Consider the following 175,205-nt stretch of genomic DNA (forward strand, 5'->3'; position numbering starts at 1 on the left):
TGGAGTCGGGCGGCTTTCTCGGGATCGGGGCGGACCGTGTGGCGTTTCCGCTGGAGCGGTTCTGGCTTCGGGGCGATCAGCTGTTCATCCGCGGAGTGACGGAGCAGGACATCGAGGCGATGGACGACTATCGCGATCAGCTCGACAGCTTCCAGCGTCTGCCGCGCAACCAGCAGGCCGAGCTGCGGGTCTGGGAGTAATCCCACACCTCGCCCCACACCAAAACAACGAGCCGGCGGAGAAATCCGCCGGCTCCAGCAGCCTCAGGGGATGGTACACGCAACGACGTGAGGTCGCGTCATCACAGATGAGGGCTGCACGCATCCGCCGGAACTGAAACGTCCTATTCGACTCCGCGAACGACTGATGATTCTTAGCCAGAGGAACATCACGCACCCGGAGTGAGGGATGAACGAAGGCGGCAAGTTCTGAGCCTACACTTGCAAAATTGTTGATGGGCTCATCCTCTGGCGTGCCGAAGCCATGACTTCACAGGAGCTATGTACTCGCTGTTTTGAGAGCATCCAGGATCGTTGACGCCACAGAAGGCCAAGGATGGGTGAGGTGATCGGCATGAGCTTTGAACGAACACCCGTTGAGCCGAAGCTACTCCTCGATGGGCGACCTCGGAACAGACTGCTCGCAGCGTTGCCACCCTCCGAGCTGGAATACATCCTCACGGAACTGGAACTCGCCGTCATTCCTCGCGGATCCATCCTGCAGGACTACTATAAGAAGCAGGATCACGTCTTCTTCATCGAGAGTGGCTTGGTCTCGCTGCAGGCCAAAACCAACAGCGACGATCCCGTCGAAGTCGGGGTTCTGGGCCGAATGGGCATGGTCGGGGCACCGGTCGTTCTCGGTACTCTTGATGCTCCCCTGCGTGCCGTCATGCTGATCCCGGGCGAAGCGCTCATGATCAGCGCCGCCAGCCTTCGAGCTGCCATGGCCCGCACGCCGGTACTGCACGATCTCCTCTTGGGCTATACCCAGGCGATCACCGTGCAGAATTCCCAACTCGTGCTGTGCAGTTCACGCCATGAGACGGAGCAGCGCCTTGCACGATGGCTCCTGCTGGCTCACGACTGGCTCAAGTGCGATCTCATTCCCGTAACGCACGAAACGCTCAGCAACAGCCTGACCGTCCGCAGGCCCAGCGTCACGGTCGCCATCAGCAATCTCAAGGAGGCCGGCGCCATTCACACCGACCGCGGGTGCATCACTATCGCGAGCCGGCCGAGGCTGGAGCGCCTCGCCTGCGGCTGTTATCGCGTGATCAGGTACGAGTATGCCCGCCTGCTCGAGAAGACCCTGATCGTCCCCGGTTGAAGACGAGGTCGCGGCTTGCCGAGCGAGCGCCGATATCGCGGATCTCGCCTCGATCCCCGCGATACCCGGACCCGGCCTACTCGGTCCCTGGACGGTTTTACACGTCAGCCGTTGAACGACGGCATCGCCTTGAGCTGCTCGGCCGACATCGGAAGGATGATCCGATCGGGATAGACGACCGGGCTGATCCGGTTGCTCATGCGGGTGTCGACTCCCGCCTCGGTGCTGGGAGCTAGGCCCCCGACAGTGCCGGTCGTTGCCGTGGTCCCCGGATCGATCCGGAAGGCATGGACCGGAACACGGACCTTGCGTTCACCGAAACCGAGAGTGCCGCCAACCTCGAGGACGAACTCGGACATTCGGCCGTCGGGCCCAAACAGCACGTCGGCAATCTCGCCGATCACCTGATCGTCCGCGCCATGGACCTCCCGTCCGACGAAATCCGAGGGGCGCAGGGTTCCCGGCGTATATGGCCCGAGATACCGCTCCAGCTCGAACGTCGCGCTGCCCGGAGGCACCGGAGCTCCTGCCGTGCCACCGGCCTGCGCATGGGCGGGGGCCGTCAATATGATCGAAACGCCTAGACTCACGAAGTGCAGAAATGTCCGCATGAATTCCTCCTTGAACGATCCCGCAGGTCGGCCGGGGATCGGGTTAATCGGGCAGGGGCTTTGCTAGAGCTGAGGTATGTTGACGATGTCGGAATCCACGAGTTCGCGGTATTCATGGTCCCTGACGTCCCAGTCCGGAACAGCCTCCAGCTCAGGCCCGGTCACATCCCGCACAACCAGACGGCCCTGTTGATAGAAGACCTGGTCCAGGCGGATAGGGACTTCCTTCTCGGCAACACCAAGGAATCCGCCCCTATCGAGAACGATGAAGCGGCGTCCGTCGGTGGACTTGAAGACGAGACGCTTCACTTCACCGAGCTTTTCTCCTCGTGCATTATAGACACCGCTTCCTTCGAGTTCTCCGGCCCGCATGGTTCGGAACGGAAGTGCGGCCGTGCTCGCCGGGTCCGACGTGCCCTGGTTCACCTGGGTCTGAGGAGAAACGCGCTGAGGCGTGGCATTCTGCGCCATGGCAGCAAGCGGTGCCGACAGAAGCAGGCCCAGCAGCACCTTACGGTGTATCTTTTGCATCGATCGAGATCCCTCGTGGAGCATCGAAGTGTTCAGCGAGCGTCATTCCCATGAACAACAGAGGGATACGAGCAGCGTTCCTCATGGGTGGTGGCCGTGCGGCAAATTCCGTACGGTGGCGGACAAAACAGAGGCTCCGCAAGCGGCCTGCCGGCTGGGCCGCGGCGCATCCCGAAGGCGAGGGGCGCCCGCTTCGCAGGGGCAGCGAAGGCTTCGCATCCCCTAAACCGCCTCACGCTCGACCTTGCCCTCCGCCTGCAGCCACAAAGTGACGACCCAGCACAGCAACGCCCAGGCAGCGCCGACGGCCCAGCCTGCCAATACATCGGTCGGCCAGTGAACGCCGAGATAGACCCGGCTGATGCCGACCAGGATCGTCAGGAGCACGGCAGATACAAGAATGTACGCCTTCGCGCGCTTGGGCGACTGGACCCGTGCAAGCAGCGCGCCCAAGGTCAGGTAGACCACGGCCGCCATCATGGAGTGACCGCTTGGGAAGCTGGCCGTGTAGACATAGGAACCGTGGGAGACAAGATCGGGCCTGGGGCGGTCGAAGCCCATCTTGATCAGGGTGCTCAGCAGGATTCCGCCAGCGACCGAAAGCAGAACTGCAAGAGCGGCACGCCATTTGTCGGTCAGGAAAAGGTAACCCACCGCGCCTACCGTGAGCAGCGTCAGGACGCCGACCCCGCCCAGCGCCGTGAAGTCGCGCATCATCTCCTCCAGCCAGGCAGGGCCTAGCGGCTCTGCCGGGTCGGCTTCACTGCGAAGGGCGAGAAGGAGCCTCCGGTCGATGGCGTGGGTGCTGCCCTCCACAACCTCGTCCGCCAGTTCGACGAAGGCCCAGATAGCGCCTGCCGCAGCGAGGCTCGCCAGCAGGATGGGCCACTCGGCCCGACCGATCTGCCGGGCAAGGGCTCCCATCCGGGATCCACCGGCCATGTCCATGGGCTGTTGTTGCAGGCGCGGCTTCAATTTCCATCCGTTCGGTTGTTCTGAGTGGCTTCGCCCAATCAACGCGCCGTGCCGAAAAGAGGTTGAACAGCATCGGCACCTCGATGGTCCACTACCGTACCAAAACTTTGCGGTGGAAGCACAGGCACTCGCGAGGAGGAGCAGGAACAATGCACCTCCGGACAAGTTGGCGACCGTTGTATCTCGATCAGCAGAGAGTGCCATGCGTCAGGGACGGGGCCGATTTGGGGAGGCGGGCAGGGCGATCCGCCAGAGCCGGGACAGCATTGCAGGCATCTGGGGGGAGCGCACTGGCTTCCATGGCGAGGACCAGTGGCCTGCCCGCGTCGACGAGGCTTTGATCGAGGAGCCCGAGCGCTGGGTTCAATCGGCCTGTGTCCTGTGCTCCAACGGCTGCGCTCTCGACATCGGCGTCAAGGACGGGCGCATCGTCGGGGTGCGCGGCCGCGAGGTCGATCGGGTCAATCGAGGACGACTCGGTCCCAAGGGCCTGCATGGCTGGCGCGCCAACAACAGCCCGGATCGTCTGACCCGACCCCTTATCCGCTCCGGCACGGGCTTTCGCGAGGCGAGCTGGGACGAGGCGATGGACCTCATCGTCTCCAGGTCGCAGGAGCTGATCCGCGACTATACGGGCTCCTCGATCGGCTTCTACACCACGGGTCAGCTGATGCTGGAGGAGTACTACACCCTCAGCGTCATCGGCAAAGCCGGCATCGGTACGCCGCATATGGACGGCAATACCCGCCTCTGCACTGCGACTGCCGCTGCGGCGCTGAAGGAAACCTTCGGTTCCGACGGGCAGCCCGGCAGCTACTCCGACATCGATACGACGGACTGCATCCTTCACGTCGGTCACAACATCGCCGAGACCGATACCGTTCTCTGGATGAAGGTGCTCGACCGCCGTCGCGAGCCGAACCCGCCCAAGCTCATCGCAATCGACACGCGCGAGACACCGACGGCCAAGGAAGCAGATATCCATCTCTCTCCGAAACCCGGCACGAACGTGCCTGTCCTCAACGGACTTCTGAACCTCATCATCGAGGGGGGCGGAGTGGATCGAGCCTTCGTCGAGGCGCACACGATCGGCTTCGACAAGTTGAAGGAGACCGTTTCCAAATACACGCCAGAACGCGTGGAGGAGCTCTCAGGCGTGCCCGCTGAGAGGCTTCGGGAGGCCGGGCGTATGCTCACGGAAGCCAAGAGCCTCGTATCCACCGTGCTCCAGGGCGTCTACCAGTCGATGCAGGCCACTGCGGCGGCCGTGCAGGTCAACAACATCAACCTGATCCGCGGCTTCATCGGAAAGCAGGGCTGTGGTCTGCTGCAGATGAATGGCCAACCGACCGCCCAGAATACCCGCGAATGCGGAGCCGACGGCGACCTGCCTGCTTTCCGCAACTGGGATAACCCGGAGCACATCAAGGAGCTGGCGGAGCTGTGGAACGTCGAGATGGACAAGATCCCGCATTGGGCTCCTCCGACCCATGCGCTCGAAATCTTCAACTATGCGGAGAAAGGCTCGATCCGCATGCTGTGGATCCAGGCCACCAATCCGGCGGTCTCGCTGCCTGACCTCGGTCGGGTACGCTCCATCCTGAAGAACCCGAACCTGTTCGTGGTGGTGCAGGACATGTTCCCGACAGAGACGACGGAACTGGCGGACGTGGTCCTGCCGGCTGCGGGCTGGGGCGAGAAGACCGGCACCTTCACCAATGTCGACCGCACGGTGCATATCACCCACAAGGCGGTCGAACCGCCGGGCGAGGCCAAGTCCGACCTGGATATCTTCCTGGATTATGCGCGCCGCATGGACTTCCGCGACAAGGATGGGCGGCCGCTGATCAAATGGCACGATCCGGAGAGCACGTTCGAGGCGTGGAAGGCCTGCACCCGGGGGCGGCCCTGCGACTACACGGGGCTGTCCTACGCCAAGCTCACGGGAGGCTCAGGAATTCCCTGGCCCTGCAACGAGCAGCAGCCGGAGGGCACCAAACGGCTCTACGAGGACCATCATTTCCCTACGGAGCCCGAGTATTGCGAAAGCTTCGGGCATGACCTCGTCACCGGCGGCGTGGTCACGCCGACCGAATACAAAGCCCTCAATCCGAGCGGAAAGGCTCTCCTGAAGGCAGCCGAGTACCACGCTCCCCACGAGGAGCCCGACGACGCATATCCGTTCTGGCTCTCGACAGGCCGGCTCGTCTACCATTTCCACACCCGCACGAAGACGGGACGCTCCGAGGAACTCCACAATGCCGCGCCCGATACCTTCATCGAGATGAACGTTGCGGACGTGCTCGGAAACGGCTTGAGGGAGGGCGATTGGGTCAGCGTGTCCTCCCGGCGGGGAAAGGTCGAGGCCCGTATCAGGATCGGCGACATCGAGCCGGGGAGAGTCTTCATTCCGTTCCACTACGGCTACTGGGACGACCCGGAGCGGATGCGCGCGGCGAACGAGCTGACCCTGTTCGAATGGGACGCTGTAAGCAAGCAGCCGCACTTCAAGTATGCGGCGGTATCCATCAGCAAAATCGACGAGCCGCAAACGGATCAGCCCGACAAGGCGCCTACCGTTGCGTCCGAGGTGGTCGACCGCCTCCAGCACATGGCGGATGCGGCCATGAAGGTGGTCAAGCCCGAGCACCGGCACGTCCGTGAGTATCTCGGCCTGCTGGAAGGCAGCGAGCGGGCGCTGGCAGACGCGCTGGAAAAGGTTGCCGAGACGCATGCGCGCGAGCCGGACATTCGGAACGAATGCCACCTTCTGGCGCACTGGTCCCGCAAGGAGCTCGACGAATTGCGTTCTCTCATCGAGCGCTACGGAGAGGAGAGGGTGGCCGAGACGGACCGCCTCGGAAATGCCCTGAAGCCGCAGCAGAAGGCGACCGGTTTCGGCCTGGTTCGCGACCTGCACGATTGCTGGCTTCTCGCCAACGAATCGCATGTATCGCTCGTCATCCTCGCCCAAGCCGCAAGCGGGCTGCGCGATGAGCAGATGAAGGGCCTCATCAAGCGGATCGATGAGCAGAACCACCGACAGCGCACCTGGTTGATGACGCGGATCAAGCGGGCTTCGCCTCAGGCTCTTACGGTTCCCTCGTAAGGATGAGAGCCCGTGAAGAGCATTCCCGAGTGGATTTGGGCGCCGCTGTCGGCGATGCTGCTGACAGCTGTCGTCGGCGCGACGGGATACTGGGCCGGCCTGCCGTGGCTGTTCCCGAGCCTTGGGCCGACCATTTTTCTGCAGGTGCATAAGCCGGGGCAGAGTTCCGCAAAGCTCTACAATGTCGTCGTAGGGCATGCGGCCGGCATCGTGGCCGCAATCACCGGCGTCCTCATCCTGGGGGCAGGGAGCGCTCCGCCCGTGTTGTCGTCGAACGAGCTGAGCTGGCCCCGGATCTGGGCGTCGGTGATCGCGATGGGGGCGACGCTCCTGATTCAGGTTCCGCTCAAAGCCTCCCATCCGCCTGCTGCTGCGACCGCGCTGCTGGTTTCGCTGGGCGGATTCTCCCTGGCGTGGCGCGACATGGGTGTGCTGACCGCCGGTATCCTGATTGTCGCCCTGCTTGGAGAGGGATTGCGGCGGTTGCGGACTGCCGGTGACTGAACCTCCCTGCCTTGGAAGTCCGCCCGAAGCGAGATCCGAGCACCGGTGAAGAGGCCCTGACTCGGCACGAGCCTCGGACGCGGTGAGGGGAGGCCCGGCTACGAGCTCTGCTCACAGCCAAGGTTGTCGTTCGAATTGCCGTGCCTTCGCGCGTCACCCCTCGTTATAGGGCCTTGGGACTATTGACGCTGCATGCTGGCGCGCCTACATCATACTCCAATATGGAGTATTCCGCTTTGGACACAAAAACCCTTTGCCTTGCCGTCCTGTCCATGGGGGACGCCTCCGGCTACGAGATCAGAAAGCGTGTCGAGGAGGTCTTCGCCCGCTTCATGGACGTCGCTCCGAGCGGGATCTACGCCGCTCTGAAGCTGCTCGATCAGGAGGGCCTCGTCTCGGCGACGGTCGTGCCGCAGGAAGGCAAGCCGAACAAGACCGTCTACACCTTGCTCGACAGAGGTCGCGAGGCTCTGGCTGCGTCGCTCCGGGCCTCGGAGGGACGGCACAGAATCCGCTCCGAGTTGGTGACGCTGCTGATGTTCGCCGATCTGCTTCCTCCTGAGAAGCTGCGAGACGTCCTCGCCAATCGGGTGGCGGAACTGGAGCAGATCAAGGCCGAGATGGAAGCATCCACCAACACCTGCCGCCCGGGGCACCGGTTCCTGGTTCGCATGGGGAGGGTCCTGGCCGAGGCGGAACTCTCATTCCTGCGCGAGAGCGTTCCGGAACTCTTGGCCGAGCTCGGCCGGAGCGAAAGCGACGTGGGTACATCCGCGGCCGGCGAACTCGTCGGACATGACCAGCACTAGGGGCATTACCTTGAAGAAAAACTTTGCTGTCGTGCTTACCGTGGCCGCCGTCGTTGCGGCGGGAGCCGGGGGGGCGCGCTACCTGAAGAACGATACGGCCCAGGCGGTGGCTCCGACTACGGCTCCCGGGCCCACGGTGGTCGAACTCGCAGCGAGCGAGATCTCCGAAGTGCGTAAGACGGACCTTCGGTTCAACGTCCCGCTCGCCGGTACCCTGCGCCCTGTGGATCAGACGACGCTCAAGTCGGAGGTTGCGGCGAAGGTGTCGGAGGTCCTGGTTCAGGAGGGCCAGCCTGTAAAGAAGGGTGACGTCCTCGTGCGTCTCGATACCGAGGATCTCGAAACCAGGCTGAACGAGCGCGTGGCCAACCTCGAATCCGCGAAGGCACAGCTTGTGCTGGCGGAGAAGAACCGCTCGATGAAGCTCAGCCTTCAGCAGAAAGGTTATGCGGCCCAGGCCTCCGTGAACGAGGTCGAGAGCTCGTACCGGGCTGCCCAGGCGAGCGTTCGCGCACAGCAGGCGCAGGTCGACCTCGCCCGGAAGGCGCTCGAGGAGGCCGTCGTAAAGGCTCCGATGGACGGGTTCGTGTCCGAGCGTGCCGTCAATCCGGGCGACAAGGTTCCCGTGGACGGCAAGCTGCTGACGCTGATCGACCTGGCGAAGCTCGAGATCGAGGCGCCGGTGCCGACGAACGAGATTGCACTCGTGGCGGTGGGACAGAAGGCGAGCTTCCGCGTGCCTGGCATCGAAGGTCGAGAGTTCTCCGGCCGAGTCGAACGGATCAATCCGACGACGAAAGCCGGCTCCCGCTCGATCCCGGTCTATATCCGGGTCGAAAACGGCGACCAGGTTCTGCGCGGCGGCATGTTCGCCTCGGGCGACATCGTTGTCCGGGAGGTAAAGGAGGTCGTCGCAGTCCCGCCGGAAGCGGTGCGCGGCGACGCCGACCGTAAATACGTGCTCAAGCTCGACGGCGGCAAGATCGCCCGGCAGTCGGTCGAGGTGTCGGAGGACGCCACGGCCACCCTGGTCGCCGTGAAGTCGGGCCTGTCGGAGGGCGACACTGTTGTGAGCGCCCCGTCCATCATTCTCGAACCGGGTACTCCGGTCCGCATCGGCGGAAAGTAAGATGTTTCTCACCCGTATCAGCATCAACAACCCGGTCTTCGCCACCATGATGATGGTGGCGATTCTCGTGGTCGGGCTGTTCTCCTATCAGCGTCTCGGCGTCGATCAGTTTCCCGACGTCGACATCCCCACGGTCGTCGTGACGGCCTCCTATCCGGGGGCCTCCCCGGAGGCGGTGGAGAGCGACGTCACCCGCAAGATCGAGGATGCCGTCAACACGATCAGCGGTCTCGACACGCTCACCTCGCGTTCCGTCGAGGGGCGCTCCATCGTGATTGCGCAGTTCACCCTCGACACGCCTGCGGCGACCGCCGTGCAGGACGTGCGCGAAAAAGTGGCCGGCATTCGCGGTCAGCTCCGCGATGAGGTGGACGACCCGACCGTCACCCGCTTCGACCCCGACAGCGCGCCGATCGTATCGGTGGCGGTGGAGTCGCCTTCGCGTTCGTTGCGCGAGCTGACGACGCTGGCCGACGAGGTCGTGCTCAAGCGGATTCAGACGGTGCGCGGCGTGGGCAGCGCCGCCATCGTCGGCGGCGTGAAGCGCCAGGTCGAGATCCGGCTCAAGCCGGACCGGATGCAGGCGCTCGCCATCGGCGTCGATCAGGTCGTGGCGACGATCCGCTCCGAAAACCAGGACCTGCCGGCGGGCAACGTCACCCGCGGGCGCGAGGACAAGGTCGTCCAGATCGAGGGAACCGTGAAGGAGCCGCGCGAGATCGGCAATTTCATCGTGGCCCAACGCGGAGGCTCTCCGGTCCGCCTGTCCGAGGTGGCCGACGTCATCGACGGCCAGGAGGAGAAGACAAGCCTCGCCCTCTACAACGGCAAGCCGGCTCTGGCGGTGGATGTGGTGAAGGTGCAGGGCGCCAACACGATCGAGGTCGCCGACGGCGTGTTCAAGGCGGTGAACGAGCTCAAGGCCTCCCTGCCGTCGGACGTCGAGCTGTCCATCGTGAAGGACACGTCCAAGGGTATCCGCAGCTCGGTCGCGAACGTGCGCAGCACGATGCTCGAGGGCGCAGCCCTGACTATCGCCATCGTGTTCCTGTTCCTGCACTCGTGGCGCTCGACCGTGATCACGGGGCTCACGCTGCCGATCTCGGTGATCGGCACGTTTGCGGCGCTCGCCTTCATGGGCTTTACCCTGAACACGATGACCCTGATGGCCCTTTCGCTTGCCATCGGCATTCTGATCGACGACGCCATCGTGGTGCGTGAGAACATCGCCCGCCACCTCGAAATGGGGGCAGGCCACTTCGAGGCCGCCCTCAAGGGTACCCAGGAGATCGGTCTGGCCGTGGTGGCGACCACGCTCGCCATCGTGGCCGTGTTCGCCCCCGTGGCCTTCATGGGCGGCATCATCGGCAAGTTCTTTTTTCAGTTCGGCATCACCGTCTCTGTGGCGGTGCTGATTTCGCTGTTCGTCTCGTTCACGCTCGATCCGATGCTCTCGAGCGTGTGGCACGACCCGTCCATCGGCCGGAAGCCCCGCGGCGTGTTCGGCTGGGTCGCGAGCCTGTCGGACAAGCTGACGGCGGGGATCCTGGCCATCTATCGGCCGCTGATGCGCTTCAGCCTGCGGCGCCGCTGGGTCGTGATGGTGGCCGCCCTAGGTATCTTCGTGGGCAGTTTCGCCCTCGTGCCCATGATCGGCGTTGAGTTCGTCCCGACGGCCGATATGGGCGAGATGACCGTGAAGGTGACCGCGCCGGTAGGCTCCTCCCTTGAATATACGGAGACGAAGGCCCGTCAGGCGGAGGCCGCCATCAAGGACTTCCCGGAGGTGGACTTCACCTACACGACGATCAACAGCGGTCAGGCGGCCGGCAAGAACGAGGCGAGCGTGGCGATCACGCTCAAACCCATCGAGGAGCGGACGCGCTCGGCAACGGAGCTGGTGGACCTGATGCGCGAGCGCCTCAAGGCGATTCCCGGTATCGATCTGGCCGTGAGCCTGCCGGGCGTCGGCGACGGTAAGCCGGTTCAGATCAGCGTCCAGGGACCGAACCTCGACGAACTGGCCCGGATCGCAAACGAGACGGCGGCCATCATGGCAAAGGTGCCGGGCGTGGTCGACATGGAGTCGAGCCTGAAGGCGGCCCGCCCCACGATCGCAGTCAGCCTTGATCGCGAGCTGGCGAGCGATCTCGGGGTGAGCCTGCAGCAGGTTTCCGACACGCTCAGGCCATTGCTGTCCGGCGAGGATGCAAGCAGCTTCCGCGCGCCGAACGGCGAGAACTACGATGTCAACGTGCGCCTGCCCGAGACGGGGCGCGAGTCCCGTGAGGACCTGTCGCGGCTCTATCTCGCCAGCAGGCTGTCGAACGAGGACGGCACGCCGCGCATGGTCGCGCTGCGGGAGGTGGCGAAGCTGGAGCCTGGCGTCGGCCCGTCCCAGATCAATCGGCGCGATCTCGCGCGGGAGGTGCAGATCACGGCCAATGTCAGCGGCAGGGCCGCGGGCGACGTCACGAGCGAGATCAAGGCCGCGCTCAAGGAGGTGAAGCTGCCGGCGGGCTATCAGTACGTGTCCGGCGGATCGGCGAAGAACATCGAGGAGACTTCCGGTTACGCGGGGTCGGCGCTGCTTCTGGCCGTGATCTTCATCTACATCATTCTGGCGTCGCAGTTCGGCAGCTTCCTGCAGCCGCTTGCCATCATGGCATCGCTTCCGCTGTCGCTGGTCGGCGTGTTCCTCGGTCTGCTGGCCTGGGGATCGACCCTCAACATGATGTCCGCGATCGGCTTCATCATGCTGATGGGCCTCGTGGTGAAGAACGCGATCCTGCTGGTGGACTTCGTCAACCAAGCCCGCAAGGGCGGCATGGAACGCTCAGCCGCAATCATGCAGGCTACCGAGGTGCGCCTGCGGCCCATCCTGATGACGACGCTCGCCATGATCTTCGGCATGCTGCCGATGGCCTTGGGGCTGGGCGAGGGCGGGGCGCAGCGCGCCGGCATGGCGCATGCCGTGATCGGAGGCCTGATCAGCTCGACGGTTCTCACGCTGGTGGTGGTGCCGGTGGTGCTCACCCTGCTCGAGGACATGGCATGCAAGCTCGGCTTCGGACGAAAATCTGATGTCGCGCCTGTCACGGAGGATGCCGGTCCGGCGCTGTTGGCGGCGGAGTAGCGGAGGCTGGCGCCGTCCGGAATCGACATGGAAAGGGTGCGCAAGAGCGCACCCTTTCGCCTTTAGAGGAATGCAACGCCGGGAAATCGAAAAGACGCTGCGAATCTCGTCAGACCTGTCGGGTCCCACGGTAACGGGCAAAGGTCCTTTGTCCTTCAGCCCCGAACAGAACAACGTCGTAGGTGTCGTTCTCGACGCCATCGACTTCCATTCCCGGTGATCCGACGGGCATGCCGGGAACCGCGAGACCCTTGGCATGAGGCTTCTCGGCAAGGAGGCGCTTGATCGCGTCCGCGGGAACATGCCCCTCGATGACGTAGCCGCCGACCTCGGCCGTATGGCAGGAGGCGAGAGATTGGGGCACGCCGAGGCGGACCTTGAGGCGGTTCACCTCGGGTGACTCGACCACCTCCACCGGGAAACCTGCGGCGCGGACGTGGTCGACCCAAGCGCCACAGCAGCCACAGTTGGGATCCTTGGTGACCACCAGCTTCGGCTGGGATTCTGTTGCCGCCGCGGCGACGGCGGACATGGCGATAGGGGTGGCGGCAAGGCCGACGAGAAGCGCTCGCCGGTTGATCGTCGGATTGCTTTTCATGATGTGAGCCTCACTGCTTGGCGTTCTCCTACGCCTTCATGATGTCCCGGGCGAGTTGGCGGATCTTCATGCCCTTGCCAATGGCCGCAGTAACCTTGGTTATATGCGGCCTGGTGAATGGCGATTGCACTGCACACGACATCGCGAACCATGTTGCTTGTATAGGCCATCGCCGTGTCGCAGTATCCCGGATCGTTGCATCGATTTCGAATTAGAGCCCATGAACTTGGGTTTTCAGGAGCCGCGACTCAATAGGGCTTCTTGTCCACCCGGGATTGGCAGCAGTCACGTGCTTCGCTCGCAGGATCGGACGATCTCGGTTCAGAGGCAGCCTGGAGGATCCCCCTGATGCCAGCGGTTGGAGTATCCGCATACATATCCTGGCCCCTTCGCATTTGCGGCCAAGCCTCGTCCGCATATTGGACACTATAGCGTTGGCTTTAATGTAATTATGCTCCAAAATCGGGAGGCGAGCCAATTCTGAACAGTTGTTCATTTGAACATGCCGAGTTCTCGCTTCTCCTCCGACCAGGTTTGCCCATCGATGGGGCTCAATAAGTCTTCATGCGAGGGTGGTCTCTTCATATCATTCCTGCGATCCTTCAGTATAAGGGAACATCATCCCTGAATTTGTCGTTGATCCCCCACTGATGCGGCTCCAGTACGCCGCTCATGTTTGGGAGGTTACATATGCGCATAGCATTTCTGACAACAGTCGCCGCTGCCGCTTTCTCACTGAGCCTTGCGGCCGTGGCTCAGACGAGCGGCGGTGCCTCGGGCGGTACTTCAGGCGGTGCATCGGGCGGTACGTCGGGCGGGACGACCGTTGCTCCCAGCACATCCGGCGGAGCTTCGGGTGGCGCTTCGGGCACGACGGGCGGCGGCACGGGTGGTGCGTCGGGAACCACCTCCGGCGGCGCTTCCGGCACCACGTCCGGCGGAACCTCTTCAGGCACATCGGGCGGCACGTCCGGCGGGGCCTCCGGAACGACCTCGGGCAGCGGCTCTGGCGGGGCGGCAAGCGGCACGTCGGGTGGAACCTCTGGCGGAGCCTCCGGCAGCACCTCCGGCACGGCGTCTGGAACCACGGGTGGTGGCAACACCAACGTCAACATCAACCTGTCGGGCGAGCAGCGCACCCGAGCCGTTGAGACGCTCCGCAGCGTGAATGTGAGGCCGGTGCAGCAGAACATCAGCATCTCGGTGGGGCAGACGGTCCCGACTACGGTAACCGAGCTGGTCGACTGCCCGACAACGCTCGAGAGCCTGATCACCGGCATCCGCGAGTGTAAGGTCGTGCTGGTCGGCGATAGGTACTACATCGTCGAGGGCAGCTCCCGCCGGGTCGTCACCGTGATCGAGCGGTAAACCTTCGGAAGAGACTGGTCCGCCTTGCGGACCTTCTTCACCCCGCGGTGCTCACGTGCCGCGGGGTTTCGCTGTCCCTGCGGGCTGAGAATGGCGCCGCTGATGAACCATCGCTTTCCGGCTGGGTTAGACAGCTAGGCCGCGCAGTCCGAGGAGACTGTCGGACCATCCAACTCTCAATGAGGAGGTGCATATGGCTGAGACATATCGAGGCGGCGCTTCGCGTCTGGGCTCCGGAACCGGAATGGGATCTCCAGCCTACGGGATGGACGATCAAAGAAGAGCGATCTCGCCGGATTACGATGAAGACCTGGAGGGTTACGACTACGACCAATGGGGTGATTACGACGAGCGCCAGAGGACCCGCACCGGCCTCGCCCTTGATGACGGTATCATCCTGCTCGGCATTCTTCTCGGGGGAACGGCAGGATACATGATCGCATCCTCAGTTCGCACGGATCAGGTCGGCAGCAAAGCCCGGAGACGGTTCGGGCGGTCGGGCGACAGCCAGTACTCGGGCCACCGGGACCAAAGGAGATCCTACGGTTCCGTCGAGCATGACGAAACGACGGATCTGATCGCGTCCAATAAGGTCGAAAGCACGGCGGTCTACAATCGCAGCGGCGAAAAGCTCGGTGAAGTGTACAACTTCATGGTCGGCAAGCGATCGGGCCAGGTTGCCTATGCCGTGATGAGCTTCGGCGGCTTCCTGGGGATCGGCCAGAAATATCATCCGCTTCCGTGGAACATGCTGACCTACGACACGAGCAAGAAGGGCTACGTGGTTGACGTCGACAAGGAGCAACTGATGGGAGCTCCGAGCTATGGAGCAGGCGAGGAGCCATTCTCTCAGCCGGATTACGGAAAGCACGTGCGGGACTATTGGGCCTCCCGCGGGTCACGATCGGCAGTGATCGGATAAATCATGCGATGAGGCCTGCCATTCCCGAGAGTGGCAGGGCTCACCGCTCTCTGCCCCACCTCAAGAGATGAAATCAACGGTCCGACAGCCGAACCTGCTCGTCGGCGTCGTGCCAGATGACGGTTTATGCCTTGGTGGAAGGCGAGGTGAATGTCATCGTGAAGATCTGTCCGGCGATCGCGCCGCCGAGTTCCGGCGTGACGTTCAGAGGTGTGCAGGCATCGAGAGATGCCAGGATCCGGCTCATGATGATCTTCCGCTCCTCCACGTCGCCGTTGAAGGTGGAGTAGGTGATGCGGGGCTTCCCGAGCACTTCGCCGTTACGCTTGAAGCTGAAGCGGATCGTGACCTGAAAATTCTGGGTATCCGGTGGTGGATTCCAGCAGGACCAGAGGGCCTCTCCCATTTCCCGGATGGTGTTGACCGGCGGCCCGACCGGGGCCTGCTGCGAGATGGCGGGTGTGATCCCCAAGACAGACAGTGCGAGACCGACAAGAAACCGTTTCATGATGCCCTCCGCGCGGGACCTTAGCAGCCGTCGGAAGCGAGTCCAGTGCGACCTTCGGGGCGCGCCGGCCTGTCCTGACCGCGGGCTGCCTTTTGCGGAGACTCCACGGATCGACCTCTAGAAAACGCCCGGTCTTCACTGCGGGTCTCGTGCAGGCGTATGTCTGAGAGGCGGATGGCTTCGTTGGCTGCCGCCAGTTCGACCCGCAGCCGCTCGATCTCGTCGGCAGCCTCGCCCAGCATCCGCGTCGCGTCGTCGTTCAGGCGGGTGAACCCGGTTGTCGACGGCAGGGCCATGTCCGCCGTGAATCGCAACCGTTCTACTATATCCTTGGTGTCGTTGCTCATGCCCTTTTAAATGGCACAGCTATGATGAAGGGAAAGTTTCTCAACTCGCCGACTGAAATAACACGTTATTGCGTAGCGCGTAAATTCATGTCGACGGCGAGCCGAGTGGCACCGACCCAGCATCAAGGCGCCTCGAAAGCGATGGCGAGGGCAGCAAGGGTCAGGAGCGCTGAAATAAGCCAGTGCCAGTGAAGGATCAGCAACCCGCCCTCCTTGCATTCGGGGTCACAAGGAGGAGGTTAGTCCATGCCGCGACAGGTGTGGTTGGACGATGGTCTTAGACCGTGGGCCTACCCGAAATGGGACAGGCTGCCGCGACCGGGCAGAGCGGCACTCGAGCCGTTCCGTAGATTTGTCTTGCATGTTCGAGCGCCGAACGGTTGTCTTGTCAAAGGCTTTGCATTACGGCACGAATTCACAAGAACTAAGATGATTTTCTCCAGGAGAACGAAGATGCGCCGCGCCGTCTCGACTGCAATTCTCGTGCTGGGACTCGCAGCACAGGCTCACGCGCAAACAGGACCTGCTCCCGCCGCTGACGCCGCGCCCGTATCCCGTGCGGAGATCCGCGAGTTGATCGAAGCCGCCCAGGCGACTGCCAAGGCCTCCCGCGAGAATGTCGACTATGCGCGCGTGATGCCGGATCTTCTTTACCAGATCCTGGCGAAGCTCGACAAAATCGAAGACAAGCTCGACAAGGTCGAGAATGCGGTGAAGGCCAATCAGCGCAAGCGCTGAGACGCAGAGCCGGACGTGCGACCCCACCGGGCCGCGCTAATCCACATAGCCGAAGGCGCCTTCCGAGGCGCCGCGCTTCCAATAGTTCAGCACGTACATCTGCTCGCGGTCGAGGCGATGCTGGGTGCGCATGTGGTTGCGGATCGAGCGCGCGACGGATCCTTCGGCGCCCGCCCATACGAAGACACGTGCGTCCGAGGGCCATGAGGCGGCTTTCACCGCATCCTGTAGGGCTGAGGTCGTGCCGGGATGGGCGCCGTTCGGGCAGAGCCATGTGACTTCCACACCTTCCGGGCGGGCAAGAGCCTGCATTTCCGTCTCGTCGGGGATTTCGATGAACACCTGGCCGCGCGCGGTTGGCGGCAGGTGCTCCATGATGAAGGCGAGGGCCGGCAGGGCGGTGTGGTCACCCGCGAACAGATACCAGTCGATATTCTGCGTGGTGGGACAGCCCGGCCCCCATATTCCCACGACATCGCCGGGTTGAGCACGGGCGGCCCATGCGGAGGCGACGCCGCGGTCCCCATGCATGACGAAATCCACATGCAGTTCCGCAGCCGCCTTGTCGAAGCGGCGTACGCTGTAGGTGCGCATCACGGGACGTCTTTCGATGGCCGGCCAGACGAGCCGTCCGTCGGACCCGATGGTCGGCCATTCCGGTTCGGCCAGATGCTTCGGCGGGATCAGGAGTTTGACATACGGGCCGAGCGCATTCGTCGGCACGTCAAAATCGGCGAGATCCTGTCCTCCGAGGACGATCCTGCGCATGCGGGGTGTCAGATCAATCGTCCGCACGACATGGAGTATGCAGAGTTGCAGCCTGGTCTCTTTCTGAGCGGGAGCCTTGGTTGCGTCCGACATGCGGGGATCCTTTCAGGATGGGGATTCAGCGCTCGCGCCGGGTGAGGTGCCAGATCAGGTAGGGAACGCCGATCAGGGCAGCCACGAGGCCCGCGGGAAGCTGGAACGGGAAGATGACCATGCGACCGAGCCAGTCGGCCGCCACCATGAGAACGGCGCCGAGAAGGGCGGCGCCGATCAATTGCTCGAATGCGCGCCGCATCCCGAGCACCCGCGCCAGATGGGGACCGACGAGGCCGGCGAAAGTGAGCGGGCCGACAACCAGCACGGAGGCCGCCGTCAACACGGATGCCAGCAACATCACGACAAGGCGTGCGGCACCGAGTTCGACGCCGAGCTCCCGCGACGCCTCGTCCCCGAGGGGCAGGATGTCGAGCCAGCGCGAGGTCAGAGGCGTCGCGAGGAGCAGCGGGACGGCGATCGCGAACGTCATCCAGGCCAGGGAGGCGTCGGCCCGGTAGGTCGAGCCAGCCATCCAGGCGAGAAGCTGGGAGGCTCGCGGATCACCGAGGGCGAGGAAGCTGACCATGATCGCATCGAGGAGCGCGCTCAAGGCGATGCCGGTCAGCAGGAGCTGATCCGGGGCAAAGCGGGCTCGCGTGCCACGCCACAGCAGGAGCGCCAGAACCGCGAAAGCGCCGGCGAGGCCGAGAGCCAATTGCAGTGCGCGCCCGGGAGCGGCGCTGATGACCATGCTCACCAGGATCCCAAGTGCCACCCCTGTGCCGATGCCGAGCACTTCCGGGCTCGCGATGGGATTGCGCGTCAGCCGCTGCAGCAGGACGCCTGCCATGCCAAGCATGGCTCCGGCGAGGAGTGCGACAGCGACACGGGGCACCCTCCAGGGGGCAAGGGTGGCAAACTCCTCCCCGAAGGCCAAAGACCAGCCGTCGGGAGTTCGGCCGAGGAAAACCGCCATGAGAACGGCGGCGATCAGGATTCCGCCGAAGGCCGAAAAGCCGAGAGGACGTTTTCCGATGCGTGACGTAGCATGAATGTCCGTGGCCCAGTCATTGCCCGCCGAGCGCAACTGCGGCAGCAGCCACAGGAGGAGGGGCGCGCCGAACAGGGCCGTTACGGCTCCCGTCGGGAGGAAATCGGCGAAATGATCGCCAGCGGCCTGAACGGCCTGATCGACGAGGACGAGGAGCCCGCCACCCAACAGAGGGGAGAGGATCAGACGGTCCTGGAGCTGACGGGCCCCCGAGAGGCGGACGATCTGCGGCGCGGCAAGCCCGATGAAGCCGATGACGCCGACAGCCGATGTGACGAAAGCGGTCAAAAGGACAGCGAGAAGGAGGGCACCTGCGCGCAGCGCCTGCAGGGAAACGCCGAGACTGCTGGCGCTCGCGTCGTCCAGAGCCATGACGGTCAAGGGGCGCACGAGCAGGGCCGCGACGATTCCCCCGATGAGGAGGCGCGGGAGGAGATAGGCAACGGCGGACCAGTCCTGCTGGGCGACCGAGCCCGCTCCCCAGATGAACAGCGAGGTGACGTATTCCTGGTTCAGGAGTTTCAAGGCAACGGAGAGAGCGCCGCAGAACAGGCCGACCACCAGTCCTGTCAGCACCAATGTGAGGGAGGAAAACCCTCTTTTCGAGGCGACGGCGAAGATCAGCGCCGTCACGGCCACGGCCCCGGCAATGGCCACGATCTCCCGGCTCGCACCCAGAAGCGCGGGAGCCCAGATGGCTGCCATCACAAGCGTGAGCTGGGCGCCCGCCTCGACGCCGAGGGTCGTCGGGGAGGCGAGGGGGTTGCGCAGAACATGCTGAAACAAGGCGCCTGCCAGCCCCAGACCTGCCCCGCAGAGAAACGCCGTCATCAGGCGCGGCAGGGCGCTGAAATGGAACAGGAGCTGGCGCACGTCGTCGGCCGAAGGCTGCAAGGCGGCCTGGAACCAGAGGGCAGGCGGCAGCTGGCGAGCGAGCTGCAGGGCGCTCAGCACGAGCGCGAGGCTCAGGATCGCACCTGCCAGTCCGACGGCGCCGCCTCTGGTCCGGCTAGCTTGCACGGGCAGGCTCATGGGCAAGGAGGTTCTCTGTCAGCAGGCGCGCAAAGCGTTCGGCGGCAACGACGTCGCCGAACGCCCAGGCGGTCGGCAGGGGCGTGACCCGTCCGGCCCGAACGAAGGGCAGGTTCTGCCACAGGCCCGGCCCCTCCCTGTTGACCGGAGCATCGGCAGGGATGGGTTCGATCGCGACGAGCTGCGCGTCCGGGTAGGCTGCCAGATCGGAGACGCCCACGAGGCTGAAGCCCCAATAATTCGTCGGGCGGTCCCAGGCGTTCGGCACGCCAATACGGTTCAGCACATTGCCGAAGAGACTATTGGCGCCATAGATCCGCACATGGCGTGCATCCATGAAACCGGCGAGGAGGAGCGGGCGCAAAGCACGGCCCACGAGCGCGCGCCGGGCGGCGTCGAAGGTGGCATCCGCTTCGGCCAGCACGGCCTCCGCCCGGCTCTCCACGCCGAGCTCCCGGGCGATGTCGCGCATGATCCGGCGAGACTGCTCCAACGGTTCTCCAGAGGCCGTATAGGTGGCATAGGAGCGCGTCGGCGCAATGCGCTCCAGAAGCGGGCGGACGCTTTCGCTGAAGGGTGTCGTGATAATCAGATCGGGCTCGAGCGCAGCGATCACTTCGAGGTTCGGCTCGGTGCGCAGGCCGATATCCTGGACTCCCGGAGGCACAGGAGGCTCGGCCGCCCATCGACGATAAAGATTGATCTCCGCAATGCCGACCGGTTCGATGCCGAGAGCAAGCACGGTCGAGGTCAGACCCCAATCGAGAACGGCGACGCGGCTCGGGCGCCCAGTGCTCCGTGCGCCGACGGGGAGAGCTTGCGAAAGCAGGAGGGCTGCGATCAGCTCGCGCCGGTTGAGGCTCCGAGTCATCGCGCGAATCCGATGGGCGCTTCGGTGACGGGATGGCGGATCACCTCCATGGGGATGCCGTAGACCATCTCTAAAACGTCGGAGTGCATGATGTCGCCGGGCGTTCCGCGCATGCGGATCGCGCCCTTTTGCAGGGCGATCAGCTCGTCGCAGAAGCGCGCCGCCATGTTGATGTCGTGCAGGACGGCGACAACGCCCAGATTCCGGCTGCGGCTCAGGCTCCGCAGAAGGCGCAGGACCTCCATCTGATGGGCGAGATCGAGGGCCGAGGTGGGCTCGTCGAGAAGAATGAAGCCGCTGTTCTGGGCCACCAGCATCGCGACCCAGGCGCGCTGGCGCTCGCCGCCCGACAGGGTGTCCACCAACCGGTCGGCGAAGGGCTCCACCTGGGCGAGGCTCATGGCCTCGGCCACGTGCCGGTGATCCTCGGGAGAGACGCGACCAAGAGGGCCATGCCACGGATAGCGCCCGAAACGCACCAGTTCTCGGACCGTCAGGCTCGTCGTGACGGGGGTATGCTGGGGAAGGTAGGCCACATGCCTCGCAAAGGCGCGGGCGCCGAAATCCTGGATCGGAGTTCCGGCGAAGCGGATCGCGCCGCCGCTCGGCGGCATCTGCCGGGCCAGCAGCTTGAGGAGAGTCGACTTGCCCGACCCGTTATGGCCGATGATCCCGTAGACGCGACCCCGCCCGAAAGCGAGCGAGGTCGGCTGAAGGAGCGCATGCCCCTCGATGGAGAGGTGAGCCCCCTCCATCTCGAGGACGGCGTCGGCCCCGCCGGAATGCCCGGCGAAGGTCTCGGCCGTTCTGCGCCGGAACGGGGCGTTCATCACCACTTGTAGCTCGCGCTCACGGTTGCCCTGCGGCGGTCGCCGTAGAAGCACGCGTTGGGCGAGGAGCAGGAGCCCACATAGACCTCGTCGAACAGGTTCGACACGTTCAAGGCAAAGCGCCAGTTGTCGCGCTCGTAATGAACGGCGGCATCGGCGACCGTGTAGCTCGGCACCTTCAGGGTGTTGGCCTCGTCCGCATAGGAACTGCCGACGAAGCGGACGCCCGCGCCTACGCCGAAGCCCTTGAGGGCTCCTTCCTGCACGGTGTAGTCGAGCCAGAGCGATCCGAAAGTCTCCGGCACGCCCGCCGGAACCCGGCCGATGCGGGACGGATCCAGGTCCTTCGTGGTCTCAAGGTCATAGATCGTGTAGGCGCCTACGAGGTTGAGCCCCTCTATCAGATTGGCATTGGCCTCGAACTCCACGCCCCGGGAGCGCACCTCTCCGGTCTGCACCTGATTGAGGACATTGGCCGGATCGGTCGTCAGCACGTTCTGGCGCGTCAGGTCGAACAGGGCTACGCCGATGAAGCTGCGGGATCCTACGGGCTGGTACTTGACGCCCACCTCGATCTGCTCGCCGGTCTCGGGCTCGAGGGGGCGCTGGGTGGCGCTGTTGGTGCCGATCAGCGGGTTGAAGGAGCGCGAATAGCTCGCATAGGGCGCAAGTCCGATATCGCTCGTGTAGACGAGGCCGACGCGTCCGCTGAACTTGCGGTCGTCGCCTTCCGTGCTGGCGGACGGGAACAGGTAATTGGTCGTGTCCGTGTTGACCCAGTCATGCCGCCCGCTCAGCACCAGGGTGAAGCGGTCGAACTTGATCTGGTCCTGCACATAGGCGCCGAGCTGGCTCTGAACGATGTTGTTGAGGGTATAGCGCGAGGTCGTCGGCAGGGTGGGCGTATAGATCGGATTGAGCAGGTCGAGGGGCGGGCCCATCTCGAAACCCTGCTCGTCGTCGATCCGGTAGCGCTTGTAGTCGAGCCCCATGAGAAGGGTGTGGCTCAGCGGGCCGGTGGCGAACTTCACCTCCGCATGGTTGTCGACCGTGAACAGGCCGACGCGGGGCTTGGTGACGAAGTTGCCGCGCGCCAGAAGCGCCTGGGTCGCCGTCGGCACGGCCGCGTAGCCGAGGCCGTAAAGGTTCGTGAAATCGATGCTGAGAGCGTTGTAGCGCAGGTTCTGGCGCACCGTCCAAGCGTCGTTGAAACGATGCTCGAACTGATAGCCGATCATCGCCTGCTCGCGCTCGAAGGAATCGAAGCCCGGATTGCTGGTGAACAACTGTGTCGGAATGCGTCCGAAGGGGGCCGGGACCACCGTTCCCTCATAGGGAAGGAAGTTCTGGCCGTTGGTTTTGTCCCGCTGGTAGGAGCCGAGGATCGTCAGGGTCGTGTCGGCGGAAGGCTTCCAGGTCAGGCTCGGCGCGATGAAGGCGCGGTCGTCCCTGGTGTAGTCCGTCTGGGTGTCGCCGATCTTGCCGAGCCCGGTGAGCCGGTAGAAGAACTGGCTGCCGTCACCGCCCATAGCGACCGGGCCGCTCAGGTCGAAGGCGCCGAAAACATTGCCGAACGAGTTGACGCCCACATCGACCCGGCGGAGCGGCTCGCTCGTGGGCATCTTGCTGATGGCGTTGATGAGGCCGCCCGGGTTCGTGCCGCCGTAGAGGACCGAGGAGGGGCCGCGCAGAACCTCGATGCGTTCGAGGCCGTAGGGTTCGAGTCTGAAGGTGGCGAAGGACGTCGAGAAGAGCTGCAGGCCGTTCAGGTAATAGCCTGTCGCCTGGGCCGTGAAGCCGCGGATGAGGAACCAGTCATTGCGGACGTCGCCGCCGAAGGTCTCCGAGCGGATGCCGGGCGAGTAGCGTGTCGCCTCCACCACCGACTGAGCCCCTTGCTCCTCGATCTGCTCGCGTCCGACCACCGAGACGGCCTGGGGCGTCTCGATGATGGGCGTATCCGTCTTGCTGCCGCTCGCGCTGCGGGTCGCCACATAACCCTGGACCGGGCCCGTTGCGGTCTCGCCGCGCTCAGTGACCGTCACCGTCTCGAGGGCGATCTCGCCGTTCGGCTGGGCGATTGCCGTCTGCGCCGCCGCATGGGTCACGGAGAGACCGAGACCTCCCAAAGCCGTCGTGGCGAGGAGGCCCCAGAGCCCAGCTTTGCGGCGTGAGAGCCGCTTGGTCGAATTCGGATACGCACTCATTGTCTGTCCTTCCGGACGCGGTTCAAGGCCGCGCCTGTGATGCCTCTTGTCGAATGATGGGGCCGGGGCCCTCTTGTTGCTCGATGGCTTGCCAAGCCTTCCGCGTGCGTGCCCGTTCTCCTCAGCGCAGGTCGAACCGCAGCGGCACGGCGAAGGTGAACTGCTGCTGGGGAAGGGCGTCCGGCGCCGGAGGCAGGGAGGTTCCGGGCGCTGTGGCGGCCAGTGCGGCCTGATCGAGAGCGGGATGTCCGGCGCTGCGCACGAGTGCGGCACCGACGATCCGACCATTGCGCAGCATGGTAAAACGGACGGTTGCGACACCCTCGATCCCCTGCGCTTTCGGGCCCTCCGGATAGCGCAGGCGCCTTCTCAGGGTGGAGCTTAGTTGCGCCGCATAGCGGTTGAGAACGTTCGGGTCGGCCGAGGCCGCTGCACCGCCCGTGTTCTCCCGTGACGAGGAGGCCTGCCCCTGGCGCGGGGTGGACGGAGTTGACCTCTGCTCGGCAACCGCCTTGCGCGGGGCAGGGCGCGGCTTCGGCTCCACCTTTTTCGGTGCCGGCGGCTTCTTGGGCTTCGGGGCGGGCTTCTGCTCCAGTGTCTTCGCCACGACCGTTTCATCGGGCGGAGGAAGGGCCGCGACGATCTCGGGTTCCGGAGCCGCTTCCGCCTCGACGGGCGCCGCATCCGCGGGCACGGTCTCGATGGGCTTCGCTTCTGCCACCTCTTCGGGCTGGACGGCCTCGTTCATTTCCATCGGGACGGCTTCGGAGGTCTCCTGCGGAAGAACCTCGGTCATCTCCTCCGGTGGAAGCGCCTCCTCCGGCGGCAGGGCTTCGGCCGTGACGGGCTCGGGAGGCTGAACCTCCGCCGCCTCGGCCAGAACATCGGCCGGGGCCGCCGCTTCCGCTGGCGCGAGGGCTTCGGCGGTTTCCATGGCGGGCGCCAGATCGATGGTGATTTCCTGCTCGCCGGGTGGAGCCTGAACGTCCCGGGACGGCCAGAGCGCGAGGGCTCCCAGCGCGCCGGCATGGAGAGAGAGCGCAACGAGGAAGGCTGCACCGAGGCGGCCTTGGTCCTTCGTCTCCCTGTCCTGAACCAATGTTTGCATTGTCTCGGGCTTTACTGCGCCGTCGGGCTCGGTGCCTGGGCGATCAGGGACACCTTGCTGAAGCCTGCCGCGCTGACCTGGCCCATGATCTCGATGACACGGCCGTAGGGCACACTCCGGTCTCCGCGCACCAGCACGATCTGGGCCGGGTCCTGAGCTGCAAGCTCCTTGAGGCGCGGCACGATCGTCTCGGGCAGGAGCGGCTCCTTGTCGAGGAAGGGCTGCCCGTTCTCGTCGATGCTGACGACGACCGGTTGCTTCGGCTGCGAGACCTTCGGTGCCGCCGTCTTCGGCAGCTGCACCGGTACGCCGACCGTCATGAGAGGCGCGGCGACCATGAAAATGATGAGAAGCACCAGCATCACGTCGACGAGCGGCGTGACGTTGATCTCGGAAAGAGGTGTAGCGCCGAACTCGTCGTCCGGCTCACCTGAGCGGAGCGGTCCCATGCCCATTATTCGGCGGCCTCTGCGCGGACATGGGGCTTGCGGTCACGGGCAAGACGGTCGCCCAGAGCCGTGATGCCCGCAGCGAACGATTGCTGCACGCGGCCGAGATCGGTGGTGAGCTTGTTGTAGGCAATCACCGCCGGGATGGCGGCCACGAGGCCGATGGCAGTCGCGAACAGGGCTTCGGCAATGCCGGGGGCCACGACGGACAGGCTCGTATCCTGACTCTTCGCAATTGCGGAGAATGAGTTCATGATTCCCCACACCGTGCCGAACAGGCCTATGAAGGGGGCTGCGGATCCTGTGGTGGCAAGAAAGGCGAGGCCCGGCTGGAGACGGCGCATATCCACGGCGAGCGCGGCCCGCATGGCGCGCTCGATCCGCTCCCGCCGCTCTGCCCGGGACTCGGACGCGTCCTGGTCGCGCCAAGCCTCGTGGCCGGCCGCCACGATGCGCCCGGCGGGGCCCGGGATCTGCGGATGGAGCCTCTCGCCGGAACGGGCGGCGGCCTCGAAGGCGCGAGCCTGGCGCCGCACCCTCACGAGACGCACGAGTTTGTCGATGATGATCGTCCAGCAGCCGAGCGACGCCAGGACGAGCAGGATCATGACCCCTTTGACGATGGGGTCGGCCTGAAGGAACAGGCCGAGGAAGGACAGATCATGCGGTGCGGTGGGGGCGATCTCGTTCATGTCTGCGGCCTCACTTTTCGAAGGGAACGTTGTCGACCTTGGAGGCGGTCTCGACGGCGGCGAGGCACTGCTCACGGTCGCTGGCCGCGCCCTCGCAGGCCATCACATCGTTGAGGAGGATGCGCCCGAAGCGCGAGCAGGGGAGGCCGGCGAAGTCGAACAGCTTGATGAGCGTCTTCTTCTCCGGAACGGGCCCGATCTCCACGGCCAGACGCTTGGCCGCCACGCCGTCCGTATCGAGCGCGAACAGATCGAGCTTGAGCGAGCGCCAGCCTGCTCCCTGACGGTTGTTGATCAGGAAATACGCCCGGCAGTTGTCGCCTGCATTCTCCAGCCGGTTCAGTTCGACCCGCAGAGGAGACGCTGGCGTCTTTTCCTGTGCCCAGGCGGTTCCACCGATGCCGAGCGATAGAGCCGCAAAGGCGGCGACGAGTTTGGTGCGACGGGTGAGAGCGGTCGTGCCGGAGGCTTGAGGGTTTGTTCCCATGAGAAGCGTCGTTTCACTCTTCTTGTGGTCGAGCGCGTCTACCGCGACGCGAGCATGCAGCCGCCCGCGCCCGGCGCCATCAGCGCTGGGTGTTGTCAGGATATTCAGATCAAGCAATCGAGCGGCGCTGAAACAGGTCCTGCGCCACGTCTCGAATATCTGAAAGAAGACATTCTGATCAAGGGCTTAGCGAAAAGTCAGAGCGGTTCTAAAAGAGGCCTTACAGCCTTGAGTTCGATAGGAATTTCGCCTCTTTAAAATGGCTGTAAGGTGTTTTTTGAAGGATTTCGGCGCTCGGGATCCGAGGAAATGCCGTGTCGCGGTCTGTCCTGTCGGTGGGCTTTGCCACCAAGGCGCGGCTGCCGGAGCCGCCATAGAAGAGGATAATTCACATTCCATGTCTTGGTGGAATATGCTTGGCCGTAAGGATGAAATATGCACCCGACGATAATGCCTATCGCACGGGTCGAAGGTCGTCTTAAACTCGACCAGACAGGCTCTCGAAAGCCGAAGAGGGAGGGAATAATGTTGCGAAGAACTTTTGTCGGGATCGTCAGTGCTGCGGCGCTCACGCTGGGCCTCGGTGGCGCGGTGTCGGCTCAGGAGACGATGAAAGTCGGTCTGATCCTGCCCATGACGGGACCGTTCGCATCGACCGGGCGCCAGATCGAGGCCGCTGCGAAGCTGTACATGCAGCAGAACGGCGACACGGTCGCGGGCAAGAAGATCCAGCTGATCGTGAAGGACGATACCGGCGTTGCCGACGTGACGAAGCGGCTTGCGCAGGAGCTGATCGTCAACGACAAGGTGGGCGTCATCGCTGGTTTCGGCCTCACGCCTCTTGCTCTGGCAACCGCGCCGCTCGCTACGCAGGCGAAGGTCCCGGCCGTCGTCATGGCGGCCGCGACGTCGACGATTACGGAGGCTTCACCCTTCATCGTGCGCACCAGCGGCACTCTCCCGCAGAATGCCATGCCCATGGCGGAGTGGGCCTCGCAGAACGGTATCAAGAAGGTCGTGACCCTCGTGTCCGATTACGGGCCGGGCATCGATGCCGAGAAGGCGTTTTCGGGCGCCTTCACCAAGGCGGGCGGTCAGGTGGAAAACCTGCGCGTTCCGCTGCAGAATCCAGATTTCTCGCCATTCCTCCAGAAGGTGGCCGATGCCAAGCCGGATGCGCTCTTCGTGTTCGTTCCCTCGGGTGTCGGGGCGCAGTTCATGAAGCAGTTCGTCGAGCGCGGGCTCGACAAGGGCGGCATCAAGCTGATCGCTACCGGCGACGTGACGGATGACGACATTCTGAACGGCATGGGCGACGTAGCGCTCGGCACGATCACTACGCACTACTATTCGGCCGCCCACGACAGCCCTGAGAACAAGGCGTTCGTCGATGCCTTCAAGAAGGCGAACAATGGCATGCGGCCGAACTTCATGGCCGTCGGCGGCTATGACGGTATGCACCTGATTTACGAGGGGCTGAAAAAGACGAACGGCGCCGGCGGTCAGGCTCTGGTCGATGCCATGAAGGGCATGAGCTGGACGAGCCCGCGCGGCCCGATCACGATCGACCCCCAGACCCGGGACATCATTCAGAATGTCTATGTCCGCAAAGTCGAGCGGGTGAACGGCGAGCTCTACAATGTGGAATTCGCGACGATCGAGGACGTCAAGGACCCGGTCAAGGCTGCCAAGTCGAACTGAGTTCACGCTGAAAGGAGGCGCCGTCCCCGTTGACGGCGCCTCTCACGTTTTTCGGAGTACGCGGTGCTGACCATTCTCTTCGACGGTGTCGCCTATGGCATGCTGCTGTTCGTGCTTGCCTGCGGCCTTGCCGTGACGCTCGGGTTGATGAACTTCGTCAATCTGGCGCATGGTGCCTTCGCCATGGCGGGCGGCTACATCACGGCCGTTCTGATGAACCGTTACGGCGTACCGTTCCTCTTGACGCTCCCCTTGGCCTTTATCGGGCCGGCGCTGCTCGGGCTCGTGCTCGAGAGGACCCTTTATGTGCAGCTCTATGCCCGCAGCCATCTCGACCAGGTTCTGTTCTCCATCGGCCTCGTCTTCATGGCGGTGGCGGCCATCGACTACACGATGGGCTCGCAGCAGCAGCTGATCCAGCTTCCCGGCTGGCTGCAGGGGCGGGTCGATGTGCTCGGGGTGCAGGTCGGGCTCTACCGCAGCTTCATCATCGGCGTTTGCGGCGTTTTGGTCATTGCCCTGCAGCTGATCCTGACGCGGACCCGGTTCGGAAGCAGGCTGCGCGCCGCCGTGGACGATCCCCGCGTCGCGCGCGGCCTCGGGATCAATGTCAGCGCCATTTTCGCCACGACCTTCGCAGTCGGGTCGGGTCTGGCCGGGCTCGGGGGCGCGCTCGGCGCGGAGATCCTCGGGCTCGACCCAACCTTTCCCCTCAAGTTCATGATCTACTTCCTGATCGTCGTCACCGTCGGCGGCACGACCAGCATCACCGGACCCTTCCTGGCCTCGCTGCTCCTCGGCATCGCGGATGTCGCCGGCAAGTACTATCTGCCCGATTTCGGAGCGTTCATCATCTACACTCTCATGATCGTCGTTCTCGTGCTCCGCCCGCAAGGGCTCTTCGCCCACGGACGATGATCATGCAGGACAAGCCTTTCATGTCATCGCTTACGACCGATGAGGTCGCCACGTCCCTGCGCAGGAAGGGGCGCTGGGGACTGGGCGAAGTCCTCTTCTGGCTCGCCGCCGCGGCGACGCTCTTCTTTCTTCCCGAGCGCCATCTCATTCTCAACGAAATCGCCATCATCGGCCTCTTCGCCGTCTCCCTCGATCTGATCCTGGGTTATGCCGGCATCGTTTCCCTGGGCCATGCCGCGTTCTTCGGGGTTGGCGCCTATGTGGCCGGCATCTTCGCGAAGGAAATGACCGGTGATCCACTGACCGGTCTCGCCGTGGCAGGCGTGGCCGCGGCTCTCCTCGGTTTCGCAACGAGCTTCCTCGTGCTGCGCGGCGCGGACCTGACGCGGCTCATGGTGACCCTCGGCGTGGCGCTCGTCGCGGGCGAGATTGCCAATCAGGCCTCCTGGCTGACGGGTGGCGCAGATGGTCTGCAGGGTATCATGATGGGGCCCCTGCTCGGGATGTTCGAATTCGACATCTTCGGCACGACGGCCTATGCCTACAGCCTTGTGGTTCTCTTCGTCCTGTTCGTCGTGGCCCGGCGCATCGTTCATTCGCCCTTCGGGCTGTCCCTCCGCTCCATCCGCGACAACTCTCTGCGGGCTCGCGCCGTCGGCATTCCCGTGAATCGGCGTCTTGTAGCCATCTACACGATCTCCGCAGCCTACGCGGGCATCGCCGGCGGGTTGCTGGCGCAGACCACGCAGTTCGTGTCGCTGGACGTCTTGGCCTTCCACCGTTCGGCCGATGTCCTCCTCGTCCTCGTCATCGGGGGCGTGGGCTATCTCTATGGCGGGCTGATCGGCGCGGTGATCTTCAAGGTCCTGCAGGACATCCTCTCCAGCATGACACCGCAGTACTGGCAGTTCTGGATCGGGCTCATTCTCGTCGTCCTGGTACTGGCCGGGCGCGAGCGGCTGACCGAGCGGGCGCGATTCCTCGCAGGACGCCTCTTCGGACGTTCGGCCGGAGCACCCCGGACAGCGCCTGCACGGGAGGGCCGGCCGTGACTCCTGCACTGGAAACCATCGGACTGCAGAAGCGGTTCGGCGGCCTTACTGCCACCGATAACGTCTCGTTCCGGCTGGAGAAGGGTGCTCGTCATGCCCTCATCGGGCCCAACGGGGCCGGCAAGACCACCTTCATCAACCTGCTCACGGGCGTGATCCCGCCGACGAGCGGACGTATTCTCCTGGAGGGCGCGGACATTACCAGGCTGTGCCCGGAGCTTCGCGTTCAGCGCGGGCTTGCCCGCACGTTCCAGATCAACCAGCTCTTTCCGGCCATGACCCCGCTGGAGACCCTGGGCCTGGCGGTTTCGGAGCGCAAAGGGAGCGGGCGCGACTGGTGGCGGGTGTTCGGGAGCGACCGCGAAATCGTGGACGAGGTCGTCGGGATCGCGCAGCGGTTCCGCCTTGCCGACGTGCTGGACGAGCGCACCTCCAACCTGCCTTATGGAAAGCAGCGGCTCCTTGAGATCGCGGTCGCCTTCGCCTGCGAGCCCCGGGTGCTGCTTCTCGACGAACCGGCCGCCGGCGTGCCGGAGGCGGAGCGTCATGAACTGCTCGCGACGGTGGCCGCTCTCCCGCGGGACGTTTCCGTGCTTCTCATCGAGCACGATATGGACCTCGTCTTCAGTTTCGCCGAGCGCATTTCGGTGCTGGTGAACGGCGGTCTCTTCACGGAAGGCACGGTCGACGAGATTGCCGCGGATCCGCGCGTCCGCGCCGTTTACCTCGGGGAGAGCGTCGATGAATGATCTCCTGTCCCTGCGGCGGGTCTCGGCCGGATACGGGGATGCCGTCGTCATTTCGAACATCGATGTGGGCCTGAGGCAGGGCGAATCCTTCGCCGTTCTCGGGCGCAACGGAACCGGCAAGACGACGCTGATCAACACCATCGTCGGGGTCACCCGCCAGAAGGGCGGCATGATCGTCCTCGACGGCAGGGACCTTACCGGAGCACGCCCGGAGACCCGCGCGAAGGCCGGGATCGGGTGGGTTCCCCAGGAGCGCAACATCTTCAAGTCGCTCACGGTCGAGGAGAACCTGACTGCGGTCGCCCGCCCGGGACCGTGGACCCTTGCCCGTGCCTACGAACTCTTTCCCCGATTGCGGGAGCGCCGCTCGAATCTCGGCAACCAGCTCTCTGGCGGAGAGCAGCAGATGCTGGCCGTTGCCCGCGCCCTCGTCCTCAATCCGAGAATCATGCTTCTCGACGAGCCGACGGAGGGATTGGCTCCCATCATCATCGAGGAATTGCTGGCGGCCCTGACCAAGGTCATTCGCGAGGAAGGCATGTCGGTCATCATTGTCGAGCAACACGCCCAGAAGATCCTCGGCATGACCGACAGGGCACTCATTCTCGACCGCGGCACGATCGTCCATTCAAGTTCCAGCAAGGCGCTCATGGAGGATCCCACTGCTCTCGAGCAGCATCTTGGCGTCACCGGCGGCAAGAAGAAGCGGCTCGGACACCCGCCACTCTAGTTCTGCACAACAACCCTGGGAGAGACAGTCTCATGCAAAGCAGCAAACCTCCGTTCCGCGCCGACATGGTCGGCAGCCTTCTTCGTACCCGGCCCTTGAAGGAGGCCCGGGACAAGCATCATCGCGGCGAGATCTCCGACGAAGCCCTGAAGGCGGTCGAGGATCAGGAAATCAAGAACCTGATCAAGCGTCAGGAAGAGATCGGCCTGCAGGCGGTGACCGACGGCGAATTCCGCCGCGCCTACTGGCATTTCGACTTCCTGGAGCACCTGGACGGCGTGACCTCGATCGAGGCCGATTCAGGCATGAACTTCAAGGGCGGCGTCGGCATCACCAAGGCTCTGCGCGTCACCGGCAAGGTGGGCTTTTCCGACCATCCGATGATCGACCATTTCCGTTTCGTGAAGGAAAACACGAGCCGCGTCGCCAAGATGACCATTCCAGGCCCGAGCATGCTCCACTACCGCGGCGGCCGGAAGATGATGAATATGGGCGTCTACCCGGATATGGACGACTTCTATGCGGATGTGGGCGCGGCCTACAACAAGGCGGTCCATGCCTTCTACGATGCAGGCTGCCGCTACCTGCAGCTCGACGACATCTCCTTCGCCTATCTCTGTGACCCCAACCAGCGCGAGATGCTGAGGGAGCGCGGGGACGATCCCGAGAAGCAGCCCGACATCTATGCCGGCATGGTGCGCGAGGCCCTGAAGGACAAGCCTTCGGACCTGGTCATCACGATGCATCTGTGTCGCGGCAACTTCCGCTCCACCTTCATCGCCTCGGGCGGCTACGAGCCCGTGGCGGAAACGCTCTTCAATGCCATGCCGGTGGACGGCTACTTCATGGAATGGGACACCGATCGGGCAGGGGGCTTCGAGCCGCTCCGGTTCCTGCCGAAGGGCAAGTCGGTGGTTCTCGGCCTCGTCACGTCGAAGACCGGCACTCTCGAGAGCAAGGATGACATCAAGCGCCGTATCGACGAGGCGACGAAGTACGTCGACCTCGACCAGCTCTGCCTCTCTCCGCAATGCGGCTTCGCCTCCACGGAGGAGGGCAATACCCTCGCCGAGGACGAGCAGTGGGCCAAACTCCGCATGATCGTCGAAATCGCCGAGGAGGTATGGGGCAAGGCGCCGTCAGCCACGCAGGTGCGGCAGGCTTCGTAACGATCCGCGAGAGGATCGCGCAATCCAGCGGGACTCGGGGACAAAGAGCCGAGCCCCGCTGAGGATGCCAGGATTGCTTGCTGCACCCGCATCCCTGCTGAGAGAGCCGCCTCGAAGGCCGCAGAACCTGGCTTTTCCGTCCTCAGACTGCCTGAGCCGGCGGGAAATGGGCGGGACGAACGCCCCGCTGCGACAATTCTGCGGCCTTTGGGTTTCTTTCGGGGATGGATACGGGTTACTTTGTTGTCTATTCAGTCGGCCACAGCCGTTCACGCTATCCAGAAGAAGCTTTGCGTACCACGATGACGTTTCCGATGCCGCCGAACGAGGTGGAGCGGCTGCAAGCTCTCCACCGCCTGAACATCCTCGACGGGAGGCTTCCGTCGGGGCTCGACCGGATCTGTTCGATCGCGCAATCCCTGTTTCATGTGCCCGTGGTCCTCATGGTGTTCCTCGACGAGGAGGTGGCCTGGATCAAGAGCGGGTCCAACTCGGAACTGTCGAAAGAGCCGCGGGCCCTGTCCTTCTGCAACCATACCGTGATGCACGACGAGGTGTTCGTGGTTCCCGACACGTTCGCGGACCGGCGTTTCGCGGAACATCCCTATGTCAAAGCCGATCCTCCGCTGCGCTTCTATGCGGGAGCCCCCTTCACGACGGAGCCGGGCTTGCGGATTGGCTCGATCTGTCTTGTCGATCACGTCCCGCGCGACTTCACGCCCCGGCAGATGAACCTCCTGAGCTCTCTGGCCCGTGTCGCGGTCGACGAGTTGTGGCTGCACCACCTGGAGCGGTCGGGCCTTGCGCCTGCGACCGAGGTGCTTCCCCTTGCCAGGAAGGTGTCGCTGGACTTCCAGCTGGAGCCGTCCATCACCAGCCGCCAGGTTCGCGCCGGGCGCGGCCTGCTCAATTGGTCGGTGCGGGAGCTGGCGGAGGCCGCCAAGGTGTCACCCATGACCGTGAAGCGCATCGAGGCGAGCAGCGATGTCCTTGTGGTCAGGGATGAGAGCGCCAAGGCGGTGCGCCGGGCGCTGGAAGAGGGCGGCGTCGAGTTCGTGTTTTCTCCCGATGCGGAGCCGGGGGTGAGGCCCCGCTGAAACGCTCCCCGGGCCTCCCGAATACCGTGCCTGGAACCGGCTCAAAGCCGGGCCGCCTGCAGGGCGTGGCTGGCGCGGGTATCGCGGTTGCGGGGACCAGGGCCGATGGGGCCGAAATCCCCTCGCAGCGCCTTCAGGGCATAACGCTCGGTGTCGATCTCGCGGGCGGTGCGGAAGCCGAGATTTCTGAGGATCGGCAGGGGCGGACACCAGCCTTGCACCGAATGCTGGAACAGGAAGATGGAAACAAGGGCTGGCAGGGCGAGCCAGCGCCGGTCCATCGTTGCGCCCAGGGCGACGCCGGCAAAGGCAACGGTCGCGGCATTGGCCTCCAGCATCCGCTCGATATCCCACTCCTCATCGAGCTCGCGGAGCCTGCGGTCGATCCGGTCGGGGTGCTCGGCGTGCCATCTCACACTTTCGGCGATCCGCGCCTCGATCCGGCGGTTGGCGTTCTGCCCCGTGCGGCCTGCGACCCGTTCGGCACTGCTTGCCACCATGACGCATCCTCCTCTGCTCCGTTAGAAACGGGGCCGTTCGGGTGCAGTTCCGCGGTGCGGCCTCGGCTGTCGGGTTTGGGTCAGGTGCTGCGACGCTCGATCAGAACGTGGCTCGTATCGATGACGCGCCGCGCGTCCTCGGCATGAGGCTCTTGGATGCGCGCGAGGATCAGGCGAGCGACTTCCTTTCCGATCAGATCTCCCGAGGGTCTGATCGTGGTGAGCGAGGGGACGCAGGAGGTGCTGAAATCCAGGTCGCCGAAGCCGATCAGGGCGACGCGCTCGGGAATCGCAATGCCCCGGCGCTGACATTCGAACAGAACGCCCAAGGCGATCAGGTCGTTGGAGCAGGCGATGCCGTCGAGATCCGGGGCCTGTTGAAGAGCCCGGTTGAGGAGAAGGGCGCCGGCCTCGACCGTGGCGGCGCCAGGGTGATTGATAATTTCGCAGATCGGGGCTCCCCCGCCCTTGCCGGCCTCCGCGAAGCCGCTGGCGCGTTGCGCCGCACGGCGATCCTCGTCCATCCGCGCTCCCAGGAAGACAAGGTTGCGGCGGCCTTTCGAGAGCAGATGCCCTGCCGCCGAGGCGCCGACCTGTGGATGGGAGAAGCCGACGGCCATGTCGATGGGCTCTCCTCCAATCTCCCACATCTCGACTACCGGCACACGGCTGGCTTTCAGCAGCTTGCGGGTTTCGGGGCTGTGATTGAGCCCCGTCAGCACGACGGCGGCCGGCGCCCAGGAGAGGGCGGTCCGGACCAAGGCCTCTTCCTGGCCTTCCCCGTATTCGCTGTGCCCGAGGAGAACCTGGAGTCCCTCGGCGGCGAGGGCGGATTGAAGCGTCGAGACCGTTTCTGCGAAGAAGGCGTTGCGGATCGAGGGCACGATGATGCTGACGACCCGGGAGGAGGCTGCGGCGAGCCCGCCGGCAACTAGATTGGGCACGTAGCCCAGCGTATCGATGGCCCGGGCAATGTCCTGTCCGGCTGCGGGGGACACCGCGTCGGGCTTGCGCAGATAGAGCGAGACCGTGGAGGGGGACACCTGGGCGAGCTTGGCGACGTCCATCATGGTGACGCGCTGCATCTTGCGCCGTTTCCGAGTCGCCCGGGTCTGGATCGTTCCGCCTCCTGAATCCACGAAAAGTCTCCCTAATTCGTAGCGCTCCGAAGGGAGAGCTTAATCCCTTTCCAGCGCGGATGACAAGAAAATCAACCATATAGAGGGGATATTCCTGCTCCGGACGCCTGTTGAGAGATATAGCCTCCGGTCTTGCGGCAATTTCATCGTAGCGCTATGATGAATGAAATCGGCCGTGCGGAAGCGGTCTTTTGCTGCTGCCGCGAAAGGTCCACGCGTCGAGCCGACGCGCCAGGAACAGGTGAGGAAGCATGTCGTCGGTCAGCTTTCGGAAGCTCGAGAAGAACTACGGTGCCCTCAAGATCGTGAAGGGCATCGATCTTGAGATCGCCGACAGGGAGTTCGTCGTCCTGGTCGGGCCCTCCGGCTGCGGCAAGTCCACCACCCTTCGCATGCTGGCCGGTCTGGAAAGCATCAGCGGCGGGGAAATCCGCATCGGCGACCGGGTGGTCAACAAGCTGCCCCCGCGCGAGCGCGACATCGCCATGGTGTTTCAGGACTACGCGCTCTACCCGCACAAGACCGTCTATGAGAACATGGCCTTCAGCCTGAAGGTTCGCGGGGTCCCTGCTTCCGAGATCAAGCCGCGTATCGCCCAGGCCGCGGAGATGCTCGGCATCGAGCAGCTTCTCGAGCGCAAGCCGAGCCAGCTCTCCGGCGGGCAGCGGCAGCGCGTCGCCATGGGCCGCGCCATCGTACGGCGTCCCCAGGTCTTCCTTTTCGACGAACCGCTCTCCAACCTGGACGCCAAGCTGCGTGGGCAGGTTCGCACCGAGATCAAAAGGCTGCATCAGGCCATCGGCACCACCATCATCTACGTGACCCACGACCAGGTCGAGGCGATGACGCTCGCCGACAGGATCGTGATCCTCAAGGGCGGCGAGATCGAGCAGGTCGGCACGCCGGACGAGGTCTACAACAATCCGGCCAGCGTTTTCGTCGGCGGCTTCATCGGGTCGCCCGCCATGAACTTCGCGAAGGGCACCATTCGCGGCGGGCAGATCGCCTTCGACGGGGGAGCCCAACTCCCGGTCACGGCGAACGCCGCCGGGAAGGCGACGGCGCTGGAAGGCCGCGACGTGGTGGTCGGCATCCGCCCGGAGCATTTCGTATCCTCTGCCGAGGGTCAGACCCTGGCAGGCCGCGTGCAGGTCGTCGAGCCGCTGGGCTCCGACACCCTCATCCATTTCGCCCTGGGGCAGGCCACGCTCACCGCGCGCGTTGCGCCGGAGATGCGGCCTCAGCCCGGCGAGACCCTGTCCATCGGTGTCGATCCGTCCCGGATCCATCTCTTCGATGCGGCAACGGAGCGGGCGCTGAGCTGATCGCTCTCTGACAACAAGGAAGATGCCGGCCAGGCACCGGCATCCGTCAACTTCAACGGAGGAAATGATGACCGTTACCAAGACCGTGACTTGGCTGCTCGCCGGCGCAGCCCTGACCCTGTCGGCGTCCGCCGCCATGGCCCAGCAGACGAACCTGCGGGTGTTCGTCTCCAGCCAGCACCGCCCGGACGTGTGGCGCAAGGCCTTCGACATGTACGAGGCACAGAACCCGAACGTGAAGGTCACCATCGAGACCGGTGGAAACACCTCCGAGGCGCAGGCCCAGTACCTCAACACCATCATGACGGCGAAGGATTCCTCGCTGGACGTGATGATCCTCGACGTGATCCGCCCGGCGCAGTACGCCGCCGCCGGCTGGACCGTGCCCTTCAACGAGGTGATCCAGGGCGACGCCCAAGCATATATGAAACGCTATCTGCCGGCCTATGCCGAGGCGAACACGGTCGACGGCAAGGTGGTGGCATTGCCCGCTTTCGCCGACGCCATGTTCCTCTATTACCGCAAGGATCTTCTGGAGAAGCACGGTATCCAGCCGCCGCAGACCTGGGAGGAGCTGACCGCCGCCTCCAAGAAGATCATGGAAGCCGAAAAGGACCCGAATCTTCAGGGCCTCTCCTTCCAGGGTAAGGCCATCGAGGGTGCGGTCTGCACCTTCCTCCTGCCTTACTGGAGCATGGGCAAGCAGCTCGTCTCCGACGGCAAGCTCTCCTTCGACAAGGATGCGGCCGTGAAGTCGCTCACCCTCTGGAAGGACTTCGTCGACCAGGGCGTCGCCAAGAAGAACATCGCCGAGGTCGCCACCGACGACACCCGCAAGGAATTCCAGGCTGGCAACGTGGTCTTCGCGGTCAACTGGTCCTATGCCTGGGGCCAGTTCCAGGGGCCTGAATCCGCCGTGAAGGACAAGGTCGGCGTCGTGAAGCTCCCGGCCGTCAAGGGCGGCGAGCCGGCCTCGTGCCTGGGCGGTTGGGAGTGGGGCGTCTCCGCCTACTCCACCAACAAGACCGAAGCGCAGAAATTCGTGCAGTACCTGTCGAGCCCCGAGACCTCGGAGTTCATGGCCGTCAACGCTGCGCTCCTCCCGGCCTTTCCTGAGAAGTACACCGATCCCGATGTGACCAAGGCCGTGCCGTGGTTCGCCGAGGCCAAGCCTGTCGTCGAGACGGCAAAGGCTCGCCCGGTGACGCCCCGGTATAACGAGGTCAGCGAGATCATCCGCACCACGGTGAATGCGGTGCTCGCCGGCACCACGACGCCGGAACAGGGTGCGACCCAGATGGAAAGCCGCCTGCGGCGCGTCCTGCGCTGAGCCGCTCCACCCCATGACCCGACGGACGCCTCAACCGGCGTCCGTCCCCAACGTTGCAACCGGGCAGGAACATGACGATGGCAACGGCCAGCGAAACAGGCATCATCACGGCGCATCGTGAAGGCGCCACGAAATGGTGGACGCGCTTCCTCGATCCGAGCGAGCGCACCCTTGCGGCTCTCCTGCTGGCTCCGACGGCGCTGCTGCTCTCGCTCATCATCGTCTATCCTGTCTGCCGCCTGGTCTGGACGAGCTTCCAGAATCTGTCGCTCACCTCCGGGCTCCCGGCGGAGTTCGCAGGGCTCGAGAATTACCGTCTGATGATCGACGATCCGGTGTTCTGGGAGACCACCTGGAACACGGTTCTCATCACGCTGATCACCGTTCCCGGCGCATTGCTGGTCGGCCTCGGGCTCGCCCTCATGGCCAACATGCCCTTCAGGCTGAAGTGGCCGGTTCGCCTGTCCCTTCTCATTCCCTGGGCGCTGCCGCTCTCCTTCGCCGGCCTGATCTTCGCCTGGTTCTTCCACTCCGAGTACGGGGTGGTGAACGACGTGCTCCGGCGAGTCGGCATCGAAGGCATCATCTGGTTCAATTCCGCCAATTGGGCCTTCGCGGCCATCTGTCTGACCATCATTTGGAAGACCTCGTCCTTCATGGCGCTGATCATCCTGGCCGGACTGCAGACCATTCCGCGCTCCCTCTACGAGGCTGCGGAGGTCGATGGGGCAGGGCGCTTCCGCCAGTTCTTCGAGATCACGCTGCCGCTCCTGAAGCCGGCCATCGTGGTGGCCCTGATCTTCCGTACGATCACGGCGCTCCAGACCTTCGATATTCCCTTCACCATGACCCGCGGCGGGCCCGGCACGTCCACGGCGACGCTGGCCATGTACATTCACCAGAACACCGTCGATTTCCTCGATCTGGGCTACGGCTCCGCGCTGGCGGTCGTGATGTTCCTGCTCTCCATGTGCGTGACCTTCGTCTATCTGCGCATGATCCGCGCCAAGGGGTGACAGCCATGAACGCCGAAGCACCTGCAACCCAGTCGCTCCTCTCCGGCAAGCCGCTGCGGCTTCTCATCGCGTTCATCCTCGTGATGAACGGCATGTTTCCGGCCCTGTGGATCCTCTTCACTTCGCTCAAGACCGAAGCGGAGCTGACGGTGAAGCCGATCACCTGGCTGCCTCATGCGCCGACGATCGCGAACTACCTGCGCGCCTTCACGGACCAGCCGCTGCTGCTCTTTCTGTTCAACAGCTTCATGGTGGCGATCCTTTCGACCGCACTGACCCTGTTCGTATCGGTTCTGGCGGCCTATGCCCTGGCGCGCCTGCAACTGCGGGCGCGGGATCTGATCCTGTCGGCGATCATCGCCGTCTCGACCTTCCCCTTGGTGACCCTGCTCGTGCCTCTGTTCGAGATCATGCGGGCGCTCGGCCTCCTCAATACCTGGGTGGCGCTGATCCTGCCCTACACGGTTCTGAGCCTGCCGGTCTGCACCCTGATCCTGGTTTCGTTCTTCGAGGGCATTCCGCGCGACCTCGAAAACTCCGCCATGATCGACGGCTGCACCCGCATCGGCGCTCTGTTCAAGGTCGTCGTGCCACTCTCGGCGCCGGGCGTGTTCACCGCGGGCATCCTGGCCTTCGTCAATGCCTGGGACGAGTTCCTGCTCGCTCTCTCATTCAATTCCAATCCCATGCTGCGCACCCTGCCGGTCGGCATCACGCTCTATCAGGGCGAGTTCGCCTTCCCCTGGCCGGTGATCTCGGCGGCGCTCGTCGTCGGCATCGTGCCGGTCGCGGTTCTGATCGTGATCTTCCAGGAGCGCGTCGTGTCGGGCCTGACCTCCGGCGGCATCAAAGGTTGAGGACTTTCCCATGACACGCCGACCCCTCGCAGACCTGCGGAGCCAGCGCTGGTTCGCCTCCGACGACATGCGCGGCTTCGCGCATCGCCAGCGCACACAGCAGATGGGCATGCGCCGCGAGGAATTCCTCGGAAAGCCCGTTGTCGCCATCCTCAATACCTGGAGCGACATGAGCCCGTGCCACTCGCACCTGCGCGACCGGGCCGAAGCCGTGAAGCGCGGCGTGTGGCAGGCCGGCGGTTACCCCGTTGAGCTGCCCGCCCTCTCCGTCGGCGAAGTGATGGTGAAGCCCACCACCATGCTCTACCGCAACTTCCTGGCCATGGAGGTGGAGGAACTGCTGCGCTCCCACCCGGTCGACGGGGCGGTGCTGCTCGGCGGCTGCGACAAGTCCACGCCCGGCCTGCTCATGGGCGCGATCAGCATGGATCTTCCGGTGATCTTCTGTCCGGCGGGTCCCATGTCGAACGGGCAGTGGCGCGGCGTGAAGACCGGGGCCGGAACCCATACGAAGAAATATTGGGACGAGCTGCGCGCCGGTAACATCACGCAGGACGATTGGGTCGACCTGGAAAGCCGCATGACCCGCTCCATCGGCACCTGCAACACCATGGGAACGGCCTCCACCATGACTTCCATCGTGGATGCCATGGGCCTGACGCTTCCGGGCGCTTCCTCGATCCCGGCCGCGGACAGCGGGCATACCCGCATGGCATCGTCCTGCGGCGAGCGGATCATGGAGATGATCTGGGAGGACCTGAAGCCCTCCCGCATCCTCGATGCACGCAGCTTCCGCAACGGACTCGTGGCCTACATGGCGCTCGGAGGCTCGACCAATGCCGCCGTTCACCTGATCGCCATGGCCCGCCGCGCCGGAGTGGAGCTGACCCTCGACGACATGTCCGACATGGCCGGCAAGGTGCCGGTCTGCGCCAATCTCTTCCCGTCGGGCGAGTACCTGATGGAGGATTTCTATTTCGCAGGCGGCCTGCTGGCGATGCTCAAGAAGCTCGAGGCCCATCTCGATCCGGAGGCAAAGACGGTCAACGGCCGGACCTTGGGCGAGAACATCGCCGATGCCGAGTGCTGGAACGACGACGTGATCCGCGGCCCCAACAACCCGGTGGTGCCGCTCTCGCAGGGCAAGACCCTGGCCGTGCTCCGGGGCAACCTCGCTCCCAACGGCGCGGTCATGAAGTCCTCGGCTGCCAACCCCAAATTCCTCAAGCATGTGGGCCCGGCCATCGTCTTCGACAGCCCGGCCGAGATGAACAAGGCCATCGACGATCCCGATCTCGACATCACCGAGGACAGCGTTATCGTCCTGCGCAATGCGGGCCCCGTGGGAGCGCCGGGGATGCCCGAATGGGGCAATCTGCCCATTCCGAAGAAGCTCCTGAAGCAGGGCGTGCGCGACATGGTCCGCATCTGCGACGGGCGCATGAGCGGCACCCATTACGGCACCTGCATTCTGCACGTGGCACCCGAAGCCGCCGTGGGAGGCCCCCTCGGTCTCCTCAAGACGGGCGACCTGATCGAGCTGGACGTGGCGGCCGGGCGGCTCGACATGCGCGTCGCTCCAGCCGAACTGGAGCGCCGCAAGGCCGAGTGGAAGCCGACCGCGCCGGTTTACGGGCGCTCCTTCGCCGCCCTCTACCAGCGCCATGTCTCGCAGGCCGACGAGGGCTGCGACTTCGATTTCCTGAGCGCGCCCGGCCCGGTGGCCGAGCCCGTGATCTTCTGAGGACGCCATGATCGACATCGAAAACCGCTTCAAGCGCTGGCTTCAGGGAGCGGGCCCGAAACCGCCGCTGGGAACCTGGCTGATGGCGGCGGCTCCCGCCACCGCCGAGGCCATGGGCTATACGGGCTTCGACTTCCTCGTGGTCGATATGGAGCACGTGCCGATCGAGGTGGCGGATCTGGCCCACATCCTGCGCGCCATCGGCTGCACGCCGGCCGAGGCGGTCGTCCGCATGGCCTGGAACGACCAGATCCTCATCAAGCGCGTTCTCGATGCAGGCGCCCAGACCATCATGGTGCCTTTCGTTCAGAACGCCGAGGAAGCCCGTCAGGCGGTCGCCTTCGCCAAATATCCGCCGCACGGCGTGCGCGGGGTCGCTGCGGTCCATCGCAGCTCCCGGTTCGGCCGCGCGTCCGACTATCTCAAGCGGGCGAACGACGAGGTGGCCGTGATCGTCCAGCTCGAGACGCCGGAGGCCATCGAGCGGCTGCCGGAGATTGCAGCCGTGCCGGGCGTCGACGCGCTCTTCGTCGGGCCGGGCGATCTCTCTGCGGCCATGGGCTATATCGGCAACATCACGCATCCCGAGGTTCAGGCTCTCATTGCGAAGGCCGCGAAGGATTCCCATGCCGCCGGAAAGCCCGTCGGCATCGTCGGTCCCAATCCCGAGATGGTGCGCCGCTTCATCGACTACGGCTACGATTTCGCCGCCATCGCCTCCGACATCGCCATGATGACCGGCCGCGCCACAGACTGGCTCGGCGCGCTTCGCGACCAGCCGGTGCAAGTGGCGCCCGCAGCTGCCGCCTATTGAGGTTCGCTCCATGAACGCGACCGTCGCGCTCGACGTTCGGGCGCAATTGGGTGAATGCCCGAAATGGTCCGATGAGGAGCAGGCCCTGTTCTTCGTCGACATCAAGGGCAAGGCGCTCCACCGCTACAAGCCTGGAACGGGCGAGCACGTCGCCATGACGATGCCCGAGGAAATCGGGTGCTACGGCTTCAGGAAAGACGGCGGCTTCGTTGCCGGGTTCCGGTCGGGCATCTGGCTCCTCGACCGCGAGGGCAAGCCGGAGAAGAAGCTCGCCGACAACCCGGAGGACCAGAACACCAGCCGGTTCAACGACGGCCGGGTGGACCCGGCGGGGCGCTTCCTGGCCGGAACCATCGACGAGCCGAAGGCCGGCGGAAAGGCCCATCTCTACCGCTACGACCGGCGCGGGCTCGTGCCGCTTGCCGGCGGCCTCCTGACCTCCAACGGCGTCGCGTTCTCCCCCGATGGGCGCACTCTCTACCATTCGGATACGCCGACCTTCACCGTCTGGCGCTATTCCTACGATCCTGCGACAGGCGAGGCCTCCGACCGGACATTGTTCGTGCGTCTGACGCCGACCGAGAGCGACCGCGGCCGTCCCGACGGTGCGGCGGTCGATGTGGAAGGCTGCTACTGGACCGCGCTCTTCGAAGGCGGGAGGGTGCAGCGCTATGCGCCGGACGGAAGCCTGATCGGGGAATATCCGGTGCCGGCCCGCTGCCCCACCATGGTCGCCTTCGGCGGTCCCGAGCGGAAGACCCTCTTCGTCACCTCGGCGCGGGACAGCCGCCCGGAGGATGAGCTGGCGACCTTCCCGCATTCGGGCAGCCTCTTTTCCATGCCGGTGGATGTGCCGGGCCTGCCGGAATATCGTTTCGACCCCGCCGTTTAGTTCCCGAGGCACCGATGCCGTTCGACTACCAGACTGTTCAGTATCGCTCGCTCGAAGACCGCTCCGTGGTGATTACCGGCGGCGCCTCCGGCATCGGCGAGGAGATGGTGAAAGCCTTCGTGGCTCAGAAGGCGCGGGTGTCCTTCATCGATATCGACAAGGAGCGGGGAGGGGCGCTTGCCGCCGCGACCGGCGCGACCTTTCATGCTTGTGACGTGACCGACATTCCGGCCCTGCGCAACGTGCTCGCCCGCATCGAAGGCGACACTGGCGGCATCCACGTTCTCGTCAACAATGCCGGCAAGGACGACCGCCACGACATGGCGGAGGTCGAGCCGGAGTACTGGCGCCGGGCGCTCTCCCTCAATCTCGACCACCAGTTCTTCGCCACGCAGGCCGTCTCCAAGGGCATGGCGAAGGCGGGGGGCGGCTCGGTCATCATGCTGGGTTCCATCTCCTGGATGCGCGGCCGCCCCGGCATGGTCGGCTACACCACCGCGAAGGCCGCCATCAACGGCATGACCAAGACACTTGCCCGGGAACTCGGCCCGTCGGGCATCCGCGTGAACTGCATCGTGCCCGGCGCCATTCTCACCGAGCGGCAGGAAAAGCTCTGGCTCACGCCGGAGCTCAACCAGCAATTCATCGATCTCCAGGCCTTGAAGTTCCGCCTCAACGCCAGCCACGTGGCGAAGCTCGCCCTCTTCGTGGCGTCGGACGAGAGCGCGGGCTGTACCGGGTCCAATTTCGTCGTCGATGCCGGCCTGACCCAGAACTGAGCCCTTCCATGCAGATCCAGACACAACCCAACGGCTTCGACCTCCTCCTCGACGGCAGGCTTATCCTGCGCCACCGGAGCGATGTTCCATGCCTTTTCGTCGGCCATGGCGAAGCGCGCATGGACATGTACCGGGGCAATTTCGACATCGAGGACTATGTCGTCGAGCGCACGCCTCTCGCTCACGCCGAGATCACCGGGACGGACGACGGCTGCGACATCGCCTTCGCGTCCGCGCCGGGGCAGCCTGTGCGGCTCACGCTGAGCATTTCGGGCGACGAGCGCAACGGCGTCGTCTTCTTCAATGCTCAGGATCTGTCGATCAACCGTGTCTGGCTGCGGGTTCAGGCCGAGGCGGATGAGCATGTCTGGGGCGGCGGCGAGCAGATGTCCTATTTCGACATGCGCGGTCGCCGCTTTCCTCTATGGACTTCCGAACCCGGCGTCGGGCGCGACAAGTCGACGGAGATCACCTTCAAGGCGGACGTGACGGGCAAGTCGGGCGGCGACTACTGGAATACCAATTACCCGCAGCCGACCTATGTCTCGTCCCGTCGCTATGCGCTCCATGTGGAGACGACCGCCTATTCCGCCTTCGACTTCCGTCGCGAAGGGTTCCACGAGATCGAGGTTTGGGCTGTGCCGGAGCGGATCGAGCTTGCGTCTCGACCGACCTTTCTCGCCCTGGTCGAGACGCTGTCCGAGCGCTTCGGCCGTCAGCCGCCTCTGCCCGAATGGGTCTATGGGGGCGCCATCATCGGCCTGAAGGACGGGGCGCGCTCCTACGAGCGGCTCGACGCCATCGTCGCGGCCGGAACGAAAGTGTCCGGCCTCTGGTGCGAGGACTGGGTGGGCCTGCGCAACACTTCCTTCGGCGCGCGCCTGTTCTGGGATTGGAAAGCGAACGAGGACCGCTATCCGGGCCTGCGCCAGCGCATCGCCGAGATGGCGGAGCGCGGTATCCGCTTCCTCGGCTATGTCAATCCGTACCTTGCCGTGGACGGATCGCTGTTTCCCGAGGCCGATGCGGCGGGCTATTTCGCGAAGGACGAGGCGGGCAAGACTGCCCTCGTGGACTTCGGCGAGTTCGATTGCGGCGTGGTGGACTTCACCAATCCCGACGCGGTGGAATGGTTCGCCGAACGGGTGATCGGGCAGAACATGCTCGATTTCGGCCTTTCGGGCTGGATGGCCGATTTCGGCGAGTACCTGCCCATCGACGTGCATCTCGCCAACGGCGTCGATGCGAAGCTCATGCACAATGCCTGGCCGACCCTCTGGGCCGAGGTGAATGCCCGGGCGGTGGAAAGCCGCGGCAAGACGGGCGAGATCCTGTTCTTCATGCGCGCGGGGTTCACGGGCGTGCAGAAATACTGTCCGCTGCTCTGGGCCGGGGACCAGTCGGTGGACTTCACCCGTCACGACGGTCTCGTGACGGTGATATCGGGCGCCCTCTCGTCGGGCCTCCTCGGCAACGCCTATCACCACTCGGACATCGGCGGCTATACGAGCCTGTTCGGCAATGTCCGCACTGCAGAACTCATCATCCGCTGGGCAGAGATGGGGGCCTTCACGCCGGTCATGCGGACCCACGAGGGCAATCGGCCGCGCGACAACCTGCAGATCGACCAGGACCCGGAGGTGCTCCGCCACTTCGCTCGGATGACGCAGGTCTATGTGCATCTCGTGCCGTACCTGAAGTCGCTCGTGGCGGAGGCCTCCGCGCGCGGGTTGCCGGTGCAGCGGCCGCTCTTCCTGCATTTCGAGGACGATGCCCGCGCCTACACGATCCAGGACGCCTATCTCTACGGGCCCGATCTGCTCGTGGCTCCCGTCTGGCAGGCGGGCAGGACCGAATGGACGACCTACCTTCCGAAGGGCGCGGATTGGGTCCATGTATGGTCCGGCCGAACCTTCGCGGGCGGCGAGGAAGTCACGGTGGCCGTGCCTTACGGTCAGCCGCCCGTATTCCATCGGGCGGGCTCCGCCTTCTCGGAGCTCTTCGCAGGCCTGAAGGATCTCTGAGGAATGTCAGCTGCGGAGCTGGTGGGCTTTCTTCTTCTCGCCGGGGCCGCAGCCTATGCGCAGACCCTGACCGGTTTCGCCTTCGGGCTGATCACCATGGGCGGGATCGCTCTGACCGGGCTGCTTCCGCTGACGGATGCGGCGGCGATCGTCAGCGTGCTCACCCTGGTCAACGCCACGCAGATGCTCCTCAAGGGCTGGCGCGATGTCGCCTGGCGCGAGTTCTGGCTCGTCATGGCGACGAGCGTGCCGTTTCTCTTCGCGGGCTATGCCCTGCTCGAGTGGCTCGCCGAGACCCGTACCGATCTCCTGCGCCTGATCCTTGGTCTCATCATCATCGTGTCCAGCCTCCAGCTCGCGCGAAAGCCCGAGCCTCTGGGCCGGCTGTCCGGCTCGGGCTCCTTCCTGTTCTTCGGCAGCATCGCCGGCCTGATGGGAGGGCTCTATTCCACCGCAGGGCCGCCGCTCGTCTATCACTTCTATCGTCAGCCGATGCCCCTCGTGCAGATCCGCGAGACCCTCGTCACGGTCTTCGCGCTCAATGCAGTGTTCCGTATCGGCCTCGTGGGTTTCACCGGCAACCTGCCGACCGGTTCGGCCTGGTTCGGGCTTCTCGCGGTTCCCATGGTCATGGGAGCGACCTATGCCGCACGCCGCTGGCCGCCGCCGCTCTCCCCCAAAACGACGCGCCGCATCGTCTTCGTCCTGCTGTTCCTCTCCGGAGCGTCTCTCGCGGCGCCGGCTCTGGTGCCGATATTCGGAAGCTCGGTCTAGGGGACAGCCCGAAGGGAGGCGATGTCCCCATCGGTCAGGCCGGCAGCCTTCGCTCTCGCATAGAGTTCGCGCGCCTTGGAAGGATCGCCCCTTATCCCGAGCACCCTCCAGCTTGCCAGCACCTGTGGATCGTAGGTCTGTGCCAAACGGTAGATGGCCCTCGCGCTGCCCTGAGCCGCCGCTTTCTCCAGCACGAGACGGGCGGCGCCGACATCCGCCTGTGCCAGAAGACGGTTGGCTCGCTCCAGAAGCGCGATTTCGTCCTTGCCCGGTGGAGCATGCGGCGCACCGGGAAACGTGGCAGCAGGCGGAGGAGGCGGTGGCGCCGTCATCCAATCGGGCGGCTGGCGCTGCCGCTGGATGGTCAGGCCCCGCCGCAGGGCCTCGGATTCGCGGATCAACGCCTCCGCATCGCTACGGCCCGAAGGTGCTTCCGAGCCTGTCACATGCGAGGGCGGTGGTGCATCGTCGGCGCGAGGCGAGCGGGCAGGTGGGTCAGGAGATGACGCTTCGCCGGAACCCGGAGGTCCATCGGGAAGGGCAGGAGCGGCGGAGGGCGGTTCGCCGAGGACGCTCCGTCCTCCCGGGAACCAAGCGGCGACCGCGACGGCGAGCAGGGCCGCGACGACGAGCTGCGCCGCCATGACGGTCCAGCCGAAGAGGCTCAGAGACGGAAGGTCGCTCCGCGACAACGGGGCTGCCGAGAGGCCGGAGAGCGGGCGTGGCTTGGCTTCGTCTTCCGGGGGCGGGATCCCGGCCTCTGCGGCCCTGCCCAGGATCGGATGTGGGGCTTCTGCAGGAATCTCCGCATCTTCTCCGGAAAGACCCAGGATCCGCTCCAGATCCGCCTCTCCGTCCGCATCTGTCGCAAACGCGATCCTCTCGCAGTCTGGATCGGGATTCCCCTGGATCATGGCCTCTACCGGGTCTGGAGTGTGGCCCTTGGCCAGGGCTCGGATCGCCTGAACCGCCTCGTCGAACTTGGCCTGCCGGGACAGGAGGTCACGGGAGGCGGGAACGATCCTGCCGGCTTCCTCCAGAGGGGATGCGCTCGGATGTACTGCTTTCCGGCCAGACGTGGAGCGTTGCGGCCGCAGGTCCGGTTTCCTCCGACCGTTCTTGCCGGCGTTCGCTCGCGTCTCTTGCTCTGCACGTCTTCTCATAGGCATATCGCTTTATGAGAGGGATTTCTCGGTCGCCCGTGCGTTCCGTCAGAACATACGGCCGGGAGCCGGCGTCCCACAATCGGCACCTAAGGGTGAGGCGGTCGCGACAGAGGCGGAATCGATCCCGTGCCTCCTGCGATAGGATGAGCCGTCAGCCTTCGGGAGTAGTGCGTCCCATAATCCCGAGGAACGCGTTGTGTTCCGGCGCCTGCCGCGGTCTTGCCAAGCTGTTCGCCGAGCCCGGCCAAGTTTTCGGCCCAGCTTGCTGCAGCTTCATCCAAGAAGATGATGCTGCAACAACCGTAAACCCTTTAGGCGGATGCGAATTGGCAACTGTTTCCCATGGTCGAGAACGAGGAAGGTCTTTGCTGCCGGCGGGATGTGCGGGATCCGATCGTGATTCTCCGACGCCCCCGGTCCGTTCCGATGGCAGATGCTTGCCGGAGCGGCCAGTCAAACGGGAGAGCGCACCATGGAAGAAGAAGACACTGAAGGCACCGCCAACACCGGCAGCAACAACACCTTTACCTTCGACTTCGATTTTGATCAGGACCTTGTCCAGGATCAGGACGCGGATGTCGACGTCGATACCGACCAAGTTGCCGATATCGATCAGGATAATGACCAGACGGCCGACTCCGATGCGGTCGCCGACAATGATGCCGATCTTGATGTCTTCACCGACAACGATGCCGACTCCGACGCGACCGCGGATTCCGACGGAGACGCCGTGAACGATATCGATAGCCCTGTCGACGGAAGCGACGGCACGGGCGGCGCCGGTGACGGCGGTGACGGCGGCGATGGCGATGGTGGCGACTCGACCGGCAGCGGCGGCGATGGCGGCAGCACGGACAACGACGGCGGAGCCGCTGGCGACGGCGGCGACGGCGGCGATACGTTCGGTGATGGTGGCGACGGCGTGGCTGGCGACGGCGTGGGCGGCAACGGTGGCGACGGCGGTGACGGCGGTGACGGCACCGGAGGCAATGGCACCGATGGCGGCGGCGGCGGCGACGGCGGAGCCGGCGGTACTGAAGGCAGCGGCGGCACGAGCGGCGCCGATGGGACGGATGGCACCGATGGCGGTGGCGGCACCGGTGGAACCGGAGGTACCGGCGGCACTGGCGGAGCCGGTGGATCAGGTGGCGCCGGTGGCGCTGGCGGCGCCGGCACCGGTGGTGCTGGTGGAGCCGGTGGCGCAGGCGGCGATGGCGTGGGCGGTGCCGGCACCGGTGGTGCAGGCGGCTCGGGTACGGGCGGTGCGGCCGGCAGCGGCGGCGCTGGCGGCTCGGCCGACGGTGACGCAGGTGCGGGCGGCTCCAGCGGCAATGGCGACGGCGGTGACGGCGGAGCCGGGGCCGGTGGCGATGGCGGCGCAGGCACGGGCGGCGATACCACCAGCACGGTGACGGCCGACGCATCCACCGACAACGATGCCGATGCGAATGCCGACGGCGATGCCGATGGCGATGCTTCGGGCGATGCCACTCAGGACGCGGATGCCCTGTCCTACGTCGATCAGGATACCGGCGACGTCGATGTCGCGCAGGACCAGGCGGTCGATGTGGACGTCGTCCAGGATCAGGACGCCGACCAGGCGATCACGATCGATTTCGACTTCGGCGACTTCGGCTGATCGATCTCCTGCCGAGGCCCGGCACCCGAAAGCGTGACCGGGCCTCATGGCCTACGCTGCCGCTCTCCTCAGGCAGCGTAGGCCGCTTTCGCGCCCTGCCGACGGGCGATGTTGTCTGCCGGCGCCCGTGAAGACCAATGGGAGACCTGCCGCCCATGGCCCTATCGTGGATGAGAACCCGTCCCCGGACCGAGATCGAGATTGCCTTCAGGCTCTGCCGCGCCTCACTCATCATGGTGTTCGCGCTGAGCTTCTTCCTCAATTTTCTGGCACTGACCGTTCCGCTCTATCTGCTTCAGGTCTACGACCACGTCCTGTCGAGCCACAGCATCGACACGCTCGTGATGCTGACCGGCATCGCCGTCGTCGCGCTCGCCGTGAGCGCCATCCTGGACGGCCTGCGCCGGGAGATGCTGTCGCGGATCGGAACCTGGCTCGACGACCGCATTCAGGCCTCGGTCCTGACGGCGGCGGTTCAGGCCGCGCTCCGGAGCGATCCGACGGCCGCCGCCCAGTCCTGGCGTGATCTGAACGGACTGCGCACCTTTTTCGCCGGCAATGCCTGCAGCGCGCTCTTCGATCTGCCCTGGACGCCGATCTTCGTCCTGGCGATGATCATCGTCCATCCGCTGCTCGGCATCCTCGGGCTTGTCGCATCGCTCATCCTGTTCGGCCTGGCGCTGCTCAACGAGACGCTGACGCGCCGGTCCGTCGCCCGTGCAAGCATGGCCTGGTCCAACAGCCAGCATCGCTTCGAGGCCCTCCTGCGCAATGTGGAGGCCATCAGCGCCATGGGCATGCTGCCCGGCGTGGCTCGCATCCTTCACGACGAGCAGGTCGAGGCGAAGCAGGCCCAGCTCTCGGCAGGTGCCCGCGGCGCGATCATTCAGTCCCTCGCGCGCTTCGTCCGCCTCTTCACCCAGGTCACGGTCATGGCCTTTGCCTCCTGGCTGGTCATTCGCCACGATATCAGCCCGGCGGCCATCTTCGTGAGCTCGATCCTTCTCGGCCGGTCCCTCGGCCCCGTGGAAGGCGCCATCGGGACGTGGAAGGCGGTCACGAGCGTTCGGCTGGGCTATGCCCGCCTGCAGAAGCTGATGGCCGCCGCTCCGCCCAAGGGGCCCGGCATGTGGCTGCCCCGGCCGAAAGGCGATCTCTCCATCGAGCAGTTGAGCTACACGCCGCCCGGCTCCGACACCTTGGCCCTCCGGCGTCTCAGCTTCAGTCTGAAATCGGGAGAGGTGCTCGGCGTCGTCGGCCCTTCAGGTGCCGGCAAGTCGACCCTCGGGCGGCTCATTGCCGGGGTCATCATTCCCACGGCAGGGCACGTGCGCCTCGACGGAGCGGACATGTCGATCTGGATGGCGTCGGGCGGCCACGGGCATTTCGGCTACCTGCCGCAGGACGTCGAGCTCTTCGGCGGTACCGTTCGCGAAAACATTTCCCGCCTGCAGGATGCTGCGTCGGAGGACGTGATCGCTGCGGCGACCCTGGTGGGACTGCACGAAACGATCATGCGCCTGCCGCACGGCTACGATACCGATATCGGGGAAGGAGGCGCACGCCTTTCGGGCGGGCAGCGCCAACGTCTCGGGCTGGCGCGGGCCTTCTTCGGCGAGCCCCGCCTCGTCGTGTTGGACGAACCGAACGCGAGCCTCGACCAGGACGGCGAGGATTCCCTCCGGCAGGCGATCCTTGAGATGCGCGACCGCGGCGTGACCGTGGTCGTCATCGCCCAGCGCCTCGGTATCCTCAGCATCTCGGACAAGGTTCTGATCCTCGAGAACGGCGCCCTGAATGCCTTCGGATCCCGCCGGGACGTGGCCGAGAAGATCAGGAGCGGGCGCACGGCCATCAAGGTCAAGGGGCCACAGGTCATCGACGAACGCCGGAAGCCGGTCCAGGATACCCGGCCCGCTCAGTCCTTGCCGGATGTGTCGAACGGGCCGATGCTGCTCGACGAGGCGAAGAGGGCCGTGTCATGAGGAGCGGGAAAAACACTCCTGTCCTGGACCTTGCCGCCGTCCTGCCGCCTCCTCCTCCGACGCCGTTTCAACGCATGGGCTTCCTGGCGGTCAGCGCCTTCGCGCTGATCGGCGTCTTCGTGATCGGGTTCGGTGTCTGGGCGACGCAGGCGCCCCTCGAGAGCGCCGCCATCGCGGGCGGCGCCATCGAAGCGGAATCGAGCCGCAAGACCATTCAGCATCTGGAGGGAGGGATCATCGGGCGGATTCTGGTGAAGGACGGGGACGAGGTGACCGCCGGCCAGCCGCTCATCCGCCTCGACGATACCAAGGCCCGTGCCACGCTCCAGGTTCTGCAGGGCCAGCTATGGGATGCGCAGGCCCGGGAGGCCCGCCTTCTGGCCGAGCGCGACGGACATCAGGCGCTTGAGTACCCCGAAGGGCTCGCGAGGGCCGCAGCCGACAACCCGGCCGTCACGGAGGTGCTGAGCGGCCAGCAGAAGATCTTCGAGACGAGACGCCGCCTTCAGGAATCGCGCATCGACGTCATCCGCCAGCGCAAGGGGCAGACCCTGCGGGAGATCGAAGGCCTCCGTTTCCAGGAAGGTGCCGCCACCAAGCGTGCCCGGATCATCAAGGAGGAGCTGGCTGCAATCGCACCCCTTGTGGCCAAGGGCCTGCAGACCCGTCCGCGACTGCTGCAACTCGAAAGGGAGCAGGCCGAAATCGATGGCCGGCGCGGCGACACGCTGGCGCAGATCTCCCGCGCCGAGCAGGCGGTCGGCGAGGCCGAGGCCCAGATCCTGAAGCTGCAAAGCGACTGGCATTCGGAAATCGCCCTGGCCCTGCGCGACACGCAGAGCCAGATCTTTCAACTCCTCGAGCGCATTCAGGCGGCGACCGACGTGCTGGCGAGGACGGAGGTCCGGGCGCCGGAGGCGGGTACGGTCACCAACCTGCGCATCCATACTCCGGGCGGCGTCATCGCCGCCGGCGAGCCTCTGATGGACCTCGTGCCCCAGCAGGACAGATTGATCGTTCAGGCACAGGTGAAGCCGGATGACATCGATCTCGTCCGGCCGGGTCTCACCGCGAGGGTCCGACTTCTCGCCTACAAGCAGCGGCGCGTTCCCCCGGTGGAGGGCGTCCTCACCTATGTCTCGGCAGACCGGCTCGTCGATAAGGAAACCGAACAGGTCTATTACACGGCACGCATTCAGCTCGACGAGGCGGCGCTGCACCAGTTGCCGGAAGTCGAGATCATGCCCGGCATGCCGGTCGAGGTTCTGATCAAGACCGGCGAGTTCACCGTTGCTCACTACATGCTGCGTCCGGTTCTGGACAGCTTCAACCGAGCCTTCCGCGAGAACTGAAGGGCCGGTTGGGAAAAGGAGAGGAGCTTTCGATCTGCGGTCTAGCGCCCGCTGGAATCCGGCGGGCGGTGCTGGGACAGGACGACCGCTTCGGTGCGGTTCGTGGCCCGGAGCTTTCTCATGATGTGCCGGATATGGACCTTCACGGTATTCTCCGAGAGGTTCAGGTGATGGGCGATCCACTTGTTGGACCGCCCCATCTGCAGGGCCGCCAATACATCGGTCTCCCGCGCCGTGAATGTCACCAAGAGACCGCCGTGCTCGTCCGGATCGTGGTGCTCGGTGCCCCCGTCTGCCGATAGACCGTGATCGGCAGCGTTGTGGGATGGATCGGATTCGCGGATGTGCGAAGGCATTTCCGTAACGCCATGATCGGAATCGCGCGAGCCCGCGTTCAGGCGTGCGCTGTCGATGACCGATTGAGGATAATAGGTGCCGCCGGCCAGAACCAGCTGCAGGGCGGCGACTGCGATCTTGAGGGATGCCGTAACAGGTATGACCCCTTGCGCCCCGGCAGCCATCGCGATGCCGACATGGGGAGCATCGTCGCAGGCCGTAATCACGACGATCGGCACCTTGGGAAAGTACCGGGCGATGGACCTGATGTCGTTCGCCAGTCCATCTCTGGGCAACGGATACGGCTTCGTCTTCAGCAGAATGAGCGCGACGCTTGTTCCGTTGGGGCGCGGGAGCTTGTCGATGGTCGGCGTTCCCAGGATGATCGCCTGAGGAAAGGCGCTCCTCATGGCTTCAGCGAGACAGTCCTGCGTCAACGTCTCCTCATCGATGAGGATGATGAGGTCCTTGCTGTTTTCATCCGGATGGGAATCTGAGGCTGAATGCGACATTGGCATGGCAATTCCCTGCTTTGCCTTGCTTGATCATGTCCGACGAGGACGCCCCGATTATTCAGGCGCAACGCTGACGCAGCAGGCACTGAACCGGACAAGAACTCCACCTCGCGGCTATCCCGGGAAGAACCGCGCAAGGATGACTACAAACCTAAGAGGCCGGATAGGACACCACAGATGGGATGATTCGGATATTACCCGTTTGAATTAAAAATATAGAAAGAATTAAGCCCTGCGAAACTGCCAAGTTTGTTTATATTCTTCTTTATATATGAAAGTATTCAGGATGAAAGCATGAATTGGGAATACGCATATTACGGTATGTTAGTCGGATCAGATTTCTACTGCGGTTGAACTGCGCGTCGAGTGTCGGATGCCGTGACGCCTGAGATTAAATCCTCCGGGTGGTGTCCGCTGCACGGGCTCCTCAAAATGATGTCTAGCGTCCGGCTAACCCTTTGCCATCATCAGCTGGGACACACCAGCGGGCCCGGCAGGGCCACGAGGAGGCTTCATGGCTCCGCTCGACAGAGGATTCCGGGATCTGCTGCCATTCCTTGAGGCCTATCCTGACGAGTTCGGATTGGTCGCTGAGGAGGAAGGGGAGCGTCCCGTTCAGAGTCCCGGTTTCGAGCCGCTTCCCGTTGCGGCCGAATCTCCTGCTCCGGAGGCCATGAAGCTTCCGGGGCTGGCGGTCCGCGATACAGGCGATGCGCCGCTGCCGAAGCAGGACCTGCCGGTGTCGAGCGGAGGCGCGCAGGCCGACCAGAACTCGGGAGCCGCGGATGGATCGGCCATCACGGCACCATCCCATGGGGGCGATCCTCAGGTCTTCGAGTCGACGGTCGCCAAGACATCGGTGTCGGGCGGGAGCGGCTCCGGCGGACGGGAGCAGGGGCAACAGAGCTCGGCCGCGGCGAGTGACGCCGGGGAGGATCGGACGTCCGTCGAGGGGGATCGGCCTTCCTCCGACGGGGATGGTCCAGCCGGCGAGGAAACCCTCGTTGATGAGCCTGTTGATGAGGTGGAGCCCGATGGCGCCCCGCCACAGGAGGTCCCGGCCGCCGAGCCGGGGCTTCCGGTCGAGGCGGAGGATGACGGCCATGATATTACCGTGACCCAGATCGCCGACGTCGATCAGGACGCCACCATTCTGGTCCAGGGCTATATCGGTCCGATCGTCGCCCGCTTCCATGTGGATCAGAGCATCACCATGGATCAGGATGCCGACGTCAGCATCGACATCGACGGCAACGGGCATTTCGCCATCTCCATCGACCAGCGGATGTTCATCAGCCAGCAGACTGAACTCGACCTCAACATCTATGACGATGACGGGGTGCTGTATGTGGACCTGTTCCTGCGCGACGTCATCGAGGTCGATCAGGATACGAACGTCGTCTTCAACTTCTACGACGGGTTCGGCGAAAACGATCTCCAGATCGTCCAGGATCTGGTCATGGATCAGGATGCCGACGTGGACATCGACATCGAGGATGACCTGGAGGAGCGGTACACGGTCAAGGTCGAGGCCGTCATCCAGCAGGAGGTCGATGCCGAGCAGGATGCCCGGTTGAACATCGAGGCTCTCGACGAGGGTTTCGAGGTGGACGTTCAGGCCGATCAGGTCGCCTCCATCGACCAGGAGACCCTCGTCAAGATCGACTTCGCCCTGGTCTGAGACGTAGATGCCGGCGACAACCGGAGAGAAAACATGCCGCGCTACTACATCCACCTCGCCCACGAAGGGCACATCGTCTGGGATTACAGCGGCATGGAGCTGCCCAGCCTCAAGGGCGCCCGCGGCATGGAGGCGGCGGCCGCCAAGGAACAGTGGAGCAATGCGCTCCGTTCGCTCGAGGGACGGCCCGAATCCACCGCCGTCATCACGGACGATGCCGGGCGGATTCTGTTCATGATCTCCGTGTGACCGCCGCCAACCCGAAGGGTGCGAGCGGCGGCCGGACGGCGTGCCTTCAGAACTTCCAGGTCAGGTCGCCCTTGACAGTCTGATCCTGCGTTCTCCCGGAGATCTGCCCGGAATAGCTCACGCCGAGGGTTGCGGCAGGGCCGACCGCGAGGTCGAGACCCGCCTCCACGACGAGAGCATCGCGCGCAACAGGCGCTCCGGTAACGCTGAAGGGGAATGCGCCGTCCTGAAAGGTCATCAGAGCCGCAGGCTCCACATCGCCGAAGGCATGGCGCCAGCCAAGGGTGCCCCGGACCGTGAGGGCCGTCGTTTCGCTCAGGGCGATCCGGTTCGCCACCCGGACGCCGAGAGTCGAGAAGGTCGTATTGGCGCTGCCGCCCCTTGCGTTCAGGGCCGCTGCCCCACCGGTTTCCGTGAGGCCGTCCGTGTGCAGGTTCACATGAGCCAGTGCGGCAAAGGGCTCGAGGGCGGCAGTGCCCAAGGCAAGGCCATATCCCACCTCGCCGAAGATCTGCGCGGTGCGCCCGTCCCGGTCGCTGACCAGGGTGTCGGAGAAGCCCGGGAAGACGACCTGCCGATTCACGCCGATGCTGTGCCAGCTCAGGGCCGAACCGAGGCGGACGCCGAGCGGTCCCCACTGCCCGCCGCCATAGGCCGCGACGTGGTAATTGTCGCTGGTGCCCGAGGAGACCGTCCGGTCCGTATCGAAGCTGGTCTGGCTGTACCCGCCCGCGATGCCGACGCGCCACCCGTCTCCCGCCAGCGAGTCCGCGCCGAGGAGGAAGCCTCCTGTCGAAGTGTCGATGCCTGCATGTGCCCTGTCCGTGTTCCTGCCCCAGGAGCCGAAACCCTGTCCCCACAGGCCGACGGTCGTTCCATGAGGCGTCTGAACGGTGCCGGGGGGAGCCGACAGGGAGGCAAGGGAGCCGTCGCCTGTGAAGGTCTGGCGCATGCGGTTCGTCGCCGCGTCACGCACATAGCGGCTGGTGTCGAGCAGAACGCCGCGTGCCGAGGCATGGATATCGCCTGCGAGGTTTCCGAAAGCACCGCGCGCGGACGTTTCATCCAGCTGCAGGATTGCGCCATAGACCTGATGGGTGGGCGCGAGAGCTTCCGCCGCCGCGCCCGCAGCCCTTTCATTGCCGGTGAGGCCGATATCGGCAAAGGCCAGACCATTGCGGGCGAGGTTCATGGTCACCGCGCGGGAGCCATAGGTCAGCGACGGGTCGAAGAATGCGAAGCTGTCCGTCACCCGGGCGAAGCGGCCCTCGACGGCACCTGCCGTTAGGATCTGCGCAGTCGTGTTCTGGTGCAGGGGATCGACGCGGCCACTGACGTGGAGGGTGCCGCCCAGCGTGGCAGTTTGCTCCACGGAAAGGCGACTGGAGTCGCCGTCGCGGACCCGGATGGCGAGAATGCCCATGTCGGTCTGCACATAACGACCCTGAACGGTCAGCACACCCGGAGCGGTCGCGGAGCCCGGGGCCACGACGCCGCCTTTGTTCGCCACGCCGAAGGGGGTGACGATCCGGCCGGTTCCGCTGAGGGTTCCGCCGGAGATATCGAGCAGGCCCGTCGAGAGAGTTCCGTCGACGGCGAGCCGCCCGTCGGAAAGCTCGGTGCCGAGGATCGCCGCGAGTTCACGCCCACGGGGCAGGGAAAGGGCCGATTGCTCGCCACCGATCCACAGGCTGTCGATGGTCGCGTTCATGTCGAGGGTCATCGTGCCGGGCTGCGTCAGCGCGACCTGATAGTAGCGCCCGATGGCGCCGGCCCCTCTGAAATGGCCGTCCCTGTTGTTCGGTACGGCGCCGGATCCCGTGGCCGTGTCACTCCAGGCGGACCGGTCGCTCCAGACATGATCGCCCGCCCGTGCCCGAACCTGGCGCAGGGCATTGTGCTGGTCGATCCAGCTCAGATAATCGGCGACGGAGGTCCAGCCCGTCACGCTGCCATAGCCGAATTGCGGCGCATCGTAGTTGACGACCCAGTCCGCGACGCCGATCTGGACCAGGCCCCCCTCCGTCACCACGAAGAGCGGGCCGCCGCTGTCGCCAGGAGCGGCGCCGGCTTGGAGATGCGGAAGCGGACCGACCGGATCGTCGGGATGGGCCGGATCCTCGAACTGGCCCATGATGTAGCGCTGCTTGTTGCCGGTCATCCCGGCCTCTTCTCCCGTCAGATAGCCTCCGAAGAGGGTCTCGCCGACCCGACGCTTGTCGTCGTAGGGGCCGGTATCCCGGTAGGGAGGGTTGGAGCCGGTGCCGGAGGCTCCGTAGCCCACCATTCGGATGACGGTGCCCACCGGGGGGAGGGGATCGCCTGCCTTGACCAGCTTCACCGGGGTCAGGTCGGTGACCGGAGCGGCGAGGGATATCAGGGCGATGTCGTTGTTGAGAGGCCCGTGGTTGTACTGCGCATGGGCCGCGACTCCGCTGATCAGCCTGTTGTTCGGGTTCGGCTGCGTCGCGATCGGGGAGAAGCTGATATAGGTATTGTCGTTGGAGATATAGAGCTGGCCCGGACCGTGCTCCACGCAATGGGCTGCCGTCAGGATCGTGCGGGCGTTGATGAGGCTGCCCGTGCAGTTTGCGCCGCCGCCGGTCACCAAGGCTGCGACGCTGCTGTAGACGTTATCCCGGTCGTAGTAGTTGCCGATGCCGCCGGCCTCGTTCGCCGCCTTGTCGTTGAGAACGACAGCCTGGGCCGGGGCGAGACTGGCGAGGACGAAGAGGAAGGGGATAAGGCTCGACCCCACCGGTCCGGCCAGGCACGTGGTCGCGCAAAGGCGATCGCCCAGGGTTGTCCTGTGCAAGGTCATCTCGTCTGCCCCCTCTATTTATATAGGTTGGGCTTCGTATAGAGCTTGAGCGCAGCTTTCGTCGAGGGGGATTTTCCGCGGACAGGGAGGGATTTCCGGCCGCTACCTTCCGTCAATTTGACTTCGCTGTGGGTTTGGAGGACATCAGCGCCCTTCAAGGGTGTTTCGCCTGTAGATTGCTCTCTTGATAAGGACATCTTCCGTCTCCGGAGCTTTTGATGGACGGTTTCGTCTCACAGCAGCGGTTGTCTTTGCGTCATTTGTCCGCTGCCCAGCTGACAAGCGTCGCCGAGCGGAGCCATGCCCGCCTCTGCTTCATCCTCGTGCTGCTCTCGCTGGCGTGCTTCCTGCCGGGTTTCGCCTCCCTCCAGCCCATGGACAGGGACGAGCCGCGATATGCCCAGGCCTCGAAGCAGATGCTCGAGACCGGGGACTTCGTGGATATCCGCTTTCAGGATGAGGCGCGTCACAAGAAGCCGGTCGGAATCTATTGGATGCAGAGTGCGGCCGTGGCCGCCGGGGAGGCGCTGGGAGTCCCCGAGGCGCGGACCACCATCGCCCTCTACCGGATTCCGTCCCTGCTGGGCGCCCTCGCCACCGTTCTGCTGACCTACTGGGCCTCCCTGGCCTTCCTCGGCCGACGCGGAGCCTTCCTGGCCGCCGGTCTCATGGCGACATCGGTGATCCTCATGGTGGAGGCGAGACTCGCCAAGACGGATGCGGCCCTCGCCGCTTGCGCCGTTGCGGCCATGGGCGGCTTGGCGCGGGCCTATCTCAGCCGGGGAGCCGGCGTCCTGCCGCGGCGGACCCTTCTCATCTTCTGGCTCGGCATCGCCGGCGGCATCCTCATCAAGGGGCCTCTCATCCTGATGTTCGTCGGCTTGACCGCCGCCGTGCTCGCCTATCGGGAGCGCTCGGCCCGCTGGCTGCTGACGCTCCGGCCCTGGCTCGGCGGATTGATCACACTTCTGATCGTGCTGCCCTGGTTCGTCGCCATCGCGATCAAGAGCGGCGGAGCCTTCTATTCGGCCTCTGTGGGCCACGACATGCTGGGCAAGGTCGGTACGGCGCAGACCTATCACTGGGCCCCTCCCGGCTTCTATCTGCTCTCCTTCTTCGCCACGTTCTGGCCGGGAGCCATCCTCGCGGCCATCGCGGTGCCCTTCGCCTGGATCCACCGGAAAGAGGAGCCGGTCGCGTTTGCCCTGGCCTGGATCGTCCCCGCTTGGCTCGTCTTCGAGATCGTGCCGACCAAGCTGCCGCACTACACGATGCCGCTCTTCCCGGCGGTCGCCATTGTGACGGTGATGGCCGTCTCCCGCCATTTCGTCGGTCCCCATCGGCCCGCGGCCAAGTTCGCGACGATCCTGATCCCGTTCATCCCGGTCGGCCTCACCATCGGCCTGTCGGCGGTCGCCTGGACCTTCGATGGCGCCTTACCTTATCGGGGTCTGCCGCTGATGGTCCTGTCGTCGCTGGCAGCGCTTTATGCCTGGCGGCTTTTCGTGAGGAACCGGGTCATCGGCTCCGTCTGGGCGAGCTTCGCTTCGGCCGTATTCCTTGCCATCGGCGTATTCGGGCTGACCCAGCTCGATCTGCGCTCCCTCAAGGCTTCGCCGCGGCTGGCGGAGGTGGCGCGCAACCTCGCCTGCGAGAATCCGCGCGTCGCGACCCTCGGCTACCGGGAGCCCAGTCTGGTCTTCCTGACGGGAGCGAACCTCGACATGCTCGAAACCGGGGCCCAGGCCTCGGCCTTCCTGCAGCAGGGCGGCTGCCGCCTCGTCTTCGTCGAGAGACGTTTCGAGGACGAGTTCCGGGCTGAAAATGCGCGCCTTGGTTTGAGGCCGTCGCTCTCGACGCGCGTCGCAGGGTTCAATATCAACAGCGGGCGCCGGCTCGACATCGGAGCCTACGCAACCGGCTTCTGAGGCTGGCGCACTGCTTGTAGAGGTGGCCTCGAGGCCATGAATTGATGACCCACACTCCCTCGGCACCGCGTATCAGCGTGGTCGTTCCGGTCAAGAATGAAGCCTTGAACATCCTTCCCCTGGTGGAGGAGATCGAGCAGGCCTGCGCGCCTCTGGGCTCCTTCGAGGTGATCTACGTCGACGACGGCTCGACCGATGCCACCGTCGAGCAGGTTCTCGGCGCCCGCGCGACCCGGCCTTGGCTGCGGCTGGTCCGGCACGAGGCGAGTTGCGGACAGAGCGCAGCCGTCCGGACGGGAGTCTATGCGGCCCATGCCCCGATCGTCGTGACCCTGGACGGGGACGGACAGAACGATCCCGCCTTCATCCCGAAGCTGGTGGCGGCCCTCGACGATCCCGCCACCGGCCTCGCTGCCGGTCAGCGGGTGGGGCGCAAGGACGGATCTTACAAGAAGTGGCAGTCGCGCATCGCGAACGGGGTGCGCGGCAGGATCCTGAAGGACGGGACCCGGGATACCGGCTGCGGCCTGAAGGCCTTCCGGCGTGACGTCTATCTGCGGCTGCCTTACTTCGATGCCCTGCACCGCTTCATGCCCGCGCTGATCAAGCGCGATGGCTACGGCATCGCCCATGTGGACGTGGTGGACCGGCCGCGCCATGCGGGGCAATCGAATTACGGGCTCTTCGACCGCCTCTGGGTCGGAATTCTCGACTTGGCAGGCGTCTGGTGGCTGATCCGCCGCCGTCGCCGCGTGCCGGTCGCTCAGGAGATCAACTGATGCTGATGCGGTTGTCGCACGACCTCGGCCTGTACTTCTACGATGTGGTCATCGCCCGCTTCGACGTGTGGGCGGCTTTCGGCGTGTTGGCTCAGTTGGTCTTCGGAGCCCGGTTCATCGTGCAATGGATCGCGAGCGAGAGGGCGGACCGCAGCGTCATTCCTGTGGGCTTCTGGTTCCTGTCGATCGCAGGCGGGCTGATGACCCTGGTCTATGGCTTTGCCCGCCGGGACATCGTCATCATTTTCGGCCAGGCGCTGTCGGTCTTCATCTATGTTCGCAATCTGATGCTGATTGCGAAGGAGGCCCGCTCCAAGAAGGCCGAGCCTCGGATCGCCGAAGGGGCGGAGGGCTAGGCCCTTTCGGCCCAGCCCCCGGGCCACTCAGGCCGCTTTCGCGTCCGTTTCCCGAAGCCGGGCGAAGCCTGCATCGAGATCGCGCTTGAGATCGTCGAGGTCCTCCAGGCCGATATGGAAGCGCAGGGCGTGACCGCCGGGCTTCCACTGCGTCGCGGTGCGGTAGGTGGAGCAGTCGAAGGGGATCACGAGGCTCTCGAATCCACCCCAGGAATAGCCCATGCCGAAGAGGCCGAGGCCATCCAGCATGGCGGCCAGCGCGCGGTCGGAGCAGGGCTTCAGGATCACCGAGAACAGCCCCGACGAGCCTTTGAAATCGCGCTTCCAGATGTCGTGGCCCGGATAGCTTTCCAGGGCCGGATGCAGAACCCGCGCCACTTCCGGGCGGGCCTCGAGCCACCGCGCCATGTCGAGCGCCTGCTTCTCGTGCTCGCGCAGGCGCAGCGCCATGGTGCGCAGGCCCCGCAGGCCGAGGAACACGTCTTCCGGACCCGGGCACATGGCGAAGGCATCGTAAGCGGCGCGCAGGGCCTTGAAGCAGCGCTCATTCGCCGAAACCATTCCGAGGAGGAGGTCCGAGCCGCCGCTGAGGTACTTCGTGCCGGCCTCGATGGCGATGTCGACGCCCCGCTCATGCGGCGGATAGAGGAGGGGGGTGGCCCAGGTATTGTCCATGAGAACCACGGCACCGTGCCGGTGCGCCACCTCGGCGATGGCCGGGATGTCCTGCATCTCGAAGGATTGCGAGCCGGGGGCTTCCGTAAAGACAGCGGCGGTGTTGGGCCGGATCAGCGTTTCGATCCCGGCGCCGATCAGCGGGTCGTAATAGGTGGTTTCCACACCAAATTTCTTCAGCATTCCTTCGCAGAAATGCCGGGTCGGCAGGTACACCGAATCCGTCATCAGCAGATGGTCGCCCGCCTTGAGGCAGGACATGAGGGCGACGGTGACGGCGGCAAGCCCCGAGGGCGCCAGAACCGTCCCTGCGGCGCCCGACAGTTCCGTCCAGGCTTTTTCCAGGGCCTCGGTGGTCGGAGTTCCTTTCGTTCCATAGGAATAGCGGCCGCGCCGGTGCAGGAGATCGTCCGTCGTGGGGTAGAGAACGGTCGAGCCCCGATAGATGGGCGTGTTCACGAAACCGTGCTGTTCCGACGGATCGCGTCCGGCATGGACCAGGCGGGTGCGATCACCGAGTTCTGTGGGCTTGGGAGCGAATTTTGACATCGTTTCAAGGGGCTGGTGACGGGGCCCTGATGTGAGACCGGGCCCGGGTCGCCGTCAACCCCGGCGCCATAGGGCACCCATCAAGACTTGACCAGTGACCAATCATAGAATGTGATAGGTCCAAGAACGTTTCGTTCAAGAACGGCGAAACGCTCTAACAGGGAACTCGGCTCGGCGGACCAGAAATGCCAAGCCAAGTCGTCAAAGTGGGAGAACATACAAACATGAAAAAGGCTCTCGTATCGATTGCCTTCGGCCTCACGGCCAGCCTGTTCGCGACGGGCGCCTCGGCTCAAGCGACGCTGAACAGCGTCAAGCAGAAGGGATTCCTGACCTGCGGCTCCAACACGGGCCTCGCCGGATTCGGCGTTCCGGACGCTCAGGGCAACTGGACCGGTCTCGACGTGGATCTCTGCCGCGCCATCGCAGCAGCCATCTTCGATGACCCGACCAAGGTCCGCTACATCCCGCTGGCCGCCAAGGACCGTTTCACCGCGCTCCAGTCGGGCGAGGTCGACGTGCTGTCCCGCAACTCGACCCACACCATGTCGCGCGACACGCAGCTCGGCCTGGATTTCCCGACCATCAACTACTACGACGGCCAGGGCTTCATGGTCCGCAAGTCGCTCGGTGTTTCTTCGGCTAAGGAGCTGGACGGCGCCTCGATCTGCACCCAGCAGGGCACGACCACCGAGCTGAACCTCGCCGACTACTTCCGTGCGAACAACATGAAGTACGAAGTGGTGGCCTTCGCGACCTCCGACGAGACGTTCAAGGCCTACGATTCCGGCCGCTGCGACGCCTTCACGACGGATGCCTCGGGTCTCTATGCCGAGCGCCTGCGCGCCTCCGCTCCCGATGATCACGTGGTTCTGCCCGAGATCATCTCCAAGGAGCCGCTCGGACCGGCGGTCCGCCATGGCGACGACCAGTGGGCCGACATCGTCCGCTGGACGCACAATGCCATGCTGAATGCCGAGGAGCTCGGCGTCACCAAGGCCAATGTCGACCAGATGAAGACCTCCGAGAACCCGGAGATCAAGCGTCTGCTCGGCTCGGAAGGCAAGTTCGGTGAGGCGATCGGCCTGACCAACGACTGGGCCTACCGGATCATCAAGAACGTCGGCAACTATGGTGAAATCTTCGAAGCCAATGTCGGCGAGGGTTCGCGCCTGAAGATCAAGCGCGGCCAGAACGCCCTTTGGACGAAGGGTGGCCTGCAGTACGGCATTCCGATCCGCTAAGCGGTATGGAATGGGGCGTCCGGACATGTCCGGACGCCCCTTTATCGTTGTAACGATTGCCGCCAGTTCCTGGCACAACGACGTTTGAATGATTGAAATCGACGGCTGGTATGTCGCCGTCAGGGGATGAGTTGAGTGCAGACAGCTGTCAGCCAGGCACCGTCGCCGAAGAGGTCGTTCCTTTACGACCCGAATGTTCGCGGCATCTTCTATCAGGTTCTTCTCGTCGCCATCGTCAGCTATCTGTTCTACGCTGCCGCGACGAATGCCATCGATAACCTGCAGCGCGCGAGAATCGCCTCAGGCTTCGGCTTCCTCGAGAATACAGCCGGATTCGACATCAGCCAGACGCTGATCACGTTCAGCGCCGCCGGCTCGACCTATGGCGAGGCCTTCGTCGTCGGCCTTCTCAACACCCTGGTCGTGTCCGCGATCGGCATCGTCTTCGCCACGATCCTCGGCTTCATCGTCGGCATCGCCCGCCTGTCCAGCAACTGGATGGTGGCCAAGGTCTCGATGGTCTATGTGGAGCTGCTCCGCAACATCCCGCTGCTTCTTCAGCTGCTGTTCTGGTACATCGCCGTCCTCGGGCCTCTGCCGCAGCCGCGCAATTCGGTCGAGATGGGCGCCGGCTTCTTCCTGAACTCCCGCGGTCTGTTCATGCCGCGTCCGCTCTATGCCTCGGACGTCTGGGTGGTCTTCGCCGCCCTCGCGGTCGGGATCGTCGCGACCGCCGTCTTCCGTTACTGGGCGAGGAAGCAGCAGGAGGCGACGGGCCGTCAGTATCCCGTCGGGCTCGTGACTCTGGCGCTCGTCCTCGGCCTGCCTGTCGCCGCATGGGTGGTTCTCGCCCTCGCGGGTGCAAACCCGATCAGCTTCGAGATGCCGCAGAAGGGCACGTTCAACCTCCAGGGCGGAATGCAGGTTCTGCCCGAGTTCGTGGCCCTGCTCCTCGGATTGACGACCTATACGGCCGCCTTCATCGCCGAGGTCGTGCGCGCCGGCATCCTTGCGGTCTCCAAGGGGCAGACGGAGGCGGCGGGCTCGCTGGGCCTCAAGCCGGGGCAAACGCTCCGGCTCGTGGTGATCCCGCAGGCCATGCGGGTCATCATTCCGCCCCTGACCAGTCAGTACCTCAACCTCACGAAGAACTCGTCCCTCGCCGTGGCGATCGGCTATCCCGATCTCGTCCAGGTCTTCATGGGAACGGTGCTCAACCAGACGGGCCAGGCCATCGAGGTCGTCGTCATCACCATGGGCGTGTATCTGACGATCAGCCTCGTGACGTCGTTCTTCATGAACATCTACAACCGCCGCGTGGCGATTGTTGAACGGTAGGAGATCCGATGAGCACTACCGTCGATATGTTCCGCTACGTGCGTGACGAGAACGTCGAGGCGTCGCCGCCGCCGAATCTGGCGCGCGGGCCGATCGCCTGGATGCGGGAGAACCTGTTCTCCGGCCCGTTCAACACCATCCTGACCCTGGTGGTCCTGTATCTGCTCTACGTCAGCATCCCGCCGCTGGTGGAGTTCCTCTTCATCAACGCGGTCTGGACCGGAGCGGATCGGGATGCCTGCCGTGCGGAGACGGCCGGTCACCCGGTCGGAGCCTGCTGGGCCTTCGTGATCGATAAGATCAACTACTTCGTCTACGGCTCCTATCCGGCCACCGAGCGGTGGCGGGTGGACGGCTTCTTCGCCCTGCTCGCCATCGGCGTCGTCTGGCTTCTTTGGCTCAGGGCACCTCGCCGCGATCTCGGGGCGGTCTACTTCTTCTGGCTGTTCCCGCTCCTGTCCTACATTCTGCTGACCGGCGGAAACTGGGACTTCCGCGACAGCTTCTGGATCGGCTTCATCGTCTTTTCCATCCTGCTGGTGGCGGGCATCGCCTTGGCGGCACGCGCACTCAAGACGTCGATGCGCGCGGGCTTGATCGTCGGCATCGGCATCGTGGCGGTGATCGGCATCACCCTTGCCCTGGTCGAGATCGATTGGGGGCTGGAGCACGTGCCGACGGCCCTCTGGGGCGGCATCCTCGTCACCCTTCTGGTGGCGACGGTGGGCATCGTGTTCTCGCTTCCCTTCGGCATCCTGCTCGCCCTGGGACGCCGGTCCAAGCTGCCCGTCGTGCGGCTGGCATCGGTGATCTTCATCGAGTTCGTGCGCGGCGTGCCGCTGATCACGGTGCTGATCATGGCCAACACCATGCTGCCGCTCTTCCTGCCGGGCGATATGACGGTGGACCGCTTGGCGCGTCCGCTCGTGGGCGTCGCCTTCTTCGCCTCCGCCTACATGGCCGAGGTGGTGCGCGGCGGCCTGCAGGCGATGCCGAAGGGGCAGTACGAGGGCGCGATGTCCCTGGGCCTCAACTACCCGCAGATGATGATCCTCATCATCCTGCCGCAGGCCCTGCGGATCGTGATCCCGGGCATCGTCAACACCTTCATCGGCCTGTTCAAGGACACGTCGCTGGTGGCGATCGTCGGCATCTTCGATCTGGTCAAGACCATCGAGGCCTCACGCATCGACCCGAACTGGGCTGCGCCGACGATCAGCTACACGGGCTACGCCTTCGCGGCCTTCTTCTACTTCATCTTCTGTTGGGGCATGTCGCGGTACTCGCTCGGAGTCGAGCGGCGCCTTGCGGCAGGTCAGAGACACTAACAATCATGGCGACCACAATGACAGCGCAACACATCCCCGCCGCAGCCGTCGATCCGCAGGCCGAGGCCGCCGTCCAGATGATCGACGTGCACAAGTGGTACGGCGAGTTCCACGTGCTGCGGGACATCAACCTGAATGTCCGGCGTGGCGAGCGCATCGTGATCTGCGGGCCCTCCGGCTCCGGAAAATCCACCATGATCCGCTGCATCAACCGTCTCGAGGAGCACCAGAAGGGGCGCATCATCGTCGACGGTACGGAGCTGACCAACGACCTCAAGCGCATCGACGAGGTGCGCCGGGACGTCGGCATGGTGTTCCAGCACTTCAATCTCTTCCCGCACCTGACCATCCTGGAGAACTGCACCCTGGCTCCGATCTGGGTGAAGAAGATGCCCAGGAAGGAAGCCGAAGAGGTCGCCATGCACTACCTGACCCGGGTCAAGATCCCGGAGCAGGCGAACAAGTACCCGGGCCAGCTCTCCGGCGGCCAGCAGCAGCGCGTGGCGATTGCCCGCTCGCTGTGCATGAGCCCCAAGATCATGCTCTTCGACGAGCCGACCTCCGCGCTCGACCCCGAGATGGTGAAGGAAGTGCTCGACACCATGGTGGGGCTCGCCGACGAGGGCATGACCATGCTGTGCGTGACCCACGAAATGGGCTTCGCCCGCCAGGTGGCGGATCGGGTGATCTTCATGGATTACGGGCAGATCGTGGAAATGAACACGCCCGACGAGTTCTTCAGGAACCCGCAGCACGAGCGCACGAGGCTCTTCCTGTCCCAGATCCTGCACTGATCGCCGGACGGCGTGAAACCCGAAAGGCCCCGAGATGTCTCGGGGCCTTTTGCGTTTCGCGCTTGCCGAGCCGAAAGAATAGACATAGCTGGTATTTGAAACGATGTTTCATATTTGAGGTTTGCGCAATTAAAGAAAGGGACTGCGCTTGGTGCATCGAATTCGGTACCGGCTCTTTCCCTGGGGAGTTACCTTCGGCGGTGTTGTGCTGGTCCTTCTGGAGGTGGGCTCATTCCTATTGTTCATCACTGCACTGGTCGCCGGAACCATCGTGAACTTTACACTTCCATACTTTGGACCGGGTCTTGCGGGGCACAACTGCTATTTTACCGATGCCTTGATCGTCTACGTTGAATGCCGATCAAGCCGCCAACTCGGTACCTTGTTGAGCTGGGCTTGGTTTTGGACATGGGGCATCCACTTGCAGATCGGCTTTCTGCCTTTCTCACTCATCACTCTTATTCCCGAGCTCGTGACGGTTTGGTTGAGCACTCGTCTTCTGCGCCGGATCTTGCGCGATCCGTTCTAGAGCTTCTGTGGCAGGTCAGTCTCGACCGGTAGGTCCTCCCGCGCGCCCCATTCGGCCCAGGAGCCGTCATAGACCACGCCGGCTGGATGTCCCGCAGTCTCGAGCGCCAGCGAGAGAATCGCCGCGGAGACGCCGGAACCGCAGCTCGCGATGACCGGGCGGCCGGGATCGACGCCGGCCTGCTCCAGCGCCTGGTCGATGCCCGCCTTGTCCTTCAGGCGGCCGTTCTCGACGAGTTGCGAGAAAGGAACGTTGAGGCTCTTCGGCATGTGTCCTGCCCTCAATCCCGGACGGGGCTCGGGTGCTTCGCCACGGAAGCGGTCCGCGGGCCTCGCGTCAACCACCTGGATGCTATCCGAGCCGAGCGCCGCTTGCACGTCCGTCACGTCAGCCACGGCATCCGCATCGAAGGAGGGCGTGAACGTCCTCGGTTCGCGCTGCCGCTCCGGGCCGGTCTCGATGGGGCGCCCCTCCGCCTTCCAGGCCGGAAACCCGCCGTCCAGGATGAAGACGTTGCTCGCGCCGAAGACGCGGAAGGTCCAGCGCACCCGTGCGGCCGAGAACAGGCCCGCACCGTCATAGACGACGACGGTCATGTCCTCTGAAATGCCCATGGCGCCGACAATCCGCGCGAATTCCTCCGGCGACGGCAGCATGTGAGGCAGGGACGACGAGCGGTCCTTGACCGTGTCGATGTCGAAGCGGACCGCACCGGGAATGTGGCCGGCGAGATATTCCGCCTCCGGATCGCGGTTCTGGGTCGGGAGATACCAGGAGCCGTCCACGACCACGAGATTCGTGTCGTTCAGATGCTCCTGAAGCCATGCGGTGGAAACGAAGGGCTGCGTCATCGAACTGCTCCTGATGGGTTCAATCGACGAGGGACATGCGAACGCGACGGTTCTGCTTGCCCTTCTTCTCGATGTCGGTGATCGCCACCGTTCCGATCTCGCCGGTGCGGCGCACGTGAGTGCCGCCGCAGGGCTGGAGATCGATGCCTTCGATCTCCACGAGGCGGATGCGGCCCGAGCCTCGCGGCGGCTTCACGGACATGGTCTTGACGAGGCCCGGATTGGCATCGAGCTCCTCGTCGGTGATCCAGCGCTCCGTGACCGGAGCGTCCCGGGCGATCAGGGCATTGAGCTTCTCGGTCACATCCGCCTTGTCGAGCCCTCCTTCGGGAAGATCGAAATCGAGCCGGCCGTCCCCGTCGCCGATGGCGCCGCCGGTGACCGGGTAGGGCAGCACGACGCTGAGCAGGTGCAGGGCCGTGTGGACGCGCATCCGCTTGAAGCGCTTGGCCCAGTCGAGCTGAAGTTCGACGGACTCTCCGGGCACGATGCGGGAAGCCGCCTCCGTTCCAACCAGATGGACGATCTGCGACCGGTCGGGGCCGTAGACCGTGTTCGTCACGGCGATCCGCTCGCCGTTGGAGCGAAGAATCGCACCGGCATCGCCGGGCTGGCCGCCGCCTTGAGCATAGAACACCGTGCGGTCGAGAACGACGCCGCCTTCCGGCGTGACGCCGGTCACCGTCGCCTGACAGGAGGAAGCATAGGCATCGTCGCGAAACAGGGGCGTCGTGGCAGTCATCATCGTTCCGTCGTAGTGAGCTTGAGACCGGCGTTCAGGCAGCCGGAGGATCCGGCGCGATGCTGACGGCAACCGGGCGGGCGGGTCAAGCGCTCTTCGCCGAAAGAGAATCAGGGTGATGGCACGCGCAGGCTGCGAAAAGCCTCCAAGGCCCGCTCCCGTGCGGCGCCGTGCGGCACCACGGGGTGAGGATACGTCTCTCCCGGCCTGATGCCGACGGAACGGAGCAGGTCCGGCGAGGCCTCCCATGGCTTGTGGATCAGCGCCGCCGGCAGGCCGGCAAGCTCCGGCAGATATTCCCGTATGTAGTCTCCGCCTGGATCGAACTTCTCGCCTTGGGCGACCGGGTTGAAGATGCGATGGAACGGAGCCGAGTCCGGGCCGCTTCCGGCGGTCCACTGCCAGCCGAAGGCGTTGTTGGCCGCATCCGCATCCACCAGGGTGTCCCAGAACCAGGCTTCCCCTTGCCGCCAATCGGTCAGGAGATGCTTGATCAGGAAGGATGCGGCGATCATCCGGACCCGGTTGTGCATCCAGCCGGTCTGCCAGAGCTGGCGCATGCCTGCATCGACGATGGGATAGCCGGTCCGTCCGTGCTGCCAGGCCGCGAGCATCCGCGCGTCCTCGCTCCAGGGAAATCGCTCGAAGCGGGCGTTGTGGGAGGCGGATGGGAGATGGGGGTGGTCGTGGAGAAGCTGGTGGCTGAAGTCGCGCCAGATCACCTCGCCCAGGAATTTCGCCGCATCCCGCTCCAGGTCGGGCTCTTCCGCAATGCGCGCGGCCACAGCGTGCCAGATCTGCCGCGGGCTGATTTCGCCGAACCGCAGGTGCGGAGACAGGCGCGACGTGCCGGCCATGGCGGGCCTGTCCCGATTCTCCGCATAGCCCCGCAGAGCCGTGTCCAGAAACCGCGAAAGCTTCTCCCGAGCCGGGACCTCTCCCCGCCGCCAGCTGCGTCTGAGACCTCCCGCCCAGTCAGGTCGGGAAGGTTCGAGTCCCATCGACGCAAGGGGGATATGCGCGCGGCGAATGGATGGAGGCCAGTGTCCGGCGGAAATGGCTCTTGGGGCGGGCAGGGGAACTGGAATCGCCCTGGACAGGACGACGCGCAGGTAAGGAGTGAAGACCTGGAACGGGCGTCCGGCCTGGTTCTTGATCTCCCAAGGCTCGTGGATGAGCCGGCCGTTGAAGCTGCGGACGGCGATTCCCTTGTTCTGCAGCGAGGCTTTGATGGCTGAATCGACAGCGATTTCCGGTGCCGCATAGCGGCGATTCCAGAACACGGCGGCAGCATCAGTCTCCCGGACAAGCCATTCCACGACGTCGTGGGCATGACCTCTCAGCAGAATCAGCTCGGATCCGAGAGCCTTCAGGGACGAGTCCAGGCCTTCGAGAGAACCGTGAAGCCACCAGCGTGCTGCGCCGCCAAACGGACGAAAACCCTCGGATGCCTCGTCGAGAATATAGAAACACAGAATCGGCGAGCCGCTCGCAAGCGCCGCCGTCAAAGCGGGATTGTCGGACAGGCGGTGATCGTCACGAAACCAGACGAGGGCCGGAGCGGGCAAAGTCCTCTCCGTCAGCGGCGCAGTGCCGCCGGGCACGCGGAAAACCCGTCCAGAACGGGAGGGCCGAGGCTGAAGATGGGAGATCGTCCTATCATGGGAAGGATGGCTCCGGCGGTAGGATTCGAACCTACGACCAACGGATTAACAGTCCGCTGCGCTACCGCTGCGCCACGCCGGAATATCGCCACACCTTCAGGAAGCGCGGTGTGCTTCCCTGGGCCGGTGCGTCTGGCGAACCAGATGCCGCAGCGGCCTGCGGTGGGGAGGCATATAACGGGGGCTTGGGCGGGTTGCAAGTCCCTTGATTGTGACTCATCTCGAAAAGCGACTGTTGCTCTTTTGGTGCGGGCTCTGCTATGGAGCACCCGTCGCGTTCGCGGCACGCCCCGGATGGCCTCGTGGCGGAGTGGTTACGCAGAGGACTGCAAATCCTTGCACCCCGGTTCGATTCCGGGCGAGGCCTCCAAAATTTCTTCTGAGGCAATCTATGGTCGATTTCACGCAGGCGCGCCGTATGATGGTTGATAGCCAGCTGCGCACGTTCGATGTGAACGACATTCCTCTTTTGGATGCCATGGACGACGTGCCGCGGGAGCGGTTCGTGCTGCCGGGGCGCGAGGAGCTTGCCTATATCGATCAGGATATTCCCGTCAGCAAAGGCGCCGAAAGGCGCTACATGCTGTCGCCCATGGTGATGGGGCGTCTGATCCAGGCCCTCGGAATCGAGGCCGGGGACGCGGTTCTCGATGTGGCCTGCGGTCGCGGCTATTCTTCCGCCGTTCTTGCCACCCTGGGCGCACAGGTGACGGCCCTTGAATCGGACGAGGGGCTCGCCGCCACCGCTGCAGAGTGCCTTGCCGCTGCCGGTGTCGCGGGTGTCACCGTCAAGTACGGCCCCCTGGATCAGGGCTGTCCGGAAAATGCCCCCTACAAGGCCATCCTCATCAACGGCGCCGTCGAGCTGCGTCCCGAGCGCCTGCTCGAGCAGCTGGCCGACGGTGGGCGTCTGGTCTGCGTGAAGGGCCGCGGCCGTGCCGCTCGTGCGACGCTCTACGTCCGTTCCGGCGACACTTTCGGCGAGCGCACCATGTTCGATGCCGCCGCTCCTCTGCTCGAGCCGTTCCAGGCCAAGCCCGGATTCACGTTCTGAGTCGGTCGGCACGGGAGCCGGCAGTGTCGCTTTTTTGCGCCACTCCCCCACTAATCGCTACTAACCGCCGCACAGACGATTGCCGACTCTTACCCCTTGGGTATTGTTTCGCTTTGAGTCGGGTTGGATTAGAAAATTCATAGGTCGGGCTGCGGGAGGACCGCTGAGCCGACGGGCAGGTGGGCGTGAACAACAGTCAGTTTCTTAAAAAGTACCGGACTCTCTTCGGCGTAATGGCCTCTGCTTTCGTCTTGGCGGGGGCTTCGGGGGCTTCCGCGGAAACCCTGGAAAGTGCGCTCGCCCGTGCCTACGGCTACAATCCGACCCTGAATTCCCAGCGCGCCAATGTTCGCGCCACGGACGAGAACGTGGCCCGCGCGAAGTCCGGCTACCGTCCTCAGGTCAATGCCTCGGCGGATGTGGGCCGGACCTTCTCGGACGTGACCCGTCCGGGAGGCGAAGGAGGGATCAGCAGGCTCACTCCTCGCGGGGTCGGCGTGCAGGTCGATCAGACGATCTTCAACGGGTTTCGCACCGAAAACTCCGTCCGGCAGGCTGAATCGTCCGTGTTCGGGGCGCGCGAGAACCTCAACAACAACGAGCAGAACATCCTGTTCGATGCGGCCTCCGCCTATATGAACGTGCTGCGCGACACGGCGATCCTCGATCTCCAGCGCAACAACGTCGAGGTGATCGACGAGCAGCTCCGCCAGACCCAGGACCGCTTCAACGTCGGCGAAGTGACGCGAACCGACGTGGCCCAGGCCGAGTCCCGCCTGGCGCTTGCGCGCTCCCAGGCCAGCCTGGCCGAGTCGAACCTCCGCGCCAGCATTGCCCAATACCGGCAGGTCGTCGGAGCCGAGCCGCGCCAGCTCGCGCCGGGCCGTCCGCTGGACCGGCTGGTGCCCCGGAACGTGGATGCCGCCCTCCGGATCGCCTTCAACGAGCACCCGGCCATCAAGGCGGCCCTGCATGGGGTCGATGTGGCCGAGCTGCAGGTCAAGATCGAGCAGGGCGCCCTGGCGCCGCAGCTCGGCGTGCGCGGTACGGTCGCGCAGCGCTACGACAACCAGGTCGAAGGCGACCGTGCCCTGTCGGCCTCGGTGGTCGCTCAGCTGAACGTGCCGATCTACGACGGCGGCCAAGCCTATGCCAGCACCCGCCAGGCCAAGGAAGTCGTCGGTCAGCGCCGCCTGGAAGCCGATGCCATTCGCGATCAGGTCCGCGCGTTCGTGATCACCTCCTGGGGGCAGCTCGAGGCGGCCCGGGCTCAGATTGCCGCCGCCCAGTCTCAGGTGGATGCTGCCGAGACCGCGCTCAACGGCGTTCGCGAGGAGGCTCGGGTCGGTCAGCGCACAACCCTGGACGTCCTCAACGCCCAGCAGGAACTGCTCAACGCCCGGGTGAACCTCATCACGGCCCAGCGCGACCGTGTGGTCGCCTCCTATGCGGTCGTCCAGGCCATGGGTCGCCTGAACTCCCGTGCCCTCGGCCTTGCCGTCAACCACTACAGCCCGAAGATCCACTTCGATCAGGTCAAGGATCTCTGGGGTGGCCTGGTCACTCCTGACGGACGCTGAAAAATCCGGGCGACAACGCGATTGTTGCGCCCGGCTCTACTTGCTTCCCCGCCTGCCTATGAAATACTTAAGACATTCGTAAGAATGTGATTCTTAAACTCTATAAAGAGTGCGGCGGGCGGGCAGATGACTTCAGTAAGCGCAAAGATCAGCGAACCTTCGATGGAAGAAATACTTGCTTCCATCCGGCGCATCATCGCTGATGACCAAGAGACATTGCAGATCGTGCAGCCGGGAGCGTCTTCCAGTGAGGGCTCGCCCCTGCGGAACGTGCTCGACCTGACCGAGCATCAAGTCTCTGCCGAAATGCTGCCGATCCTGCCCGATCCGGAGCTGGAACCGCCTGTTTTCACGGCCTTCGACGAGGACGAAGACGACGAGATGGGTGACGATGCGCCCGTGATGGATTTCCCCAGCGTTGCCAAGGTCGAGCAGCCGGCCCCTCAGCCGCGGGTTTCGAGCGCCAAGGCGCCGATCATCCCTGCTCCGGCAATCGAGGCCGAGGAGCCGCTCCTGTCCAGCAAGGCCGACGCTTCCGTCGCGGATGCGTTCATGCGTCTTGATTCGACGGTGGCGCAGAATGCGCCGAAGACCCTGGAGGATCTGGCGAAGGAAATGCTGCGTCCCATGCTCAAGACATGGCTGGACGACAACCTTCCGCCTCTCGTCGAGCGGCTCGTCCAGGCTGAAATCGAGCGGGTGACCCGCAGCCGGCGCTGAGTTTGTTTTCCTTCGGTTGACTTCGCCGCATCGGTCCGGTTTGTAGCCGTCTTGCTCGCGCGTTTGGCGCGCCAACTTGCCGGTACTGACCCATGATGGACAAGACGTTCGATCCCGCCGCCGTCGAGGCGCGCATTTCAACCCGCTGGGATGAGGCCGAGGCCTTCAAGGCCGGGCGGCAGGATCGCAAGGACGCGAGCCCCTATACGATCGTCATCCCGCCGCCGAACGTGACGGGATCGCTCCACATGGGGCATGCCCTCAACAACACGATCCAGGATATCCTCTGCCGCTTCGAGCGCATGCGGGGGCGCGACGTTCTCTGGCAGCCGGGCATGGACCATGCGGGCATCGCCACCCAGATGGTGGTCGAGCGCCAGCTCATGGAGCAGCAGATCCACCGGCGCCAGCTCGGGCGCGAGGAGTTCGTCAATCGCGTCTGGGCCTGGAAGGAAGAATCCGGCGGCAGGATCAAGTCGCAGCTCCAGCGCCTCGGCGCCTCCTGCGACTGGTCGCGCGAGCGCTTCACCATGGACGAGGGGCTGTCGCACGCCGTCTTGAAGGTCTTCGTCGATCTCTACAGGCAGGGGCTGATCTACAAGGACAAGCGCCTTGTGAACTGGGACCCGAAGTTCCAGACCGCGATCTCGGACCTGGAGGTCCAGCAGGTCGAGGTGAAGGGCAGCCTCTGGCACATCCGTTATGCTGTCGAGGGGGAGGCGGACCGCTTCATCACGGTCGCCACCACCCGCCCGGAGACGATGCTCGGCGACGTGGCCGTGGCCGTTCATCCCGAGGATGAGCGCTACAAGGATCTCGTCGGCAAGTTCGCCGTCCTGCCGCTCGTGGGTCGCCGCATCCCCATCGTGGCGGACGAATATTCCGATCCGGAGAAGGGCACGGGTGCGGTGAAGATCACCCCGGCGCACGACTTCAACGATTTCGAGGTCGGCAGGCGCCATAAGCTGCCGCTCATCAATATCCTGGGCCCGGAGGCAGAGCTTCAGCTCGCCGGCAACGAGGCTTTCCTCGCCGATCTGCCCTCGACGGGCGAGCTCGAAGCCGTTCTCGCTCTCCACGGCGTCGACCGGGCCGAGGCGCGCAAGCGCATCGTGGCGCTGCTCGAGGAGAAGGAGTTCCTCGTCCAGATCGAGCCCCACACCCATATGGTTCCGCACGGCGACCGTTCGGGCGTGGTGATCGAGCCCTATCTCACGGATCAGTGGTACGTGAACGTGAAGCCGCTGGCCGAGCGGGCGCTCGGTGCCGTGCGCAAGGGACAGACCAAGTTCGTGCCCGAGAACTGGGAGAAGACCTATTTCCAATGGCTCGAGAACATCGAGCCGTGGTGCGTGTCGCGTCAGCTCTGGTGGGGACACCAGATTCCCGCCTGGTACGACGATCAGGGCAACACCTACGTGGCCATGAGCGAAGAAGAGGCGAAGGCCGAGGCCCGCGCCAGGCACGGCGGCGACGTGGCGCTCAAGCGCGACGAGGACGTGCTCGATACCTGGTTCTCCTCGGCCCTGTGGCCGTTCTCGACGCTCGGCTGGCCCGAAGAGACGCCGGAGGTGAAGCGGTACTATCCGACCAACACCCTCGTGACGGGCTTCGACATCATCTTTTTCTGGGTCGCCCGCATGATGATGATGGGCCTGCACTTCATGGACGAGGTGCCGTTCGACACGGTCTACATCCATGCCCTCGTCCGTGACGAGAAGGGCGCGAAGATGTCGAAGTCGAAGGGGAACGTGATCGACCCCCTCGAACTCATCGAGCAGTACGGCGCGGACGCCCTGCGCATGACGCTCTCGGCCATGGCCGCGCAAGGACGCGACATCAAGCTCAGCGTCCAGCGCGTCGAGGGCTACCGCAACTTCGCGACCAAGATCTGGAACGCGGCACGCTTCGCCGAGATGAATGAGTGCAAGCGCGTCGAGGGTTTCGATCCGGCTTCCGTCAAGGAGACGCTCAATCAATGGGCGCTCAGCGAGTGCGCCAAGGCGGTGGACGAGGTCGCGACCGGCATCCAGGCCTACAAGTTCAACGAAGCGGCGCTCGCAGCCTATCGCTTCGTCTGGAATGTCTTCTGCGATTGGACGCTCGAACTCGCCAAGCCCGTGCTGCAGGGCGAGGATTCTCCTGCGAAGGACGAGACGCGTGCGACCATCGCCTTCGTGTTCGATGAAATCTGCAAGCTCCTGCATCCGTTCATGCCGTTCCTCACCGAGGAGCTGTGGGCGATCAAGGGCGAGGAAGGCCCGAAGCGCGAGACCATTCTGGCGCTGACGCCATGGCCGGCGCTCAAGGGGCTCGTGAACGAGGCCGCCGAGGCGGAGATCGGCTGGGTCGTCGACCTCGTCACCGAGGTGCGTTCGGCCCGTTCCGAAACGAACGTTCCGGCAGGTGCACAGATTCCGCTGGTGCTCGTGTCGCCTTCGGCCGATGTGCAGGCCCGTGTCGGTCGGTGGGGCGACATCGTCAAGCGCCTCGCGCGCCTGTCGGAGATCGGCACGGCCGATGCCGCTCCCAAGAGCTCGATCCAGCTTCTGATCCGGGGCGAGGTGGCGGCCCTTCCGCTGGAAGGCGTCATCGATCTCGCGGCCGAGCGGGCGCGTCTCGCCAAGGAGATCCAGAAGCTCGATGCCGAGGTCGGAAAGATCGACGCGAAGCTCGGAAACGCGGACTTCCTCAAGCGGGCGCCGGAAGAGGTGGTCGAGGAGCAGCGCGAGCGCCGGGACGAGGCCCTCTCGCGGAAGGGCAAGATGGAAGAGGCGCTGGGACGCCTCAAGGACGCGTAACCAAAGAGGGCCGCCGACAGGCGGCCCTTTTCGTGTCGGGCCGTCAGGTCGTGGCGCTGGCGCGCGCAAGATGCAGGATCGGGAACGGCTTTCCCGAACCATCGAGCTCCGACCGCCCTGTCTGACGGAATCCGAGCCGCCCGTAGAACGAGCAGGCCCCCGCGTTCTGCTCATTGACGTCGACCGTCAGCTCACCGGCGAGCGACGCGGCATGGGCGACGAGCACCCGGCCTATTCCCTTGCCGTGCTCCGAGGGATGAACGAAAAGCGCGTCGATCTTCGCTCCCGTCATTCCCATGAAGCCCTTCGGCTCATCGCCTTCCGTGGTGGCGACCCAGAAGGGGCAGGATGGCAGGTAATGGTCCCGCACCTGTACGGCATAGAACCGGATGTCCTCTTCCGTCAGGAATCCGTGCGTGGCGCGCACCGCCTCCCGCCAGATCTCGAACATGGCGGGCACGTCCGTCGGGCGCGATGGGCGAATCCTGATCATGGCGGGTCGAGCTCCAGAACTTGGCAGAGGACCTGCCGCAGGCGGCAGGCCGGACCAGTCGGCGTGCCGTGCCGGTCGTAATCTGCATGCAGGCTGTTTCGGATTATCGTCCTGAAGGGGAGGGAATTCCACCGGTCGACGTTCCGCTCGGAGGTTTTCCGCTCGGATGCGGCCAATCTATGCTCCAGCCCCTACGAACGGGTGGTCGGCGCCCTATGACCTGTGACCGGAGACGCAGGGCCGCAGGTTGGATGGTGACAAGACCTGCGGGTTTTGCTCTAGCTGATCGGCAAGTGGCCAAAGGCTTCGGACGAGGGATTGGAACGTGCTCGAGAGTGTCCTGATCGCCAATCGCGGCGAGATCGCATGCCGCATCATCCGGACCGCCAAGCGGTTGGGCATGCGCACCATTGCGGTCTATTCGGAAGCGGATGCGGATGCGCTCTTCGTGCGCATGGCCGACGAGGCCCATCTCATCGGTCCGGCGCCCGCACGGGAGAGCTATCTGCAGATCGAGCGCATCCTCGACGTCGCCAAGCGTACGGGTGCCGCCTGCATCCACCCCGGCTACGGCTTCCTGTCCGAGCGGGCGGAGTTCGCCGAGGCCTGCGCCCAGAACGGAATCGTCTTCGTCGGCCCGCCCGCCTCGGCGATCCGTGCCATGGGCCTGAAGGATGCCGCGAAGGCCCTTGTGCAGCAGGCCGGGGTGCCGGTCGTGCCGGGCTATCACGGCTCCAAGCAGGATCCGGATTTCCTGCGGCAGAAAGCCTATGAGATCGGCTATCCCGTCCTCATCAAGGCGGTGGCCGGCGGCGGCGGCAAGGGAATGCGGCGGGTCGAGAAGGCGGCCGACTTCGATGCGGCCCTGGAAAGTGCGCAGCGCGAGGCCTCGAGCGCCTTCGGCGACCCGCGCGTTCTGGTCGAGAAATACATCCTCGCCCCACGCCACATCGAGATCCAGGTCTTCGCCGACCAGGAGGGCAACGTGGTGCACCTCTTCGAGCGCGATTGCTCCCTCCAGCGCCGGCACCAGAAGGTGATCGAGGAAGCGCCGGCCCCCGGCATGACGCCCGAGATGCGCGAAATCATGGGCAAGGCCGCCATCGAGGCGGCGCGCGCCGTCGGCTATGTGGGCGCGGGTACGGTGGAATTCATCGCGGACGGTCGCGAGGGGCTCCGCCCCGACCGGTTCTATTTCATGGAGATGAACACCCGTCTTCAGGTCGAGCATCCGGTGACGGAAGCAATCACCGGCCTGGACCTCGTGGAGCTTCAGTTCCAGGTTGCCTCGGGCGACTGGCTTCCCTTCAACCAGGACGACCTCGAAATCCACGGCCATGCGGTCGAGGCGCGCCTCTACGCCGAGGATCCCGAGAAGGAATTCCTGCCGTCGACGGGAAAGCTCTGGGCGCTCGACTTTCCGGAAGACGAGGGGCTCCGCATCGATACCGGGGTGCAGGCGGGCGACGAGGTCACGCCTTATTACGATCCCATGATCGCGAAAGTCATCGCCCATGGGGCCACCCGCGAGGAAGCGCTTTCGCGCTTGGCCGAGGCACTGGGCGACACCGTCGTCGCAGGACCGAAGACCAACGTGGCCTTCCTGAAGAAGCTCTGCGAGGCGAGGGAGTTCAGGAAGGGACAGTTCGACACGGGATATATCGACCGCAACATGGAGCAGCTCGGTGCCGCGCCTCAGGCGGCGGATCCGGAATCGGTCCGTCTCGGCGTGCTCAGATTGCTGGAGCACGATTTCGACCTGCGGAACTATCGCTCGACGGTCCAAGTGGGTAGCGCTGAAACCGCCTGGGACGATCATGACGGCTTCCAACTCGCCGGGCCGCGCCGCCAGGGCTTCCCGATCAAGGTCGACGGCGAGCGCACCGAGGCCGTGCTGGAATGGCCCGATCCGAGCGCACATCACGCGGCCCTGAACGTCGCGGTCCGGTGGGGCGATGGCGTCTCGCATCTGATCGAGGACTACATGCCTCTCGACCCGCGCGGCTTCGCGATGACCGACGACGGAGTCATCGTCCTGCGCGAGGGGCGCCAGACGCGCATCGCGATGTACGATCCGTTCGACATCGATCTCGAACACATGGATGGCGGCGATTCCATCAAGGCGCCCATGCATGGAAAGCTCATCGCGCTCTTCGTGCAGCCCGGCGACAGGGTCGAGAAGGGGCAGCGACTCGCCGTAGTCGAGGCCATGAAGATGGAGCATGTCCTGATCGCGCCTGCGGACGGCGAGGTGGCTGAAATTGCCGCCGAACCCGGCGCCCAGGTGGCGGAAGGCGCGCGGCTCATCGTTCTTAAGACGGAGGAGTGACCTGCGGCGCATCGTCCGGTTTTCCGGTTCCGGCGCGCATGGTTCAACATTCGCATGGCACTGCATCTCATCAAGCTCTGCGTCGGCTGCGACTCGATCACGGACCTCGAGGAATGGATCGAGGAGAACCGGGGTCACTATCGGCGCCTCGGGCGCGACTACGAGCAGACGCACACCACGCGCATGGTGCCAAAGCGCGTCGAGGAGCTGCTCGATGGCGGGTCCCTGTTCTGGGTCATTCGCGGGCAGGTGGCCTGTCGCCAGGCTCTTCTCGATGTCCGTCCGTTCACCGATGCGGACGGGATCGGCCGCTGCAGGCTCGTGCTGGAGCCGAAGGTCGTCTGCGTCGAGCCGCGTCCGTACAGACCGTTCCAGGGCTGGCGCTATCTCGCTTCGAAAGACGCTCCGCGTGACATCGGCGCCGGGACCGGCGATCTCGCCGTCATGCCTGAAACCATGCGTCGCGAGCTTGCCGAGCTCGGACTGCTCTAACATGTGTTAATCGAGGCGATGTTTATGCGACCCGTCATCATTCTCGGCCTGCTCATTGCCGCGGGACCGGCGCTTGCGAAAGAGTGCCGCATGCCGGACGTGCCGCCCGGCATCCCCGTTCACCTGCCGCCCGAGTGCAGGCACCTCGATCGACGCGAGGCGAAGTCCTCCGTTCACAGCGACATGAGAGGCGGCGACGGCTTCATCGATCTCGGTCATGGCACCAAGGTGCGGGTCGGCGGTCGCGTCAGGGCGGAAACAGGCCTCCGCCGTTAGCCTTTTTCCCTAAGCCGCCTCGTGGAACCGCCGAGCCGCGATTCGCATTTGCTCAACAGTTCAGTTGAGTGGAGGTGGCGATGCTTCTAACAGCATCCGAAGGCCGGCACTGGCGTTATGAAGTGTGTGAGCATGCGGACGGGTATCTCGTTCAAATGCGCGATCTGGCAACAGGTGACCTGGACGAGGAGTTTTCCACGATCTTCCGTACCCTTCCCGTGGCTTTCGCCTATGCGGAAATGTCCGCCGCCTACGAGAGGTACGCTGCCTCGGAGCTCGAACTGGCCGACGAATCCCAGCCTGACGACGAACAGATCGAGGTCGACGTCGAGACGACGGAGCGTCATTTCATCGATCTGAGCGACCGCCTGCAGGATGTGGGCATCAACGGGGTCGTCGTTCAGGCATGGGAGCGCGAGCGCCAGCGCGGCCCGGCCCGTCTCCTGCACTAGCTCTTTCCGGAGCGGCCTCGCAGCCATCGCGCCCTTGCCTTGGGATCCCCGGCCGCTCCCGATTTTCCATAATCTTCGTACCTTGGTCATGAGGCGCATTTACAAGCGCCTCGTCCCCGCCCACATGTGGAAGCGGGGAGCACGATCATGATGCTGCTTTACGGGATCGCTGTCGCCGGGCTTCTGTGGTGGCTAGCGAAGGTTTTCGTTCGATCCGACACGGCCGCCGTCGCCAAGGCGCTCAAGGTGGCCGCCGGCGTCGCGGCTCTGGGCGCCGCGGTCGTGCTCGGCTTGCGGGGGCGGATCGATATGGCCCTTCTGCTCGGAGGCTTCGGGGCCTGGGCTCTGGGCTGGAGCGTCCTGAGCCTGCCGGGACCCTGGCAGCGGATGAAGGGCGGCTCCGGCGGCCGCTTCTCCCGCATCCGCTCCGCGATGATCGAGATGGAAATCGACCATTCCACCGGGATGATGGATGGCTCGGTTCTGGCCGGGACCTTCGCCGGACGGCAGTTTTCCAGTCTCGACCAGTCCGCTTTCCAGCGCCTCCACGAGGAGTGCAGCGCCCTCGATCCCGAGGGCGTCGCCCTCCTAGAGGCTTATTTTGATCGCCGGTTTGCCGGATGGCGTGAATACGCTCAAGGAGATCGCGACACGCGGACGCGCACTCATGCGCATGCGGGCGTAATGTCGAAAGAGGAAGCCTACCAGATCCTGGGGCTTCAGCCTGGCGCGAGCGTCGACCAGGTCCAGAAAGCGTATCGGACGCTGATGAAGAAACTCCATCCCGACCATGGGGGGACGGCTTATCTCGCGGCCCGGGTAAACCAGGCCAGGGAAACTCTGTTGAGCCGACATCGCTGATACTCCACGCGCGATCCGGTGAGGGGGAAGAGCGACGGCGCAATACGCGCGCCGTCACCAGTCTTTGGGTCAGCCTCGGGAGGCGAAGCAGGCGAAGCCGCTCTTCTTCAGGGTCTTGCAGGCGCGCTCGGCGGCTGCGGATTCGTCGAAACCGGAGAAGCGGGCGCGATAGAGTGTGCTGCCGTCCTTCGTGATCTTCTCGGTGAAGGGGGCCGCCTTGGCGAGGAGCTTGCCGGAGCGCGAGCGGGCCGCGTCGAGCATGGCCTTGGCCTTTTCCTCATCATCGGTTGCGCCGAGCTGGATCACCCAGCCGCTCACAGCCGGACGAGCAGCGGGCTTCTGGGCCTCGACCTTGGGCGCTTCGACCTTGATCGCGGCCGTTTTGACGGGGGCAGGGGCAGGAGCCGAGGCGGGCACGCGGTCTTCCACTTTCGCCGAGACCTTCGGCTGCGGAGCGGCCGACGCAACCGGCGTCGTCTCGTTCGGGAGGGCAGCATAGGCCTGCGTATTCTGCGGCACCGGATCCGGACCCTTCTGCCAGCGGATGGCCGGGCCGGAGGACGGGGTCGTGGTGGAGCTGGCGCCTGCCGCCGAGGCGACGACCGGCCGCAGGGAGCTCAGGTCGAGCGGCTTGCGCTCGGGAGCCGGCTGAGGCACCGGCGCTTCGGGGGTTGCCGCAGCCACCCTCACAGGGGCGGCAGGGGCGACCGGAGCAGGAGCGGGGGCTGCGGCCACGGTGGTCGAATGGGTCCCTTCGACGACGGGAGGCGTCATCCGGGCGCCCGCATAGGCACGCGGCAGGTGACTGTCGATCAGCGCGGCCATCTGCTGGTCGCGCGAGGCGCCGGAGCGCCCGCCGAGCACCACCGCGACGACGCTGCGGGTATCGGTGTTGACGGAGGTCAGCAGGTTGAAGCCGGAAAGGCGGGTATAGCCCGTCTTGATGCCGTCCACGCCCTCGACCTTCCCCAGAAGCCGGTTATGGCCCCGGATATTTCGCTGGCCGTACTGGAACGAGCGGGTCTGGAAATAGGCGAAATACTTCGGAAAGCGGTCCTGAACGGCACGCCCCAGGATCGCCAGGTCGCGAGCCGTCGTGATGTTGGGCGGGTCGTGCGGCAGGCCGTGCGGATTGTAGAAGGCGGTGGAGTTCATGCCCAGCTCACGCGCCTTGCGTGTCATCATCTGGGCGAAGGCGTCCTCCGAGCCGGCAATGTTTTCGGCGACCACCACGGAAACGTCGTTGGCCGAGAGGGTCACCATGGCCTTGATGGCGTCCTCGACCTCGATGGTCGAACCCGGCTTCAGGCCGAGCTTGGTCGGGGCCTGGCCGGCGGCATAGGCGGAAACCGTGAGAGGCGTATCCAGGCGCATCCGGCCGCGCTCGAGCTGCTCGAACAGCAGGTAGAGCGACATGACCTTGGTGATCGAGGCCGGAATCCGGGGCTCGTCCGCGTTCGTGCCCTGGAGAACCTTGCCGGTCTTCGCGTCGACGACGATGGAGGCATAAGGGGGATTGTAGCCGCCGCCGCTCTTCGCCTTGCGGCGGGCGGCGTCAGCGGGGGAGGTAAGGGCAATGGCAATGGACGTAGCAATTCCGACAATGGCCAAAGTCCTTCGACGTCCGACCCAAACTGAACTCATCCTGAAAAAATCCCTGTTTCGTTTGGTCTTAGGCCTTTCGCCAGCCGCCCCTTGGTGGAGATCGTTGCCGGCGCGACACAGTCTTCGACGGTAAGAGGTTGCGGTTACGAGCGCGTTAACGGCGGGACCCTTGTGACTGATTCATTGTGCAATGCACAATGAAGTTGACATTTTTTGTGCAGTGCACATATTATGCTTTATCGTTTGCTGGGCAGTATTATGCCAGCGAAAGTATCAAAAGCCGAGGTTCATCATGATTAACTCGTTCGAACAAATCCAGAAGTTCGGTCAGGGCAACCTGGACGCCGCCATGAAGGCCTTCGGTGCCTTCTCGACCAATGCCCAGGCCATCGCCACCGAGTCTGCCGAATTCGCCCGGAAATCGTTCGAGCACAACACCTCGACGATGGAAAAGCTTATCGGCGTGCGGACGCTGGACAAGGCAATCGAGATTCAGACCGATTATGTCAAGGGCGCCTACGACAGCCTCGTCAGCCAGTCGACGAAGATGGGCGCTCTCTATTCCGCCCTCGCGACCGAGGCGCTGAAGCCCTTCGAAGGCATTCTGAACAAGAAGGCCTAAGGCCGGACGCACACGCGTAAAACGGAACGCCCGGCCGTCGAGGCCGGGCGTTTTGCGTTTGGGGCGGCCCTTTGCCGCCGCCGCTTCCTGCGGAAAAGGTGTTCAACATGTCGCTCTTTAAGGCAGGCCTGCGACCTCCCATCTGGTTGATCTAGCGAACCGAAGAGAGCGACTATACATTTGGTGGTGCGTCGCGGTCGGCTGGAAGCGCAGGTCGCGGACCACATGCCAATAAAGAGGGTCGGTCGAAACATCATGCGGCGTTTAGCTCAGGGCCAATTAGCCCGATCGGAGCAGGTTCTCGCATCCGGCGCCGGGTCGCAGCCCCCCGGCGGAGGGGACGAGGGCGGTCGCTCGAACACGGCAATCATCACAAAAGCCAAGCCCAGGACGAAACGGCCGAACCTGTACCGCGTTCTCCTTCTGAACGACGATTACACCCCCATGGAGTTCGTGGTGCATGTCCTGGAGCGTTTCTTCAACAAGAACCGAGAAGACGCCACTCGGATCATGCTGCATGTGCACCAGAACGGCGTCGGAGAATGTGGAGTTTTTACCTACGAAGTCGCGGAGACGAAGGTGACCCAGGTGATGGACTTCGCCCGGAAGCACCAACATCCCCTTCAGTGCGTTATGGAAAAGAATTAGCCGAGACACCGTCTCACAAAGGATAAGCCGTTGCCGAGCTTTTCTCGCAGTCTAGAACAAGCCCTTCACCGAGCTCTCGCTCTCGCCGGCGAGCGCCGTCACGAATACGCGACCTTGGAGCACCTGCTGCTGGCGCTGATCGACGATCAGGATGCGGCGGCGGTCATGCGGGCCTGCAACGTCGATCTCGACGTCCTGCGCCGCAACCTGGTCGAGTACGTGGACAGCGAGCTGGCGAACCTGGTCGCCGATGGACGGCAGGATTCCAAACCGACCGCGGGCTTCCAGCGCGTCATCCAGCGCGCGGTCATCCATGTCCAGTCCTCCGGCCGGGACGAGGTGACGGGCGCCAACGTGCTCGTCGCGATCTTCGCCGAGCGGGAGAGCCACGCGGCTTATTTCCTGCAGGAGCAGGACATGACCCGCTACGACGCGGTCAACTACATCAGCCACGGCATCGCCAAGCGTCCGGGCCTCTCCGAGGGTCGCACGCCGCGCGGGACCGAGGAGGAGTCGAACGAGCGCCCCACCCCGGACGAGTCCGATGCCCGCCCGAAGAAGAAGGGCGACGCGCTCGAGGCCTACTGCGTCAACCTCAACAAGAAGGCGAGGGACGGGAAGATCGATCCGCTCATCGGCCGTGAAGGCGAGGTGCAGCGCACGATCCAGGTCCTGTGCCGCCGCCAGAAGAACAACCCCCTTCTCGTCGGCGATCCCGGCGTCGGCAAGACCGCCATCGCGGAAGGTCTCGCCCGCAAGATCATCCGCGGCGAGGTGCCGGAGGTCCTGAAGGACGCCACGGTCTTCGCCCTCGACATGGGCACCCTGCTGGCCGGCACCCGCTATCGCGGCGATTTCGAAGAGCGCCTGAAGCAGGTGATGAAGGAGATCGAGGGTCACCCGAACGCGATCATGTTCATCGACGAGATCCACACGGTGATCGGCGCCGGCGCCACGTCCGGCGGCGCGATGGACGCCTCGAACCTTCTCAAGCCTGCCCTGGCTCAGGGCACCCTGCGCTGCATCGGCTCCACGACCTACAAGGAGTACCGCCAGTACTTCGAGAAGGACCGGGCCCTCGTGCGCCGGTTCCAGAAGATCGACGTGAACGAGCCGTCCGTGCCGGATGCCATCGAGATCGTGAAGGGCCTCAAGCCCTATTTCGAGGAGTTCCACAAACTCCGCTACACCAACGAGGCCGTGAAGGCCGCGGTGGAGCTCTCGGCCCGCTACATTAACGACCGCAAGCTGCCGGACAAGGCCATCGACGTGATCGACGAGACCGGCGCCTCGCAGATGCTGCTGCCGGAGAACCGCCGCAAGAAGACCATCGGCCTGAAGGAGATCGAGGCCACCATCGCCACGATGGCCCGCATCCCGCCCAAGACCGTGTCGAAGGACGATGCCGAGGTTCTGGCCCACCTGCAGGACACCCTGAAGCGGGTCGTCTACGGCCAGGACAAGGCCATCGAGGCGCTGACCTCGGCGATCAAGCTCGCCCGGGCCGGCCTGCGCGATCCGGAGAAGCCCATCGGCTCCTACCTGTTCGCGGGTCCGACCGGTGTCGGCAAGACCGAGGTCGCCCGGCAGCTCGCCACGTCGCTCGGCGTCGAGCTCCTGCGCTTCGACATGTCGGAGTACATGGAGCGCCACACGGTCAGCCGCCTCATCGGCGCGCCTCCCGGCTATGTGGGCTTCGACCAGGGCGGTCTGCTGACCGACGGCATCGACCAGCACCCGCACTGCGTGCTGCTCCTCGACGAGATCGAGAAGGCGCACCCGGATCTGTTCAACATCCTGCTCCAGGTCATGGACCACGGGAAGCTGACGGATCACAACGGCAAGCAGGTCGACTTCCGGAACGTGATCATCATCATGACCACGAATGCCGGCGCCGCGGACATGGCCCGTCCGGCCTATGGCTTCACCCGCACCAAGCGTGAAGGTGACGATACGGAAGCGGTCAACCGGCTGTTCACGCCGGAATTCCGCAACCGCCTCGATGCCATCATCTCGTTCGGCCACCTGCCGAAGGAAGTGGTGCAGAAAGTCGTCGATAAGTTCGTGATGCAGCTCGAAGCCCAGCTGGCCGACCGCAACGTCACGATCGAGCTCACGGACGAAGCCCGCGACTGGCTGGTCGAGCATGGTTACGACGAGGCCATGGGCGCTCGCCCGATGGGCCGTCTGATCCAGATGATGATCAAGACGCCCCTGGCCGACGACATCCTGTTCGGTCGCCTGAAGGACGGCGGCGCCGTGCGCGTGGTGGTCAAGGCGGACGAGATCGGCCTCCAGACCCTCGGGTTCGAGTATCCCGAAGGGCCGGTGAAGCCGAAGCCGGAGACGGATGTCACAAAGGCGAAAAAAAAGCCTCGCGCTAAGTCCGGCGGTTCGAAGACGAAAAAGTCCGTGAAACCGAAAGGGCCCGGTGGTAATGGGGGCGGAGGTATCCGCACCGTTCCGAAGGTTCCGCTGGTTAGAGCATGACGACTGAGCTTCACAAGGGCCCCTTGGAGCCCGCTTCGACAGTGGCCGCTCCGGCGACACGGCTGTCCTGGCGCCAAGAGCGCGAGATCCGTCGTCGCCGGCGCGTCTGGTTCGAGGAGATCCTTGGCTGGATCCTGGTTCCGGTCATCGTCGTCGGCAGCTATTGGCTGGTCGAGACCGTGTTGAATGCACTGGGCACTTCGGTGGATGCAATCATCGAGGGGCTCGGGGCCATCACGTCCAACCTGTAGGGCTCTCCGGTCCTCAAGAACCGAACCAGCCCCGCCTCCCGACAGAGGCGGGGCATTTTTTGGCATAATAGTAAACCTATCGGTTGAATAATGATCGTGCGTATGTATATTAAACCGTATGGTTGAACAAAGCGCACAACTCGACGCCGTCTTCCAGGCTCTGGCCGATCCCACGAGGCGCGACATGCTTCGCCGTCTCGCCGGTGGCGAACGGAGCATCGGGGAGCTGGCGGCTCCGTTCAGGATGTCCTTTGCGGGAGCCTCCAAGCACGTCCGGGCCCTCGAAAGCGCCGGGCTGGTCCGCCGGACGGTGAGGGGGCGGACCCATGTCTGCAGCCTCGACCCGGCACCGCTCGCAGCCGCGGATGAATGGCTGCGCTTCTACGAACGCTTCTGGACCGAACGACTCGACGCCCTGGAGCGCGAGCTCGGCCAGGTCGACACGTCCCACGACGAAGGAGGGGAACATGAGTGATTACGGCATTGTCACCGCGGCCGACACGGTCCGGTTCGAACGTCTGCTGCCGGGCCCGATCGAGCGTGTCTGGGCCTTCCTGACGGAGTCGGACAAGCGGGCGAGGTGGCTCGCGTCCGGGCCGATGGAACTGCGCGTCGGCGGAGGGGTGGAACTCGTGTTCCGCAATTCGGAGCTGTCTTCCAGCCCGGAGGTGATCCCCGACAAGTACCGGAAGTATCAGGACGGGGCCGGCTTCACCGCCACTGTGACCCGGTGCGAGCCGCCGCGTCTCCTCAGCCACACCTGGGGTGGGAACAAGGGCGAGGAATCGGAGGTCACCTACGAGCTGACGCCTCAGGGCGACCGCGTGCGCCTGGTCCTGACCCATCGGCGCCTCGGCGGCAGGGCCGTCATGCTGAGCGTCTCCGGAGGCTGGCACACCCATCTCGACATCCTCGTCGCGCAGCTGGAGGATCGGACGCCTGGTCCGTTCTGGACGACCTTCGGGCGGCTGGAAACGGAATACGAGACACGCCTGCAGGCAGGCTGATCATTCGCCCTCCCGATGGCGGAACGGAGTCGCCGAGGCCAGTTCCTCGGCGGCTTCCGACACATAGAGCCGCTCCTGATCGAGATAGGCTCGGACGGCGCGGCGCAGGGACGGGTCGGCGATGTCGTGCGCCGACGTGGTGGTGACGGGCCTGTAGCCTCTCGCCAGCTTGTGCTCGCCCTGCGCACCCGCCTCGACCCTGTCGAGCCCCTTGGCGATGGCGAATTCGATGGCCTGGTAGTAGCAGACCTCGAAATGCAGGAAGGGATGATCCTCGATGCAGCCCCAGTTGCGGCCGTAGAGACGGGTATCTCCGATGAAGTTGATGGCGCCCGCGATATGGCGTCCGGCCCGCTTCGCCATGACGAGGAGGATCCGGTCCGCCATGCGTTCGCCGATCAGGGAGAAGAAGCGGCGGTTGAGATAGGGGCGGCCCCATTTGCGCGAGCCGGTATCCATGTAGAAGGCGAAGAAGGCGTCCCAATGGGCCTCGGTGATGTCGCTGCCCGTGACCCATTCGATGGTGATCCCATCCTGGAGCGCATCCCGCCGCTCGCGCCGGATCGCCTTGCGCTTGCGCGAGGCCAGGGCGCCGAGGAAATCGTCGAAGGTCGCGTAGCCGTCGTTGAACCAGTGGAACTGCTGGTCGTCCCGGCGCAGGAAGCCCCTGGCGACCAGGGACTTCATGTCCGCTTCCTCAAGGAAGGTGACATGGATCGACGAGGCGTTCGTCTGATCCCGCACGGCCCGCAGCCCCGCGATCAGATGCGTCCGGACCTCCTCGGTCTGCGGACCTTCGGGAACGAGCAGCCGTGGGCCCGTGACCGGGGTGAAGGGGACCGCGACCTGAAGCTTGGGATAGTAATGCCCGCCCGCGCGGGTATAGGCGTCCGCCCAGGCGTGGTCGAACACATACTCGCCCATGGAATGGGACTTCAGATAGCACGGAACCGCACCGAGAAGCTTTTCCGCCTCGTCTTCGACGACGATGTGAAGCGGCGCCCAGCCGGACCGACCGCCGACGCAGCCGGAATCTTCCAGTGCGGACAGGAAGGCGTGGGAGACGAAGGGATTGTGCGGATCCTCCGCACCGTCCCCGTTCGTGCGGGCGGGAAAGGCACAGGCGTCCCATGCGGCGGCGGGCACCGCCTTGAGGCCCTGGGCAATTTTAACTTGAAATGTCACTGATGGATAAGGATCTCGCCGTTGCAGAAGAAGCTAAGGCTCCGGCGAGATCCTTTCAAGTTCAGGGCAGGAAGCCTTCGAACACCATCTGGTCGGCGTACTTCTCGGCGCGGGCGCGCTCCTCGGGGGTGCGAACGGTCCACGTCATGACGGGCAGATTGCCCAGCACCTTGCAGAGATGGGGGCCGGCGGACGGCAGGTCGTGCACCTTCCACGAGACGAATTGCGGCTGGGACTCGCTGAAATGCAGCAGGTTGGCCAGCCGGTGCTTCAATTCGGCGCTCATGAAGCTGTCGTTCTTCGAGGCGTAGTTCAGCTCGCCGATGATCCCGCGCGTGATCGACGGAGCGCTCGTGCGCAGGGTCGCGACGATATCGGGGTCGAACGACTTGACCACGAACGGACCGCTATAGTCGCTCAGGATCTCGCAGACCCGCTTGGTCAGGGTCATGTCGCCGTTGAACTTGCTCTTGATCTCGACGACGAGGGGGACGCGGCCGGCAACGGCGTCGAGGAACTGCTTCAGCGACGGGATCCTGTCGCCGCCCCTGGCGCCGGAAATCTCGACCTTCGTCAGGTCGGCGAGCCTGCGCTCCGCGACCACGCCCGTATCGCCGGTGAGGCGGTCGAGCTCGAAGTCGTGGAACACGACGGCCTCGTTGTCGGTCGTGAGCTGCACGTCGAGTTCGATCGGGAAGCCGCGGGCGATGGCGGCCTCGGCGGCCGAGATCGTGTTCTCGATCACGCCGTTGGCTTTGTCGTGGAGGCCGCGATGGGCAATGGGCTTCGCGACGAGCCAGTCGGGGGTGCTCATCGGACTTCGAACATCCCTTCGACTTCCACGCAGGCATCGAGCGGGAGTTCCGCGACGCCGATGGTGGAGCGGGCATGGCGACCCGCATCGCCCAGCACCTCGACCATCAGGTCGGAGGCGCCGTTCATGACCGGGGCGAGGCCCGCGAAGGTCGGCACCGCATTGATGAAGCCGCCGAGGCGCACGCAACGAACGACCTTGTCCAGATCGCCGATGGCGGCCTTCAATTGGGCCAGGAGGTTGATGGCGCAGAGACGGGCGGCCTGCTGGCCGACATCGGGAGAAATCTCGCCCCCGAGCTTGCCCTTGTGTTCCTCGGCGAGCTTGCCGTCGAGCCCGAGGCAGAGCTGGCCCGAGATGACGATCAGGTTGCCCGTTCGCACGAACGGCACATAATTCGCCACGGGTGCTGCGGGTGTCGGGAGCGTGATGCCCAGATCCTGAAGTTTCTTGTCGACTGCGCTCATGATGAAGCCTCGGCTTGGTCTAATCCCGAAGACTAGTGGCGGATGAGCCAAGGAGACGCAAGGTGGAACGTTGCCCTGTCCGCAGGAGGATTCTATCTTCGTGAGTTGGGGGATCGGAGGTTTTATGCGTTCCTTGTTGATGGCAACGGGTCTTTCCATCGCCATGCTCGTCTCGGCCGCGGCCGAGACATCCAAGAATCCGGTGCAGCTCGTCCCGCACAGGGCGGTCTACGACCTGTCGCTTCTGCGCTCGGAGGGATCTCGCGGTGTCGAGGCCGCCCGAGGACGCATCGCGATGGATTTCGGCGGCAATGCCTGTGAGGGATATACGCTGACCTACCGTCAGGTGACCGTCCTCGACAGCACGGAGTCGGGCTCGCGGACCGTGGACACGCGCACGGCGACCTATGAGGCCGGCGACGGCCTGTCCATGCGCTTCAAGTCCACCTCCACCATGCAGGGCCTGACCCGCGAGGGCGTCGACGGGGATGCGAAGCTCAGTCCCGACGGCACGCTGGACGTGCGCTTCAAGCAGCCGAAGGATGCCACTTTCGCGGCCGACGGCCAGCCGATCTTCCCGACCGAGCATCTCAAGCGGCTCATCGAGGCGGGCCGCGAGGGGCGGAGGACCCTGGCGGTGCGGGTCTATGACGGCTCCGACGACGGCAAGAAGATCTACGATACCCTGGCGCTCATCGGGAACCGGATCGAGCCGGGCGCTGGAGCCGGTCTCGAAGAGGCGGTGCGCCAGGACGCCGTGGCAAGCTCGCCGCGATGGCCGGTCACCATCAGCTACTTCACGGACGGCACGGGCGACCAGACGCCCGTCTACACCATCTCGTTCGAGCTTTATGAGAACGGGATCAGCCGGGCGCTGAAGCTCGATTACGGCGACTTCGCCCTGAAGGGCGATCTCCAGAGCCTCCAGGTCCAGCCCACCGCGGCGCCGGCCTGTCAGCGCTGAGGCTTGCGGAAGGCGATGCCCTTCTGCAGGGCCGCGGCGCCGAACTTGTCGCGGATCCTGTCGATGGCCGCCTCCATGTGGGCCTGGCGCACCACGGTCTGATCCGCCAGGTCGCCCCGGTCCGCCTCCGCGCCGTCGCACAGATCCGCCGCGCCGATGCCGATGAGCCTGTAGGCGGTGCCGTCGCAGGCCGCCTTGAGAAGCTGGCGCGCCGGATCGAACAGGCGGGCCGCGAGTTGGGTCGGCGGCAGGCCCGAGCGGGTTCGGGTCAGGAGGCGGAAATCCTTGTCCTTGAGCTTCAGGGTCACGCTCTGGCCCGCAAGCCCGGCGGCCTTGAGACGCTTCGAGACCTTCTCGGCCAGTCGCCACAGGACCGGTTCCAGATCCTCGAACGAGCGCAGATCGACATCGAAGGTGGTTTCCGCCGAGATGCTCTTGGTCTCCCGCTCCGGCGTGACGGAGCGGCTGTCCTCGCCCCAGGCGAGCCGCGACAGCCGCTGCGAGTCGCGGCCCAGCGCCTCGAACAAGGTCTTGAGCGGAACGTCGCGCAGATGGGCGATGAGGGTCACGCCCGCCTTCGACAGGCGGCTCTGGGCGGACGCGCCGATGCCGGGGATGATCGAAACCGGCTTGTCCGCCAGGAAATCCGCCGCCTCCGCCCGGCCGATCACCGAGAAGCCGCGCGGCTTCTGCAGGTCCGAGGCGATCTTGGCCAGGAACTTGTTGTAGGACAGGCCGACCGAGATGCTGATGCCGATCTCGTTCTCCACCCGGTGGGCGAAGCGCGCCAGGGTGAGGGCGGGGCTGCCGTGATGCAGGCGCTCCGTTCCCGACAGGTCCAGGAACGCCTCGTCGATGGAGACAGGCTCCACGAGGGGGGTCAGCTCCAGCATGAGGCGCCGCACCTCGCGCCCGGCGACCCGGTACTTGTCGATGTTCGGCTTGATGACGACCGCGTGGGGGCAGGCCTTGAGGGCCTGGAACATGGGCATGGCGGAGCGGACGCCATAGGTTCGCGCCACGTAGCAGGCCGTGGCCACCACCCCGCGCTTGCCCCCGCCGATGATGACCGGCTTGTCCGCCAGGCTCGGGTCGTCCCGCTTCTCCACCGCCGCGAAGAAGGCATCGCAATCCACATGGGCGATGGAGAGCAGGTCCCGCTCCGGATGCCGCAGCAGGCGCGGGGAGCCGCAGGCCTTGCACCGCTGCGCCAGTGAGGATCCGGCGAAGGTCAGGCAGTCCCGGCAGAAGGGGGCGTCGCTCATGGCGGGAGGCTATTCGAACTCGGAGGGGGAGAGGGTCCAGTGGGCCTGCATGACCTGCTCCGGCTTGATCCTCTGTTCCTCCGCGAAGCCGACGAGCAGGGCCTCGTCCGAGGCGATGTAGTCCAGAATGCCGGCGAAGAACCCCGCCGATTCGGCCGCGATGCGGATCGTGTCCACCCTCAGGCCCGAAACGGCCAGGAAACGGTTCAGCCGATCTTCATCATTGGTGATATAGGAGAAGGCGCTTAACGCGACACGTTCGGCCTCATCGACGCTCATTTTCTTCAAGGGCATCTTCCTGCGAGGGATTTGCAATTCATCAATAGGTTCGAATGTAGCCTTATCATCGGACGAACAAGCGGGCCGGTGAAGTCGGATTTTGGGCCCCTGGGACAGCGGCAATGAAGAAGACGGTGCTCATCGTTGAGGACAACGAACTCAACATGAAGCTCTTCAACGATCTCCTCGAGGCTCACGGCTATGCGACCCTGAAGACGGGCCATGGCATCGAGGCGATGGAACTCGCCCGCGCTCACAAGCCCGACCTGATCCTCATGGACATCCAGCTCCCGGAGGTATCGGGCCTCGAGGTGACCCGCTGGCTCAAGGCGGACGACGACCTCAAGTCCATCCCGGTCATCGCGATCACCGCCTTCGCCATGAAGGGCGACGAGGAGCGGATCCGGGAAGGGGGCTGCGAGGCCTATCTGTCCAAGCCCATCTCGGTCGCCAAGTTCATCGCCACCGTCAAGACCTATCTCGACGCCGACACCCCCCGCTCATGACGGCCCGGGTTCTGATCGTCGGCACCGTCTTTGTCAGAGCGCAGGCCCTTCAGAAAACCCTTCTTGGCGCAGGCTTCGATGCGGTGATCGCCACGAACGGGCGCGACGGCCTCGCTCTCTGCCGCAGGGGCATGGCGGACGTGGTGCTCCTCGATGCGGTCCAGCCGGGTCTCGACGCATTCGCCTTCTGCCGGAATCTCAAGGGGGAGGGCACGCTTCGGCACCTTCCCTTGGGGCTGGCGATGCAGGACGGCGAACCGCGGCTCCGGCTCCAGGCGCTCGAGGCCCAGGTCGACGAGTGCTTCCCGGTCTCCATGCCCGACCGGCTCTTTCTCCTGCGGATGCACAGCCTTGCCGAGCTGTCCGAGCGAACCGGAAACCTGCGCCGGATGGCGGCCATCGGCGGGCAGGACGTTCCGCCCGCTGCAGCGGGCAGCGCGCGCATCCTCGTTCTCGATCCCGAGGTCCGGTCCCGGCAGCGCTTGGAGGAGATCCTGGCGCCGGAATTCCCTGTGACAACGGCCTCCCATGCGGAGGAGGCCCTCGCAGCGGTGACGAGGGAGGCCTTCGGCGTGATCGCCTGCGACTTCACGGCCCTCCGGGAGGAAGGGTTGGCCGCGGCTCTCCTGCGCCAGCATCTGCGTCTCGGCGGCATGGCGGGAGCATTCGGCCTGATCGGCCTGGGCGACGATGCCGGAGCGGTCTTCGCAGAAGCTCCGGAGGGCGCGCTCCACGACGTCCTTCTGCGCCCCCTCGACCGGTGCGAAACCCTGCTCCGTATTCGGCTGGGCTCCCGGAAGCACATTCTGGGAACGTCGCTGAAGGCGCTCGCAGCAAGACTGGAATCCTGCCCTCGGCCGGCTTGGTCCGGAGTTCCCTTGCCACCAAATCGCCTCGCTGCTTGAGCCGCAGCGTGAGCAATCCGACTCTTGTTGTTGACAGAGCAGGGTTTTGGCGTTTCCTTTGGATAAAGGACATTTGAACGAAGGGGCGCTTGCGCCGCCCGATGTTTCCTATATGTTCGGATTGAATTCTCCGCATGAGCGGAGCCGTAATGCCTCACGGATGCTCAGGTCCGCCGCATCTCCTGGGAATTCGTAGGCTCGGCCAGCCCGGGGGCGGATCGTTGCCTCCTCAACAGAGCCGTCCCCGGCTGGCCACCTCTCCCCCTTGAAGACAGCCTCGTCTTTTCGCTCGGCAGTGCTCCGCCCGCTGTAACCCAGCGGCTCGTGCCTCCATGCCGCAAGGGACATATCCTTCCGGCTATGGGAACAATTCCGAGGATGGCGTTGAGCATCGGTAATCCCGATGCAGTACGGCCAAGCTTATGCTCCTTGGTTCTGCAGCGTTTTCGTAAATTCGAATGGGCTCAAGTATCGCTCCACGAGGGGCGAGAACAGCGGACCGCGCAGCAGAGGCAGATAATCAATAATACTGAATTCTTATCCGCGAGCCGCGAAGAGTGCTCAGCAAATAGCCGAATTCATCCCTTTGGGTCTTTTGAATACTCCCCTTACGGGTATTGGACGAGGTGCCTTCGCGTCCTTTCTATCGTGTCAGTTCTCCCGCTCCGAATGAGCCGCGGTGGGACAGCAAACGAATGAGAGGCATCACATGGCCACCGTTGTTTTGACCGTTGAACAATATCTTGCAGCTACCGAACCTTTCCTGGCGGAAGACGACGTCATCCTTACGGATACGGGCGCGAACATCGCGGCGCTCTCTCCTGAACAGCTCCTGGCGCTCCGCAATTTCAATGTCGATACGATCGACGCGACCGACGAGGCGCTGGTCCTGTCCATCGACCAGTTCGTTTCGCTGGGGCCGGTTGCGCTGACCGACGCAGATACGGTGACGGTTCGCGATACGGCGGCGGTCCTTCAGAGCGGCTCGCCCGACGACGTTGCCGCCCTTTCTGCCGCCAATGTGGACATCCTCGACGCCTCGGACGGTGCGCTCACATTCTCCCTGGACCAGTTCGCCGCCCTGGGAGACGTCGTCTTCGCGGAGGAGGATGTCGTCACGATCCAAGGCTCGAGCGACGCTTTCGCAGGGGGCACTCCCGAGCAGGTCGCGGGACTGGAGGCCAAGAACGTCGACGTCGTCGATGCCACCGACGATGTTCTCATCTATTCCCTGGCGCAGTTCAACGCCCTAGGCGCCGTGAGCGTTACGGCCGCCGACACGGTCGTCGTGACCGGTACCGGTGCTGAACTGGGAGCCCTGACGGCAGACCAGATCGCAGCCCTTGCTGCGGACGGCGTCGACATCCTTGATGCTTCCGACAACGCCGTGACGTTGGCAGGCGTGCAGGCAGCGGCGTTGCTCGGCACAAACATCGCCTTCGGCGCCGATGACGCCGTGACGGTGTCGGATACAGGCGCGGCTCTCAGCGCTTTGTCGGCGGAACAGATCGCTGGGCTGACGGCGAAGGGCGTCGATACCTTCGATGCGACCGATGATGCCGTGACCCTGTCCGTAGCGCAGTTCGCGGCTTTCGGTGGTGGGCTCTCCAACACTGACGCGGTGACCGTCTTCGACACGAGCACCAATATCGCCGCCCTGACGGCCGAGCAGATCGCTACGTTCGTTGCCCAAGGAGTGGCCAGCTTCGATGCGACCGATGATGCTGTCACTTTATCGCTGGCGCAGTTTGCAGCTTTCGGAGGCACACTCTCCAACACTGACGCGGTGACCATCTCCGATACGAGCGCCAATATCGCCGCCCTGACGCCCGCGCAGATCTCAGCCCTCACGGCTCAGGGAGTGGTGGCATTCGACACGAGCGACAATGCGGTGAGCCTGTCTCTCGCGCAGCTCGCCGCCTTCGGCGATGCGCTGTCCGACGACGATGTGGTCACCCTCTCCGACACGAGCACGAACATCGCCGCCCTGACGGCCGCGCAGATTGCGGCGCTCGCCGGTCAGGGCGTCGTCTCCATCGACGCCACGGACGATGTGCTGAACCTGTCGCGCGACCAGCTCAACGCGCTCGGCTCCATTGCGCTGACGCAAGGCGATGTGGTGTCGGTCTCCGACACGGGCGCGGCCATCGCTTCGCTCACCCAGGCGGAACTTGCGGCATTCGCTGCGGCAGGCGTCGATGCTCTCGACGCCACCGACAATGTCGTCACCGTCTCGGTCGGGCAAGCCCTCCTTGTCTCAGCTTCGGCGCTGAGTTTCGCGGCCAATGATGTCGTGACGGTGTCCGATACGGGAGCGGCACTCTCGGCACTCTCGGCGGCGGAGATCGTGGCTCTTGGAGCCGACGGGGTCGACGTGATCGACGCGAGTGACGGTGCCGTGTCCCTGACGGCGGATCAGGCTGCGGCGCTCGCCGATAGCGGAATCTCGCTTGCTGCCGGGGACGACGTAGCCCTTGCGGATACGGGAGCCGCACTCGGCGGGCTGTCGGCTGCGGAGCTCGCCGCCCTGAACGGCAGAGGCATCGACCGCATCGACGCAAGCGACGACGTTCTCGCCCTGTCCCTGGCGCAGCTCAATGCGTTGGGCTCGGTCGGCCTGACTGCGGGCGACACGATCACGTTGAGGGACAGCGGCGGAGCCTTGTCGTCCCTCTCGCCGGACCAGATCGGAGCCTTGGCGCCCCGCGGCATCGATGCTCTCGATGCGACGGACAACTTCGTCAGTCTGTCCCTCGCCCAGTACTCGGCTCTCGGCTCGCTCCAGTTCGCGGCCGAGGATACCCTGAAGATCACCGGAACCTCCGGCTCGGATCGGATCGTCGGTCGCTCGTCCAACGACATCGTCGACGGTGGCAGGGGCCACGATCGTCTCTACGGCGGCGATGGGGCCGACTTCCTCAACGGAAGTTCCGGAAACGACCGTCTCTATGGTGGTGACGGCGCCGATTTCCTGAAAGGCGGCTCCGGAAACGACCGTCTCTACGGCCAGGACGGCAACGACTGGCTCTACGGCGGGAGCGGCAACGACATCATGAGCGGCGGAAGGGGCAGGGACACCTTCGTGTTCGATGCCAAGCCGCACAAGAGAATGAACCTCGACAAGATCACCGACTTCAACGTGAAGTACGACACGATCTATCTCGACAACAAGGTCTTCAAGAAGCTCGGAAAGGGCAGCGAGTTCAAGCCGGGCAAGCTGAAGAGCTCGTATTTCGAGCGGGACAGCAGTGCCGACGACCGCAACGACTACCTGATCTACAACAAGAAGAACGGCGTGCTCTACTACGATGCCGACGGCTCGGGTTCCGGGCGGGCGGTCGAGATCGCCAGGCTCGACAAGAACCTCAAGCTGACGAACAAGGACTTCTTCATCGTCTGACGTGGTGAAGCACGCCCGACGCCCTGCCCCTCCTCGGCACCAGCCGGGGAGGGGTTTTCTCTGAGGAAGACATGCCTGCCATGGCACTGCCTGAGACGCGGAGGCCGATTCGTCAGATCGAGTAGGAGAATTCGTATCCGAACCGACGAATTGCCAATAGTTTCTGCAAGGTTGTCTGACCAATTCGCTCAAAATCATCACGGCTGATCCAGTGATATTTCTGAGGTAAATGCCTGATATTGCAAATTATTGCCCCGGCATGCTGCCGGTACTCTCTTTTCGGAGAGTAGACCTCTTTCCCTCGCCCCTAGATTACTCCCCGAAAGATGCCGCTCAGGCACGGATTTAAACCGGGAAATCGAAAGGTGAGCCGCCATGGCCGATGTCTACGTGACCATCCAGGAAGCCCTCCGCGGGCGCTTCAACGACGGCGATACCGTCATCGTCAGCGACACGGTGACGAACTTCAATGCTCTCACGGTCGGAGAAATCGAGTCCCTGAGCGATTACAGGGTCGATCACCTGCAGGTCGTTTCCGATGAGACCGGCAACGTTTCCCATTGGACGGTGAATCAGGCCAAGGCTCTCCTGGGCACGGCAATTACTTTCACGCCCGGTTCAAGGGTTTTCATCTCGGATGAGGGTGAGAACATTGCCGGTCTCTCTGCGGAGCAAATCACGCTCCTGGGACGGAACGGCAAGAACATTCGGTGCCTGGACGCGGTCGACGACGAGATCACGCTTTCCGCCGCGCAGATCCTGGCAACGCAGGGCCTCAACGAAACGCTGGACGGGATTTCCGAGGATGATGCCGTCACCCTGCGCGATACCGGCCGCAACATCACGGAGCTTGAGGACGCTCAGCTCAGCGCCCTCGACGACAAAGGGGTCGTGGCCATCGATGTCATCGGCGATGCCATCGGTTTGACGCTGGCGCAGGTGAACAGCATCGACGAAGCGGTGGCATTCGCCGCGGCCGACGAGGTTTCCATCTCCGGAACGGCTGCGGAGCTTGCGGGGATCTCCTCCACGATGCTCCAGAGCTATGCGTCGCGGGGCATCGACCGGCTGCACGCGACAGATGCCGTCAATCTCACCGCCTCGCAGGCCGCGACCCTGGTGAGTGGGGGAATGGGCTACACGGCGGGCAGCAACGTCACCGTGTCCGGATCCATCGGGGACTTCACGGCGGCCCAGATTGCGGCCCTCGGCGCCAAGGGTGTCGACATGTTCGATGCAGCGGCTCCGGTGGTGCTGAATGCAGGCAAGGCCGCGGCTCTGGCCGGAACGGACGCCGTCCTTGCCGCCGACGATAATGTCACCGTGCGTGATACGGGCGCCAATCTCGCGAGCCTGAGCGGTGCTCAGATCGCGGCGCTGAAGGCGAAGGGCGTCGATGGTTTCGAGGCGAGCGACAATGCCGTGACCCTGTCGGTCTCGCAGATTGAGGCCCTGGGCGGGGCGCTCTCGCAAGGAGGAAGCACCGTCGCGGTCGCCGATACGGGCGCCGCCATCGCCGCGCTGACCCCGGCCCAGATCGGAGCGCTGGCCGCGCAGGGCGTCGGCTCGGTGGATGCCACCGACAATTCCCTCGCCCTGTCCCTCGCACAGTTCGGCGCCCTCGGAACGGTGACTCTGTCGGCGGCCGATTCCCTGGTCCTCGCGGATGCAGGCGCGCAGATCAGCGGTCTCACCCCCGCGCAGATCGCCGAATTCGCGGCCAAGGGCGTCGATGCTCTCGACGCCAGCGACAATGCGATCACACTCTCCATCGCCCAGTTCGCGGCAATGGGTGCGTTCCAGTTCGCGGCGGGCGACCGGATCAAGGTCAACGGCACCTCCAAGGGCGACAAGATCACGGGCCGCGCCTCGGACGAAATCCTCGTCGGCCTTTCCGGCAACGACCGCCTGAAGGGCTCCGCAGGCGACGATCTGATCTGGGGCGGCAAGGGCAAGGACATGCTCTACGGCGTCACGGGCCGGGATGTGTTCGTGTTCGACACCAAGGCACGCAAGAAGGATGCCGACCGGATCAAGGACTTCAAGGTCAAGGACGATACGATCTTCCTCGACAACAAGATCCTCAAGAAGCTCGGTAAGAAGGGCAGTCTGGACAAGCCGGCCAAGCTGAAGAAGACGTTCTTCTAGATCGGCCGCGAGGCAGACGACCGCAACGACTACGTTCTCTTCGATCCGAGGAGCGGCAAGCTGTCTATCGACGTGGACGGCTCGGGCTCGAAGGAGGCCGTGGAGATCGCCATCCTGAGAAAGGGATTGAAGCTGCGCGCGGACGACTTCGAGATCATCTGACGGATTGCGGCGGCCCTATGAAACCCCTCCTCGGCACCAGCCGGGGAGGGGCTTTTGCTTTGGAGGGGGAACTCCGTGCTGGAATGCCCTCGAGGAAGAGGGAGGCGTCGGCGCGGCTGCCCCCGTCATCTGATACAGCCTCCGCGCTCGGTCTCTCGTCGCGCAACCCGCCGCATTCTTGCGGGATGGCTGGCGCCGACGAAGGGCGAGCAGGGGAGTCCAAAAGAAAAACCGCCCCCCGAAGGGAGCGGCTTATGTTCTCTGCAACGTGAAGCGAAGCCGTTACTTGATCTTGGCATAAGTGAATACGGATTTCTTCGAAACGTGCCGAACGAAAAAGTGCTTATTTAACAACAGAAACATGTTCTCTATTGCACCGCTTGGTTCGGCCCAGTACGCTTCATGTGTTACCCATTTGTTACCCGCGTCGGCTCGTCGACTTCACGAATGTACTGGATCCTATGCCTGCCAAGAACCTAACCGACGTCGAGGTCCGTGCCCTTCGCGCTAATTCCGATCAGCGGCTCGAAATTTTCGATGCCAAAGCCCGAGGCCTGTGCCTTCGGGTTACGACGGCCAAGAAGGCTTGGAGTTTCGTGTATCGACCGAAGGGTAGTTCCAAACTGCGGCGCTACACGATTGGAGACTACCCTGCTTGGACTCTTTCAGCCGCGCGGGAGAAGGCTTTAGCCCTTCGGCGCCAGATCCAAGACGGGGGTGATCCGGTTGTCGAAGCCAAGACTAGGAGGGATGCCCTGACCGTTGCCGGGCTGGTTGAGCGCTTCATCGACCGCTATGCGAAGCCGAAACTCCGCTCCTGGAAGGATTACAAGGCGGTACTGGACAGGGATGTCGTCCCCGCCCTCGGCGAGAGACCAGCCGGCGAGGTGACCAGAGCCGAGGTTGCGGACCTTCTCGACAAGGTTGCAGCCCGAGCCCCTGTTCTGGCCAACCGCCTCCAGAACACCCTTTCGTCCGTATTCTCTTGGGCCCTCTCCGAAGGCCTCGTTCCCGCCAATCCAGTGACTGGGCTGCGGAAACGCACCACTGAGGTGGCGAAAGAGAGGGTGCTAAGCGACGAGGAGATCAGGAAATTTTGGGAGGTTACAGGCATTGCGTCCCCGGCCTTCAGAGATACTCTCCGGTTAATCCTTCTAACAGGCCAGCGGCCGGGGGAATGCGCCGGGATAAGAGCGGAGGAGGTGGACCTCGCCGCGGGGCTCTGGACGATTCCTGCTAGCCGAACGAAGAACAAGATTGAGCACACTATTCCTTTGGTGGGTACAGCTCTGGAGATCGTCACCCAACTCAGAGAGGAGAGGAGGGCGGGTCCGCTCATCTTAACCCCACGCGGCAAGGAACTGTCCTCTCAGAACCTCGCCAAGGCGATGGAGGCTCTTCGCGACGGAGTGTTCGCAGAGACCGTTACCCCTCATGATCTGAGGCGCACTGCAGCGACGCTTATGGGACGCCTCGACATTGATCAGATGCTCATTGGGCGGGTCCTGAATCACGCCAGCACGACGAAGGCCACAGTCACAGGCTCTGTCTATGACCGCCACACCTACGTGCCGCAGAAGCGCAGGGCTCTCCAGGCGCTCGCACAGGAGATCGATCGCATCATTTCTGGAACAGCCTTCCCTGAGAATGTGGTTCGGATCGGCGGGGGGCAGGAATGAACGAGCAGAAGTGGACAGGCTATACAGAGGAACAATGGCGCGCAGTCGAGGATGCTCTAGGGAATCCGCTGTCCGAAACTAATAGGTTCTGGCTCAACTCTTTAGCCGAGAGTTACCGTCGACGCGCTGCCGGTGACCATGACGATGCGTACACAGCAGAGCGACGGCACCGACTGGCTAAGGTGCAAAAGCTGGCAACGGCATTGCAGAGGGAACTTGAGAGTGATCCATGGCTCATAGGAGACGCTCTTTTTGATTTTGATGCGACCGCAGTGACACTGGAGCGAGCCTTTCTCCCACCGAACCGCTCAGTCCTTAATCAGCTAGCGGATGCGGTATCATCCTATTGTCGGGAGAAGGTTGTTGAGCGTGGAGCGCCAGGCAAGCGTGCACGTCGCCGATTCTGGACCGCTGCCGCAGAGCTATATGCTGGTGTGACAGGTCGGCGTGTCGCAACCTCGAAAGCGGATGATCAGACCCCAAGCGGGCCATTCGTGAGATATATCAACGCGATATCTGCGCCTCTTATGCCTGAGGATTCCTTTAGTCCGTATGCCATTGAGGAATTTGCCGACAGGTTCAGGCAACGCAATGGGGAATAAATCCCGCAAACAATGGGGAATATAACCCCCGTCAAAACACGGACTGAACCGGACACTCTCGCCTCACTCAGAACTGGAGTGAAAAGATGAGTACCGATCGGATTTTGAGGTGGCCCGAAGTGCGGAAGATTACCGGCCTTGGGCGGACCACAGCATGGGAGCAGATCAAGAAGAAGCGGTTCCCGGCTCCGGTGAAGATCACAGAGCATCGTGTTGGCTGGCTCGAAAGCGACATCAACGCTTGGCTGGCCTCGCGGCGGCGTGCAGCGTGAGGAGGCGTCGATGAGCAAGCGCAACATCTCTGTCACCCTCACAGCCACAGACGACCCCAACAACTCCGTCGTAGATGTCCAATCTGCATCACTGGAGGATGCAAGGATTGTGTCCCCCTTTATCAGGGGCATCGCGCAGACCATGAACTACATGGTCGCTTGGTATGCTGGCACGACCGGCCGCAAAGCCCATTGCGTCGTCACTATCACGTTTGTGGAAGTGCAGCCTTTGGAGATCAGGGGAGCCCTCCATGAGTGACCTCCGCAACGCCGCTTTGGATGCCTACTCCAACGACCCGGCATCGGCCCAGCATCTTAACGAGCTCATCGCTGAACTCAGGGATCGCGGCGTGACACCGCGCCCCCTCAACGTCCTGGCGTACGCCTTAGAGCTCGGCATGTCCGAGCAGGCAGCCGCCGACATCGCCGCGCTGCTTGAGCGCCGGCTTCAAATGGGAGGCCAGCTATGACGGCAGACCTCAAAGAAGCCTTTGCGACTGCGGCTGTAGCTTTCATCGACTGGGAGAGAAAGAACGAAAATGTTCGCGAATGGGGACATATCTATGGTGCGTCGGGTGAACTGACTTACCTGCCCGAGCCGAAGGTTCAGTTCTTCGGTCGAGACCTCCCTATCTCAACAATCTGCGAGCGCGCTAAGATCCTGACCGGACCGTTGCCCTTGCTCGCGAGAGCCATTTTCGAAGTCGTAGACCATTATGGATCTGGGGACATAACCGAAACCTATGCGCAGGCTGTGGAAGCTCTCCAAGATTGCATCGAATGCGAGTTCTTTGCGCAGGAGAGCCATCCGCTTTCGGGCCCGTGCACCGCGGATCGCATACGCGAGCTCGAGCGCGAGCGGCTTCTTTCTGCCGCTAACCAGGCAATAGCGGAGCAAATCAGCGGGCGTCGCGGCCCGTCTCGGCTATTCCGCCTCAGGCCAAAGGAATGGCCCTTAATCCTGAAGAAGAAGTCTCGAGGCACGGCATGAGCGCCCGCGTCATCCCATTCCCCAGCGTGCGGCGTCGCAGCTTCGTGCTGCGGCACGCCCAACACATAGCATCCTTGTCCCATTCTGCAGGCGAGAAGCATCTCGCCCGCCAACTCAAGATCCAAGTCGATGCCATGACCCGAAAGGGTGTTGCGCCCGAACTCATTGAACAGGAGCGTTGCGCCTTGGAGAGCGCCATCCGGGCAGAGCTTTGGTCTCTCGTGCTCACACCGGGAGGCGCCCCGTGAGCAGAAAGCGTAAGCGTAACAGCATCACCGAGTCATTCGTTGCCCATCGGCGTGACATGCGTGAGTCAATCGCGTGGGGTGCCCTGCCCGATAACGCACGTCGTATTCTGGACCGTATTGAGCTAGAGCATATGCGCCACGGCGGGGCAGAGAATGGAGCCCTGCCGTGTACGTACTCCGATTTCGAGGCCGCAGGCATACGACGGGCATCTGTAGCCCTGGCAATACGCCAATGCGTTGCCCTCGGGTTTCTGGAGATCACCAGGCAAGGTTATCGATCCGCGGCCGAGTTCCGAACCCCGTCGCTATACCGGCTGACATACATCCACGGCACCGGGAAGAGCCCCGCTCCGACAGACGAATGGCGCCGGATTGCAACGGCTGAGGAGGCGGCGGCACTTATGCAGAGAGCGGCCGAAGCCAGAAGCCAGACCTCTCACCCTCGCCAAAAACAAAAAGCCGGACGCGAAATCGCTCCTAGTCCGGACGCGAAAACGCGCCTCCATGCAGCTGTCTCTTAGGCGCGAAAACGCGTCACCAGTCCTAGGCTCATTTTCGCTACTACGATCTATAATTCGGGGTGGGGTGCACTACGAACTATGCTCCTATTTGATTGCTCGTAGAGCGCACCCCGTCTCGCTTCAGTCTGAAATCAAAAAGAGAAGAAGCGCTATGTGTGCTCTGCGGTCGCGGTTATCTGGGTGCACGGCTTCTAGCAGTCTCTTTTTGTCGTTCTAATCTTGCGCCACCGCTGCACAACTTGCTGCTTCGAACCCTTTGTCGGAGCGGAAGAGGCAATCAGTTTCACAGTACCAACCGGCACCCTTTCGTTGACCAACTCATTCATCGACAAGGGGCCAAGATGGTGCACGGAGGCCTTTGGATGATGCGCCTTCGCGTGGGCCCGCATTAGCCGGTGCGCATCAGCGGAAGTCGCACCGTGAGCAACATAGAACATCAATACGTCGCCATCCACGAGATCAAACTCATGTCCGTAGCCGACCCCTAGGCGCTGGCGTTCCCGAGCGTCTGCCTCTTCGCGCTGTCTGCGTTCCTCTTCGCGTTTCTGGATATCCTGTCTAGCATGGTCACGCGCGAGCGCCCGCACGAACTCGACGAGCAATGGATCAAGAGGTGGAAGGTCATCACCCTGTTCTGCCATCGCGCAATCTCCTCACTGGCAGTGCCCGACCAGTTTGGGCAGAACGCGTGACGAATGTGAATGCCGAATATCGTTTTGGAGTGGCGAATGTTTTCCTCTGACCTTAGGCCCTCTGCAGTGCCACTTCGCGGATAGGCTCAGGAGTGGACGGGGCGGCGAGTGCGTAGAGGACGCTGGGCGTCAAATCCGAGATGGTTTCGGATACCGCCCCGAACTGCTCTGCGACACGCATAAATTCAGGGCCGTCCGATCAGTCATTCCGAACTCAGCCTCGATCCAGGGGAGAAAGCGCCCGTGACCGAGCGCTTCACGGCTGCTTGAGACGCACACCCGGGCCGCCCTGCGTCGTCTCACCTGCAGAGATGAACACCGCACCTTCAGCCTCCAGTGCCGACCGAATGGCGCTAACTAGATTACTCGAAACTTTGATGGTCGATCCTGCCTCAGCACGCTTGAGGCTAGGGACAGATATTCCTGCACGCTCCGCCACTTCGCTTTGAGAAAGGCCGAGAAGTGCACGAGCAGCACGAATTTGCGACGCGGTAATCATAACGCCTGATCCTTTTGGATCAGACATCTATGATCCAAAAGTATCAACAGTCGATTAACGGAGCAACGCGACATGCACATGGATCGCGAACAGGAAGCCATTACCCAGTCGACCGTCGAGCGGATCAGAGCGTTACACGCATTGGGAAAGGCCAACTTGAACCTATCTGAGCCTCTCCTCGATCAGCTCGAGGATCTGCGCACGGAGGCACTTGAGCGAGCCTATGCCGATCTGGATGCCTGCCCTATCACGACATACGAAGAGGCGTTCGGAGTGGCCAGGATTGCTACGGATATGCTGGCCGACATGCTCCGCAGTGATGGGCTTGAGGCGCGATTCCTGCACAAAGCAGCCAACGCGCTCGAAACACTCTGCCGATAGGACTAGTGACCCTCAACACGCTCGTGATGAGGCTGTGATGGAGCGCAATCACCAGTTCCGGGCGGAGTTGCACGCGCTCCGCAAGAGGCGCTAAGCCCTCCGGGACTGGCTGCACACCCTAACGCTGGAGACCGTTGCCGTCAGCGAGGAGTCCCGCCGCTTGCGGGAACTGCTTTAGGCTGTCCCGCGTGTGAAAAATGCTCCGCAATTCGCAGTACGCCCTTTATGGAACACCAGAGGCATTGAACGGGGCAGCATCTGTATTATTGTTTCGCACAATGGCAACAGCTCATCTCATCCATGGCTACCTTGGTGCGGGGAAGACCACGTTCGCCCGTCAGCTGGAACTGAGCCTTCCAGCTATCCGGTTCACTCACGATGAGTGGATGGCCCGGCTCTACGGGACGGATCCTCCCCTTGAGCATTTTCCCGAAAATCACCGGCGCGTCTCAGAGCAGATTGGAGCTGTCTGGCCACGCTGCCTAGAACTCGGGCTGGACGTGGTTCTTGACCTGGGTTTTTGGTCACGCAGCCAGCGCGATGAGACACGGGCGCAGGTCGCCAGAATCGGGGCGGAGGTGCGCCTCTATCACCTCTCCTGCTCTGATGAGCAGGCGTGGCAGCGGATTGAGAAGCGCAATGCAGCCCTCGATGGCAGCCTATTCATTGCCCGCAATACGTTTGAGGTACTGAAGGACCGTTTTGAGCCGCTCGCTAGTGATGAGCCTCGGGTAGCGGTTTGATTCCGAGAAGACGCTTTATGGAGCCGGATAGTGCGTCGTTGTGAGGTGTTTGGAAGGTGTCATATCAAGCGTGGTTGGAAACTCAGTACACCTCCAGTGTAACCCGCTCTTGCGCGGGCCTCAGCGCGGCCGCGAATACTCAAAAGATCCTTGCGCAAAAGGACCGTGGGGATGAGCTTTCTAGGGGCACTTATAGGCCCGGCCGTAACCGTGTTCGGGAAGGTGCTGAGCAAGGTGTTGCAGGACCGCCCAACGATGGAGGTGTGGCCCTTCAGGCATTATCGAGGCGGAAACATTTACATGAGCCTCAAAGTGACCAATCCAGGGCCACACAGGATCTACATCGAGAACATCGTCGTGCAGGGTGATCCGCCGCTCTTCCAAGTCTGGGGGGACGATTCACCTGACGCATATGCGCATGCAGAGGACAGGGCGCCGATCGAGTTCACTTTGGAAGCCAATGAAAGCAAGCTCCTGCCTTTACTCGCAGTCAATCGGCCAGAAATTGACCCGGGCGAGGCTGCGAGGATCACGCTCTACTGGCGCTCGCTTCAGCATCCTAGACGCTGGAAGCCTCATGTCTCGCTTGATCTCACTCATGCTGAGTTCGACCGCATTGGGCGTGCTGGATAATTATCCACAACAACAGAAAAAGATTTTGATCGCCCGCAAATCCGTAACTGTCGGGGCTTCCAGGTATCTGACCGTGCTTGTTTAACTCTAAACTGGTATTGCTACCAATTGACAGGCGGTGGATATAATCGCTTCGCGCGCACGGCCACTAAGCTCCTCCCTATGGGAGTTCGCAATACATACGGGGTCGAGCCACTAAGCTGTATCCAGCTAGCACTCAGATTAAAAGATCGACTGGGCACTACAGATCTCGTTGTATGGGTTTTGGAGAAAAGAAATCAGAACCTAGAAACCCCAGCGTTGCGTCTGTGGTCCTCTGGGTCCAACGGTACTGAATCGACCTATCAGGATGTAGCGTCTGCGCGCGAGGAACATGACAAATGAGCCCTATCACTAAAGCCCGTGAAGCAGCTCGCCAGGCGGGGAGCAGTACTGTCGGCAGGTTGCAGACCTAAGCTCGTCTCTCCTTGCATCTGCTCCAGTGCAAGACTCAGGCGCGGCTTACGTTCGGGTAGTGTCCCAGCATATCGACAAGCAAGCCGAGAACCTCAAAGGCAAGGGCATGGCTGCGGAGCTCGTGCAGCTATGGGCAGCAGCAGCCACGAAGGCAGCATCCGAGCGCATCAGAGAGCATCCCCAAGTCAGTGCAGGACAGAAGAAGTCGAAGCACTGATCGTCCGCTATCCCTTGTTTGCGCCGGAAGGTTGCTATCCAGACATGTGCATTTCTGCAAGTTTATATGGATACTATGGGTTAAATTATTGCATAAATGCAAAATGACGGCGATACTCACAATCGAACGATGTGAGGTGGCCTGTGACCAAATTGCCGGCATTTCTGGAGGTTCTCGCCGACTTTGATGGACGTCGGAAGGAGACGTTCGAAGAGGTAGCCATGGTGCTGCGGCGTGCAGGTCAACTGCCACCCAGCAAGCGAGGAAGAGGTGCGGCTGCGGTCAACGATCGCATGGCTGCAAACCTGGTTCTGGCAGCAATGGCGGATGCACCTCCCTCTGCATGCCCTCGGGCGGTGCAACTCTACCGGAGCCTGTGGCAGAGCCCCGGACGCCGAACGGGAACACCGCTCCCCTCCCTCAATCCCGTCCTAGGCTGCGCGACCTTTGGCGAGGCGGTTGAGGTGCTGCTCTCACAAGGGCTGAAGATCAGGGAAGACCTGCTTCGGGTTCTGACGTCCGCCTACCCCAATGTGCCGGAGGATCAGGTGATGAACCTCCGGGCTCTTGAGTTGGAGCTGGTCGTCTCCCGTCCCTGGCCATCGGCTCGGCTGATCGTGCGTGGATTGGACCCCAACGACGCCTCCGCCGTGCTGGTCGTCGCGCAGTGAGATCCTGACATCCACCTGGTCATGGAAGGCTTCTACCGGCCTGAGCTTGTGGCTTCCGTCGCCGACAAGCGCACCGAGACCGTCATCAGCCATCGAGCCATCTTCACGCTCGCGCAGGCGCTCATAGGCGTGAAGCCCAACACGACGACAGCAGAGGCGGCGTGATGAGGGGGAGGGCGGGTCAAAAGTCAGAAACACCTAAGGGGTTTCAACCGCATGGGGGCTCATGGGGAGAACTTTTTCACGGCCGGAAATTTTAGGATCGGCGTTAGATTTGCCTAGACGGTGGGATAAGAAGCTCGGCCTGAGTTGATGCACTAGAAGTGGTCTCAAATCCTTGAATATCAGAGCGTCGGACCTTTAAGTAGACGCACCACCAGCGCCTTCGATCTGGCTCCAGAATTGCTGGAATGTAGACCTCATCGGACCCGACTTCTCGTCCGATGTTCAAGGCAATTTAGACAGAATCTGAATTTTCGGCGGCCGGACCAACCGCGAAACCTCGTATTGGCGGAGCTATTGGGGTTTTCCTCTTTCGATGCAGAAAAAATTCGCCGTTCGATCGAGGGCAGCGGATCGGACTGGATCACACCATATTGTCGACAGCCCTCAAAGCCGCCTTGATCGCGCTCCCATTGCCATCACTCCTATCCGTATTCTTTCACATCGGTCAGAAGCAGCGAGAGTGACATTGCTAGTTTGCCATCGTGACATCTTAACTTTGCGCCTACAAGCGATTTTCACGGAACCGCTTTTACAGAATGCGGTCTCGTGGTTTGCTCTGCGAAGCTAGCTTTAACTTGAGGTGGATCTATGATCTACTTGTCCTAGGCTCGAGTAGCCTCTTGGTTGGCCGCTTCGTCCGTGTCGGTGCTGACGATATCACCTGCTGCTTCCTCATCACAGCAGCCAATGCAGGGATAATACGCCTAGTACAATCAGCAGCGCCCGCATTGTGGTCTTGAAAGGCGAACGCCAACTTGGGTCCTCACCGGAACAACCTGATCAGAACTCACATCGAACCACGTGCAACCGCTGGGCCCTTCTCTCCAGAGCCGGCCTCCTCTCCAGCTATGCGGATTGGTCGCAGGGGAGGCTTAGCTTTGCTGGAGTTCAGGTCTGTTTCCCTATGAAAAAATGGGATAATCCTCTTAGGGAAGATCAGCCGCTCAAGATGCTGACTTTGGGGGATCAGAACACAGAGCAAACACTGAAGGTACGGAGCGCAATGGATCATCCAGCCAAACTCCTCAATCAGCTCAAAACGGAGGCTGACAGCCGAGCCGGAATCCCTGGCCTCCTCAATATCATCCCGAAGGAGGCAGGGCTGCGTGTGGAAACCTTCCGGGGTGGGGCGGTGCATTGTATTCGCCCACCCGATTCCGAGACCTTTATGCCGGATGGCCATTTTATAGCGGTCGGGTTGGCTCCATGCCCTGGCGTGTCGGCTGGCTACGGGAGTGACAGGTTGACGACGTTCGACGTGGCGGTCGGAGGCATCGACATCAGCCCCGCTCATGTGGACAGCCGATGGCTCTGGCCCTCAACTTTGGAATACATGCACATCGGCTTTGGGCCAAGAAGCCTAGAAGAATTGGCTGAGCAAGAGTTCGACAGGAGCAGAGTTGATCTTCAGCCGATCCCTTTTGGGACTGTGGACCAGAAGGCTCTCTCTCTGGCCCATATGCTGAAAGCCGAGCTGTCGGAGCGGGAGGCGGCAAGCGAACTCTGTGTCGATTCCCTGATCACCTTGTTTGGGATTCATCTGCTGCGCACCTATGTCGGCTCGGGCAAAGGTCCCAAAGCTCGAGGGGGATTGCCGGCGCACAAGGCGCGGCGGGTGCGGGACTACCTCCAGGAAAACCTCTCCCGCAAGGTGTCGGTGGCTGATCTTGCGGCTCTGTGCGGGCTCTCGCCGGGGCACTTCATCCAGGCTTTCAGTAAGACCTTCGGGCAATCCCCTCACCGATACCTGCTCCACCTCCGCCTCAGTGCAGCCGAGATGATGTTGTTCGGTAGTGATCTGCCGATTACAGAGGTTGCTTACCGGAGCGGGTTTTCCAGCCAGAGCCATCTGACCACCGCCATGCGCAAGTACAAGAATCTGACCCCTGCTCAACTGCGGGGAGCCAAATAGAATTTCGCCCGGTCCGACCGGTCGGAGGAGGTGAGCTCACACTCGGCCAGGAGATCGCTCTATCCTGGCCATATAGAGCTTACCGCCGAAAGTTCTTGAAATCCTTGGATCAGACAAATGCGTTCGCAGGATTTTGAAATGATCTAAGGATTTTGAAAGACGACAGGACTGCATACCGCGAGAACAGGACCCAGCTTTCTTCTAATCCTTTGGGGGTAGGGTCGTGTCACACATTTTCAATTCCAAAGACGTCCTGTATCTCATCGACCAATCTGTCTCGGATGTCGCAAGCATTGTGAGTGCGATCCCAGCCTCGGCTGAGGTGAAGATCATTTGCTCAAGCGAGGACGGAATTGCTCAAATCCGTTCTGCCCTAGCTGGGAAGCACAACATCTCCGCTATCCACCTTGTGAGCCATGGCCAGCCGGGGGGCATCGTGCTGGGGACCAGTGTCATTGACGCCGTCACCCTTGACGCCCGCGCAGAGGATTTCGTCGACATCGGCAGGGCTCTCGCGCCCGATGCGGATCTCGTGATCTATGGGTGCAACGTGGCCGAGGGAGAGGGCGGGAAGGCCTTCCTCGCCCAACTGGCTGGCCTGACCGGCACGAACGTGGCCGCTTCGGAGACTCCAACCGGCGCCGCGCACCTGGGTGGCGACTGGAATTTGGACATTCGGCTAGGAAGAGTCCAGACGCCGCTTTTGAACATCCCGTCCTATTCAGGTGTCCTAGCGGCGCCAGTCATCGGCGGCCTCTCGCCCATTGCCTACACTGAGGACGGCGCCCCCCAGACTCTTGGGTCAGGGGTTACTTTCACCGGCGGCTTGGGTTACGCGGGCGGCTCAATCACCTTCGATGTGAGTGGGTCTGATCCCGGCGACCAGCTATCACTGTTCAGCGATAGTGATCCCAATGCAACGGGAGCCATTTCCGTTGATGCCTCCGGCAATGTCTATCTCGGCAATGGAACCGGTCGCGATCTTCTCGGCACAGTGGACGCAACCGAGAACGGTCAGAATGGGCAGCCGCTGACGGTACATTTCATCGGCAACTCGACCGGCGTTTTCAACGACTCGAGCTTCGAAAGCGATGATCCGACTACCGGATGGCAGTCGGAATGGACCGTTGTGGAAGACCGTGTCATTCTCGGCACTGACAACATCGCCGGTTGGCCGTCTCCCGTCGATAGCACCATGCCGCCCGGCAATGACGGAACTATATCCCCCGGCGACGATGGTCCGATGGTGGATCCATTGGCCTTCAGTGTGGACGTGGTGACTGGTGGGAGCAATGCGTCCGCTGGGAATCGCGGTCTGCGCCTCCACAGCCAGGATGATACTGCTGATCCGGGGCAGCTGAACTCGGAGCCGTTCGGCATCATCCGTGGGCCCTATGTTTATTCCGATGCGTTTGCCGCAAACGCCGGCGATATTCTCCGCTTTGACTGGAAGGCGGAGGGCGGCGACGATGCCTTCGACGCTTTCGGCTATCTGTTGAACGCGGATACGGGTGAGACTGTCATCTGCCTCAATCAGAGTGGTGCCAGCACGACTGCCACCACGCCTTGGACGACCGCGGGCGTGATCGTTCCCTCTGCCGGGAACTGGCAGTTTGTATTTGTCTCCGGCAGCTTCGACTATACAGGCGGCCAAAAGACTGGCGGTTCGCTTTATATCGACAACTTTTCCGTGCAGCGAGCCGTTGTGAATGACGCGGTTCTCAGTACCCTGGCGCAGCATGTCCAATACGAGACCACATCCGACACGCCGCCGGATGCGCCTCGGACGATTGATGTGGATGTAGTAGACGGCATCGGCGATCAGGAAACAGCCAACACCACTATTGACATTACTCCTACCAACGACGCTGCAGTCCTGTCGTCTGATATCAAGGATCTGACGCAGACGAGTTCTGTCCTGTCGACGAATGGCACGCTGACCATCTCGGACGTGGATAGCCCTGCAGCCTTTGTGCCGCAGACGGGCACAACAGGCCAGTACGGCTCCTTCTCGATTGGCGCGAACGGCACGTGGTCCTATGTCGCCTCGTCAGCGCATGCGGCGCTGAAAGATGGCGAGAAAGTCTCCGACGTGTTCGAGGTGTTCAGCGCAGACGGCACCAAGACGACGGTGACGGTGAATATTACCGGCACCAATGACGCGGCGCAGCTGTCGTCTGACGCCGTGACCCTAACGGAAGGTGACACGGCGGCGGCGATCAGCTCCACCGGACAGCTCACCATCACAGATGTGGACAGTCCTGCAACCTTCTTGGCCCAGTCGAACGTGGCGGGCCAGTACGGTTCCTTCTCGATTGGCACAGATGGCAAATGGACCTATGCAGCCTCCTCGGCACACGACGAGTTCCAAGCCGGCCAGACCTACACCGACACCTTCACCGTCACATCTGCTGACGGCACCACGACTACAGTGACGGTCAACCTAACAGGTACCAATGACGCGGCGGTTCTGTCGTCGGACACCAAGACCTTGATCGAAACAGACTCTGTTCTGTCGACGAACGGGCAACTGACCATCACGGATGTGGACAGCCCTGCAACCTTTGTAGCGCAATCGAACGTGGCGGGACAATATGGCACCTTCACGATCGGCACGGACGGTAAGTGGAACTACGTGGCGTCCTCAGCGCATGACGAGTTCGAGGCTGGTCAGATCTATACCGATACCTTCACTGTCACGTCGGCTGACGGCACCACGACGACAGTGACAGTAAATCTGACGGGTACGAACGACGCAGGATCCGGCGGGGTGCACGTAGCAGGCGAGCCTACTCAAGGCAAGATGCTGACCGCCACCAACAACGTGGCCGATGCTGAGGGTATCGATCCGTCCAGCGTTGCTTATCAATGGCAGCGCAGACAGCCAGACGGCACCTGGGTCAACATCATCGGTGCAACGGGAGCGAACTATGCGCTCACGCAGGATGATGTCGATGCCGGCCATGTACGGGCAGTGATGAGCTACACCGATCTCGGCGGTACATTCGAGACGGTGGCGGGCGACGCCATCCCTGTAGCGAATGCCAACGACGCCCCCACAGGCGCTGTGACGATCACTGGCGAGGCACGGGAGGGCCAACCCCTGACAGCCGTCAACAACCTGGCTGACGCGGATGGCTTGGGCACGCTCACTTACCAGTGGATGGCTGATGGTGTAGCGATCCAGGGAGCCACAGGCGCGACCTTAACCCTTACCCCGGATGAGGTCGGAAAGGCGATAACCGTCGTGGTCAGCTACACTGACGGGTACGGCGCCAATGAAAGTGTATCTTCCCCGGCAAGCTCGGTAGTCGTTAAGGGCAATGCCGGCGATGATCAGTTCTATGGCGGATCCGGCAATGACCAACTTTTCGGGGGCACCGGCGAGGACTTGCTCTACGGTTACGACGGACGTGACAGGCTCTTCGGAGAGGCCGGCAACGACACGATCAACGGTGGCGCAGACAACGACACCATCTATGGTGGCGCTGGAGATGATCGATTGTTCGGCAACTCCGGCAAGGATCGTCTCTACGGTAACGAGGGGCGCGACAAGCTTTCTGGAGGTGCCAGCAATGACACGATTAGCGGCGGGGCTGACAATGACATCGTCGACGGCGGATCTGGCAACGATCGGCTCTATGGCGACGCCGGCAATGACGCCTTAAAGGGCGGCAGTGGCAACGACCGGATCGTAGGCGGCCTCGGCCGGGACAAACTGTATGGCGGGTCTGGCGCGGACGTGTTCGATTTCAATTCGATCCAGGAAAGCCGAGTGGGATCGCAGCGCGATACCATCTATGACTTCCAGTCTGGGCGGGATCTAATCGACCTGCGAGGGATCGATGCAAACGAAGCCCGCAAAGGCAACCAAGCGTTCACCTGGTCCTGCATGGACATGGCCTTCGTGAACCCGGACGAGGCCGACGCGTCGCTGTTGAAGACCGACTTCACCGGCAAGGCAGGGCAGTTGCGGTATGACCGCGGCATCCTCATGGGTGACACGGACGGCGACCGCAAGGCCGACTTCCAGATCAAGGTTATCGGCCATTTCTCGGTCGGAGACCTGCTTCTGTAAGATGACCAAAGCAAGGCAGGAGAAATTTTCGTCCTGCCTTGCGCCTTACCCATGAACATAGCTCGTGAGTGCTGGATGTTGCCGCGTGGTGACAGGCATAACACGACCGTTGCCCTATAGTCCGGCCAAATCATCGGAGATCATGATGAAGTTCCTCCTCCTCTCTGCGGCAGCCCTGATCGCCGGAACGGCGCTGGCGGCAGCGGATGACCTGCCCGTGATCGTCAACCCCACCCTCAACTGGACGGGCTTCTATGCAGGTGTTCACGGCGCCTGGATCCGTAACATTGGCGATGCAGTCCGCACCGGAATTGTGGGAGTGCCGGCAACCGCGGTTCCAAATCGCACCAACCTTGGTGACGATGGGCTCGGGGGCGGTGGACAGATCGGCTACCAAATGCAGTTCGGGAATGTCGTTGCAGGCATTGAAACCGATTTCACGCTGGCGGACGTGGGTCGCGCGCGTAGCAGCGTGAGCCCGGCGAGTGCAGACCCGGCGTGCCAATGCACAGCTACTACGGAGCTCAGCTCCGAAATGAACTGGTTTGGCAGCGTAAGAGGGCGTGTCGGCGTGGCAGTGCCAGATCTTGGGACGTTCTTTGACCGCTCGCTGATTTACCTCACAGGCGGCTTGGCCTATGCCCAGATCGAGCACAGGGGACAGATCACAGTCACTCCGCCTGGCGTTGGGCTCCAGGCAACGAGTGATGACGTGAAGACGGGCTTTACGGTCGGCGCGGGAACTGAGATCGCCCTGACGCAGAATGTGTCGATCAAGTCAGAGACGCTCTACTATAATCTCAAGGACGAGAACCTGACGCTCGCGCGGGCGGGCGACCAGGCGGCCTACCGTTTTAAGAGCGACGGCTGGATCAGCCGCATCGGCGTCAACGTACGCTTCTGATCGCGGGCGCCCGGCGTGATAGGGGTTGTTCCAGCCTGTCACGCCACATTACATAGTGGCGAATCCTATTGATAGATATGTTACGGATTGGGCCAAACGCCGTCGCGGCAACAGAGCGCGGCGCGCTTATTCTCACGCATGCGCAACGCCACAAGCCCTTGCATCGGGCGATTCCCATTAGATGCGTCGCGAGCCGCCTTCGACGTTAGGTCGTCGTGCGATGTGCAATGCCCGATGTAATCCGGCACTCGGTAGCCTCAAGCGCCTGAAAGGCTGCGGCTTCGCCTGGATCCATTTTCTTGGGCTCTGCCGGCAACAGACCCTTGCATACTCACAAAGCCGGTTCTCGTGTAACCGATTGAATGAAGAATCATGAGCAACTAAGATCGAGAACAGCATGACTATCTGGAGTGCATTGATGCTGCTCTAGCCTAGTACAAGAAGGCAACTCGCGTTAGCTTGGGCTGGCTGACAGTCCGCGCAACCGCGGTCCTCCCCCTCATGGTCCTCCATATCTTCTTTCCAGTATTGTCTTAGAGTGGCTTCATTCAGATGATTTCGCGACATCGGACCGAGAACCAGAGAGGTCCCGAAGTGGCATAGTCTGGCTGCGCTTTTGCCGCGCTCGTCCGTAAGTTGTCGGGCTTCGAGCTACGTAAGGAGCACGTCCCAGGTTACAATCCTCTTTCTGTGCCGCTGATCGGCCCACCGAAAGCTGGGCGCGGCAGGGAGGCGATCATAGACCATTGCCGGAAGGTCCCCTGTGAGCTTCCGCACGTTACCAATCATCTCGTCTCGGTCTCCGTGTGGCATTTCGGAGGGCGGACGTGAGGGTCAAGTGTCGCGAACGGGGTGTCGTCGTCCCAGCATCAGGATAGATGTCGGCCGTTCTCATCCAAGAGATACTCGTGAGACTTCCGTCATCTACGGCCTGTTAGGGCTTGAACCCTTTGCACCTGGAGGCGTTTCGCTCGTCCCGTCTGAGGAGGAGCCATGCTGACGGATGCACAATGGGCGATGCTGGAGCCGCTGGTGGAGCAATGCCGTCCCAAGGGTAAGACACCACCGCAGGATCTGCGTCGGACACTCGAGGCGATCCTGTGGCGGCACGAGAATGGTGCCAAATGGCGCTCGGTGCCCGCTGAACTGCGCCCGTGGTGGCGAGCGGCTCAGACCTTCATCCGCTGGGCTCGCCTGGGTGTCTGGGAGCGTCTGCTCAACCTGGTGCAGGAGCGCGGCATCCAGCTCGGCATGACCTTTCTGGACGGGACGAATGTGCGGGCGCACCAGAAGGCCGCCGGGGCGCGGCGAAAAGGGGCTCTCAAGCTCAACGAGACCATCGTGAAGCACTTGGCCGCTCTCGTGGTGGCTATGGCACCAAGGCTTGTGTGATCGCCGACGCTCTCGGACGCGCGATCGCGTTTCGGATTGCCCCCGGTCAGGCGCATGAGTTGCCTGACGCCATTCCACTGATCGATAGTCTACCAGGTGTGCCTGCTTGGGTGGTGGCCGATCGTGGCTACTCCAGTCACAGCTTCCGCGAGCACATCTGGAGCCTCGGTGCGAGGCCGGCAATCCCGGCCAAGTCCAATGAGGCACCGGTAGCCTGTCCGGACTGGATTTATAACAATCGCAATGTCGTCGAGCGCCTCTGGGCCAGGCTGAAAGAGTGGCGCGCCATTGCAACTCGTTACGAAAAGACTGCCTCATCGTTCATGGGCATTCTCTGTCTGGCCGCTACTCTCGATTGGATCAAGTGCTAACAGGCCGTAGACCGGGCCCGAGCGCAGGGCCTTGTCACCATGGCCGAACAGGCACGGCTGGCCGATCTGATCCGGCAGAAGCACGCGACATCGGCGGTGGCGGTCAATGACAACGTGCACGCCTATGGGCGGCTCAGCATGGCCTTGTCCCAAATGAGCCCAATGCTGGCGCAGGTTGGCCTCGGCGGCAGCGTCGGCATGATCGGCGGCGGCGCCTTCGCAGGCATTGCGGCAGGTGTTGCAAGCGTCATCGCGGCGGGTACAGGCATTGCACGGGCCGGTGATCAGTGGACGGCCTACGCTAACCGGCTCATTGCAGCCGGCGAGGCCTCTCAGATGGTCGGTGCGCGGCAAGCGTGAGCTGGTCGAGATGGCCACACGGAGCCGCTCTGAACTGGCTGGAACCGTCGACCTGTACTCGACGCTTCAGCGCGCAACGCAAGAACTGGGCGTCAGTCAGCAGCAGGTTTCCCGCGTCGTCGAAACGGTTACTAAATCCTTTCAGCTCAACGGCGGATCCGCGGCGGGCGCCGCCGGCGCAATCATGCAGCTGGGGCAGGCCTTCGACAGCGGCGTGTTACGCGGCGAAGAGTTCAACAGCGTCCTTGAGCAGGCACCTAGCCTGGCCCGGCTCATTGCGCAGGAGTTCGGCGTCGGTATGGGCGATCTCCGCAAGCTGGCCGAGGATGGGAAGATCTCGGCCGAGCGGGTGTTCCAGGCCATCGAGAACGGCTCGGCCGACATTGACGCCCAGTTCGCGAAGACCGCCTCCACAATGGCACAGGAGTCGACCAACGCCGGAACGGCCCTGTTGCAGCTCGGTGCCGAGATGGACGGCCTGCTTGGCGTTTCGGACATGCTCGCAGGGGCGTTTCAGGGCGTTGCAAACGCAGCGCGGGGAATGGCCAGTGCCGTTTCAGCCTTCGGTGATGGCCGCGAAGTGTTGAGGATCCAAGGGGCTGAGCAGGCGGTCCGGCAGTATGAGATGAACGTTGCAGGCTTCCAGGGGCGCAACGACTACGCCAGCCGCCAGGATCTCGCCCGGGAGATGGCCGCTCTCGAGAATGCCCGTCGGGAGCTATCTCAGCTTCAGGAGAAGCGGCTGCAGAGCATGATCACCCTGCCCGATCTGATCCGGCTCAACGAGGAAGGAATGGTCACAACGGAGCGGACCATTCGCGCCACGGAGAGGGCGGTCAATGATCTCGCCGAAGCCGAGAAGAAACTGGCGCGCGAGGGCATGACACCCGTTGCGCGCGCAATGGCAGAGGCCGAGGAGGCGCACAAGACGCGGCTCAAGACCTATGAGGAGCTCAGGGCCGGCGGCGCCGAGCAGGCCCGTATCAATGACCTGATCGCCCGCAGCGAGCAGATGAAGCAGCGGGCCATTGCGCAGGCCAATGCCAAGGCGGTGAAGGGCGGCAGGGGTGGCCGGGGCGGGCGCCGTGGCTCAGGCGAGCGCCTCGACGATTATGATCGTGCCGTCGACCGCCTTGAGAGGCAGAACGACCGGCAAGACCTGCAGGCGGACGCCTACGGCAAGACCGCGTCTGAGGTGGCGCGGCTGCGGGTCGAGCAGGAGTTGCTGACGGCAGCGCAGCAGGCAGGGCGGGCCATCACGCCGGAAATGGCGCTTCAGATTGAGCAACTCGGAATGTCGGCGGCATCCGCGGCACAACGCATGGAGGAACTGCGGGAGCGGTCGCGCATGTCTCAGGAGTTCGAAGGCATGGCCGGCGATGCTCTGAAAGGTGTCATCTCTGACCTGCGACAGGGCAAGGATGCGGCCGAGGCCATGACGAACGCCCTCGACAGGCTCGCTGATCGTTTGATCGACATGGCGCTGGACTCAGCCCTCTCCGGACTGTTCGGGAAGGGAGGCATAAACCTCTCCAGCTTCTTCGGCGGGGGCAGGGCGACCATCGCCAACTTTGATCCGATCACTGGCGCTGTTCTCCATGAGGGGGGAACGGTCGGCATCGATGGCACACCACGCATTGTCCACCCAGCGCATTTCGAGAACGCGCCTCGCTTCCACAACGGCACGCTCGCCCATGATGAGCGCTACGCTATCCTGCAGACCGGCGAGAAGGTGCTCAGCCGGGATGATGTGGCAACGTCGCGCTCGATCGGCGCGGCGATGTCTCAGCCGGTCCAGTCGGGCCCGAGGATCATCATCAACAACAATGGCCCAACCGAGGCGTCGGCCGTCGAGCATCCCGACGGCTCTATCGAGGTCATCGTTGATGCCCTTGAGGGCCGTATGGCTGACAGAGCCAGTCGGGGCAAGGGGCCGCTCTACAAAGCCTCGACGGCGAGGGCCGGCAACCGGATGCTGCGAGGGTAAACTCCTATAGATCCTTGATTTTTTCAAATCTGATATTCAAAGGCTGATCACCGATTGTGAGTGTGTGCTCCTGGCCGGACGCAAAACTTAATGGGAGCTCAATGTTGAGTGGTAGAGAAGTCGACTCCTCGGCTTTGAATCCGGTCGCGAGTTCGCCTCCTGCCGGCACATACATGGTCGCTGAAATGACCAATCGATCACCAATGACATGATAGGTGCCTTCATACCGTACACCCGCCGCATCGCCCCCTCCCAGAACGCCGTTCCCGAGATATATACTGCCAAAGCCGCTGGATCCCTGAGGTGCCGAGTACTGCATGAGGTATAGGGCTGGATTCGGTCCGGATGACTGAGCTTTAGGAAGATTTTGTGGGGCTCCTGTCTCCCGTGAGGCGCGCATCGCAGCGGCTCTTGTCGCTCTGTCGTGCCGTGCAATGGCTTGCTCCTCGTCAAGCCAGTTAGGCGCGTAAATTCTCTCAACATCAAACTGATCGATGTTGTAACCCAATACGCGAGCCATCTCCGTCTGCAGTTCTAGAAGCTTCTGGTTTCGGAGCTCTAGGCCGATCAGGTTCTCGAAAAATGCTGGCTTCGTGATCATTGAATGATACTCGCGCCAAAGGTAACGCACTCGTTGATGATCGTGGAACGCCACATCAATGAGGTTGAGAGCCCGGACTGTCTCCTTTGACTCGACCATATGGCGATTTTCCATGAGTGCCGAGAAGATCGATTGGCGCGTCTGCCGTTTCTGATCATTGAGCTGGCTCCGTCTGGTTAGCCACCAGGCCACGAATGGCGACAGCAATGCGACGATGACCGCTATGAAGGCGATGAGATCTGACAGTCTAAATGGACTGAAAGGGCCACTCTCCACGGAAACCACTCCTGTTCCGACAGCAGATCTTATTCCCCGGCTTAGTCACGAACTTGACAAGAGGGGTTACCGATTTTTCCTGTGGTTTATTCCTGCGAGGCCAAAGCCGCTAAACCGCGCACGGATCAGGGTTTGCTTACCAGAACTGGGGAGTAAATTCCCCTACGATTAAAGTAAAATCCCCACATTCACCATTGATATTCTTCGTACATCCGGACTATTCACCTATAAGAGCATAACCAATCAAAGGTAATTTTCTGAAGCATGGGGCTTACGACGATGAAAATCGACGCAAATGGGGCGGGTGATCTCGCAAACGACCCTAACCCGCTGCACGAAATTTATGTGGATCCTGACTTTGCATTCGTGGTCCAGCAGACCGTTCATGTGCGGCGCGGTGGTCGGTACGAACCCGGGCCGGATCAGCTCATCGTCTATGACCAGTCAGGTGCCATCGATAGGGTTGTCGGCTTGGGCGTGGGTGGTGCTCGGTGGCTCTTTGGTGACTAGGCGTAGCTAAGGAGCCATGGCGGAACTTACGAGAAAAGGCCATGAACCAAGTCGACGAGACGGCGTGTCCCCTCGTCGACGCCTTTCTCTGCAAGCTTGGTCGCGCTCTTCATCCCAACCTGCTTCGCGGCATCAACCAACTGATTACCGAGGCCTCGCTCGTCACCCTTTGCCCTGAGAACTGCCGGAAGTGAATTTAAGGCTCTGTAGCCCTTTTCTGTGAGTTCAACGCCAAAGTAGGCAGTCTCGCCATCGAGATTGTCCGCCACTTGTTGACACCGGATGTAGCTCTCCTTGCGGAGCCAATCCATGGTGCTTTCCCAATGCTCAGTCTTTTCGGGCTTGTCTTCTAAGAGCGCGAAATCGGACGGATCGAGATCAAGCTTCCTCGGCCTAGCCTCGTAGAGCTTCGCAAAGATCAGGCCGATGAATAAGTCAAAATCGTTCACCTCTGACATGTTCAGGAAGCTTCAGAGGCGCGGAACGCTTCGTAGAGGAACCGGATTTTCGAGGCGGCGAGGTGGAGCGCGTAAGCCACGACGTACTCAGGAACTTCGATCGGCTCAGCCCCTTGACCATGACCCCCAGTGTTGTTTCGGAGGGCGGGAAGACCCGATGAAATGGTGTTGATAAGTTGCTGGAATGAGCCACTCACATAGCCTGGGATCAGTTCGTTGTTTCTTAATACATTCAGCAGGTCGCCGGCTGTAGCACCTTTCGAGTAGGTCCAGCCTTTCGCCTCGCAGATAGCTTTCATCGTGCTCTCAAGAGCATTGTTGGCATCTACGGCGCAGTCCTTAAACTCGCCATTCTTAAAGTGATCGTGAGCTGACCGAAATTCTTCATTCGCGCCCGCAAATCGCTTATCTTGTAGCAGAGCGAGAGCTGGTTTTGTTAATTCCCTGTGTAGATACTCGTTATCAACTCGTACGAGAGCGCCACTTTCGTACTGATAGCCAAAACCAGAGCGCCGGAACCGCTCGTTGAGCTCTTTAACAGCTTCTGAAGCCGAAATTTCTATGTTTCGATTGGAGCGATCCTCCGCATCAAACTTAGACAGCAGCCGCTCAATTGCTCTGAAACAGAGTTCTACGACGTCAAGCCAGACGAGAAGATCCTCTTCAGCCTTGAGTGCCCTCTCAACTACATCTGCGTCCTGTGGCAAGAAGGTCTTCGCCAAGGTCTCGCGACCGTGCTCATGCGCAACGGCGCGATGCACCGCTTTGTAAATATCCTCGGCACTGTATGACTCGTATCTGGTGACATAGGACCGGCCGATGGCCGCCTTAACGATGTTCCAAACCTGAATGCGAAGCTTTTCCGGGATGCTGTCGTACTGGAAGATATCTTCCGCGCCAGATACCGCTTTCAGTCGCGAAGAGTACATGTCAACGAGTGGCATTGAGACAATCCAGGCGCAGTTGGACGTTACCCTTGTGTTACCCAACATGGAAAAACCGCCCCATCTCTGAGGCGGTTTTTCCAATACAAACAATCACTTAGACCGCTTAGTGCTACTTGATCTTGGCTTCCTTGAACTCGACGTGCTTCTTGGCGACCGGGTCGTACTTCTTGAACGACATCTTGTCGGTCATCGTGCGGGAGTTCTTCTTCGTCACGTAGAAATAGCCCGTGTCGGCGGTGGAGACGAGCTTCACTTTGATGGTTGCGGCTTTGGCCATGGTCGGACCTCTTGGTTCGGCGCTCGGCGTGGCCGAAACGCAAAGGCCGGGCGAACCCGGCCGAGAAAATCGTGGCTTCCCATGCCCGATTTAGGCCGCTCCGTCAAGACTTTCCCTCGGCGAGAAAGGCCGGACGGAGAGGATGGGCGGCCAAAAGCCCGGGTTTTACAGCAATTCCCGCACGAAACGGCCGCGCTTCTGGTAGAAGAAGGGCACCGGCAGTTCATGGCCGAATCCGGCGGCGATCCGCGATTCCAGCTCCGAGAGGAGCACGGCGGTGATCGGCGGCAGGTCCAGGGCCCGCGCCTTCTCGATGGTGACCCAGGTCAGCTCCACGAGTTCCGAATCGGGGCCGACGGCGCCTTCGATCTCTTCCGCGATGGCGGTCCGGTCCACGGCGAAGAAGCGGGTGTCGAACCGCTTCACGCGCTTGGGCGGCGTGATGGCGCGGCCGATGAAGTGCAGGGCCTCGAGATCCGGGAAGATCCCCCGCTCCTTGAAGGTGGCCCAGGGCGTGCCTTCCGGCACCCTGTCAGGGCTGCCGTAATCCTTGGTGCCGAGAAGCAGGCCGGTCTCTTCGAAGGTCTCGCGGATGGCGGCCAGCGCCAGGGCGCGGCTGCGCTGGGCGGAGGGGCGGGTCACCCGCGCCATGAGGGCGTGCTCGGCCCGCGGGTGAAGGGCGCCCGCGACCGCCATGGAACGGTCGCCCGCCTCGATCCGTCCTCCGGGGAAGACGAACTTGCCGGGCATGAACTTGTGTCCCGCATGGCGCTTGCCCATGAGCACCTTGGGGGCGCGTCCCTTGCGGTCGATGATGATGAGGGTGGCGGCGTCGGCAGGGCGGAGCGCCGGGGCCTTAGGATCGCGCGTCGCGGACGCGAAGCGTTCCATCTGTTCCAGCTGCGCCTGCATCTCCGTCACGTGTCCGCTCCCCGTCCTGTTCTCCGCTCCCGGCGCGGGCCGCGCCGAAGCCATGCATACCTAGCGCGTATTGCAGGCCCACGACAGCGCCTTTCACCGGCTGGAGAAGCGCAAGGCACAGGACGAGCGTGAGGGCGGGCCAGAGCGCGAGATGGAGCCACATGGGAACCTCCATCCTGGTCTCGGTCATGAGGATGCCGTAGCCGATCAGGTGACCCACCACGAACATGACGATGTAGGGCGGGAAGTCGTCCGCCCGGTGGTGGTGAAACTCGGTCCCGCAGGCATCGCACTGGTCCGCCACCTTGAGGAAGCGGCCGAAGAGGCGGCCCCGGTTGCAGGCCGGGCAGCGGCCCATGAAGCCGCGCCTCATGGCGGTGAAGACCGGAACCGCAGCCGGATCGCGTGGCGTCGCGGTTTCGATGGAATAGGGCATCGTCGTTCCTTATCGGGCGCGGCTCGACCGCTTCACCTTCACGCGGGTCGCCGTGCGCCGGCTGTCCTTGGCGGCCTTCGGGCCGCCGCGCATGCGCTTGGCCCCCTTCTTGGCTCCGGAGGGCCTGCCGCTGTAGCGCCCCTTGGAGAGCAGCTCGAAGCGGAGCGCGCCGGCGACGGGAGCCGCCTCGACCAGCTTGACCTCGACCTTGTCGCCGAGGCGGTAGGTCTCTCCCGTGCGCTCGCCGCGCATGGAGTGGGTCCGCTCGTCGAAGGCGTAGTAGTCCTCGCCGATGGTGGCCGCCGGCACGAACCCGTCCGCGCCCGTATCCTCGAGCTTGATGAAGAGCCCGGCCTTGGTGACGCCGGAGATCTGCCCGTTGAATGTGGCCCCGATCCGGTCGGCCAGGAAGTGCGCGATGAGGCGGTCGATTGTCTCACGCTCCGCCGCCATAGCGCGCCGCTCGGCCGCCGAGATGCGGGCGCTGACTTCGATCAGCTCCGCCCGGGTCGTGTCGGGCCTCAGCCCGTCCTTGCCGAGCTTGAGCGCACTGATGAGGGCGCGATGCACGATAAGGTCGGCATAGCGGCGGATGGGCGAGGTGAAATGGGCGTAGCGCCTGAGGTTCAGGCCGAAATGGCCGTAGTTTTCCGCCGAGTACTCCGCCTGCGACTGGGAGCGCAGAACCACCTCGTTGATGAAGAGCTGGTGCTCCGAACCTTCGACGCTGCGCAGGATGCGGTTGAACAGCTCGGGCTTCAGGGCGCCTTGCGTCGGAAGCTTGAGCCCGATGGAGGCCAGCACCTCGCTCAAGGACCGCATCTTCTCCAGGGACGGCTCGTCATGGACCCGGTAGATCAGGTCGCTGTCGGCCTTCTCCAGGGTTTCCGCCGCGGCCACGTTGGCGAGGATCATGAACTCCTCGATGAGCTTGTGCGCCTCCAGCCGCTCGGGCACGAAGACCCGGTCCACGGTGCCGTCGGGCTTGAGCACGATCTTGCGCTCGGGCAGGTCGAGGAACAGCGGCTCGCGGATGTCGCGCGCCTTCTTCACGGCCTCGTAGGCCGCCCAAAGGGGCTTGAGAATGGAATCGAGGATCGGGCCGGAGGTCTCGTCCGGGCGGCCGTCGATGGCGGCCTGCGCCTGCTGGTAGGAGAGCTTGGCGGCCGAGCGCATCATCACCCGGTGGAAGCTGTGGCTCTTCTTGCGTCCGTCGGGGCCGATCACCATCCGCACCGCCAGGGCAGGGCGGTCCTCCTGGGGGCGCAGGGAACAGAGATCGTTGGAGATCCGCTCCGGCAGCATCGGCACGACCCGGTCGGGGAAGTAGACCGAGTTGCCCCGTTCCTGCGCCTCGCGGTCGAGGGCCGAGCCCGGCCGCACATAGGCCGCCACGTCGGCGATCGCCACCGTGACCACGAATCCGCCTTCGTTCCCGGTGTCCGGATCCGGCACCGCATGGACCGCGTCATCGTGGTCCTTGGCGTCGGCGGGGTCGATGGTGATGAGCGGAAGCTTCCGCCAGTCCTCGCGGCCGTCAAGCGTCGCGTGCTGGGCCTTCTCGGCCTCTTCCAGGACATCCTTGGGAAACACGTTCGGGATGTTGTGGGCATAGATCGCGATGAGGCTGATCGCCTTCTCGGACTTCACGGAGCCGAGGCGCTCCTGCACCTTGGCATGGGGCAGACCGTAGCGCCCGTGCTTGACGATGCTGGTCGCCACCAGGTCGCCGTCCTGCGCCCCGCCCTCGTCGCCCGGGTTGATCTGGAGTTCCTGCTCGCGGGCCTTCTTGTCCACCGGCACGAGCCGTCCGCCCCCCTCGGGCAGGGCCCGGAAGATGCCGAGCACCTGGGCCTGCTTCTTGGCGATGATCTTGGTGACGCGGCCCGCATAGCGATGGATGTCGCCCTCCTTCAGAGGGTCGACGCGCAGGAGCGCCCGGTCGCCGACACCGGCGACAGGCATGCCCGGGCGCGGTTTGCGGGGAGGGGTGATGATGATCGTCGGGATATCCCCGTGCTCCTCGGCATCCCACTCGGTCGGCACCGCGATGAGCTCGCCGTCCCGGTCCCGCTTGGTGATGTCGGCCAGGACCACCGGAGGGAGCTGCCCCGCCCTGTGGACTACCTTCCGGCGGCGGTCGACGACGCCCTCGATCTCCAGGTCCTTCAGCATCTGCTTGAGCCAGATCCGGTCGCCGCCCTTGATGTTGAAGGCCTTGGCGATGTCGCGCTTGGCCAGCTTGCCGGTCGCGCTGGAAATGAAGGCGACGAGATCCTCCCGCGAGGGGAGCGTGGAGACGGAGTCTTTGGTGCGTTTCGCCAAGGGTCAAACTCGATCAGATTGTGATGTCTTGTCGCATGGGGGCAGGGCCGCCGCTAGGGGGACTGCCCCGAAGACGACGCATGAGCCGGGGCAATGGATCCATTCGGGCCCGCTTTCAGGCTCGAGACAAAAAAAAGACCCCGAAATCGGAGTCTTTTAAGGGACCGGCCCGTGGGGGCAGAATGAGCCGGTGATGCCTGTTAACGAGGAACTTCAAAGAAGGTTCCGGCGATTTCGAAATTTTTTCGAAAAAATTTCTCGGGCACCCCGTCAGATGTCCAGGTCCGCCTCGTCGGCGAAGGCGGCGCGTTCCTGGATGAAGGTGAAGCGGGCTTCGGGCTTGTTGCCCATCAGGCGCTCCACCGTGTCGCCGGTCTCGGGCCGCTCGTCGCTTTCCACCACCACCTTCAGAAGCAGGCGCTTCCTCGGATCCATGGTGGTTTCCTTCAACTGGGCCGGCAGCATCTCGCCCAGGCCCTTGAAGCGGCCGATCTCGACCTTGCCGTTGCCCTTGAAGACCGTCTTCATCAGGCGGTCCCGGTCGGCATCGTCGCGCGCATAGGCCGATTTCGTGCCCTGGGTCAGCCGGTATAGAGGCGGAACGGCGAGGTAGAGGTGCCCGGCATCGATGAGCCGGGGCATCTGCCGATAGAAGAAGGTGATCAGCAGGGATGCGATATGGGCGCCGTCCACGTCAGCATCGGTCATGATGATGACCTTGTCGTAGCGCAGGTCCGCATCCCGGTACTGGGAGCCCATGCCGCAGCCGAGCGCCTGGACGAGGTCCGAGAGCTGCTGGTTCTGGTGCAGCTTGTCCCGCCCCGCCGAGGCCACGTTCAGGATCTTGCCGCGTAGGGGGAGGACCGCCTGGGTGGCGCGGTCGCGGGCCTGCTTGGCGGAACCGCCGGCCGAGTCGCCCTCGACGATGAACAGCTCGGAGCCGGCCATGCCCGCATTGGTGCAGTCCGCCAGCTTGCCCGGCAGGCGCAGCTTGCGGGTCGCGGTCTTGCGGGCGACCTCCTTCTCCTGGCGGCGGCGCAGGCGCTCCTCGGCCCGGTCGATCACCCAGTCGAGCAGCTTGTTGGCCTGCTGCGGCGAGGCGGCGAGCCAGTGGTCGAAGGTGTCGCGGATCGCGGCCTCGACGATGCGCCCGGCCTCCAGCGTCGCCAGCTTGTCCTTGGTCTGGCCCTGGAATTCCGGCTCGCGGATGAAGACCGACAGCATGGACGCGCAGGTCGCCATCACGTCGTCGGTGGTCACTGCCGCCATGCGCTTCTGCTGGTTCACGCGCTCGGCATGGTCGCGCAATCCGCGCAGGAGGGCGATGCGCAGGCCGTTCTCGTGCGTGCCGCCCTCAGGGGTCGGAATCGTGTTGCAGTAGGAGGAGGAGAACCCGTCCTCGTTCGCCATCCAGGCGACCGCCCATTCCAGGGAGCCGTGGCCGCCGGGCTTGGCGATCTTTCCGGAGAAGACCTGATCCGTGACCAGTTCCTTGCCCTCGATGTCCCGGGCCAGATAGTCCTTCAGGCCGTTCGGGAACTTGAAGGTGGCTTCCGCAGGAACGTTCTCGACGCCTTCCAGGAGAGAGGGGGCGCATTTCCAGCGGATCTCGACGCCGCCGAACAGATAGGCCTTCGAGCGCGCCATCTTGAACAGGCGGCGCGGCTGGAAATGGGCGTCCTTGCCGAAGATCTGGTGGTCGGGCTTGAAGCGGACCTTGGTGCCGCGCCGGTTGAGAACCCGGCCCACGGTTTCCAGCTTCGTCTGGGGGACGCCGCGGGCGAAGACCTGGCGGTAGAGGGTCTGGCCGCGCGCCACCTCGACCTCGAGGGTTTCGGACAGGGCGTTGACCACCGACACGCCGACGCCGTGCAGGCCGCCGGAGGTCTCGTAGACCTTCGAATCGAACTTACCGCCCGCGTGGAGCGTAGTCATGATGACTTCGAGCGCCGACTTCTTCGGGAATTTCGGGTGCGGATCGACCGGGATGCCGCGGCCGTTGTCCATGACCGAAAGCCAGCCGTCCTCCTCCAGCTCCACCTCGATGAAGGTCGCGTGACCCGCCACCGCCTCGTCCATGGAGTTGTCGATCACCTCGGCGAAGAGGTGGTGGAGGGCCTTCTCGTCCGTGCCGCCGATATACATGCCCGGACGGCGCCGGACAGGCTCCAGCCCCTCCAGCACCTCGATGGCCGAAGCGTCGTAGCCGCTTTCGCCGGGCGTGCCCTGCGGCGGCGGCGGCGCGGTGCGGGACACTTTCGCGGCGGCGTTCCTGGCCGAGGCCGGCACCGCCCGCTTCGCGGACGCAGCCCCGCTGCCCCCAAAGAGATCGTCGTTATCGGTCATTGGGACCTTGGTTCGTGATGATTCGGTTTTCTTTACACCATATCTCATTCATAAATTCATACGTGAACAAAACGGAAACATAAAGGCTCTCGTTGGCCCGCAAGCCATAAAAGGTGGGGATGGGAAAAAGGGTCGCAACGGCTCAGCTTGCCCCTAAAGAATGTCTTACGTTCGTCACGAGGAACTGTTTAGTTAGTGTTCACGTTGGGAGGTTAGGCTAACCCGAGCTTAACGGAGAGCGATGGTGACGACGCGGACGACCCTGGGAACGGCACAGCAGCTTCACCTGAACCGCGCCGCGCGTACGGCCGGGGAAGCCTTCGCCTTCGAGGAACCCGAGACCCTCCGGGCCGCCCCGGCGGGCCGAAGCTACGGGACGAACCTCCTGTGGCTGGCCATGGCGCTGATCGCCGTTCTGGCCCTCTGGCTCAGCTTCTAGTCCTCGGCACTTTCATGCCGCCCGCCGAAGAGGCTGTTGAGCCACCTTTCCGCGGGCTTTCCGAACACCAGGAGCGTGAGCGCCAGCCCGTTGCCGACGATGGTGATGAACCACGCTCCCACGCCGGCCGTCACCCCTAGGGCCGCCGCCATCCAGACCGTCGAGGCCGTGGTCAGGCCCTGAACGTCGGAGCCGTCCTGCCGGCGGATGATCACGCCCGCGCCGAGAAAGCCGATTCCGGTCAGGATGCCCTGGATGACGCGGCTGACCGCGTCCTCCTCGAAATGAACGTGCCCGTAGGACGAGCCTGCCATGACGGCGAGAGCCGAGCTGAGCGAAACCAACCCCAGCGTCCGCATGCCGATGGGCTTGCCGTAGAGGTCCCGGTTCAGGCCGATGGCCATGCCAGAGACCATCGCCACGAAGAGGCGGAGCAGCATCTCGAAAGACTCTCTGTGCTCCGCATGGAACGCGAAAAACCACTCGGTCATCGCATTCAGCCGGATTGAGCAGCCTTCGAGGCGGCCTTCTTGGTCGCGGTCTTCTTGGCAGGGGCTTTCTTGGCGGCCGGCTTCTTGGCAGCCGTCTTGGCGGCGGCTTTCGCCGGAGCCTTCTTGGCAGCAGCCTTCTTGGCCGGAGCCTTGCGGCCGCGAGCGGACTTCTTGCCTCCGCCCATGGCGCGGCGGGCGTTGAGAAGGCCGACCGCCTCGTCGAGGGTCACCGCTTCCGCCGAGGTGGTCTTCGGCAGGGTCGCGTTGGTCTCGCCGTCCGTGACGTAGGGCCCGAAGCGGCCTGCCTTCACCACGATGGGCTTGCCCGATTCCGGATCCTCGCCGAGCGGACGGCCCGGATCGGCCGCGCCGCGGCGGAAACCGCCGGCGCCGCTTTCCTTGGCGACGATCAGGTCGATGGCCCGGTTGCCGCCGATCTCCAGCACGTCGTCGTCCTTGCCGAGATTGGCATAGGTCTTGCCGTGCTGAACGTAGGGTCCGTAGCGGCCGATGCTGACGAGGATCGGCTCTCCCGTCTCGGGGTGCGTCGCGACCTGGCGCGGGAGCGACAGGAGCTTGAGCGCCTTTTCCAGATCGACCAGGGCAGGGGACATGCCTTTCGGCAGGGAGGAGCGCTTGGGCTTCTCGCCCTCGCCGAGCTGCACGAAGGGTCCGAACCGGCCGTCCCGGAGCGTGACCTGCTGGCCAGTCTCGGGATCGTCTCCGAGCACCTTCACGCCCGGCGTGCCGCCGTTCTCCGAGGAGCCTTCGCCGTCGCCGTCGACGCCCGAGGCGGCGAGCTGGCGGGTGTACTTGCATTCCGGATAGTTCGAGCAGCCGATGAAGGCGCCGAACTTGCCGAGCTTGAGCGAGAGCTGGCCCGTGCCGCAGGTGGGGCAGGTGCGCGGGTTCGAGCCGTCGCCCCTGTCGGGGAAGATGTGCGGGCCGAGCAGCTCGTTGAGCGCGTCGAGCACCTCGGTGGTGCGCAGTTCCTTGGTCTCGCCGATGGCGGCCGAGAAATCGCGCCAGAAGTCGCGCAGCACCTGCTTCCAGTCGATCTCGTGGTTGGAGATCCGGTCCAGCTGCTCTTCGAGGTCGGCCGTGAAGTCGTATTCCACGTAGCGGCGGAAGAAGCTCTCCAGGAACGCGATGACGATCCGGCCCTTGTCCTCGGGCACGAGGCGCTTCTTCTCGATGCGCACGTATTCGCGGTCGCGCAGGGTCTGGAGCACGGCGGCGTAGGTCGAGGGGCGGCCGATGCCGAGCTCTTCCATGCGCTTGACGAGGCTCGCCTCCGAGTAACGCGGCGGCGGCTCGGTGAAGTGCTGGTTGGCGGCGATGCGGCGGCGCTCCAGCGGGTCGCCCGCCTTCATCGGCGGCAGGCGGCCTTCGTCCTCGTCCGGATCGTCGTCCTTGCTCTCGTTGTAGAGGGTCAGGAAGCCGTCGAACTTCACCACCTGGCCGGTGGCGCGCAGGTCGAGCTTGCGGGGACCGACCGCCGCCGAGATGTCGGCGGTGGTGCGCTCCAGCTGCGCCGATTCCATCTGGCTGGCGACGGTGCGGATCCAGATCAGCTCGTAGAGACGGGCCTGTTCCGGCTCCAGATACTTCGCCACGTGTTTCGGCAGGCGGCTCATGTCCGTCGGGCGGATGGCCTCGTGGGCCTCCTGGGCGTTCTTGGCCTTGGTGGTGTATTTTCGCGGCACGTCCGGCACGTAGCGGTCGCCGTATTCCTTGCCGATGACCCGGCGGGCGGCCTGCACCGCCTCGGACGCCATGTCGACGCCGTCGGTACGCATGTAGGTGATGAGGCCCACGGTCTCGCCGCCGATATCGATGCCCTCGTAGAGCCGCTGCGCGATGCGCATGGTCTGCGCCGGAGCAAGGCCCAGCTTGCGCGAGGCCTCCTGCTGCAGGGTCGAGGTGGTGAAGGGCGGGTAGGGATGGCGCTTGGCGGGCTTGGCCTCGACGTTCGAGACCGTGAAGGTCGCAAGCTCCAAGTCCTTCTTGAAGGCTTCCGCCTCCGCGCCCGTGCCGATGTCCAGCCGGGTGATCTTCTTGCCGTCCGCACCCACGAGGCGGGCGTCGAACACGCCGCCGTCCCTGGTGGCGAGGGTGGCGATCAGCGACCAGTATTCCTGGGTCTTGAAGGTCTCGATCTCGAGTTCGCGGTCGCAGACGAGGCGAAGCGCCACCGACTGCACGCGTCCGGCCGAGCGGGCTCCCGGAAGCTTGCGCCACAGCACCGGCGAAAGGGTGAAGCCGACGAGATAGTCGAGCGCGCGGCGGGCCATGTAGGCATCGACCAGCGCCTGGTCGATCTCGCGGGGCTGGCGCAGCGCCGTCTGCACCGCGTCCTTGGTGATCGCATTGAAGGTCACGCGCTCGATGGGCATGTCCTTCAGGGCGCGCTTCTCGCGCAGCGCCTCGACCACGTGCCAGGAAATCGCCTCGCCCTCGCGGTCCGGGTCGGTGGCGAGGATCAGCTTCTCGGCACCCTTGAGCGCCCTCGCGATCTCGGCCACGCGCTTCGAGCCCCGGTCCTCCAGGGTCCAGATCATGCGGAAGTCGGCATCCGGGTCGACCGAGCCATCCTTGGCGGGCAGGTCGCGGATATGCCCGAAGGATGCCAGGACCTCGTAGTCCTTGCCCAGGTATTTGTTGATCGTCTTGGCCTTGGCAGGCGACTCGACGACAAGGACTTTCATGGACGACTTCCTACGGTGACGGGGAGCGGACGCCCGGTGTCGTGACGAAACAGCGGCCGTCGGAGACCGGCAGCCGTGGGGCGGGATAAGTGATCAATGATTGCGGACAAGTCAAATGCGACCTTTCCGCTGTCTGTCTATATGGGCATAAAAACCCGGTCCAACAAGGGTTTCACTGCCCTGCCCAGGTCGTTCGCCCCGATCATCCGGGCCGGCGAGGCAAGCCGCGTCAGCGCATAGGCTTCCGTGATTTCCGCAGGGGCGGAGCGCGCCAGGGCAGCCGTCGCCGCCAGGGTGAAGAGCCGGTCGGCCACGAGGCGGGCCTTCGCCTCCGCGTCCGGGGACTGGAGCGCCAGCACGATGTCGCGGGCGGCGTCCGAGGCGCCGGGCAGGCTCTGAACCTCGGCCATGAGGCTCTCCAGAACCGAGGCCGCGACCTCCGGCTCGCGGTTCTCGGCCCGCAGGAGGTCGAGCGCGATCACGTTGCCGGACCCCTCCCAGATCGCGTTGACCGGCGCCTCCCGGTACAGGCGGGGCAGGGGGCTCTCCTCCACATAGCCGTTGCCGCCGAGCGCCTCCATGGCCTCGTAGAGGAGGTTCGGGGCCGCCTTGCAGATGCCGAACTTGGCCGCAGGCGTCACAAGGCGGCTGAAGGCGGCCTCGCTCTCGTCGCTGCTGGCGCGGTCGAAGCTGGCCGCCAGCCTCATGCCGAGCGCCGTCATGGCCTCGCTTTCGAGGGCGAGGTCGGCCAGGACCATCCGCATGGCCGGTTGGTCGATCAGCTTCTTCTGGAAGACCGTGCGGTGGGTCGCGTGGTGATGGGCGAGGCTCAGGCCCATGCGCACGAGCCCGGCCGAGGCCACCGCACAGTCGAGCCGGGTCAGCTGGACCATGTTGATGATCGTGCGCACCCCGCGCCCTTCCTCGCCGATGCGCCACGCGAAGGCTTTCTCGAACTCCGCCTCGGAGGAGGCGTTCGAGCGGTTGCCGAGCTTGTCCTTGAGCCGCTGGAGGCGAAGGGTGTTGAGCGACCCGTCCGGCCGGAACCGCGGGACGAGGAAGCAGGTCAACCCGCCCGGCGCCTGGGCCAGAACCAGGAAGGCATCGCACATCGGGGCCGACATGAACCACTTGTGCCCGGTCAGCGCGTATTCGTCCCCGCCTGCGGCCTCGGCCGTGGTGGTGTTGGCGCGAACGTCGGTGCCGCCCTGCTTCTCGGTCATGCCCATGCCGAGGGTGACGGCACTCTTCTCCCAGAACGGGACGAAGCGCGGATCGTAGTCCCGCGCCCGGATCCTCGGCAGCCATTCGGCCAGGCGGTTCGGCGCCGCCGCGAGCGCCGCCACCGAGGCATTCGTCATGGTGATGGGGCAGACATGGCCGCTTTCGACCCCCGCCACCGCGTAGATCCGCGCTGCCCGCTCCGCCTGCCCCCGCGGCGCCAGGTGGCCCTGATCGGCGCCGTCCCAGGACGAGGCATGGAGCCCGTCCGCCATGCTGGCGCGCATGAGGGCGTGGTAGGCCGGGTGGAACTCGACCGCATCGATCCGGTGGCCTCGCGGATCGTGGGTGCGCAGCTTCGGCGGGTTCTCGTTGGCGAGACGTCCGAGATCGAGACGCTCCGCGCTGCCCCAGGCCTGGCCGAAAAGCCCGAGCGTTTCCTGCGGCCTGTCCACTCCGTTGGCCATGAGGGCATCGAGGAGGGGCCGGTCCGCCGTGACGAGGTTCACGTCCCCGAAGGGCGGTGTCTGGTTGAAGACCTGGTGGGTGTCGAAGGACAAGGCGGCCGATCCCGGAAAGCACACTCGCATTTATTGTAGGGTGACGAACGTTTCTGGCGAAGAGACGCGGCTTGCCGCCCTTGTCCGGACCGCCTATAGCCATCGCTTTAAGATGAGCACTCCCCGATCCGCTTTCCCCCACCGCCACCTGCTCGGAATCGAGGGGTTGTCCCCTTTGGATATCCAGGCGCTGCTCGACCTCGCCGATGAGCAGGTCGAGGTCAGCCGGCAGGTCGAGAAGAAGAAGTCGACCCTTCGGGGCCGGACCCAGATCAACCTCTTCTTCGAACCCTCCACCCGCACGCAATCCTCGTTCGAGATCGCCGGCAAGCGCCTCGGCGCCGACGTGATGAACATGTCGGTGGCGTCCTCCTCGGTGAAGAAGGGCGAGACCCTGATCGACACCGCGGCGACGCTGAACGCCATGCGGCCCGATCTCATCATCGTCCGCCACCATGCGGCGGGCGCGGTGCATCTTCTGGCCCAGAAGGTCGATTGTTCTGTGGTGAATGCCGGAGACGGGGCCCACGAGCACCCGACCCAGGCCCTGCTCGACGCGCTCACCATCCGCCGCAACAAGGGCCGCATCGAAGGGCTGACGGTCGCGATCTGCGGCGACATCCTCCATTCGCGGGTGGCGCGCTCCAACATGATCCTGCTCGCCGCCATGGGCGCGCGGGTGCGGCTCGTGGCGCCCTCGACCCTGATTCCGCCCGGCATCCAGCGCCTCGGCTTCGAGACCTTCACGGACATGCGCAAGGGGCTAGAGGATGCGGATATCGTCATGATGCTGCGCCTGCAGCGCGAGCGCATGAACGGCTCCTTCGTGCCTTCCGTGAAGGAGTATTTCCGCTTCTACGGCCTCGACCAGGAAAAGCTTGGCTTTGCCAAGCCGGACGCCCTCGTGATGCATCCCGGCCCGATGAACCGCGGCGTCGAGATCTCCTCCGAGGTGGCGGACGGAGCGCAGTCGCTCATCCGCGAGCAGGTCGAGATGGGCGTCGCCGTGCGCATGGCCGTGCTCGAGGCTCTCGCGAGCCATCTGCCGAACAGGTGAGAATCCCTATGACCCCCCTCATGATCCTCGTCGCCGGACCCTATCGCTCGGGCACGGGCGACGATCCGGTGAAGATCCAGGCCAATGTGGACGCCATGATGGACATGGCCCTGCGCCTGTTCCGGGCCGGCCATCTGCCGGTCCTGGGCGAATGGTACGCGCTGCCGCTCATCGAATTCGCGGGCTCCGAGCGGATCGGCGACGCGGTGTTCGACGAGATCTTCCATCCCATTGCGCGCCGCCTCGTCGCCAAGTGCGACGCCTGCCTGCGGATCGGCGGACCCTCGGCCGGCGCCGACGAGATGGTCGCCCTCGCCAAGGAGAACGGGAAACTCGTTTTCCATCGCTACGAAGACATTCCAGGTTGCGCGTGATGATTGCTGACCGTCCCTTGCTGTTGAAGAACGCCCGTCTCGTCGATCCCGCCAGCGGGCGCGAGGAGCGGGGCGGCGTCCTGATCCAGGGCGGCACCATTCAGGATGTCGGCCCGCACGTGGCGGTCGTAACCGATGCGGACGTGCTCGATTGCGGTGGGCAGGTTCTCAGCCCCGGGCTCATCGACATGCGCGCCTTCATCGGCGAACCGGGGGCCGCGCATCGGGAAACCCTGAAGAGCGCCGGCGAGGCCGCCGCCGCCGGGGGCGTGACCACCATCGTGTCCATGCCCGACACGAACCCGGTCCTGGACGACCCGGCAATCATCGATTTCGTCATGCGCCGGGCACGGGACAACTGCATCGTCGATGTCCGCCCCGCCGCCGCGCTGACCAAGGGACTCAAGGGCGAGGAGATGGCCGAGATCGGCCTGCTGCGCGAGGCCGGCGCCATCGCCTTCACGGACGGGGCGCGCTCCGTCACCAACGCCCAGGTGATGCGCCGCGCGCTCACCTATGCCCGCGATTTCGATGCGCTGATCCTCCATCACGTGGAGGATCCGGACCTCGTCGGCCAGGGGGTGATGAACGAGGGCGAGTTCGCCGCGCGCCTCGGCCTGCCGGGCATTCCGCGCGAGGCCGAGACCGTGATGCTGGAGCGGGACATCCGCCTCGTGCGCCTCACGGGCGGGCGCTACCACGCCGCCATGATCTCCTGCGCCGATTCGGCCGAGATCGTCCGGGACGCGAAGGCGAGGGGGCTTCCCGTCACCAGCGGGGTCTCGATCAACAACCTCGCCCTCAACGAGAACGACATCGGCGACTACCGGACCTTCCTCAAGCTCTCGCCGCCCCTGCGGCACGAGGACGACCGGCAGGCGATGATCGAGGCGCTGAACGACGGCACCCTCGACGTGATCGTCTCGGACCACAATCCACAGGATGTGGAGACCAAGCGGCTGCCTTTCGCGGAGGCCGAGAACGGCGCCGTCGGCCTCGAAACGCTCCTGTCCGCCGCCCTGCGGCTGGTCCATGCGGGTCAGGTTTCCCTGCCCAAGGTCCTGCGGGCGATGTCCACGCGGCCGGCTGAAATCCTTGGTTTGCCGGGCGGACGGCTCCAGCGCGGCGCCCCGGCCGACCTCATCCTGTTCGATCCCGACGCGCCCTACGTCCTCGACAAGCGCGATCTCCGGTCCCTGTCGAAAAACACCCCGTTCGACGAAGCCCGTCTGGAAGGACAGGTGACGGTGACGATGGTTGGAGGCAGGATCGTGTTCGATCGCCGCAACGGTTCAAGAGAAGCGAATGTCTGACGATTCCAACCTGCTCCTGCTGGGCGCCCTGGTTTTCGGCTACCTCCTGGGCTCGATCCCCTTCGGCGTGATCTTCACCCGGATGGCGGGGCTCGGGGACATCCGCAAGGTCGGATCGGGCAATATCGGGGCCACCAACGTGCTCCGGACCGGCCGCAAGGGCCTGGCCGCGGCGACCCTGCTCGGCGACGCCCTCAAGGGCACGGCCGCGGTCCTCATCGCCGGCATGTGGGGGGCTGAAGCGGCCACCGCCGCCGCGCTCGGCGCCTTCCTCGGCCATCTCTACCCGGTCTGGCTCGGGTTCAGGGGCGGCAAGGGCGTCGCGACCTTCATCGGCATCCTGATCGGCCTCAGCCCGCTGACGGCGCTCGTCTTCGCGGCGATCTGGCTCGGCATGGCCTTCGCGTTCCGCTACTCGTCCCTGTCCGCGCTGGTGGCGAGCCTTGCCTCGCCCATCGTGCTCCTGTTGCTCGACCAGCCGAGAATGGCGGGCGTGGCCGGCATTCTCGCGATCCTCCTGTGGTGGAAACACAGCGAGAACATCCAGCGCCTCCTCGCCGGGACGGAGGGCAAGATCGGACAGAAGGGATGAGTGGCGCCCGCCTCACGGACGAGCAGCGGCTCGACTGGCTCCGTCTGATCCGGTCGGAGAACGTCGGTCCGCGGACCTTTCGTGCGCTCATCAACCGTTACGGCGGCGCCTCGGCCGCCATCGAGGCGCTGCCGGATCTCGCCCGCAAAGGCGGCCGTCTTCTGCTGAAGGTCGCGAGCCGGGCGGAGGCGGAAAAGGAAATGGCCGCGGCCGCGCGGATGGGCGTGCGCTTCGTCGCCATGGGCGAGCCGGAATACCCGAAGACCCTGCAGGCCATCGACACGGCCCCGCCGCTCATCGCCGTCCGCGGCTCGACGGACGTGCTGGCGAGGCCGACCGTCGCCATCGTCGGCTCGCGCAACGCCTCCGCCTCGGGGCTGACTTTCACGGAGCGCCTGTCGCGACAGCTGGGCGAAGCCGGGTACGTGGTCGTATCGGGTCTCGCCCGCGGCATCGACACCCGCGCGCACAAGGCCACCCTCGATACCGGCACGGTGGCGGTTCTCGCGGGCGGGCACGACCGGATCTATCCGGCCGAGAACGAGGCCCTGCTGCTCTCCATCGTGGAGCGCGGCGGTGCCGTCATCTCCGAGATGCCCTTCGGGTGGGAGCCGAGAGGAAGGGATTTCCCGAGGCGCAACAGAATCGTGTCGGGCCTGTCCTACGGCGTGGTGGTGGTGGAGGCGGCGCGCCGCTCCGGCTCGCTGATCACCGCCCGATTCGCCCTGGAGCAGGGGCGGGAGGTCTTCGCCGTGCCGGGCTCGCCCCTCGATCCCAGGGCCGAGGGCACCAACGATCTCATCCGCGAAGGCGCGACCCTCTGCGCCGGAATCGAGCACGTCACGAGCGTGCTGGAGCCGCTGATCGCCAAGGGAGCCGTGCCGGAAGCGGGCGTCGAGGAGCCCCAGCACGTGCCCGGCATCGAGGAATTGTGGGACGAGCTCGACCTGCCGGAGATCGCCCGGCCTCCGGTCGGGCTGGTCCTGCCCGACACAGGTTTTTCGGAAGGCGAGAACGCGGACGGCGCCGGATTCGATCTGGTCGGTCTGCTGGGACCTTCGCCGGTCGCCATCGACGATCTCGTGCGCCAGTCGGGCCTGCCGATCCGGGTGGTGCAGACGGCGCTGCTCGAACTGGAGATTGCAGGCAGGCTGGAACGCCACGGCGGCAGCGCCGTCTCCCTGCTCTCGGCGCGCTGAGCCTCAGCCTTTCTCGTGCTGGGCCTTGACCGTGCGGATCGCCTCCAGGCGGGCCATGTCGAGGAGATAGGAGAGAAGGCCGAGATCGGCCCGCTGCGCCAGATAGGACAGCTCCGCCGTGAATTCCGCGATGTACCTGGCCGTTTCTCCCGCGGACGCACCTGTCTCGGGCGAAGGTCCCATCTTGCTTTCGAGGGACTTCTCCGGGGACGCATCGGACTTGTTGGGGTGCTTTACGGCCTTGGACATCGGGAAGGAACGGCTGTCTCGACGGTTTCGGTCCGTCTAGATAGCAGCTCAACTATAAATAAAACAATAGCCAATATCTTACTTTTGGTTGCAGAACAGAGTTTCCTAGGCGCCCAGGGTGGAAATCAGCAGCGGCATCGACACCAGGGCAATCAGGGTCTGCAGGGTCAGGATCTCGGCCATGAGAGGCGCGTTACCGCCCATCTGGCGGGCCAGCACATAGGCCGCGCTGGCCGTGGGCACCGAGGCGGCGATGATGGTCACGACGATGTCGTTTCCGGCGACGCCCACATGGCGCGCCAGGGTCACCGCAACCACAGGCATCAGGAAGAGCTTGAGGCCCGAGGCGATGAAGTGCGGCAGGCCGGGCCGGCTCAGCCGCCGGATGTCGAGGCCCGCTCCCACGATGAGCAGGCCCGCCGCAAGGGCCGCCCGCCCCATGATCTCGATATAGCCGACGATGGGCTGGGGCAGGGGCGGGACGAGGAGGTTGAGCGTCAGGCCGACGGCGCAGGACCAGATGAAGGGGTTGGTGACGAAGGAGTGCAGGATCTTCCAGGGGCTCTGCCGGGGCTGGCCCGCGTAGCGGATGAAGACGTAGAAGGCGAGCAGGTTGAGCAGCGGCACCATGGCGGCGATGGCGACCGCGATCAGGGCGATGCCCCGCTGCCCGAACAGGCTTCCGGCCACCGACAGGCCCACGAAGGTGTTCCACCGGGTCGCGCCCTGGAAGATAGAGGTGAAGGTCGGCCCGTCGATCCCGAAGCGGCGCTCCAGGACCGGACGGAGCACCAAAACGATGGTGGCCATGATCAGGATGGCGCCGATCAGGGCCCCGCCCACGCCCGCGACCGGCACCGAGCCGAGATCGGCCCGGGACAGGGTGTCGATGATCAGAGCGGGAAAGAAGATCACGTAGGTGGCGCGCTCGATTCCGGCCCAGTGCTTCTCGTCCACGAAGCCGGTGGCCCGGCAGAGCCAGCCGGTGGCGATGATGAGAAAGGTGGGGACGAGGCTCGCGAAGACAGCGGACATGCAGGAGGCCGGATCAGGAGGGCGGAACGCGCCGGCTCTCGAACCCGCGCCGTTCCTATGGTCAAAGGCGCTTAGACCCTATCGGGAGGGTCGACAAGCCGTGGCTAAGCTCTCATTGGACATGCCGGGCGCGATGCCCCAGTTTTCTTCGTCTCCCGTGTTTCGCCAGAGGCTCCATGATCCAGGTCACCAATTCCATCGCCATCGACGAGGCGGAACTGCAGGAGAGCTTCATCCGCGCCTCGGGGCCGGGCGGGCAGAACGTGCACAAGGTGTCGAGCGCGGTCCAGCTGCGTTTCGACGTGCGCCAATCGCCCTCCCTGCCGGATGACGTGAAGGCGCGTCTGGAGCGTCTGGCCGGTCAACGGCTGACGAACGAAGGGGTGCTCGTCATCACGGCCCAGCGCTTCCGCACCCAGGAGCGCAACCGGGAGGATGCGGTGGCCCGCCTCGTCGAGCTGATCCGGCAGGCGACCGAACGGCCGAAGCCCCGCCGCCCCACGCGCCCGACCCTGGCCTCGAAGAAGCGCCGACTGGAGGAGAAGGGCCGGCGCGCCGACATCAAGAAGGGCCGCAGCGCCAAACCGGGATTCGATTGATCCTGCGCTCCTACGCCTCAGGCGGGTAGCTGTGCTCGCCGCCCCGGAAATCCGAGACCGTATAGCAGCCGTCGCCGGTGGGCCGGATCGTGCTCGCGCCGATCACCGCCTTTCCATGCCCGCCCGGGATGTCGAGGATGTAGGCCGGCTGGCACAGGCCGGAGACCCGGCCGCGCAGGCCCGCGACCAGCTTCTGGCCCTCCTCGATGGAAAGGCGGAAATGGCTGGTGCCTGGGGCAAGGTCGGGATGGTGGAGGTAGTAGGGCTTGATCCGCGTCTCGACGAAGGCGCGCATGAGGGCGGCCAGGATGTCCGGATCGTCGTTCACGCCCCTGAGCAGGACCGACTGGCTGATCATCGCGATGCCGGCATCCACCAGACGGGCGCAGGCCGCGCGGGCCTCGGGCGTCAGCTCGCGGGGATGGTTGGCATGGAGCGCCACATAGGTCGTCTTGCCGCTCGCCTTCAGGGCCGCGATCAGCGCCTCGTCGATCCGCTCCGGCTCGACGACGGGAACCCGGGTGTGGAAGCGCACGATCTTCACGTGATCGATGGCGGCGAGCCGCTCCATGATCTCGGCGAGGCGTCGCGGAGACAGCACCAGCGGGTCGCCGCCGGTCAGGATCACCTCCCAGACTTCCGGGCGTGACGCGATATAGGCGAAGGCCCTGTCCATGGCGTCCGGCGAGAGGGTCCCGAGCCCCTGGGGACCGACCATCTCGCGGCGGAAACAGAACCGGCAATAGACCGGGCAGACATGGACGGCCTTGAGCAGCACCCGGTCGGGATAGCGATGGACGATGCCCTCGACGGGGCTGTGGGCGAGGTCCCCGATGGGGTCCTCCCGCTCCTCCGGCAGGATGTGAAGCTCGGCGCCGTCCGGCACGAACTGGCGGGCGATGGGATCGGCGGGGTCGTCCCGGTCGATCAGCGCCGCCATGGCCGGGCTGATCGCGACGGCGTAGCGCTCCGCCACTTTCTCGATCTCGTCGAGGCGCTCGGGCGGCAGGAGACCGGCCTCGATCAGGTCCCCGGCGGTGCGGAGGGGGCGGCTCGCGTTCACGGATGCGTCTCCGGCACGGGTGCCCAGATCACCTGCTCGATGCGGGAGGCGCCTGTCGCCAGCATGACGAGGCGGTCGAAGCCGAGCGCGATGCCGCTCGCCTCCGGCATATGGGCGAGCGCGGTCAGGAAATCCTCGTCCAGGGGGTAGGTTTCGCCGTAGACTCGCATCTTCTCCGCCATCTCTCCCTCGAACCGGCGCCGCTGCTCGGCCGCGTCGGTCAGCTCGCCGAAGGCATTGGCGAGTTCCACGCCGCAGGCATAGAGCTCGAAGCGCTCGGCCACCCGCGGGTCCCGCGCCGTGGGGCGGGCGAGGGCCGCCTCGGCGACCGGGTATTCGTCCAGGATCGTGGCGCGGCCATGGCCCAGATTGGGTTCGATCCGCTCCACGATGACGCGGCTGAACAGGTCCGACCAGGTGTCGTCCCCGGCGATCCGCAGACCGGCCTCCCGCAGGCTCGCCGCCAGCCGGTCCCGGTCCGTGGCGCCGCTCCGGTCGATGGAGGCGAGGAGGTCGATGCCGGCGAAGCGGTCGAAGGCTTCCGCCACGCTCAGGCGCTCGGGCTCCCGGAAGGGATCGACCTCGCCGCCGCGGAACGCGAGGCGGCGGGTTCCGGCGGTCTCGGCGGCAAGGGCCAGGATCTCCGCGCAGTCGCGCATGAGGGCCTCGTAGTTCTCGCCCGCGCGGTACCATTCCAGCATGGTGAATTCCGGATGGTGCAACGGCCCGCGTTCCCGGTTGCGGTAGACATGGGCGAAGCAGGCGATCCGGGTCTCGCCCGCCGCCAGGAGCTTCTTGCAGGCGAATTCCGGCGAGGTGTGGAGATAGAGCGGCGCCCGGGATCCGTCCGGCCCGACGGCGGCGGTCTCGAAGGCGTGGAGATGGGCCTCGTTGCCGGGCGAGACCTGGAGCGTGGCCGTATCGACCTCCACGAAGTCCCGGTTCGCGAAATAGCCGCGCAGGGCTGCCTGGATCCGGTTGCGGCCCAGGAGGAACGGGCGCCGGTCGGCATGGACATGGGGCGTCCACCAGGGGGAGGGAGTGGAGATGGCGGCTTTCCGGTCCACGGCTTCCGTTCAAGCTTTCGTGAGGTCAGGCTGGCGATTTGCGCCAAGATGGTTTAGTTGCGGCACCGAAAACGCTTTTCGCGTCGACGGGGGCAGGGCTGGCCCGACCCTTACGACGTGTCCACCTCTGTCACAAGGAAGACTTCTCGTGAAGGTCATCGCCTCTACGCTCCGCAAGGGCAATGTCGTCGACATCGACGGCAGGCTCTACGTCGTGCTCACCGCCCAGAACATCCATCCCGGCAAGGGCACCCCTGTGACCCAGCTCGACATGCGCCGCATCTCCGATGGCGTGAAGGTCTCCGAGCGCTACCGCACCACGGAGCAGGTCGAGCGCGCCTTCGTCGAGGACCGCGAGCACACCTTCCTCTACGAGGACGGCGAAGGCTTCCACTTCATGAACCCGGAGACCTACGACCAGGTGGCCGTGCCGGAGGACATCATCGGCGACCAGAAGCCCTACCTGCAGGAAGGGATGCCGGTGATGCTCTCGACCCATAACGGCGTGCCGATCGCCATCGAGCTCCCGGCCCGCGTGACCCTCGAGATCACCGAGACCGAGCCTGTCGTGAAGGGCCAGACGGCCTCCTCGTCCTACAAGCCCGCCATGCTGTCGAACGGCGTCCGCACCATGGTGCCGCCCCACATCCAGGCCGGCACCCGCGTCGTGATCATGACGGAAGACGGCTCCTACGTGGAGCGCGCCAAGGACTAAGCTGCCCGGCAGCCTGAACGGGGCGGATTGAGCGCCCACGTTCGATCTTGAAGGATGGGCGATTTCGGGGGACGGTTCCCCGGAAATCCCTGTCCTTCTTCATTTTGTGCGGAGTGGAACGACCTTCATGACGAGCGGCCTCCTGAACCCCATCAATCCCCTCGTCGCGGATGTCGGAAGCCCGCCCATTCCCGAAGCCCAGAGCTGGACCAGACGCTATGACGGCGCCCTGGGGCCGCTCATCAACCTGTCCCAGGCCGTGCCCGGCAATCCGCCCCATCCCGGGATGCTGGAGCGCCTCGCCGCCACCGCAGGCTCCGCCGCGGGCGCCCAATACGGGGCGATCGCAGGCGACGCCGCGCTCCGGCAGGCCTACGCGGCCGATCTCTCGCGGATCTACGAGGGCAGGATCGCGCCGGAGGACACGGCGGTCACCGCCGGCTGCAACCTCGCCTTCTTCGCCGCCATGATGCTGCTGGCCCGCCAGGGCGACGCGGTCCTGCTGCCGACGCCCTGGTACTTCAATCACCAGATGAGCCTGGACATGCTGGGCGTCGAGCCCCGCCCGCTGCCCTGCCATCCGGAGGCCGGTTTCGTGCCGCGGGTGGAGGATGCCGAGGCGCTGATCGACGGGCGGGTGAAGGCCATCGTGCTCGTCACGCCCAACAACCCGACCGGGGCCGTTTATCCGGCGCACGTGATCGAGGCCTTTGCCGATCTGTGCCGCCGCCGGGGGATTTATCTCGTCATCGACGAGACTTACCGGGATTTCCTGCCAAGCGGCGTGAACCGCGCGCACGGGCTCTTCACGGGGGAGGAGTGGCGCGGGACCGTGATCCAGCTCTATTCCTTCTCGAAGTCCTACGCCATTCCGGGCCACCGCATGGGCGCGATCACGGCCGATGCCGGACTGATCGAGCAGGTCGCGAAAATCCTCGACTGCATCCAGATCTGCGCCCCGCGGACGGCTCAGGCCGCGCTGCCCTGGGCCATCGAGGGCCTGCGGGTGTGGCGGGAGGAGAACCGGGCCGAGATCAACCGCCGCGCCGGGATCTTCCGCGAGGCGCTCGCGCCGCTGCCGGAATGGCGCATCGAATCGGCGGGGGCGTACTTCGCCTATCTGCGCCACCCCTTCCCGGAGCAAACCGCCCAGGCGGTGGCGGAGAGGCTGGCGACGGAGCGCGGCGTCCTCGGCCTGCCGGGGAGCTATTTCGGGCCGGGGCAGGACGGGCATCTGCGCATCGCCTTCGCCAATGTGAGCGCCGAGATCCTCGCGGGTCTGACGGAGCGCCTGAGCGGCTTCGCGGTCTGAGCGGCAGCCGGGGCTATACCCATAAACTTCGTGCCCGCCCTTGGCAGGAGTGCAGGGCGGTTGTTACTCTCTCAGCCGAACAGGCACCCTGCACCGGGTGTCCAAGGATTGTGTTTTGACCGTGAAATACGACGCGACTGCCGTGCCAGGGGAGCGCCGGACGGAACCGCTTGCGGGATCTGACGCCGGACCGTCCCTGCTCGCGGATCGTGTGCAGATCACGGGTGCGAAAAACCGGCGCCAGCGCCATTCCCGCAGCTATGCGGCGCTCGACCTCGGCACCAACAACTGCCGCCTTCTCATTGCCGAACCTGCACATTTCGGTTTTCGCGTCGTCGATGCGTTTTCCCGCATCGTCCGTCTCGGCGAAGGGCTCGGCCTGGGCAACCTGCTCAGCGAGGATGCCATCGAGCGCACCATCGAGGCCCTGCGGGTGTGCCGGGACAAGATGACCGCGAAGGACGTGACCCGAGCCCGCCTCGTGGCGACGGAGGCATGTCGTCTGGCCGAGAACGGAGCGGCCTTCATCGAGCGCGTCCGGCGCGAGCTGGACATGGAACTCGAGGTGGTCGACCGCAGAACGGAGGCGTTCCTGGCGGTGACGGGCTGCGCCGCCCTGGCCGACCCGAAGGCCGAGTCGGTCATCATCTTCGACATCGGCGGCGGCTCCACCGAGATCGCCTGGCTCGACGGCGCCGCGCCCCATGCCTTCGCGGATCCGTGCAAGCGCATCAGGGCATGGGATTCCCTGCCGGTGGGCGTCGTGACGCTCGCGGAGCGCCATGGGGGCATCGACGTGACCCAGGAAAGCTTCGAGGGCATGGTCGAGGAGGTGACCGAACTCCTGCTCGATTTCGCCATGGTGGCCGCCAAGGCGGGCCTGGCCTCGAACTTCCATCTTCTGGGCACGTCGGGAACCGTCACCACCGTCGGGGGTATTCACCTGGGACTGGCCCGCTACGACCGGCGCCGGGTGGACGGCATGTGGATGCGAAACGGGGACATCTCGACGGTGATCGACCGGCTGCTGTACTCCGATTTCGAGCAGCGCGCCGCGAATCCCTGCATCGGGCGGGAGCGGGCCGATCTGGTGCTGGCGGGCTGCGCCATTCTCGAAGCGATCCGCCGGGCCTTCCCGTCCGATCGCCTGCGCATCGCGGATCGCGGGCTGCGCGAAGGAATCTTGATGAACATGATGAGAGAGGACAGCGTCTGGCGGCAGGGAGGTGCCCGTTGAGCACCAAGTCAGGCTCCGGCACCCGCAACCTCAAGCAGCGCGTGAAGACGGCGAACAAGCGCTCCCTCTCCTCGCAGAAATGGCTTGAGCGCCAGCTCAACGATCCCTACGTCGCCCGCGCCAAGCGCGAGGGCTACCGTTCGCGCGCGGCCTTCAAGCTGCTCGAGATCGACGAGAAGTACAACATCCTGAAGACCGGCCAGCGCGTGGTGGATCTCGGCGCCGCGCCTGGCGGCTGGTCGCAGATCGCCGCCCGCAAGGTCGGCGCGAAGGGCAAGGTCGTCGGCATCGACCTGCTCCCCATCGACCCGATGCCCGGGGTCGAGTTCATCCAGCTCGACTTCCTCGACGAGAGCGCGCCCGACAAGCTCATCGAGATGCTGGGCGGGCCTGCGGACGTGGTCATGTCGGACATGGCCGCCAACACGACCGGCCACAAGAAGACCGATCACCTGCGGATCATGGGGCTCGCCGAGGCCGCGATCTACTTCGCCCGCGAGATCCTGGCCCCGGGAGGCGTCTTCGTCGCCAAGGTGTTCCAGGGCGGCACGGAAAGCCAGCTCCTGGCCGACCTGAAACGGGACTTCGCGGTGGTTCGCCATGTGAAGCCCGCCGCCAGCCGCTCCGACTCGGCGGAACTCTATGTGTTGGCAACCGGTTTCCGGGGGGCGGCGGCTCAGTCGCCTTCGACCTGACGGGCGCTATCTCCCTCAGGCGAGCAACACGGGGGAGGCGAATGCCACACAAGATCGGAATCATCGGCTTCGGGAAGATCGCGCAGGATCAGCATCTCCCGAGCATCAGGAAGAACCCCGATTTCGAGCTTGTCGCCGTGGCGAGCCAGCGGGGGCTCAAGCCCGACGAGGCCAAGCACGCCTTCCAGGACTACCGGGAGATGCTCAAGGCCGTGCCGGACCTGGAGGCGGTCGCCATCTGCACGCCGCCGCAGGTGCGCCATGAGATCGCCCGCGACGTGCTGCTCGCCGGGAGGAGCGTGCTTCTGGAAAAGCCTCCCGCGGCCACGCTGAGCGAGCTCGAACACCTGAGGCTGATGGCGGATAAGGCCGGTCTCACCCTCTTCACCACCTGGCACGCCCAGTACAACAAGGCCGTGGAGGAGGCGAAGAAGGCACTCGCGGGCTGGGAGATCAAGCGTCTCCAGGTCACGTGGAAGGAGGACGTGCGCCACTGGCATCCGGGCCAGCAATGGATCTGGGAGGCGGGCGGCTTCGGCGTCTTCGATCCGGGCATCAACGCGCTCTCCATCGTCACCCGCATCATGCCGGAGCCGGTCTTCATCAAGCAGGCCGACCTGCAGTTCCCCTCCAACCGGGATGCCCCCATCGCCGCCGACATCCAGTTCTCGGCCGCCCACGGCGCGGGCGATCTGCGCGCCGTCTTCGACTGGCGCCAGACCGGCCCCCAGACCTGGGACATCGAGGTCGAGACGGAGACGGGCATGGTCCTCAAGCTGCGCGAGGGCGGCAGCAAGCTCGAAATCGGCGGCAAGCTGATGGTGGACGAGGCATCGCGGGAATACGAGGGCATCTACGACTGCTTCGACGCCCTGCTGAGCGAGCGCCGTTCTCTCGTGGACGACGCTCCGTTCCGGCTCGTCGCCGATGCCTTCATGGTCGGGCGGCGGGTCCAGGTGGAGCCGTTCGAGGATTGAGGCGCGCCTCCCGGCGCAGGGTGGAAAATTCAGGATTTTCCTTATTTCAGGCCCTTTTCCGCCGTTTCGGCGGGAGTAGAATGGGCTTGGCCCTGACCCAAGGAGCCAAGCGCCGCCAAGCCGCGCACCACAACCATCGACATTGCCGACGTCTCACGGGAATCGACAACAGCCTGATGTTTGCCCTTCGAAGGGTGTCCGTCCGCTCGGCGGGAGCTTCAGTCCCCATTCGCATGTTCGATTTGCGAGCAGGTGCTGTGGGCGTGACGGAGAAGTATCATGGCAACCATCACAGGAACCAACTTCCCTGACCTGCTCGTCGGCACGTTCGAGGCCGACACGATCAGCGGACTCGGCGGAAGCGACGATCTCTACGGCCTGTCCGGCAACGATTCCATCGTCGGGGGCGCGGGCTACGATCTCATCGCGGGCGGCGACGGCAACGATACCCTGCGCGGCGGCACGGAGGGCGACGCCCTGTTCGGCGAAGCCGGGCGCGACCGCTTGTCCGGGGAGGATGGCGACGATTATCTCGACGGCGGAATCGGCAACGACGTCCTGAGGGGCGGCGCCGGGGCCGACGCCTTCGCGTTCTCGGGCTTCGGGGCCGGAATCGACACCGTCCGGGACTACAGCTTCAACCAGTTCGACGTCATCGACACGAACGGCTACGGCTTCGTCGCCTATCAATCGGGCGCGAACACGGTGATCGACTTCGGCACCTATGCCGGCATTCAGCACGTCCTCGTGCTGGAAAACTACACCGGCGCCTTCTGGTACGTCTGATCCCCGCCGTCGTCGAAGGGGCGGAAGAATGAATGGCCGGGCTTGCCCGGCCATGACGTTTCAGGAGTTTCCCAAGGCTCGATGCGCCCGACCCTCAGGTCAGGTGCTTCTTGAAGAACGCCACCGTGCGCTGCCAGGCCAGGTCGGCGGCTTCCTTGTCGTAGCGGGCGGCGTTCGTATCGTTGTTGAAGGCGTGGTTGACGCCCTCGTACATATGGAGCTCGAGGGTTTTGCCCGCCTGCTTCATCGCAGTCTCGAAGGCCTGGATGCCCGCATTGATCCGCTCGTCCAGGCTTGCGTAATGATGCATGAGCGGCGCCTGGATTTTCCCTACGTCGTCCGGGTCCGGCTGGCGGCCGTAATAGGCGACGCCCGCCTTCAGGTCCGGCTCGTTCACGGCCAGGGTGTTGACCGCGCCGCCGCCCCAGCAGAAGCCGACCGCGCCCACATTGCCGTTGCTGTCCGGGTGCTGCTGCAGGTAGTCCACCGCGGCCTTGCCGTAGGAGATCACGTCCGGCTGCTTGAGCTGGCCGATCATCTCGCGGCCCTTGTCCTCGTCCGCGGGCGTGCCGCCCATGGGGGAGAGGTAGTCCACGCCGAGCGCCAGGAAGCCTTCCGTCGCCATGCGGCGGGTGACGTCCTTGATGTGCGGGTTGAGGCCGCGGTTCTCGTGAATGACGATCACGGCGGGAAGGTCGGTGCCCGTCGCCGGTTTGGCGAGATAGCCCTTGAGGCCCTGCGCTCCCGGGATGTCGACCATCTGGGTCGTGATGCGGGGGTCGTTTTCCTGCACGGTCTGCGCATGGGCGTAGTTGTTCTGCAGGATCGGCAGGATGGCCGTCGCACCGGCCGCGCTCCCGACCAGGGCCGCGAGCCGGTCGAGGAAGGTGCGGCGGTTCATGCCGCCGTGAGTGAAGTCGTCGTAGAGGTCGATGATGCGCTGGTCCATGGAAGCCTCCGCCTGAGACGTCTGACACAATAGCGCAGTCCGGAAGCTTGTCAGCGGTCGGCCGATCACGCTCTCGTGTTGGAGCTCCTCGGCCTCGGGTCGGCCTAGCGGCCGTTCATCCCGTCGCCCATGCCCGTCGACGGCACCTTCCGCTCCACCGCCTTGTGGCCGGACATCTCGGCGCCGGCGCTCGGATGGAGCCGGAAGAACGAGAAGGCCGACAGACCCGAGATGATGGCCACCGTCCAGAACGCCGGGCCGAAATCGGCCGCCGTGATCTCGCCCGAGCCATGGGAGGTGGCGCTTGTCTCGAGCGCGAAGGCTCCAAGGGCCACGCCCATGCTCAGCGCCAGCTGCTGCGCCACGCTCGACAGGCTGGTGGCATAGCTCATGTCCCGCTTCGAGACGTCCGCATAGGCGATGGCGTTCAGGCTGGTGAACTGGAGCGAGCGGAAGCAGCCGCCGACGAACAGGACCGCCATGACCAGCCAGTAGGGCGTCGAGGGCGTGAAGAGGCCGTTGGCCGCGATGAAGAGCGCGCCGATGACGGCGTTGATCGTCAGCAGCATCCGGAAACCGGTCTGTTCCAGGATGCGCTTCGCCAGGGTCTTCATGAACAGGGCGCCGACCGCCGCGATGAAGGTCAGCGAACCGGAGGCGAGGGGGCTCAGGCCGAAGCCGATCTGGAGCATGAGGGGCAACAGGAACGGGATCGAGCCCACGCCTACCCGGAACAGGCCTCCGCCCAGGACGCTGATGCGGAAGGTCAGGATCTTCAGGAGGCCGAGCTTCAGGACCGGATGAGGCGTGCGGCGGGCATGGAGGAGATACAGGACCAGACAGATCGTGCCGACCACGGTGCAGCCCACCGAGACCCCGAGGGGAATGAGGTGACGCCCGCCCGAGGCGAGGCCCAGCATGACCAGGGACAGGCCGATGCCGAGAAGGAGGAAGCCGACGAAGTCGAGGGGCGGGGTGTCGCTTTCCTTGATGTTGGGGACATAGATCGTCGCCAGCACCATGCCGAGGATGCCGATGGGGATGTTGATGAAGAAGATCCAGCGCCAGTCGAAATAGGTGGTGATGAAGCCGCCGAGCGGCGGGCCGACCACGGGCCCGACGAGGGCGGGGATCGTCAGCGTCGCGAGCGCCTGGACGAGCTCGTTGCGGGGTACGCTGCGCAGGAGGACGAGGCGCCCCACCGGCACCATCATGGCCCCGCCCATCCCCTGCAGGAACCGCGCCAGAACGAAGCCTTCCAGGGAATTAGCCCACGCACAGGCGAGGGAGCCCGCCATGAACACGGCAATCGCCGCCCGGAACACGGTCCGCGAGCCGTATTTGTCGGCCATCCAGCCCGAGATCGGGATGAAGATGGCGAGGCTCACGAGGTAGGAGGTGATGGCGAGCTTGAGGGCGATCGGGTCCTCCCCCAGATCCTGCGCGATCATCGGCAGCGAGGTCGAGATCACCGTCGAGTCCGTGTTCTCCATGAAGAGAGCGGTGGCGATGATCAGGGGGAGGAGGCGTGATTGACGCATGACTCGTGGGACTTAGCGCTCCCGTCGAGAGTCGCAAAGGCTTTTGACGCAGGGCTGGTCTTCTGGGAATGCGCTGCGGGCCCCTTTGCGAAAGTGCGGCGCCCGTGCTACGGACCCTCGCCAACTTCCAGCCGCTGCAAAGCCCCATCCGTTACCCATTGATTCAAGGAGTTGGCCATGGCCTCCATATTCGCCGATCGGCTCATCGAGGGACTGACCTTCGATGACGTGTTGCTTCGGCCCGGCCGCTCCGAGGTGCTCCCGGGCGATGTGGACATCGCGACACGCCTGACCCGCACGATCAGCCTCAACCTTCCGATCATCGCCTCCGCCATGGATACGGTGACCGAGGCCAGGATGGCCATCGCCATGGCCCAGAACGGCGGCCTCGGAGTTATCCACCGCAATCTGGAGCCGGACGTCCAGGCCGAGCAGGTCCGCCTCGTGAAGCGCTACGAGTCCGGCATGGTGATGAACCCCATCACCATCCACCCGGACGAGACCCTTGCCGACGCGCTCGCCATGATGAAGCACAACGGCATCTCGGGCATCCCGGTGGTCGAGCGCGGCCCCGGCGGCTCCAAGGGCAAGCTCGTCGGCATCCTGACGAACCGGGACGTGCGCTTCGCCAACAACCCCAACCAGCCGGTCTCCGAGCTGATGACCAAGGACCGGCTCATCACGGTCCGTGAAGGGGTGAGCCAGGAGGAGGCCCGGAGGCTCCTGCATCAGTTCCGCATCGAGAAGCTTCTCGTCGTGGACGATCACTTCCGCTGCATCGGCCTCGTGACCGTCAAGGACATCGAGAAGCAGGTCGCCTATCCCAACGCCGCCAAGGACGAGCAGGGCCGCCTGCGGGTGGCGGCCGCCACGACGACCGGCGAACAGGGCTTCGAACGCTCCGAGCGCCTTATCGACGCGGGCTGCGACGTGATCGTGGTCGACACGGCCCACGGCCACTCGGTCAAGGTGCTGGAAAGCGTCACCCGGGTGAAGAAGCTCTCGAACGCCGTCCAGGTGATCGCCGGCAACGTGGCGACCCGGGAAGGCGCCAAGGCGCTCATCGACGCGGGCGCGGACGCGGTCAAGGTCGGCATCGGGCCGGGCTCCATCTGCACCACCCGCATCGTGGCGGGCGTGGGCGTGCCCCAGCTCACCGCCATCATGGAGGCGGTCGAGGCCGCCGCCGAGGCGGATGTGCCGGTCATCGCCGACGGCGGCATCAAGGTTTCCGGCGACCTCGCCAAGGCGCTGGCGGCGGGCGCCTCCTGCGCCATGGTCGGCTCCCTGCTCGCGGGCACGGATGAGACCCCCGGGGAGGTGTTCCTCTATCAGGGCCGCTCCTACAAGGCCTATCGCGGCATGGGCTCGGTGGGCGCCATGTCCCGCGGCTCGGCGGACCGCTACTTCCAGGCCGAGGTGCGCGACACGCTCAAGCTCGTGCCGGAAGGTATCGAGGGGCAGGTGGCCTACAAGGGCCCGGTCTCCGCGGTGCTGCACCAGCTCGCAGGCGGCCTTCGCGCTTCCATGGGCTATGTGGGCGCACCGAACCTCGCGGAGTTCCGCGAGAAGGCCCAGTTCATCCGCATCACCAATGCGGGCCTGCGCGAGAGCCACGTCCACGACGTGACGATCACGCGGGAAAGCCCGAACTACCCCACCCGCAGCTGAGCCGATCCATGAGCGTCACCTCCATTCTCCTGCCGGTCTTCGTCCAGGTCGCCCTGACCTTCTTCCTGCTTTTTTGGATGGGACGGTCGCGCATCTCCGTCATCAGATCGGGCGAGGTGAAGGTGAAGGACATCGCGCTCGGTGAGCGCAACTGGCCGCGACAGACGCAGCAGGTGGTCAACACCTTCCACAACCAGTTCGAGCTGCCGGTTCTGTTCTATGTGCTGGTGGCGCTGGCGCTCGTGACCCGCAAGGCGGACCTGACCTTCGTGGTCCTGTCCTGGCTCTACGTGGCGACCCGGCTGGTCCATGCCTACATCTACGCCACGGTCAACAAGGTCTCCTGGCGCTTCCAGGTCTTCCTGATCGGCGCGCTGATCCTCATGCTGATGTGGGTGATCTTCGCGGTGCAGATCTTCGCGGCCGAGGCCGCCATCTGATCCGGGGGCGGGGTGGGCGTTGCGCCCACCCCGTTCCTTCAAACTACATCCGGCCGCTTTCGAGCTGGGTCTTGGCATCGTAGGCCTTGCGCGCCGGCGGGGTGAGATCGACGGCGGGCGGAGGCGTGGTGGCGCAGGCCGCGATTGCAAGAGTGAGACCGACAGCGACAATGCGAGTCAGACTGGTCAACATCGAGAAAGGCTCCAGAAAAGCAGCGCGCGGGATGCGCGCACGGCTCTGCTTTCGTGGCGCATCTGGATCGAAGCAAGGTAACATTGTGTCGAATATACGGCCAAGCTTGGGTGTGACTTTCCGATGACACCTGCCGCCCGCATCTCCGCCGCCATCGAGGTTCTCGGCGATATCGAGACCCGTCGTCGCCCGGCTTCCGACGCCCTCAAGGATTGGGGCCTGTCCCACCGCTTCGCCGGCTCGAAGGACCGGGCCGCCATCGCGAGCCTCGTCTACGACGCCCTGCGCCGCAAGGCGTCCGCCGCCTGGATCATGGGGGACAATTCTCCCCGGAGCGTCGTGCTCGGAATGCTGCGCCTTCAGCGCGGCCTCACGGTCGACCAGATCGCCGCTCTCTGCTCGGGCGAGCGCTTCGCCCCCGAACCCCTGACGGAGACGGAACGTGAGCGGCTCGGGAGCGCTAGCCTCGACGAGGCTCCGGCCCATGTCGCGGGCGACTTCCCCGACTGGATCGCACCGTCCCTGAGCCGTCTCTTCGGCGAAGAGCTCGTGCCGGAACTCCAGGCCCTGACCGCCCGTGCGCCTCTCGACCTGCGGGTGAACGCGCTCAAGGTTCCGACCCGGGACGAGGCGCATGACGCGCTGCCCCATCTCGGCGCGGTCGAGACCCCGCTCTCGCCCTTAGGGTTGCGCATCGCCCCCAGCGAGGACGGTCGCGGCCCCGCCGTCCAGGCGGAGCCCGAATTCCTGAAGGGCTGGGTCGAGATCCAGGACGAAGGCTCGCAGCTCGCGGCCCTGCTCTCGGCTGTGAAGCCGGGCGAGCAGGTGGTGGACCTCTGCGCGGGCGGCGGCGGCAAGACGCTCGCTCTTGCCGCCATGATGGACAATCACGGGCAGATCTACGCCACCGACAACGACGCCCGCCGCCTCGCGCCCATCCATGACCGCCTGACGCGGGCAGGGGTCCGCAACGTCCAGGTTCGCACGCCGCGCGGCAAGGCGGATGCCGTTTCCGATCTCGACGGGCGCATCGACTGCGTTCTCGTCGACGCGCCCTGCACCGGCGTCGGCACCTGGCGGCGCAACCCGGACGCCAAGTGGCGCCTGCGCCCCGGCAGCCTTGAAACGCGCCTCAAGGAGCAGGCGGCGGTGCTCGACCGGGCTGCCTCCCTGGCGAGGCCGGACGGGCGGATCGTCTACATCACCTGCTCGATCCTGCCGGAAGAGAACGACGATGCGCTCTCAAGCTTCATGGAGCGCCACCCGGGCTTTGCTCCGGTTCCCGTCTCCGAGGTTCTGGAGGCCGCGGGCCTGAAGGACCTCGAAGGATCGGTCCGTCCGACCCTCCACGGGCTGCAGATGACGCCGCTCAGGACGGGCACTGACGGCTTTTACGTTGCTGTTTTGAGGCGAAGCCCGTAAGCGAGCCTCATCCCATTGTTGTCAGTTCCAACGCCGTAAGCACCGCGCCATGACCCAATCCCACGACAAGATCCTCATCATCGACTTCGGATCGCAGGTGACCCAGCTCATCGCGCGGCGCGTCCGCGAGGACGGCGTCTATTCCGAAGTCGTGCCGTTCCAGAAAGCCGCCGAGGCCATCCGGGAGATGAAGCCGAAGGGCGTGATCCTGTCCGGCGGACCGGAATCGGTGACGACCGATGCCTCGCCCCGCGCGCCGAAGGACCTGTTCGAGACCGGCCTGCCGGTCTTCGGCATCTGCTACGGCCAGCAGACCATGGCGGCGCAGCTCGGCGGGCAGGTCGAGGGCGGCCACCATTCGGAATTCGGCCGGGCCGAGGTCGAGGTGCTGACCGAGAGCCCGCTCTTCCAGGGCGTGTGGCAGGTCGGCAAGAAATATCCGGTCTGGATGAGCCATGGCGACCGGGTCACCAGGCTGCCCGAGGGCTTCGAGGTGCTGGCCAGGTCCGAGAACGCCCCCTTCGCCGTGGTGGCGGACGAGGCGCACAAGTTCTATGGCGTCCAGTTTCACCCGGAGGTGGTGCATACGCCGGAAGGCGCGCAGCTCATCCGCAACTTCGTCCGCGATATCGCGGGCTGCAAGGGCGACTGGACCATGAAGGCCTTCCGCGAGGAGGCCATCGAGCGCATCCGCGCCCAGGTCGGAACCGGCCGGGTGATCTGCGGCCTCTCGGGCGGCGTCGACTCGGCGGTGGCGGCGGTCCTCATCCACGAGGCCATCGGCGACCAGCTCACCTGCGTCTTCGTCGACCACGGGCTGCTGCGCGCGGCGGAGGCCGAGCAGGTGGTCACCCTGTTCCGGGATCACTACAACATCCCGCTGGTCCACGTGCAGGCGCAGGACCTGTTCATCGGGGCGCTCGAAGGCGTGTCCGATCCCGAGGTCAAGCGCAAGACCATCGGCAGGCTCTTCATCGACGTGTTCGACGAGGAGGCCAAGAAGATCGGCGGCGCCGACTTCCTGGCGCAGGGCACCCTTTATCCGGACGTGATCGAGAGCGTCTCGTTCACGGGCGGCCCGTCGGTGACCATCAAGAGCCACCACAACGTAGGCGGTCTCCCTGAGCGCATGAACATGAAGCTCGTGGAACCCCTGCGCGAGCTGTTCAAGGACGAGGTGAGGGTGCTGGGCCGCGAGCTCGGCCTGCCCGAGGCCTTCGTCGGCCGCCACCCGTTCCCGGGGCCGGGCCTCGCCATCCGCGTGCCCGGCGAGATCACCCGCGAGAAGCTCGACATCCTGCGCAAGGCGGATGCGATCTATCTCGATGAGATCCGCAAGGCCGGCCTTTATGACGACATCTGGCAGGCCTTCGCCGTGCTGCTGCCGGTCAAGACCGTGGGCGTGATGGGCGACGGGCGCACCTACGACCATGTCTGTGCGCTTCGCGCCGTGACCTCGGTGGACGGCATGACGGCGGATTTCTACCCGTTCTCGATGCAGTTCCTCGGCCAGGTGGCCACCCGCATCATCAACGAGGTCAAGGGCATCAACCGCGTCACCTACGACATCACCTCGAAGCCCCCCGGCACCATCGAGTGGGAGTGAGCCGATGCCGACGTCATCCGCGACGCTCTACGGCATCAAGAACTGCGACACGGTGAAGAAGGCGCGCGCCTGGCTCGATGCCAACGGCGTGCCTTACGCGTTCCACGACTACAAGGCTCAAGGGATCGACCGGGCCCGGCTCGAGAGCTGGGTTCGCAGCCTCGGCTGGGAGACGCTTCTCAACCGCGCCGGCACCACCTTCCGCAAGCTCCCGGACGCCGACAAGACCGGCCTGGACGAGGGCAGGGCGCTCGCGCTCATGCTCGATCAACCCTCCATGATCAAGCGCCCCGTGCTCGACCTCGACGGCCGCCTCATCGTCGGGTTCAAGGCGGAGCAGTACGAGCAGGCGGTTCGCTGAGCCGCGAAGAACAGGTCCGGTCCGGAGGAAGACCATGATCGCACGGCATGGAATCGGAGCGGCGGCTTTCGCGTTCCTCGGCGTTTTCGGGGCCGATGCCGCGATCGCGGAGAGTCCCGACTGCTTCCCGTTCGGTTCCTGGCTCGACAATCTCGGACCGGACGTGGATGTGCCCTTGGGGAAGGTGAACGACCTCTCCCCGCGGGTGAGGTTCGTGAAGCTCGGCGTTCTCCAGAAAGGCTGCCCCAACAGCAGCGCCGTCTGCCAGGACAAGGCCTATCTCGTTCCCGGCGACGAGGTGGTCGTCACCGGCAGTTCGGGCGAATTCGTCTGCGTCAGCTATGCCGACCGCAAGGGGCGCACGACCTATGGATGGTTTCCCCGAGCCGCTGTGACACGGGTGGAGGATCCAGGGGCAGTCCGGAAAGGCGACTGGATCGGCGAATGGCGCAGCGGTCCCGAAAGTACGATCCGCATCGCGCCGGGGGCGCGGCCCGACGCCTTCAGGATCGAGGGGGATGCGACCTGGGGCGCCTTGGATCCCGGGCGCGTGGAGCGCGGCGGAGTCCATATCGGCACCCTGGAGGGAGAGACGCAGGCCGAGGGCGCGAACCTCTCCTTCGGCATGGGCGAAAACGGCACGCTTCCCTTCAACGAGGCCGACGACGTGGATTGCAAGGTCCAGATGCGCCGCCTCGGTTCGTACCTGCTGGTGAAGGACAACGGAATGTGCGGCGGAGCGAACGTGACTTTCACAGGACTGTATCGCCGCAAGTAAGCCGCCGTTTCGATCCGTCCAACGAAAAGGGCAGGCCATGAGCCTGCCCTTTGTTTTTCGTTGCGACGTCCGCCTTACTGAATCTTCGGCGGCTCGTCGAAGTTGAGGCCGGGGAGGCCCGGCAGGCCGCCGGGTTCGCCTGGGGCGCCGAGGCCGGGGATCAGCAGCTCGTCGAGCTTCTGCTGCACCGCTTCCGGATCGACCACCGGGCCCGCCGCCTTGTAGTGCATCACGATCTGCGGGAAGAGCACGACGATCGCCACCATGATGAGCTGGATGCACACGAACGGCACCGAACCCCAGTAGATCTGGCCCGTGGTCACCGGCTCCATGCGCTTGCCGGTCACCCGGTCGACGTAAGACACCTTCGGGGCCACCGAGCGCAGGAAGAACAGGGCGAAGCCGAAGGGCGGGTGCATGAACGAGGTCTGCATGTTCACGCCCAACATGACTCCGAACCAGATCAGGTCGATCCCGAGCTTCTCCGCCGCCGGTCCCAGGAGCGGGATGATGATGAAGGCCAGCTCGAAGAAGTCGAGGAAGAAGGCCAGGAAGAACACCAGAATGTTCACGAAGACCAGGAAGCCCACCTGACCGCCCGGGAGGGAGGTCAGCAGGTGCTCCACCCAGATATGGCCGTTCACGCCGTAGAAGGTGAGCGAGAACACGCGGGCGCCGATGAGGATGAAGAGCACGAAGGCGGAGAGCTTCGCGGTGGCTTCGGTGGCCTGACGGATGATGGTGAAGTTGAAGCGGTTGGGGTTGTTGTCGATCCTGCGCTTGGCCGCGGCCAGAAGCACGGCGCCGAGCGCCCCCATGGCGCCGCCCTCGGTCGGCGTCGCCAGACCGATGAAGATGGTGCCGAGCACGAGGAAGATCAGCAGGAGCGGGGGCACCATGACGAAGGTGACCTGCTCCGCCATCCGCGACATCAGGCGGAAGCCCGTGAAGCGCTCGATCAGGCCGACCGCGAGAGCGTAGACTGCGCCGGCAGCCACCATCTCGGTGGTGAGGGTAAGGGCCTCGTTGTTCTGCTGCTGCAGGAACAGGTAGAGGCCGACGAGAGCCGCCGTCACCACGACCGACCCGACGAGCCGCCGTGCGCCGAAGGCCTTGTTCATGAGCGCGCAGATCAGGGCCACCACCGTGCTGACGCAGATCGTGAGGATCACGAAGTCCGCACCGGCGCGGGTCTCGGTCTGGGACAGGACGTAGTAGCCGACGAGGCCCGAGAACAGGACGAGGACGCCGAGCTGCCAGACGCCGCGCGAGCCGTTGGGCTCACGGTAACCGATGGCCTCCAGCGGCAGTCCGGGCGCAGCCTTCGGGTTGATCATCGAGGCGAGGAAGATGTAGCTGGCGTAAAGGCCCGACAGGATGAGGCCCGGAAGGAACGCGCCCTCGTACATGTCGCCCACGGAGCGGCCGAGCTGGTCGGCCATGACGATGAGGACGAGGGAGGGCGGGATGATCTGGGCCAGGGTGCCCGATGCCGCGATGATGCCGGAGGCGAGGCGCCGGTCGTAGCCGTAGCGCAGCATGATCGGCAGCGAGATCAGGCCCATGGAAATGACGGAAGCGGCCACCACGCCCGTGGTGGCGGCGAGCAGGGCGCCCACGAACACCACCGCATAGGCGAGACCGCCGCGCACCGGGCCGAAGAGCTGCCCGATGGTGTCGAGCAGGTCCTCCGCCATGCCGGAGCGTTCCAGGATGTATCCCATGAAGGTGAAGAACGGGATCGCCAGCAGCACCTCGTTGGACATGGTGCCGTAGACGCGGTCCGGCATGGCCTGGAGGAGGGGCCAGGAGAGGTTGATGGTCTCCGGCGCCAGCGGGGCGAGCTCCACCGCGATGAAGAAGAACAGCAGGCCGTTGGCCGCCAGGGCGAAGGCGACCGGGTAGCCGAGGAGCAGGAAGACGACGAGCGCCACGAACATGATCGGCGCGAGGTTCTGGGCGATGAGCTCAGCCATGGACGGAAAACTCCGGAATACGAATAACAGGGCGCTCTACGGGGTCAGCGGATGCCGTCGCCCGGAGGTTCGCCGCCTGAAGTGGCGTTCTTCTCGGCCAGTTCTGCGATGAGCCGCTCCGCCTCCACTTCAGGGCTGTGGTGACCGGTCGCGGCATGCTCGTCGACGAGCTGGCCCCGCATGATCGCGATGCGCTTGATGAGTTCGCTCAGCCACTGGAGCGCCAGCGAGATGAACCCCAGGAGGATGAGGCCCTTCGCCGGCCAGATCAGCAGGCCGCCCGCGTTGGAGGAGACCTCGCCGGATTCGTAGGAGCGGATGAAGTAGGGCACCGAGAGGTAGAGCATCAGCGCCACGAAGGGGAACAGGAAGAACAGATGGCCGATCAGGTCGATCGTGTCCCGTCCCCGCTTGGAGAGCTTGTTCGAGATGATGTCGATGCGGATGTGCTCGTTGACCCTCAGGGTCCAGGCGGCGCAGAGCATGAAGACCGCGCCGAAGAGATACCATTGCAGCTCGAGCCAGGCGTTCGAGGAAACGCCGAAGAGACGCCGGATGATGGCGTTGATGGCCGAGACCAGGATCGCGATCACGATGGCCCAGGCCGCGGTCTTGCCGACGCGCTCGTTGATGGCGTCGATGATGCGGGATAGCTGAAGGAGCGCTGCCACCTGTCTTCCCCCCTGTCGTTATTGGTTTGAAATTGCAGCCTAGCTAACGGAGATGCTCCGGCTTCGCTAGTGCCGCAATAGTCTAATGAATGGTTCCGGGTCAGTAGCGGGGATACTTTCGTGTCGCAAGATACCCCGTTGTTAAAAGTTTAGGCAGCCCAAGGCTTTCCGGGAGAGCCGAAACTTGCGGGCAGGTCCGCTGCCGATCCTGCTTCCGGTATGCTGCAGGGCCGCAAGTGAGCAGGCGAAGGGAGCAAGGCGGTGGTGGTGTCTTGCCGCAGGCGCGGCTATAAGAGCCTGACCTCAAGGGGGCGACCGTGACGCTGCTTGTTCTGGGCCTGATCGTTTTCCTCGGCACCCATGCCTTCAGCATGGCGCGAAAGAGCCGCGCCTCGCTTGTCGCAAGACTGGGCGAGGGGCCCTACAAGGGATTGTACTCCCTGCTGTCGCTGGCGGGAATCGTGCTGATCTCCATCGGCTACGGGCAATACCGCGGGTCGGGCTACATCCCGGTGTGGGATCCGCCGGTCTGGACCCGCCACCTGGCGCTGCTCCTGGTCTGGTTCGCCTTCGTTTTCTTCGTGGCGGCCTATCTGCCCGGGCGGATCAAGCGGACCCTGAAGCATCCCATGCTCGCGGGCGTGAAGGTCTGGGCGCTGGCGCATCTCCTCGCCAACGGCGACCTCGGCTCCATCGTGCTGTTCGGGTCCTTCCTGGCCTGGGCGGTGGCGGCGCGCATCAGCGTGAAGCGCCGCGACGAGGCCGTTCCCCACGGGGCGCCCCTGGAGCCGCCGGCGGGCCTGCGGAACGACGCTCTCGCCATCGCCATCGGTACGGTCGTCTACATCGCCTTCGTGGTCTGGCTCCACCCGCTCCTGATCGGCGTTCCCGTCCTGCCCGGAGCGGCCTGAGCCGCCGGATCCTGCGCCGCAGGGCTTTTCTCGGGCCCGCGCCATCCCTATTGAAGGGTTTCAAGAAAAAAGCCTGCGATGCGATCGGCCTCTCGCCTTGGGCGGGGGCGTGTGCTAGGCGACCCACTTCGATGGAGGAGGCGGCCCCGAGGCCGCAGAACAAGTATGGCTCCGAAAGACGAGTTCATCCGCGAGGTCGACGAGGAATATCGCCGCGACCAGATGGCCCAGATCTGGAACCGCTACAGCGGTGTCATCATCGGCATTGCGCTTCTCGTGGTCGTCGCCGTCGGCGGCTGGCGCTACTGGCAGTACCGTCAGGAAGCCCAGTCCCAGGCTGCCGCCCTGCGCTACGAGGAAGCTCTGCAGCTGTCCCGCGAGGAAAAGAACCAGGAGGCGCAGGCCGCCCTGGAAGCCCTCGCGAAGGAAGACGGCAGCGGATACGGCTTCCTTTCCCGCTTCCGTCTCGCGGCCGAACTCGGAAGCCAGAACGCCGAGAACGGCGCGTCGGCCTACGAGGCCCTTGCCAACGATTCCAGCCTGAGCCCGCTCTGGCAGGATCTGGCGCGCCTGCGCGCCGCGTGGCTCCGGTTCGACACGGCGGATCCGGCGCAACTGCGCCCAGCCCTGGAGCGTTTGGCCGTGCCGACGAATGCATGGCGCCATTCCGCAAGGGAACTTCTTGGCCTCTCAGGCTTGAAAGCCAATGACATGGATTACGCCGGCCGGTGGTTCGACCAGATCGCGGCCGACCGCGAGACGCCCTCGGCTCTGAGGCAGCGCCTCGCGATCTACACCGCCCTGGTGGCTGGCGGCGCCGTTCAGGTCACGCAGTAGTTTACAAAAGGGAGAGGCAGGACATGACGCCTACCGTCGCCATTGTCGGGCGGCCGAATGTCGGCAAATCGACCCTGTTCAACCGCCTCGTCGGCAAGAAACTCGCCCTGGTCGACGACCGCCCGGGCGTAACCCGCGACCGGCGTGAAGGCGAGGCGCGTCTCGGCGACCTGGAATTCCGCATCGTCGACACGGCGGGGCTCGAAGAGGCGACGGAGGAATCGCTCCTCGGCCGCATGCGCGCGCAGACCGAAGCCGCCATCGGCGATGCCGACGTGATCCTCTTCGTCATCGACGCCCGCGTCGGCATCCTGCCCGCCGACCGTCCCTTTGCGGAGATGGTCCGCCGCTCCGGCAAGCCCGTCATCCTCATCGCCAACAAGGCCGAGGGCGGCGCGGGCATGGCCGGGGCCTACGATGCCTTCTCGCTGGGCCTGGGCGATCCGATTCCCTTCTCGGCCGAACATGGCGAGGGTCTTGCCGATCTGTTCGAGGCCCTGATGCCTCACTTCCCCGAGCCCGACGAGGACGAGGAAGACGAGGAGGATCCCAACAAGCCGCTCAAGGTCGCCATCGTCGGCCGCCCCAATGCGGGCAAGTCCACCCTCATCAACCGCATGGTGGGCGAGGAGAGGCTGCTGACCGGCCCCGAGGCCGGCATCACCCGCGATTCCATCTCTCTCGATTGGCAGTGGCGCGGCCGGCCGATCAAGCTGTTCGACACGGCGGGGCTGCGCAAGCGGGCGCGGGTCGAGGACAAGCTGGAAAAGCTCTCCGTCGCCGATGCCCTGCGCGCCGTGCAGTTCGCCGAGGTCGTCGTCGTGCTGCTGGATGCGACGATTCCCTTCGAGAAACAGGACCTCTCCATCGTCGATCTCATCGAGCAGGAGGGCCGCGCCCTCGTGATCGGCGTCAACAAGTGGGATCTGGTGGCCGATCAGCCGGGCCTGCTGAAGGATCTCAAGGAAAAGGCCACCCGCCTGCTGCCGCAGGTGCGGGGCGCGCCCGTGGTGCCGGTCTCCGGCCTCGCCGGCAGCGGCATTGATCCGCTCATGAAGGCGGTCATGCAGGTCTACCAGACCTGGAACACCCGCATCTCGACCGCGCGGCTCAACCAGTGGCTCGGAGAGGCGATCGAGGCCAACCCGCCTCCGGCCGTCTCCGGACGCCGGATCAAGATCCGCTACATGACCCAGGTGAAGTCCCGACCGCCGCACTTCGCCATCTTCGGCAACCAGCTCGATGCCCTGCCGAAGAGCTACACCCGCTATCTGGTGAACGGCATCCGGGAAGCCTTCGAGCTTCCGGGCGTGCCGATCCGCGTGTCGCTCCGGATGGGGCAGAACCCGTTCGACAAGGGGCGGAAGTAGAAGCGCCGGGCTTCCTCCGCAGCCGGAATTCAGAGCCTGCGAACGAAAATGGCCGGGACGATGCCCGGCCATTTTTGCTGATGGGGTCTTTCGCTCAAGCCGGCATCTGCGGCTCGATCACCTTTCCGCCGAGGGTGAAGTCGTAGATCTTGCCGGTCTCGTTCCAGCTCGGCAGGGCGAGCTTCACGAAATGGGGGGCGAGGTCTTCCGGCGTCTTCAGCGTCAGCGGGTCCTCTCCCGGCATCGCCGCGCGGCGCATGTTGGTGCGAAGCGCCCCGGGGCTCAGCAGCATGGCCTTGACCGGGGTGGTGACCGTCTCGGCGGCATAGGTGCGGACCAGGGCCTCGAGGGCGGCCTTCGAGATCGAATAGACGCCCCAATAGGCCTTGCACTTATGGGCGGCGCCCGAGGTCACGAAGACGGCCCGGCCCGCATCGGACGCGCGCAGCAGCGGATCCAGGGAGCGGATCAGGCGGTAATTCGCCGTGACGTTGATGGCCATCACCTCGTCCCAGACCGGCTGGTCGACATGGGTGATCGGGGCGAGTTCGCCCAGGATTCCCGCATTGCCGATGACGATGTCGAGCTTGCCCCAGCGCTCGTAGATCGCGGCGCCCAGGCGGTCGATGGCCTCGAAGTCCTTGAGGTTTACCGGAACGAGGGTGGCCGTGGAGCCCTTGGCGCGGATCTCGTCGTCGAGCGACTCCAGCGCGCCCTGGGTGCGGGCGAGGGCGACGATGTGCGCGCCGGCCTCGGCCAGGGCGAGGGCCGCCGCGCGGCCGATGCCGCGCGAGGCGCCGGTGACGACCGCAACGCGGTTCGAGAGAGGCTTGTCCATGAGTCTTCAGTCGGCTTCGGCAAGAAGGGCGAGGCGGCGCGGGGTGGCCACGGTCAGGTCGGTCAGCGCAGTCGGATAGTCGCCGGTGAAGCAATGATCCGTGAATTGCGGCTGGTCCGGATTGCGGCCCTCCTCGCCCATGGCCCGGTAGATGCCCTCGATGGACAGGAAGGCCAGCGAATCCGCGCCGATATATTCCCGCATCTGCTCGAGGTTGTGGGTCGCGGCGAGTAGCTTTTCCTTCTCGGGCGTGTCGATGCCGTAGAAGTCCGGATGGGTGATCGGCGGGCTGGCGATGCGGAAATGGACCTCCTTGGCGCCGGCCTCGCGCATCATGCGCACGATCTTCACCGAGGTGGTGCCGCGCACCAGGCTGTCGTCCACGAGCACGATCCGCTTGCCCTCGATGGCCGAGCGGTTCGCCGAGTGCTTCATGCGCACGCCGAGCTCGCGCACGGACTGGGTCGGCTGGATGAAGGTGCGGCCGACATAGTGGTTGCGGATGATGCCGAGTTCATAGGGCAGGCCGTAGGACTGGGCAAAGCCCAGGGCCGCCGGCACGCCGGAATCCGGCACCGGAATGACCACGTCCGCATCGGCCGGGGCTTCCCGGGCCAGCTCGCGGCCCATGCCCTTGCGCACCTCGTAGACGCTCTTGCCGTTCACGATGGAATCGGGACGGGCGAAGTAGATGTATTCGAAGATGCAGGGGCGGGGCGCCTGCTTGGGCGCGAAGCGGAAGGACTCGATGCCCTCGTCCGAGATCACCACGCATTCGCCGTTCTCGATGTCGCGGACGAAGCGGGCGCCGATGATGTCGAGGGCGCAGGTCTCGGAGGTGAGGATGTAGCGGCCGTCGAGTTCGCCCAGCACCAGCGGGCGGATGCCCAGCGGGTCGCGGGCGCCGATCAGCTTCTTGTTGGTCAAGGCCACGAGGGCATAGGCCCCCTCGATCTTCTGGATCGCCTCGACGAAGCGGTCGACGACCCGGTCCTGCCGGCTGCGGGCGACCAGGTGGACGATCACCTCCGTATCGGTGGTGGACTGGCAGATGGCGCCGTCGCGGATGAGGTTGCGCCGCAGGGTGAGGCCGTTGGTGAGGTTGCCGTTGTGGGCCACCGCGAAGCCGCCGCCGTCAAGCTCGGCGAAGAGAGGCTGCACGTTGCGCAGCACGGTCTCGCCGGTGGTGGAATAGCGCACGTGGCCGATGGCCGAGAGGCCCTCCAGGCGCTCGATGATCGCCCGGTCGGAGAAGCTGTCGCCGACGAGGCCGAGCCGGCGCTCGGAATGGAAGACGTGGCCGTCGAAGGAGACGATGCCCGCCGCCTCCTGGCCGCGATGCTGGAGGGCATGGAGACCGAGCGCGGTAATGGCCGCCGAATCCGGGTGGCCGTAGATGCCGAACACGCCGCATTCTTCGCGCAGGGTATCGCCGTCGAGGTCGAGGTCCACCTGCTTCGGTTGGACCTGCCACGTCTCAGACAGAGCAGCCATCATCTTTTCCTTGGGTGCACGCCACACCAACGGCGTGAGAGCGCTATGTAGTGACTCTCAAACCGTTAGCCAATGTCTATTCCTGTCGCCCCCCGATGCGCGAGCCGAATGGCTCAGCCGCGGCGCGGGGGAGGCTGGGTCGCAGGGGCCGGAGCGCCCGGCGCCGCCGGGGCCGTGCCGCGCTGCGGATCGGGCTCGACCGGCTCGGCGGGTTCCGCATCCGGGGCGCCGCGCTCCCGCAGCCGCTGGATCAGGGCTTCCGCGTTTTCCGGCAGCATGGCGATGATGCTGTCCCGCGTGTCCTCCATGGCCGGCCGGGTGCGCGAAGCGGTGGCCCATTCCGGGTTCTTGCCCTGGAGCAGCCAGCTCATGAAGGCCCAGCCGATCACGCAGATCAGGAAGCCGCGTGCCGCGCCGAAGACCAGGCCCAGGGTCCGGTCCAGGGCGCCGATCCGGGAATCGAGGATCAGGTCGGAGATCTGGACCGTGATGATGGACACGACGATGAGGGTGATGACGAAGATGCCGCCGATGGCGGCCACCAGCGCGACCGTGTTGCTGCTGATGTATTGCTGCGCCAGGGGCAGGGCCATCGGGTGCAGGTACCAGGCTGCCGCAGCGGCCACCAGCCAGGCGACGATCGCGAGCACCTCGCGCGTGAAGCCGCGCACCGCAGCCAGGAGCGCCGAGATGATGACGACGCCGATGACGACCAGATCCAGAACCGAAAAGGACATAAGCCAAGCCTACGCAGAGAACAGGGTGGGGCCGCATTCGCGGGTTCAGGGCTCGGGCTGTATACCCTCAAGAATGCGGTTCGTCACCCCACGGCTGTCGGAAGCTTGGCCGACTTAGGAGCCAAGTCTTCGGACCGGCCCCGAACCATGTGAACGGGGCGGCCGCAGGGCCGCGCGAAGCGCTGGGCAGGCATGGAAAAACCCCGGCGGAGGGCCGCCGGGGTTCGGTTCGTTTGCGGCAGGGCCGGCGATCAGATGAACAGGAAGTCGTCCGCCGTGATGGTGGTGCCCGGCTTCACCTTCAGGATCTCGATGCCCTTGGCCTTGCCCGAGCCGTCCACGTCCAGATAAACCACGCCCTTCTTCTTGTCGTAGGTGACGAAGTCGTTGACGTCCTTCGGCTTGCCGATCTTGAAGAACTTCTTCTCCAGCTTGCCTTCCTTGAACACCTTGTCCAGGCCCACCGAGACCTTCTTCTTGTCCGGCTTGCCCATGTCGTCCTTGCCCTTGCCCTTCTTGGCGAAGGCCAGCAGGTCCTTCTTCAGGCTCTTGACCTTGAACGACTTGAGGGCCGAGAGGTCGAACTGCAGGGTGTCGTCGGCGGAGACGAAGTCCTTCACGTGGTCGAACTGCCCCTTCTTCGCGCGGCTGTCGAACACGAAGGTGTCCATGCCCGCGCCGCCATAGAGCTGGTCCTTGCCGGCGCCGCCGTTGATGATGTCGTCGCCGCCCAGGCCGAAGATCTTATCGTTGCCGGAGAGGCCGTTGAGAACGTCGGCGCCCTCCGTGCCGGAAAGCCGGTCGTTCTTCGGCGTGCCGTTGGTGGGTGCGGGCACGGGCGCAGGGTTGTCCGGAGGCGTCGCCCCGCCATCCGTGATGGTAAGAGTGATCTCTTCGATATGGGTCCTGCCCTGACTGTCTTCGGTCCCCACCCGAAGCTGATAAGTTCCCAAAGGCGGCTGGGCGGTTCCTTTCAATACGACCTTGTTCCCTTCGATCTTGAAGTAAGGATCGCTCACTCCGAAAGGATAGCCGTTGACGTCGTACAAGGCGTACTCGTGTGTATCGCCGACGTCCTGATCGACGGTGCTGAGTTCGGCCGCGATACCTCCTGGACCTGCATTCCGGCTGATGGTGCCTCCGGTCACGATGATATCGGACGGATCGTCGTTATTGTCCGTCACATTCACGGTGAAGGTCGAGGCCGAGATATTGGTGCCGTTGCTCCCGGACGCGCTGATGCCAACCAGAAACTGGTTGAGGTCGGGATTCTCGTAGTCCAGCTTCGAAACGTCTGCGGTCAGCCGGTACTGTCCGTTATTGGTGGCTTCGATCTTGAACGTCCCGCCGAAAGTGTCGGAAAGGCTGAAGGTAAAGGTCTCGTTTTGCTGCCCGCCGCTGACGCTGAGAATGCCGACCTCCCGGTACCAGCCGGATACATCCCATTCCTGGATCGTGTTGTTGGAAAGCGTGATGCTAGCCATTGTCGAGGTTCTTTTCTGTCTACGGCCCCCCAGGGCGCAATCGATCGAACGCTACAAAGTATCAATTGGCCTGCCAATAGGACGGATGGCCTAAGCCGCCATCGCGTCTGCGGTGCAACCCACGGCATCGACCTTTCGAGAAGCGCCGGGCAGGCGCCACGCGAACAGCAGACCGCACGACCTTCCGCCTAGCTATGGACAGATCGGGAGTGGTCCTAGGACGCCTTCCGCCGCCTCGCGGCAATTCCCGCCACCAGATCCGTAATGTGCCCGATGGCCGAGGCCGGGAGGGGGAGGCGTTCCTTGCCTTTCTTGTCGGCGCGCGGCGCAGGTGAGACTGCGTTGGAGAAGCCGAGCTTGGCGGCTTCCTTCAGGCGCGCCTGTTCCTGGGCCACCGGGCGGATGGCGCCGGAGAGGCCCATCTCGCCGAAATAGACCGTGTCGGGCGGGAGCGGATTGCCCGACAGGGATGAGACGAGGGCGGCGGCGGCGGCGAGATCCGCTGCGGGCTCCGTGATGCGCAGGCCGCCCGCCACGTTGAGATAGACGTCGTGCATCCCGAGCTTGAGCCCGCCATGGGCCTCCAGCACCGCCAGCACCATGGAGAGCCGGTTCTGGTCCCAGCCGACGACCGCGCGGCGCGGATTGCCGAGGGAGGTGGGCGCCACGAGGGCCTGGATCTCCACGAGGAGCGGGCGCGTGCCCTCCATTCCCGCGAAGACGGCGGTGCCCGGCGTCGCGAGGTCGCGCCCCGCGAGGAACAGCTCCGACGGGTTGGGCACTTCGCGCAAGCCCTGGTCCGACATCTCGAACACGCCGATCTCGTCGGTCGGGCCGAAGCGGTTCTTCACGGCGCGCAGGATGCGGAAATGGTGGCCGGTATCGCCCTCGAAGGAGGCCACCGCGTCCACCATGTGCTCGACCACGCGCGGACCCGCGATCTGCCCGTCCTTGGTGACGTGGCCGACGAGGATGACGGCAGTGCCCGAGGTCTTGGCGAAGCGGATCAGCGCCTGGGCGCTGCCGCGTACCTGGGTCACTGTGCCGGGAGCCGATTCCACGGTCTCGGTCCACATGGTCTGGATCGAGTCGATGATGGCGAGCGCCGGGCGCGGGCCCTGGGTCAGGGTCGCGACGATGTCCTCCACGTTGGTCTCGGAGGCGAGCTCGACGGGAGCGTTGGCGAGGCCGAGGCGTTCGGCCCGGAGCCTGACCTGCGCCACGGCCTCCTCGCCCGAGATGTAGACGACCCGGTGCCCCCGATTGGCGAGGGCGGCGGTGGCCTGCATCAGAAGCGTGGACTTGCCGATGCCGGGATCGCCGCCGAGCAGGATGACGGAGCCGTGCACGAAGCCGCCGCCGGTCACCCGGTCGAGCTCGGCGATGCCCGACGCCACGCGCGGCGCCTCCTTGGCCTCTCCGGCGAGACCCTCGAGGGGGAAGACCCGTCCCTTGGCGCGGGAGGGGCGCGTGGCGACCGGGCCGACCATGGGATTGGCCGAGCCGGTTTCCTCGACGATGGTGTTCCACCCGCCGCAGGCCTCGCACTTGCCCTTCCAGCGGTTGTAGACGGCGCCGCAGCTCTGGCAGGCGAAGGAGGGTTGACGCTTCGCCATCAGCCTTCTCCTCCGCGATAGGTGCGGGTATAGCGGGAGCCGAGGCCGGTGAGGATCTCGTAGCCGATGGTGCCGGCCCGGCGGCCAACCTCGTCCACCGTGAGGGTCCCGCCGATCAGGGTGACGGTGTCGCCGCGCTTCACCCGGCCCGCCACCTCCGTCACGTCCACCGCGATCAGGTCCATGGAGACGTTGCCCGCGAAGGGGCAGGGGTGGCCGGCGACGAGCGCCATGCCGGCCAGCACCGTCTCGCCGCTGTTGCCGCGGTTGCTGGCCGAGCGCGGATAGCCGTCCGCATAGCCCACGGAGATGGTGGCGACGCGGCGCCTTTCGAGGGCGGTCCAGCGGCCGTTATAGCCCACGGTCTCGTCCGGCTCGATCCAGCGCAGCTGGACGATGCGCGCCTCCAGCCCGACGACCGGGCGCATGGGATTGTCCCGGTCCGGTGTGGGGTTGCCGCCATAGAGCGCATAGCCCGGCCGCACGAGATCGAAATGCGGCTTCGCGGCCAGGAAGATGCCGGAGGAATTCGCCAGCGAGGCCGGAAGCCCGGGCAGGGTCTGCCGGATCGCCTGGAAGGCTTCGATCTGGCGCCGGTTCAGCGGATTGTCGCTCTCCTCCGCGCTCACGAAGTGGCTCATGAGCAGGGCGGGTTCGAAATCCTTCAGCTCGGGCCTGTCCTTGAGGACCAGGCCCTCCCGCACGGTGAGGCCGAGCCTGTTCATGCCCGTATCCACGTGGACGGCCGCCTTGAAGCGCCGCCCCTGCGCGCGGCAGAACCCGGCCCATTCCTCGATCTCCTCCGAGGAGCCGAGGACGGGGCGCAGGTCGTGATCGGCGTAGGTGGGACCGGTGCCGGCCAGCAGGCCGTTGAGCACGTAGATGGCGGCACCGGGCGCCGCCGCGCGGGCGCGGATCGCCTCGCTCAGATGCGCGACGAAGAAGGTGCCGCAGCCGGCGCGCTGGAGAGCGGGAACCGCCTGCTCGATGCCGGTGCCGTAGGCATCGGCCTTGACGACGGCAGCCGTCTCCGACCCGGCGGCCTGCTCCCGCAGGGCGCGCCAGTTCGAAGCCAGGGCATCGAGATCGATCTGGAGGAGGCCGCCGGCCGCGTTTTCGGGAATGCGGCCCTGCGGGTCTGTTGGTACGGAAACTCTGTTCAATCGCCCATCCGTTCAGGGAGTTTGTCTTCGTCCGCCAGGTTGGTGAAGCGGGTGATGTCGGCCTGGAAGGCGAGCTGCACGGTACCGGTCGGTCCGTGACGCTGCTTGCCGATGATGACCTCCGCCTTGCCGTGGACCTGGTCCATTTCGGCCTGCCACTTGAAGTATTCCTCGGTGCCGGGCTTCGGCTCCTTGTTCTTCAGATAATACTCCTCGCGGTAAACGAACATGACCACGTCGGCGTCCTGCTCGATCGAGCCCGATTCACGCAGGTCCGCGAGCTGCGGCCGCTTGTCGTCGCGGGCCTCCACCTGACGGGAGAGCTGGGACAGGGCGATCAGCGGGACCGAGAGCTCCTTGGCGAGCGCCTTGAGGCCCGTCGTGATTTCGGTCAGCTCCTGCACGCGGTTCTCGCCCTTCTTGGACGAGCCGGAGAGGAGCTGAAGGTAGTCGACGATCAGCACGTCGAGGCCGCGCTGCCGCTTGAGGCGGCGGGCGCGGGCCGCGAGCTGCGCGATGGAGATGCCGCCGGTCTGGTCGATGTAGAACGGGATCGACTGCATCTCCCGGGCGGCTTCGGTGATCTTGTAGAAATCGTCCTCCCGCATGTCGCCGCGGCGGATCTTGTAGGAGGGGACGCCGGACTGCTCGGCGATGATACGGGTCGCGAGCTGCTCGGCCGACATTTCGAGGGAGAAGAAGCCGACGATGCCGCCATTCACGGTCTTGAGACTGCCGTCCTGCTGCTTCTCGGCCTGGTAGGCCTTGGCGATGTTGAAGGCGATGTTGGTGACGAGCGATGTCTTACCCATCGCCGGACGGCCCGCCAGGATGATCAGGTCGGAAGGCTGGAGCCCGCCGAGGGTCCGGTCCATGTCGATGAGGCCGGTCGAGATGCCCGAGAGCGCGCCCTCGCGCTTGTAGGCCGCCGCCGCCATGTCGATGGCTGCTGTGAGGGCGTCCGAGAAGCGCTGGAAGCCGCCGTCGTAGCGGCCCGATTCCGCCAGTTCGTAGAGCCGGCGCTCGGCATCCTCGATCTGCTCCCGCGGCGGGCTGTCGACGGGCGAGTCGTAGGCGACGTTCACCATGTCCTCGCCGATGCCGATGAGCTTGCGGCGGATGGCGAGGTCGTAGATCGTGCGGCCGTAATGCTCGGCGTTGATCACCGTCGTGGCCTCGCCGGCGAGGCGGACCAGGTACTGGTAGGGGGTCGTGCCGCCGAGATCCTGGTCGCCCAGGAAGGTCTTCATCGTGATCGGGGTCGCGATCTTGCCGGCCTTGATGAGATCGGTCGCGACCTCGTAGATCCGCCGGTGCAGATCCTCGATGAAGTGCTCGGCGAGGAGGAAGTCGGAAACCCGGTAATAGGCGTCGTTGTTGACGAGGATCGCGCCCAGCAGCGCCTGTTCGGCATCGATGTTGCTCGGCGGCGCGCGATATTGCGGCTCGGCAGCCTCAATGCGGGCGATCAGGGCGTTGGCGGTGGCCATCTGGCGCTCCGTAAACGAGGGAAGGGGTTGCGGTCTTCTTAGCGGGATTCCGCTACCGAAAGGTGACCGGCCGGACACAGATTAAGACTCCTGCCCAATCCGGTTCTCTTGTCCTCATTGTCCTCGATTCTCACACGACGCACCTTTTCGCGGACGGCCTCGCTTGACTCCCCGGCCTGCGCCGCCGCCAACGAAAAAGCGCTCCCCATCGAATCGATGGGAAGCGCCATTTTAGAACAAAACGAGAACTCTAACAACCGTAGCCGATTAGAGCTCGACGTCTCCGGCATCCGCCAGAGCCGCGCCGACCTCGAGGCCGAGATCGTCGAGGTTGGTCTCCTCGCGGGTGCTGACGGCTTCGCCGCGAGCCTGGCGCTCGGCCTCTTCGGGGCTGCGGGCGACGTTGATCGTGACCTGGACCTCGACCTCCGGGTGGAGCGAGACCGGCACGGCGTGCAGGCCCAGCGTCTTGATCGGCTGGTTGAGGACGACCTGGTTGCGGTCGACGGTGAAGCCGCCGGCCGTCATGATCTCGGCGAGGTCGCGGGTCGAGACCGAACCGTAGAGGACGCCCGTCTCGCCGGCCTGGCGGATGATGGTGAAGCTCTGGCCGTCCAGCTTCTCGCCGACGGCTTCGGCTTCCTTGCGGCGCTCGAGGTTGCGAGCCTCGAGCTGGGCGCGCTGAGCCTCGAAGTGCTCCTTGTTGGCCTTGGTGGCGCGCAGGGCCTTGCCGCGGGCCAGGAGGTAGTTGCGTGCGTAGCCCGGACGGACCTTGACGGTCTCGCCCATCTGGCCGAGCTTGGCGACGCGCTCGAGAAGGATCACTTCCATCTGTTTTCTCCTTTGACGTTCGTGATCAGGTTGAAAGGGTCGGAGGCTGCCTCGGTCCCGCCTTGCCGGATCCGAACCGGTGGCGGAGGCCGAAAACACTGTCGGCGATGCCGAACAGGGACAGGGGCACCAGCAGGAGTCCCTGGGTCATGAAGACGAGCACGTAGAGGCCCGTCAGCAGGAAGAGGCGGGCCGGCTTCCCGCGGGTGCGGTCGTGGATGGCCGCCAGCCCCTGCAGGGCGAAAGCCATGAACAGCGCGCCCGCGAGGGCAAAGCCGAAGACGCCGATGAAGCCGTCGATCATGGCGAGGCCGATGGCGACGACCAGAAGCAGGGCCACCCGGCGCGGCATCTGGAGTTCCGGAACCTCCGGCCAGGGGCGGGGCAGCCGCTTGGACAGCAGCACGATCCTGCCCGCGGCCCAGAGGTACAGGGCCAGGACGGTGGTGAAGCCCTGCGCCGAAAGGAACGGGGTCGCCCGGGCGAAGGCGTCGATCAGCTCTCCCCGCTCCGCCGCGTCGGCCGCCTCTTCGCCGCCGGGCGGGAATTGCAGGTTGATGAAGGCTTCCGAGATTTCGCGGGCATTCCCGAAGAACGCGTCGTAATCGCCCCCCGTCGAGATGACGGCCGTCGCCACGATGGTGAGCGCCGCCGTCGCGGCGACCCAGGCCAGGAGCCGCCCGAGCGGATACCACTCGATGGTGCCGTCCGCGGCGGGGCGGCCGAGGAGGGCGAGATAGGCCAGCCACCAGGCCGGCAGGGCGGTGACGACCGCGAAGCCGAGGCCGCTCAGGGGAGACAGGAAAGCCGCGATCGCAAGGCCGCCCACGGCGGCGGCCACGAGGCCGGACCGGTGGTTCCAGCCGAGGGAGACGATCAGGACGGGAATGGGGGCGAGCAGATACAGGACGGCCGCCAGCGGCGTCGCCTTGACGACGACTGCCGTGAGAAGGGCCGAGACGAGGCCCGCGCCTATGCCTGTAACGACGAAATTCATGGTCTCGCTGTCCCGCTGCTCATTGCAGGGTTAGGGGCCTCTTGCCCCAGCTGACCCGGCGGATTTGCACCGACGGGCGACGTCAAGGGAAAAGCGGGGGGCCCCCCCGCGCCCGCCCCCCCAGGTGGTTTGGGGGAACCCAGGGGGGCCCCGCCCC

General features: G+C 64.4%; 162 protein-coding genes and 2 tRNA genes. 101 read left to right on the forward strand and 63 right to left on the reverse strand.

The window, feature by feature from the left end; genetic code table 11:
- On the forward strand, nt 1–200 hold a 200-nt coding region (locus LGR44_RS15990), incomplete at its 5' end, for a hypothetical protein (RefSeq protein WP_404809934.1).
- A gap of 448 nt (nt 201–648) precedes the next feature.
- Nucleotides 649–1,329 (forward strand): Crp/Fnr family transcriptional regulator, encoded by a 681-nt coding sequence (locus LGR44_RS15995; RefSeq protein ID WP_226741712.1) that lies wholly within the window; start codon nt 649–651, stop codon nt 1,327–1,329.
- Nucleotides 1,330–1,433: 104 nt separating this feature from the next.
- On the opposite strand, the gene LGR44_RS16000 is transcribed toward LGR44_RS15995, so the two are convergent.
- The 3 genes from LGR44_RS16000 to LGR44_RS16010 form a co-directional block, all read right to left on the reverse strand.
- Nucleotides 1,434–1,940 (reverse strand): PRC-barrel domain-containing protein, encoded by a 507-nt coding sequence (locus LGR44_RS16000; protein ID WP_226741713.1) that lies wholly within the window; start codon nt 1,938–1,940, stop codon nt 1,434–1,436.
- A gap of 63 nt (nt 1,941–2,003) precedes the next feature.
- Nucleotides 2,004–2,471: a PRC-barrel domain-containing protein gene (locus LGR44_RS16005; protein WP_226741714.1), complete on the reverse strand. Its 468-nt coding sequence runs from the start codon at nt 2,469–2,471 to the stop codon at nt 2,004–2,006.
- A 222-nt stretch (nt 2,472–2,693) separates the two neighbouring features.
- A complete protein-coding gene (locus tag LGR44_RS16010; RefSeq protein WP_226741715.1) occupies nt 2,694–3,413 on the reverse strand; it encodes a phosphatase PAP2 family protein in 720 nt (239 codons plus the stop codon).
- Between the two features lie 235 nt (nt 3,414–3,648).
- Here LGR44_RS16010 and LGR44_RS16015 point away from each other — a divergent pair, with 235 nt between their 5' ends.
- From LGR44_RS16015 to LGR44_RS16035, 5 genes are all read left to right on the forward strand, one after another.
- Nucleotides 3,649–6,555 (forward strand): molybdopterin oxidoreductase family protein, encoded by a 2,907-nt coding sequence (locus tag LGR44_RS16015; RefSeq protein WP_226741716.1) that lies wholly within the window; start codon nt 3,649–3,651, stop codon nt 6,553–6,555.
- A 12-nt stretch (nt 6,556–6,567) separates the two neighbouring features.
- The gene (locus tag LGR44_RS16020) at nt 6,568–7,059 is read left to right on the forward strand and encodes an HPP family protein (protein WP_226741717.1); all 492 of its coding nucleotides are present in this window, start codon (nt 6,568–6,570) and stop codon (nt 7,057–7,059) included.
- A gap of 236 nt (nt 7,060–7,295) precedes the next feature.
- Nucleotides 7,296–7,868 (forward strand): PadR family transcriptional regulator, encoded by a 573-nt coding sequence (locus LGR44_RS16025; RefSeq protein WP_226741718.1) that lies wholly within the window; start codon nt 7,296–7,298, stop codon nt 7,866–7,868.
- A 10-nt stretch (nt 7,869–7,878) separates the two neighbouring features.
- Nucleotides 7,879–8,997, forward strand: coding sequence for an efflux RND transporter periplasmic adaptor subunit (locus LGR44_RS16030; RefSeq protein ID WP_226741719.1), 1,119 nt, complete (start codon nt 7,879–7,881; stop codon nt 8,995–8,997).
- A 1-nt stretch (nt 8,998) separates the two neighbouring features.
- Nucleotides 8,999–12,133, forward strand: coding sequence for an efflux RND transporter permease subunit (locus LGR44_RS16035; RefSeq protein ID WP_226741720.1), 3,135 nt, complete (start codon nt 8,999–9,001; stop codon nt 12,131–12,133).
- 109 nt (nt 12,134–12,242) lie between these two features.
- Here the strand turns inward: LGR44_RS16035 and LGR44_RS16040 are convergent, their stop codons facing one another.
- A complete protein-coding gene (locus LGR44_RS16040; RefSeq protein WP_264196571.1) occupies nt 12,243–12,731 on the reverse strand; it encodes a DUF411 domain-containing protein in 489 nt (162 codons plus the stop codon).
- A gap of 690 nt (nt 12,732–13,421) precedes the next feature.
- Between LGR44_RS16040 and LGR44_RS16045 the strand changes: the two genes are divergently transcribed.
- The gene (locus tag LGR44_RS16045; protein ID WP_226741721.1) at nt 13,422–14,099 is read left to right on the forward strand and encodes a DUF1236 domain-containing protein; all 678 of its coding nucleotides are present in this window, start codon (nt 13,422–13,424) and stop codon (nt 14,097–14,099) included.
- Nucleotides 14,100–14,292: 193 nt separating this feature from the next.
- Entirely contained in the window at nt 14,293–15,021 is a 729-nt protein-coding gene (locus LGR44_RS21975) for a PRC-barrel domain-containing protein (protein ID WP_319004862.1), read from the forward strand.
- A 124-nt stretch (nt 15,022–15,145) separates the two neighbouring features.
- Here LGR44_RS21975 and LGR44_RS16055 read toward each other — a convergent pair whose 3' ends face one another.
- Together LGR44_RS16055 and LGR44_RS16060 are read right to left on the reverse strand one after the other, a co-directional pair.
- Nucleotides 15,146–15,529: a hypothetical protein gene (locus LGR44_RS16055; RefSeq protein ID WP_226741722.1), complete on the reverse strand. Its 384-nt coding sequence runs from the start codon at nt 15,527–15,529 to the stop codon at nt 15,146–15,148.
- 20 nt (nt 15,530–15,549) lie between these two features.
- Nucleotides 15,550–15,876 (reverse strand): hypothetical protein, encoded by a 327-nt coding sequence (locus LGR44_RS16060; RefSeq protein WP_226741723.1) that lies wholly within the window; start codon nt 15,874–15,876, stop codon nt 15,550–15,552.
- Nucleotides 15,877–16,329: 453 nt separating this feature from the next.
- Between LGR44_RS16060 and LGR44_RS16065 the strand changes: the two genes are divergently transcribed.
- Nucleotides 16,330–16,614, forward strand: coding sequence for a hypothetical protein (locus LGR44_RS16065; RefSeq protein ID WP_226741724.1), 285 nt, complete (start codon nt 16,330–16,332; stop codon nt 16,612–16,614).
- A gap of 36 nt (nt 16,615–16,650) precedes the next feature.
- On the opposite strand, the gene LGR44_RS16070 is transcribed toward LGR44_RS16065, so the two are convergent.
- From LGR44_RS16070 to LGR44_RS16110, 9 genes are all read right to left on the reverse strand, one after another.
- Nucleotides 16,651–17,475: a siderophore-interacting protein gene (locus tag LGR44_RS16070; protein WP_226741725.1), complete on the reverse strand. Its 825-nt coding sequence runs from the start codon at nt 17,473–17,475 to the stop codon at nt 16,651–16,653.
- Between the two features lie 25 nt (nt 17,476–17,500).
- Nucleotides 17,501–19,489 carry a Fe(3+)-hydroxamate ABC transporter permease FhuB gene (gene fhuB, locus LGR44_RS16075; RefSeq protein ID WP_226741726.1) on the reverse strand — a complete coding sequence of 663 codons (1,989 nt, stop codon included), beginning with the start codon at nt 19,487–19,489 and terminating at the stop codon, nt 17,501–17,503.
- On the reverse strand, nt 19,479–20,372 hold the full coding sequence (locus LGR44_RS16080) for an ABC transporter substrate-binding protein (protein WP_226741727.1): 894 nt from the start codon (nt 20,370–20,372) through the stop codon (nt 19,479–19,481). The genes fhuB and LGR44_RS16080 overlap by 11 nt, the downstream gene beginning before the upstream one ends.
- Complete coding sequence (locus LGR44_RS16085; protein WP_404809935.1) at nt 20,369–21,202, reverse strand: ABC transporter ATP-binding protein; 834 nt, start codon at nt 21,200–21,202, stop codon at nt 20,369–20,371. The genes LGR44_RS16080 and LGR44_RS16085 overlap by 4 nt, the downstream gene beginning before the upstream one ends.
- Nucleotides 21,202–23,409: a TonB-dependent siderophore receptor gene (locus tag LGR44_RS16090; RefSeq protein ID WP_226741728.1), complete on the reverse strand. Its 2,208-nt coding sequence runs from the start codon at nt 23,407–23,409 to the stop codon at nt 21,202–21,204. The genes LGR44_RS16085 and LGR44_RS16090 overlap by 1 nt, the downstream gene beginning before the upstream one ends.
- A 121-nt stretch (nt 23,410–23,530) precedes the next feature.
- Nucleotides 23,531–24,517, reverse strand: a complete 987-nt coding sequence (locus LGR44_RS16095) for an energy transducer TonB family protein (protein ID WP_226741729.1) — start codon at nt 24,515–24,517, stop codon at nt 23,531–23,533.
- A gap of 11 nt (nt 24,518–24,528) precedes the next feature.
- Nucleotides 24,529–24,972 (reverse strand): ExbD/TolR family protein, encoded by a 444-nt coding sequence (locus LGR44_RS16100; RefSeq protein ID WP_226741730.1) that lies wholly within the window; start codon nt 24,970–24,972, stop codon nt 24,529–24,531.
- The gene (locus tag LGR44_RS16105; RefSeq protein WP_226741731.1) at nt 24,972–25,658 is read right to left on the reverse strand and encodes a MotA/TolQ/ExbB proton channel family protein; all 687 of its coding nucleotides are present in this window, start codon (nt 25,656–25,658) and stop codon (nt 24,972–24,974) included. The genes LGR44_RS16100 and LGR44_RS16105 overlap by 1 nt, the downstream gene beginning before the upstream one ends.
- A gap of 10 nt (nt 25,659–25,668) precedes the next feature.
- Nucleotides 25,669–26,262, reverse strand: coding sequence for a Tat pathway signal protein (locus LGR44_RS16110; RefSeq protein ID WP_226741732.1), 594 nt, complete (start codon nt 26,260–26,262; stop codon nt 25,669–25,671).
- Between the two features lie 405 nt (nt 26,263–26,667).
- Between LGR44_RS16110 and LGR44_RS16115 the strand changes: the two genes are divergently transcribed.
- The 7 genes from LGR44_RS16115 to LGR44_RS16145 all read left to right on the forward strand — a co-directional run bounded on the left by LGR44_RS16115 (nt 26,668) and on the right by LGR44_RS16145 (nt 33,561).
- Nucleotides 26,668–27,846, forward strand: coding sequence for an ABC transporter substrate-binding protein (locus LGR44_RS16115; RefSeq protein ID WP_404809940.1), 1,179 nt, complete (start codon nt 26,668–26,670; stop codon nt 27,844–27,846).
- 63 nt (nt 27,847–27,909) lie between these two features.
- Nucleotides 27,910–28,764, forward strand: coding sequence for a branched-chain amino acid ABC transporter permease (locus LGR44_RS16120; RefSeq protein ID WP_226741734.1), 855 nt, complete (start codon nt 27,910–27,912; stop codon nt 28,762–28,764).
- A gap of 20 nt (nt 28,765–28,784) precedes the next feature.
- Nucleotides 28,785–29,816, forward strand: coding sequence for a branched-chain amino acid ABC transporter permease (locus LGR44_RS16125; protein ID WP_226741735.1), 1,032 nt, complete (start codon nt 28,785–28,787; stop codon nt 29,814–29,816).
- Complete coding sequence (locus LGR44_RS16130; protein ID WP_226741736.1) at nt 29,813–30,565, forward strand: ABC transporter ATP-binding protein; 753 nt, start codon at nt 29,813–29,815, stop codon at nt 30,563–30,565. Before LGR44_RS16125 ends, LGR44_RS16130 begins: the two co-directional genes overlap by 4 nt.
- Nucleotides 30,558–31,295 carry an ABC transporter ATP-binding protein gene (locus LGR44_RS16135; RefSeq protein ID WP_226741737.1) on the forward strand — a complete coding sequence of 246 codons (738 nt, stop codon included), beginning with the start codon at nt 30,558–30,560 and terminating at the stop codon, nt 31,293–31,295. The genes LGR44_RS16130 and LGR44_RS16135 overlap by 8 nt, the downstream gene beginning before the upstream one ends.
- Before the next feature lie 32 nt (nt 31,296–31,327).
- Entirely contained in the window at nt 31,328–32,464 is a 1,137-nt protein-coding gene (locus LGR44_RS16140) for a 5-methyltetrahydropteroyltriglutamate--homocysteine S-methyltransferase (RefSeq protein ID WP_226741738.1), read from the forward strand.
- A 302-nt stretch (nt 32,465–32,766) separates the two neighbouring features.
- Nucleotides 32,767–33,561: a GAF domain-containing protein gene (locus LGR44_RS16145; protein WP_226741739.1), complete on the forward strand. Its 795-nt coding sequence runs from the start codon at nt 32,767–32,769 to the stop codon at nt 33,559–33,561.
- Between the two features lie 41 nt (nt 33,562–33,602).
- On the opposite strand, the gene LGR44_RS16150 is transcribed toward LGR44_RS16145, so the two are convergent.
- Nucleotides 33,603–34,061 (reverse strand): hypothetical protein, encoded by a 459-nt coding sequence (locus LGR44_RS16150; protein WP_226741740.1) that lies wholly within the window; start codon nt 34,059–34,061, stop codon nt 33,603–33,605.
- Nucleotides 34,062–34,141: 80 nt separating this feature from the next.
- Nucleotides 34,142–35,200, reverse strand: coding sequence for a LacI family DNA-binding transcriptional regulator (locus LGR44_RS16155; RefSeq protein ID WP_226741741.1), 1,059 nt, complete (start codon nt 35,198–35,200; stop codon nt 34,142–34,144).
- 251 nt (nt 35,201–35,451) lie between these two features.
- On the opposite strand from LGR44_RS16155, the gene LGR44_RS16160 reads away from it, so the two are divergent.
- From LGR44_RS16160 to LGR44_RS16205, 10 genes are all read left to right on the forward strand, one after another.
- Nucleotides 35,452–36,525 carry an ABC transporter ATP-binding protein gene (locus tag LGR44_RS16160; RefSeq protein WP_226741742.1) on the forward strand — a complete coding sequence of 358 codons (1,074 nt, stop codon included), beginning with the start codon at nt 35,452–35,454 and terminating at the stop codon, nt 36,523–36,525.
- 67 nt (nt 36,526–36,592) lie between these two features.
- Entirely contained in the window at nt 36,593–37,855 is a 1,263-nt protein-coding gene (locus LGR44_RS16165; RefSeq protein WP_404809936.1) for an ABC transporter substrate-binding protein, read from the forward strand.
- Nucleotides 37,856–37,932: 77 nt separating this feature from the next.
- Nucleotides 37,933–38,871: a carbohydrate ABC transporter permease gene (locus LGR44_RS16170; protein ID WP_226741743.1), complete on the forward strand. Its 939-nt coding sequence runs from the start codon at nt 37,933–37,935 to the stop codon at nt 38,869–38,871.
- Between the two features lie 5 nt (nt 38,872–38,876).
- Nucleotides 38,877–39,728, forward strand: a complete 852-nt coding sequence (locus LGR44_RS16175) for a carbohydrate ABC transporter permease (protein ID WP_226741744.1) — start codon at nt 38,877–38,879, stop codon at nt 39,726–39,728.
- Between the two features lie 10 nt (nt 39,729–39,738).
- Nucleotides 39,739–41,472 (forward strand): L-arabinonate dehydratase, encoded by a 1,734-nt coding sequence (gene araD / locus LGR44_RS16180; protein ID WP_226741745.1) that lies wholly within the window; start codon nt 39,739–39,741, stop codon nt 41,470–41,472.
- Nucleotides 41,473–41,479: 7 nt separating this feature from the next.
- Nucleotides 41,480–42,286 (forward strand): HpcH/HpaI aldolase family protein, encoded by an 807-nt coding sequence (locus LGR44_RS16185; protein WP_226741746.1) that lies wholly within the window; start codon nt 41,480–41,482, stop codon nt 42,284–42,286.
- A gap of 10 nt (nt 42,287–42,296) precedes the next feature.
- A complete protein-coding gene (locus LGR44_RS16190) occupies nt 42,297–43,178 on the forward strand; it encodes an SMP-30/gluconolactonase/LRE family protein (protein WP_226741747.1) in 882 nt (293 codons plus the stop codon).
- A gap of 14 nt (nt 43,179–43,192) precedes the next feature.
- Nucleotides 43,193–43,957, forward strand: a complete 765-nt coding sequence (locus LGR44_RS16195) for an SDR family NAD(P)-dependent oxidoreductase (protein WP_226741748.1) — start codon at nt 43,193–43,195, stop codon at nt 43,955–43,957.
- Between the two features lie 8 nt (nt 43,958–43,965).
- Nucleotides 43,966–45,981: an alpha-glucosidase gene (locus LGR44_RS16200; RefSeq protein ID WP_226741749.1), complete on the forward strand. Its 2,016-nt coding sequence runs from the start codon at nt 43,966–43,968 to the stop codon at nt 45,979–45,981.
- Nucleotides 45,982–45,984: 3 nt separating this feature from the next.
- A complete protein-coding gene (locus LGR44_RS16205; protein ID WP_226741750.1) occupies nt 45,985–46,755 on the forward strand; it encodes a sulfite exporter TauE/SafE family protein in 771 nt (256 codons plus the stop codon).
- Here the strand turns inward: LGR44_RS16205 and LGR44_RS16210 are convergent.
- Entirely contained in the window at nt 46,752–47,918 is a 1,167-nt protein-coding gene (locus LGR44_RS16210) for an SEL1-like repeat protein (protein WP_226741751.1), read from the reverse strand. The two genes, LGR44_RS16205 and LGR44_RS16210, sit on opposite strands and share 4 nt — an antisense overlap.
- A 475-nt stretch (nt 47,919–48,393) precedes the next feature.
- On the opposite strand from LGR44_RS16210, the gene LGR44_RS16215 reads away from it, so the two are divergent.
- The 3 genes from LGR44_RS16215 (at nt 48,394) to LGR44_RS16225 (ending at nt 52,897) form a co-directional block, all read left to right on the forward strand.
- On the forward strand, nt 48,394–49,560 hold the full coding sequence (locus LGR44_RS16215; RefSeq protein ID WP_226741752.1) for a hypothetical protein: 1,167 nt from the start codon (nt 48,394–48,396) through the stop codon (nt 49,558–49,560).
- Between the two features lie 155 nt (nt 49,561–49,715).
- A complete protein-coding gene (locus LGR44_RS16220) occupies nt 49,716–51,545 on the forward strand; it encodes a type I secretion system permease/ATPase (RefSeq protein WP_226741753.1) in 1,830 nt (609 codons plus the stop codon).
- A complete protein-coding gene (locus LGR44_RS16225; protein ID WP_226741754.1) occupies nt 51,542–52,897 on the forward strand; it encodes an HlyD family type I secretion periplasmic adaptor subunit in 1,356 nt (451 codons plus the stop codon). Before LGR44_RS16220 ends, LGR44_RS16225 begins: the two co-directional genes overlap by 4 nt.
- Before the next feature lie 41 nt (nt 52,898–52,938).
- Here LGR44_RS16225 and LGR44_RS16230 read toward each other — a convergent pair whose 3' ends face one another.
- Nucleotides 52,939–53,745, reverse strand: a complete 807-nt coding sequence (locus LGR44_RS16230; protein WP_226741755.1) for a response regulator transcription factor — start codon at nt 53,743–53,745, stop codon at nt 52,939–52,941.
- A 517-nt stretch (nt 53,746–54,262) separates the two neighbouring features.
- On the opposite strand from LGR44_RS16230, the gene LGR44_RS16235 reads away from it, so the two are divergent.
- Nucleotides 54,263–55,429 carry a hypothetical protein gene (locus LGR44_RS16235; RefSeq protein WP_226741756.1) on the forward strand — a complete coding sequence of 389 codons (1,167 nt, stop codon included), beginning with the start codon at nt 54,263–54,265 and terminating at the stop codon, nt 55,427–55,429.
- Between the two features lie 33 nt (nt 55,430–55,462).
- Entirely contained in the window at nt 55,463–55,678 is a 216-nt protein-coding gene (locus LGR44_RS16240; RefSeq protein WP_226741757.1) for a DUF6894 family protein, read from the forward strand.
- Between the two features lie 46 nt (nt 55,679–55,724).
- On the opposite strand, the gene LGR44_RS16245 is transcribed toward LGR44_RS16240, so the two are convergent.
- Nucleotides 55,725–58,493, reverse strand: coding sequence for an autotransporter family protein (locus tag LGR44_RS16245; RefSeq protein WP_226741758.1), 2,769 nt, complete (start codon nt 58,491–58,493; stop codon nt 55,725–55,727).
- Between the two features lie 224 nt (nt 58,494–58,717).
- Between LGR44_RS16245 and LGR44_RS16250 the strand changes: the two genes are divergently transcribed.
- Genes LGR44_RS16250 through LGR44_RS16260 form a run of 3 tightly spaced genes read left to right on the forward strand, consistent with a single transcriptional unit; the run spans nt 58,718 to nt 61,562 of the window.
- Entirely contained in the window at nt 58,718–60,427 is a 1,710-nt protein-coding gene (locus tag LGR44_RS16250) for an ArnT family glycosyltransferase (RefSeq protein WP_226741759.1), read from the forward strand.
- Between the two features lie 44 nt (nt 60,428–60,471).
- Nucleotides 60,472–61,206, forward strand: a complete 735-nt coding sequence (locus LGR44_RS16255) for a glycosyltransferase family 2 protein (RefSeq protein WP_226741760.1) — start codon at nt 60,472–60,474, stop codon at nt 61,204–61,206.
- A complete protein-coding gene (locus tag LGR44_RS16260) occupies nt 61,206–61,562 on the forward strand; it encodes a lipid-A-disaccharide synthase N-terminal domain-containing protein (protein WP_226741761.1) in 357 nt (118 codons plus the stop codon). The genes LGR44_RS16255 and LGR44_RS16260 overlap by 1 nt, the downstream gene beginning before the upstream one ends.
- Before the next feature lie 27 nt (nt 61,563–61,589).
- Here LGR44_RS16260 and metC read toward each other — a convergent pair whose 3' ends face one another.
- Nucleotides 61,590–62,786 (reverse strand): cystathionine beta-lyase, encoded by a 1,197-nt coding sequence (gene metC / locus LGR44_RS16265; RefSeq protein ID WP_226741762.1) that lies wholly within the window; start codon nt 62,784–62,786, stop codon nt 61,590–61,592.
- Nucleotides 62,787–63,010: 224 nt separating this feature from the next.
- Here metC and LGR44_RS16270 point away from each other — a divergent pair, with 224 nt between their 5' ends.
- The 5 genes from LGR44_RS16270 to LGR44_RS16290 all read left to right on the forward strand — a co-directional run bounded on the left by LGR44_RS16270 (nt 63,011) and on the right by LGR44_RS16290 (nt 68,019).
- Nucleotides 63,011–64,030: an amino acid ABC transporter substrate-binding protein gene (locus LGR44_RS16270; protein WP_226741763.1), complete on the forward strand. Its 1,020-nt coding sequence runs from the start codon at nt 63,011–63,013 to the stop codon at nt 64,028–64,030.
- 135 nt (nt 64,031–64,165) lie between these two features.
- Complete coding sequence (locus LGR44_RS16275; RefSeq protein WP_226741764.1) at nt 64,166–65,368, forward strand: amino acid ABC transporter permease; 1,203 nt, start codon at nt 64,166–64,168, stop codon at nt 65,366–65,368.
- 8 nt (nt 65,369–65,376) lie between these two features.
- Nucleotides 65,377–66,696, forward strand: coding sequence for an amino acid ABC transporter permease (locus tag LGR44_RS16280; RefSeq protein ID WP_226741765.1), 1,320 nt, complete (start codon nt 65,377–65,379; stop codon nt 66,694–66,696).
- A gap of 17 nt (nt 66,697–66,713) precedes the next feature.
- Entirely contained in the window at nt 66,714–67,490 is a 777-nt protein-coding gene (locus tag LGR44_RS16285) for an amino acid ABC transporter ATP-binding protein (RefSeq protein ID WP_226741766.1), read from the forward strand.
- 148 nt (nt 67,491–67,638) lie between these two features.
- Entirely contained in the window at nt 67,639–68,019 is a 381-nt protein-coding gene (locus tag LGR44_RS16290; RefSeq protein ID WP_226741767.1) for a hypothetical protein, read from the forward strand.
- On the opposite strand, the gene sseA is transcribed toward LGR44_RS16290, so the two are convergent.
- The 4 genes from sseA to LGR44_RS16310 form a co-directional block, all read right to left on the reverse strand.
- Complete coding sequence (sseA, locus tag LGR44_RS16295) at nt 68,016–68,870, reverse strand: 3-mercaptopyruvate sulfurtransferase (RefSeq protein WP_226741768.1); 855 nt, start codon at nt 68,868–68,870, stop codon at nt 68,016–68,018. The two genes, LGR44_RS16290 and sseA, sit on opposite strands and share 4 nt — an antisense overlap.
- A gap of 19 nt (nt 68,871–68,889) precedes the next feature.
- On the reverse strand, nt 68,890–69,684 hold the full coding sequence (locus LGR44_RS16300) for an alanyl-tRNA editing protein (RefSeq protein ID WP_226741769.1): 795 nt from the start codon (nt 69,682–69,684) through the stop codon (nt 68,890–68,892).
- 38 nt (nt 69,685–69,722) lie between these two features.
- On the reverse strand, nt 69,723–71,180 hold the full coding sequence (locus tag LGR44_RS16305) for a cryptochrome/photolyase family protein (protein WP_226741770.1): 1,458 nt from the start codon (nt 71,178–71,180) through the stop codon (nt 69,723–69,725).
- A gap of 103 nt (nt 71,181–71,283) precedes the next feature.
- Nucleotides 71,284–71,358: transfer RNA gene (locus tag LGR44_RS16310), tRNA-Asn, on the reverse strand.
- A 214-nt stretch (nt 71,359–71,572) separates the two neighbouring features.
- Here LGR44_RS16310 and LGR44_RS16315 point away from each other — a divergent pair.
- From LGR44_RS16315 to LGR44_RS16335, 5 genes are all read left to right on the forward strand, one after another.
- Nucleotides 71,573–71,646 (forward strand) — tRNA-Cys (locus LGR44_RS16315).
- A 21-nt stretch (nt 71,647–71,667) separates the two neighbouring features.
- Complete coding sequence (locus tag LGR44_RS16320) at nt 71,668–72,330, forward strand: protein-L-isoaspartate O-methyltransferase family protein (RefSeq protein ID WP_226741771.1); 663 nt, start codon at nt 71,668–71,670, stop codon at nt 72,328–72,330.
- Nucleotides 72,331–72,563: 233 nt separating this feature from the next.
- Entirely contained in the window at nt 72,564–73,910 is a 1,347-nt protein-coding gene (locus LGR44_RS16325) for a TolC family outer membrane protein (RefSeq protein ID WP_226741863.1), read from the forward strand.
- 162 nt (nt 73,911–74,072) lie between these two features.
- The gene (locus tag LGR44_RS16330) at nt 74,073–74,630 is read left to right on the forward strand and encodes a PopZ family protein (protein WP_226741772.1); all 558 of its coding nucleotides are present in this window, start codon (nt 74,073–74,075) and stop codon (nt 74,628–74,630) included.
- Nucleotides 74,631–74,722: 92 nt separating this feature from the next.
- Nucleotides 74,723–77,431: a valine--tRNA ligase gene (locus LGR44_RS16335; protein ID WP_226741773.1), complete on the forward strand. Its 2,709-nt coding sequence runs from the start codon at nt 74,723–74,725 to the stop codon at nt 77,429–77,431.
- 43 nt (nt 77,432–77,474) lie between these two features.
- Here the strand turns inward: LGR44_RS16335 and LGR44_RS16340 are convergent, their stop codons facing one another.
- Nucleotides 77,475–77,924: an acetyltransferase gene (locus LGR44_RS16340; protein WP_226741774.1), complete on the reverse strand. Its 450-nt coding sequence runs from the start codon at nt 77,922–77,924 to the stop codon at nt 77,475–77,477.
- Nucleotides 77,925–78,249: 325 nt separating this feature from the next.
- Here LGR44_RS16340 and LGR44_RS16345 point away from each other — a divergent pair, with 325 nt between their 5' ends.
- The 5 genes from LGR44_RS16345 (at nt 78,250) to LGR44_RS21980 (ending at nt 82,334) form a co-directional block, all read left to right on the forward strand.
- Nucleotides 78,250–80,253 carry an acetyl/propionyl/methylcrotonyl-CoA carboxylase subunit alpha gene (locus LGR44_RS16345; RefSeq protein ID WP_226741775.1) on the forward strand — a complete coding sequence of 668 codons (2,004 nt, stop codon included), beginning with the start codon at nt 78,250–78,252 and terminating at the stop codon, nt 80,251–80,253.
- 54 nt (nt 80,254–80,307) lie between these two features.
- Nucleotides 80,308–80,745: a DUF1489 family protein gene (locus tag LGR44_RS16350; protein ID WP_226741776.1), complete on the forward strand. Its 438-nt coding sequence runs from the start codon at nt 80,308–80,310 to the stop codon at nt 80,743–80,745.
- Between the two features lie 24 nt (nt 80,746–80,769).
- Nucleotides 80,770–81,021, forward strand: coding sequence for a hypothetical protein (locus LGR44_RS16355; protein ID WP_226741777.1), 252 nt, complete (start codon nt 80,770–80,772; stop codon nt 81,019–81,021).
- 155 nt (nt 81,022–81,176) lie between these two features.
- Complete coding sequence (locus tag LGR44_RS16360) at nt 81,177–81,473, forward strand: hypothetical protein (protein WP_226741778.1); 297 nt, start codon at nt 81,177–81,179, stop codon at nt 81,471–81,473.
- Nucleotides 81,474–81,620: 147 nt separating this feature from the next.
- Entirely contained in the window at nt 81,621–82,334 is a 714-nt protein-coding gene (locus LGR44_RS21980) for a DnaJ domain-containing protein (protein WP_319004863.1), read from the forward strand.
- Between the two features lie 69 nt (nt 82,335–82,403).
- Here LGR44_RS21980 and LGR44_RS16370 read toward each other — a convergent pair whose 3' ends face one another.
- Nucleotides 82,404–83,978 carry a serine hydrolase gene (locus LGR44_RS16370; RefSeq protein ID WP_226741779.1) on the reverse strand — a complete coding sequence of 525 codons (1,575 nt, stop codon included), beginning with the start codon at nt 83,976–83,978 and terminating at the stop codon, nt 82,404–82,406.
- A gap of 253 nt (nt 83,979–84,231) precedes the next feature.
- On the opposite strand from LGR44_RS16370, the gene LGR44_RS16375 reads away from it, so the two are divergent.
- From LGR44_RS16375 to LGR44_RS16400, 6 genes are all read left to right on the forward strand, one after another.
- Nucleotides 84,232–84,561, forward strand: a complete 330-nt coding sequence (locus LGR44_RS16375; protein WP_226741780.1) for a phasin family protein — start codon at nt 84,232–84,234, stop codon at nt 84,559–84,561.
- A 255-nt stretch (nt 84,562–84,816) separates the two neighbouring features.
- A complete protein-coding gene (gene clpS, locus LGR44_RS16380; RefSeq protein ID WP_226741864.1) occupies nt 84,817–85,209 on the forward strand; it encodes an ATP-dependent Clp protease adapter ClpS in 393 nt (130 codons plus the stop codon).
- A gap of 30 nt (nt 85,210–85,239) precedes the next feature.
- A complete protein-coding gene (gene clpA / locus LGR44_RS16385) occupies nt 85,240–87,699 on the forward strand; it encodes an ATP-dependent Clp protease ATP-binding subunit ClpA (protein ID WP_226741781.1) in 2,460 nt (819 codons plus the stop codon).
- Nucleotides 87,696–87,950, forward strand: coding sequence for a hypothetical protein (locus LGR44_RS16390; protein WP_226741782.1), 255 nt, complete (start codon nt 87,696–87,698; stop codon nt 87,948–87,950). Before clpA ends, LGR44_RS16390 begins: the two co-directional genes overlap by 4 nt.
- A 118-nt stretch (nt 87,951–88,068) precedes the next feature.
- On the forward strand, nt 88,069–88,425 hold the full coding sequence (locus tag LGR44_RS16395; protein ID WP_226741783.1) for an ArsR/SmtB family transcription factor: 357 nt from the start codon (nt 88,069–88,071) through the stop codon (nt 88,423–88,425).
- Nucleotides 88,418–88,957: an SRPBCC family protein gene (locus LGR44_RS16400; RefSeq protein ID WP_226741784.1), complete on the forward strand. Its 540-nt coding sequence runs from the start codon at nt 88,418–88,420 to the stop codon at nt 88,955–88,957. The genes LGR44_RS16395 and LGR44_RS16400 overlap by 8 nt, the downstream gene beginning before the upstream one ends.
- Here LGR44_RS16400 and LGR44_RS16405 read toward each other — a convergent pair whose 3' ends face one another.
- The 3 genes from LGR44_RS16405 to LGR44_RS16415 all read right to left on the reverse strand — a co-directional run bounded on the left by LGR44_RS16405 (nt 88,958) and on the right by LGR44_RS16415 (nt 91,423).
- Nucleotides 88,958–90,142: a GNAT family N-acetyltransferase gene (locus LGR44_RS16405; protein ID WP_226741785.1), complete on the reverse strand. Its 1,185-nt coding sequence runs from the start codon at nt 90,140–90,142 to the stop codon at nt 88,958–88,960.
- Nucleotides 90,143–90,203: 61 nt separating this feature from the next.
- Entirely contained in the window at nt 90,204–90,956 is a 753-nt protein-coding gene (locus LGR44_RS16410; protein ID WP_226741786.1) for a glycerophosphodiester phosphodiesterase family protein, read from the reverse strand.
- The gene (locus LGR44_RS16415) at nt 90,953–91,423 is read right to left on the reverse strand and encodes a RidA family protein (protein ID WP_226741787.1); all 471 of its coding nucleotides are present in this window, start codon (nt 91,421–91,423) and stop codon (nt 90,953–90,955) included. Before LGR44_RS16415 ends, LGR44_RS16410 begins: the two co-directional genes overlap by 4 nt.
- A 124-nt stretch (nt 91,424–91,547) precedes the next feature.
- On the opposite strand from LGR44_RS16415, the gene LGR44_RS16420 reads away from it, so the two are divergent.
- Nucleotides 91,548–92,387 (forward strand): cell envelope integrity EipB family protein, encoded by an 840-nt coding sequence (locus tag LGR44_RS16420; RefSeq protein ID WP_226741788.1) that lies wholly within the window; start codon nt 91,548–91,550, stop codon nt 92,385–92,387.
- On the opposite strand, the gene LGR44_RS16425 is transcribed toward LGR44_RS16420, so the two are convergent.
- A complete protein-coding gene (locus LGR44_RS16425) occupies nt 92,378–93,652 on the reverse strand; it encodes a DNA polymerase IV (protein ID WP_226741789.1) in 1,275 nt (424 codons plus the stop codon). The two genes, LGR44_RS16420 and LGR44_RS16425, sit on opposite strands and share 10 nt — an antisense overlap.
- Before the next feature lie 9 nt (nt 93,653–93,661).
- On the reverse strand, nt 93,662–93,931 hold the full coding sequence (locus LGR44_RS16430; RefSeq protein WP_226741865.1) for a DUF3572 domain-containing protein: 270 nt from the start codon (nt 93,929–93,931) through the stop codon (nt 93,662–93,664).
- 122 nt (nt 93,932–94,053) lie between these two features.
- On the opposite strand from LGR44_RS16430, the gene LGR44_RS16435 reads away from it, so the two are divergent.
- The 10 genes from LGR44_RS16435 (at nt 94,054) to LGR44_RS22050 (ending at nt 104,844) form a co-directional block, all read left to right on the forward strand.
- Complete coding sequence (locus LGR44_RS16435) at nt 94,054–94,437, forward strand: response regulator (RefSeq protein WP_226741790.1); 384 nt, start codon at nt 94,054–94,056, stop codon at nt 94,435–94,437.
- Nucleotides 94,434–95,342 carry a PleD family two-component system response regulator gene (locus LGR44_RS16440; RefSeq protein WP_226741791.1) on the forward strand — a complete coding sequence of 303 codons (909 nt, stop codon included), beginning with the start codon at nt 94,434–94,436 and terminating at the stop codon, nt 95,340–95,342. Before LGR44_RS16435 ends, LGR44_RS16440 begins: the two co-directional genes overlap by 4 nt.
- A gap of 709 nt (nt 95,343–96,051) precedes the next feature.
- The gene (locus tag LGR44_RS16445; RefSeq protein ID WP_226741792.1) at nt 96,052–98,742 is read left to right on the forward strand and encodes a hypothetical protein; all 2,691 of its coding nucleotides are present in this window, start codon (nt 96,052–96,054) and stop codon (nt 98,740–98,742) included.
- Nucleotides 98,743–99,117: 375 nt separating this feature from the next.
- On the forward strand, nt 99,118–100,890 hold the full coding sequence (locus LGR44_RS16450; protein WP_226741793.1) for a hypothetical protein: 1,773 nt from the start codon (nt 99,118–99,120) through the stop codon (nt 100,888–100,890).
- Between the two features lie 623 nt (nt 100,891–101,513).
- A complete protein-coding gene (locus LGR44_RS16455; protein ID WP_226741794.1) occupies nt 101,514–102,731 on the forward strand; it encodes a tyrosine-type recombinase/integrase in 1,218 nt (405 codons plus the stop codon).
- A gap of 688 nt (nt 102,732–103,419) precedes the next feature.
- The gene (locus tag LGR44_RS16460; RefSeq protein ID WP_226741795.1) at nt 103,420–103,605 is read left to right on the forward strand and encodes a helix-turn-helix transcriptional regulator; all 186 of its coding nucleotides are present in this window, start codon (nt 103,420–103,422) and stop codon (nt 103,603–103,605) included.
- Between the two features lie 10 nt (nt 103,606–103,615).
- Nucleotides 103,616–103,864 carry a hypothetical protein gene (locus LGR44_RS16465; protein WP_226741796.1) on the forward strand — a complete coding sequence of 83 codons (249 nt, stop codon included), beginning with the start codon at nt 103,616–103,618 and terminating at the stop codon, nt 103,862–103,864.
- Complete coding sequence (locus LGR44_RS16470) at nt 103,857–104,075, forward strand: hypothetical protein (protein WP_226741797.1); 219 nt, start codon at nt 103,857–103,859, stop codon at nt 104,073–104,075. Before LGR44_RS16465 ends, LGR44_RS16470 begins: the two co-directional genes overlap by 8 nt.
- Nucleotides 104,072–104,596 carry a hypothetical protein gene (locus tag LGR44_RS16475; protein ID WP_226741798.1) on the forward strand — a complete coding sequence of 175 codons (525 nt, stop codon included), beginning with the start codon at nt 104,072–104,074 and terminating at the stop codon, nt 104,594–104,596. The genes LGR44_RS16470 and LGR44_RS16475 overlap by 4 nt, the downstream gene beginning before the upstream one ends.
- Nucleotides 104,593–104,844, forward strand: coding sequence for a DUF6074 family protein (locus LGR44_RS22050; protein ID WP_226741799.1), 252 nt, complete (start codon nt 104,593–104,595; stop codon nt 104,842–104,844). The genes LGR44_RS16475 and LGR44_RS22050 overlap by 4 nt, the downstream gene beginning before the upstream one ends.
- A 712-nt stretch (nt 104,845–105,556) precedes the next feature.
- Here LGR44_RS22050 and LGR44_RS16485 read toward each other — a convergent pair.
- Together LGR44_RS16485 and LGR44_RS16490 are read right to left on the reverse strand one after the other, a co-directional pair.
- Nucleotides 105,557–106,006, reverse strand: a complete 450-nt coding sequence (locus LGR44_RS16485) for a hypothetical protein (RefSeq protein WP_226741800.1) — start codon at nt 106,004–106,006, stop codon at nt 105,557–105,559.
- Nucleotides 106,007–106,313: 307 nt separating this feature from the next.
- Nucleotides 106,314–106,556 (reverse strand): helix-turn-helix domain-containing protein, encoded by a 243-nt coding sequence (locus tag LGR44_RS16490; protein WP_226741801.1) that lies wholly within the window; start codon nt 106,554–106,556, stop codon nt 106,314–106,316.
- Between the two features lie 72 nt (nt 106,557–106,628).
- Between LGR44_RS16490 and LGR44_RS16495 the strand changes: the two genes are divergently transcribed.
- From LGR44_RS16495 to LGR44_RS16545, 11 genes are all read left to right on the forward strand, one after another.
- Entirely contained in the window at nt 106,629–106,937 is a 309-nt protein-coding gene (locus LGR44_RS16495; protein ID WP_226741802.1) for a hypothetical protein, read from the forward strand.
- A 197-nt stretch (nt 106,938–107,134) separates the two neighbouring features.
- Nucleotides 107,135–107,680, forward strand: a complete 546-nt coding sequence (locus tag LGR44_RS16500; RefSeq protein WP_226741803.1) for an AAA family ATPase — start codon at nt 107,135–107,137, stop codon at nt 107,678–107,680.
- Nucleotides 107,681–107,980: 300 nt separating this feature from the next.
- Nucleotides 107,981–108,313: a hypothetical protein gene (locus LGR44_RS16505; protein WP_226741804.1), complete on the forward strand. Its 333-nt coding sequence runs from the start codon at nt 107,981–107,983 to the stop codon at nt 108,311–108,313.
- Between the two features lie 816 nt (nt 108,314–109,129).
- Nucleotides 109,130–109,657 carry a hypothetical protein gene (locus LGR44_RS16510; protein ID WP_226741805.1) on the forward strand — a complete coding sequence of 176 codons (528 nt, stop codon included), beginning with the start codon at nt 109,130–109,132 and terminating at the stop codon, nt 109,655–109,657.
- Between the two features lie 21 nt (nt 109,658–109,678).
- Nucleotides 109,679–109,822: a hypothetical protein gene (locus tag LGR44_RS16515; protein ID WP_226741806.1), complete on the forward strand. Its 144-nt coding sequence runs from the start codon at nt 109,679–109,681 to the stop codon at nt 109,820–109,822.
- A 964-nt stretch (nt 109,823–110,786) separates the two neighbouring features.
- Entirely contained in the window at nt 110,787–111,794 is a 1,008-nt protein-coding gene (locus LGR44_RS16520) for an AraC family transcriptional regulator (protein WP_226741807.1), read from the forward strand.
- A 223-nt stretch (nt 111,795–112,017) separates the two neighbouring features.
- Nucleotides 112,018–115,872: a VCBS domain-containing protein gene (locus tag LGR44_RS16525; RefSeq protein ID WP_226741808.1), complete on the forward strand. Its 3,855-nt coding sequence runs from the start codon at nt 112,018–112,020 to the stop codon at nt 115,870–115,872.
- Nucleotides 115,873–116,014: 142 nt separating this feature from the next.
- On the forward strand, nt 116,015–116,776 hold the full coding sequence (locus LGR44_RS16530) for an outer membrane protein (RefSeq protein WP_226741809.1): 762 nt from the start codon (nt 116,015–116,017) through the stop codon (nt 116,774–116,776).
- 993 nt (nt 116,777–117,769) lie between these two features.
- A protein-coding gene (locus tag LGR44_RS16535) for an IS5 family transposase (RefSeq protein ID WP_226741810.1) occupies nt 117,770–118,539 on the forward strand; the annotation gives its coding sequence in 2 pieces (ribosomal slippage) (nt 117,770–118,091 and nt 118,091–118,539; 771 coding nt in all).
- A gap of 39 nt (nt 118,540–118,578) precedes the next feature.
- Nucleotides 118,579–118,899, forward strand: a complete 321-nt coding sequence (locus LGR44_RS16540; protein WP_226741811.1) for a hypothetical protein — start codon at nt 118,579–118,581, stop codon at nt 118,897–118,899.
- Complete coding sequence (locus LGR44_RS16545; RefSeq protein WP_226741812.1) at nt 118,883–120,886, forward strand: tape measure protein; 2,004 nt, start codon at nt 118,883–118,885, stop codon at nt 120,884–120,886. Before LGR44_RS16540 ends, LGR44_RS16545 begins: the two co-directional genes overlap by 17 nt.
- A gap of 4 nt (nt 120,887–120,890) precedes the next feature.
- Here the strand turns inward: LGR44_RS16545 and LGR44_RS16550 are convergent, their stop codons facing one another.
- On the reverse strand, nt 120,891–121,763 hold the full coding sequence (locus LGR44_RS16550; RefSeq protein ID WP_226741813.1) for a DUF6680 family protein: 873 nt from the start codon (nt 121,761–121,763) through the stop codon (nt 120,891–120,893).
- 279 nt (nt 121,764–122,042) lie between these two features.
- Between LGR44_RS16550 and LGR44_RS16555 the strand changes: the two genes are divergently transcribed.
- The gene (locus LGR44_RS16555) at nt 122,043–122,273 is read left to right on the forward strand and encodes a hypothetical protein (RefSeq protein WP_226741814.1); all 231 of its coding nucleotides are present in this window, start codon (nt 122,043–122,045) and stop codon (nt 122,271–122,273) included.
- A 26-nt stretch (nt 122,274–122,299) separates the two neighbouring features.
- Here LGR44_RS16555 and LGR44_RS16560 read toward each other — a convergent pair whose 3' ends face one another.
- From LGR44_RS16560 to parE, 7 genes are all read right to left on the reverse strand, one after another.
- Nucleotides 122,300–122,731: a hypothetical protein gene (locus tag LGR44_RS16560; protein ID WP_226741815.1), complete on the reverse strand. Its 432-nt coding sequence runs from the start codon at nt 122,729–122,731 to the stop codon at nt 122,300–122,302.
- Between the two features lie 2 nt (nt 122,732–122,733).
- A complete protein-coding gene (locus tag LGR44_RS16565) occupies nt 122,734–123,675 on the reverse strand; it encodes an STM4504/CBY_0614 family protein (RefSeq protein WP_226741816.1) in 942 nt (313 codons plus the stop codon).
- 112 nt (nt 123,676–123,787) lie between these two features.
- On the reverse strand, nt 123,788–123,955 hold the full coding sequence (gene rpmG / locus LGR44_RS16570) for a 50S ribosomal protein L33 (RefSeq protein WP_091138407.1): 168 nt from the start codon (nt 123,953–123,955) through the stop codon (nt 123,788–123,790).
- Between the two features lie 165 nt (nt 123,956–124,120).
- Nucleotides 124,121–124,867, reverse strand: a complete 747-nt coding sequence (locus LGR44_RS16575) for an NUDIX hydrolase (protein WP_404809941.1) — start codon at nt 124,865–124,867, stop codon at nt 124,121–124,123.
- Nucleotides 124,812–125,312 carry a DUF983 domain-containing protein gene (locus LGR44_RS16580; RefSeq protein ID WP_226741817.1) on the reverse strand — a complete coding sequence of 167 codons (501 nt, stop codon included), beginning with the start codon at nt 125,310–125,312 and terminating at the stop codon, nt 124,812–124,814. Before LGR44_RS16580 ends, LGR44_RS16575 begins: the two co-directional genes overlap by 56 nt.
- A 9-nt stretch (nt 125,313–125,321) precedes the next feature.
- Nucleotides 125,322–127,637 (reverse strand): ribonuclease R, encoded by a 2,316-nt coding sequence (gene rnr, locus LGR44_RS16585; protein ID WP_226741818.1) that lies wholly within the window; start codon nt 127,635–127,637, stop codon nt 125,322–125,324.
- Nucleotides 127,638–127,907: 270 nt separating this feature from the next.
- The gene (gene parE, locus LGR44_RS16590) at nt 127,908–129,983 is read right to left on the reverse strand and encodes a DNA topoisomerase IV subunit B (protein ID WP_226741819.1); all 2,076 of its coding nucleotides are present in this window, start codon (nt 129,981–129,983) and stop codon (nt 127,908–127,910) included.
- A 244-nt stretch (nt 129,984–130,227) separates the two neighbouring features.
- On the opposite strand from parE, the gene LGR44_RS16595 reads away from it, so the two are divergent.
- The gene (locus tag LGR44_RS16595; RefSeq protein ID WP_226741820.1) at nt 130,228–130,422 is read left to right on the forward strand and encodes a hypothetical protein; all 195 of its coding nucleotides are present in this window, start codon (nt 130,228–130,230) and stop codon (nt 130,420–130,422) included.
- Here LGR44_RS16595 and LGR44_RS16600 read toward each other — a convergent pair.
- The 3 genes from LGR44_RS16600 to LGR44_RS16610 form a co-directional block, all read right to left on the reverse strand.
- Nucleotides 130,419–130,913 (reverse strand): MgtC/SapB family protein, encoded by a 495-nt coding sequence (locus LGR44_RS16600; protein WP_226741821.1) that lies wholly within the window; start codon nt 130,911–130,913, stop codon nt 130,419–130,421. The genes LGR44_RS16595 and LGR44_RS16600 overlap by 4 nt on opposite strands.
- A 5-nt stretch (nt 130,914–130,918) precedes the next feature.
- On the reverse strand, nt 130,919–133,621 hold the full coding sequence (gene topA, locus LGR44_RS16605; RefSeq protein WP_226741822.1) for a type I DNA topoisomerase: 2,703 nt from the start codon (nt 133,619–133,621) through the stop codon (nt 130,919–130,921).
- A gap of 137 nt (nt 133,622–133,758) precedes the next feature.
- The gene (locus LGR44_RS16610; RefSeq protein ID WP_404809938.1) at nt 133,759–135,402 is read right to left on the reverse strand and encodes an isovaleryl-CoA dehydrogenase; all 1,644 of its coding nucleotides are present in this window, start codon (nt 135,400–135,402) and stop codon (nt 133,759–133,761) included.
- Nucleotides 135,403–135,514: 112 nt separating this feature from the next.
- On the opposite strand from LGR44_RS16610, the gene LGR44_RS16615 reads away from it, so the two are divergent.
- From LGR44_RS16615 to dprA, 5 genes are read left to right on the forward strand one after another with little or no spacing between them, the layout of a single operon-like run.
- Nucleotides 135,515–136,459: an aspartate carbamoyltransferase catalytic subunit gene (locus tag LGR44_RS16615; RefSeq protein WP_226741824.1), complete on the forward strand. Its 945-nt coding sequence runs from the start codon at nt 135,515–135,517 to the stop codon at nt 136,457–136,459.
- An 8-nt stretch (nt 136,460–136,467) separates the two neighbouring features.
- A complete protein-coding gene (locus LGR44_RS16620; protein WP_226741825.1) occupies nt 136,468–136,833 on the forward strand; it encodes a DUF4406 domain-containing protein in 366 nt (121 codons plus the stop codon).
- Nucleotides 136,833–138,146 carry a dihydroorotase gene (locus tag LGR44_RS16625; protein WP_226741826.1) on the forward strand — a complete coding sequence of 438 codons (1,314 nt, stop codon included), beginning with the start codon at nt 136,833–136,835 and terminating at the stop codon, nt 138,144–138,146. The genes LGR44_RS16620 and LGR44_RS16625 overlap by 1 nt, the downstream gene beginning before the upstream one ends.
- Nucleotides 138,139–138,738, forward strand: a complete 600-nt coding sequence (gene plsY, locus LGR44_RS16630; protein ID WP_226741827.1) for a glycerol-3-phosphate 1-O-acyltransferase PlsY — start codon at nt 138,139–138,141, stop codon at nt 138,736–138,738. Before LGR44_RS16625 ends, plsY begins: the two co-directional genes overlap by 8 nt.
- Nucleotides 138,735–139,937: a DNA-processing protein DprA gene (dprA, locus tag LGR44_RS16635; RefSeq protein WP_226741828.1), complete on the forward strand. Its 1,203-nt coding sequence runs from the start codon at nt 138,735–138,737 to the stop codon at nt 139,935–139,937. Before plsY ends, dprA begins: the two co-directional genes overlap by 4 nt.
- Before the next feature lie 3 nt (nt 139,938–139,940).
- On the opposite strand, the gene LGR44_RS16640 is transcribed toward dprA, so the two are convergent.
- Nucleotides 139,941–140,186, reverse strand: a complete 246-nt coding sequence (locus LGR44_RS16640; protein WP_226741829.1) for a hypothetical protein — start codon at nt 140,184–140,186, stop codon at nt 139,941–139,943.
- A gap of 105 nt (nt 140,187–140,291) precedes the next feature.
- Nucleotides 140,292–141,221, reverse strand: coding sequence for an AEC family transporter (locus LGR44_RS16645; RefSeq protein ID WP_226741830.1), 930 nt, complete (start codon nt 141,219–141,221; stop codon nt 140,292–140,294).
- Between the two features lie 176 nt (nt 141,222–141,397).
- Here LGR44_RS16645 and arfB point away from each other — a divergent pair, with 176 nt between their 5' ends.
- The gene (gene arfB, locus LGR44_RS16650; RefSeq protein ID WP_226741831.1) at nt 141,398–141,820 is read left to right on the forward strand and encodes an alternative ribosome rescue aminoacyl-tRNA hydrolase ArfB; all 423 of its coding nucleotides are present in this window, start codon (nt 141,398–141,400) and stop codon (nt 141,818–141,820) included.
- Nucleotides 141,821–141,830: 10 nt separating this feature from the next.
- On the opposite strand, the gene LGR44_RS16655 is transcribed toward arfB, so the two are convergent.
- Nucleotides 141,831–142,883, reverse strand: coding sequence for a lysine-2,3-aminomutase-like protein (locus LGR44_RS16655; protein ID WP_226741832.1), 1,053 nt, complete (start codon nt 142,881–142,883; stop codon nt 141,831–141,833).
- Nucleotides 142,880–143,932, reverse strand: a complete 1,053-nt coding sequence (epmA, locus tag LGR44_RS16660; RefSeq protein WP_226741867.1) for an EF-P lysine aminoacylase EpmA — start codon at nt 143,930–143,932, stop codon at nt 142,880–142,882. The genes LGR44_RS16655 and epmA overlap by 4 nt, the downstream gene beginning before the upstream one ends.
- A gap of 166 nt (nt 143,933–144,098) precedes the next feature.
- Here epmA and efp point away from each other — a divergent pair, with 166 nt between their 5' ends.
- From efp to LGR44_RS16690, 6 genes are all read left to right on the forward strand, one after another.
- Nucleotides 144,099–144,665 carry an elongation factor P gene (efp, locus tag LGR44_RS16665; protein WP_226741833.1) on the forward strand — a complete coding sequence of 189 codons (567 nt, stop codon included), beginning with the start codon at nt 144,099–144,101 and terminating at the stop codon, nt 144,663–144,665.
- A gap of 127 nt (nt 144,666–144,792) precedes the next feature.
- On the forward strand, nt 144,793–145,977 hold the full coding sequence (locus LGR44_RS16670; RefSeq protein WP_226741834.1) for an aminotransferase: 1,185 nt from the start codon (nt 144,793–144,795) through the stop codon (nt 145,975–145,977).
- A 115-nt stretch (nt 145,978–146,092) separates the two neighbouring features.
- Nucleotides 146,093–147,214, forward strand: a complete 1,122-nt coding sequence (locus tag LGR44_RS16675) for a Ppx/GppA phosphatase family protein (protein WP_404809939.1) — start codon at nt 146,093–146,095, stop codon at nt 147,212–147,214.
- The gene (locus LGR44_RS16680; protein ID WP_226741835.1) at nt 147,211–147,909 is read left to right on the forward strand and encodes an RlmE family RNA methyltransferase; all 699 of its coding nucleotides are present in this window, start codon (nt 147,211–147,213) and stop codon (nt 147,907–147,909) included. Before LGR44_RS16675 ends, LGR44_RS16680 begins: the two co-directional genes overlap by 4 nt.
- 41 nt (nt 147,910–147,950) lie before the next feature.
- Nucleotides 147,951–148,886 carry a Gfo/Idh/MocA family protein gene (locus LGR44_RS16685; RefSeq protein ID WP_226741836.1) on the forward strand — a complete coding sequence of 312 codons (936 nt, stop codon included), beginning with the start codon at nt 147,951–147,953 and terminating at the stop codon, nt 148,884–148,886.
- A gap of 279 nt (nt 148,887–149,165) precedes the next feature.
- Complete coding sequence (locus LGR44_RS16690) at nt 149,166–149,672, forward strand: calcium-binding protein (RefSeq protein WP_226741837.1); 507 nt, start codon at nt 149,166–149,168, stop codon at nt 149,670–149,672.
- A gap of 94 nt (nt 149,673–149,766) precedes the next feature.
- Here LGR44_RS16690 and LGR44_RS16695 read toward each other — a convergent pair whose 3' ends face one another.
- On the reverse strand, nt 149,767–150,621 hold the full coding sequence (locus tag LGR44_RS16695; RefSeq protein ID WP_226741838.1) for a dienelactone hydrolase family protein: 855 nt from the start codon (nt 150,619–150,621) through the stop codon (nt 149,767–149,769).
- Nucleotides 150,622–150,725: 104 nt separating this feature from the next.
- On the reverse strand, nt 150,726–152,162 hold the full coding sequence (locus LGR44_RS16700) for a DHA2 family efflux MFS transporter permease subunit (RefSeq protein ID WP_226741839.1): 1,437 nt from the start codon (nt 152,160–152,162) through the stop codon (nt 150,726–150,728).
- Between the two features lie 177 nt (nt 152,163–152,339).
- Here LGR44_RS16700 and guaB point away from each other — a divergent pair, with 177 nt between their 5' ends.
- Complete coding sequence (gene guaB, locus LGR44_RS16705) at nt 152,340–153,833, forward strand: IMP dehydrogenase (RefSeq protein ID WP_226741840.1); 1,494 nt, start codon at nt 152,340–152,342, stop codon at nt 153,831–153,833.
- Between the two features lie 8 nt (nt 153,834–153,841).
- Nucleotides 153,842–154,273 carry an MAPEG family protein gene (locus tag LGR44_RS16710; protein ID WP_226741841.1) on the forward strand — a complete coding sequence of 144 codons (432 nt, stop codon included), beginning with the start codon at nt 153,842–153,844 and terminating at the stop codon, nt 154,271–154,273.
- 43 nt (nt 154,274–154,316) lie between these two features.
- On the opposite strand, the gene LGR44_RS16715 is transcribed toward LGR44_RS16710, so the two are convergent.
- Nucleotides 154,317–154,466, reverse strand: a complete 150-nt coding sequence (locus LGR44_RS16715; RefSeq protein ID WP_226741842.1) for a hypothetical protein — start codon at nt 154,464–154,466, stop codon at nt 154,317–154,319.
- Between the two features lie 123 nt (nt 154,467–154,589).
- Here LGR44_RS16715 and LGR44_RS16720 point away from each other — a divergent pair, with 123 nt between their 5' ends.
- Genes LGR44_RS16720 through LGR44_RS16735 form a run of 4 tightly spaced genes read left to right on the forward strand, consistent with a single transcriptional unit; the run spans nt 154,590 to nt 158,633 of the window.
- Complete coding sequence (locus LGR44_RS16720; protein ID WP_226741843.1) at nt 154,590–155,888, forward strand: RsmB/NOP family class I SAM-dependent RNA methyltransferase; 1,299 nt, start codon at nt 154,590–154,592, stop codon at nt 155,886–155,888.
- A 49-nt stretch (nt 155,889–155,937) separates the two neighbouring features.
- Nucleotides 155,938–157,494 carry a glutamine-hydrolyzing GMP synthase gene (guaA, locus tag LGR44_RS16725; RefSeq protein WP_226741844.1) on the forward strand — a complete coding sequence of 519 codons (1,557 nt, stop codon included), beginning with the start codon at nt 155,938–155,940 and terminating at the stop codon, nt 157,492–157,494.
- Between the two features lie 4 nt (nt 157,495–157,498).
- The gene (locus LGR44_RS16730) at nt 157,499–157,855 is read left to right on the forward strand and encodes an ArsC family reductase (protein WP_226741845.1); all 357 of its coding nucleotides are present in this window, start codon (nt 157,499–157,501) and stop codon (nt 157,853–157,855) included.
- A gap of 34 nt (nt 157,856–157,889) precedes the next feature.
- Entirely contained in the window at nt 157,890–158,633 is a 744-nt protein-coding gene (locus LGR44_RS16735; RefSeq protein ID WP_226741846.1) for a hypothetical protein, read from the forward strand.
- A gap of 74 nt (nt 158,634–158,707) precedes the next feature.
- On the opposite strand, the gene LGR44_RS16740 is transcribed toward LGR44_RS16735, so the two are convergent.
- Together LGR44_RS16740 and LGR44_RS16745 are read right to left on the reverse strand one after the other, a co-directional pair.
- The gene (locus LGR44_RS16740; protein ID WP_226741847.1) at nt 158,708–160,609 is read right to left on the reverse strand and encodes a TRAP transporter large permease; all 1,902 of its coding nucleotides are present in this window, start codon (nt 160,607–160,609) and stop codon (nt 158,708–158,710) included.
- A 44-nt stretch (nt 160,610–160,653) separates the two neighbouring features.
- Complete coding sequence (locus LGR44_RS16745) at nt 160,654–161,280, reverse strand: TRAP transporter small permease subunit (protein WP_226741848.1); 627 nt, start codon at nt 161,278–161,280, stop codon at nt 160,654–160,656.
- Between the two features lie 317 nt (nt 161,281–161,597).
- Between LGR44_RS16745 and LGR44_RS16750 the strand changes: the two genes are divergently transcribed.
- The 3 genes from LGR44_RS16750 to der all read left to right on the forward strand — a co-directional run bounded on the left by LGR44_RS16750 (nt 161,598) and on the right by der (nt 164,398).
- Nucleotides 161,598–162,191: an NnrU family protein gene (locus LGR44_RS16750; RefSeq protein WP_226741849.1), complete on the forward strand. Its 594-nt coding sequence runs from the start codon at nt 161,598–161,600 to the stop codon at nt 162,189–162,191.
- Between the two features lie 165 nt (nt 162,192–162,356).
- Nucleotides 162,357–163,028, forward strand: a complete 672-nt coding sequence (locus LGR44_RS16755; RefSeq protein WP_226741850.1) for a tetratricopeptide repeat protein — start codon at nt 162,357–162,359, stop codon at nt 163,026–163,028.
- Nucleotides 163,029–163,051: 23 nt separating this feature from the next.
- Entirely contained in the window at nt 163,052–164,398 is a 1,347-nt protein-coding gene (gene der / locus LGR44_RS16760) for a ribosome biogenesis GTPase Der (protein ID WP_226741851.1), read from the forward strand.
- A gap of 94 nt (nt 164,399–164,492) precedes the next feature.
- On the opposite strand, the gene LGR44_RS16765 is transcribed toward der, so the two are convergent.
- The 9 genes from LGR44_RS16765 to LGR44_RS16805 form a co-directional block, all read right to left on the reverse strand.
- A complete protein-coding gene (locus tag LGR44_RS16765) occupies nt 164,493–165,236 on the reverse strand; it encodes an SDR family NAD(P)-dependent oxidoreductase (protein WP_226741852.1) in 744 nt (247 codons plus the stop codon).
- A 6-nt stretch (nt 165,237–165,242) separates the two neighbouring features.
- Nucleotides 165,243–166,730, reverse strand: a complete 1,488-nt coding sequence (gene purF / locus LGR44_RS16770; protein ID WP_226741853.1) for an amidophosphoribosyltransferase — start codon at nt 166,728–166,730, stop codon at nt 165,243–165,245.
- A gap of 113 nt (nt 166,731–166,843) precedes the next feature.
- On the reverse strand, nt 166,844–167,467 hold the full coding sequence (locus LGR44_RS16775; protein WP_226741854.1) for a CvpA family protein: 624 nt from the start codon (nt 167,465–167,467) through the stop codon (nt 166,844–166,846).
- 251 nt (nt 167,468–167,718) lie between these two features.
- Nucleotides 167,719–168,951 carry a calcium-binding protein gene (locus LGR44_RS16780; protein ID WP_226741855.1) on the reverse strand — a complete coding sequence of 411 codons (1,233 nt, stop codon included), beginning with the start codon at nt 168,949–168,951 and terminating at the stop codon, nt 167,719–167,721.
- Nucleotides 168,952–169,166: 215 nt separating this feature from the next.
- Nucleotides 169,167–170,567 carry a DNA repair protein RadA gene (radA, locus tag LGR44_RS16785; RefSeq protein WP_226741856.1) on the reverse strand — a complete coding sequence of 467 codons (1,401 nt, stop codon included), beginning with the start codon at nt 170,565–170,567 and terminating at the stop codon, nt 169,167–169,169.
- Complete coding sequence (gene alr / locus LGR44_RS16790) at nt 170,567–171,730, reverse strand: alanine racemase (protein ID WP_264196575.1); 1,164 nt, start codon at nt 171,728–171,730, stop codon at nt 170,567–170,569. Before alr ends, radA begins: the two co-directional genes overlap by 1 nt.
- A complete protein-coding gene (locus LGR44_RS16795; RefSeq protein WP_226741857.1) occupies nt 171,727–173,220 on the reverse strand; it encodes a replicative DNA helicase in 1,494 nt (497 codons plus the stop codon). Before LGR44_RS16795 ends, alr begins: the two co-directional genes overlap by 4 nt.
- A gap of 267 nt (nt 173,221–173,487) precedes the next feature.
- Nucleotides 173,488–174,051: a 50S ribosomal protein L9 gene (gene rplI, locus LGR44_RS16800; RefSeq protein ID WP_226741858.1), complete on the reverse strand. Its 564-nt coding sequence runs from the start codon at nt 174,049–174,051 to the stop codon at nt 173,488–173,490.
- Between the two features lie 25 nt (nt 174,052–174,076).
- Entirely contained in the window at nt 174,077–175,048 is a 972-nt protein-coding gene (locus LGR44_RS16805) for a DUF2232 domain-containing protein (protein WP_226741859.1), read from the reverse strand.
- Nucleotides 175,049–175,205: the final 157 nt, after the last annotated feature.

The sequence above is a fragment of the Microvirga lenta genome, assembly GCF_020532555.1.
GTDB lineage: Bacteria > Pseudomonadota > Alphaproteobacteria > Rhizobiales > Beijerinckiaceae > Microvirga > Microvirga lenta.

Bases quoted from the DNA above. Each gene is read 5' to 3' on its own strand.
- guaA (WP_226741844.1), top strand. From the start codon at position 155,938: ATGACCCAATCCCACGACAAGATCCTCATCATCGACTTCGGATCGCAG.
- LGR44_RS16560 (WP_226741815.1), bottom strand. From the start codon at position 122,731: ATGTCAGAGGTGAACGATTTTGACTTATTCATCGGCCTGATCTTTGCG.
- LGR44_RS16250 (WP_226741759.1), top strand. From the start codon at position 58,718: ATGGACGGTTTCGTCTCACAGCAGCGGTTGTCTTTGCGTCATTTGTCC.
- LGR44_RS16390 (WP_226741782.1), top strand. From the start codon at position 87,696: ATGACGACTGAGCTTCACAAGGGCCCCTTGGAGCCCGCTTCGACAGTG.
- LGR44_RS16160 (WP_226741742.1), top strand. From the start codon at position 35,452: ATGTCGTCGGTCAGCTTTCGGAAGCTCGAGAAGAACTACGGTGCCCTC.
- clpS (WP_226741864.1), top strand. From the start codon at position 84,817: ATGCGGCGTTTAGCTCAGGGCCAATTAGCCCGATCGGAGCAGGTTCTC.
- LGR44_RS16555 (WP_226741814.1), top strand. From the start codon at position 122,043: ATGAAAATCGACGCAAATGGGGCGGGTGATCTCGCAAACGACCCTAAC.
- LGR44_RS16015 (WP_226741716.1), top strand. From the start codon at position 3,649: ATGCGTCAGGGACGGGGCCGATTTGGGGAGGCGGGCAGGGCGATCCGC.
- LGR44_RS16355 (WP_226741777.1), top strand. From the start codon at position 80,770: ATGCGACCCGTCATCATTCTCGGCCTGCTCATTGCCGCGGGACCGGCG.
- LGR44_RS16330 (WP_226741772.1), top strand. From the start codon at position 74,073: ATGGAAGAAATACTTGCTTCCATCCGGCGCATCATCGCTGATGACCAA.
- radA (WP_226741856.1), bottom strand. From the start codon at position 170,567: ATGGCGAAGCGTCAACCCTCCTTCGCCTGCCAGAGCTGCGGCGCCGTC.
- LGR44_RS16190 (WP_226741747.1), top strand. From the start codon at position 42,297: ATGAACGCGACCGTCGCGCTCGACGTTCGGGCGCAATTGGGTGAATGC.
- LGR44_RS16340 (WP_226741774.1), bottom strand. From the start codon at position 77,924: ATGATCAGGATTCGCCCATCGCGCCCGACGGACGTGCCCGCCATGTTC.
- LGR44_RS16255 (WP_226741760.1), top strand. From the start codon at position 60,472: ATGACCCACACTCCCTCGGCACCGCGTATCAGCGTGGTCGTTCCGGTC.
- LGR44_RS16435 (WP_226741790.1), top strand. From the start codon at position 94,054: ATGAAGAAGACGGTGCTCATCGTTGAGGACAACGAACTCAACATGAAG.
- LGR44_RS16270 (WP_226741763.1), top strand. From the start codon at position 63,011: ATGAAAAAGGCTCTCGTATCGATTGCCTTCGGCCTCACGGCCAGCCTG.
- LGR44_RS16780 (WP_226741855.1), bottom strand. From the start codon at position 168,951: ATGGCTAGCATCACGCTTTCCAACAACACGATCCAGGAATGGGATGTA.
- metC (WP_226741762.1), bottom strand. From the start codon at position 62,786: ATGTCAAAATTCGCTCCCAAGCCCACAGAACTCGGTGATCGCACCCGC.
- LGR44_RS16795 (WP_226741857.1), bottom strand. From the start codon at position 173,220: ATGGCCACCGCCAACGCCCTGATCGCCCGCATTGAGGCTGCCGAGCCG.
- LGR44_RS16410 (WP_226741786.1), bottom strand. From the start codon at position 90,956: ATGAGCACCCCCGACTGGCTCGTCGCGAAGCCCATTGCCCATCGCGGC.
- LGR44_RS16515 (WP_226741806.1), top strand. From the start codon at position 109,679: ATGGAAGGCTTCTACCGGCCTGAGCTTGTGGCTTCCGTCGCCGACAAG.
- guaB (WP_226741840.1), top strand. From the start codon at position 152,340: ATGGCCTCCATATTCGCCGATCGGCTCATCGAGGGACTGACCTTCGAT.
- LGR44_RS16735 (WP_226741846.1), top strand. From the start codon at position 157,890: ATGATCGCACGGCATGGAATCGGAGCGGCGGCTTTCGCGTTCCTCGGC.
- LGR44_RS16090 (WP_226741728.1), bottom strand. From the start codon at position 23,409: ATGAGTGCGTATCCGAATTCGACCAAGCGGCTCTCACGCCGCAAAGCT.
- LGR44_RS16615 (WP_226741824.1), top strand. From the start codon at position 135,515: ATGAGCACTCCCCGATCCGCTTTCCCCCACCGCCACCTGCTCGGAATC.
- LGR44_RS16670 (WP_226741834.1), top strand. From the start codon at position 144,793: ATGACGAGCGGCCTCCTGAACCCCATCAATCCCCTCGTCGCGGATGTC.
- LGR44_RS16040 (WP_264196571.1), bottom strand. From the start codon at position 12,731: ATGAAAAGCAATCCGACGATCAACCGGCGAGCGCTTCTCGTCGGCCTT.
- plsY (WP_226741827.1), top strand. From the start codon at position 138,139: ATGTCTGACGATTCCAACCTGCTCCTGCTGGGCGCCCTGGTTTTCGGC.
- LGR44_RS16620 (WP_226741825.1), top strand. From the start codon at position 136,468: ATGACCCCCCTCATGATCCTCGTCGCCGGACCCTATCGCTCGGGCACG.
- LGR44_RS16600 (WP_226741821.1), bottom strand. From the start codon at position 130,913: ATGACCGAGTGGTTTTTCGCGTTCCATGCGGAGCACAGAGAGTCTTTC.
- LGR44_RS16765 (WP_226741852.1), bottom strand. From the start codon at position 165,236: ATGGACAAGCCTCTCTCGAACCGCGTTGCGGTCGTCACCGGCGCCTCG.
- LGR44_RS16140 (WP_226741738.1), top strand. From the start codon at position 31,328: ATGCAAAGCAGCAAACCTCCGTTCCGCGCCGACATGGTCGGCAGCCTT.
- LGR44_RS16065 (WP_226741724.1), top strand. From the start codon at position 16,330: ATGCGCCGCGCCGTCTCGACTGCAATTCTCGTGCTGGGACTCGCAGCA.
- LGR44_RS16445 (WP_226741792.1), top strand. From the start codon at position 96,052: ATGGCCACCGTTGTTTTGACCGTTGAACAATATCTTGCAGCTACCGAA.
- LGR44_RS16100 (WP_226741730.1), bottom strand. From the start codon at position 24,972: ATGGGCATGGGACCGCTCCGCTCAGGTGAGCCGGACGACGAGTTCGGC.
- LGR44_RS16085 (WP_404809935.1), bottom strand. From the start codon at position 21,202: ATGAACGCCCCGTTCCGGCGCAGAACGGCCGAGACCTTCGCCGGGCAT.
- LGR44_RS16420 (WP_226741788.1), top strand. From the start codon at position 91,548: ATGCGTTCCTTGTTGATGGCAACGGGTCTTTCCATCGCCATGCTCGTC.
- LGR44_RS16540 (WP_226741811.1), top strand. From the start codon at position 118,579: ATGGCCGAACAGGCACGGCTGGCCGATCTGATCCGGCAGAAGCACGCG.
- LGR44_RS16230 (WP_226741755.1), bottom strand. From the start codon at position 53,745: ATGTCGCATTCAGCCTCAGATTCCCATCCGGATGAAAACAGCAAGGAC.
- LGR44_RS16625 (WP_226741826.1), top strand. From the start codon at position 136,833: ATGATTGCTGACCGTCCCTTGCTGTTGAAGAACGCCCGTCTCGTCGAT.
- LGR44_RS16400 (WP_226741784.1), top strand. From the start codon at position 88,418: ATGAGTGATTACGGCATTGTCACCGCGGCCGACACGGTCCGGTTCGAA.
- LGR44_RS16700 (WP_226741839.1), bottom strand. From the start codon at position 152,162: ATGCGTCAATCACGCCTCCTCCCCCTGATCATCGCCACCGCTCTCTTC.
- LGR44_RS16350 (WP_226741776.1), top strand. From the start codon at position 80,308: ATGGCACTGCATCTCATCAAGCTCTGCGTCGGCTGCGACTCGATCACG.
- LGR44_RS16690 (WP_226741837.1), top strand. From the start codon at position 149,166: ATGGCAACCATCACAGGAACCAACTTCCCTGACCTGCTCGTCGGCACG.
- LGR44_RS16070 (WP_226741725.1), bottom strand. From the start codon at position 17,475: ATGTCGGACGCAACCAAGGCTCCCGCTCAGAAAGAGACCAGGCTGCAA.
- LGR44_RS16755 (WP_226741850.1), top strand. From the start codon at position 162,357: ATGGCTCCGAAAGACGAGTTCATCCGCGAGGTCGACGAGGAATATCGC.
- parE (WP_226741819.1), bottom strand. From the start codon at position 129,983: ATGACCGATAACGACGATCTCTTTGGGGGCAGCGGGGCTGCGTCCGCG.
- LGR44_RS16045 (WP_226741721.1), top strand. From the start codon at position 13,422: ATGCGCATAGCATTTCTGACAACAGTCGCCGCTGCCGCTTTCTCACTG.
- der (WP_226741851.1), top strand. From the start codon at position 163,052: ATGACGCCTACCGTCGCCATTGTCGGGCGGCCGAATGTCGGCAAATCG.
- LGR44_RS16505 (WP_226741804.1), top strand. From the start codon at position 107,981: ATGAGCCTCAAAGTGACCAATCCAGGGCCACACAGGATCTACATCGAG.
- LGR44_RS16580 (WP_226741817.1), bottom strand. From the start codon at position 125,312: ATGCCCTATTCCATCGAAACCGCGACGCCACGCGATCCGGCTGCGGTT.
- LGR44_RS16055 (WP_226741722.1), bottom strand. From the start codon at position 15,529: ATGAAACGGTTTCTTGTCGGTCTCGCACTGTCTGTCTTGGGGATCACA.
- LGR44_RS16060 (WP_226741723.1), bottom strand. From the start codon at position 15,876: ATGAGCAACGACACCAAGGATATAGTAGAACGGTTGCGATTCACGGCG.
- LGR44_RS16010 (WP_226741715.1), bottom strand. From the start codon at position 3,413: ATGGCCGGTGGATCCCGGATGGGAGCCCTTGCCCGGCAGATCGGTCGG.
- dprA (WP_226741828.1), top strand. From the start codon at position 138,735: ATGAGTGGCGCCCGCCTCACGGACGAGCAGCGGCTCGACTGGCTCCGT.
- LGR44_RS16500 (WP_226741803.1), top strand. From the start codon at position 107,135: ATGCTCCGCAATTCGCAGTACGCCCTTTATGGAACACCAGAGGCATTG.
- LGR44_RS21980 (WP_319004863.1), top strand. From the start codon at position 81,621: ATGATGCTGCTTTACGGGATCGCTGTCGCCGGGCTTCTGTGGTGGCTA.
- LGR44_RS16240 (WP_226741757.1), top strand. From the start codon at position 55,463: ATGCCGCGCTACTACATCCACCTCGCCCACGAAGGGCACATCGTCTGG.
- purF (WP_226741853.1), bottom strand. From the start codon at position 166,730: ATGGCTGCTCTGTCTGAGACGTGGCAGGTCCAACCGAAGCAGGTGGAC.
- LGR44_RS16455 (WP_226741794.1), top strand. From the start codon at position 101,514: ATGCCTGCCAAGAACCTAACCGACGTCGAGGTCCGTGCCCTTCGCGCT.
- LGR44_RS16640 (WP_226741829.1), bottom strand. From the start codon at position 140,186: ATGTCCAAGGCCGTAAAGCACCCCAACAAGTCCGATGCGTCCCCGGAG.
- LGR44_RS16805 (WP_226741859.1), bottom strand. From the start codon at position 175,048: ATGAATTTCGTCGTTACAGGCATAGGCGCGGGCCTCGTCTCGGCCCTT.
- LGR44_RS16195 (WP_226741748.1), top strand. From the start codon at position 43,193: ATGCCGTTCGACTACCAGACTGTTCAGTATCGCTCGCTCGAAGACCGC.
- LGR44_RS16775 (WP_226741854.1), bottom strand. From the start codon at position 167,467: ATGTCCTTTTCGGTTCTGGATCTGGTCGTCATCGGCGTCGTCATCATC.
- LGR44_RS16720 (WP_226741843.1), top strand. From the start codon at position 154,590: ATGACACCTGCCGCCCGCATCTCCGCCGCCATCGAGGTTCTCGGCGAT.
- LGR44_RS16175 (WP_226741744.1), top strand. From the start codon at position 38,877: ATGAACGCCGAAGCACCTGCAACCCAGTCGCTCCTCTCCGGCAAGCCG.
- rpmG (WP_091138407.1), bottom strand. From the start codon at position 123,955: ATGGCCAAAGCCGCAACCATCAAAGTGAAGCTCGTCTCCACCGCCGAC.
- LGR44_RS16285 (WP_226741766.1), top strand. From the start codon at position 66,714: ATGACAGCGCAACACATCCCCGCCGCAGCCGTCGATCCGCAGGCCGAG.
- LGR44_RS16000 (WP_226741713.1), bottom strand. From the start codon at position 1,940: ATGCGGACATTTCTGCACTTCGTGAGTCTAGGCGTTTCGATCATATTG.
- LGR44_RS16125 (WP_226741735.1), top strand. From the start codon at position 28,785: ATGTCATCGCTTACGACCGATGAGGTCGCCACGTCCCTGCGCAGGAAG.
- LGR44_RS16565 (WP_226741816.1), bottom strand. From the start codon at position 123,675: ATGCCACTCGTTGACATGTACTCTTCGCGACTGAAAGCGGTATCTGGC.
- arfB (WP_226741831.1), top strand. From the start codon at position 141,398: ATGATCCAGGTCACCAATTCCATCGCCATCGACGAGGCGGAACTGCAG.
- LGR44_RS16460 (WP_226741795.1), top strand. From the start codon at position 103,420: ATGAGTACCGATCGGATTTTGAGGTGGCCCGAAGTGCGGAAGATTACC.
- LGR44_RS16035 (WP_226741720.1), top strand. From the start codon at position 8,999: ATGTTTCTCACCCGTATCAGCATCAACAACCCGGTCTTCGCCACCATG.
- LGR44_RS16235 (WP_226741756.1), top strand. From the start codon at position 54,263: ATGGCTCCGCTCGACAGAGGATTCCGGGATCTGCTGCCATTCCTTGAG.
- LGR44_RS16325 (WP_226741863.1), top strand. From the start codon at position 72,564: ATGGCCTCTGCTTTCGTCTTGGCGGGGGCTTCGGGGGCTTCCGCGGAA.
- LGR44_RS16360 (WP_226741778.1), top strand. From the start codon at position 81,177: ATGCGCGATCTGGCAACAGGTGACCTGGACGAGGAGTTTTCCACGATC.
- LGR44_RS22050 (WP_226741799.1), top strand. From the start codon at position 104,593: ATGAGCGCCCGCGTCATCCCATTCCCCAGCGTGCGGCGTCGCAGCTTC.
- LGR44_RS16220 (WP_226741753.1), top strand. From the start codon at position 49,716: ATGGCCCTATCGTGGATGAGAACCCGTCCCCGGACCGAGATCGAGATT.
- LGR44_RS16425 (WP_226741789.1), bottom strand. From the start codon at position 93,652: ATGAGCGACGCCCCCTTCTGCCGGGACTGCCTGACCTTCGCCGGATCC.
- topA (WP_226741822.1), bottom strand. From the start codon at position 133,621: ATGAAAGTCCTTGTCGTCGAGTCGCCTGCCAAGGCCAAGACGATCAAC.
- LGR44_RS16465 (WP_226741796.1), top strand. From the start codon at position 103,616: ATGAGCAAGCGCAACATCTCTGTCACCCTCACAGCCACAGACGACCCC.
- LGR44_RS16095 (WP_226741729.1), bottom strand. From the start codon at position 24,517: ATGCAAACATTGGTTCAGGACAGGGAGACGAAGGACCAAGGCCGCCTC.
- LGR44_RS16320 (WP_226741771.1), top strand. From the start codon at position 71,668: ATGGTCGATTTCACGCAGGCGCGCCGTATGATGGTTGATAGCCAGCTG.
- LGR44_RS16575 (WP_404809941.1), bottom strand. From the start codon at position 124,867: ATGCAGGCGCAGCTGGAACAGATGGAACGCTTCGCGTCCGCGACGCGC.
- LGR44_RS16375 (WP_226741780.1), top strand. From the start codon at position 84,232: ATGATTAACTCGTTCGAACAAATCCAGAAGTTCGGTCAGGGCAACCTG.
- LGR44_RS16710 (WP_226741841.1), top strand. From the start codon at position 153,842: ATGAGCGTCACCTCCATTCTCCTGCCGGTCTTCGTCCAGGTCGCCCTG.
- araD (WP_226741745.1), top strand. From the start codon at position 39,739: ATGACACGCCGACCCCTCGCAGACCTGCGGAGCCAGCGCTGGTTCGCC.
- LGR44_RS16200 (WP_226741749.1), top strand. From the start codon at position 43,966: ATGCAGATCCAGACACAACCCAACGGCTTCGACCTCCTCCTCGACGGC.
- LGR44_RS16205 (WP_226741750.1), top strand. From the start codon at position 45,985: ATGTCAGCTGCGGAGCTGGTGGGCTTTCTTCTTCTCGCCGGGGCCGCA.
- LGR44_RS16080 (WP_226741727.1), bottom strand. From the start codon at position 20,372: ATGACTCGGAGCCTCAACCGGCGCGAGCTGATCGCAGCCCTCCTGCTT.
- LGR44_RS16225 (WP_226741754.1), top strand. From the start codon at position 51,542: ATGAGGAGCGGGAAAAACACTCCTGTCCTGGACCTTGCCGCCGTCCTG.
- LGR44_RS16185 (WP_226741746.1), top strand. From the start codon at position 41,480: ATGATCGACATCGAAAACCGCTTCAAGCGCTGGCTTCAGGGAGCGGGC.
- sseA (WP_226741768.1), bottom strand. From the start codon at position 68,870: ATGACGCAGCCCTTCGTTTCCACCGCATGGCTTCAGGAGCATCTGAAC.
- LGR44_RS16685 (WP_226741836.1), top strand. From the start codon at position 147,951: ATGCCACACAAGATCGGAATCATCGGCTTCGGGAAGATCGCGCAGGAT.
- LGR44_RS16150 (WP_226741740.1), bottom strand. From the start codon at position 34,061: ATGGTGGCAAGCAGTGCCGAACGGGTCGCAGGCCGCACGGGGCAGAAC.
- LGR44_RS16440 (WP_226741791.1), top strand. From the start codon at position 94,434: ATGACGGCCCGGGTTCTGATCGTCGGCACCGTCTTTGTCAGAGCGCAG.
- LGR44_RS16490 (WP_226741801.1), bottom strand. From the start codon at position 106,556: ATGATTACCGCGTCGCAAATTCGTGCTGCTCGTGCACTTCTCGGCCTT.
- LGR44_RS16715 (WP_226741842.1), bottom strand. From the start codon at position 154,466: ATGTTGACCAGTCTGACTCGCATTGTCGCTGTCGGTCTCACTCTTGCA.
- LGR44_RS16415 (WP_226741787.1), bottom strand. From the start codon at position 91,423: ATGAGCGCAGTCGACAAGAAACTTCAGGATCTGGGCATCACGCTCCCG.
- LGR44_RS16145 (WP_226741739.1), top strand. From the start codon at position 32,767: ATGACGTTTCCGATGCCGCCGAACGAGGTGGAGCGGCTGCAAGCTCTC.
- LGR44_RS16475 (WP_226741798.1), top strand. From the start codon at position 104,072: ATGACGGCAGACCTCAAAGAAGCCTTTGCGACTGCGGCTGTAGCTTTC.
- LGR44_RS16135 (WP_226741737.1), top strand. From the start codon at position 30,558: ATGAATGATCTCCTGTCCCTGCGGCGGGTCTCGGCCGGATACGGGGAT.
- LGR44_RS16730 (WP_226741845.1), top strand. From the start codon at position 157,499: ATGCCGACGTCATCCGCGACGCTCTACGGCATCAAGAACTGCGACACG.
- LGR44_RS16280 (WP_226741765.1), top strand. From the start codon at position 65,377: ATGAGCACTACCGTCGATATGTTCCGCTACGTGCGTGACGAGAACGTC.
- LGR44_RS16215 (WP_226741752.1), top strand. From the start codon at position 48,394: ATGGAAGAAGAAGACACTGAAGGCACCGCCAACACCGGCAGCAACAAC.
- LGR44_RS16695 (WP_226741838.1), bottom strand. From the start codon at position 150,621: ATGGACCAGCGCATCATCGACCTCTACGACGACTTCACTCACGGCGGC.
- LGR44_RS16485 (WP_226741800.1), bottom strand. From the start codon at position 106,006: ATGGCAGAACAGGGTGATGACCTTCCACCTCTTGATCCATTGCTCGTC.
- LGR44_RS16470 (WP_226741797.1), top strand. From the start codon at position 103,857: ATGAGTGACCTCCGCAACGCCGCTTTGGATGCCTACTCCAACGACCCG.
- LGR44_RS16370 (WP_226741779.1), bottom strand. From the start codon at position 83,978: ATGAGTTCAGTTTGGGTCGGACGTCGAAGGACTTTGGCCATTGTCGGA.
- LGR44_RS16645 (WP_226741830.1), bottom strand. From the start codon at position 141,221: ATGTCCGCTGTCTTCGCGAGCCTCGTCCCCACCTTTCTCATCATCGCC.
- LGR44_RS16450 (WP_226741793.1), top strand. From the start codon at position 99,118: ATGGCCGATGTCTACGTGACCATCCAGGAAGCCCTCCGCGGGCGCTTC.
- LGR44_RS16395 (WP_226741783.1), top strand. From the start codon at position 88,069: ATGGTTGAACAAAGCGCACAACTCGACGCCGTCTTCCAGGCTCTGGCC.
- LGR44_RS16495 (WP_226741802.1), top strand. From the start codon at position 106,629: ATGCACATGGATCGCGAACAGGAAGCCATTACCCAGTCGACCGTCGAG.
- LGR44_RS21975 (WP_319004862.1), top strand. From the start codon at position 14,293: ATGGCTGAGACATATCGAGGCGGCGCTTCGCGTCTGGGCTCCGGAACC.
- rplI (WP_226741858.1), bottom strand. From the start codon at position 174,051: ATGGAAGTGATCCTTCTCGAGCGCGTCGCCAAGCTCGGCCAGATGGGC.
- LGR44_RS16170 (WP_226741743.1), top strand. From the start codon at position 37,933: ATGGCAACGGCCAGCGAAACAGGCATCATCACGGCGCATCGTGAAGGC.
- LGR44_RS16520 (WP_226741807.1), top strand. From the start codon at position 110,787: ATGAAAAAATGGGATAATCCTCTTAGGGAAGATCAGCCGCTCAAGATG.
- LGR44_RS16165 (WP_404809936.1), top strand. From the start codon at position 36,593: ATGACCGTTACCAAGACCGTGACTTGGCTGCTCGCCGGCGCAGCCCTG.
- LGR44_RS16005 (WP_226741714.1), bottom strand. From the start codon at position 2,471: ATGCAAAAGATACACCGTAAGGTGCTGCTGGGCCTGCTTCTGTCGGCA.
- LGR44_RS16260 (WP_226741761.1), top strand. From the start codon at position 61,206: ATGCTGATGCGGTTGTCGCACGACCTCGGCCTGTACTTCTACGATGTG.
- LGR44_RS16335 (WP_226741773.1), top strand. From the start codon at position 74,723: ATGATGGACAAGACGTTCGATCCCGCCGCCGTCGAGGCGCGCATTTCA.
- LGR44_RS16105 (WP_226741731.1), bottom strand. From the start codon at position 25,658: ATGAACGAGATCGCCCCCACCGCACCGCATGATCTGTCCTTCCTCGGC.
- LGR44_RS16530 (WP_226741809.1), top strand. From the start codon at position 116,015: ATGATGAAGTTCCTCCTCCTCTCTGCGGCAGCCCTGATCGCCGGAACG.
- LGR44_RS16210 (WP_226741751.1), bottom strand. From the start codon at position 47,918: ATGAGAAGACGTGCAGAGCAAGAGACGCGAGCGAACGCCGGCAAGAAC.
- LGR44_RS16430 (WP_226741865.1), bottom strand. From the start codon at position 93,931: ATGAGCGTCGATGAGGCCGAACGTGTCGCGTTAAGCGCCTTCTCCTAT.
- LGR44_RS16740 (WP_226741847.1), bottom strand. From the start codon at position 160,609: ATGGCTGAGCTCATCGCCCAGAACCTCGCGCCGATCATGTTCGTGGCG.